Source organism: Clostridium sp. AF20-7 (assembly GCF_003479275.1).
In the GTDB taxonomy this organism is placed as follows: Bacteria; Bacillota; Clostridia; order Lachnospirales; family Lachnospiraceae; genus Otoolea; species Otoolea fessa.
Window position 1 is genome coordinate 1 of sequence record NZ_QUGF01000005.1, and the last position, 230686, is coordinate 230686.

At 48.6% G+C, this 230686-nt stretch carries 218 protein-coding genes, 1 tRNA gene and 2 pseudogenes (1 of these 221 cut by a window edge); 79 read left to right on the forward strand and 142 right to left on the reverse strand.

Translation table 11 applies throughout. The features are described 5' to 3' along the window. The first annotated feature begins 95 nt into the window (after positions 1–95). The 20 genes from DWX68_RS05805 to pgeF all read left to right on the forward strand — a co-directional run bounded on the left by DWX68_RS05805 (position 96) and on the right by pgeF (position 17870). Positions 96–2222: a hypothetical protein gene (locus tag DWX68_RS05805; protein ID WP_243027584.1), complete on the forward strand. Its 2127-nt coding sequence runs from the start codon at positions 96–98 to the stop codon at positions 2220–2222. A 3-nt stretch (positions 2223–2225) separates the two neighbouring features. Next, on the forward strand, positions 2226–3113 hold the full coding sequence (locus DWX68_RS05810; RefSeq protein ID WP_003023324.1) for a phage tail family protein: 888 nt from the start codon (positions 2226–2228) through the stop codon (positions 3111–3113). A gap of 4 nt (positions 3114–3117) precedes the next feature. Continuing rightward, positions 3118–4272: a siphovirus ReqiPepy6 Gp37-like family protein gene (locus tag DWX68_RS05815; RefSeq protein ID WP_118628820.1), complete on the forward strand. Its 1155-nt coding sequence runs from the start codon at positions 3118–3120 to the stop codon at positions 4270–4272. A 5-nt stretch (positions 4273–4277) separates the two neighbouring features. Continuing rightward, a complete protein-coding gene (locus tag DWX68_RS05820; protein ID WP_002591281.1) occupies positions 4278–5414 on the forward strand; it encodes a hypothetical protein in 1137 nt (378 codons plus the stop codon). Positions 5415–5428: 14 nt separating this feature from the next. Next, entirely contained in the window at positions 5429–5866 is a 438-nt protein-coding gene (locus tag DWX68_RS05825) for a hypothetical protein (protein ID WP_055056154.1), read from the forward strand. Next, positions 5859–7001, forward strand: coding sequence for a hypothetical protein (locus tag DWX68_RS05830; protein ID WP_118628821.1), 1143 nt, complete (start codon positions 5859–5861; stop codon positions 6999–7001). The genes DWX68_RS05825 and DWX68_RS05830 overlap by 8 nt, the downstream gene beginning before the upstream one ends. A gap of 40 nt (positions 7002–7041) precedes the next feature. After that, complete coding sequence (gene avd / locus DWX68_RS05835; RefSeq protein WP_002591284.1) at positions 7042–7398, forward strand: diversity-generating retroelement protein Avd; 357 nt, start codon at positions 7042–7044, stop codon at positions 7396–7398. A gap of 326 nt (positions 7399–7724) precedes the next feature. Beyond that, positions 7725–8786: a reverse transcriptase/maturase family protein gene (locus DWX68_RS05840; RefSeq protein ID WP_118628822.1), complete on the forward strand. Its 1062-nt coding sequence runs from the start codon at positions 7725–7727 to the stop codon at positions 8784–8786. Positions 8787–8810: 24 nt separating this feature from the next. Continuing rightward, positions 8811–8990 carry a hypothetical protein gene (locus DWX68_RS05845; RefSeq protein WP_117553022.1) on the forward strand — a complete coding sequence of 60 codons (180 nt, stop codon included), beginning with the start codon at positions 8811–8813 and terminating at the stop codon, positions 8988–8990. Further along, positions 8987–9475: a phage holin family protein gene (locus DWX68_RS05850; protein WP_038269743.1), complete on the forward strand. Its 489-nt coding sequence runs from the start codon at positions 8987–8989 to the stop codon at positions 9473–9475. Before DWX68_RS05845 ends, DWX68_RS05850 begins: the two co-directional genes overlap by 4 nt. A 78-nt stretch (positions 9476–9553) precedes the next feature. Continuing rightward, positions 9554–10963 carry a phage tail tip lysozyme gene (locus DWX68_RS05855; RefSeq protein WP_118628904.1) on the forward strand — a complete coding sequence of 470 codons (1410 nt, stop codon included), beginning with the start codon at positions 9554–9556 and terminating at the stop codon, positions 10961–10963. Positions 10964–11427: 464 nt separating this feature from the next. Next, entirely contained in the window at positions 11428–11625 is a 198-nt protein-coding gene (locus DWX68_RS05860) for a helix-turn-helix transcriptional regulator (protein WP_118628823.1), read from the forward strand. A 21-nt stretch (positions 11626–11646) separates the two neighbouring features. After that, the gene (locus tag DWX68_RS05865) at positions 11647–12150 is read left to right on the forward strand and encodes a hypothetical protein (RefSeq protein ID WP_118628824.1); all 504 of its coding nucleotides are present in this window, start codon (positions 11647–11649) and stop codon (positions 12148–12150) included. Positions 12151–12420: 270 nt separating this feature from the next. Beyond that, the gene (locus DWX68_RS05870; RefSeq protein WP_118628825.1) at positions 12421–13482 is read left to right on the forward strand and encodes an IS30 family transposase; all 1062 of its coding nucleotides are present in this window, start codon (positions 12421–12423) and stop codon (positions 13480–13482) included. 318 nt (positions 13483–13800) lie between these two features. Beyond that, on the forward strand, positions 13801–14148 hold the full coding sequence (gene rplS, locus DWX68_RS05875) for a 50S ribosomal protein L19 (RefSeq protein ID WP_022360232.1): 348 nt from the start codon (positions 13801–13803) through the stop codon (positions 14146–14148). Positions 14149–14383: 235 nt separating this feature from the next. Then, a complete protein-coding gene (gene lepB / locus DWX68_RS05880; RefSeq protein WP_106999916.1) occupies positions 14384–14929 on the forward strand; it encodes a signal peptidase I in 546 nt (181 codons plus the stop codon). A 24-nt stretch (positions 14930–14953) separates the two neighbouring features. Beyond that, positions 14954–15829, forward strand: a complete 876-nt coding sequence (ylqF, locus tag DWX68_RS05885) for a ribosome biogenesis GTPase YlqF (protein WP_022358769.1) — start codon at positions 14954–14956, stop codon at positions 15827–15829. A 6-nt stretch (positions 15830–15835) separates the two neighbouring features. Continuing rightward, on the forward strand, positions 15836–16507 hold the full coding sequence (locus DWX68_RS05890; protein ID WP_117795445.1) for a ribonuclease HII: 672 nt from the start codon (positions 15836–15838) through the stop codon (positions 16505–16507). Between the two features lie 15 nt (positions 16508–16522). Then, the gene (locus DWX68_RS05895; RefSeq protein ID WP_106999914.1) at positions 16523–16909 is read left to right on the forward strand and encodes a YraN family protein; all 387 of its coding nucleotides are present in this window, start codon (positions 16523–16525) and stop codon (positions 16907–16909) included. A gap of 70 nt (positions 16910–16979) precedes the next feature. Next, positions 16980–17870, forward strand: coding sequence for a peptidoglycan editing factor PgeF (gene pgeF / locus DWX68_RS05900; RefSeq protein WP_118628826.1), 891 nt, complete (start codon positions 16980–16982; stop codon positions 17868–17870). Between the two features lie 155 nt (positions 17871–18025). On the opposite strand, the gene DWX68_RS05905 is transcribed toward pgeF, so the two are convergent. Then, positions 18026–18235, reverse strand: coding sequence for an alpha/beta-type small acid-soluble spore protein (locus DWX68_RS05905; protein ID WP_022358773.1), 210 nt, complete (start codon positions 18233–18235; stop codon positions 18026–18028). 314 nt (positions 18236–18549) lie between these two features. On the opposite strand from DWX68_RS05905, the gene rsmD reads away from it, so the two are divergent. The 3 genes from rsmD to DWX68_RS05920 are packed head-to-tail and all read left to right on the forward strand — an operon-like array spanning position 18550 to position 20257. After that, the gene (rsmD, locus tag DWX68_RS05910) at positions 18550–19104 is read left to right on the forward strand and encodes a 16S rRNA (guanine(966)-N(2))-methyltransferase RsmD (protein WP_022358774.1); all 555 of its coding nucleotides are present in this window, start codon (positions 18550–18552) and stop codon (positions 19102–19104) included. 20 nt (positions 19105–19124) lie between these two features. Then, positions 19125–19628 (forward strand): pantetheine-phosphate adenylyltransferase, encoded by a 504-nt coding sequence (gene coaD, locus DWX68_RS05915; protein WP_022358775.1) that lies wholly within the window; start codon positions 19125–19127, stop codon positions 19626–19628. A gap of 11 nt (positions 19629–19639) precedes the next feature. Further along, positions 19640–20257, forward strand: a complete 618-nt coding sequence (locus DWX68_RS05920) for a hypothetical protein (RefSeq protein WP_022358776.1) — start codon at positions 19640–19642, stop codon at positions 20255–20257. On the opposite strand, the gene DWX68_RS05925 is transcribed toward DWX68_RS05920, so the two are convergent. After that, complete coding sequence (locus DWX68_RS05925) at positions 20223–21221, reverse strand: nucleoside recognition protein (RefSeq protein ID WP_243027586.1); 999 nt, start codon at positions 21219–21221, stop codon at positions 20223–20225. The genes DWX68_RS05920 and DWX68_RS05925 overlap by 35 nt on opposite strands. A gap of 198 nt (positions 21222–21419) precedes the next feature. On the opposite strand from DWX68_RS05925, the gene DWX68_RS05930 reads away from it, so the two are divergent. The 34 genes from DWX68_RS05930 (at position 21420) to fliB (ending at position 53508) form a co-directional block, all read left to right on the forward strand. Beyond that, positions 21420–22946: an RsmB/NOP family class I SAM-dependent RNA methyltransferase gene (locus DWX68_RS05930; protein ID WP_118628827.1), complete on the forward strand. Its 1527-nt coding sequence runs from the start codon at positions 21420–21422 to the stop codon at positions 22944–22946. Further along, a complete protein-coding gene (locus DWX68_RS15090; RefSeq protein WP_118628828.1) occupies positions 22946–24415 on the forward strand; it encodes a pseudouridine synthase in 1470 nt (489 codons plus the stop codon). The genes DWX68_RS05930 and DWX68_RS15090 overlap by 1 nt, the downstream gene beginning before the upstream one ends. A gap of 1 nt (position 24416) precedes the next feature. Then, on the forward strand, positions 24417–26459 hold the full coding sequence (locus tag DWX68_RS05940; RefSeq protein ID WP_118628829.1) for a YgiQ family radical SAM protein: 2043 nt from the start codon (positions 24417–24419) through the stop codon (positions 26457–26459). 67 nt (positions 26460–26526) lie between these two features. Next, on the forward strand, positions 26527–27291 hold the full coding sequence (locus DWX68_RS05945; RefSeq protein WP_118628830.1) for an SDR family NAD(P)-dependent oxidoreductase: 765 nt from the start codon (positions 26527–26529) through the stop codon (positions 27289–27291). Positions 27292–27348: 57 nt separating this feature from the next. After that, entirely contained in the window at positions 27349–27918 is a 570-nt protein-coding gene (locus DWX68_RS05950; RefSeq protein WP_022358597.1) for a hypothetical protein, read from the forward strand. Between the two features lie 18 nt (positions 27919–27936). Then, positions 27937–28935, forward strand: coding sequence for an RluA family pseudouridine synthase (locus DWX68_RS05955; RefSeq protein ID WP_117795433.1), 999 nt, complete (start codon positions 27937–27939; stop codon positions 28933–28935). Positions 28936–28982: 47 nt separating this feature from the next. Then, a complete protein-coding gene (locus tag DWX68_RS05960; protein WP_117795431.1) occupies positions 28983–29528 on the forward strand; it encodes a Holliday junction resolvase RecU in 546 nt (181 codons plus the stop codon). After that, the gene (gene pepT / locus DWX68_RS05965) at positions 29525–30844 is read left to right on the forward strand and encodes a peptidase T (protein WP_118628831.1); all 1320 of its coding nucleotides are present in this window, start codon (positions 29525–29527) and stop codon (positions 30842–30844) included. The genes DWX68_RS05960 and pepT overlap by 4 nt, the downstream gene beginning before the upstream one ends. 157 nt (positions 30845–31001) lie before the next feature. Then, on the forward strand, positions 31002–31544 hold the full coding sequence (locus DWX68_RS05970; RefSeq protein WP_118472360.1) for a hypothetical protein: 543 nt from the start codon (positions 31002–31004) through the stop codon (positions 31542–31544). Between the two features lie 365 nt (positions 31545–31909). Then, positions 31910–32776 (forward strand): transposase, encoded by an 867-nt coding sequence (locus tag DWX68_RS05975; RefSeq protein ID WP_118472359.1) that lies wholly within the window; start codon positions 31910–31912, stop codon positions 32774–32776. A 139-nt stretch (positions 32777–32915) separates the two neighbouring features. Beyond that, entirely contained in the window at positions 32916–33224 is a 309-nt protein-coding gene (gene rplU / locus DWX68_RS05980) for a 50S ribosomal protein L21 (RefSeq protein ID WP_106999905.1), read from the forward strand. Positions 33225–33229: 5 nt separating this feature from the next. Continuing rightward, positions 33230–33559, forward strand: coding sequence for a ribosomal-processing cysteine protease Prp (locus tag DWX68_RS05985; RefSeq protein WP_118472358.1), 330 nt, complete (start codon positions 33230–33232; stop codon positions 33557–33559). A 3-nt stretch (positions 33560–33562) separates the two neighbouring features. Beyond that, the gene (gene rpmA / locus DWX68_RS05990; protein WP_022359433.1) at positions 33563–33853 is read left to right on the forward strand and encodes a 50S ribosomal protein L27; all 291 of its coding nucleotides are present in this window, start codon (positions 33563–33565) and stop codon (positions 33851–33853) included. A gap of 59 nt (positions 33854–33912) precedes the next feature. Continuing rightward, the gene (obgE, locus tag DWX68_RS05995; protein ID WP_118522482.1) at positions 33913–35205 is read left to right on the forward strand and encodes a GTPase ObgE; all 1293 of its coding nucleotides are present in this window, start codon (positions 33913–33915) and stop codon (positions 35203–35205) included. A 215-nt stretch (positions 35206–35420) separates the two neighbouring features. Next, positions 35421–35717, forward strand: a complete 297-nt coding sequence (gene yhbY, locus DWX68_RS06000; protein ID WP_022359431.1) for a ribosome assembly RNA-binding protein YhbY — start codon at positions 35421–35423, stop codon at positions 35715–35717. 50 nt (positions 35718–35767) lie between these two features. Beyond that, entirely contained in the window at positions 35768–36394 is a 627-nt protein-coding gene (gene nadD, locus DWX68_RS06005; protein WP_107000399.1) for a nicotinate-nucleotide adenylyltransferase, read from the forward strand. Further along, positions 36394–36975, forward strand: coding sequence for a bis(5'-nucleosyl)-tetraphosphatase (symmetrical) YqeK (gene yqeK / locus DWX68_RS06010; protein ID WP_022359429.1), 582 nt, complete (start codon positions 36394–36396; stop codon positions 36973–36975). The genes nadD and yqeK overlap by 1 nt, the downstream gene beginning before the upstream one ends. Positions 36976–37002: 27 nt before the next feature. After that, positions 37003–37371, forward strand: a complete 369-nt coding sequence (rsfS, locus tag DWX68_RS06015) for a ribosome silencing factor (protein WP_106999903.1) — start codon at positions 37003–37005, stop codon at positions 37369–37371. A 449-nt stretch (positions 37372–37820) separates the two neighbouring features. Beyond that, positions 37821–38138 carry a helix-turn-helix transcriptional regulator gene (locus tag DWX68_RS06025; RefSeq protein ID WP_106999901.1) on the forward strand — a complete coding sequence of 106 codons (318 nt, stop codon included), beginning with the start codon at positions 37821–37823 and terminating at the stop codon, positions 38136–38138. 21 nt (positions 38139–38159) lie between these two features. Next, complete coding sequence (locus tag DWX68_RS06030) at positions 38160–38813, forward strand: hypothetical protein (RefSeq protein ID WP_118628832.1); 654 nt, start codon at positions 38160–38162, stop codon at positions 38811–38813. Between the two features lie 47 nt (positions 38814–38860). Further along, complete coding sequence (locus DWX68_RS06035; protein WP_106999899.1) at positions 38861–39376, forward strand: hypothetical protein; 516 nt, start codon at positions 38861–38863, stop codon at positions 39374–39376. A gap of 531 nt (positions 39377–39907) precedes the next feature. Continuing rightward, the gene (locus DWX68_RS06040; protein WP_117795419.1) at positions 39908–40159 is read left to right on the forward strand and encodes a hypothetical protein; all 252 of its coding nucleotides are present in this window, start codon (positions 39908–39910) and stop codon (positions 40157–40159) included. Positions 40160–40540: 381 nt separating this feature from the next. Continuing rightward, positions 40541–41854: a hypothetical protein gene (locus DWX68_RS06045; RefSeq protein ID WP_117795417.1), complete on the forward strand. Its 1314-nt coding sequence runs from the start codon at positions 40541–40543 to the stop codon at positions 41852–41854. A gap of 1 nt (position 41855) precedes the next feature. Further along, positions 41856–42668, forward strand: a complete 813-nt coding sequence (locus DWX68_RS06050) for a DeoR/GlpR family DNA-binding transcription regulator (RefSeq protein ID WP_106999897.1) — start codon at positions 41856–41858, stop codon at positions 42666–42668. After that, positions 42658–43284: a class II aldolase/adducin family protein gene (locus DWX68_RS06055; RefSeq protein WP_242995701.1), complete on the forward strand. Its 627-nt coding sequence runs from the start codon at positions 42658–42660 to the stop codon at positions 43282–43284. The genes DWX68_RS06050 and DWX68_RS06055 overlap by 11 nt, the downstream gene beginning before the upstream one ends. 1 nt (position 43285) lies before the next feature. After that, positions 43286–44119 carry a purine-nucleoside phosphorylase gene (locus DWX68_RS06060; protein WP_106999896.1) on the forward strand — a complete coding sequence of 278 codons (834 nt, stop codon included), beginning with the start codon at positions 43286–43288 and terminating at the stop codon, positions 44117–44119. A gap of 31 nt (positions 44120–44150) precedes the next feature. Then, positions 44151–45224 (forward strand): S-methyl-5-thioribose-1-phosphate isomerase, encoded by a 1074-nt coding sequence (mtnA, locus tag DWX68_RS06065; protein WP_233430147.1) that lies wholly within the window; start codon positions 44151–44153, stop codon positions 45222–45224. Positions 45225–45237: 13 nt separating this feature from the next. Then, entirely contained in the window at positions 45238–46410 is a 1173-nt protein-coding gene (locus tag DWX68_RS06070; RefSeq protein ID WP_118628833.1) for a BMP family ABC transporter substrate-binding protein, read from the forward strand. Positions 46411–46442: 32 nt separating this feature from the next. Then, the gene (locus DWX68_RS06075; RefSeq protein WP_117795413.1) at positions 46443–47984 is read left to right on the forward strand and encodes an ABC transporter ATP-binding protein; all 1542 of its coding nucleotides are present in this window, start codon (positions 46443–46445) and stop codon (positions 47982–47984) included. Next, a complete protein-coding gene (locus tag DWX68_RS06080) occupies positions 47971–49119 on the forward strand; it encodes an ABC transporter permease (RefSeq protein WP_117795411.1) in 1149 nt (382 codons plus the stop codon). The genes DWX68_RS06075 and DWX68_RS06080 overlap by 14 nt, the downstream gene beginning before the upstream one ends. Continuing rightward, complete coding sequence (locus DWX68_RS06085) at positions 49119–50078, forward strand: ABC transporter permease (protein ID WP_106999892.1); 960 nt, start codon at positions 49119–49121, stop codon at positions 50076–50078. The genes DWX68_RS06080 and DWX68_RS06085 overlap by 1 nt, the downstream gene beginning before the upstream one ends. A 3-nt stretch (positions 50079–50081) precedes the next feature. Continuing rightward, positions 50082–51356: an amidohydrolase gene (locus tag DWX68_RS06090; RefSeq protein WP_118472349.1), complete on the forward strand. Its 1275-nt coding sequence runs from the start codon at positions 50082–50084 to the stop codon at positions 51354–51356. Between the two features lie 314 nt (positions 51357–51670). Beyond that, complete coding sequence (locus DWX68_RS06095; protein WP_118628834.1) at positions 51671–52366, forward strand: TMEM165/GDT1 family protein; 696 nt, start codon at positions 51671–51673, stop codon at positions 52364–52366. Further along, positions 52354–53508: a flagellin lysine-N-methylase gene (gene fliB, locus DWX68_RS06100; RefSeq protein WP_118628835.1), complete on the forward strand. Its 1155-nt coding sequence runs from the start codon at positions 52354–52356 to the stop codon at positions 53506–53508. Before DWX68_RS06095 ends, fliB begins: the two co-directional genes overlap by 13 nt. A 186-nt stretch (positions 53509–53694) precedes the next feature. Here fliB and lexA read toward each other — a convergent pair whose 3' ends face one another. Together lexA and DWX68_RS06110 are read right to left on the reverse strand one after the other, a co-directional pair. Continuing rightward, positions 53695–54312 (reverse strand): transcriptional repressor LexA, encoded by a 618-nt coding sequence (gene lexA, locus DWX68_RS06105; protein WP_022359416.1) that lies wholly within the window; start codon positions 54310–54312, stop codon positions 53695–53697. A gap of 182 nt (positions 54313–54494) precedes the next feature. Further along, positions 54495–55409, reverse strand: a complete 915-nt coding sequence (locus DWX68_RS06110; protein ID WP_118628836.1) for a hypothetical protein — start codon at positions 55407–55409, stop codon at positions 54495–54497. 978 nt (positions 55410–56387) lie between these two features. Between DWX68_RS06110 and DWX68_RS06115 the strand changes: the two genes are divergently transcribed. Both DWX68_RS06115 and DWX68_RS06120 read left to right on the forward strand, forming a co-directional pair. Further along, positions 56388–56690: a LysM peptidoglycan-binding domain-containing protein gene (locus DWX68_RS06115; RefSeq protein ID WP_022359414.1), complete on the forward strand. Its 303-nt coding sequence runs from the start codon at positions 56388–56390 to the stop codon at positions 56688–56690. A gap of 183 nt (positions 56691–56873) precedes the next feature. Next, positions 56874–59123: an alpha-galactosidase gene (locus DWX68_RS06120; protein ID WP_118556000.1), complete on the forward strand. Its 2250-nt coding sequence runs from the start codon at positions 56874–56876 to the stop codon at positions 59121–59123. A gap of 208 nt (positions 59124–59331) precedes the next feature. Here the strand turns inward: DWX68_RS06120 and DWX68_RS06125 are convergent, their stop codons facing one another. From DWX68_RS06125 to cobI, 4 genes are read right to left on the reverse strand one after another with little or no spacing between them, the layout of a single operon-like run. Further along, positions 59332–59883: a hypothetical protein gene (locus tag DWX68_RS06125; protein WP_118467691.1), complete on the reverse strand. Its 552-nt coding sequence runs from the start codon at positions 59881–59883 to the stop codon at positions 59332–59334. 25 nt (positions 59884–59908) lie between these two features. Further along, complete coding sequence (locus DWX68_RS06130) at positions 59909–60652, reverse strand: ABC transporter permease (RefSeq protein WP_233430146.1); 744 nt, start codon at positions 60650–60652, stop codon at positions 59909–59911. Further along, on the reverse strand, positions 60643–61485 hold the full coding sequence (locus DWX68_RS06135) for an ABC transporter ATP-binding protein (RefSeq protein WP_118491399.1): 843 nt from the start codon (positions 61483–61485) through the stop codon (positions 60643–60645). Before DWX68_RS06135 ends, DWX68_RS06130 begins: the two co-directional genes overlap by 10 nt. After that, positions 61478–62173, reverse strand: coding sequence for a precorrin-2 C(20)-methyltransferase (cobI, locus tag DWX68_RS06140; RefSeq protein WP_333549078.1), 696 nt, complete (start codon positions 62171–62173; stop codon positions 61478–61480). Before cobI ends, DWX68_RS06135 begins: the two co-directional genes overlap by 8 nt. A 454-nt stretch (positions 62174–62627) precedes the next feature. On the opposite strand from cobI, the gene DWX68_RS06145 reads away from it, so the two are divergent. The 4 genes from DWX68_RS06145 to DWX68_RS06160 are packed head-to-tail and all read left to right on the forward strand — an operon-like array spanning position 62628 to position 64968. Beyond that, on the forward strand, positions 62628–62819 hold the full coding sequence (locus DWX68_RS06145; protein WP_333549850.1) for a hypothetical protein: 192 nt from the start codon (positions 62628–62630) through the stop codon (positions 62817–62819). Positions 62820–62846: 27 nt separating this feature from the next. Then, positions 62847–63647: a PfkB family carbohydrate kinase gene (locus DWX68_RS06150; protein WP_118491397.1), complete on the forward strand. Its 801-nt coding sequence runs from the start codon at positions 62847–62849 to the stop codon at positions 63645–63647. Positions 63648–63680: 33 nt separating this feature from the next. Continuing rightward, positions 63681–64547: an amidohydrolase family protein gene (locus tag DWX68_RS06155; RefSeq protein ID WP_106999877.1), complete on the forward strand. Its 867-nt coding sequence runs from the start codon at positions 63681–63683 to the stop codon at positions 64545–64547. Continuing rightward, positions 64537–64968 carry a secondary thiamine-phosphate synthase enzyme YjbQ gene (locus DWX68_RS06160; protein WP_118628837.1) on the forward strand — a complete coding sequence of 144 codons (432 nt, stop codon included), beginning with the start codon at positions 64537–64539 and terminating at the stop codon, positions 64966–64968. Before DWX68_RS06155 ends, DWX68_RS06160 begins: the two co-directional genes overlap by 11 nt. A gap of 369 nt (positions 64969–65337) precedes the next feature. Here the strand turns inward: DWX68_RS06160 and DWX68_RS06165 are convergent, their stop codons facing one another. Further along, the gene (locus DWX68_RS06165; RefSeq protein WP_333490977.1) at positions 65338–65520 is read right to left on the reverse strand and encodes a helix-turn-helix domain-containing protein; all 183 of its coding nucleotides are present in this window, start codon (positions 65518–65520) and stop codon (positions 65338–65340) included. Here DWX68_RS06165 and DWX68_RS06170 point away from each other — a divergent pair. The 7 genes and pseudogenes from DWX68_RS06170 to DWX68_RS06210 all read left to right on the forward strand — a co-directional run. Continuing rightward, positions 65508–65618 (forward strand): annotated as a pseudogene (locus DWX68_RS06170) (AraC family transcriptional regulator); the annotation flags it as partial. The gene DWX68_RS06165 and the pseudogene DWX68_RS06170 overlap by 13 nt on opposite strands. Next, a complete protein-coding gene (locus DWX68_RS06175; RefSeq protein WP_117795390.1) occupies positions 65594–65827 on the forward strand; it encodes a hypothetical protein in 234 nt (77 codons plus the stop codon). The pseudogene DWX68_RS06170 and the gene DWX68_RS06175, both read left to right, overlap by 25 nt. A gap of 331 nt (positions 65828–66158) precedes the next feature. Then, entirely contained in the window at positions 66159–66761 is a 603-nt protein-coding gene (locus tag DWX68_RS06180) for a Type 1 glutamine amidotransferase-like domain-containing protein (protein WP_118628838.1), read from the forward strand. A gap of 288 nt (positions 66762–67049) precedes the next feature. Beyond that, a complete protein-coding gene (locus tag DWX68_RS06190; protein WP_106999873.1) occupies positions 67050–67421 on the forward strand; it encodes a DUF2500 domain-containing protein in 372 nt (123 codons plus the stop codon). Positions 67422–67960: 539 nt separating this feature from the next. Next, positions 67961–68245: an Ada metal-binding domain-containing protein gene (locus tag DWX68_RS06200; RefSeq protein ID WP_106999871.1), complete on the forward strand. Its 285-nt coding sequence runs from the start codon at positions 67961–67963 to the stop codon at positions 68243–68245. 175 nt (positions 68246–68420) lie between these two features. Continuing rightward, the gene (locus DWX68_RS06205) at positions 68421–68708 is read left to right on the forward strand and encodes a DUF4491 family protein (protein ID WP_117795386.1); all 288 of its coding nucleotides are present in this window, start codon (positions 68421–68423) and stop codon (positions 68706–68708) included. A gap of 277 nt (positions 68709–68985) precedes the next feature. Next, on the forward strand, positions 68986–69348 hold the full coding sequence (locus DWX68_RS06210) for a helix-turn-helix transcriptional regulator (RefSeq protein ID WP_118628840.1): 363 nt from the start codon (positions 68986–68988) through the stop codon (positions 69346–69348). Between the two features lie 260 nt (positions 69349–69608). Here the strand turns inward: DWX68_RS06210 and DWX68_RS06215 are convergent, their stop codons facing one another. The 66 genes from DWX68_RS06215 to DWX68_RS06535 all read right to left on the reverse strand — a co-directional run bounded on the left by DWX68_RS06215 (position 69609) and on the right by DWX68_RS06535 (position 143386). Then, entirely contained in the window at positions 69609–70664 is a 1056-nt protein-coding gene (locus DWX68_RS06215) for a tyrosine-type recombinase/integrase (protein WP_118467672.1), read from the reverse strand. Between the two features lies 1 nt (position 70665). After that, the gene (locus tag DWX68_RS06220; RefSeq protein WP_022358643.1) at positions 70666–71505 is read right to left on the reverse strand and encodes a tRNA 2-thiocytidine biosynthesis TtcA family protein; all 840 of its coding nucleotides are present in this window, start codon (positions 71503–71505) and stop codon (positions 70666–70668) included. Positions 71506–71838: 333 nt separating this feature from the next. Then, complete coding sequence (locus DWX68_RS06225; RefSeq protein WP_118628841.1) at positions 71839–73695, reverse strand: NlpC/P60 family protein; 1857 nt, start codon at positions 73693–73695, stop codon at positions 71839–71841. A gap of 144 nt (positions 73696–73839) precedes the next feature. After that, positions 73840–74487, reverse strand: coding sequence for a cytidylate kinase-like family protein (locus DWX68_RS06230; RefSeq protein ID WP_022358645.1), 648 nt, complete (start codon positions 74485–74487; stop codon positions 73840–73842). 161 nt (positions 74488–74648) lie between these two features. After that, the gene (locus DWX68_RS06235) at positions 74649–75572 is read right to left on the reverse strand and encodes an RluA family pseudouridine synthase (protein WP_118491389.1); all 924 of its coding nucleotides are present in this window, start codon (positions 75570–75572) and stop codon (positions 74649–74651) included. Continuing rightward, entirely contained in the window at positions 75569–76093 is a 525-nt protein-coding gene (gene lspA / locus DWX68_RS06240) for a signal peptidase II (RefSeq protein WP_118491387.1), read from the reverse strand. Before lspA ends, DWX68_RS06235 begins: the two co-directional genes overlap by 4 nt. A 22-nt stretch (positions 76094–76115) precedes the next feature. After that, the gene (aroB, locus tag DWX68_RS06245) at positions 76116–77225 is read right to left on the reverse strand and encodes a 3-dehydroquinate synthase (RefSeq protein WP_118628842.1); all 1110 of its coding nucleotides are present in this window, start codon (positions 77223–77225) and stop codon (positions 76116–76118) included. A 21-nt stretch (positions 77226–77246) separates the two neighbouring features. Then, complete coding sequence (locus DWX68_RS06250; protein WP_022358649.1) at positions 77247–78005, reverse strand: YlmH/Sll1252 family protein; 759 nt, start codon at positions 78003–78005, stop codon at positions 77247–77249. A 149-nt stretch (positions 78006–78154) separates the two neighbouring features. Further along, positions 78155–78664 (reverse strand): cell division protein SepF, encoded by a 510-nt coding sequence (locus tag DWX68_RS06255; RefSeq protein ID WP_118491383.1) that lies wholly within the window; start codon positions 78662–78664, stop codon positions 78155–78157. 4 nt (positions 78665–78668) lie between these two features. After that, a complete protein-coding gene (locus tag DWX68_RS06260; RefSeq protein WP_106999861.1) occupies positions 78669–79367 on the reverse strand; it encodes a YggS family pyridoxal phosphate-dependent enzyme in 699 nt (232 codons plus the stop codon). Positions 79368–79408: 41 nt separating this feature from the next. Continuing rightward, entirely contained in the window at positions 79409–80812 is a 1404-nt protein-coding gene (locus tag DWX68_RS06265; protein ID WP_118628843.1) for an HlyD family efflux transporter periplasmic adaptor subunit, read from the reverse strand. Positions 80813–81001: 189 nt separating this feature from the next. Further along, on the reverse strand, positions 81002–81565 hold the full coding sequence (locus tag DWX68_RS06270; protein ID WP_117795366.1) for a cupin domain-containing protein: 564 nt from the start codon (positions 81563–81565) through the stop codon (positions 81002–81004). A gap of 45 nt (positions 81566–81610) precedes the next feature. Then, on the reverse strand, positions 81611–82792 hold the full coding sequence (locus tag DWX68_RS06275) for a MalY/PatB family protein (protein WP_118628844.1): 1182 nt from the start codon (positions 82790–82792) through the stop codon (positions 81611–81613). Positions 82793–83124: 332 nt separating this feature from the next. Next, positions 83125–84099 carry an oligopeptide/dipeptide ABC transporter ATP-binding protein gene (locus tag DWX68_RS06280; RefSeq protein ID WP_118628845.1) on the reverse strand — a complete coding sequence of 325 codons (975 nt, stop codon included), beginning with the start codon at positions 84097–84099 and terminating at the stop codon, positions 83125–83127. Beyond that, positions 84083–85174, reverse strand: coding sequence for an ABC transporter ATP-binding protein (locus DWX68_RS06285; protein WP_022358656.1), 1092 nt, complete (start codon positions 85172–85174; stop codon positions 84083–84085). Before DWX68_RS06285 ends, DWX68_RS06280 begins: the two co-directional genes overlap by 17 nt. A gap of 13 nt (positions 85175–85187) precedes the next feature. Beyond that, the gene (locus tag DWX68_RS06290) at positions 85188–86198 is read right to left on the reverse strand and encodes an ABC transporter permease (RefSeq protein WP_227589504.1); all 1011 of its coding nucleotides are present in this window, start codon (positions 86196–86198) and stop codon (positions 85188–85190) included. 8 nt (positions 86199–86206) lie between these two features. Further along, positions 86207–87127, reverse strand: coding sequence for an ABC transporter permease (locus DWX68_RS06295; RefSeq protein ID WP_117795360.1), 921 nt, complete (start codon positions 87125–87127; stop codon positions 86207–86209). A 194-nt stretch (positions 87128–87321) separates the two neighbouring features. After that, a complete protein-coding gene (locus DWX68_RS06300) occupies positions 87322–88983 on the reverse strand; it encodes a peptide ABC transporter substrate-binding protein (protein ID WP_118628846.1) in 1662 nt (553 codons plus the stop codon). Between the two features lie 24 nt (positions 88984–89007). Beyond that, complete coding sequence (locus tag DWX68_RS06305) at positions 89008–90069, reverse strand: Xaa-Pro peptidase family protein (RefSeq protein WP_118628847.1); 1062 nt, start codon at positions 90067–90069, stop codon at positions 89008–89010. Between the two features lie 2 nt (positions 90070–90071). Then, a complete protein-coding gene (locus DWX68_RS06310; RefSeq protein ID WP_118628848.1) occupies positions 90072–91313 on the reverse strand; it encodes a Xaa-Pro peptidase family protein in 1242 nt (413 codons plus the stop codon). A 421-nt stretch (positions 91314–91734) separates the two neighbouring features. Further along, positions 91735–92154 carry a hypothetical protein gene (locus DWX68_RS06315; RefSeq protein WP_022359521.1) on the reverse strand — a complete coding sequence of 140 codons (420 nt, stop codon included), beginning with the start codon at positions 92152–92154 and terminating at the stop codon, positions 91735–91737. A gap of 87 nt (positions 92155–92241) precedes the next feature. Continuing rightward, positions 92242–93219, reverse strand: a complete 978-nt coding sequence (locus tag DWX68_RS06320) for a serine hydrolase (protein ID WP_182432147.1) — start codon at positions 93217–93219, stop codon at positions 92242–92244. Next, the gene (locus DWX68_RS06325; RefSeq protein WP_022359519.1) at positions 93216–93611 is read right to left on the reverse strand and encodes a methylglyoxal synthase; all 396 of its coding nucleotides are present in this window, start codon (positions 93609–93611) and stop codon (positions 93216–93218) included. The genes DWX68_RS06320 and DWX68_RS06325 overlap by 4 nt, the downstream gene beginning before the upstream one ends. A gap of 82 nt (positions 93612–93693) precedes the next feature. Next, entirely contained in the window at positions 93694–94770 is a 1077-nt protein-coding gene (locus DWX68_RS06330; protein WP_338126552.1) for an FtsW/RodA/SpoVE family cell cycle protein, read from the reverse strand. A 28-nt stretch (positions 94771–94798) separates the two neighbouring features. Continuing rightward, positions 94799–95098 carry a cell division topological specificity factor MinE gene (locus DWX68_RS06335; protein WP_022359516.1) on the reverse strand — a complete coding sequence of 100 codons (300 nt, stop codon included), beginning with the start codon at positions 95096–95098 and terminating at the stop codon, positions 94799–94801. 11 nt (positions 95099–95109) lie between these two features. Continuing rightward, positions 95110–95901: a septum site-determining protein MinD gene (minD, locus tag DWX68_RS06340; protein WP_022359515.1), complete on the reverse strand. Its 792-nt coding sequence runs from the start codon at positions 95899–95901 to the stop codon at positions 95110–95112. A gap of 84 nt (positions 95902–95985) precedes the next feature. Then, complete coding sequence (locus DWX68_RS06345) at positions 95986–96651, reverse strand: septum site-determining protein MinC (protein WP_117795354.1); 666 nt, start codon at positions 96649–96651, stop codon at positions 95986–95988. 14 nt (positions 96652–96665) lie between these two features. Then, positions 96666–99566, reverse strand: a complete 2901-nt coding sequence (locus tag DWX68_RS06350; RefSeq protein ID WP_118628849.1) for a penicillin-binding transpeptidase domain-containing protein — start codon at positions 99564–99566, stop codon at positions 96666–96668. After that, entirely contained in the window at positions 99559–100077 is a 519-nt protein-coding gene (mreD, locus tag DWX68_RS06355) for a rod shape-determining protein MreD (RefSeq protein ID WP_022359512.1), read from the reverse strand. Before mreD ends, DWX68_RS06350 begins: the two co-directional genes overlap by 8 nt. Continuing rightward, the gene (gene mreC, locus DWX68_RS06360; protein WP_106999850.1) at positions 100058–100912 is read right to left on the reverse strand and encodes a rod shape-determining protein MreC; all 855 of its coding nucleotides are present in this window, start codon (positions 100910–100912) and stop codon (positions 100058–100060) included. Before mreC ends, mreD begins: the two co-directional genes overlap by 20 nt. Continuing rightward, a complete protein-coding gene (radC, locus tag DWX68_RS06365; protein ID WP_118628850.1) occupies positions 100909–101655 on the reverse strand; it encodes a DNA repair protein RadC in 747 nt (248 codons plus the stop codon). The genes mreC and radC overlap by 4 nt, the downstream gene beginning before the upstream one ends. A 67-nt stretch (positions 101656–101722) precedes the next feature. Continuing rightward, positions 101723–101977 carry a DUF4321 domain-containing protein gene (locus DWX68_RS06370; protein ID WP_118628851.1) on the reverse strand — a complete coding sequence of 85 codons (255 nt, stop codon included), beginning with the start codon at positions 101975–101977 and terminating at the stop codon, positions 101723–101725. A gap of 135 nt (positions 101978–102112) precedes the next feature. Beyond that, positions 102113–103411, reverse strand: coding sequence for a methionine gamma-lyase family protein (locus DWX68_RS06375; protein ID WP_117795348.1), 1299 nt, complete (start codon positions 103409–103411; stop codon positions 102113–102115). 241 nt (positions 103412–103652) lie between these two features. Beyond that, the gene (miaA, locus tag DWX68_RS06380) at positions 103653–104636 is read right to left on the reverse strand and encodes a tRNA (adenosine(37)-N6)-dimethylallyltransferase MiaA (protein ID WP_106999846.1); all 984 of its coding nucleotides are present in this window, start codon (positions 104634–104636) and stop codon (positions 103653–103655) included. 24 nt (positions 104637–104660) lie between these two features. Continuing rightward, complete coding sequence (gene mutL / locus DWX68_RS06385; protein ID WP_118628852.1) at positions 104661–106757, reverse strand: DNA mismatch repair endonuclease MutL; 2097 nt, start codon at positions 106755–106757, stop codon at positions 104661–104663. A 32-nt stretch (positions 106758–106789) separates the two neighbouring features. After that, positions 106790–109432, reverse strand: a complete 2643-nt coding sequence (gene mutS, locus DWX68_RS06390; protein WP_106999844.1) for a DNA mismatch repair protein MutS — start codon at positions 109430–109432, stop codon at positions 106790–106792. 102 nt (positions 109433–109534) lie between these two features. Then, positions 109535–110812 carry a L,D-transpeptidase family protein gene (locus tag DWX68_RS06395; RefSeq protein WP_106999843.1) on the reverse strand — a complete coding sequence of 426 codons (1278 nt, stop codon included), beginning with the start codon at positions 110810–110812 and terminating at the stop codon, positions 109535–109537. Between the two features lie 13 nt (positions 110813–110825). Then, on the reverse strand, positions 110826–112193 hold the full coding sequence (gene miaB, locus DWX68_RS06400) for a tRNA (N6-isopentenyl adenosine(37)-C2)-methylthiotransferase MiaB (protein WP_333523587.1): 1368 nt from the start codon (positions 112191–112193) through the stop codon (positions 110826–110828). Between the two features lie 355 nt (positions 112194–112548). Continuing rightward, positions 112549–113127 (reverse strand): 5-formyltetrahydrofolate cyclo-ligase, encoded by a 579-nt coding sequence (locus tag DWX68_RS06405; protein WP_118628853.1) that lies wholly within the window; start codon positions 113125–113127, stop codon positions 112549–112551. Positions 113128–113143: 16 nt separating this feature from the next. Further along, positions 113144–113371: a DUF896 domain-containing protein gene (locus tag DWX68_RS06410; RefSeq protein WP_022359502.1), complete on the reverse strand. Its 228-nt coding sequence runs from the start codon at positions 113369–113371 to the stop codon at positions 113144–113146. A 90-nt stretch (positions 113372–113461) separates the two neighbouring features. Continuing rightward, a complete protein-coding gene (locus tag DWX68_RS06415; RefSeq protein ID WP_118570358.1) occupies positions 113462–115102 on the reverse strand; it encodes an FAD-dependent protein in 1641 nt (546 codons plus the stop codon). Continuing rightward, positions 115099–116343: an NAD(P)/FAD-dependent oxidoreductase gene (locus DWX68_RS06420; RefSeq protein ID WP_118628854.1), complete on the reverse strand. Its 1245-nt coding sequence runs from the start codon at positions 116341–116343 to the stop codon at positions 115099–115101. The genes DWX68_RS06415 and DWX68_RS06420 overlap by 4 nt, the downstream gene beginning before the upstream one ends. Before the next feature lie 84 nt (positions 116344–116427). Beyond that, on the reverse strand, positions 116428–116805 hold the full coding sequence (locus DWX68_RS06425) for a hypothetical protein (RefSeq protein ID WP_106999838.1): 378 nt from the start codon (positions 116803–116805) through the stop codon (positions 116428–116430). A 75-nt stretch (positions 116806–116880) separates the two neighbouring features. Continuing rightward, positions 116881–118692 carry a polysaccharide biosynthesis protein gene (locus tag DWX68_RS06430; protein ID WP_243027589.1) on the reverse strand — a complete coding sequence of 604 codons (1812 nt, stop codon included), beginning with the start codon at positions 118690–118692 and terminating at the stop codon, positions 116881–116883. Continuing rightward, positions 118673–119797 carry a DUF3048 domain-containing protein gene (locus tag DWX68_RS06435; protein ID WP_118628856.1) on the reverse strand — a complete coding sequence of 375 codons (1125 nt, stop codon included), beginning with the start codon at positions 119795–119797 and terminating at the stop codon, positions 118673–118675. Before DWX68_RS06435 ends, DWX68_RS06430 begins: the two co-directional genes overlap by 20 nt. Positions 119798–119879: 82 nt before the next feature. Further along, positions 119880–120377, reverse strand: coding sequence for an rRNA maturation RNase YbeY (gene ybeY, locus DWX68_RS06440; protein ID WP_022359625.1), 498 nt, complete (start codon positions 120375–120377; stop codon positions 119880–119882). Then, entirely contained in the window at positions 120374–121408 is a 1035-nt protein-coding gene (locus DWX68_RS06445; RefSeq protein WP_243017788.1) for a PhoH family protein, read from the reverse strand. The genes ybeY and DWX68_RS06445 overlap by 4 nt, the downstream gene beginning before the upstream one ends. Further along, positions 121383–122672: a sporulation protein YqfD gene (locus DWX68_RS06450; RefSeq protein WP_182432148.1), complete on the reverse strand. Its 1290-nt coding sequence runs from the start codon at positions 122670–122672 to the stop codon at positions 121383–121385. Before DWX68_RS06450 ends, DWX68_RS06445 begins: the two co-directional genes overlap by 26 nt. A 9-nt stretch (positions 122673–122681) precedes the next feature. Beyond that, complete coding sequence (locus tag DWX68_RS06455) at positions 122682–122954, reverse strand: YabP/YqfC family sporulation protein (RefSeq protein ID WP_118293687.1); 273 nt, start codon at positions 122952–122954, stop codon at positions 122682–122684. Between the two features lie 62 nt (positions 122955–123016). Continuing rightward, positions 123017–124918, reverse strand: a complete 1902-nt coding sequence (locus DWX68_RS06460) for a DUF6020 family protein (protein WP_182432149.1) — start codon at positions 124916–124918, stop codon at positions 123017–123019. Positions 124919–124991: 73 nt separating this feature from the next. Next, complete coding sequence (rpsU, locus tag DWX68_RS06465) at positions 124992–125168, reverse strand: 30S ribosomal protein S21 (protein ID WP_003504099.1); 177 nt, start codon at positions 125166–125168, stop codon at positions 124992–124994. 137 nt (positions 125169–125305) lie between these two features. Beyond that, a complete protein-coding gene (gene alaS / locus DWX68_RS06470; protein ID WP_243027612.1) occupies positions 125306–127915 on the reverse strand; it encodes an alanine--tRNA ligase in 2610 nt (869 codons plus the stop codon). 214 nt (positions 127916–128129) lie between these two features. Continuing rightward, positions 128130–128972 (reverse strand): lysozyme inhibitor LprI family protein, encoded by an 843-nt coding sequence (locus DWX68_RS06475; protein WP_118628860.1) that lies wholly within the window; start codon positions 128970–128972, stop codon positions 128130–128132. Between the two features lie 252 nt (positions 128973–129224). Next, entirely contained in the window at positions 129225–129698 is a 474-nt protein-coding gene (gene rnhA, locus DWX68_RS06480; protein ID WP_022359619.1) for a ribonuclease HI, read from the reverse strand. 33 nt (positions 129699–129731) lie between these two features. Beyond that, the gene (locus DWX68_RS06485; RefSeq protein ID WP_106999831.1) at positions 129732–131339 is read right to left on the reverse strand and encodes an MBL fold metallo-hydrolase; all 1608 of its coding nucleotides are present in this window, start codon (positions 131337–131339) and stop codon (positions 129732–129734) included. A gap of 208 nt (positions 131340–131547) precedes the next feature. Then, complete coding sequence (gene spoIVA, locus DWX68_RS06490; protein WP_106999830.1) at positions 131548–133023, reverse strand: stage IV sporulation protein A; 1476 nt, start codon at positions 133021–133023, stop codon at positions 131548–131550. Between the two features lie 94 nt (positions 133024–133117). Continuing rightward, a complete protein-coding gene (locus tag DWX68_RS06495; protein ID WP_022359704.1) occupies positions 133118–133828 on the reverse strand; it encodes an ABC transporter ATP-binding protein in 711 nt (236 codons plus the stop codon). Between the two features lie 13 nt (positions 133829–133841). Beyond that, the gene (locus DWX68_RS06500; RefSeq protein ID WP_022359705.1) at positions 133842–134600 is read right to left on the reverse strand and encodes an ABC transporter ATP-binding protein; all 759 of its coding nucleotides are present in this window, start codon (positions 134598–134600) and stop codon (positions 133842–133844) included. Between the two features lie 3 nt (positions 134601–134603). Next, positions 134604–135668, reverse strand: coding sequence for a branched-chain amino acid ABC transporter permease (locus DWX68_RS06505; RefSeq protein WP_118293682.1), 1065 nt, complete (start codon positions 135666–135668; stop codon positions 134604–134606). 112 nt (positions 135669–135780) lie between these two features. Continuing rightward, the gene (locus tag DWX68_RS06510) at positions 135781–136662 is read right to left on the reverse strand and encodes a branched-chain amino acid ABC transporter permease (RefSeq protein ID WP_117795313.1); all 882 of its coding nucleotides are present in this window, start codon (positions 136660–136662) and stop codon (positions 135781–135783) included. A gap of 290 nt (positions 136663–136952) precedes the next feature. Continuing rightward, positions 136953–138146 (reverse strand): ABC transporter substrate-binding protein, encoded by a 1194-nt coding sequence (locus DWX68_RS06515; protein ID WP_118628861.1) that lies wholly within the window; start codon positions 138144–138146, stop codon positions 136953–136955. A gap of 322 nt (positions 138147–138468) precedes the next feature. After that, the gene (locus DWX68_RS06520; RefSeq protein WP_118293681.1) at positions 138469–139479 is read right to left on the reverse strand and encodes an NAD(P)H-dependent glycerol-3-phosphate dehydrogenase; all 1011 of its coding nucleotides are present in this window, start codon (positions 139477–139479) and stop codon (positions 138469–138471) included. 257 nt (positions 139480–139736) lie between these two features. Further along, positions 139737–140369 carry a glycerol-3-phosphate 1-O-acyltransferase PlsY gene (gene plsY / locus DWX68_RS06525; protein ID WP_118628862.1) on the reverse strand — a complete coding sequence of 211 codons (633 nt, stop codon included), beginning with the start codon at positions 140367–140369 and terminating at the stop codon, positions 139737–139739. Then, the gene (gene der, locus DWX68_RS06530; protein ID WP_118628863.1) at positions 140369–141700 is read right to left on the reverse strand and encodes a ribosome biogenesis GTPase Der; all 1332 of its coding nucleotides are present in this window, start codon (positions 141698–141700) and stop codon (positions 140369–140371) included. The genes plsY and der overlap by 1 nt, the downstream gene beginning before the upstream one ends. A gap of 20 nt (positions 141701–141720) precedes the next feature. Continuing rightward, on the reverse strand, positions 141721–141879 hold the full coding sequence (locus tag DWX68_RS14635) for a hypothetical protein (RefSeq protein ID WP_182432150.1): 159 nt from the start codon (positions 141877–141879) through the stop codon (positions 141721–141723). Positions 141880–141931: 52 nt separating this feature from the next. Further along, positions 141932–143386: a DUF512 domain-containing protein gene (locus DWX68_RS06535; protein ID WP_118467626.1), complete on the reverse strand. Its 1455-nt coding sequence runs from the start codon at positions 143384–143386 to the stop codon at positions 141932–141934. 279 nt (positions 143387–143665) lie between these two features. Between DWX68_RS06535 and DWX68_RS06540 the strand changes: the two genes are divergently transcribed. After that, the gene (locus tag DWX68_RS06540) at positions 143666–144853 is read left to right on the forward strand and encodes a ribose-phosphate pyrophosphokinase (protein ID WP_106999824.1); all 1188 of its coding nucleotides are present in this window, start codon (positions 143666–143668) and stop codon (positions 144851–144853) included. 136 nt (positions 144854–144989) lie between these two features. Here DWX68_RS06540 and recG read toward each other — a convergent pair whose 3' ends face one another. The 3 genes from recG to DWX68_RS06555 all read right to left on the reverse strand — a co-directional run bounded on the left by recG (position 144990) and on the right by DWX68_RS06555 (position 149392). Further along, positions 144990–147047: an ATP-dependent DNA helicase RecG gene (gene recG / locus DWX68_RS06545; RefSeq protein ID WP_118628864.1), complete on the reverse strand. Its 2058-nt coding sequence runs from the start codon at positions 147045–147047 to the stop codon at positions 144990–144992. Between the two features lie 278 nt (positions 147048–147325). Continuing rightward, the gene (locus DWX68_RS06550; protein ID WP_118628865.1) at positions 147326–149020 is read right to left on the reverse strand and encodes a DAK2 domain-containing protein; all 1695 of its coding nucleotides are present in this window, start codon (positions 149018–149020) and stop codon (positions 147326–147328) included. 15 nt (positions 149021–149035) lie between these two features. After that, a complete protein-coding gene (locus DWX68_RS06555) occupies positions 149036–149392 on the reverse strand; it encodes an Asp23/Gls24 family envelope stress response protein (protein WP_106999821.1) in 357 nt (118 codons plus the stop codon). A 501-nt stretch (positions 149393–149893) separates the two neighbouring features. Between DWX68_RS06555 and rpmB the strand changes: the two genes are divergently transcribed. Continuing rightward, complete coding sequence (rpmB, locus tag DWX68_RS06560) at positions 149894–150079, forward strand: 50S ribosomal protein L28 (protein WP_003504147.1); 186 nt, start codon at positions 149894–149896, stop codon at positions 150077–150079. A 136-nt stretch (positions 150080–150215) separates the two neighbouring features. On the opposite strand, the gene DWX68_RS06565 is transcribed toward rpmB, so the two are convergent. From DWX68_RS06565 to pyrH, 13 genes are all read right to left on the reverse strand, one after another. Next, positions 150216–151667: an AAA family ATPase gene (locus DWX68_RS06565; RefSeq protein ID WP_118628866.1), complete on the reverse strand. Its 1452-nt coding sequence runs from the start codon at positions 151665–151667 to the stop codon at positions 150216–150218. Between the two features lie 33 nt (positions 151668–151700). Then, a complete protein-coding gene (locus DWX68_RS06570; RefSeq protein ID WP_118628906.1) occupies positions 151701–154880 on the reverse strand; it encodes an ATP-binding protein in 3180 nt (1059 codons plus the stop codon). Between the two features lie 188 nt (positions 154881–155068). Then, positions 155069–155629: a DNA-3-methyladenine glycosylase I gene (locus tag DWX68_RS06575; protein WP_118628867.1), complete on the reverse strand. Its 561-nt coding sequence runs from the start codon at positions 155627–155629 to the stop codon at positions 155069–155071. Positions 155630–155645: 16 nt separating this feature from the next. Further along, a complete protein-coding gene (gene cls, locus DWX68_RS06580) occupies positions 155646–157208 on the reverse strand; it encodes a cardiolipin synthase (protein ID WP_118628868.1) in 1563 nt (520 codons plus the stop codon). 242 nt (positions 157209–157450) lie between these two features. After that, entirely contained in the window at positions 157451–158725 is a 1275-nt protein-coding gene (locus DWX68_RS06585) for an aminotransferase class I/II-fold pyridoxal phosphate-dependent enzyme (RefSeq protein ID WP_106999780.1), read from the reverse strand. 72 nt (positions 158726–158797) lie between these two features. Beyond that, positions 158798–163324: a PolC-type DNA polymerase III gene (locus tag DWX68_RS06590; RefSeq protein ID WP_118628869.1), complete on the reverse strand. Its 4527-nt coding sequence runs from the start codon at positions 163322–163324 to the stop codon at positions 158798–158800. A 4-nt stretch (positions 163325–163328) separates the two neighbouring features. Continuing rightward, positions 163329–164405 (reverse strand): flavodoxin-dependent (E)-4-hydroxy-3-methylbut-2-enyl-diphosphate synthase, encoded by a 1077-nt coding sequence (gene ispG, locus DWX68_RS06595; RefSeq protein WP_117795284.1) that lies wholly within the window; start codon positions 164403–164405, stop codon positions 163329–163331. A gap of 87 nt (positions 164406–164492) precedes the next feature. Beyond that, positions 164493–165620, reverse strand: coding sequence for an RIP metalloprotease RseP (rseP, locus tag DWX68_RS06600; RefSeq protein ID WP_118628870.1), 1128 nt, complete (start codon positions 165618–165620; stop codon positions 164493–164495). 1 nt (position 165621) lies between these two features. After that, positions 165622–166764 (reverse strand): 1-deoxy-D-xylulose-5-phosphate reductoisomerase, encoded by a 1143-nt coding sequence (locus DWX68_RS06605; RefSeq protein WP_022360463.1) that lies wholly within the window; start codon positions 166762–166764, stop codon positions 165622–165624. A 42-nt stretch (positions 166765–166806) separates the two neighbouring features. Beyond that, positions 166807–167607 carry a phosphatidate cytidylyltransferase gene (locus DWX68_RS06610; RefSeq protein WP_106999776.1) on the reverse strand — a complete coding sequence of 267 codons (801 nt, stop codon included), beginning with the start codon at positions 167605–167607 and terminating at the stop codon, positions 166807–166809. 12 nt (positions 167608–167619) lie between these two features. Then, a complete protein-coding gene (locus tag DWX68_RS06615) occupies positions 167620–168345 on the reverse strand; it encodes an isoprenyl transferase (protein WP_118628871.1) in 726 nt (241 codons plus the stop codon). A 125-nt stretch (positions 168346–168470) separates the two neighbouring features. Further along, entirely contained in the window at positions 168471–169025 is a 555-nt protein-coding gene (gene frr / locus DWX68_RS06620) for a ribosome recycling factor (RefSeq protein WP_022360460.1), read from the reverse strand. A gap of 13 nt (positions 169026–169038) precedes the next feature. Next, positions 169039–169740, reverse strand: coding sequence for a UMP kinase (gene pyrH / locus DWX68_RS06625; protein WP_106999774.1), 702 nt, complete (start codon positions 169738–169740; stop codon positions 169039–169041). Between the two features lie 527 nt (positions 169741–170267). Between pyrH and DWX68_RS06630 the strand changes: the two genes are divergently transcribed. Beyond that, the gene (locus tag DWX68_RS06630) at positions 170268–170561 is read left to right on the forward strand and encodes a helix-turn-helix transcriptional regulator (protein WP_022360458.1); all 294 of its coding nucleotides are present in this window, start codon (positions 170268–170270) and stop codon (positions 170559–170561) included. Positions 170562–170689: 128 nt separating this feature from the next. On the opposite strand, the gene DWX68_RS06635 is transcribed toward DWX68_RS06630, so the two are convergent. The 15 genes from DWX68_RS06635 to pta all read right to left on the reverse strand — a co-directional run bounded on the left by DWX68_RS06635 (position 170690) and on the right by pta (position 188990). After that, positions 170690–171943, reverse strand: coding sequence for a chloride channel protein (locus DWX68_RS06635; RefSeq protein ID WP_118628872.1), 1254 nt, complete (start codon positions 171941–171943; stop codon positions 170690–170692). Positions 171944–171991: 48 nt separating this feature from the next. Next, the gene (gene ilvA / locus DWX68_RS06640; RefSeq protein WP_118293662.1) at positions 171992–173269 is read right to left on the reverse strand and encodes a threonine ammonia-lyase; all 1278 of its coding nucleotides are present in this window, start codon (positions 173267–173269) and stop codon (positions 171992–171994) included. A gap of 166 nt (positions 173270–173435) precedes the next feature. Continuing rightward, the gene (ftsY, locus tag DWX68_RS06645) at positions 173436–174386 is read right to left on the reverse strand and encodes a signal recognition particle-docking protein FtsY (RefSeq protein ID WP_118628873.1); all 951 of its coding nucleotides are present in this window, start codon (positions 174384–174386) and stop codon (positions 173436–173438) included. 40 nt (positions 174387–174426) lie between these two features. Then, positions 174427–178008, reverse strand: coding sequence for a chromosome segregation protein SMC (gene smc, locus DWX68_RS06650; RefSeq protein ID WP_118628874.1), 3582 nt, complete (start codon positions 178006–178008; stop codon positions 174427–174429). Positions 178009–178010: 2 nt separating this feature from the next. Further along, the gene (gene rnc / locus DWX68_RS06655) at positions 178011–178703 is read right to left on the reverse strand and encodes a ribonuclease III (protein ID WP_107000387.1); all 693 of its coding nucleotides are present in this window, start codon (positions 178701–178703) and stop codon (positions 178011–178013) included. A gap of 185 nt (positions 178704–178888) precedes the next feature. After that, positions 178889–179119 (reverse strand): acyl carrier protein, encoded by a 231-nt coding sequence (gene acpP / locus DWX68_RS06660; protein WP_106999769.1) that lies wholly within the window; start codon positions 179117–179119, stop codon positions 178889–178891. Between the two features lie 101 nt (positions 179120–179220). Continuing rightward, complete coding sequence (gene plsX / locus DWX68_RS06665) at positions 179221–180210, reverse strand: phosphate acyltransferase PlsX (RefSeq protein ID WP_106999768.1); 990 nt, start codon at positions 180208–180210, stop codon at positions 179221–179223. A 176-nt stretch (positions 180211–180386) separates the two neighbouring features. Further along, positions 180387–181253, reverse strand: coding sequence for a patatin family protein (locus DWX68_RS06670; protein WP_106999767.1), 867 nt, complete (start codon positions 181251–181253; stop codon positions 180387–180389). Positions 181254–181579: 326 nt separating this feature from the next. Next, the gene (locus DWX68_RS06675) at positions 181580–182194 is read right to left on the reverse strand and encodes a cytidylate kinase-like family protein (protein ID WP_118293659.1); all 615 of its coding nucleotides are present in this window, start codon (positions 182192–182194) and stop codon (positions 181580–181582) included. A 12-nt stretch (positions 182195–182206) separates the two neighbouring features. Continuing rightward, a complete protein-coding gene (locus DWX68_RS06680; protein WP_118628875.1) occupies positions 182207–183559 on the reverse strand; it encodes an SLC13 family permease in 1353 nt (450 codons plus the stop codon). Between the two features lie 409 nt (positions 183560–183968). Next, the gene (locus DWX68_RS06685) at positions 183969–184970 is read right to left on the reverse strand and encodes a hypothetical protein (protein WP_118628876.1); all 1002 of its coding nucleotides are present in this window, start codon (positions 184968–184970) and stop codon (positions 183969–183971) included. 800 nt (positions 184971–185770) lie between these two features. Further along, on the reverse strand, positions 185771–185953 hold the full coding sequence (rpmF, locus tag DWX68_RS06690) for a 50S ribosomal protein L32 (RefSeq protein ID WP_003499726.1): 183 nt from the start codon (positions 185951–185953) through the stop codon (positions 185771–185773). Between the two features lie 2 nt (positions 185954–185955). Continuing rightward, complete coding sequence (locus tag DWX68_RS06695; protein WP_022360443.1) at positions 185956–186474, reverse strand: DUF177 domain-containing protein; 519 nt, start codon at positions 186472–186474, stop codon at positions 185956–185958. A gap of 98 nt (positions 186475–186572) precedes the next feature. Then, positions 186573–187763, reverse strand: coding sequence for an acetate kinase (locus DWX68_RS06700; protein WP_022360442.1), 1191 nt, complete (start codon positions 187761–187763; stop codon positions 186573–186575). 231 nt (positions 187764–187994) lie between these two features. Continuing rightward, positions 187995–188990 carry a phosphate acetyltransferase gene (gene pta, locus DWX68_RS06705; protein WP_117795259.1) on the reverse strand — a complete coding sequence of 332 codons (996 nt, stop codon included), beginning with the start codon at positions 188988–188990 and terminating at the stop codon, positions 187995–187997. A gap of 297 nt (positions 188991–189287) precedes the next feature. Between pta and DWX68_RS06710 the strand changes: the two genes are divergently transcribed. Both DWX68_RS06710 and udk read left to right on the forward strand, forming a co-directional pair. Then, a complete protein-coding gene (locus tag DWX68_RS06710) occupies positions 189288–190505 on the forward strand; it encodes a nucleotidyltransferase family protein (RefSeq protein ID WP_118628877.1) in 1218 nt (405 codons plus the stop codon). 218 nt (positions 190506–190723) lie between these two features. Further along, a complete protein-coding gene (gene udk / locus DWX68_RS06715) occupies positions 190724–191344 on the forward strand; it encodes a uridine kinase (protein ID WP_243027592.1) in 621 nt (206 codons plus the stop codon). Between the two features lie 223 nt (positions 191345–191567). Here the strand turns inward: udk and DWX68_RS06720 are convergent, their stop codons facing one another. Genes DWX68_RS06720 through yedE form a run of 3 tightly spaced genes read right to left on the reverse strand, consistent with a single transcriptional unit; the run spans position 191568 to position 193226 of the window. Beyond that, positions 191568–191804 (reverse strand): DUF3343 domain-containing protein, encoded by a 237-nt coding sequence (locus tag DWX68_RS06720; protein ID WP_117795253.1) that lies wholly within the window; start codon positions 191802–191804, stop codon positions 191568–191570. Between the two features lie 32 nt (positions 191805–191836). Further along, positions 191837–192058, reverse strand: coding sequence for a sulfurtransferase TusA family protein (locus DWX68_RS06725; protein ID WP_106999760.1), 222 nt, complete (start codon positions 192056–192058; stop codon positions 191837–191839). A gap of 19 nt (positions 192059–192077) precedes the next feature. After that, positions 192078–193226 (reverse strand): YedE family putative selenium transporter, encoded by a 1149-nt coding sequence (gene yedE, locus DWX68_RS06730; protein WP_347475165.1) that lies wholly within the window; start codon positions 193224–193226, stop codon positions 192078–192080. A gap of 341 nt (positions 193227–193567) precedes the next feature. Here yedE and DWX68_RS06735 point away from each other — a divergent pair, with 341 nt between their 5' ends. Next, the gene (locus DWX68_RS06735) at positions 193568–194461 is read left to right on the forward strand and encodes a selenium metabolism-associated LysR family transcriptional regulator (protein ID WP_118637455.1); all 894 of its coding nucleotides are present in this window, start codon (positions 193568–193570) and stop codon (positions 194459–194461) included. Positions 194462–194505: 44 nt separating this feature from the next. Here DWX68_RS06735 and DWX68_RS06740 read toward each other — a convergent pair whose 3' ends face one another. The 7 genes from DWX68_RS06740 to DWX68_RS06770 form a co-directional block, all read right to left on the reverse strand. Next, positions 194506–195918: an SAM-dependent methyltransferase gene (locus DWX68_RS06740; protein ID WP_243027595.1), complete on the reverse strand. Its 1413-nt coding sequence runs from the start codon at positions 195916–195918 to the stop codon at positions 194506–194508. A gap of 12 nt (positions 195919–195930) precedes the next feature. After that, positions 195931–197295, reverse strand: coding sequence for a PFL family protein (locus tag DWX68_RS06745; RefSeq protein WP_118628880.1), 1365 nt, complete (start codon positions 197293–197295; stop codon positions 195931–195933). Positions 197296–197325: 30 nt separating this feature from the next. After that, positions 197326–197598, reverse strand: coding sequence for an ACT domain-containing protein (locus tag DWX68_RS06750; RefSeq protein WP_022360436.1), 273 nt, complete (start codon positions 197596–197598; stop codon positions 197326–197328). Between the two features lie 261 nt (positions 197599–197859). Further along, positions 197860–198657 carry an MBL fold metallo-hydrolase gene (locus DWX68_RS06755; protein ID WP_022360435.1) on the reverse strand — a complete coding sequence of 266 codons (798 nt, stop codon included), beginning with the start codon at positions 198655–198657 and terminating at the stop codon, positions 197860–197862. 7 nt (positions 198658–198664) lie between these two features. Continuing rightward, positions 198665–199246, reverse strand: a complete 582-nt coding sequence (gene coaE / locus DWX68_RS06760; RefSeq protein WP_107000385.1) for a dephospho-CoA kinase — start codon at positions 199244–199246, stop codon at positions 198665–198667. A gap of 19 nt (positions 199247–199265) precedes the next feature. Continuing rightward, on the reverse strand, positions 199266–201938 hold the full coding sequence (gene polA / locus DWX68_RS06765) for a DNA polymerase I (protein WP_118628881.1): 2673 nt from the start codon (positions 201936–201938) through the stop codon (positions 199266–199268). A gap of 38 nt (positions 201939–201976) precedes the next feature. Continuing rightward, a complete protein-coding gene (locus tag DWX68_RS06770) occupies positions 201977–202315 on the reverse strand; it encodes a zf-HC2 domain-containing protein (protein WP_022360432.1) in 339 nt (112 codons plus the stop codon). Between the two features lie 207 nt (positions 202316–202522). On the opposite strand from DWX68_RS06770, the gene DWX68_RS06775 reads away from it, so the two are divergent. Then, positions 202523–202605, forward strand: a tRNA-Leu gene (locus DWX68_RS06775). Between the two features lie 68 nt (positions 202606–202673). Here DWX68_RS06775 and DWX68_RS06780 read toward each other — a convergent pair. From DWX68_RS06780 to DWX68_RS06850, 16 genes and pseudogenes are all read right to left on the reverse strand, one after another. After that, positions 202674–202871, reverse strand: a complete 198-nt coding sequence (locus tag DWX68_RS06780) for a small, acid-soluble spore protein, alpha/beta type (RefSeq protein WP_117795244.1) — start codon at positions 202869–202871, stop codon at positions 202674–202676. Positions 202872–202928: 57 nt separating this feature from the next. Then, on the reverse strand, positions 202929–203189 hold the full coding sequence (locus DWX68_RS06785) for a hypothetical protein (protein WP_117795242.1): 261 nt from the start codon (positions 203187–203189) through the stop codon (positions 202929–202931). A gap of 12 nt (positions 203190–203201) precedes the next feature. Further along, positions 203202–204023 carry a DUF1700 domain-containing protein gene (locus tag DWX68_RS06790; protein WP_118628882.1) on the reverse strand — a complete coding sequence of 274 codons (822 nt, stop codon included), beginning with the start codon at positions 204021–204023 and terminating at the stop codon, positions 203202–203204. 13 nt (positions 204024–204036) lie between these two features. Next, positions 204037–204351 carry a PadR family transcriptional regulator gene (locus DWX68_RS06795; RefSeq protein WP_022360428.1) on the reverse strand — a complete coding sequence of 105 codons (315 nt, stop codon included), beginning with the start codon at positions 204349–204351 and terminating at the stop codon, positions 204037–204039. Between the two features lie 445 nt (positions 204352–204796). After that, a pseudogene (locus DWX68_RS06800) lies at positions 204797–204889 on the reverse strand (EamA family transporter); the annotation flags it as partial. 106 nt (positions 204890–204995) lie between these two features. After that, positions 204996–206078, reverse strand: a complete 1083-nt coding sequence (gene rpsA, locus DWX68_RS06805) for a 30S ribosomal protein S1 (protein ID WP_022360427.1) — start codon at positions 206076–206078, stop codon at positions 204996–204998. Further along, complete coding sequence (ispH, locus tag DWX68_RS06810; protein WP_118467777.1) at positions 206059–206910, reverse strand: 4-hydroxy-3-methylbut-2-enyl diphosphate reductase; 852 nt, start codon at positions 206908–206910, stop codon at positions 206059–206061. Before ispH ends, rpsA begins: the two co-directional genes overlap by 20 nt. 300 nt (positions 206911–207210) lie before the next feature. Continuing rightward, complete coding sequence (locus DWX68_RS06815; RefSeq protein WP_118628883.1) at positions 207211–208197, reverse strand: LysR family transcriptional regulator; 987 nt, start codon at positions 208195–208197, stop codon at positions 207211–207213. 409 nt (positions 208198–208606) lie between these two features. After that, on the reverse strand, positions 208607–209623 hold the full coding sequence (locus DWX68_RS06820; protein ID WP_118628884.1) for an aminopeptidase: 1017 nt from the start codon (positions 209621–209623) through the stop codon (positions 208607–208609). Between the two features lie 518 nt (positions 209624–210141). After that, the gene (locus DWX68_RS06825; RefSeq protein WP_118524346.1) at positions 210142–211158 is read right to left on the reverse strand and encodes an aminopeptidase; all 1017 of its coding nucleotides are present in this window, start codon (positions 211156–211158) and stop codon (positions 210142–210144) included. Positions 211159–211408: 250 nt separating this feature from the next. Continuing rightward, positions 211409–212707, reverse strand: a complete 1299-nt coding sequence (locus DWX68_RS06830) for a dicarboxylate/amino acid:cation symporter (RefSeq protein ID WP_106999738.1) — start codon at positions 212705–212707, stop codon at positions 211409–211411. 147 nt (positions 212708–212854) lie between these two features. Further along, positions 212855–213001, reverse strand: a complete 147-nt coding sequence (locus DWX68_RS14640; protein ID WP_182432151.1) for a hypothetical protein — start codon at positions 212999–213001, stop codon at positions 212855–212857. 74 nt (positions 213002–213075) lie between these two features. Next, positions 213076–214068 (reverse strand): FAD-binding protein, encoded by a 993-nt coding sequence (locus DWX68_RS06835; RefSeq protein WP_118628885.1) that lies wholly within the window; start codon positions 214066–214068, stop codon positions 213076–213078. Positions 214069–214222: 154 nt separating this feature from the next. After that, the gene (gene pepV, locus DWX68_RS06840) at positions 214223–215626 is read right to left on the reverse strand and encodes a dipeptidase PepV (RefSeq protein ID WP_106999736.1); all 1404 of its coding nucleotides are present in this window, start codon (positions 215624–215626) and stop codon (positions 214223–214225) included. Positions 215627–215658: 32 nt separating this feature from the next. After that, positions 215659–216108 carry a GatB/YqeY domain-containing protein gene (locus DWX68_RS06845; protein WP_022360228.1) on the reverse strand — a complete coding sequence of 150 codons (450 nt, stop codon included), beginning with the start codon at positions 216106–216108 and terminating at the stop codon, positions 215659–215661. A gap of 208 nt (positions 216109–216316) precedes the next feature. Then, positions 216317–217906 (reverse strand): peptide chain release factor 3, encoded by a 1590-nt coding sequence (locus DWX68_RS06850; RefSeq protein WP_106999734.1) that lies wholly within the window; start codon positions 217904–217906, stop codon positions 216317–216319. Between the two features lie 309 nt (positions 217907–218215). Here DWX68_RS06850 and DWX68_RS06855 point away from each other — a divergent pair, with 309 nt between their 5' ends. Then, complete coding sequence (locus DWX68_RS06855; RefSeq protein ID WP_106999733.1) at positions 218216–218989, forward strand: type III pantothenate kinase; 774 nt, start codon at positions 218216–218218, stop codon at positions 218987–218989. A gap of 119 nt (positions 218990–219108) precedes the next feature. Here the strand turns inward: DWX68_RS06855 and DWX68_RS06860 are convergent, their stop codons facing one another. Beyond that, the gene (locus DWX68_RS06860; RefSeq protein ID WP_022360225.1) at positions 219109–219897 is read right to left on the reverse strand and encodes an SseB family protein; all 789 of its coding nucleotides are present in this window, start codon (positions 219895–219897) and stop codon (positions 219109–219111) included. A gap of 437 nt (positions 219898–220334) precedes the next feature. Further along, entirely contained in the window at positions 220335–221111 is a 777-nt protein-coding gene (gene sigG / locus DWX68_RS06870) for an RNA polymerase sporulation sigma factor SigG (protein WP_106999731.1), read from the reverse strand. Between the two features lie 242 nt (positions 221112–221353). Here sigG and DWX68_RS06875 point away from each other — a divergent pair, with 242 nt between their 5' ends. Beyond that, a complete protein-coding gene (locus tag DWX68_RS06875) occupies positions 221354–222421 on the forward strand; it encodes an acyltransferase family protein (protein WP_118628886.1) in 1068 nt (355 codons plus the stop codon). Here DWX68_RS06875 and sigE read toward each other — a convergent pair. The 8 genes from sigE to mraY all read right to left on the reverse strand — a co-directional run. After that, positions 222375–223133, reverse strand: coding sequence for an RNA polymerase sporulation sigma factor SigE (gene sigE / locus DWX68_RS06880; RefSeq protein WP_106999729.1), 759 nt, complete (start codon positions 223131–223133; stop codon positions 222375–222377). The two genes, DWX68_RS06875 and sigE, sit on opposite strands and share 47 nt — an antisense overlap. A gap of 53 nt (positions 223134–223186) precedes the next feature. Further along, a complete protein-coding gene (locus tag DWX68_RS06885) occupies positions 223187–223975 on the reverse strand; it encodes a sigma-E processing peptidase SpoIIGA (protein WP_182432152.1) in 789 nt (262 codons plus the stop codon). A gap of 277 nt (positions 223976–224252) precedes the next feature. After that, positions 224253–225479 (reverse strand): cell division protein FtsZ, encoded by a 1227-nt coding sequence (gene ftsZ / locus DWX68_RS06890; RefSeq protein ID WP_022360220.1) that lies wholly within the window; start codon positions 225477–225479, stop codon positions 224253–224255. 200 nt (positions 225480–225679) lie between these two features. Further along, positions 225680–226453 (reverse strand): cell division protein FtsQ, encoded by a 774-nt coding sequence (locus DWX68_RS06895; RefSeq protein WP_233430135.1) that lies wholly within the window; start codon positions 226451–226453, stop codon positions 225680–225682. After that, positions 226425–227708 (reverse strand): UDP-N-acetylglucosamine 1-carboxyvinyltransferase, encoded by a 1284-nt coding sequence (gene murA / locus DWX68_RS06900; RefSeq protein ID WP_118628888.1) that lies wholly within the window; start codon positions 227706–227708, stop codon positions 226425–226427. Before murA ends, DWX68_RS06895 begins: the two co-directional genes overlap by 29 nt. Positions 227709–227814: 106 nt before the next feature. Further along, positions 227815–228969 (reverse strand): putative peptidoglycan glycosyltransferase FtsW, encoded by a 1155-nt coding sequence (locus tag DWX68_RS06905; RefSeq protein WP_117795227.1) that lies wholly within the window; start codon positions 228967–228969, stop codon positions 227815–227817. 239 nt (positions 228970–229208) lie between these two features. After that, the gene (gene murD, locus DWX68_RS06910; RefSeq protein ID WP_106999726.1) at positions 229209–230558 is read right to left on the reverse strand and encodes a UDP-N-acetylmuramoyl-L-alanine--D-glutamate ligase; all 1350 of its coding nucleotides are present in this window, start codon (positions 230556–230558) and stop codon (positions 229209–229211) included. 10 nt (positions 230559–230568) lie between these two features. Further along, positions 230569–230686, reverse strand: the 3' portion of a protein-coding gene (gene mraY, locus DWX68_RS06915) for a phospho-N-acetylmuramoyl-pentapeptide-transferase (RefSeq protein ID WP_022360215.1). It continues 839 nt past the right edge of the window; the window shows 118 of its 957 coding nt (coding positions 840–957); the start codon falls outside the window, past its right edge; its stop codon occupies positions 230569–230571.

Below are 230686 nucleotides of genomic sequence, written 5' to 3' on the forward strand. Positions count from 1 at the left end.
TATTATGGCAGAAAAAGGAGTGGAGGAACAGGTACTTGCTATGGAGCGTTTACCTATTACCGACAATCACGAATGTAATAACAAGCATTGCAACTATGCTGATACAGTTACTGCCGCAGATTTTAGAGGCGGGTATGCAGGTACTCATAAGCCTTGCACAAGGAATAGCACAGGCGCTGCCTACATTATTACCGACAATCGTAACAGTGGTAACAAATATTGTAACCATGCTGATAGAAAATATACCGCTGCTGATTACAGCAGCATTACAGTTGCTTACAGGGTTGGCGCAGGGACTGGTAGCAGCGCTGCCCGTACTGATTGAGGCACTGCCAGAAATTATAACGGCTATTATAAATGCACTGGTTGAGGGCATACCGCTCATTATCGAAAGTGCGGGCGATATTATAGTTGCGCTGATTGACGGCATCATAGATGCAGTACCGCTTTTAATCGCAGCTATGCAACAGATTATAGCAGCCATTGTAACAGGGTTGATTACGGGACTGCCTAAGATTTTGACAGCCGCAGGAAAACTGGTAACGACAATCATAAACAAAATAAAAGAGCTGCCTACTCTGATACCGCAGGCAATAGCAGCGGGAGTGGAAAAAATAGCAGAGTGGGGCGCAAATATGCAGGAAAAAGGCGGCACGGTTATAACAGACTTTGTAACAAAGGTTATAGAGATTGCAAAAGAACTGCCGCAGAAAATCTGGAACGGTATAGTAGGAGCAGTTACCAAAGTGGCTACGTGGGGCGCAAATATGCAGACCAAAGCCAAAGAGGTAATGAACACAATGCTTACGAATATCGTAACGATTGTAAAAGAAACGCCTGCTAAAATCTGGAACAGCATAGTAGGAGCAGTTACCAAAGTGGCTACGTGGGGTACAAATATGCTTACGAAAGCCAAAGAGGTAATGAATACAATGGTAACGGGCATTGTTACTATCGTAAAGGAAGTACCGCAGAAAATCTGGAACAGCATAGTAGGAGCAGTTACCAAAGTGGCTACGTGGGGTACAAATATGCTTACGAAAGCCAAAGAGGTAATGAATACAATGGTAACGGGCATTGTTACTATCGTAAAGGAAGTACCGCAGAAAATCTGGAACAGCATAGTAGGAGCAGTTACCAAAGTGGCTACGTGGGGTACAAATATGCTTACGAAAGCCAAAGAGGTAATGAATACAATGGTAACGGGCATTGTTACTATCGTAAAGGAAGTACCGCAGAAAATCTGGAACAGCATAGTAGGAGCAGTTACCAAAGTGGCTACGTGGGGTACAAATATGCTTACGAAAGCCAAAGAGGTAATGAATACAATGGTAACGGGCATTGTTACTATCGTAAAGGAAGTACCGCAGAAAATCTGGAACAGCATAGTAGGAGCAGTTACCAAAGTGGCTACGTGGGGTACAAATATGCTTACGAAAGCCAAAGAGGTAATGAATACAATGGTAACGGGCATTGTTACTATCGTAAAGGAAGTACCGCAGAAAATCTGGAACAGCATAGTAGGAGCAGTTACCAAAGTGGCTACGTGGGGTACAAATATGCTTACGAAAGCCAAAGAGGTAATGAATACAATGGTAACGGGCATTGTTACTATCGTAAAGGAAATACCGCAAAAGATTTATAACAATATTTCTGGTGCAATTTCCAAAGTGGCTACATGGGGTACAGAGGTAAAAAACAAAGCCGTAGAGGGCATGAACAATGTAATTACAGGAATTAAGGACGTATTTAAGGATATTGGCAGTACGTTTGCTGGGTTCGGTAAAAACATGGTAGAGGGCATCTGGAACGGCATAAGCGGTGCGACACGGTGGATAAAGGACAAAATAAGCGGCTGGGTAGGAAATGTTACCGACTTCCTTAAGGATTTATTTGGAATTGCCAGCCCGTCTAAGCTGATGCGTGACGAAATCGGCGTATATCTGGCGCAGGGTATCGGCGTTGGCTTTTCTAATGAAATCGGCGGCGTTAAGAAAATGATTGAGGACAGCGTACCGCAGGAGTTTGACGTAGACGCAAAGGTAAATGTAGGCAATGAATTTAAGTATGATAACGACGACAAAAAGCCAAAGCCGAGAGGCGGCGGCAGTGCAGCAGGCGGCGTAGTTGTCAATCAGTATATTTATGCGAATACCACGGACTATGCAAAACAGCAGAAAGAGGCAGCCCGACAGTTCAGAATGATAGCAAGGACGGTGTAACACATGGAAAATGAAAAACTGACTTACATAAATTCAAGGGGCGAGCGGTTAGAGCTGGGAGTAGACAGCGTATACCATTGCAATATAAGTAAAGACGTAGAGGGCATTTCCGGCGTTACGAGCGTCATTTACAGTACAAACAGTATGGGACAGCACGGCGACACCTACGTAGGGCAGCGTATCGAGGCGAGGGACATAGACGTAGTGGGACATATCAACACACGGGACAAGGCGCAGGCATTGGAACTGCGCCGCCGTATGCTTAAGATATTTAACCCAGAGCTTAGCGCTACGCTGGTGTATGAGTACGGCGGCTTTAAGCGTGTGATTGATTGCAGGGCGTATGGAGAGCCTAAGATACTAAAGAAAGAGGTACTTTATGAGTTTGATTTACAAATAGAGTGCCTTAACCCGTTCTGGCGGGAAGAGGAAGAAACAAAAGAGGATATAGCAAGCTGGGTGGCTGCGTGGCATTTCCCTTGCGTTATCGAAAAGGACAGCACAAAGAGCATGATATACGGATACCGAGCGGAAAGCGTAATAGTGGACTGCTACAACGAGGGTGACGTATCAACAGGAATGAGGATAAGGTTTACAGCACTGGGGACAGTTTCAAACCCGATACTGCTTAATGTGGATACCGAGGAATTTATACAGATTAACGCCACTATGAAAACGGGCGACGTGATAGAGATTAACACGAAGTACGGCAGCAAGGGCGCTAAGCTGATAAGGGACGGCGTAGAAACCGACTATTTCCGCTACATTGATGTAGACAGTACATTTATGCAGCTTGCCATAGGCGACAATATGTTTAGGTATGATGCAGCCAGCGGCGTAAATTCTCTGGAAGTATCCATATTCTACAGCAAGGAATTTTTAGGAGTGTGACGGTATGGAGCTTAGAGTATTCGACAAGACAGTACAGCCGCTGGGAGCTATAGACGAGCTGGCAAGCCTGCTATGGCATACAAAGTATTTTGACGTAGGAACTTTTAGCCTGCTTGCGCCGATTACGGACAATAATAGCCGTTTGCTGGTAGAGGGTAACTTAATAACCAAGCACGACGGAAAAAAGGAAGTAAAGACCGCCGACGGCGGCGTATGGCGCAGGGCAGCGCAGATAACCTACGTACACATTACCAAAGACGAGAACGGCTTAGAGCAGTTAGAGGCACAAGGCTATATGCTTAGCTGGTGGCTTAATAAGCGCTGCATTTATCCGCAGATTGTGGCGACAGGTACAAACCAGTATCTTATAAACCTTATGGTAAAGAACAACTGCGGCAGCGCAGCGGGAACAAAGCGGCGTTTTCCATTGCTTACATTTCTGGCGCAGGAAACCATAGACGGCGTGGCGGTTGAATATGCAAACGAGGTATACGCACAACTGGGGCAGGAAGTAAAGGCAAGGGCGCAGGCTGGAAAGCTGGGCTACGACATTCTGCTTAACGAAAGAGAGAGACTGTTTGGCTTTTATCTGTATAAGGGCAATGACCTTACAGCCACAAATACCGAGGGTAACACACCCTGCATATTTTCAAGAGATTTTGATAATGTCAACGAGCAGGAATATACAGCCAGTATAGAGAACTGCGGCAACTTTATTTATGTGCAGGGAGCAGCTGACGACGACGGCAGCCAGCCGGTAACCACAGTGGACGGCGAGGGCGCAACGGGGCTGGATTTAGTAGAGGTATTCTGCGACGCTACGGACATTGCCAGAAAGTACCAGCAGGGGGAAACAGAGGTAACAATACCGCTGAATACCTATATTGCAATGCTGAAAACGAGAGGCGGCGCAGAGTTGGAAAACTACGGCAAGAACATAAATTTTGTAAGTACCATAAATACAAATTCAAACTTAAAATTTAAGGCTGATTTTGATTTAGGCGACCGTATTACTTGCAAAGAAACCAAGTGGGGCATACAGATAGATGCACGCATTACAGAAGCAACAGAAACATACCAGAAAGGCGAGGAAACCATAGAGGCGACTTTTGGCGACAGCCTGCCGACGCTGGTAGACCAGATTAGGAAAGTGAGGTAGCAGAAATGGCAAACAGCTTACCGTTTAATGCCGTGGCAGTAGACGGAGAGTACGACAGGGTATATAAAGCCGAGGATTGGGCGTGGTACTTTGCTACTTTCATTGCAAACGGCATTTTTCCAAAGCCAAGCGACGGGCTACAGGTGGTAGCTTACAGCGGCATGGAAATAAGAGTAAATGCAGGCTATGCCTTTATAAACGGCTACGCCTTTAGAAATCCTGCAACGCTTAGCGTAACACTGGATACGGCAGAGGGAGCGCTTAACAGGGTGGACAGGGTAGTAGTTCGCTGGGATTTGCCGCAAAGAGATATGTATATTGCGGTGCTGAAAGGCACACCGTCTGCAAAGCCGACAGCAACGGCAGTAACACGCACTACGGAAATATGGGAGCTTGCGCTTGCAGATATTTACGTAGGCAAGGGCGTAACAAGGATACAGACGCAGAACATCACAGACCAGCGGTTTAATAGCGCAGTCTGCGGCATTGTAACAGGAACGGTGGAAGAGATAGACGCAAGCGTGCTTACAAAGCAGTTTACGGACTTTTTCAACACCTACAGCGCAGCCGTGCTGGACGAGTTCAGCGCATATAAGCAGAGTATGGAAAAGTACCTTACAGAGATTGCGGGCGTATATGACAGCTACGTAAGCAAGACAGAGGGCTTATTTGCACAGTATGAGAGCCAGTTTAACGAAAGATACAGCAGTTTTGAAAGCACGCTTGACAACTGGGACAAGGAACTTTTAAGCGCCTATACAGAATTTATGGCAAAAATTAAGTTATTCCAGTCGGACGCTGAAAACGAATTTAACACATGGTTTGAGAGTATCAAGGACAAGCTGGGCGAGGACATAGCAGGCAGCCTGCAACTGCAAATTGAAGAGCTGGCAGCAGCCATGCAGGAAGTGAAAAAGCAGGCAGAGGCAGGCACGAAAGAAACAAAAGAGGCAATAGCAGCGCTGGACGAGCGACTTAAGAGAGTAGAAAGCGGCTGGGGCATTGACTATAAGCATGATGCTGTACTGGGATTGTGTTACATGGGTGCAGCATACATGAGCCAGCATTACGAAAGAACAGTAGAAACGGCAGTGTTAGGGGCTACCTACGTGGGTAATTCCTATCTTGCAAATACATTTTAGAAAGGCGGCAGACCATGAAAGGATTTCCTAAAGTATTAAAGACAAAAGAGGATTATTACAACTGCCTTGCTATGGTAGCAAGCGGAGAACTGGCGGCAGCAGATTTGCTGGCGAAAATCGAGAGCGCAGAGAACCAGCGTTATATTGAGTGTGGCGTAGCAGCTGTAGAGGAAGAGAAAAAGGCGGTTACGGTATATTACTGCGACGAGGCAGCGGTAGGTATGAAATTTGTAGCGGGCGACGTATCCGGCACGGTGCAGGGAGTAACACATATCCAGACCGACGAGGCAGCGGCAGCAGGAGAGGCAGGAAACGACAGAACAGCCCTTACACTTTCCAAAGCGGTAAAAGCGGGCTGCAAGGTAATTGCGCTGGAACGCACAGACACCGTGGCAGGAATGACAACAGACGACATTGCAGCACTGAAAGGAGTATTAAAGCAGTATGAGTAGATTATTAGTGGACGACGTTACAAAGACCGACGCAAGGGCGCTTTTGAACGTAAATAAAATGGCTACAATCAGCGATATTGTAGCACCGAGCAATGAGTACATTTACGCCAGCGGAGCAAATGAACTGACCGTAGTAGAGGGCTGCGTAATTGCCGTGGGTGGTGCTGGAATTTTCAAGACAGCAAATACCATTCTTACGGCTGCTAATCTGGACGCAGGCAGCGCTTTTGCGGTAGGTAAAGACTATTACGTATATATCTGCGACAGCAGAATTGACAGCGCAGACGAGAAATACGTAATTTCCCTTAACTCTACATACCCGACAGGCTGGAACGCTACAAACAGCCGTAAAATCGGCGGCTTTCATTATGGACGCTGCCGCAAGGTGGACAGCAATTTACAGCCGCTTAATGGCAGCAGTGTTATTTTTGGCACAGGCTGGGAAAGTGCAGTAAGCAACGGCATTGTACCACGTTCTGTATGGACACTGGGACACCGCCCGAAATGCAGCCCAGAGGGTATGGTATATTTAGGCGGTGGCACATGGGTAGATATTTACCTTAATTCTGACGACGGAGCAAAGGGCTTGAAATCAGAGTACGGCTGCGCACCTATGACGGGTACAGAAAGCATGAACTGGTATAACTTTGTAGAACGTCTGGCAAAGAGCGGTAAACGCCTGCCGAACTATGCAGAATTTTGCGCGTATGCTTTTGGCAGCCCTGCCGGACTGGATAACGCAAATACAAACGCATGGAGCGCCACCAGCAACACAGGTAGGGGCGTAACAGGCAGTGTGGTAAATGCCGTTTCTTCCGTGGGCGTTGTAGATGCCGTGGGGCGTGTCTGGGAGTGGCTGGACGAGCTTATTACAAGAGCGGAACACGCCACAAATGCAGACTACCACGCAAGCGTAGCGTGGGGCTGGGACAAGAAAAGCCCATTGAACACAGGCGAGAAGTCTTACGACGTTGGTAACATTTACCAGTATTACGCATATTCTCTGGCGGCGCTGATGGCGGGCGGCAACTGGGACGATGGGGCGAGTTGCGGCGCTCGTGCCGTGTATTGCGGCGGTTACCCGTGGGATGTCCCTACGGCCGTTGGCGCTCGTGGGGCGTGTGACTCTCTGTAGACGGCGGGCGAAAGCCCAGCCGGATAAACGGGGGTAAGGCATGGACATACAGACAAAAACAGATATTATACACCAGAAAATATACGATTTTCTGCTATATATTTACCCTCTGCTTACGAAGTACCCAAAGTATGAGAAATTCAGTTTACAGACGGCGACCAGAAACGCAATTCTTGAAATGCTGCAAGAGGTTATAAAGTGGGATAAGACGGCAACGAAAAGCCATTTATACACGGTGGATACGGCATTGCAGGAAAGTAAAGAATTGCTGCGGCTGGCGCATGATTTGAAATATAGCGCCATGAACGCACGGCACTACGGCGAGAGCTGCCGCAAGCTGAAAGAAATAGGCGTTATGCTGGGCGAACTGATAGAAGAGGTAAAGACCAGAAAATAGCAGGATATGGGGCAGCTGCTTACTTACAGCCTCTGGCGGCGCTGATAGCGGGCGGCAACTGGAACAATGGGGCGAATTGCGGCGCTCGTGCCGTGAATTGCAACAATTACCCGTGGAATGTCAATACGAACATTGGCGCTCGTGGGGCGTGTGACTTAGTGAGAACATTACAGGCACAGAGTTCTACGGAATACTGGCAAGGACTTAGAAAGGGATAAGACCGAGTGTTTAATATCCTATAGTCAGAGCGGCTGTCCCGCCGTGAGGCAAAGAGAAAAAATACGGCTGCTGGTTAGTAGCTACGGCGAAAGGCAGGAGCTTAATACTTGAAGAGAGTAGGATACATTACCGATAAGGACGGGCGGCGCATTACGCTTTTAGAGGCTATGGGCGACTATGGAAACGTACAGAAAGCCTATAACAAAGCCAGAAAGTGTAAACGCCACAGAAAAGACGTACTGATTTTTACGAAAGACAAAGAGGAAAACTTAGACAAGGTGCGGGAAGATATTCTAAACCTTGCCTATGAGCCGAGCGAATACCATTACTTTAAGGTGTACGAACCGAAAGAGCGGCAGATAATGGCGCTGCCGTTCTATGACAGGGTGGTACAGCACGCCATAAACAACGTGTTAGAGCCTATATTTGATAAGAGGTTTATATCGCAGTCTTACGCCTGCCGGAAAGGTAAAGGTATGCACGCTGCGTCTGATACGCTAAAAGAGTGGCTGTATGAGTGGAACAAATACCACCCAGACCAGCCGCTTTATGCTATCAAGGCAGATATACACCACTATTTCCAGAGCATAGACCATGCGGTATTAAAAACTGAAATACGTAAGGTTATAAAAGACGCTGGGGTACTGGCATTGCTGGACAGGATAATAGACCACAACGGCAATATGCCGGACGGCGTAGGGATACCAGTAGGAAACCTTACCAGTCAGTTATTTGCAAATATCTATCTGGACGCATTAGACCAGTTTATTAAGCATGAGCTGGGCGTAGAGGCGTACATACGATATATGGACGACTTTGTAATATTAAGCACAGACAAGGAACAGCTGCGCAGCTGGCTTGCACGGATAGAGCAATTCTTACGGGAAGAGCTTAAGTTAGAGTTTAACCCGAAAACTACCATACTGGCAGCAAAGAACGGTATAGACTTTGTAGGCTACAAACACAGGGCAACGCACAGGAAAGTACGAAAGGACAGCATAAAGCGCATAAAGCGTACTATCAAGAAGTGCGAGAGCGGGAAAATCACAAAAGAGCAGTTACAAAAGAGTATACAGAGCTGGACGGGACACGCAGGACATGCCGACAGCTATAACCTACAAAAGAAAATAGAAACGCTGGCAGAGGCAGCCATAGAAAAGGTTGCTTAAGCGGCAAAATGCAGGAGCGAGTACATGAGTAGCAATTTATTAAGGGTAGTACAAGAACAACAGGAAACCATAGAAAAGCAAAGCAGGCTTATTGCTGATTTAATAGCCACTCTGGAAAGCTGGGAGCAGACAGCAGGCTACGACGGCGCAGAGCTGAAAGAGCGGGCAAAAGATTTGCAATTAAGAGAAAGGCAGGATTTATGAACATGACTATTACAGAATTTATTGAGGCGGCGGCACATAACAAAATTATCCAGCTGGTAGTATTGGCGATTGTGTGCGACACGGTTTTTGGCGTGCTGCGTGCAATCAAAGAGAAGAAATTTAACAGCTGCGCAGGCATTGACGGGGCTATAAGAAAAGTAGGTATGCTTATTTCTCTGGTATTCATGCTGGCAATCGACGTACTGATTAAGATTAACTTAATCGGATTTATACCGGAGCAGGCACGTACATATTTAGGGCTTGATACCGTGGGCGTGGCTGAATTTTTCGCATTGCTTTACATTGCCTATGAGGTAGTGAGCATTTTTAAAAATATGGCATTATGCGGGCTGCCCGTAAAAAAGGTATGGGAAAAGGTGCGGGAGTTTCTGGCGAAGTATACGGACGAACTGCCGGACACAGACGAACTGGACGGGGACAGCACCACAGGCAACGTAGAGGAACACAGGACACAGGAAAGATAAGAATAATAAGGACATAGCAGCAAAGAGCGCTTGCGGGACACCGCAGGCGCTTATTTTGTATGCGGAAAGGCAGGAAATATGAACATTAACAGAAAGATAAGTAAGTACAATTTCAATAAGGGCAGCGTTTCCAGAATTAAGTATATTGTTATACATTATGTAGGCGCACTGGGCGGCGCAGAGGACAACTGCCGATATTATGGCGGCGGCAATAGAAATGCGTCGGCGCATTACTTTGTAGGATTTAACGGCGAGGTATGGCAGTGCGTAGAGGACGCTAATATAGCGTGGCATTGCGGAGCGTCGAGCTATAAGCACGCAGAGTGCCGAAACGCTAATAGTATCGGTATTGAAATGTGCGTAAGGAAGAAAAACACAAAGAGCATGGGCGCAACAGATAAAGACTGGTATTTTGAGGACGCAACAGTAGAGGCAGCGGCAGAGCTTACCCGTTACCTTATGAATAAATACGGCGTGCCTGCATCTCATGTAATCAGACATTACGACGTAACGGGCAAGATTTGCCCTAACCCGTATGTATATAACACCAGCGCCCACACATGGGACGAGTTTAAGCGTAAAATCAGCGGACAGGCAGAAACACCGCAGGGCGGCAATGAAAAAACAATCTGGAATTTTCTTACAGGAAAGGGCTTAAATGCTTATGCCGTGGCTGGTATTATGGGTAATCTGCATGCTGAAAGCGGGCTTATGCCGAACAACTTACAGAACACCTATAACAATAAGCTGGGTAAGACGGACGCAGAATATACAGCAGCGGTGGATAATGGCAGCTATGGCAATTTTGTAAAGGACAGTGCAGGCTATGGGCTGGCGCAGTGGACGTATTGGAGCAGAAAGCAGGCGTTGCTTAATCATGCAAAAAAGGCGGGCGTATCCATTGCAGACCTTAATATGCAGCTGGGCTTTTTATGGGAAGAATTGCAGGGCTACACGGCAGTAATGGACGCACTGAAAAAGGCAGGCAGCGTGCGTGCTGCATCTGATGCCGTTCTTACTGGATATGAAAAGCCAGCAGACCAGAGCGAAACGGTAAAGAAAAAGCGTGCAGAGTACGGCGAGGGTTATTATAAAAAGTATGCAGCGGGAAACGGTACAAAGTATTACAGAGTGCGCAAGAGCTGGACGGACGCAGCAAGCCAGCTGGGGGCGTTTACGTCGCTGGAAAATGCAAAGAGCGCTTGCAAGGCGGGCTATACCGTATATGATGATAACGGCAAGGCGGTATATGCCGCAGCGGGGCAGCAGGCAAGCGCAGGCGTTCCGTTTAGCGTACAGGTAGATATTTTAGACCTTAATATCAGAACGGGAGCAGGCACAAACTATGCAAAAACAGGAGAAACCACAGGAAAGGGAGTATTTACCATTGTGGAAGTGAAAGCCGGACAGGGCGCAAGTGCTGGCTGGGAACGCTTGAAGAGTGGCGCAGGCTGGATTAGCTTAGATTATGCCACAAGATTAGCTTAAGTTTTCGAGGGTGGGCGGTTCGCTGTCTGCCCTCTATTTTTTTGCAATTTTATAGGATTTTCTGCATAAAAGCGTTGACAAGTTACCCAAATGGGTATATAATTAAATTATGGAAAGGAGATAAGAACAAATAAGAGGCAAAGCCACTGGAAAGGAGAAACGGCACAATGGGTAAGAAAAAGAAACAAAAGAAAAAGCCTATCAAATGGCGAGACTTGGCAATCAACGCATTGATAGACTTAATCATAGGAATTATACTTATCATAATTGGTAAGTACATAGGTTAGGGCGAAAGCCCTAACCAACAGGCGGGCGATAAGCCCGCCGCCTATAAAAAATATAACACAAACCCACAGCCGAGTAAAGAGTATGCTTTTGAAATTAGGAGTATTTTTAGTAGCAGTAGGACTTGTAAAGCTGCTTATTGCTTTCATTTTGAGAGCGAAAGAAAAGAGAGGTAAGGCATGAATTTAGGCGAAAACATAAGGAAAGCACGAAAAGCGGCAGGCGTGACGCAAAAGGAACTTGCAGAGCGCCTGCAAGTTTACCCGAAAGATATAAGCCGTTGGGAAAACGGAGAAAGAACGCCGAGCGTGCCAGCGTTTGCGAAAATTTGCAGAGAGCTTAACGCCTCTGCTGATGAAATTTTAGAATTGAAGTAGATACGAAAGCGAGGGCTTACTATGACAAAGAAAAAGGTAATTTTATTGGTAGTGGCTGCATTATTTGCAGTAAGCGGTTTAACGGCGCTGCCGTCTGGAAATATAACAGGCGGGGTGGGCTGCATTGTGGTTGCGGCAGTATGCGCCTATTTTGGACTGAAAAAGAAAAGCGCAGGAAAAGAGAACGGAAACAGAACGCCAGCGCCTGCCGCTGCATCTGGTGGCAGAATTTTAGATACAATCAGAACGAAAGTAGTAGGCGTGACGTTCAATAATGAGGACGGAGAAAACAGGCAGGATATTTTAAGCAGAATGTCCGGCAGTGAAGATATTACAGTAGAAAAGTATACATACAACGGAGAGCCTGCCGCATACGTAAAGTGGGGCGATAAGGTAATAGGCAATCTATCGGCAGAGCTGGCGGGGGACTTAGCGAGAAAGTACCCGAAAGTCCGCTACACCGCAGAAATACTGGAAATTTCTGGGGGGGGGGGTACAGACGTTCGGGTGCAATATAGAGCTTGACGTAATCGAGGACACAACGCCCAGCGTAAGCCAGCATACGGGAGAAACTACGGTATATGTAGACCGTAGCAACAAAAAATACCATAGTAAGCCTAACTGTTCGGGAATGAAAAACCCAAAGAGCATACCGCTAAGCCAAGCAAAGAAGAAATACACCGCTTGTAAAAAGTGTTGTAAATAGGTAAAGGCATAAGCCGCAGACTTGTAAAAGAGTTTGCGGCTTTTCGTCGTATATGGGGAAAGAACAGGAACGAAAGAGAGGCAGCAGAAATGGCGAATAAGAAAGGCAGCCGACAGCTGACATGGACAGACCGTATAAGCCTTGAGGCGTTGAAAAAAGCGGGGCATAGCGTGATAGAGATAGCAGAGCAGCTGGGCGTACACCGCAGCACTATATATAATGAGCTTAAGAGAGGGCAGTATATGCACCGAAACAGCGACTATACGGAAGAACTGCGCTATAGTCCAGATATTGCACAGGAAAAGGCAGAGGAAAATTTAAAGGCGAGAGGCACACAGCTTAAAATAGGGAACGATATTGCATACGCAAATTACATAGAGGATAAAATAGTAAATGAAGATTACAGCCCAGCGGCGGTACTGGGAGAGCTGAAAGCGCAGGGAAAAGAGGGGGACTTTTCCGTAACGGTATGCGTAACGACTTTATACAGCTACATTGATAAGGGCATTTTCCTTAAGCTGTCTAACAAGGATTTGCCAGTAAAGAAGAATAAAAAGCGGAAATATAAGAAAGTGCAGCGGCAGCAGTCAAGGGCAGCAGCAGGCGAGAGTATAGAGAAACGCCCGAAAGAGATAGATACACGGGAAGAGTTCGGCAACTGGGAAATGGACAGCGTTTTAGGCAAGCGGGGAAAGTCAAAAAATACGCTGCTGGTGCTGACAGAGCGGAAAACCAGAAACGAGATTATATTTAAGCTGCCAGACCATACAGACGAGGCAGTAGTAGCGGCGCTGGATAGATTAGAAAGGAAATGGGGCGCTGATATGTTTAAGCGGGTATTTAAGACAATCACTGTAGACAATGGCAGCGAGTTTGCAGACGCAGAGGGCTTACAGCGTTCTATTATCAACGAGGGAGAAAAGCGGACAAAGGTATATTACTGCCACCCGTACAGCAGTTGGGAGCGTGGCACGAATGAGGTAACAAATAAGATGATACGCCGGAAGATACCGAAAGGCACAAATTTTGACGACAGGACAGAGGAAGAGGTAGAGAGTATAGAGAACTGGATAAACGGATACCCACGCAAAATACATGGCTATCATTCAGCAGGGGAATTATTCAAGGAAGAGGTAAAGCAGCTTGCATAACAACGGATACAGGGAGCGTGAGAGGCTGGCAGCAGTGGCAGCCTTACTACTGCGTTGCCTAAAAGTGAAAATATACAATAAAACAGGCTGCGTATTGTGCAAAATGGCAAAACGATAAAAACATGAAAAAATGTCGATTTTAATGTTGACATTTTTAATTCTAAAAAAGAGAGCAGAAAGTCCTTGCAAATCAAGGATTTCTATGATAAAATCATATTCTGTGAAATAAAGAGATGTTCCGCTGTTACAGGAAGCACGTTTTTACGGGATAAAAGATCGTATTAAGAACATCAAAGATTTTAAAGGAGGTTCACAAAGATGAACGAGATTATTAAGAACATTGAAGCAGCTCAGTTAAAGGAAACCGTTCCGAGTTTCAACGTAGGCGATACAGTACGTGTATCTGCTAAGATCAAGGAGGGAAACCGCGAGAGAATTCAGGTTTTCGAGGGAACTGTTATTAAGAGACAGAACGGCGGCGTTCGCGAGACTTTCACTGTTAGAAAGAGCTCCAACGGTGTTGGTGTAGAGAAGACCTGGCCGTTACATTCTCCGTCTGTAGAGAACGTTGAAGTAGTAAGAAGAGGTAAAGTAAGAAGAGCAAAACTGAACTACCTGAGATCCAGAATCGGCAAGGCAGCGAAGGTAAAAGAGTTAGTAAAATAATTTCTGAAGCGGATGGGGCTGCTGTACAGGTCAGCCTGCTGTGCATCCGGATATGCGGTTATGTGTGTCCGGCGCGGCGGGAGGAGCTGTGCAGCAGCTTTTTTTCGTGTAATAGGAAATTCCTTGTGATTCCCTATTATAAAAAAGAATGTGTCCTGGCACATTCTCGCGCCGAGCGCGGTCGCTTGCGACATGAGCGATGATTCATGGGGAACGGATAGAGAGGGAGTGACATATGGAGCTGAAAGAGGATAAAAACCGCATCCGTCTGGTGGTTGGATGGATCGTGGATATCGCGGTGGTAATTTCGATCGCGTGGTTCGCCGTGTTTGCGATGGGGACGCAGATACGGGTGAGCGGTCAATCAATGGAACCGGTGTTGTCGCAGAACGAAAAGGTTCTGATGAACCGCCTGAGTTACCGCGTGATGCGCCCAAAGCGCTATGACATTATCGTATTTGAAAAAGAAACGGGAAATTACAATATAAAACGCGTCATTGGACTGCCAGGTGAGACGGTGCAGATCAAGGACGGTTATATTTACATTAATAATGAAAAATTAGACGCCCCGAACGACTTGGGTAAGGCGGCTCTGGCTGGACTGGCGGAATATCCGATTAGTCTGGATAAAAACGAATATTTTCTGCTGGGTGACAACCGCTCCGGCAGTGAGGACAGCCGCTTTTCCAATGTGGGAAATGTGAAGTTCCGGCAGATCAAAGGAAAGGTCTGGCTGCGGATCCAGCCGGTTAGCCGGTTTGGGTTGATTTCGTCGAGATAGGTTCTAAGAAAGGAAGAAAATTTCATGCAGATACAATGGTACCCTGGACATATGACAAAGGCAAAAAGAGCCATGAAGGAAGATATCAAGCTGATCGATCTGGTGATTGAGCTGGTGGATGCGCGCGTGCCGCTCGGCAGCCGCAACCCGGATATTGATGAGCTTGCGAAGGGAAAGGGACGGATTGTCCTTTTAAATAAGGCGGATCTGGCGGACGACGGCTGTACAGAGCGCTGGATCGCATGGTTTAAGGAGCAGGGCATCCATGCACTCCGCATCAACGCGCGCAGCGGCATGGGAATGAAGCAGATCCAGCCGCTGGTGCAGGAGGCATGCAAGGAGAAAATTGAGCGTGACCGCCGCCGCGGTATCAAAAACCGCCCGGTGCGGACGATGGTAGTCGGCATTCCGAATGTCGGAAAATCGACCTTTATCAATTCCTTTGCCGGAAAAGCCTGCGCCAAGACTGGAAATAAACCGGGTGTTACCAAGGGAAACCAGTGGATCCGCTTAAATAAGACACTGGAACTTCTCGATACGCCGGGAATCCTCTGGCCGAAATTTGAAGATCCGAATGTGGGACTGTGCCTTGCATTTATCGGCTCGATCAACGATGAGATTCTGGATAAGGAAGAGCTGGCAGCCGAGCTGATCAAAAATATGTCCGGACGTTACGGAAAGCGCCTGGAAGAGCGGTATGGTGTGACGCTGGTTGAGAATACGGCTGGGGACGGCGAAGATACAAAAAAAGCCTGGGAAATTCTGCGTGAAATCGCAAGGGCACGTTCCTGTCTTTTAAAGGGCAGCGAGCTGGATACGAAAAAAGCGGCTGGCTTCCTATTAGATGACTTCCGCAGCGGCAAACTGGGGCGCGTGACGCTGGAAGTGCCGGAGGTATAGGAAAACATGAGAAAACTAACAGGAGAAAAACTGGAAGCAGAACTGGCGCGTCTCGAAGGAATGCGCGCCTATGAACATCAGTACGAAAGTGCAGGGATCGTCTGCGGCATTGATGAGGCGGGCAGAGGTCCATTAGCCGGTCCGGTGGTGGCGGCGGTCGCGGTACTTCCGAAAGACTGTACGATTCTGCGGCTGAACGATTCCAAAAAATTGTCGGAAAAATGCCGGGAAGAATTGTTTCTGGAAATCAAAGAAAAGGCAGCTGCCTACGGAATTGGAATTGTAAGCCCGGAGGTGATCGATTCCATCAATATTTTGCAGGCGACCTATGAAGCAATGCGTCAGGCAGTCGCACAGCTTCCGCAGGAGCCGGATATCTTTTTAAATGACGCGGTCATCATTCCGGGGATTTCGGAGGAAAAGCAGATTAAGATTATCAAGGGCGATGCAAAAAGTGTCTCGATCGCGGCAGCCAGTATCCTGGCAAAAGTGACGAGGGATCATATGATGATGGAGTACGATAAAATCTATCCGGAATACGGGTTTGCGAAGCATAAAGGATACGGAACCAAGATGCATAACGAGGCAATTTTAACCTATGGTCCATGCCCGATCCACCGGAGAACCTTTTTGAAGAAGCTGCTGGGCGAGGAAGCCGCGATGCAGGGGATGAAATAACAGAAAAGGAGCTGAATGGGAGAAAGAAACTTTCATCTTCATGGAAATTCATTCAACCGCCGTGCCATCGGAACTGAATATGAAACCCTGGCGTGTGAATATCTCACCCGGCACGGTTATCAGATTCTCTGCCGAAATTTCCGCTGTCGCCAGGGTGAGATTGATATTATCGCAAGAGATAGAGACTATCTGGTTTTTATCGAGGTCAAATACCGCCGCGATGAACACGAAGGCGATCCGGCGGAGGCAGTGGATGCCCGCAAGCAGGCGAGGATTCTTCGTACCGCCCGGTATTATATGACGCGTTATCATATTTCCGAGGACACGCCGTGTCGGTTTGATGTGGTGGCGGTGCTTGGCAGTAACGTGAGATTAATTCGGGACGCGTTCTGGTGCGGATAATTACAAATGAGAGAATTCAAAAACTGCACAACGAGATTTGAGCAAGAGACAGAAAAAGGATGTGACAATCATGGCGCTTACCTATATACAAAAAACAGTTCATCCGACACCAATTACCCTTCATGAGTCAAACGGAGTGGCTTATTTTACCTTTCCGCTCTTAGAGCAGACCAGGATGGTGCGCCACGCATTTTCTACCCGGCTTGGCGGAGCGAGCAAGGGGTATTTCAGTACGATGAACTTTTCGCTGACGCGCGGCGACAACCGGGACGATGTGCTTGAAAATTACCGGAAAATGGCGCGGATTCTGGGAACGGATGTGTCAAAGATGGTGCTCAGCCATCAGACACACACGACGAATATCCGTCTTGTTACGGAAGCGGACGCTGGAAAAGGAATCTGGCGGGAACGCGATTATGAAAACATCGACGGGCTTATCACAAACGTGCCGGGGCTGACGCTGGTCACATTTTTTGCGGACTGTGTACCATTATATTTTGTAGATCCGGTGCATCATGCCATCGGACTGTCGCATTCCGGCTGGAAGGGAACCGTTCACCGGATGGGACAGAAAACGATCGAGGCGATGGGAGAGGCGTTCGGCACGAAGCCGGAGGATCTGTGCGTCTGCATCGGACCGAGCATCTGCCGGGACTGTTATGAGGTCAGTGAGGATGTGGCAGACGCATTTAAAGAAGAATTTGTAGCAGAAATCAGTCAGGATGATTCAACATCCTGTTATTCCTGGAATGGGAAATCGATTCTCATGAATAAGGGGAATGGCAAGTATCAGCTTGACCTCTGGGGCGCGAACCGCCGGGTGCTCCTGGATGCCGGAATTTTGCCGGAGCATCTGGCTGTGACGAATGTATGTACGAAATGCAATCCGGATCTTTTATATTCACACCGCGTGATGGGAGATAAGAGGGGGAATCTGGCGGCATTTTTATCGCTAAAGTAAGTATACAATCTGTCTGTCAAACAAGTGAATGAATGTTTTGCAGAAAAGAACAGCAGCATGATTGAAAATCGGTCGTTCAAGTCCGGTTTTGTCAATCATGCTGCTGCCGTTTTTTTCGCCGTTTCAGCGAAGATTCAGAAGAGCCCTACGATGCCTTATTTACCAGCCATCTTTTTTTCCTGTTCCTCAATCATCTTTTTGACCATATAGCCGCCGACGGAACCAGCCTGTGCGGAGGTCAGGTTACCATTGTAGCCCTCGCTTAACGGAACGCCAATCTCATTGGCAACCTCCATCTTAAAGCGGTTCATCGCTTCCTTGGCTTCCGGTACATTGGTTTTGTTCGTGTTGTTGGAACTAGACATAACAGACGCCTCCTTTTTTGCGTGTGCCCCTTCAAACTTTCGTTTGTCCGGGTGTCTCTTTTTGTTACATTCTCAGTATGCGGATCTTAAAAGTGAAATACACTAGAAGGTTTTGTGCGAATTGACATTTTGGGGCAAAACTCCCACAATGTAGGGAAAAAAGTTAGTATTGATCCGATTTTATGCTTGTATATCAGTAAAACTCATACTATAATAGAACAGATGTAGTGTTAAAAAATACGCAAACTGTTTGGTGAATTTTACGGTTGCAGTTCAAAATACATTAATATTTCTAGTAAGATGGAGAAAAATCCATGCGGGTAATAGCAGGAAGTGCCAGAAGGCTTACTTTAAAGACGATCGAGGGAATGGATACGAGACCGACGACGGACCGTATCAAAGAAACTCTTTTTAATATGATTCAGAATGATATCTATGGATGCACATTTCTAGATTTATTCAGCGGAAGCGGGGCGATCGGGATCGAAGCTTTAAGCCGCGGGGCGAAAGAAGCTGTTTTTGTGGAGAAGAATCCGAAAGCGGCGGACTGCATCCGTGACAATCTGAAAGCGGCCCGCCTGGCTGATAAGGCGACGCTGTTAAACTGTGATATTTCGGATGCATTGAAACGGATAGAAAACCGGAAGAGTGCGTTTGATTTCATTTTTATGGATCCTCCGTACAACCATCTCTGGGAGAAAGAAGTGCTTACTTATCTGGCGCATTCGTCCCTGGCAGATGAACATACGATGATCATCACAGAGGCATCGAAAGAGACCGGGTGCAGCTACCTTTCAGAACTGGGATACCATCTCGAAAAAGAGAAGATATATAAGACGAATAAACATCTGTTTATCCGAAAAGCTTGAATACCAAAGGAGAAAAAAAGATGAAAACAGCCATTTATCCGGGCAGCTTTGATCCGGTGACGCTCGGACATTTTGATATTATAAAGCGATCCTCCGAAATTTTTGATCAGGTCATCGTGGGAGTTTTGTGTAATAACGCAAAATCTCCGTTGTTTTCTGTCGAAGAACGTGTTAAGATGTTAGAGGAAGTGACAAAAGACATTCCTAACGTGGAGGTGCAGTCGTTTGACGGACTTCTGGTCGATTTCATGCGCCAGAATCACGCAAAGGTCATCGTGCGTGGTCTGCGTGCGATCACGGATTTCGAATATGAGCTGCAGCTCGCGCAGATGAACCGGGTGATTGCACCCGAAATAGATACCCTGTTTCTGACAACGAACCTTAAATACGCGTATTTAAGTTCCAGTATGGCAAAAGAGGTTGCGATGTACGGCGGAGACATTTCCGAATTTCTCGATCCGGTCATTGCAAAACAAGTACAGGAGAAATATCAGGCGCTTCAGGAAGACAGGGAATGTAAGTAAGGAGAAAAGCTATGAGCAGAATTGAACAGATCATCACAGAAATTGAAGATTATATCGACAGCTGCAAGTTTCAGCCGCTGTCCAACACGAAGATTTTAGTAAATAAAGAAGAGATTGAAGAACTGCTCGTGGAACTGCGTCTTCGCATTCCGGAGGAGATCAAGAAATATCAGAAGATCATCAGCAATCAGGATGCGATTCTGCAGGAGGCACGTTCCCAGGCAGACGCGATGGTAGCCGAGGCGACCGCCCAGACCAATGAGCTGGTTAATGAGCATGAGATCATGCAGCGTGCATATGCAGAAGCAAACAGCATTATTGAGCAGGCAAATGCACAGGCACAGCAGATCGTGGACAACGCTGTCACAGAGGCAAACAATATCCGCCAGGGTTCCGTTCAGTACACGGACGACATGCTCCGCAGCCTGCAGACCATCATCAAGCATTCGATGGAGGGCGCGCAGAGCCGTTTCGAGTCTTACATGAGTTCGATGCAGTCCAGCTACGATGTCGTATCTTCCAACCGCAATGAGCTGGCTGGCAGTGTCGTGACCGAGCCGGAGGAGAACACAGGCGCCGAGGCAGCAGCGGCCGCTACACAGGCGGCATCCGGCGAAGCAGCAGAATAAAGAGAACGAACGAGAGACTGGCGTGAACCAGTTTCCACAGTACATAATGCCGGATGGAAAGTCCGGCATTTTTTTCTCTGTCTTTTCGGCTGTCCCGTATGACTGAATTTGTCTGGGCGATCCCGGATAACCCGCCGAATGCAGCACATGCCGCCATCGCGCCGGATTGAACCGGGATACTGAATATGGCACCAGAACGGGCGATCGCATCGATGCCGGTTGTCATTTCAGCCGTCCCGATCAGAACCAGACGCAGCGTGCCGGAACAGAAGGCGTCGGCAAAGGCAGCGAGGATCGAATACAGCATGATCAAACCGCCGATGCGGACCTGCAGTTCGATGCAGTCCATCAGGATGGTGTCGAAGGAAGCGGGAACGGAGACGGATGTGGATTTTGTGCGGGCGGGCTTGACAGAGCCGGTTTCTTTCGAAAAAAATCGGTTTTGAAGGCTAAAAGAAGTTACTTTATTATAAATGCATAGGAGACTTCCAACCAATAAAAGCGGCGTATATAGTGCCAGAACCAGATAGTTTGACGGAACTGCCGGGTTCAGCCTAGGTGCAGCATATCCGGCGATAAACATGGGGCTTGGCGAAGCGCTGATGGCGGTCAGAAGCCGTTTTTCATGTGCCGAAAGCAGCGATTTCCGGTTAAAATCAGCGGCAGTTTTCATTCCCATCGGGTAACCGCAGAGCAGCCCGGCAAGCAGGGCATAGCCGCTGTAGACAGACATCCCAAGATGTTTCAAAACCGGGTGAAATGGCGCTAGAAGCAGCTGGACGCCGCCGTGTTCAGCTAAAAGCTTTGAGAAGAGCATAAAGGGAAATAACGTCGGAAAGACCGTATTGAACCATAAAAGAAGTCCTTTCTGTGCCCCATCCGCAGAGAGACGCGGATGTGAGAGCAGAAGCGCCAGGATAAGTGCTGGGAACAGGGCGGATACTATTTTTTTTATATATGGCATGGGAGCGCCTTTCTATCATTAAAAAGTAATATAAAGATAGATTATATATATGTAGACAGAAAATGGCTCATTCCTTTTGGAAGCCTGAAAACCGGCATACCGAACAAAGAAAGAACGAATGAGCGCGAAGAAAAAGTCTTTAGAATCACGATTATAAATGGATATACAGAGCAATAGACAAAAACAGGAGGAAAACGATTGGATTACCGAGAACTGCCGGAAGAATTTCTTGAAAAAATGAAACAATTTCTGGGGGAGGAATACCCGGAGTATCTGGCTTCGTATGAGGAAGAGCCGCGTTCAGGGCTGCGCGTCAACACGGGCAGGCTGACACCGGAACAGTTTTTAGAGATGGCACAGACGGCGGACTGGAATTTGAAACCAGTGCCGTGGACAAAGAACGGTTTTTATTATCAGGGCGAACGCCCATCCAGGCATCCGTGGTATTACGCGGGACTCTACTATTTGCAGGAACCGAGTGCGATGGCACCGGCGGCATGGCTGCCGATCAAGCCGGGTGACCGGGTTCTGGATTTGTGCGCGGCACCGGGCGGTAAAAGTACGGAACTGGCGGCGAAATTAGCCGGTACAGGTGTCCTGTTTTCCAATGATATCAGCAATTCGCGCGCAAAAGCGCTTCTTAAAAATCTGGAAATGTTCGGAGCGGGAAATATCTGTGTAACGAGCGAGGCACCGGAAAAAATGGCTGGCATCCTGCCGGAGTTTTTTGATAAGATTCTGGTCGATGCGCCGTGCTCCGGCGAAGGTATGTTCCGCCGCGATCCGTCGATGGTAAAGAGCTGGAACGAAAAAGGTCCCGATTATTATGCGCCGCTGCAGCGCCAGATTCTCGACTGTGCCGTGCAGATGCTTGCGCCGGGCGGGAAACTGGTTTATTCGACCTGTACCTTTGACAGGGACGAGGACGAGGGAACGATCGAGTATATTCTGGAGAAATATCCGCAGATGGCGGTCGTGCCGCAGAAACCGGAATATGGCTTTGAGGGAAGCCGTGGCATTGAGGGCTGTCTGAGATTGTTTCCGCACCGTCTGGAGGGCGAAGGACATTTTGTTGCGCTGTTGGAGAAGCGGACGGAGAAACCAGACGCAAATGTCAAGGATTTGGAAAATGCCGGTGAGAAAGCATTGAGCGATCCACTTTTGGTAGAGGAAATAGAAGCGCGGTTGTGCCGTGTGGCGGAAGACGGTAAGTCCAGACAGATGGCTTCCGGAAAAGCGAAAGGGAAAATGTTTGGAAAGGGAAAAAACGTGACGCAAAACCAGACCGCCGAGGATTTTTCCCCCCTGTTTGAGCTTCTGCGCCAGCTTCCGGTAAGAACCTGGAATCCGGAGCAATTCTACCGTGACGGCGAGCGCATCTATTACCTCCCGGCAGCGCTGGCAGGCGACAATACACGTTATTTTAAGCCGCTCCGCTGTCTGCGTACCGGACTTCTGCTCGGAGAACTGAAAAAAGGGCGGTTTGAACCATCCCAGGCGCTGGCAATGAACCTGCGGATGCAGGAATTTGTAAATTACTTAAATTTTAATGCCTCGGATGAGCGCACGATCCGCTATTTAAAGGGCGAGACATTGACAGCCGCAGAGGAAGAGGCAGCAGATGGTCTTGTACTAATCTGTGTGGATGGATTTCCGCTTGGCTGGGCGCAGAAACGGGGCGGTCAGCTTAAAAATAAATACAATCCCGGATGGAGGTGGCAGTGATGGGACAGGGTAAAAGTATACGTTTAGACCGTTTCCTGGCAGAGATGAAGCAGGGAACGCGCAGTCAGGTAAAAGAGATGATCCGCAAAGGGCGGGTTCTGGTCGATGGAACCGTCTGCCGCGAGTCTGACCGGAAAATATTCCCGGACGAAACCCGGGTTACACTGGATGGACAGCCGGTTGGCTGGGCAGACACGGAATATTATATGTTAAATAAACCGCAGGGCGTCGTTTCCGCAACGGAAGACGGGCGCTATCAGACTGTCATTGACCTTATTGATGAAGCAAAGCGAAAAGACCTCTTCCCGGTCGGACGCCTCGATATTGATACGGAAGGACTGCTTCTCATCACAAACGACGGTGCGCTGGCGCATGAGCTTCTGGCACCGAAAAAACACGTGGATAAGGTCTATTTTGCACGCGTAAAGGGAACACTGAAAGAAGGAATCGAAGCGCGCTTTCAGGCAGGACTGACGCTGAAGGATGGCACACCGGTACGGCCGGCAGAGCTTGTGATCGAGAAAAAATGGAACGACGCAGGAGAAGACCTCTGCGAGGCGCGCCTGACCATCCATGAAGGAAAATTTCATCAGGTAAAGCGGATGTTTGAGGCAGAGGGCGGCGAAGTCATTTACCTGAAACGCCTTTCGATGGGACCGCTTGCCCTGGATGAGGCACTGGCGACGGGAGAGTACCGGGCGCTGACGGAAGATGAAATTAGAGCGTTAAAAGAAAGAATGCTAACCTCACAAAATTGTGTATCGAATGACGAAAATTTGTCAGACACCCAAAATAACACACCTCCTGAAATCAACTGGAACACAGTAGACGCCGTCCTCTTCGATCTCGACGGCACCCTGGTCGATTCCATGTGGATGTGGAAAGCGATCGATGTGGAATTTTTAAAGCGTTACGGCTATGACTGTCCGGAAGATCTTGAGAAGGTGATCGAGGGCATGAGCTTTTCCGAGACAGCAATCTATTTTAAAGATCGCTTCCAGCTGCCGATGACCCTGGATGAGATCAAGGCCATCTGGATTGAAATGTCGATCGATAAATACCGCCATGAGGTACCGCTGAAATCAGGTGTTGCGGAATTTCTTTCATTTTTAAAGAAAAAAGGAATCCGCATGGGAATTGCAACGAGCAATGCACAGGATATGGTAGCAGCCGTGCTGGATTCTCTGGATATCCGTTCCTATTTCGGTGTGGTGGCAACTGCCTGTGAGGTGGCAGCAGGAAAACCGGCGCCGGATATCTATCTGAAAGTAGCGGCGGATCTGGGCGTACAGCCGGAAAAATGTCTGGTATTTGAGGACGTCCCGGCGGGGATTCTGGCTGGAAAACGGGCTGGTATGCGCGTTGGCGCGGTCGAGGACGTATTTTCACTTTCCATGACCGAAGAAAAGAAAGAATTAGCTGATTTTTATATCCGGGACTACCGGGAACTGATACAGGGGGCAAGATAAAATGATACATGATTTTTTACCGATCTGCCGGGCGGATATGGACAAGCGCGGCTGGGAGAGCTGCGATTTTGTCTACGTGTGCGGGGATGCGTATGTCGATCATCCGTCATTCGGCCACGCGATCATCAGCCGTATGCTCGAAGCGCACGGCTATAAAGTAGGCATCATCGCCCAGCCGGACTGGAAGAATCAGGAATCCATTCAGATTCTGGGCGAACCGCGTCTCGGATGGCTTGTGAGCGCCGGAAATATGGACTCGATGGTAAACCATTATTCGGTTTCGAAAAAGCGCCGCGCAAAGGATTCCTACACACCGGGCGGCGAGATGGGAAAACGTCCGGATTATGCGACGATCGTCTATTCCAACCTGATCCGCACCTGGTCGAAAAAGCCGATCATTCTCGGCGGTATCGAAGCCAGCCTGCGGCGTCTGGCACATTATGATTACTGGTCCGGAAAAATGAAACGCTCCATTCTGCTGGATTCCCAGGCAGATCTGATTTCCTACGGAATGGGCGAGCGCTCGATCGTGGAGATCGCGGATGCACTGGCCAGCGGCATCGAGGCAAAGGATATCACCTTCATCGAGGGAACTGTTTATAAGGCGGAAAACCTGGATTCTGTTTACGACGAAATCCGTCTGCCGTCTTACCGCGAGGTTTCCTCCGATAAAAAGACGTATGCGGAGAGCTTTTACACCCAGTACAGCAACACCGATCCATTTTCGGGAAAACGCCTCGTTGAGCCGTACAGCGACCGCCTTTATGTGGTCCAGAATCCGGCGGCGAAACCACTGACCCAGGAAGAGATGGACGATGTCTACGCACTTCCATACATGAGAACCTGGCATCCGTGTTACGATGCAGCGGGTGGTATTCCAGCGATCACGGAAGTAAAATTCAGCCTGATCAGCAACCGCGGATGCTTCGGCGGATGCAGCTTCTGTGCGCTGACCTTCCATCAGGGACGCATCGTGCAGACCCGCAGCCATGAATCAATTATTCAGGAAGCAGAACTTTTGACCCAGGAACCGGATTTCAAGGGCTACATCCACGATGTCGGCGGTCCGACCGCAAACTTCCGTCACCCGGCATGCGAAAAACAGATGACCTACGGTGCCTGTCCGCACAAACAGTGCCTGTTCCCGCAGCCGTGCAAAAACATGAATGCCGATCACAGCGACTATATTTCCCTGTTAAAGAAGCTGCGGGCGATTCCAAAGGTAAAAAAAGTTTTCATCCGTTCGGGTATCCGTTTCGATTATCTGCTGGCGGAGAAAAACCGGGCATTCTTGCGGGAGCTTTGTCAGTACCATGTCAGCGGACAGCTCAAGGTAGCGCCGGAACATATATCGGATAATGTATTAAAACGGATGGGAAAACCGGAGAATAAGGTCTACCGCCAGTTCATGAAGGAATATGCAGCGATGAATGACTCGCTGGGAATGAAGCAGTACCTCGTTCCGTACCTGATGTCCTCCCATCCGGGTTCCACGCTCAAGGAGGCGATCGAACTGGCAGAATATCTGCGCGACCTCGGCTACATGCCGGAGCAGGTGCAGGATTTCTATCCGACGCCATCCACACTGTCTACGTGTATGTATTACACGGGATATGATCCGCGCACGATGGAAAAAGTGTACGTGCCGACCAACCCGCATGAGAAAGCGATGCAGCGTGCGCTGATCCAGTACCGCAATCCGAAAAACTATGATCTGGTGCTGGAAGCACTCCGTCTGGCAGGCAGAACGGATCTGATCGGTTTTGATAAGAAATGCCTGATCCGTCCGCGGCAGATCAAAGGACGCGATTTCGCGGCTGACGGATATAAAGGGGCGCATCATGGCAGCCAGACGACAAAGCCGGCTGCTGCCAATCGTGCAAAAGACGCCAAAAGACCGGCTGTGGGCGGTATGACCGGGCACAAACAGACCGGCGTAAATGGAAATGGACGAAATGCGGTGGGATTTGGCGGCGCTGCAGGTGGAAAGAGCAGCGGAAGCGGAAAGAAAAAAACCATCCGGAACGTGCACAAGAAGAAATAAAACGTATGTACGCTCGGAATGAAGGAACGACTCCGAGCGTACATACTTGAGACGGGAGGAATTTCTCATGAAAATTGCGATAATTACAGGTGCCTCTTCCGGCATGGGGCGCGAGGCAGCCAGACAGCTGGCGGATCGCTTTTCGGGACTTCAGGAAGTCTGGCTGATTGCCCGCCGGATGGACCGGATGCAGGAGCTGGAACGGACGCTGCCGATCCCGGCGCGGTGTTTCGCCATCGATCTGACGGATGCATCCCAGCGGGAGGCGCTGGAAAACGAGCTGGCGGCGCGCAAGCCCAACGTAAAGCTTTTGGTAAATGCTTCCGGCTTTGGTAAAATCGGAACGGTTGGGAACCTGCCGCTTGACGATGAAACGGGAATGGTAGAGCTCAACTGCAAGGCGCTGTGCGCGGTCACGCATATGGTGCTTCCCTATATGAGCGAAAACAGCCGGATTCTCCAGTTCGCGTCAGCAGCCTCCTTTCTGCCGCAGCCGGGATTTGCCATCTATGCGGCAACCAAGGCATTTGTCTTAAGCTACAGCCGCGCCCTGCGGGAAGAACTCCGCCCGCGTAGAATCGGTGTGACGGCGGTCTGCCCCGGACCGGTCAAAACCGAGTTTTTCGACATTGCCGAGACAACCGGGGAGATTCCTCTTTATAAGCGTCTGGTGATGGCAGATCCGCACAAAGTTGTAAAACTTGCCATCCGCGACTGTATGGCGGGAAAAAGCGTGTCGGTTTACGGCGTATGGATGAAGGCATTCTTTGTGCTCTGCAAGGTAGTGCCGCATGAATGGATTCTGCGCGCGATGCAGGCGTTAAACCATTAAATCAGACAAAAAGCTAGTATCATTCAATAAAAACATGATAGAAAGGATTTTTACACCGTGAAAAAGATAAAAAAAGGCGATTATGGCTACCGCAATCATTTCAAGCGGAAACAGCTTTTTATCATCGCACTTCTGGCATTATTTATCATCGCACAGCTAGTTGGGCGGTCTTTTACAGACAATGATTCCGTCAAAAAAATTCTGACGGTCATGGCGATCGTCACGGTACTTCCGGCGGCGAATCTCGCTTCCCCGCTGATTGCCATTTTCAAATACCATACGCCGGAGCAGGCGTTTCATGAGGCATATATGCCGTATGAGGAAAAATTTGAAGTTCTCTATGATCTGGTTCTGACGACACCGGAAGATGTGATTCCGTCCGATGTGACCGTCGTTCACCCGACCGGCATCTATGTGTACTGCATTAATCCAAAGCTGAATGTAAAGCGCGCGGAGGCAGGTTTAAATGAACTGTTAAAGGCTAACAAACTGGATCCGAACCTGAAAATCGTGACCTCACGCAGCACCTTTGACAAGCGGATTCACAGCCTGAAACCGGCGTCAGAGTATGAGGACGATGGAACTGTAGAGTACGGTGTGCGCGTAATAAAAGGATTATCGATGTAAAAAAGGGAGGCGGCAGCCATGCGGATGCTGACAGTATCTAAAAATGAGGCGGGGCAGCGCCTGGACAAGCTGCTGGCAAAATATCTGAATCTGGCGGGAAAAAGCTTCATTTATAAAATGATGCGGAAGAAAAATATTACCCTGAACGGAAAAAAATGCGACGGTTCCGAACATCTGACCGAGGGCGATGAGATCAAGCTGTTTCTGGCAGAGGAGACGATCGAGAAATTTTCGGAAGTGAAGATTCAGAAGGTTCAAAAGAAAAAGCTCGATATCGTCTATGAGGACGAACATATTTTACTGATCAATAAGCCATCTGGAATGCTGTCCCAGAAAGCGAAAGAGACGGATGAATCGCTGGTCGAATACCTGATCGACTATCTGCTGGATTCCGGCAAATTAAAGAAAGAGGACCTGGCGTGCTTCCGTCCGTCCGTCTGCAACCGCCTCGACCGCAACACAAGCGGCATCGTGGCAGCTGGACGTTCCCTGCCGGGACTGCAGATCATGTCCGAGGTCATCAAGGATCGGAGTCTGGGAAAATATTATGTCTGCGTCGTGCGGGGAATCGTAAAAGGCGAAGCCCGGATCGAGGGATGGCTGACGAAAAATGAAAAGACGAATCAGGTGTCGATCCGAAAAGAGGAGACCCCTGGAAGTCTGCCGATCCGGACTGCATACAGACCGCTGGTATCTGGAAATGGATATACCCTTCTGGAGGTTCATCTGATCACCGGACGATCCCACCAGATCCGCGCCCACCTGGCTTCCATCGGACACCCGATCGCCGGGGATCCAAAGTACGGCGATCCCCGGGTCAATGAGGAAGTGAAGAAACGCTTCGGCGTCCGTTCGCAGATGCTTCATGCGTGGCGGCTGGTAATGCCGGAAACGATCTCCGAGCCGCTTTCATATCTGGCGGGCAAAGAATTTACCGCGCCTATGCCGGCGGAGATGAAGCAGATGGAAACGATGATGAAATCAGCTCCAAAACGCCCAGCCAGTCATCGCCCGTAAATTTTAAATTGTGGGAAAAACTAAAAAATGAGTGGAGGAGCAACAACATGGGGACATGGAACAGCCGGGGACTTCGTGGTTCAACCCTGGAGGATATGATAAACCACACAAATGATCTTTACCGAGAGAAAAAGCTGGCATTGATCCAGAAAATCCCGACGCCGATCACGCCCGTCTCGATCGATAAAAGCAGCCGCCATATCACGCTGGCGTATTTCGATCAGAAGAGTACCGTCGATTACATCGGCGCGATTCAGGGCGTCCCGGTCTGCTTTGATGCGAAAGAATGCGCGGCAGATACATTTCCACTGCAGAACGTCCATCCGCATCAGGTCGCATTTATGCGGGAATTTGAAGAGCAGGGCGGGATTGCTTTCTTAATTATATATTTTTCACAGAGGGATGAACTTTACTACCTGCCATTTTTCCATCTGGACGCATACTGGGAGCGGATGCAGCAGGGCGGACGAAAGAGTTTTACATATGAGGAAATGGATAAAACGTGGCGCATCAAAAGCCACCGGGATATATTAGTCCATTATCTGGAACCGCTGAGCCGGGATTTAGGAGAAAGAGAGGATGATTTTTCATGACAACAGCCGTAGAACGTTTTTTGAAATATGTATCATATGATACGCAGTCAGACGAGGCATATGACACCTGCCCGAGCACAAAAAAACAGCTTCTGTTAGCCAATGAGCTGAAACGCGAGCTGGAAGAAATGGGTGCATCCGATGTGCGGATGAGCAAGTACGGATACTTGTTTGCACGCATTCCGGATAATACTGACAGTACCTCTGCACCGCAAGAAGCGGAAGCTTCTTTTAGCACTGCGTCTGCTCACGGTGCATCCGACGTTGGGCAGAAAGCTACCATCCCGGCACTTGGCTTCATTTCCCACATGGACACCGCGCCGTCCTTAACCGGAACAAACGTAAAGCCGCGCATCGTCCAGGCATATGACGGCAAAGATATCGTATTAAATGCAGAAAAACAAATTGTCATGAAAGTTTCAGAATTTCCGTTTTTAGCCGACTTAAAAGGTCAGGAGCTGATCGTAACCGATGGAACCACGCTTCTGGGCGCCGACGATAAGGCAGGCGTGGCGGAGATCATGACGATGGCAGAATATTTCCTGAGCCACCCGGAGATCCCGCACGGCGAGATCTGCATTGGATTTACGCCGGACGAAGAGATCGGACGCGGCGCGGATCGTTTCGATGTGAAAGACTTCGGTGCAGCGGTTGCTTATACGGTAGACGGCGGTCCGATCGGCGAGATCGAATATGAAAATTTCAACGCCGCTTCCGGCAAAGTCCGGATTCAGGGAGCCAGCATCCATCCGGGAGATGCGAAGCTCAAGATGAAAAATGCCATTCTCATCGGCATGGAATTTCAGAGCCTGCTGCCGGTCTTTGAAAATCCGATGTACACAGAAGGTTATGAGGGATTCTATCACCTGGATGAAATGAGCGGAAATGTAGAAGAGGCGCAGTTAAATTACATCATCCGCGATCACGACCATGAAAAATTTGAACAGAAAAAGAAATTTTTCGCCGAAGCCGCCGATTTCCTGAACCGCAAATACGGTAAGGGCACCGTGATCGCCGAAGTAACGGACAGCTACTACAACATGAAAGAAAAAATTGAGCCGTGCATGTACCTGATCGATACCGCCAAAGAGGCGATGGCAGCCTGCGGCATCGAGCCGGAGGTCGTTCCGATCCGCGGCGGCACCGACGGCGCCCGCCTCTCCTACATGGGGCTCCCGTGCCCGAATCTCTGCACCGGCGGATATAACTATCATGGAAAATATGAATTTATTCCGGTGGCGTCATTGGAGAAGACGTCCAGGGTTCTAGTGGAGATTGGGAAAAAGTTTGCTGTCATAAGAAGCAGTGTAGAGTGATTATGAAATAAAGACAATCCTTTAAACAGGCAAATTGCCCTTATATAATAGTGCAAATTGCCTGTTTACTTTCATGAACTGGTAAGTCAATATTAATTTTTCTGTTAAATGGAATCCATTTCATTATTTCTATTATAAAATTTATTATGGAAACAGGATGAGCTTCATACTGGATATTTTATATTTTTTAGACTTCTATGGAATCGGATATTTTTGTGCTAAAAAGCTAACGAAAAAAACGGATACAATTCCGCTTGATTTTTCGCTCTCAAACAAAGCATTTCTGTTTGGTCTGGGTGGTGCGTTTGCTGGGGTGTGTTTGAATCTATTTTTTAATCGGAATTTTCATGTAAACTTTTTCAGATGGCAGTCGTTTATGATTTGTTTTGGTGGATTCACTCTCATGTACCTTATTACCAGTCATACCAGTAAAAATAGAAGCGTCAGCGCAAATGAAACATTGTCACAAAAAGCGTTATCCAATATGCAGCCTATAAACAATGTATCCGCAGCAGAGGAAACGGAGCAGCCACTAACCAGAGCAGCGACAGAAATACCCATCAACCTGGAACATTTTTTTGTTGCAGACATTGATAACGAACTAGATTATGTTTTTTTAGATGAAATTTTATATCAATCATTTAATGGAACTGGCTTAAAGATAGTTGCTATTTTCCCCTTCCCCCGCTACCAGGTTTAAAATCTCCAAGTGTATACAAATATGTTTATGCATAATATGGTTTTGAAAAATATTTCCTTATTTTTGCACAAATATATAGAATCGCTTTTAGCTATATTGTATGTATCATTTCACATACAGGAAATACACCCGTTATATGTTTGTGCGTATTTACAGAATAAATAGTTGCAAAATTCGTACTTGCATATCCGAACCAGATGTGTTACATTTGACTCATCAAGCATATATATTTCTTTATCTGCAATTCAAGCAATCTTATATTCTAATTATTAATCTGAGAAATCTTATGCTTATCCAAATTGGCAATACGAAAGAGCAGGGGATTCTCAGAAAAGCCAGATTCTCCTGTCAGAAAGGGGAGAATTATGGGGAATTTAATGAGGGTGCGGAGAAATCACAAGGACACGCTGTTCCGGATGCTGTTCAGCACAAGGGAGAATCTGCTGAGTCTGTACAATGCAGTGAATCATTCGCATTATACAGATCCGAAAGAATTGGAGATTGTGACGCTGAAAAATGCTGTATATATGAATATGAAAAACGATCAGGCATTTTTGCTGGATATGCAGTTAAACTTATATGAACATCAATCGACATGGAATCCGAATATGCCACTGCGTTTTCTGTTCTATGTGGCAAAAGAGTACCAGATGCTGGTCCGGAACCAGACCTTGTACGCATCGGCATTGGTGGAATTGCCGACACCGCATTTTGTAGTATTCTACAATGGAGAAAAAGAGCGGGAGGCGGAGGGTCTGCTTAAATTGTCACATTCGTTCATGCAGAAGACAGAACATCCTGAGCTGGAATTGCTTGTGAAGGTTTTAAATATCAATCTGGATAAAAATCTGGAGATCCTGGGAACCTGCCGGTTGTTGAAAGAGTATATGCTGTTGGTTCATAAAATACGGCGGTATGCGATTGAATACAAAGATATCAATCAGGCAGCTGAAAAGGCTGTGACGGAATGTATTGATGAAAATATATTGGCAGAGTTTCTGAGGAAGAATCGAGCGGAGGCGATAGAGGTGTGTATTTTTGAGTATGACGAGAAGAGGGAAACGGAATTGATACGGAAGGCGGAGTTTGCAGAAGGGGAGAAGGTTGGTGAGGCTAAAATACTTTTAAACCTGATTGAAAAAGGCATACTAACAAAGGAACAAGCCCTTGAACAATTTGGTGGTACTTATGAGGACTTGGAAAAAGCAGCTTTATCCGTAACACTGGTTTAAAATTTTCTCCTAAATTCAAGAAAAAACCGTTGACAGATCCATATTCCGATGCTAGAATATCTAAGTATGCCGCACAGCGAGGCTAAAAGTGCGTAAGCCGCCATAGCTGGCGAGTAATGATAATAGGAGGTGCCATCAGATGTACGCGATTATTGCAACAGGTGGTAAGCAGTATAAGGTTGCCGAGGGCGATGTAATCAAAGTTGAGAGACTCGGTGCTGCTGCAGGTGAAGCTGTTACTTTCGATCAGGTTCTGGCTGTTAACAACGGTGAGATGAAGATCGGATGCCCGACCGTTGAGGGTGCTACTGTATCCGCAACAGTTGTTAAAGAAGGCAAAGGCAAAAAAGTTATCGTTTACAAGTATAAGAGAAAAACTGGCTACCATAAGAAAAATGGTCACAGACAGCTCTTTACAGAAGTTAAGATCGAAAAGATCAACGCTTAATTGAAATGATTCAAGTAGACGTATACTCCGATTCCAAAGGATGTACCACGGGAGTGGAAGTAAAGGGACATGCTGGATATGATGAGTACGGCAAAGATATTGTCTGTGCGGCTGTATCCGTTCTGACTGTCAATATGGCTAATTCGGTGGAGAAATTTACCGATGACAGTTTTAAGGGCAGTGTGGATGAAAAGACAGGTCAGTTTATTTTTCATTTTACCGGTACTGTAAGTGCGGAATCAAAACTCCTGATGGATTCGCTGATACTTGGACTTACCGATATCGCGGAGAGTTATGGAGATAAATACATTAAAATTCGATTCAGGGAGGTGTAACGCATGTTTAAAATGAACCTTCAGTTATTCGCTCATAAAAAAGGTGTTGGTTCCACAAAGAACGGTCGTGATTCTGAGTCCAAGAGACTTGGTGCGAAGAGAGCAGACGGACAGTTCGTATTAGCTGGCAACATTCTTTACAGACAGCGCGGAACCAAGATTCATCCAGGTGTGAACGTAGGACGCGGTGGAGATGATACATTATTCGCTATGGTTGACGGCGTCGTAAAGTTTGAAAGAAAGGGCAGAGACAAAAAGCAGGTTTCTGTTTACCCGAGAACAATTAACGAATAATTATAAAGAAGCTCCATACGGATTGTATGGAGCTTTTTTCAGATCAGAAGGAGGTATTTATGTTTGCCGACAGTGCAAAAATTTATATCAGATCCGGAAAAGGCGGCGACGGTCATGTCAGCTTCCGCCGGGAACTTTTCGTAGCTGCTGGCGGTCCGGACGGCGGCGATGGCGGTCGCGGCGGCGATGTCATTTTTGAAGTGGACGACGGACTGAATACCCTGACCGATTTCCGTCATGTCCGCAAATATGTGGCTGGCGACGGAGAGCAGGGCGGAAAGCGCCGCTGTCACGGAGCAGACGGCGAGGATCTGATTGTCAAGGTTCCGGAAGGAACCGTTATCAAGGATTTTGAATCCGGTAAGGTAATCGCGGATATGTCCGGCGAGAACCGCCGAGAAGTGATTTTAAAAGGTGGCAAGGGCGGTCTTGGAAATATGCACTTTGCGACCTCGACGATGCAGGTTCCGAAGTATGCACAGCCGGGACAGCCGGCACAGGAACTCTGGATACAGCTGGAATTAAAGGTAATCGCAGATGTTGGTCTGGTTGGTTTCCCGAACGTCGGTAAATCGACCTTGCTTTCACGCGTTTCCAATGCACGTCCGAAGATTGCCAATTATCATTTCACGACGCTGAACCCGCATCTTGGCGTGGTTGATCTGCAGGATGGACAAGGCTTTGTCATGGCAGATATTCCGGGGCTCATCGAGGGTGCTTCCCAGGGAATCGGTCTGGGACATGATTTCCTGCGCCATATCGAGAGAACCAAGGTTCTCGTTCATGTTGTGGATGCGGCATCCGTCGAGGGACGTGATCCGGTTGAAGATATCCGTACCATCAATGCGGAGTTAAAAGCATATAATCCGTCGCTTTTAGAGCGTCCGCAGGTGATTGCTGCCAACAAGGTAGATTCGATTTACAATACCGGCGAAGAGGACTGGGAAGACCCGGTAGAGCGCTTAAAACGCGAATTTGAGCCGGAAGGCATCCAGGTATTTGCCATTTCTGCAGTTACCGGACAGGGTGTAAAAGAGCTCCTTTACCATGTAAATGATCTGCTGAAAACGGTTGACCGCAAGCCAGTTATTTTCGAAAAAGAATTTGAGTACCAGTATCAGGGCGAGAATCTTCCGTATACCGTGGAACGCAATGAAGATGGTATTTATGTGGTAGAAGGACCGAAGATCGAGAAGATGCTTGGTTACACAAACCTTGATTCTGAGAAGGGCTTCCAGTTCTTCCAGAAATTCTTAAAGGACAGCGGTATTCTGGCTGAGCTGGAAGAGGCTGGCATCGAAGAGGGCGATACAGTTCGTATGTATGGTCTTGAATTTGATTACTATAAATAATTGACATTTACGTAACTGTTCAGTACCTTCACAGTCACGCGCAAAAATCCATTAAAAATTGCCTACGGCAATGGGATTTTTGCCTGCTGGTCCATGTTTTCGTACGGTCAGCGCAGTAAATGCGCAGACCTACTGAATAGTTACACATTTACAATATTTTAAACTCAGAAATCCACACTGGATCTGAGTTTGAATTTTAACAGGAGATAGATTTTATGACAAGCAAACAGAGAGCTTATTTAAAAGGTCTCGCGATGACCATGGATCCGATCTTCCAGATCGGCAAATCCAGCCTGACACCGGAATTGACCGCTGCTGTGGCAGAGGCGCTGGAGGCTCGCGAGTTAATTAAACTGAATATTCTGAAGAACTGCGTCGATGACGGCAATGAGCTGGCAGCCGTTCTGGCCGAGCGTACCCACGCACAGGTAGTACAGGTAATCGGCAAGAAAATTGTTCTTTATAAAGAGGCAAAGGACGAGAAAAAACGTAAGATCGTTCTGCCAAAATAAAGGGGCTGCATTCTGCGAATGAATCTCTGACAGAAAGGATACGGATGACGATGAAAAAGATCGGTATTATGGGGGGAACATTTGACCCGATCCATAATGGACATATCATGTTGGGAAGACAGGCGTATGAAGAATATGATCTTGACTGCATCTGGTATATGCCCTCCAGGATCCCGCCGCATAAAAAGGATCATACGATCACAGCGGCAAAGGACCGTTTGGCAATGACTGCAGCTGCGATCGCGCCGTATCCTTATTTTAAGCTGTCTGATTTTGAACTTCGCAGAATCGGCGGAAATACCTACACAGCAGACACGCTTCGCTTATTGAAAGAAGAATATCCGGATGTTGAATTTTTCTTTATCGCGGGCGCAGACTCAATTATGGACATTGAAAAATGGTATCATCCCGAATATGTTCTTCCAGCCGTCACATTTTTGGCGGCAGCAAGAGAGCATGAGGAGGCGGATCGTTCGCTGGATGAGCAGATTTCCTATTTAAACCAGAAATATCAGGCGCATATTCTGCGTCTTCACTGCCGTGAAATGGATGTCGCTTCGGCGGAGATCCGCGCGGCTTTCCGGGCAGGACACGCAGCAGACGTTCGTTCCCTGGTGCCGAAGGAAGTCTGTCAATATATCGAACAGCACGGCTTGTATCAGGAGGTAAATGTGTAATGGACGAAAGAATTACAGAGATACGGAAGCATTTGAAAAAGAAATTGAACCCGATGCGCTATGAACATACGCTGGGTGTTTCATACACATGCATGGCTCTGGCAATGCGTTACAGTGCCAATCTGGATCAGGCGGAGATGGCTGGACTTCTCCACGACTGTGCAAAGCGCTATGATGATGCGACTATCATCTGCAAATGCCAGGAGCACGGCATTGAACTGACTGAAGGCGAACTGCGGGCTCCGGCTGTGATTCATGCAAAATTAGGCGCATGGATGGCAGAACACAAGTATGGTATTACCGATCCAGAGGTCTTATCTGCAATCGCCTGCCATACGACCGGAAAACCGGCGATGTCCCTGTTAGACAAGATCCTGTACGTAGCCGATTACATCGAACCGCGCCGTGATAAGGCGCCAAATCTGCCGAAGCTCCGCCGTCTTGCATTTGAAGATCTGGACGAAGCGCTGTATCAGATTCTGGACAGCACTCGCAATTATTTAAAGGAAACGGGCACGGCAGAGGATGATACAACCGAACAGACCTGGGAATACTATCATGAACGTCATGTTCATCAATAGACACATTAACAGGATTTAAATAAAATAATGAGGAGGATAATCCCCGTGGAAGCAAAAGAGCTGACCAAACTTGCCGTAAAGGCGCTGGAAGATAAAAAAGGCGAAGATATTCGCGTCATTGATATTCATGGAGTATCTGTACTGGCTGATTACTTTGTCATCGCAGACGGAAGCAACGCCAGCCAGGTAAAGGCAATGGCAGATAATGTAGAGGAAGAACTCGGCAAAGCCGGTCATGAGTGCCGTCAGATCGAGGGCTATCAGACTGCCGGATGGATCCTGATGGATTACGGCGATCTGATCGTACACATTTTCTCCCGCGATGACAGACTGTTTTATGATCTGGAGCGCATCTGGAGAGACGGAAAAGTAGTTGAGAATGTGGAGGAATTGTAATAGATTTTTGTTTCATTCCTTTTATATCACGAACAGAAAGGGAAAAACCTGCAAATGGTTTTTCCCTTTTATCGCGAATAAGAGAGAAAAACTTGAAATCTGTGTTTTCCCATCTATCGCGAACAAGGCTGATAAAGTGTTTTCCTTTCAACTCAAAACTTACTTTTTAAAAGCGCTCCATTTTGTAAATTTCAAAAATAGTGAAATAAAACGAGTTACAAGGTTGGAATACGCTAATTGCAACGAACGCAATTTGTTTATTGAGAAGTGTTGTATCAAAGCAATAAGTATATATATTGATATTTTTTTAAAAGATCATATAATAGTGGTAGGAAAAACCCTACATTCCCTACTGCTATAGTATGATTGGTACTGGTGGGTCTGTCCTTTCCGTGGTAGAATATTTACGTTATCAAGAAACACGGTCCTGAATCATGGAGGTGCAAAGTATGGAACCAATGTATTTGTCAATCCAGCCGGAAGAGACAGGGGAACGCATAAGAAGACTGCTTTTGGAACAAGGGTATACGATTCGGGAAATCCAGGGAGCTTTCGGGTTTGAAAATCCGCAGGCCATTTACAAATGGCTGTCCGGTAAATCGTTACCCAGCATCGACAACTTCATTATTTTAAGTAGATTATTGCATACTACGATTGAAGATATCCTCGTCATTGACGGGGATATTCCTCGTTTATGGGGAATTTTAAACCGATGGTTGAATGACATCCGTTGCCGTATGATTTACAATCGGATCAGAAACAAATGATAGCGGAGAGGACGGTGAAACATGGAATCGGAACATAAATTTATGTTAAATGATATTCTGCGAAAGAAACGGAAACGTAAGATGCGCAAACCGGAATGTCCTGTTTTTCTTACTTACGGACCGATTCACGTTTTCCCCTTGGAATGGATAAAACGTTGGAAAGAAGATATCATCTGCATCTGTCAGAGATTGCGTTACGGATACTGCTACCGTGATGCCTGGGCGATTGACCAGTGGTTTCTTGTTATCATCCCCAACATGCTCAACGATCTACGTATCAACGGTCATGGATATCCGGGATCTTTCACAGGAACCGAAGAAGAGAATGTGCGGAAATGGAACCGGATCCTAGAACATATGGAATTTCTATTTCGGGAGGCAAACGAGGAAACCTGTCACCGGAAAAATCCATATGAAGAAGCATATGATCAGGCAAGAGAGGCTTTCACCCGGAAATACGGGATGTTTGGTGAAAAGCTGAAAACCGAAGAAGAAAAAGAGCAGGAAAAAGATAAAGGTTATTACTGTGTGCATACCATGTCCGATGTGCCGGAATACAAGGAAATATTGGACCAATGGTTTGCAGCGGAGAAGGAACTGGCAGCATACCGAGATCGGTGTATGAAAGAAGGAATGAAGCTTTTTACCAGATATCTCTGGGATCTGTGGGACTGAGATCATTTTTATTTATATTGATAAGAACATTGTGGGAGGCGAAAATCATGCAGAAAATTACATCGGCTTATGCAAATAAGATGCTGAGAAGCCTAGAAGAAGACAAGGCATTCTGGGTAAACAAGGAATCGACATCCAGTACTTACGTGGCTGCGGTCAACGAGGAACCAGTCGTTCCGGAATATGATTACATGACTGTTGCGAATACGATTGATGAGATTGACAGGAAGATCCTTACTATCAAGCACACATTGAATCTGACCAATGCCACCGCAAAAGTGCAGGTCGGCGCTCAGGAAATGAGCATTGACGGCATCCTGATCCGGATGGCGCAGCTCAACAAGAGAAAGACGGTGCTTGACGATATGCGCAAGAGACTTCCAAAAACGCGAGTCTATGGCAACTCCTTCGGTTCTTCTGGTTCGGCACCGGAGTATAAGTATATCAACTACGATCCGGAACTGATCCGGCAGGAATATGACCGCATCTCCAATACGATCATGGAAATGCAGATTGCACTGGATCGTTATAATCAGACGGTGCTGTTTGAGGTGGATATCTAAGTAGAATTTCCGTACAGGGCATACTTCTAACAAAAAATTACGAGTGGTTACGGTTCATTGTCATCGCTTATCGGTTATTTGTTATCGGGTTATGTGTTTCGGTTCATGGAGACGGCTTTGGAAAAGCATATCATGCAGATTTTCAAATCACCCTGTAAAAAACCTGTGAGGGATCACGGTGCCAAGGTACGGTTTTCAGGCACAACGGCTGCGGAAGCAATTCCGTAGCCATTTTTCATGGTAAGAAGGATTTCGGTCTGAAAGAGTTCAAAACCTAACTCAAAACTTACTTTTTAAAATCGCTCCATTTTGGAAATTTCAAAAATAGTGTACTGAAGTGGGTTATAAACACGGAATGGATTGGGTCACAAGAATTCCAAAACCGGAATTATGATAAAGCGCTTTATGATTTCAGGCAGGAACGTCTGAGCGAAAATTTGACTCAAAACGTTATCCGCAGAAACCGCTAATTGGAAATTCGAATTCGATGATGATATAGTTGGGCAGAAAAAATCGAAAGGAGATCAGACTATGGGAAGACTTTACAAAATCAACCAGCCGTGTCCCAAGTGCCATGAGGAACATAATTGGTGGCATATTCAGCTGACGGATGAGGAACAGGCGAAGATGGATGCGTATGTGGCAGCCAGTGAGGGAAAATCATCCTTGGAGTTACTTCTGGGCGAGCCGGGAATTGTTGTTATGCGAAAGCTTAAGTGTTGTTGCTGCGGTCACGTATTTGAAGTGAAACAGTACATTATTCAAGGGTATATCAGCATATGAAGCATAAAACAGCTTGTTTCTAATAGTAAATTCCAGTTTTGAAGAACTTTGCAAAACTAACGTCCATAAAAATCATGATATTTTGATTTGCCAGAATTTACTTTTGCAAGTGATTAGCTAAATCAGAACTTAAACTTGCAAACTGGAAGCTCGGATTCCAATTCAGCTCTCCTAGAAAGATCCCTTCGATTTTTCGGGGGATCTTTTTGTGACATAGAAAACCTCATCCTATGGTGAAAAAACAAAACAAAAAACAGAAAAACAAAGAAAAAGAAAGATTAGTACTTGCTTTTCCTATAAAAGGTGCTTATAATGTATGTAAATAAATCAGCTGCTAGTTAGTAGCAAAACTAATAAATACATATAAGAGGAGAAGAAGAGATGAGAAAAAAACTTGCAGTAATGATGGCTGCTATGGCCGCAACCGCGATGGTAGGGGGCTGTGGTGCAAAGGATGCAGCACCGACCGGCGCAGAGACCAAACCGGCTGAGACTTCTGCTGCTCAGGAGACAGAAGCAGCTCAGGAAGAAACCAAAGAGGCTGATGCCCATGAGGCAGAATACCTGGCAGAGTTTTTCGATGTACAGATCAAAGAAGATCCGGACAGTGCTGCTTTTTCCGCTGACCTGAAAAAGGTAGCAGGAGATGAGGCACCGGCTGTCGAGGGGGACATGACCTGGTTTTCTGCTGTGAAAGCTGCTGTGGCTGCTGCTGATTATGAAGAGCTTGCTCTTAGCTATCCGGAAGATAAGATTAAAGATCGTCTTGAACAATATGGGGTAAAGATGGATGAGACGAATGAATATGCCAGATACGTTGCTGCTGCTCTGGATACCAGCCTCATCACTTCCGAAACTGCGAAAAAAGTCGTTGCAGAAGATGCCTTTACAGCTGAGGATGAAATCAGTCTTCTGATGGCAATTGCCAATGCAAATGGAGACGCAAGAAACTACCTTGGCATGTCAAATGATCCAGACATTTACGCGAAACTGGACCAGGCATGGAATTCCTTTATCTTATTTGATGACAGCAAACTGGCAGAGATCGGAAAAGAAGCTGTACAGAACAAGGTAACCACCGGATATGGATTAAAATCTGCTGCATACAGTGCCCGCTTTTTACCGGAACTGACCTTACAGTACGGTCATTCTGATATCAAACATGTACATCAGCTGATGGGGCTCCTGAACAGCGAGAATATCACAGCAAAGGTTCAGCTTGAGCCGAAGATTAGTATTTACCAGTATCTGCCGGAGTGGGGTCCGATCCCGGAGGCTACTCCAACCTACGAAGTAAAAGAATATGAAGATCTTGCACTGGTATATGCAGTAGAATATGACCTTGAGCTTGAGTTCGACAATCTTGAGGATATGAATCGTTTTGACGAAGTAATCAAGACGTACGCAAAGAAAAATGAAGGAAATGAAGAAGCAAAGGGCCTGATCTATGCATCCTGGTGGCAGCCGCTTTATTCTTCAACCAGAACAGATATGCCGGAGACTGATTATCATCAGATCTATGATTGCGTAATCACGAACGATACGTATTCCATTCATCCATTTACCTTACCGGAAGATAAAGATGAGGTTGTTGAAAAACTGACGGAAATCTCCGACGGCCTGGAAGTTGTACCGGTTGAACGCTTCTGCAATACCGCTTTCTATAATTACCTGGAAGGTGAGGACTATCAATAATATGCATGCAATCGAACGTGCAGAATACATCTTGTCCATGCTGGAGAAGAATAAAGTAGTCATGGTGACGGATCTGAGCCGTGAAATGGGAGTTACGGAAGAAACGGTTCGAAAGGATCTGGAAAAACTGGAAAAACAGGAGAAATTAAACCGTGTTCACGGAGGTGCCTACTTAAACGAAGGTTTTGGCAATGAAACTCCCATCTCGGTTCGCAGCAAGGTGATGCAGGAAGAGAAAAAGCTTCTTGCATCTCTCTGCATGCAATGGATCCACGAAAAGAGTTCCATTTTTCTGGATTGCAGTACCACGGCTCTTCATATTGCAAAGCAATTAGCGGATTTTCCCGGCAAGCTGACCGTCATGACCAATTCTCTGGCAGTGGCAAAGGAGATTGATGCGAATCCGCAGATTCGTCTTATTTTATTTGGCGGTGAGCTGAATCGCGATCGGGAAGCGTTTGAAGGACAGACCGTACTGGAACAGATGAAAACCTGCTTTATCAATTATGCATTTGTCAGCAGTGCCGGCTGCAGTCTGGAGGCAGGTATTACAGATTCCACCCGTGAAGAAGCAGATATCCGTCGTCAGGTATTAAAGCAGGCGAAACATAAGATCCTGGTGGTGGACAATACGAAGATCGGACGCAACGAGGTGTATGTGATCGGAGAGTTGGAGCAGCTCAGTCAGGTGGTTGTGGATCATTCCATCCGAAAAACCAATCCGGACCTATGGGAATGGTTCCAGGCACATCAGATCCCTGTCCTGGAAGGGAAAGCGGAAAGAAAATCAAAAACCAAAGGAGATGAGCGATAAGATTATGACAGATTTGAAGGAACTGAAACAAAATGTGCTGATGACAGCGAAAAAGGCCTATGATGAAAAGCTGATGGCCGGAACAAGCGGCAATATCAGTGCTTACTTTCGTGAGAAGCAGTGGATCGTAATTACTCCCAGCTCCTATGATTACAGTTTGATGGCGGAAGAGGATATCGTAGTGATTGATCTGGATGGCAATCTGGTCGAAGGAAGACACAAGCCATCTTCCGAGTGGAAAATGCATGCTGAGATTTACCGTCACCTGTCCCATGCTAATGCGGTGGTGCATACACATTCTCCTTATGCAAGCAGTTTTGCGGTAAACCATCAGGAAATTCCAGTTGTACTGATTGAAATGATTCCTTTCTTAAAAGGGAAACTGGAGGTAAGTCCTTATGCACAGCAGGGAAGCGCAGAGGTTGGTCTGAATGCAGTTCCAATCCTGGAACGGAAAAATGCCTGTCTGATGGCCAATCACGGTGTCGTGGCTATCGGCGGAACATTACCGGAAGCATATACAAACAGTGTTTATGTGGAGGATGCTGCAAAGATCTATCATCTTGCACTCTGTTCAGGACATCCGGTTGTGATCAAAGAATACGAGGAGGTCTGATATGACAAAGGCGTATGAACGATTATTAAAATGCTATCAGTGCTTTAAAGACAAAATTAATTTTAAGCCGGAGGTGGCACTGGTGCTGGGATCCGGACTCGGTGATTATGCAGATACCATTCGGGTAGAAGCTGTTTTGGATTATCATGATATTGAGGGTTTTCCTGTGTCCACAGTCAGCGGACATAAGGGCAGATTTGTCTTTGGATACGTAGGAGATGTCCCGGTCGTAATCATGCAGGGACGTGTCCACTACTATGAAGGATATTCCATGGAGGATGTAGTTCTTCCCACCCGTCTCATGAAGATGATGGGGGCCCGGGTCTTGTTTCTGACCAATGCTTCCGGCAGTGTGAATTATGATTACAAAGCCGGTGATTTTATGATGATCACCGACCAGATCAGTAATTTTGTACCGTCTCCTCTCATCGGACCCAATGAGGAGATGCTGGGAGAGCGTTTCAGCGATATGTCTGAGATTTACCGTAAGGACCTTTGTGAGATCATCCGGGGTGCTGCTGCAGACCTTCAGATTCCGCTTCAGGAGGGAACCTATATCCAGCTGTCCGGTCCGAATTTTGAAACTCCCCATGAAGTAAAAATGTGCCGGATACTTGGAGGAGATGCAGTAGGAATGAGCACCGCATGCGAGGCCATAGCTGCCAATCATATGGGCATGAAGGTCTGCGGTATTTCCTGCATTTCCAATCTGGGATGCGGAATGACTGATCAGCCTTTGAGTGCGGAGGAAGTGAAGGAAACAGCTGACCGTGTTGCACCGTTATTTAAACAGCTGATTACGGAATCCATAGTTCGAATCGGTAAAATGATCTGAGTGATGAATAAAAAACAAAGGAGATGATAAAGTGGACAATCAGTCAGAAGCAATCAAAAATGTGTACTTGCATGAAGACGGCAAAGCTGTGACCATCATTGATCAGACTAAGCTTCCAACGGTTACCGAATACCTGACCCTTGGAACGGCGAAGGATCTGTATGATGCCATTTTTGAATTGAAAGTCCGGGGAGCACCGGCAATCGGAATTTGTGCGGCATTTGGAATGTATGTTCTGGCCGGAACGATTGAAACCGGGGATTACGATGAGTTTTTAAAAAAATTCAGAGAGTATAAGGATTATCTGAACTCTTCCCGTCCAACGGCAGTGAACCTGAGCTGGGCATTAAACCGCATGGAGCAGGTAGTGACAAGCCACAGCGATGCTTCTGTACCAGAGATTCTTGGATATCTGAAGAAAGAGTGCATGGATATTCAGGAAGAGGACAGCCAGATGTGCAGAGCGATTTCTGAATATGGTTTAAGCCTTATTAAGGACGGAGACGGAATTCTGACACATTGCAATGCCGGACCCTTAGCCACCTCCCGCTATGGAACTGCCTTAGGACCTCTCTTCCTTGGAAAAGAGCAGGGCATGAATTTCCATGTATTTGCAGATGAGACAAGGCCGCTTCTTCAGGGAGCAAGACTTACCTCATATGAGTTAGATCAGGCAGGAATCGATGTAACATTGATTTGTGATAACATGGCCAGCATTGTAATGAAAAACGGCTGGATCCAGGCCTGCTTCGTAGGCTGTGATCGTATCGCTGCCAACGGTGATGCGGCCAATAAGATTGGAACCAGTGGTGTTGCAATCCTTGCAAAACATTACGGAATTCCGTTCTATGTATTAGGACCGAGTTCAACCATCGATCTTGACTGTGCAACTGGCGATGATATCCAGATCGAACTTCGAAGTCCGGAAGAGATCAAAAGCAAATTTTATGAAAAACCGATGGCACCGGAGGGTGTCAAATGTTATAATCCGGCATTTGATGTAACCGATCACACGCTGATCGCCGGAATTGTAACGGAAAAAGGAATCTGCAGACCACCGTATACGGAGAGTCTTGCAAATATGTTTGGCAAAAACAAAAAATAGGAGGAAAAGATTGATGAAAAAATTATTTGGTATTGTAGCAGGTGTAGCAGTATCCGCAGCGTTAATGACAGGATGCGGTGGAAACAATAATACAGCCGAGACAAAGGAAAATACGGCTGAAACAGCATCAGCTTCTGCTGAGAACGCTGATGGAGATTTAAAGATCGCCATCGTGACCAGTCCATCCGGTGTAGATGACGGCTCCTTTAACCAGGATAACTACAACGGTATCCTGAAATTTATCGAGTCTCATCCGGGAGCAACCGTAACTCCGGTTCGCGAGGAAACCGGTGATCCGGCTGCAGTTATTCAGGCAGTTGCTGATATCGTTGCAGACTACAATGTGATCGTATGCCCGGGCTTCCAATTCTCCGGAATCGGAACCATCGCAACCGATAACCCAGATGTAGATTTTATCCTTGTAGATACGAATCCGACCGATTCTGAGGGTAATGACATCGAATGTGATAATATTTATGCAATGACTTTCAAGGAGCAGGAAGGAGGTTTCTTCGCGGGAATGGCAGCTGCACTGGAGTCTGAAAGCAAAAAGGTAGCTGTAGTAACCGGTATTGCATACCCAAGCAATGTAAACTATCAGTACGGTTTTGAGAGTGGTGTCAATTACGCAAATGAGAAATATGATACCGGTGTTGAGATCGTAGAGATCCCATCTTACGCAGGCGTTGACGTTACCAATAAAAATGTAGGTGGAAACTATGTTGGAAGCTTTGCAGATGAAGCAACCGGTAAAGTTGTTGGAAAAGCTCTCATCGATGAGGGCTGTGATATTCTGTTCGTAGCTGCAGGCGGTTCTGGAAACGGTGTATTTACTGCTGCTAAAGAAGCTGGCAATGTAAAAGTAGTAGGCTGTGACGTAGACCAGTATGATGATGGTGCTAACGGTTCTGATAACATTATTCTGACTTCTGTACTGAAAGTTATGAGCATGAACGTAGAGAAACAATTAAATGCTATCGCAGACGGAGGTTTCCAGGGAGCAAACGCTCTGTTAGGTGCAGATTCTGATTCTGTTGGTTATGTAACAGAGGAAGGACGTCAAAGCATGTCTGAGGATACCGTGAAGAAGATGGACGAAGCATATGAACTTGTAAAAGATGGAACTATCGTTCCGGCAGCAAACTTTAACGGAATTGAGCCGGAAGATTTCCCAGGATTGAAATAATACGTTCTGTACCAGAAAATGAGGAGGCTTAAATGTCGGAATATATCATTGAAATGAAGCACATCACAAAACGTTTCCCAGGTATCGTGGCAAACGATGATGTGACGCTTCAAATTAAAAAAGGTGAGATCTTCGCACTGCTTGGCGAAAACGGTGCCGGAAAATCAACTTTGATGAGCATGATATTTGGTATGTATGAACCGGATGAAGGTGAGATCTTCATCCGGGGTAAGAAAGAACAGATTCATTCTCCAAGCTACGCAACAAAACTCAATATTGGTATGGTCCATCAGCATTTTAAGCTGGTACAGAATTACACGATTACAGAAAACATTATTCTGGGTTTAAAGAAGAAAGACAAACTGTTTGGAATCCTTCCCTATGTTGATTTAAAAAAAGCAGATCAGGAGATCGAGGCGCTTTCTAAGAAGTACGGTCTGGAAGTCAATCCGATCGATGTGATCGAAAATACAAGTGTATCGACACAGCAGCGTGTCGAGATCCTGAAAATGCTGTACCGGGAAGCTGAAATTCTGATCTTTGATGAGCCGACAGCAGTGCTGACGCCTCAGGAGATTGAATCCCTGCTGACGATCATCCGCAACCTCAGAGATGATGGAAAAACCATCATCCTGATCACCCATAAGCTGGAGGAAATCAAAAAAATTGCAGATAGATGTGCGATTTTAAACAGAGGAAAGCTCATCGATGTTCTAGATGTCGCCACGACCTCTACAAAGCAGATGGCCAATTTGATGGTTGGACGGGAAGTTTCTTTTGAAGTAGAGAAATCAGAGCCTCATTACCGGGAGACTGTGTTAGAGGTAAAGAATCTCACTGTAAAAAACCAGGATCATTTTGAAGTAGTAAAAAATGTATCCTTTTCTGTCCACGGCGGAGAAGTATTTGCCATTGCCGGAGTATCCGGCAATGGTCAAATTGAGATTGCAGATGCGATTGCAGGAGTTGAGAAGGCAGCTTCAGGTAGTATTCTTCTGAATGGAGTCGATATCACCAATTACTCCATCCGCAAACGAACCCTGGAAGGAATCTCTTATATTCCGGAGGATCGGCAGAGCTGCGGCCTGGTCATGGATTTTACCCTGGAGGAAAATCTGGGACTGAAAAACTACTTCCGAGAACCATTTTCCCATAAAGGTGTACTGGATAAAGCAGAATTTTCCCAGTACGGAAATGAACTGATTGACCGGTATGACATCCGGAGCAGTCAGGGAAACAAGACCATTGTCCGCTCCATGAGCGGCGGTAATCAGCAGAAGGCCATCATCGGAAGAGAGATTGAACTTCAGTCTCCTCTGATGATCTTTGTGCAGCCAACCAGAGGTCTGGATATCGGAGCCATCGAAAATATCCATAAGCAGATTATCCGACAGAGAGATGCAGGAAAGGCAATCCTGCTGATTTCGTTAGAGCTGGATGAGATCATGAATTGTGCAGATACCATCGGAGTAATATATAATGGAGAAATCCAGAAAATAGCAGCTGCAAAAACGCTTACATCAAATGAAGTGGGAGAATTTATGATGGGGGTGCACCAAAATGCTGAAAATTAAACACAGATTGAAAAAGATGCTTGTCAGACTCCTGGGAAATGAAAAATACCAGGGTATCACCATTCCCATGTCGGCCATTTTCTTAAGCCTTCTGGCTGGAGCTGTGATCATTCTTTCGCTTGGCAAGAATCCTCTGTCGGCCTATGGTAACCTTCTCCAGGGGGCTGGATTCCTCCCGAAACCGAGTTATGCCGGATATAAGAATATGCTGACCGACTTCACCAGTTATATGAATGCCTGGACTCCGATGCTTTTTGCGTCTCTGGCAGTAGCAGTCGGTATGTGTGCCGGACTCTTTAATATCGGTGTCTCCGGTCAGATGCTTACCTCTGGTTTTATCACAACTCTGGTGATCGGATATAGTTCCCTTCCGGCAGCGGTGGCTAAGCCATGCGTACTGATTGTCGGAGCAGTCGTTGGTGCACTCATCGGTGCACTTATTGGCTGGTTAAAATACAAATTTAATATCAATGAAGTCGTATCTTCGATCATGATAAACTATACGGCCCAGTATGTGATCAGCTTTTTCATCAACACGTACTATATCAATCCGGTTTCCAGGCAGTCCCAGGCCGTCTCGAAAGCATCCCGCCTGACTCTGATGGACACACCCGTCGGAAACTTGAAAATGGATATTCCCTTAGGAATCCTTCTTGCAGTTCTGACTGCAGTCCTGGTGAAGTTCGTGTTAGATCGCACCGTATTTGGCTATGAACTCAAATGCGTGGGACTTGGAAGAAAAGCGGCCATGTATGCAGGTGTCAATGTTGGCAAAAGCATGATCATGGCGATGATGTTCTCCGGTGCATTAGGAGGCCTGGCAGGAGTGACGTACTACCTGGGGTATTTTGGTTCGATTCAGCCCCGCGTCCTTCCAAGCACCGGTTTTGATGCCATCGCAGTGGCACTTCTTGCAGGAAACCATCCCATCGGCATCATATTTTCATCTCTTCTGATCACAGTGATCAGCAAGGGCAGTACCTACATGAATTCAGCATCCGGTCTGGAATCAGAGATCGCATCCGTTATCACCGGATTGATCCTGCTATTTTCCGCCTGCGGTGTATATATCCGTTACAAAGTGAATCGAATGAAACAAGAGTTAAATGAAGAGACAGAAAGGGGGATCAGCTGATGGAACGAATCCTGATTGATGGTTTATCCTTTGCGATCCCGCTGTTCGTAATGGCAATCGGAGGGATCTACAGCGAAAAGAGCGGCGTGACGAATCTGGCTTTGGAGGGATTGCAGGGAATGGGGGCATTTATAGGCGCCTTTGTGGCCGTTCTGGCTGCAGGCTATTTTGGAAGCAATTCCCAGGTTCCTTATTATCTCGCAATTGTATGTGCCATGGCAGGTGGAATGCTGTATTCGCTCTTATATGGACTGTTATGTATCCGTCTGAAGGCAAATCAGATCATTGGCGGAGTCGTGATCAATATCCTGGCTATGTCACTGACTGCATTTTTTACAAAACTTTTAAACCGCCTTGTGTTCGGTGCAGCTTCGGAAAAATTTGTTCTGGGTGTGTCTGCACGGTTTACAATTCCGCTGCTCTCCGGCATCCCAGTAATTGGAGCCGCATTTAAAGATGTCTATCCATTTGAGATCCTGATCCTTCTGATCGCAGTTGTTGCTTGGTATGTGCTGTATAAAACGCGTTATGGCATGAATCTTCGTGCCTGTGGAGATAATCCTCACGCAGTAGACGCAGCAGGAGAGAATGTTACCCGGATCCGTCTGATTGCAGTCCTTGTATCCGGTGCTCTGTCCGGTCTGGCTGGAATCAGCTTTGCTTATTCCATTTCAGCGAACTTTTCTTCCAACATCTATGTGGGATACGGATATCTGGCGATTGCAGCCATGATATTCGGAAACTGGAAGATCCTTCCTACACTTGGATCCTGCCTGCTGTTTGGTTTTGCCCGATCCGGAGGCTATTATCTTGTCCAGAAGATGCAGATGCCCAGCAGTTACTCGGATCTTGCCATGACGCTGCCTTATATCGTTACAATGCTGCTTTTGATTTTCTTCTCAAAATACAATCGTGCTCCTCGTGCACTTGGAGAGATTTACGACAAAGGAAAGAGGTAGAACATGAATATTCGTTTTTATAATGCCCAGATTCTTCCGATGAATGGAAATATGGATATCATCCACGGAGAGGTATGGGTCGAAGGGAACACTATTACATATGTAGGTCCTCATAAGGAATGCGGCAATGTGTGGGACCGTGAGATCGATGCAGAAAAAAATCTCATCATGCCGGGCTTTAAAAATGCACATACGCACACAGCCATGACGTTTCTTCGATCCTATGCGGATGATATGCCGCTGCAGGACTGGCTGACAAAGCAGATCTTCCCGATGGAAGCAAAATTACAGCCGGATGATATCTACTGGCTCTCCAAACTGGGAATCATGGAATACCTGACCAGCGGTATTACCTCCTGCTTTGATATGTATCTGAATACAGAAATGATGGCTAAAGCATCGGTAGAATGTGGATTCCGGAGTGTACTCGTCAGCGGAATCAATGATTTTTCCTCTTCATTGGAGGAAGTGGAGGCAGATTTTAATACCTACAACCAATATGATGAGCTGATCAGGTATTGTCTGGGATTTCATGCAGAATACACTTGTTCCGAAGAACTCTTAAAAAAGATTGCCGAGCTGTCACAGCGCTACAAGGCTCCTGTATTTGCTCATATGTCAGAAACAGAACGGGAAGTGGCAGAGTGTGTACAGCGCCATGGAACTACACCTGCAGCTTATCTGGATTCCCTGGGCTTATTTGAACATGGGGGCGGTGGATATCATTGCATTTGGTTTACCGATGAGGAAATAGAACTCTTCCGCAGGAAAGGACTGACAGCGGTAACCAATCCTGGATCCAACACAAAACTTGCAAGCGGCATCGCCAACACTACGGCATTTTTGAAACACGGAGTCAATATGGCCATTGGCACAGATGGACCAGCCAGCAACAACTGCCTGGATATGTTCCGGGAAATGTTTTTAGTGACGGGACTGGGAAAACTTCATGATCGGGATGCATCTGCAGTACCAGCAGAAGAAGTTCTGAAAATGGCAGTAACCGGCGGTGCAAAAGCAATGGGACTGACAGACTGCGACTGCCTTGCAGAAGGCAAAAAGGCGGATCTGATTATGATCGATCTGAACCAGCCGAATATGCAACCTATCAACAACCCGATGAAAAACCTGGTATACAGCGGAAGCAAACAGAATGTGAAGATGACCATGATCAACGGCAAGATCCTCTATGAAGACCAGAAATTCTTCATTGGGGTGGAGCCAAAGGAAGTTTACAAAAAGGCAAATGAGATCATAACCCGAATGAGACAATCATAGGTAAAAGCGTTAAATTCCGTTGACAACACATTCTTTATTTGATACTATTTATCAAGTAAATTCAATATTCCATGAGGGAGTAGTTAGCGCGAAAGTGTGGTTTGTCAACATTCTGATTATAGCAACTGTATAATCTGGCAAATCTTAAATAATGAGACTCATGTATATCGATGGACGACAGTTTTTGTATCATGCATAGCTGTCAGTTGATATACATGAGTTTTTCTTTTGTGCATTGATGCAAAAAAGGGAGGACATCATAATCGACAGTGAGCGGTGAAGGAACATGCATTACATCTAGGAGGAAATGAAAAATGATGCTGTTTTTTAAAGTGTTTTTTACAGAATTTATCGCAGAGATGGGCGATAAAACCCAGCTTATGCTGGTTGCTCTGACTTCAAAATATAAGTTGAGAGATATTATACTAGGAACTGCGGCGGCGATTCTTGTTCTGAATGGTCTTGCGGTTCTGGCGGGCGGACTTGTCAGTGAATTTATTCCTGACTGGCTTATTAAGATGATTGCAGCACTTGCATTTCTGTATTTCGCCGCATCGACTCTTGCCGGTGATGATGACGAAGAAGAGGAGGAGGGCGGTAAATCAAAGATTCAGTTCGCACCCTTAGCTGTTTTTTGTACATTTTTTGTGGCAGAACTGGGAGATAAGACTCAGCTTACAGCCATCACGTTCGGAGCCAATGAAGGCATGAAATCAGCCTTTGTTGTATGGATTGGATGCTCTCTGGGACTTTTTGCAGCGGATATTCTCGGAATGCTGGTTGGATATCTTTTAAAGAGCAAAACTCCCGATGGGCTGCTGAATACACTGGCATTTGTTATTTTTTCCATATTTGGTGCTTTCACACTTCATCAGGGACTGAACATGATGAACGCAAGAGTCTGTCCGATTCCGGTATGGCCGGTATGGATTGCTGCGGCTGTTATTTTTACTGCCTTATGTGCCTGGATCTATATAAAAAGAAAGAAGGAAAATAAATGCGATATTTAAAACCACATTTTTATGATAAATTTGTCTGTACAGCAGGAGATTGTCCGGATAGCTGCTGTGCCGGATGGCAGATCATGATTGATGAAACCTCTCTGGAGCGATATGGAAATGAAAAGAGCGAGTTCGGAACGCGATTACGCAATTCTATTGACTGGGATGAAGAATGTTTTTACCAGAACAATCGGCGCTGTGCATTTTTAAATGAAGAAAATCTCTGCGATCTTTATAAAGCACTGGGACCAGATTCTCTTTGTGATACCTGCCGGATGTACCCGAGACATACGGAAGAATACGAGGGACTTCGGGAATTATCTCTTTCCCTGTCCTGTCCGGAGGCGGCTAGAATCATTCTTTCCTATAAAGAACCGGTCCGTTTTCTGGAAGAAGAGGACAATTTGGAGGACGATTTTGAAGAATTCGATTTTATGATGTTTTCCCAGTTGGAAGATACAAGAGATGTTCTGTTTTCGATTTTACAGGATCGATCCCTTCCTCTGACACTCCGAATGTCGGCATCCGAACAGCTGACAGAACAATATCAGATCCGGGTGGAAGAGCAGAAGGAATATGAAATTGATGAACTTCTGCGAAACTGTGAAGCTCATCATCAGAGAAAAAAACTTCAGGAATTTGTATCAGAAAGTCTTGCTGAAAAAGGCATTGATGCAGCATCTCTCCATCGGTGGGCACGCCAGATAGAAGAATTGCAGGTACTACGCGGTCTGGAACGCCTGCGTCCGGAATGGGATGATGTGCTGGATGGTGCTGAAAAGTGGCTGTATCAGGGAAGTGAGGAAACCTATCATAAAATTTGCGAAGAATTTCATAAGGCATATGGAAGCTTAGGAAGTCACAAAGAAGAATGGGAAAATCTGGGCGAGCAGCTTTTAATGTTTTTTGTCTATACCTATTTTTGCGGGGCTGTCTACGACGATATGGTCTGTTCCAAGATGGAACTGGCATTGTTCTCTGTCCGCTGGATACAGGAATTTCTGATGGTCCGATGGCTGGAAAATGGAAAGAAACTTTCCATGGAGGATGTGGAAGAAATCTCCTGGAGATATGCCCGGGAAGTAGAACATTCCGATGATAACTTAAATGCACTGGAAGACTGGCTTTTTGAGCGGTATGCGCCGGTTTAATCACCGAAAGAAGCATATTGCAAAAATGAATCATACGAACAAAAAAGCTCTATTCTATAAAATTGAGCGTACCGTATCTCCGGACGTCAACGAATAGCATAGAGCTTTTGAGTTAAATTTTGCCACATAATGCTTCTGTCATTTTCATGATAATAAGCAAAAGGTAAGCGTCAGTAAACCAAGAGGTTACCGCATAAGGCGCAGCAGACCGATTACTTTGCCAAGAATCTGTACTTTATCCACAATAATCGGATCCATGGTTGCATTCTCCGGCTGGAGACGATAGTGACCGTTCTCCTTGAAGAAACGCTTAACGGTAGCTGAATCATCGATGAGTGCAACCACGATCTCGCCATTCTCTGCGACACTGGTCTGTTCCACGATAACACGATCTCCGTCATAGATGCCCACATCGATCATACTATTGCCGCGGACCTTCAGCATAAAAGTTTCGCTGTTCGGAAGCAGTTCTGCCGGAATCGGGAAATAGTTCTCCACATTCTCATCAGCCAGAATCGGCGCACCGGCTGCTACAGTACCGATAAGGGGTACATTCACCAGTTCACGGCGGGACAGGTTAAAAGTGTCATCAACGATCTCGATGGCTCTCGGTTTCGTCGGATCCCGGTGAATATATCCGTTCTTCTCAAGCTGTTCCAGATGAGAGTGGACAGAAGAGGTAGACTTAAGCTGTACCTTTTCACAAATTTCACGTACCGTCGGCGGATAACCTTTCTTTAAAATGCATGCTTTAATAAATTCCAAGATCTCTTTCTGTTTATCTGTAATACGTCCCTGTGCCATATAGATTCCTCCTGTCGATGAAGTATATAAAATGTTTTTAATATCGGATATACAGTGATTCTGGCAGGATACAAGTCGAACGCCCACCTGATGGGACCAGCAGCTGAATCACTGAAAGGTCTGGCCTATAGTAAGCCCTTATTATATTATATATAGTAACATATGTTCGGGCAAAATGCAAACTATTGTTCGTCTTTATCAATGTTTTCTTTTTTAAGCTGTTCTCTTGCCTGCTCAAGCAGCACTTCCAGACGGGCATTTTCTTTGTCTGCCTGACGAAGAAGTTCCTGCATTTCCCGTTCTTTTTTGAATAGTGCGCGCTCCATCGTAAGCTCCGCCTGGGCTTTGCATTGCTGAATACTCATATCAGCATCCGCTTTTTGTTTTGATAATCCCTGGGTAAGTTCTGTGAGTTTCTGCTGTAGTTCTTTATTTTCAGTTTCAAGTGCCAGAATCCGATCGGATGCATGCTGATAGGACTCTGACTTTACCTCCTGTTCCTTCTGAGAGTGAGAGAGAGCAAGTACAGTATCATGAAGTTCCTGTTTGCATTGCAAAAGCTCATTCTTAAGCATTTCTTCTGATTCTTTTGAATGTTCATTTTTCTTCAGCTGATTTTGTGCCTCTTCTAGTTTCTCCTTCAGCATCTGGTTGATCTGTTCCTGATCAGCAGCACCTTTTCTGAGCGATTCTAGCTGTTCGGTGAGTGTCTGTTCCTGCTTGGTCAGCAAAGCGGACTCCGCATCCATTTTTTTCTTTTCTGCTTGAAGTTGTTCCACTTTTTTCTGTAACTCTGTGAGGCGCAGTTCTTTTCTCTGAAGTTCAGAAGAGAACTCCTCCCGTGCTCTGGCTTCTGCATTCTGGTTCAATTCCAAGCTATACAGATATGCGGAGGTGATGGACTTAACCATGGTTTCAAACTCCTCAATCTCGACACTTCTCCCCGGGATTGAGGATTTGGCTTGATTTAACTCAAACACCTGCATCACATGATCAAAGCCCTGGGCCTGGTTCATTCCTTTTTGTTCGCAAAATGCACGGAAAGCATCCGCTGTATCGGAATCGATTCGAAAGTTTGCCTGTTTAATTTCTCCCATATTCTATATTCTCCAATCTATTTTTTTGTAACTGTTTATGCAACTATTCAGTAGGTCTGCGCATTTACTGCGCTGACCGTACGAAAACATGGGTCAGCAGGCAAAAATCCCATTGCCGTAGGTAATTTTTAATGGATTTTTGCGTGTGACTGTGAAGGTACTGAACAGTTACCTGTTTGTTTAATACCCTGACATTCTTGCTGCGAGGTGGTAACTGTTCATACTCATGTAGACAGTTACGCGAGATAATACTCTGCTTATCAAACTGATTTCAAAGAAGTGCTTTGCAAAGATCATGCGCCAAGTCTTATAACGTTCGATTTAAACTGAAATTTCAAATTGCGTCATACTTTATTTTATGTATATAGATTATCATGAAACCACAAGGGCGTCAATCTGATTCTGTGATATGTTATATATATGTTATACATAATTATTGTTATACATAGATTATGATTTTGATAGTAAAAATAGGAATGAAAATATCAACTATTCGTGAAAGGATGCTTTCGCGAATAGTTTCATCGACTTTTGTGGTTATATTTGCCAGAAATAGCAGCGCAGTTTTGTGCAATATGTATGATTCCCTATAAAAATCTATATACCTAAAGTATTTAGATTTTTATAGGGAGCAGGTGTCTGCTGCTTACGAGCAGAGCCGCGTTTTCTTACGGCACTTTTGAAACCGAAAATACCGTAAGAAAAGGTGGTGGCAACAGAAATTTGCCGTATTTAAATGCGAAGACACGGAAAATTTCGTTACTGGGCACGTATGCGTGAACAGTAGCAAGCTGCGAACAAATGTTTGCTTTTTTCTTTCGAAACCATTGACAAACATTTGTTCGTATCGTATAATGTAACTATACAGAACAAATGTTCCTGACATTTTTATAATATTCAAATCTCTTCTCATTCTTTAAGAACAGATTTGAATACAAAAAGACGATTCCAACAAAACACGAGAGGAGAAGATTGCAAATGTATACGTTGAAAAAAGGTGTTATGGTTTTAGCTGTTGTTTTCATCATGCTGCTTTCGGGCTTTTTTGGACGGAGTCTGATGTATGTGATGGCTGAGGAAGAAGCAGATACTAGACCGGAAAAGTACTATACCAGTATTCATCTGAAAGATGGAGATACGCTCTGGAGCATTGCTCAGACATATTGTGCAGATTCGGAGGAGTCAGTTGAAGAGTATGTACGGGAGCTGCGCCAGATGAACAGTCTTTCGGATGACCATATTGACGCAGGGCATTACCTGACCATTCGTTATTATAAATAAATCGTTACCGTTCACATACACGTACACACAACCGATAACAGAGACAGAATCAAATTTATAGAATTTTCCATATTCCTGTCCGTAGTCTGTTCATTTAATCTATTTTCTGGTAGAATAAAGTTTAGCAAGCAGTCTATATCTGATTAAATGACAAGCGACAGAAGAACAGGAGGAAATAAGGATATGAGTATTGTATATCACGAATCATCGAAGATATTTCATTTATATAACCAGACCATCAGCTATATCATGATGGTTCTTCCAAACGGACATATGGGACAGCTGTATTATGGGAAAAAGATTCGTGACAAGGAAGATTTCTCATACCTTCTTGAATTAGCTCCCAGAGACATGGCATCTTATCTCTATGAAAACGATCGCACCTTTTCACTTGGACATATTAAGCTGGAGTACGGTACTTACGGAAGCGGTGATTACCGTCATCCGGCAGTAGAGATTCTCCAGAATGATGGAAGTACCTATTCAGATTTTCAATTTACTGGATATCAGGTTACATCCGGAAAGCCAAAACTGCCAGGACTTCCCGCTACTTATACTGAACAGGACGGGGAAGCTGAAACTCTTATTATTACGTTAAAAGATACCCATACTAATCTGGAGCTGCATCTTTTATATACAATATTTGTCGAGGGCGGTGTCATTGCCCGAAGTGCTTCTATTTCCAATCAGGGAGACATTTCTGTACAGGTTCAGACCGCGATGAGTCTTTGCCTGGATCTTCCTGACCACGATTATGAGTGGATGCAGTTTTCTGGGGCATGGGCGAGAGAGCGCGCACTCCACACACGCAGGCTTGAGTATGGCATTCAGGCGATTGACAGCACCCGGGGACATTCTTCCCATGAGCAGAATCCGTTCATTATTTTAAAACGCCCTTCGGCTGACGAATTTCAGGGAGAAGCCATTGGCTGCAGCTTGATTTACAGCGGTAATTTTCTGGCTCAGGCAGAAGTGGAGTCACATGGAACCACCCGTCTTATGATAGGAATTAATCCGTTTGGCTTTAGCTGGGAGCTGAACCCTGGTGAAACCTTCCAGACTCCGGAGGCAGTGCTTGTTTACTCCTCTCAGGGACTTAACGACATGAGCCAGACTTTTCACCGGCTGTATCGGCGCCGACTGGCAAGGGGGTACTGGCGTGATCGCGAGCGCCCAATCTTGATCAATAACTGGGAGGCAACTTACTTCAATTTTACCGAAGAAAAACTTCTACAGCTGGCTTCCAGAGCGCAGAAATGCGGCATAGAGCTGTTTGTTTTAGATGACGGCTGGTTTGGTGCCAGAAGCAGCTCAAAAGCCGGACTGGGCGACTGGGAGGCAAACCGTGACCGTTTGCCAAACGGTCTTTCCGGACTGGCACAGAAGATAGAAGCGCTCGGTATGAAGTTTGGTCTCTGGATCGAACCGGAGATGGTAAATGCCGATTCCGATTTATTCCGCACGCATCCTGATTGGATCCTCCAGGTTCCAGGGCGAACGCCTTGTCACGGACGTTACCAGTATGTATTGGATTTTTCCAGGCAGGAGATCCTTGATTACATCTATGAAAAGATTGTATCGATTCTGGAAGGCGCCTCCATTTCCTATATTAAGTGGGATATGAACCGAAGTCTCAGTGATGTATGGAGCAGAGGAGTTTCCGCCAGACAGCAGGGAGAAGTATTTCACCGCTACATTCTGGGTGTTTATCAGATGTATGAGCGGCTGACAACACGCTTTCCGGACATTCTGTTCGAATCGTGCGCCAGCGGCGGAGCGCGTTTTGATGCAGGTATGCTGTATTATGCACCGCAGGGATGGATCAGTGATGATACAGATGCGATTGAACGCCTGCGGATTCAATACGGCACTTCCTATGGTTACCCGATCAGCTCGATGGGATCCCATGTATCTGCTTCTCCGAACCATCAGCTTCATCGTCAGACACCGCTTTGGACACGTGCCAATACCGCGTTCTTCGGAACTTTCGGCTATGAACTGGATCTGGCACAGCTCGGAGAAGATGATCTATCTGAATTAAAAATTCAGACCGCCTTTATGAAACAGCACCGGTCCCTGATTCAGTATGGTACTTTTTACAGACTTTCCAGTCCGTTTGAAAACAATATCACTGCATGGATGGCGGTCAGTGAAGACCGCACAGAAGCCCTGGTCGGCTGGTACCGGACACTGAATGTCGCCAATGGTCCGTTTACGCGGCTGTATTTACAGGGACTGGAAGAATCCGATCTTTACAATGTCACGGAATATACAGAAGGACATGAAAGTGCCGTAAGCACCCACTATGGTGACGAACTGATGAATTTAGGACTGATTACCAGTGACGCCTCTTCCGGACAGTATATGGATGGTAGAAGAGAGAGCTGCGACTTTGATTCTCGCCTGTTTTATGTACAAAAGCAGGCTGAATAATAAATAAGATAAAAGCATTAAAAAGGGATTCTCCCGAAGCTGGTTTTCAAAGAAGAATCCCTGTAACTGTTCAGTAGGTCTGCGCATTTACTGCGCTGACCGTACGAAAACATGGGTCAGCAGGCAAAAATCCCATTGCCGTAGGCAATTTTTAATGGATTTTTGCGCGTGACTGTGAAGGTACTGAACAGTTACGAATCCCTTTAATTTAAATCCGGCGTTTCCCCGTATAATCCCGCTTCCGGCGTTCATTTACGATATGATTCAGAATCCCGCCACCGATAATAATAACGGCTGCCATCATCAGCACACGTTTCGCCCCTTCCTGCGGAAGTGTGCTCTTAGACGCAATCGACGTAGTATTGAATTGAAGGGTATATTCGATTTCATGAGGCGTTCCCATCGCCAGTGTATCCGCCCTGACTGTAAGTTCTTTTGTCAGATCCAAAACAGGGATCGTAAAATGAGAATTTGCGTCCTTGGCACTTTCATTCTCGTATTTTCTATTATCTACCACCATGTAATCATAATTGGAACTGCTCCATGTGATGGATATGTATGCCGTTCCATCTGTCACCGTCAGAAGAGCAGGACTCTGGATCGAAGCCTTTCCGCTTCCTCCGGTCATTGTTACCTCGATGGCATATTCACCATCCTTCAGGGAAAGCAGCGTTCCAGCACCTGCCTGCGCTGTCAACGTCCACCGGCTGCTAAATAAGATACAAATGATTCCCAAAAGAATGAAACCTATTTTTTTCATAGACAGAAAACTCCTTACCCTGTGTTTATAAATTCTTTTTCTTATACAGAAACCAGGACGCAGCAATCGAAAAACACGCCAGATACAGAAGCAGGATCCCAATCGTTGTATAAGAAAATGCCTCATGATTGGCGATGCTGCGAAGCGCCGCACTGGTCTGCGATAACGGCAGATATTCAATCACCTGGCGCAGACCATCCGGCATACTCCGGGCTGAAAAGAATGTATTGCACAGATATGCCATCGGCATAATCACGTAATTCGAAAAGCGCGGCACATCGGCATGGTTTTTGGCATAAAAAGATACCACAACTCCAATTGTGGAAAACACAGATCCGTTTAAAAACATTAGAAGAAACGACCAGCCGTTAAAACAGAGCCCCGTTCCGATCGGCAAAATCAGAAGAATAATCACGGCTCCCGCATATAATCCCCGGAGACTTCCACCGATGATCTGTCCCGCGATGAACTGCCACAGCGGGGTAGGAGAGATGATGACCTGGTCAAATGCTTTTTCGTACAATCTCTGGACGTTTAAGTTCTGGGCGATAGCATTGAAACTGCCGTTCATGGTCGTCAGGGCAACCACTCCCGGAATCAGAAAGTTCAGATACGATTGTCCGTGCGACATGGTCTGGATTCCAAGACCAAACACCAGAATATATAAAAGAGGGGCAATCATGGCAGCCAGCGTGATTTTATAAAAATCCCGCCGGAATTCTACCCATTTTTCCCATAACACAGTAAGAATACCCATTTTTACCGGCATTCCAGCTGCTGCCCGATTGTCTCCAGAAATACATCTTCCAATGTCGTACTGCGAAGCGCTGTTTCCTGTTCTGACGCGGACAAATACTGAATTGCCTCCTCCTTTCCATGAAAATAGTGTGATTTCAGCCCATCTGGTGAAGTCTCATCAACCGCATACCGCCCCAGCGTCTCTATCATATGCCCCGGAGCATCTGTTTCCTCCAGACGTCCACCGCACATAAAGCCGACACGGTCACAAAGCGTTTCTGCTTCCTCCATATAATGCGTTGTCAGAAGAATGGTAAGCTTTTGCTGATTCAGCTTTTTCAGAAGATTCCACATCTGACGGCGGGCAAATGCATCCATCCCTGCAGTCGGTTCATCCAGAAGAAGGATTTCCGGTTCTGTTAAAAGTGCCCGGCAGACCATCAGCTTCCGCTTCATGCCTCCGGAAAGCTTTCGGACGGTTCTCTTCCGATAATCGATCAACCCGCAGAATTCCAGCAATTCCTCTGACCGCTCCCGAATCTTTTTGATCGGCATATAATAAAGACGTCCCTGATATTCCATAATCTCGTTCATCGTCATATCCTGACGCATCGAGTATTCCTGCGTAACGACACTGAGTTTTTGTTTCAGCTGGTTTTTCTGACGGGTCAGCAGCTCTCCGTTGATCCAGATTTCACCCGAAGTCGGAAGCAGGAGAGTGGAGAGCATTCCGATGGTGGTCGTTTTTCCGGCACCATTCGGTCCCAAAAGCCCAAAGAACTCGCCTGTCTCAATTTTCAGGTTCAGATCCTCGACCGCCAGAAAATGATCGTATTTTTTTGTCAGATGCTTTAATTCAATCATGGTTCCCTTCCTTCACGACAATAATCGAATAATAACTTGCCCGTTCTGGAATTTCATCGATTTTATGATAAATATGCTCCTCTGGCATACCACAATTTTCGATCATGATACCTGTCATATGCTTTTCTTTCAGGGTCGCCTTGACAAGCGGCATCTTGGAAGCTGCTTTCATCAGAACCTTGGTACCCGGAAGTTCCAGCGCCGCCTCAATATCATAAGTGGACGGAATAATATGAAGCTGTTCTGAGCGGTCAACAAGACTGTCCTGAAGCTTGGCGCTGACCGCGCAGAAGGACGGAATGCCATTAATGATTTCAGTTGCATAACCATGTGCTTTTACAATTCGATGGATATAAATATAGGTACTGTAAATCGTCGGATCTCCGAGCGTGAGGCAGGCAACATCCTTCCCCTGTTCCAGCTGCTCTATAATCTGATTCGAGGCAGCCTGGTATGCTGCATTTAAAACAGCTTTATCTTTTGTCATCGGAGTAGTGAGGTTTAAGCATTCCTTTTCATCCAGATTTTCCACGATCCCGCTGGCAATTTTATAGGAAACTGCATTTTCCTTTCCATCCGCCGGTACCGCAATCACCGGGCACTTCTGAATCGTGTCAACTGCCAGATACGTCATGAGCCGCGGATCGCCCGGACCTACTCCTACGCCATATAAGGTTCCTTTTATCATAAACATTTCCTTTCTGTGAAAACTGTGAGAAATTTAAGTGTTCAACTTTTAAAATTTTTGTACGATGCCTTTTTTGCTTTTTTTATAAAGTACGAAATTAGCCTTTTTCATCGAAAAATTTAAAAGTAAAAAATTTTGTACTTTATAGTTAGTGGTTAATAAAAGGCTTAGATACAAGGATTATAGCATAAAGTACAAAAATTTCAAAATGTACTTTATTTCAGAATGTACTTTATTTCGAAACAGAATAAAGTACATTTTCAAATCGCTTCATTTGAAAAAGGAATGATGCAGACATGTTGAGCGCAGGCTCAATGTGGCTGCATTTTTTTCTTGTTTTTTTATAAAATCCTATTGACAAAATGATTCAGAAACACTAATATGATAATATAACATTATATAATGATATATAATCAATCGATTGAAGAGGAATTCGACTAAAGGAGCTAAGAAAATGAAGGTAATAGGGATTGGGGACAATGTATGTGATAAGTACATCCATTTAAAAACCATGTTTCCTGGGGGGGGGCAGGCGCTGAATTTTGCAGCGTATGCCGGAATGCTTGGAGCAGATGCCGCATATTATTTTAATCCGTTTGAATATGATAAGAAAAATGTACGGAATTTAAAAATGTATATGCAGTGACGAAGATAAACAGAGGGAGGAGCAGTTATGCGGTTTGCAGCGGTAGGATTCACCTGTATTGATGTATACAAAAACTTAAATATCAGTTACCCGACAGGCAATGGAATCGATCTGATGTTTAATCTGATGGATTTGGTTCCCGAGCTTGTGCCGTCCGTGGTGACGGCGATTGGAGATGATGCCTATGGACAGTCTATGCTGGAAGCGTGTCAGAAAAGGAAGGTAGATACCGGACATGTTACCATTGTTCCCGGGGGACAGACGGCAGTGATAGAGATGCTGTTAAATGGCAGAGACCGGGTGCATCACAGGGCGGAAAAAGGAGTCATGATTCCATATCAGCCAACGGGAGAGGATATGGATTTTATCCGGACACAGGATTACATTCATACCGATCTTTCGTGGAATGTGACAGGATTGCTGAAGGACATGAGAAGCAAGGGAACGAAGATCTATTTTGATTTTTCCAAGCGGTATCGGCATGAGGATGTTCCGACCATTCTAAAAAATATCAATTATGGTATTTTTTCATTTGAAGAGGAGACCGAGGAGGTAAGAGAGCTTTTGCGGATGGGCTGTTCCATGGGAGCCGAGGTGCTGCTTGCCACGTTTGGGGAAGGAGGCTCTCTGGCTTTTGACGGAACAGAGTTTTATCGACAGCCGTGCATACCGGCACCGAAGCTGGTGAATACCGTAGGCGCGGGAGATTCCTATGGCGCCGGCTTTATGAGCGGAGTTCTTCGGGGCAGGAGCATACCGGAATGTATGCTTTCCGGCGCGAAAAAGGCTGCTGAGATTGTCAGTATATTTGAACCTTATCATGTGTAAAGGAAGCTTTGGAGAGAAAGGAGTTGTCGTTTCGTGATTATTGATGTACATGTACACCCGGTGTTATTTGGTCCGATCTGTACAGATTCGGACAGGGTGAATTTCAGAAAGAAGGCGTTTGGCCTGTACAAATCATCTCCTGTGCCCATGGAGCAGGTCATGGCTGTGATGGATCATGCCGGAGTGGATCGGGCGGTAATTCTTGCGGAAGATTATTCTGCATCGATGGGACAGCCGATTGTGTCAAACGAAGAAGTAAAGAGGATCGTAGAATTGTTTCCGGAACGCTTTATCGGCTTTGCCAGTGTCGATCCGCGAGAGGAATGTGCGGCAGAAAAACTGAAGGACGCGTTTGAAAAGCTGAATTTGATGGGTCTGAAGCTGAATTTATCCCATTTAAATATGTATCCGGATGACAGACGGTTAAAACCGTTATTAGATCTGTGCACAAAGTATGACAAGTCGGTGCTGTTTCACAGCGGCTTCAGCTGGGAACCGGATTCCCCGTCAAAATATACACGTCCGATTTTGTTTGAAGATATCGCCGTGGAATATCCGACGCTTCGGTTCTGCCTGTCGCATCTGGGATGGCCCTGGGTGGATGAGCTGTGCATGCTGTTGTTAAAGTATCCCAATGTTTATACAGATACGGCGACGGTATTTATGGACAGCCCCAAAAACTATTATGAACAGATTTTCTTGAAAAATATGGCTCCGGGATGGCTGCAGAATAATCTAATGGATAAGGTGATGTACGGATCCAACCTCCCCAGATTTCGCCAGGTCAGAACAAAGGACGGTCTGGAAAAACTGAATCTTCGTCCGGATGTGCTGAAAAAAATCCTGGGAGAGAATGCGGAAGTGTTTCTGGGAATGAAAGGAAGAGGCTATGATTATTAAATCTTATACGCATGAAATTGCCAGCAGACAGGAATTTGAAATGGTAAAAATCACAGATCAGGTGCAAAAGGACGTGGCTGCCAGCGGAATCACAGCAGGAGTTGTTTTTGTCATATCCATGCACACGACTACGGCGATTATGATAAATGAAAGCCTTCCCTGTGTGGAAAAGGACATTGAACTGACGCTGGAACGGTTGATACCAACAGACGGAGATTACGTGCATACCCATATGCTCCCAAGCTATGGAACCTGCAGCGGAAATGCCCCGGGACATTTGAAGTCAATGCTTTGCGGAAATCATTGTGTGCTTCCGGTAATGGATGGAAAAACAGCGGGCGGAAGTGCCCAGGATATTTATTTTGTGGAGTTCGATGGACTGAAGATAAGAAAATATACGGTTCAGATCATGGGAGAATAACCTGATTTTTCCTGTAACAGAGAATAGCGCCCTGCTTTGCCAAAGTGAGGCGCTATTCTTCTGCATCGAATTCGATGCCAGTGTGTGCACACGATTATAAGTGCTCACCAAAGCAACGGATTCTTTATCAAAAACGAAACATGGATGCTTGTACTTTCTGTAAAGGTTTGCGAAGAAAGGAACGGCATTATATTTGACTAAGAGAAGGTCACTTTACCCCCCCCCTCAAAATGGGTAAAGTGACCTTTTTATATTATCTTTTATTTAAGGGGAATCATGTATTAGAAGCAACTTGTGATAAGAAAACTAGGAATGTAACATTTTTAATCCTCTTTTTAAATAAATTGGATTCTTATAATATTATGGTTTTCAGAACTTATTTCTTATCTTTTGGTATTCTCTAGGTGAATATCCTTTTAGCTTGTGGAAGAGTCGGCTGAAATAAAGCTGGTTATCATACCCGACAATCTTAGAAATCTCATTGATGGAATAAGTTGTTGTTTCAAGTAAAATCTGAGCATTGGTGATTCGGATTCCTACTGGATAGTGGATTTGAAAGTCAAAGAACGTTTAACCGAACATTTAAAGAAAGATACAAAATATCGCCGAGTGACTATCGGAGTAAATGCGTGAAAGATATGTTGTTATAAACGGTTCTATTAATGGAAAAGAGCTTTCTGTATCCACAAAGAAAAATCCGGAACGGAAGTTTCAGACGGAAACCCATACCGTTATAGGAAAAGCAGCCGGAGACTTCCAGAACCAACAGAAGATCCAGAAAAATGATCGTGAACAGAAGCTGGCAGGAATCTACTACAACCGAGGAAGAAATGCAGGCTGTAAACCGGAACATCAATGAGCAGAAAACGCAGACCATCGAGACGCTGCGGCAAACCATTAAGGAATGGGACATTTCATGAAGAATTGGAGAAACTGTTTCCAGAATTAAAATAGACACATATAATTGAACCGGCCTTTCATACATTGAGAGGGTATTCTTAATCAAAACATAAGGGAAATCCGTATAGAAATCAATGAAGATACAAAGGAAACAATGCAGGAGAAGATTAAACGGATGCCGGTTACAGAAGCAAGCCGAATGGCAGTGTACTAAAATTTGGTGGATGTAACTGAAGAAAAAATATGATATAATGTGAGTAACAAGTCGGGATTTATAAAGGAGAATATTGATGAAACTATTTTTATGTTCGCACTTTTCAAGTGTAGGAAGTCTGATAAAGGAAGAAATTGAAAATAAGAAAGTCGCATTTATTCCAACAGCTTCACTGCGTGAAGGCTACACCGGTTATGTCGGCTCGGCTCGAAAATTATTCAAAAAGTTGGGAGCAATCGTAACTGAAATTGATATTTCAACGGAGGCTTATTCAACAATACAGTCTGTTTTTGAAGATGCAGATGTGATATATTTTACCGGCGGAAATTCTTTCTTTCTTATGGACCAGCTCCGTAAAACGGGAACTGATGGACTGCTGAAAAAGGAATTGGCAAATGGAAAATTGATGATCGGCGAGTCGGCAGGCGCAATTATATGCGCTCCAAGCATCCAATATATCGAGCAAATGGATGAAAAGCCGGAGGACTACTCACAAGAAGATGATGCAGGGATTGATTTGATTGATTTCTATGTTCTTCCGCATTATCTTACAGCACCATTTAAGAAAGTTACCGAGAAAATAATGACTGAGTTTTCGGATTTGAATCTATGCCCAATTAACAACCGTCAGGGAATTGTAATTGATGGTGAAGATTCAAAGGTTATTTGCAAAGACTAATTTGAAAATTCCAGTTTGCCGATGCTAAAAGGTTAAAACAGAATATCGCGGAGACGATGGACTATACGATTTATTAAAATATATTATCTATGCGAGTTTCTACATAATTGTGATTAAAACGGGTATGGATTTCTATGGGTATAAGCGCTTTCCGAAACTATACGAATCGTATTCTGCACCGTGGTATACAGAAGCATTACTGTATATCGCTGCCTCGCTTTTCGTGATTGTCGTATGTTTTGTGCTCAGAGTAATCATTGGACGAAAGATGAAGAAGAGGTGAGCTATATGTTTATGCTGTTTGAGTTTATGTTTCCGATTATCTTCGTAATGGTTTTTGGCATGATCATCTTCCAGTTTGTGACAGGAATCGGAACATGGCATAAAAACAATCAGTCACCGCGTTTGTCGGTGAGTGCAACCATCGTCGCAAAGCGTGAAAATATCACACATCATAGCCATGCAAATGCGGGCGACCTGTCTGGAACTCATGGCTACCATTCGACTTCAAGTACCAGCTACTATGTCACGTTTCAGGTAGAGAGCGGTGACCGGATGGAACTGTCGGTTTCTGGCAGAGAATATGGAATGCTGGCGGAAGGCGACATTGGGAAACTTACGTTTCAGGGAACGAGATATCTGTCATTTGAGCGCGTGTGATTCTGGAGGTGATAGTGTGAAAGGAAGTAGACGAGGAGGTAATTTTATGAAAAAGTTTATGTCAATTCAAGTTAACGAATCCAGAATTAATGTCGCGATGGTCTTCTAATAATGAAGAACCAATGTCACATTATTTAAATAATTCATGTTACCGAGCACTCTGGAAATGCCCTGATTGTGGTGGCGAATATATAAGTTCTATTCGAGATATGGCAACGGGAAACGTGGATTGTGTGTATTGTTCAATGAAAGAAGTTCTTCCGGGTGTTAATTCCTTTGCCGTATTGCATCCGGATTTAATGAATGAGTGGAACCATTTGGATAACTACTTGTTATGTGATCCTGATCAAATTTTGGATAATTGCATAACACCTGTTTGGTGGACATGCCCAGTGTGTGCTCACGATTATAAGTGCTCACCAAAGCAACGGATTCTTTATCAAAAACGAAACATGGATGCTTGTACTTTCTGTAAAGGTTTGCGAAGAAAGGAACGGCATTATATTTGACTAAGAGAAGGTCACTTTACATCCCTCAAAATGGGTAAAGTGACCTTTAACATCAATTATGCGACGGGTGACAGCTCGGCTTCTGGAACAAACAAGACGGCAGAAACAGAGCAGGCCACACAGGCTGTTACGCAGGCAGCTTCTCAGCAGACCAGCACGGAATCCTATATCCTCAATACCAATACAAAGAAATTTCATCGGCCGTCCTGTTCATCGGTCAAACAGATGAAGGAGAGCAATAAAAAATCCTCATCAGAGAGTAGGGATGCGCTGATTGCTGCAGGTTATGATCCGTGTAAAAAATGCAATCCGTAAAAATGTGTCAGATATTTAAAAAATATGGAAGAGGAAGGTTGTAGTTCTATATCGCAATACTTCTTCTTTGCGCATATTGGATATGCTGTTGAGGGCGACTGTTGCACGCAGAAGATAAGTTGCGCCGGTCTGCGATAATGTGCTGTTTGTATAAGGAAAAGGACAAGGAGTTATGATGAATTTTAGTGGGATATTGATTGGTGTGCTTACCTTTTTTCTGATTGGATTGTTCCATCCTATTGTTATATATGCGGAGTATTACTTTGGAAGCCGCTGTTGGCCGGTATTTTTGCTGGTGGGCATTTTGTGTATGATTCTATCCGTAAGAATGCAGGAAATACTTTGGTCGGTTTCCCTGGGTGTTTTGGGCGTCAGTTGCTTTTGGAGCATTAAGGAACTGAAAGAACAGGAAAAAAGAGTGGAAAAAGGATGGTTCCCGAAGCGGAAGGTGGATAAGCACTAAAAAAGAAAGCGGGGAGATGAAAAGATGGCGGTATGGAGATTACAGGTGAATACTGGAGGAGCGAACGTTGCGGATTATTGCTTGCAAAACCATGTTGCAGCACTTTGGGCTGGCAAGGTACTTGCTATGGAGCGTTTACGAAATGAGAGATAGAGCGTATGGAAATAATCTATACGTTGTCAACGCACCATAGCGTTTACTATACGTTCTATTTTTTTCCTTTTTAAGAAAAGTGATTAAAAAACTATTGACAATTTGTTACTGGGAGAGATAGAGAGTGCGTTTTGATGAACTCTTTGAAATGAGAAAACTGACAGGAATAAAATTAAAGGACTACATCAGTGGCAATGGATTCTCTAAGGTATCGTTCTGCAAAAAGGCAGAAATTTCTCGACCTACTTTAGATAAAATTTCAAATGGCGAGATAGATAGTAAAAGCTCATTCGATAAGCATTTGAATAAAATTTTTACCAGTTTGGGCATTGGCCCGGATACTTTGATGGAATTTTCAACGAAAACGCAAAGCGTAGATGCGATGTACTCGCAAAAGGCTCTGATAAATTATCAAATGAATGATAAGGCAAAGATGAAGTATGATCTGTTGCAGGATATTTTAAACCTTTGCAGTGTTTATTATTAGAGGCAGAAGGCTATGAGTGAACAAACTACAGCAGCCAACTTAGACGAAGTTATTGAGACACAGATGAAGCAGAGTGAGAGTGCTTGAACTAGGAAAACCGATGGCATAGACTATAAGCAGTCGAGGTCATCGGTTTTCTTGGCAAATATGAATTTTGAACTTTATTTTAGCAAAATACTATTTTCACTTTACACGGAAATAAAGTACGAAATTAGCCTTTTTTACCTAAAAATTTTTTTACTTTTTGCCTTTTTTGCCCTTTACTCTTTTTCTCTCAGCTGCACCTTATTCCTTGCGCTTCGCCGCCGTTCATCCTCCAGCGCCGCATAATGCTTCTTCGTCGTATTGACATCACTGTGTCCCAAAACATCCGCGACGAGGTAAATATCGCCGGTTTCACGGTACAGATTCGTGCCGTAGGTGCTGCGGAGCTTATGTGGCGTGATCTTTTTTAGCGGTGTGACGAGCTGTGCGTATTTTTTGACCATTTTTTCCACACTGCGTACGTTAATGCGCTTACGCTGCATGGAGAGGAAGAGTGCTTCTTCGCTGCCTTCCTCTGGGACAATATGTTCACGCTCGCTGAGATAGTCCTGAAGCGCATATTCTACCTCGGCACCAAAATATACGATGACTTCCTTTCCGCCTTTTCGATGAATCCTAAGACCACCGTTTCGGAAATCAACATCGTTGATATTCAGTCCGACACATTCTGATACACGAAGCCCCGTACCAAGCAGAAGCGTCATCATCGCCAGATCTCGCAGCTTGGTCTTTGCATGGTAGGCTTTCTGTTTTTCGGTCAGACATTCGCCATCCTCAACCTCATCCAGGAAACGCGCCACCTCGTCAACATCGAGGCGTATAATTTCTTTTTCATGAATCTTGGGAAGCTGCAGAAGAGAAGCGGGGTTATTCTGAATCCGCTCGGTCCGGTAAAAGTAGTTGTAAAAGCTCTTGACCGTCGAGACTTTCCGCATGATACCCCGCTCTGTATTCATCAGATCCTCACGTTTTTCGGTCGAATAACATTTCAGATACTCCATATATTCTTCCAGATCCATCAACTTGATTTCATCCAGAATAGAAAGCGGAAAATCACGCAGCTCCTTTGTTTTAAGCTCTGGATTTGCTTGTTTCAGGAAATCAAAAAATGTCTTTAAATCATAGGCATACGCAAGCCGGGTGCGCGCCGATGTACGTGGTTCAATGCCGCGGAAGAAATCGGTACAGAACGGTGGCAGCTCTTTCAGAATGCCTCGGATTCGTTTTGTATTTTCGATGTCTTCCTGTTCGTGGTAGGAGAGTGCAGCCATATCACAATTCCTCCTTTGGTGATGATGAAAGGTCCGAATGTATCAAATTTTTCAGATGGCGATCGGTCCGTTCCGGCCATCCGGGATTGTTTCCATCAATAATCGCATGGAAAAAGCGATCTTTTACCCCCGGTGAATCATGGTTGAGTTTCCTTGTTAATTGCTTCACATACTCGCGTTTTGTTTTTCCATCTACCGGACATGGATTTTTACAGACTGGAAGATGGTATTTGTTTTTAAATCCGATCACATCGGCTTCCTGGACATACATCAGCGGGCGGATCAGAGTCAATCCCGTTTTGTCCAGATGGGTTTTCGGCGAGAAGGAATAGAAACGTCCCTCATAAATCAGGGATAAAAGCATGGTTTCGATCAGGTCGTCGCGGTGATGTGCATAGGCGATTTTATTACAGCCAAGTTTCAGAGCCGCTTCATTTAAAGCGCCTTTTCGCATCTTGGCACAGAGCGCACATGGATTGGATTCCTGACGGGTTTCAAAGAGAATCTTGCCGATTTCCGTCGGAACGACCGTGTAGGGCACGTTTAATTCATCACAAAGCTCCTGAACCGGTTTTAAATCAAATGCAGCCGCATCCGATGAAAGCGTCGGCGACAACCGGTTCGAAACCTCCGGAGAAAGCGCCTGAAAGCCCAGATCAACTGTAATAGCACAAAGTTCAAATGGTTCCGGGTAAAACCGGCGAAGCCCCTGTAAAGCATATAAAAGTGTCAGGCTGTCTTTACCGCCAGAAATACCGATAGCTATTTTATCGCCGGATTGAATCAGACGATAGTCATCAACCGCCTGGCGGGTTAAACTTAGAAGACGTTGAAGTTTCATGAGAACATCCTTTCAAATATAACGAATGAATAGTTTAGCAAATAGATTAAGTGCATATGCATATTTATATTTCAAACTATTCGATAAAGTAGGCTTTCACGAATAGTTTTATCTATCTCCCTATCATACCATGTTTCCCTTTATTTGTAAATAAATCATTTTATGAATTATTCAATATCGTATTTCAGCATAAAAACAAACCTAAACACAAAATGGATGGATGCCGCCTTTGCCATTTACCAGCAAACACTCCAGCAAAAAACAAAGGCAACATCCATCCAGCTCAAAATCCCTTATGACTAATTCATATTCATTTTATTCTTTATTCACTTCTTAATCCAAAAACGCCCGGTAATACGGCCAGACCGTATGGACCTTTCCGACCGTTACATTGCTTGCACTGCCGGATTCATGTACGCCCAGTATGGTTCCGTCTGCGTTCCAGCCTAAAAACATTACAACGTGCGAATTACCGCCAAGCTGGACAAGCAAGTCGCCCGGCTGAAGCTCTGCGCTGTTGATCGCCCGTCCTGTCCGCACAATCTCGTAGGTGCTGGCGGCACCCATTCTATTGCCAAGCGCGGTCCAGTATACCCAGTTGACCCATCCAGAACAGTCAAGCCCTGACAAAATCCGTCCCTTGTAATCCGGGCTTGTCACGCTGGCAAAATGATTGCCGGAAAGTCCTGCTGTACTCGGTTTTCCTCCATAATAATATGGAATCTTGCCAACGGAATTGAGCGCGCATGTGATAACGGCACGCCGCTCCGGTGATAAATCCTCTGGAAGTAAATCCAGGTAAGACGCAATTTCTGCCGGTGTCAGCGGATTCCCGAGTGCAAACTCTGAACTGGCAAGCCCGTACATTTCCTGCCAATCCTGAGCAGCGAGTGTCTGGGCGGCTGTCTGTTTTTCTTCCGTCCAACCCTGCCAGTTCCCGACAGCCTGATTTCCCGTTCCATCGAGTGCAAACAGATTATGCTTCTCTTTCAGACCGGTTGTCTTAACGGTAATGGTCAGATCAACATGTCCCGGGCAATATTTTCCGTTTTCATTTAATGTAACTGCCGCAGCGCTCTCCGCACTGAACGTCGCCTCTGACGGGGACGCAGCCGCTTTTGATTCGGCTGCCTGCTCCTGTGTGGAAGCCCCCGGTCCCTGTGCCGGTTTGACATAATTATTTGCTGTGGATGCCGCCTCGCTCTCCGTTAACGGCTCCTCTGCCGCTGTCTGACTGTCTCCTGCGCCCTGGGCATCTAAAGCCTCCGAGGATGCCTCTCCTGCTGCACTGCCGCTCTCCACATCGTCATCTGCTGTTTCCTCTGTTGCCGGCTCGTCCGGCAGTTCTGTACAGCCCTCACAGTAATACACATTGCTAATGCTCACGTGGTACTGGTGGGAACTGGTCCAGAGCTGATTGATATAGGTATTGAACAGGTCTGTATTTTTCCAGTCAAGGCTGTATGTATATACATTTGCCATGGACAAAATATCGGTCGCATTGGATGCGAGGGACGTCGGCCTTCCGTCTCCGTCGCATATCTGGAAACGGATATTTTTCCAAGTTGGAACTACCCAGCTCGCCGGATCCTGCGCGTTATGCTCTGGATTGGAGGGATCATAGCTGCCGAGTACCTGTGCAGCTGGCAGCCCCATTTTCTGGGAAGCCGTAAGCGGTGTCGTCTGGATCCACCCGTAGATCTCCGATATCCACTGTGCATCCCGCGTTCCAAGCGCTTCGTACATCTTCGCGCCCCAGGTATCTTCTGTCCCCATACTCCGGAATCGTTTTGCAAGTTTATACCATGGAAGAGACTCAAATGCCGCCAATGGATCAGACAGATCAACAGCGCTCTCTTCCGTCCGGAGCGCCATCAGGTTATACTCCGTTTCCGACGGAACATATTCTTCTGAGTCTGCCCCCAGACCATTTAAAAATCGGGATGCCATGTGAATCGGGTGTACCATTTTCTTCATCAGACGGTCGCAGAAGGATTCGTCTGTATCATTTTGTGTCTCCTGGTCTAAAATTCCATCTGCAATCACAACTTTATCAGCAGGCACACCGACTGATAAATCCACCTCCGGGCGCACTGCTTCGGCAATCCCGCACAATAAAATACCCGATGCCGCCATGAGCGCCATTCGGATTATATAAGAATGTCTTTCTTTCATCATCATTTTCTTCATGTATCTACATTCAAAATCTTAAGTAACTATTTTGTTTTTATACCCCAACGCAATCTCATCTTCAAAACATCCAGGCGCAAAAAACCGGTGCGTCCTTTCTGATTCTTCACCAGAAATTCAAACACACCGGTTTTAATTATACTTTTATGCGTTCTCGTTTATCTTAAGAAATTCTTGTTTCTTTTTGGCGAATTCCTTAATAATTTCTACGGCACCGTCGATGCCTACGACACTGCTGTTGATGCAGAGGTTATAGCTCTTGGAGCTGCCCCAGCGTTTGCTGGAATAATAGTTATAATAACCAGAACGCTGCTTATCGGTCTTGATCATCACATCTTTTGCCTTATCGCGGGTAATATTGTGACGTTTCATCAATTCCTGAATCTTCACTTCCTCATCTGCACAGATGAAAACAGACACTACGTTCGGATAATCTGCCAGCGCATAGTCCGCACACCGTCCTACAATGACACAGGATTCTTCATCTGCCAGTTTCTTGATCGTGTCAAACTGTGCCAGGAAAATCTTGTGGTTGATCGGCATATCCATATAAGCCGATGTATTATAACCCATCGAATAGGTGTCCATTACCAGTGAATATAAGAAGCTGTTGGTTGGTTTCTCATCATGCGTCTTAAAAAGCTCTTCACAGAGACCGCTGTTCTTCGCTGCCAGTGCAAGAAGCTCTTTATCATAGCACTTGATTCCCAATGATTCCGCCAGTTTTCGTCCAATCGCTCTTCCGGAGCTGCCGCATTCGCGACCGATTGTAATTACTAAATTTTTTTTCATGTCTCCCTCAACTCCTTTCAAGTTCTGCCTTTATTATAACACAAGCTATCTGAAAAGTCATCATTTTTTCGGAATAAAAGGTATTTCTTAGCGACACAGAAATAAACTATCTGAAAAGAATGTGTATACGAATCAGAACGATCTTACTATTCACGTCACTTTTACTTTCCAGCTTTTTTCCGCAGCTTCTCCAGCAGTTCTTCAAAATACGCTGGCAGCGGCGCAGAAAACTCCACATACTCCCCGGTCCGCGGATGGATAAAGCCTAAGACTCCCGCATGCAGGGTCTGCCCTTCCAGTGAAAATGGCTGCCGCGCCGGACCGTACACCTCATCGCCCAGAAGCGGATGACCGATGCTTGCCATATGGACGCGGATCTGGTGTGTGCGTCCCGTCTCCAGGCGGCATTCGATAAATGTATACGCCCCGAAGCGTTCCAGTACGCGGTAATGCGTGATCGCATCGCGCCCCTGTTTGGAGTGGATGCTCATTTTCTTGCGATCCGTCGGATGACGCCCGATCGGTGCATGGACAGTACCCTCATCCTCGCGCAGATTGCCAAATACGATGGCATAATACACGCGGGTGATCGAATGCACCTTGAGCTGTTCTGCGAGAGAATTGTGGGCGAAATCATTCTTGCACACCACCAGCACGCCGGTCGTGTTCATATCGATCCGATGGACGATCCCAGGGCGCATGACTCCGTTGATGCCGGAGAGCTGATCCTTGCAATGGTACATCAGCGCATTGACCAGAGTCCCCGTATAATGCCCTGCCGCCGGATGGACAACCATCCCCTTCGGCTTATTGACTAAAATTATATCCGAATCTTCATACAAAATGTCCAACGGGATATTTTCCGCCTCGATCGCCGCCTCCTCCGGTTTTGGAACTTCAAAGGCGATAGTTTCCCCACCATTTACCTTGAAACTGCTTTTAACCGCTTTTCCGTCTGCTGTAACGCTGCTCTCTTTCAGAAGTTTCTGCAAAAAGGAACGGGACAGATCCGGGCAGGCGTCCGCCAGAAATTTATCGATGCGGGTTCCAGCCGCCTCTTCTGGAACCAGATATTCCTGCATCATCGTCCCGACTCCTTTTTCGCACCTTTAAAAGAAAGGAATTCCAGTTCCTCATCCGAATAGAAGAAGAAAAACAGAAGGATCAGCGAGAACGTCGCGATCACCACATAGCAGTCTGCCACATTAAAAATCGGGAAATCAATCAGCTTAAAATACAGGAAATCCACCACATATTTCTGCGTCAGACGGTCGATCATATTGCCAACTGCGCCTGATACGAGCAGAAACAAGCTGCACATCAGCGGCAGATACCGTCTCCCTGCCGGCATCCGGTAAACCGCCCACAACACCGCCAGAATGACTGCCGCTGCAATCAGGAAGAAGAATCCCTGCCGTCCCTGCAGCATTCCAAAAGCAGCGCCACGGTTTTCAGAATAATAAAATTCAAACACACCCTTAATGAGCACAACTGGCTTCTGCCCTTTCAGATGGACAACTGCCAGATGTTTTGTAAACTGATCCAGTCCGATGCTGACTCCCAGCCCGATAAAAAAGATAAAGAACTGTCGTAATTTCGTGTTCATGCACCTGATTCCTTTCCTGCTATTATACCAGCACCTGATCGAGTGCCTGTTTCATCTCGTCCTCGGTTACCGTGCGATCCACGTAGGCATCGCCGATGGAATGAATAAGAATAAATTTGATGATGCCGGAATCCATCTTCTTGTCGTTCTTGGACGCTGCCACAATCGCATCTTTTTCAAGCCCGGATACCTGCGTACCGATATGGAATTCTCCCAGTGCTTCTTTGAAGCGGTTTGTTTCCTCCGGTTTGATCATGCCGCGGTTTTCCGACAGTTTCATCACTGCCAGCGCGCCGAGTGCCACGCATTCACCGTGCAGAAGTTCAAAGTTTTTCAGCTTCTCGATCGCGTGTCCCAGCGTATGACCAAAGTTTAAAAGCATACGGTCGCCTTTTTCGGTCGGATCCTTCTCTACCACAGCACGCTTGATCTCATTGCTCCAGGTCACTGTCTTGCGGAGTGCCTCCGGCTTTCTCGCCCAGATATCTGCCGCATTTTCAAGCAGCCACTCATAATATGCCGCATCCTTGATCAGACCATGTTTGATAACCTCGCCCATACCGGCGGAAAACTGGTTGTCCGGAAGCGTCTGAAGCGTATTGATATTGGTAAATACCAGCTTCGGCATATGAAACGCGCCAACCATATTTTTGTACGCGTCAAAATCAACGCCCGTCTTGCCGCCAATGCTGCTGTCCACCTGGGAAAGAAGCGTCGTCGGAATCTGCATGAAGGCAATGCCGCGCAGATAGGTCGCCGCCGCGAATCCGCAGAGATCGCCCACAACTCCGCCGCCGAGTGCTGCCAGCATATCGTTGCGGTCAAAATGGTTCAAAATCAGGGTTTCATATAAATCCCGGACGGTGTCGAGGTTTTTGTGCTCCTCGCCCGCCGGAAATACGAACGAAATTACCGTCTTGCAGCACGGCGCCAGAAGTTCTTTTACCTCATTCAGATATAATTTTTCTACGTTCGAATCCGTCACGATGCAGAGACGGCGGTTTGAAATGGAGAGTTTTTCGATTTCACCCGGAAGTGCCGAAAAATCTTCGGTCATCACAATATCATAGATCGGCTTCTCGTCCAGGTGAACGGTTACGCGATTCATTTTCTCATTCTTTACAGCTGTCATTTGTTTTCAGTCCTTTCTTTTTTACACATATTTATCCGCATAAACATACAGACGTCCCTTTTTCGACAATCCCCCGCTCCCGGCAAAGCGGAATTTTCCCATGCCGCGCACAGATACAATCTCGCCCTCTTTAAGCTGCACCGCCGGGGAAGTCACCTGTTTCCCGTCAATAAATACCTTTTCACCCTCAATGAGCGGCAGTATCTTCGTGCGGGAGGATGAAAATACCATCGCGATCACACTGTCAAGACGCGGTGATGCAACGCTTCCACTCACGCGCTCCATCTTCGGTGTGATCGGCTCCGTCGCGTCCGCCCTGCGGCAGATCACGGAGGTGTGGCGCACCATCGTGAGTTCCTGGCAGAGATAATCCGCCATCTTTTCCTGGCAGAAGACGCAGCAGCCATTTTCCTTCATCAGAATATCCCCGATGCAGCTGCGCTCAATCCCCAGGTTCATGAGCGCCCCAAGATAATCCCGGTGCGTCAGCGCCTCACTGTAACGCAGGTTTGCCGGAATGACCTCCAACACGGCAATCGGAAGTCCAAACTCCTCATCATCATACGAAGCCAGAAAACAAAGAAGTTTGCGCTCTGCGCCCTCAAAGCCACCCGTCAGGCAAGTCCGCACCGGCGGCAGCGTCTTCTCGATCGAGTGAAAGATCGTCTGTTCATTTAACGACAAAAAGCCGGTACTTGTCTGTATATCGCGCTGATAACAGAGTCCGGCCAGTTCTATCATTCTCTTTTTTAAAAGCTGTTCTTCTTTTTCCTGCAGCATCGCGTGTTTCTACTCCTGTTCGAAAGTGCTTATATAAAGTGTGCTCCTGCCCAGAAAGCCTGTATACAATCAGAAATCACACAAATTTCCGATTGTATAATAAATACTCCCAGGTTCAGATATATAGCGAACCTGGGAGTATATCAGTATCAGAAGTGGAGATTCATCCCGGAAACATTCACGGAACCGTCTGCTAAGAGTTCGGGAAAGTCGCCGGACAGCTCAACCGATGACGGTGTCGCAATAAAAATGTAATTGGAAATCTTCTGGAGATTTCCATCCATCGAATAGGTCGCGCCACAGGTGAAATCAATGATACGCTGTGCAACCTCCATGTGGATTCCTTCCATATTTAAAACAACAGCTTTTCCAGCCAGCAGGTAATCGCAAATCTCTCTCGTATCCTCCATGGAAGTAGGTTTGATCAGAGATACTTCCATGCTGCGGCGCATCTGCACTACCTTGCTGTTAGAGGAACGTGGCAGAAAACGCGGCTTAGATTCCTCCTCGTGGCGGTAATCATCCATCTCTTCGTCCCTCTTGCCGAAAGAACGCTTCTTAATCACCGGTTTTTCTTCTTCGTAATCTTCCTCATCGAAGTAATCGTCATCATTCTCTGTGAGACGCATTGTATCCATTAATTTGTTCAGAATACTCATAACCCTATTTCTCTCCTATCTTTGCCCTGGTTCCAAAAATGCCCGTACCGACTCTTACCATAGTTGCACCTTCTTCAATCGCTGTCTGATAGTCTCCGGTCATTCCCATCGAAAGGACATTCATAGTAACATTATCAATGTTTTTCCGTTTCATGTCAACATATAATTCATATAATTTTTTAAAAACACCACGATTTTCTTCTGAATTCTCTACAAATGGTGCAATCGTCATAAGTCCCTGTATGTGGACATGCGGGTACTTTGCAATTTCGCGTGCCGCTTCCTCGACTTCTTCCGGGGCAAAACCAAATTTGGACTCTTCTCCGGCGACATTGACCTCCAGAAGAATAGAAACGTCCAGATCACGTTTGACCGCTTCTTTTTCGATCTGCTCTGCCAGTCCCACCGTATCGACGGAGTGAATCAGAACTGCCTTGTCAATTACCTGACGGACTTTATTTTTCTGTAAATGTCCAATCATATGCCAGCGGATATCAGACGGCAGCTGCGGTTCCTTCTCCAGAATCTCCTGCACTTTGTTTTCGCCGAAATCTCTGGCGCCGGCATCATATGCTTCTTGAAGCATCGGCACCGGCTTTGTCTTACTGACCGCGATCAGCGTGACATCCTCCACCTTCCGTCCGCTCCGCTCGCAGGCGTTCCGTATATTCTGACGTACTTCTTCTAACTGTTCCTGAACCATATGTGATACACCTTCCTTATCTCTATATTTTGGAAATATCATTACTGATATACGATCTGGCCATCCGATACGGTACTGGCATCCAACACGATATGGTCATAAACCGATAATCCATATTTGGTTCCTTTTTCTACAATGTAATATTCACCGCTATTTGCAAGTTCTTTCACCTGCTTGAACACCGCGTATCCCTTATTAATATTGTAAGCACCTGTCAGCTTTGCCGTCGGTCCTACCTGGAAGCGCTCGTTTGAATCCGGCTTCACCAGATAATCGCCGCTCTTTAACAGCCCATCGTCGCTCTTCTCGACATAATAATACTCATCAGTCGAGCTGTAAATCTCCGGCGTGACAAATTCAATCGACGCCTTTCCGCCTTCGCCGTAAACTTCTTTATTGAAGCCAGCCTCATCTTCAGTAGCGTTGCCGCCCGTTGTCATATAATCAACTGGAATGGTATAAAATTCCTTCTCCATCACCGATGATACCGGAATTTTAAGTCCCTGCGTTTCCTCGCTGGAGATCTCGAAGTTCATAAAACGCTCGGATTCAAACTGGATCATGTAACGGTCCAGATCCAGGCGTCCATACAGATTGCCATCGGAACCGGTAAACATCGAATAATTTCCCCGGAATTTCATATCACTTCCCAACGGCTCGATCGTCAGTGTATCTTGATCGGCAAACTGCTCTTTATCCTTGTCATCCATCTGAAACACGATACTCCAGTTCTCCGATGTGATGATCTTGTACACCGGCGTGCCCGCCTCGATCAGTTCCCCAGCTCGTCCCACCTGCCGCGTATATTGACTCCGGTCAAACGAATCCGCCGTCACCTCCTCCGGCGCGACCCCCTCAAAAGAATCGGTCACATAGGAAATAATACCCGGCTGAGGCGCCGATATCTGTTTGTAATTGATACCCTGTGCCTGAAGCTGTGCATCCATATCGCCCAGCGCATTGAAATTCATATACTCTGCAACCGAAGCCTGCAAAGAATATTTGGCGTCGTAAACGCTTTCAAAGCGCTGATCGTTGTAGGATAAACAGAACGAACTGAGTTGTTTCTTCAAATCAGCCAGATTTTCTGCTGACAGGGACATCCCAGAGGACTGATTTTCTTCCAAAAATTTCCCCAGCTCGCCGGTCTCATCTAGCGAATAGACGCGCGATCCAGCGCCTGCCCGCTTTCCCTCGCGCACATAATAGTTGACGTACCCGGTCTGCGGTGCATTTTCCACTGTCTCATCCCGAAACAGGATTCCGTTGTATTCTTTATTATTTACAATACTTCCCTCGACGACCTCATAAAACTGGACGTGATCCCGCCTGAGATATGTATAGACACTGAAAGAAAGATAGACGAAAATCATGGCAAAAATGATCATGCCTACATTGATATTCAATGGCTTTCTGTAGCGTACAATTTTCTTGTTTTTGGCCATGCAGCTCTATCCTCCCTTTTCCCGATGTACTTCCCTGGCAGCTGTTTCTGCAGTTTCACAGTTACCAGACAAAAATCCACGCAAATTTGTCTACGGCCATGGACTTTTGCAATATTCTGTATAGCCCAACGTACAGCCTTTATTATACGAGTGAATTGTCCAAATTTCAAGATCAATTCATCCCGTCAATTATACAGAATCATCCATAATCTGCAGATGCCAGAAGGAGCGGCAGGGAGTATCGCCCGCATTCCGCATCGTGTGATAGAGATTCGGCTTGATATAGATCGAATCGCCCGGTCCTAAGAGATAAACCGTTCCATCCAGATTGACCTCCATCTTGCCTTCCAGAATGACTCCGACCTCCGCGTATGGATGCAGCCCCCAGGACGGCGGTGTATCTTTTGTCTCTGGATCATAGGTTGAAAACTCATAAATACCGCGTTTCTTTCCAAAATCCAGACGGCGGATTTGAAGCTTGTACTCATCATATTCATATAACTGCTGCTCCTCCTGGCGGATCAGGGTTCTCTCCTCGCCGGAAGGACTGAGCAGATCCCGGATCGAAATACCAAGCGCCACGCAGATGCGCTGCAGATTGTTCAGCGTCGGGCTTGCCTGGTTCCGCTCCAGATTGCTCAGATATCCCACTGACAGATCGGTAAACTGGGACAGCTTCTGGATCGTGATAGATTTACTCTTGCGAATCTCCTTGATCCGCTGTCCAATATTCTCCACTTCTTCAAATTCCATGCAATCCCTCCGAACGTTTTATTTTTACGGTTCTGCTATTTTTCATTATGCGTTCCGTTTTTTCCATGCCGCCTCGATCTGATCGAGCGCCTGTGCAATCACACTGCGCGAACTGCCCAGATTAAAGCGCATAAATCCAGATCCCTGTTCACCCGAATGCGTGCCCGGATCCAGCCATACCTTCGCTTCATTCGAGAAGAATGCCATCAATTCATCATCCGTCATCCCCAGTTCACGGCAATCCAGCCATGCCAGATACGTTCCCTCCGGTTCTACCAGTTGAATCTGCGGCACACGGTTTTTACAGAAATCGCGCACCAGTGCCAGATTGCCAGCCAGATAGCCGATAAGCTGATCCAGCCATTCCCCGCCGCCTTCATACGCTGCACGGCAGGCGAACAATCCCAGACGGTTCATATTTTCCTGACCAACATCCAGCAGCTCCGACCGGAATTTACGCCGCATCTCCGGATCCGGGATAAAGAGGTTTGATGTCGCCATGCCAGCCAGATTGAAGGTCTTGCTCGGCGCTGTACACATCATCGAATGAAGGCATGCTTCCTCTGAAATCGACGCATACGGAGTCTGCTCATGCCCCTGCCATACAAAATCGCCATGGATCTCGTCGCTGATCACGTATACATGGTGGCGCAGGCAGATGTCAGCCAGTGCGGTCAGCTCTTCCCTCGTCCAGACACGGCCAACCGGATTGTGCGGATTGCATAAAATCATCAGTTTGACATGCTCATCCAGCACCTTCTGCTCCAACTCTTCCAGATCCATCTCATAATGTCCATCTTTTAAAACCAGCGGATTCTCCACCAGCGTCCGCTTATTGCGGAGGATCGCCCGGCTGAATGGATGGTAGACCGGCGGCTGGATCAACACCGCATCGCCCTCCTGGGTAAAAGCCCGCACTGCGATCGAGAGTGCAAACACGATACCTGGCGTGCAGGTCATACACTCCGGCTGCAGAGTCAGATGATGGCGTTTCTGATACCACGCTGCCACCGCATCAAAGTACGACTCATCTGCCCGGCTGTAACCGAAAATCCCGTGATCTACTGCCTTTTTCAGCGCTTCAACCACGCTGTCCGGCGATCGAAAATCCATATCCGCCACCCAGAGCGGCAGAATATCATCTGCTTTCCCATTTTCTTTCTTAAAATCATGCTTGATCGACCAAGTATGGGTCCGATCGATCGGTGTATCAAAATCGTACTGCATAGAAAATCCACCTTTCTGTTATATATCGTTAAAATTTTACAAATTCAGCCATAATTTTAAAAAAATTCTAACTAATATTTTACACCAGTCGGCGATCAATGTCTACAATTACTCCCTCAATTAGCCAAAAAACTAAGAAGCTGACGAGGACAGGGCGGTCTGGCTTTCAGCTTATCAAATTGTACGCATTTTGAGCACAGATGTCCGAATGAGGCAGATGTAAGTCCGCATCAGGCGAGCATCTGTAGCGAAAGCAAGCGAACAATGATAAGTCTGAGAAGCCAGGCTGTCCTGTCCCCGTCAGCTTCGACGCCTTCACGAATCTATTTAATTTACTTTACCATATGACAAGCCACAAAATGCCCCGGCGTCACTTCCCGGAGTTCCGGCAGCTTCGCCCTGCACTCCTCCGTCGCATACGGACATCTCTCGGCAAAACGGCAGCAGTCCTTCGGGTTGATCGGGCTTGGAATCTCGCCCTTAACCATGATACGCTTCTTCTCACGCACCAGCCTCGGATCCGCAACCGGAATCGAGGACAGAAGCACCTGCGTGTACGGATGCAGCGGATGTGCATACAGCTCTTCGGAATCGGCAAATTCAACCATCGTTCCCAGATACATAACGATAACACGGTCGGAAATGTATTTGACGACGCTCAAGTCATGTGCGATGAAGAGATAGGTCAGTCCCATTTCTTCCTGCAGTTCCTTTAACATATTTAAAACCTGCGCCTGGATTGAAACATCCAGTGCGGAGATTGGCTCGTCGCAGATCACAAACTCCGGTTCGACCGCTAATGCCCTGGCAATACCAATTCTCTGTTTCTGACCGCCGGAGAACTCATGCGGGAAACGGGACATATGGTCGCGGTTCAGACCGACGCGCTTCAGGATCGCCTCTACCTTCTGATCCACATCCTTGTCCGTCGCCAGTCCATGCAGTTTCATGCCGGAACCGATGATATCCTTGACCGTCATACGCGGGTTCAGGGAAGAATGTGGATTCTGGAAGATCATCTGCACATTCTTGCGGAATACTTTTTCCTCTTCACGGGTGTATTTAAAAATATCTTTTCCTTTATAGGTAATCGTGCCTGCTGCCGGCTCATACAGCTTTACCAGGCACCGTCCCGTCGTGGACTTGCCGCATCCGCTCTCACCTACCAGCCCCAACGTTTCCCCTTTATAAATCGTAAAATGCACGTGATCAACTGCTTTCAGCACTTTTCCCCTGCCGACGTTGAAATACTGGCAGAGATCCGTGACCTGGAACAGGGGTGTGCTCCTATCAATTCGTTTTGCCATGGTGTCCCCTCCGTTTCTCTTCCGGCAGAGCCGCAACATTTTCCTCTTCTTCCTGTTTCTGCGCCTCAGTCAGCCCTTTCATGATATCCACCTTCGGCGCATACTCATGCTGCAGCCAGCACGCACAGGTATGTTCGTCTGAAAGCCTGTGAAATTCCGGCTGTTCTTCATAACAGACCTTCATCGCAAACTCACAGCGCGCTGCAAACGGGCATCCTTTCGGCGGTGCAAACAGATCCGGCGGAGTTCCATCGATCGGCACCAGCTTCTGATTCTTGGAGGTATCCAGCGTAGCGATTGATTTGATGAGACCTGCCGTGTACGGATGTGCCGTCTCATAGAAGATCTCATCAACCGTTCCTTTTTCAGCCACCTTTCCGCCATACATAACAAGCACGCGGTCGCACATCTTGGCGATAACTCCGAGATCGTGGGTAATCAGGATAATCGAGGTGTTCATCTTATCGCGCAGTTCCTTCAGAAGATCCAGGATCTGTGCCTCGATCGTTACGTCCAGCGAGGTCGTCGGCTCATCCGCGATGATGATGCTCGGCTTGCCGACCAGCGCGATCGCGATCATGACACGCTGCTTCATACCGCCGGACAGCTCATGCGGATACTGTTTATAACGGCGCTCCGGCTCATTAATACCGACCAGACGCAGGATCTCCAGCGCCCGTTCCCTGACTTCTGCCCGGGTCATCCCCTTCCGTCCGACAAAGACCTCCTCGATCTGTTTTCCAACCGTCATGGTCGGGTTTAACGAGGTCATCGGATCCTGAAAGATAAATCCAATCTCCACACCGCGGATTTTCCGCATCTCGCGGTCTGTCTTGGTGATGATCTCCTCGCCTTTATATTTGATCGAACCGCCCTCAAAAAATCCCGGCGGCTCCGGATTGAGCTTTAAAATGCACTGGGAGGTAACACTCTTGCCACATCCGCTCTCGCCTACAATTCCAAGAATCTCGCCTTCGCGTACATTAAAACTAACATCCCGGACGGATTTTACCACGCCGCCGTATGTATGGAACGAAAAGGTCAGATTTTTGATTTCCAATATATTTTTAGCCATTGTCTCCTACCTCCTATTCCGTTCCTCTCAGTCTCGGGTCAAATGCATCCCGCAGACCATTTCCGAGCTGGTTGAGCGCCAGTACAGTTGTACAGATAAAGAATGCCGGCACATACAGCATATGCGGCGCTGCCGTCATCATACGGGTTCCCTCTTTCGCAAGAACACCCCAGCTTGCCTGCGGCGGGGAAATGCCGAGACCGATATAACTCAAGAACGCCTCCTGGAAGATGGCGCTCGGGATTGCCATTGTCAGGTTTGTGATCAGAAGACCCATTATATTCGGGATGATCTCACGCACGATGATGGTGAACGCCGACTCGCCCATGACGCGGGCTGCCAGTACGAAATCCTGCTCTTTCAAGCGGTATACTTCGCCTCTGGTAAAACGGCAGGTTCCCGTCCATCCAACAATAACCATTGCAATGATTAAGCTCTTAACGCCGGAACCTAATACTACCATAACCAAAATACAGACGATCAGGGATGGAATACCATAAATAACATCGATGATACGCATGACGATCATATCAAACTTGCCGCCATAATAGCCGCAGAAACCGCCCAGCACTGTACCAATTACAGTATTTAAAAGGGCTGCCAGAAGACCGATCGTCAAAGAAACACGCGCGCCCATCCAAACACGTACCCAGAGGTCACGCCCCAGAGAGTCGGTTCCCAGCCAATGAGCTGCTGAAATCCCCTTGCTCATCGAGTAGGCATCCTGCTGGTCAAATCCGTAGTGGCTGAACATCGGTGCAAAGATCGCTAACAGTCCGTATGCAATCAATAGAATCAGACTGAAATATGCCGCCTTATTTGTCCGGATTCGTCTCCACGCCTCCTGCCAGAATGTCAGGCTTGGTCGGGAGATCGATTCCATTTTTTCAATGTTTTTACCTACCATCTCAAACTTGTCGCGGGTAATCGTGCGTCCGTCCGTCAAGTTTTCGGATGTACCCGCTGCTGCGCCGGAATTCTCAGAAGGCAGCACATTTCCATCTTTCATTTTCATCTCACCCATACTGCCACCTACTTTCCACCGATCCGCACTCTCGGATCGATCACGCCATACAGAATATCAACTACCATGTTGCAGAATACCAGGAATGTGCCGTAAAACGCCGTCATGCCAAGGATCAGGGAGTAATCGTTGTTCTGCACACTCTCAACATAATATTTACCCATGCCGGGGATAGCAAACAGGGACTCGATAACGAATGTACCGGTCAGAACGGCTGCTACCGTCGGACCAAGGATTGTGACAACCGGCATGATCGCGTTCCGGATCTGATGCTTCCAGGTCACACGGAACTTGGAAATGCCCTTCGAGCGCGCTGTCTTGATATAATCCTGCTGGACTACCTCCAGCATACTCGCACGCATGATACGCGAGACGGACGCCATCGTGTAGAATCCCAGTCCGATCGACGGCAGGATCGTGTAGGCGAAGCCCTTGTACTGCGCGATCGGGAACAGACCCCATTTGACTGCAAAGAAATGCTGCAGCAGCGCGCCCATGATAAAGTCCGGGACACTTGTACCAAATACAGCTACAATCACAAAGATTAAATCAATTTTATTGCCACGGTTTAATGCAGAAATAATACCAAATACAAGACCAAAGGAAATCGCAAAACATAATGCGCGGATACCAAGGTCTGCCGAATACGGAAATGCGCCTGCTAACAGGTCATTGACGGTACGGCTCGGATATTTGGTAGAAAAACCGAAATTTCCATGAATCAGATTATTCAGATATGTCAGATACTGCTGGAGTAAAGGTTTATCGAATCCGTAGTAGGCACTTAAATTGGCCTTTGCGGTTGCTGACATTTTCGGATCATTGAACGGTCCGCCCGGCATCAGCCTTGCCAGGAAAAATACAACGGATACGAGAACAAACACAGTCACAATGGATATTCCCACCCGCTTCAGTATATATTTTTTCATAGGTTCACGCTCCTTTAACTACGGGAACATCCCAAATCCGGTTGTTCCGGCCGCCGGTTACGGCTCATTCATCCGCCAGGCAGCCACCGGATATGTACTGCGCTTCAGAAATCCAGCCGCTTTGCCGGATCCTGAAGCGCAGGTGCTTCAATCATCTTCTAAGGTTTTTCAATATGTTTTGGATAGATGATGGATTAGTTTGTGATGTCCACATACATATAGTCATAGTTCAGTCCAACAAAGTATGCGCCCAGATTCTGTACACGGTCAGATACCATATACGGAACCTCTCTTAACTGAAGCGCTACCAGTGCGCCGTCTTCCAGGAGTGTCTTCTCTGCATTGAACAGATTGTCCATACGCTCTTTACCGGAAGCTGTCTTGGAAGCGTCGATGTACTTATCGTATTCATCACTGTGGTAATTTAAGTAGTTGTAGCCGGAGGTGCTGTACCAGAGCTCCAGGTAGCTGTACGGGTCAGAGTAATCCGGTGCCCAGCCGCTCATGATGATATCGTACTCATCACTGTCCGGAACCAGGAGTGCGTTTTTCGTTGCGTACGGAACCATGTTGATATCTACGTTGATACCCAGGTTGTTCTTCCACTGGTTTGCAACAACCTCTGCCTCTTTCTTCGCTGTGTCAGAATCGGATACAACCAGTTTCAGGGAAATATCAGAAGCACTGGAAAGACCTAATTCAGATAATGCCGTATCCAGATACTCTTTTGCCTTATCCATATCACCCTGAAGTGGGAATGCCTCTAACGGATACTCGGTGCCGTACTCGCCGTCCACGCCGCGAACCTGCGGAAGCACATATCTCTGGTTAGCCTGATATAAGCCATTGTGGGTCAGAAGAATGTATTCTTCACGGTTGACTGCGTAGTTCATCGCCAGACGCAGGTTCTTGTTTGCCAGATATTTATTCCGGTGATTCAGTGCCGCATAATCGTCTGCGCCGTTGTAGTAGGACTGTGTCTTGCCCTCATACTGCGCTGCCAGCTCGGTTGGAACCTCTGCCAGATCCAGCTCGCCTGCATCGAACATCGAAACAGCGGTAGTCTGATCGGCTACAGTCAGAATCTCAACGCCGTCCAGACTGATCTTTTCATTGTCATAGTAATCTGGATTCTTCGTCAGTTCTACCTTGCCGTTACTGTATTCACTTACAACGAACGGTCCATTGTAAACCTGTTTATCGGCACTTCCGCCGAACTCATTGCCATATTTCTCAACCAGGTCTTCACGTACCGGCATGAATGCACTCATGCTTGTCATGCTGACAAAGTAATCAGCCGGATTCTCAAGCGTAATCTCCAGGGTAAAGTCATCCAGTGCCTTGACTCCCAGTTCATCCACCGGAAGTTCACCCTCACTGACCTTGGCACCGTTCTTTAAAACAGCACCCAGATAGCTGGCAGGGCAGGCTGCTGCCGGATCGCAGAGACGCTTCATACCGTACTCATAATCCTTAGCCGTAACAGTCTGTCCATCACTCCACTTTGTATCCTGACGGAGTTTGAAAGTATAAACGAGACCATCATCGCTGACTTCATAGCTCTCAGCGGTTGCCGGCTGAAGCTCGCCCTGTACATTGCGGTACAGACCATCATAGATATGATAGGAGACGGTCGCGTCTGCTACGGAGTTTGTCTTATCAGGGTCAATCGTCGCGATATCCGCCGTGTTGGAATAACGGAAAATCTTTTCGCCCGCTGCTGCGCTCTGGGAACTGTCACTTCCCGATTCAGTTGCCTTCGTATCATCCACCGAAGCGCTCGGAGTGGAACAGCCCGCTACACTCGCTGCCATCAGTGCAGCTAATCCCAGTGCAAGTAGTTTGTTTTTTCTCATAATATTCCTCCTTGTCCTCTTTTATTAAAGCTCAATCAGCTCCTTGGTGGCGCTGATCAGATTTTCATTGCCTGTCTCCGTGATGAGAAGCTGATCCTCGATGCGGATGCCGCCCCATCCCGGAATGTAGATACCCGGTTCCACGGTCATGACGTTATTGGCATGCACGATATTTTTGGAAACAGGGCTCATAAATGGAATCTCATGGACAAACATGCCGACGCCGTGTCCGATTCCTGTGTAGTGATACGGAAAATACTCGGTCCCCTCGATGATCTTCGTGGATTCATAATATGCATCCGATGCCGAAACCCCATCTTTTAAGAATCCTTCCACCGCAGCGACCATCTGCTGCTCAATCCTGTATACTTCCTTCTGCTTCGGCGTTGCGCGTCCGACTACCAGAGTACGCGTCATATCAGATAAATAACCGTGATACTGGCATCCATAATCCATCAGGACCAGATCGCCGTACTCAATCGCTTTCTGGGACGGGATTCCATGAAGCAGGGATGTTCTCGCACCGGAGATGAGGATATTGCCATATGGCTGTGTATCCGCGCCCTCCAGAACCATATAAAGGCTTAAACGCGCCGCCAGCTCTTTCTCGGTAATGCCGACCCGGATATCCTTCTGAATCTTCTCATATGCCCTTGAAGCAATGTCACAGGAGATACGCAGGCACTCAATCTCTTCCGGCTTCTTGATGGAGCGAAACTCCTCGATGATGCCGTCCGCCGGTACCAGCTCTGCTTTTACCTCCGACTGGAGGTTCTGGTACTGTTCAACGGTCAGGTGGGCTGCTTCAAAGCCGATCGTCTTTGCCCCAACCTTTTCCGCCGCGTAGGCAAGTGCCTTTCCGATGGAGCCGTAGGTGTCTCTCCAGTTCAAAATCGTGTAATCCGGGCATTCATAGGAAACCTGCTCGGTGTAGCGCGGATCTGTCAGAAAGAATTTTTCCTGCTCCGTGATAAAAAGCCAGGAATCTTCGCCGGTATAATGGCTGACATACTTTACATTGACCGGACGGCTGATGAACATGCCATCCAGGTGCTCTTTCTGCATATACGCAAGTAACTGTTCCATTCTTACTCTCCTCCCATCACTGATTCTATTTCCTCTATCGTTCTGGGGATGGATGCTGTCAGATTCTCACAGCTATCCTCCGTTACCAGGCAGTTATCTTCGAGGCGGAAGCCGATGCCCCATTCCTCGCAGTAGATGCCGATATCCACGCAGAAAACCATACCCGGCTCTACAATATCCACATCAACCAGATCGTGTGTGTCCCAGCCAACATGGTGGGCGCCGCCGTGCCAGATATATCTGCCGACGTCCTCATACCGGTCACATAAGCCGATCGCTTTGAGCTGTTCGAAATTGTATTCCCTCGCCAGCCGGTCCACATCTGCCATCTTCATTCCCGGCCGGATGATGGAGAACATGTGCTGCGAGGTCCGGTATGCACATGTGTAAAGAAGTCGCTGCCGTTCGGAAAACTTTCCGTTGCACGGCCAGCCGCGCGATACATCATTGAAGAGATGGTCGTACTGGGCGCCTACGTCGTTGAGAATCATATCGCCGTCCTTCGCCTGCCCTGTGTACTCATAGTAGTGAATACAGAAATTATTGGCTCCCGCGGAAATGATACTCGGAAATGCCGGTGCCAGGCATCCGTGCTGCGCCAGTGCGTAGTCAAATTCGGCTTTATACTGGTATTCGTACATTCCCGGCTTCGATGCCTTCATCATCGCCAGAATGCCGTCCCTCGTAATCTTGACCGCCTCCCGCATCGCCTCGATCTCACATGGCTGCTTGATGGTGCGCTGGCGGCGTATCTGACGGGAAATATCCGTGAGTATGGCTGCCGGGTACCACTTTCTAAGTCTCCGTGCCATCCGGATGCTCTCGGTATCTGCATCCTCCGGATCGTGCCGGTACAGATCCATCGCAATCCGCTCAAACCGTCCGCTCCGCATCAGAAGTTTCAGGCGGTTTTCCCACTCGCCGCTCGATGCAATCTGCGCGGCTCCGGATCGCGCCTTAGCCTCCTCCGGTGTGAACCGTTTCCCGGTCCACCGCTCGGCCAGCATATCCGGCGGAAGTATGTAAAGTGTTTCCTGTACCTCTTCTCCGTCCTTCTCTGCCATCAGGACTGTGTGTTCCTGTCCGATGCCGGTCAGATAGAGAAAACTCCGATCGGCATAAAACGGATAATTTTCATCGGCTGTTTTTCGGATGGAAGAACCGGAAAACAGGAGAAGCAGGGTGTGATCCGGAAGGCTGTCATACAGCCGCTGTCGGTTCCCCTGGTAAAATTCTGCATTCATAGTATTTTCCTTCCTGTCTTTTAAATGATTTCCGCATACTTTTGCATCTGTCTCACAAATAGATTCATCGGAATCTTTTGTCTTCCGACATGTGTCATTATACCGTATAAATCAAATTTTTACAATTATTTTTCAGTATATTTTGTGATTTTTTATCCAATACAAAAAGTTTCATATACATGATAGGAAATACTTACAATTTTGAAAAAATGCAAAAGCTTGTCTATTTTTTCCCAAAGGTGGTAATTGTAAAAGAAGCTTCTTCGCGCGAGCGTACATCCCATAGAGCGTTTTTTGTGCCATAGGGTGAAATTTCCTATGCACAAAAAGAGACCATCCAATTCTCCTTTTTCAGATGAATCGGACAGTCTCCTGTCTCCGCCCTGCGCTGACAGCTGCGGTTTCGTTCATTTTGAATCTCTTATAAAGATACTACAACACTTTCTTTCGCGCACTCTGGAAGATCGGCTGCATTCATGGATATGCTTAAAACAAATTTTACATGATATTTCTCACTGATGGTCTCCAGCGTCTTGTAGGTCTCTTCAATATCCGCTCCCTCGAGGCAGGCAAGTTTCAGGAAGCTGTCAAGATACATCTGCTCCAGATCATGATCCTGGCAGATAATACCACAAATAAATCCGATAAATCCATCGCTGGTATCAATCGGATATTCCTGTACATTGATAAGGCGAATCTGGTTATTCAACTCATACATATGTTTGGAACTCTTATCCAGATAGACAACGGAACCCTTGGCTTCTTTGACAGCCGTGTTCGCCATATCGAGTAAATATTTAGTTTTTCCTTTTCCCTTTGCTCCTGCGATGATCTGAACCATAACAATCTCCTCCTTGAGTTTATTTAAGTTGTATGTAAAATCTTTTATTGTATAAATAATTATAGTATAAATTTATAAATATTGCAATCACTTATTTGAAATTTTAGTCAAAATTTCCGTCATATTGTCATAAAGTGACGGACGATTTGCAGATTTTAGCACAACCGATATATATTCCTTGCCATCGTCCCCATCGCTCGCCATGATCAGGCAGTAGCCAGCCGCCTGTGTGGTGCCGGTTTTGCCGCCTAAGACAGTCACTCCCTCCGGTGCCTCGCGGTCTCCCTTCAGATACCAGTTGCCAACCTTCCAGACCTGCTGTTTTGCGGCTCCATTTGCATCGGTATAATCAGCTGTATAAGACTGCGCGTTGATGATCTCACAAAACAGCGGCAGTTTAAGCGCCTCGTTGAAAATCAGATAGAGATCATATGCCGTTGTATAGTGGTCGGTGCTGTGCAGACCATTTGCATTGACAAAATGCGTGTGGGTCGCACCGAGTTCCTTCGCTTTCGCATTCATCTTCTCCACAAACGCATCCGTGCTTCCGGCGATATGATCCGCAATCGCATTGGCTGCATCGTTGCCGGACGGAATCATCAGTCCGTATAAAAGCTGCTCCAGCGTAAAGGTATCGCCCGGCTTGATGCCTGCCATCGAAGCGCCTGCCTCGTGGATCACGACATCGTCATTTGCCGTCACCGCATCGGAAAGATTGCCTTCCTCGATCGCGATGATCGCCGTCATTACCTTCGTGATGCTCGCCGGGTACATCTGGTCATAGATGTTCTTACCATATATAACGCTGGAGTCGGTCACATCAAACAATGCGCCCGCCTGCGCCGTCACCGCATCATCTGGAGCAATATCGCCGTCTGCAGATTCCGGTACGCAGAGAGAAGAGGCAAAAAAGGGCGCCAGCCCGGCACCTGCCGCTGGCGTCATCTGCGCTTCCCGTTCTTGAAATGAATATGCCTGTTCCAGACCGCGGGCACCACAGCCGGTCAGCATGCCGATACCGCAAAGCATCAGTGCGCCCGCAAGTCCGATTGTCTGTTTTCTCATTTGTACATCTCCCGCCATTCCATATCGCCGCGGTCAAGCGCCTTGACGAGAAGCTCTGCCGTCGCCAGGTTTGTCGCCATCGGGATATTGTGAATATCACAGAGGCGTACAACATCATTAACATCTGGCTCATGCGGCTTCGGCGCCAACGGATCGCGCAGGAAAATCAGCAGATCGATCTGATTGTGTTCGATCTGTGCGCCGAGCTGCTGGGAACCTCCCAGATGACCCGGCAGATATTTATGGAGGGTCAGATTCGTAACCTCCTCAATCAGGCGGCCTGTCGTTCCTGTCGCATAGAGTTCATGCTTGCTCAGGATGCCGCGATATGCGATACAGAAGTTCTGCATCAGTTTTTTCTTCGCATCATGTGCGATTAACCCGATATACATCTATACCTGCCTCCTTAATGATTCCTATTTTTCATAACCATAAAATTCAATTTCCATGCAGCTTCACAGTCCATGCATGTACTTACTGAACGGTTACGTTATTTCGTTGCAATCCAACATTGAGAACAACTCCCATTCCGATAAACATACTGAGCAGCGAACTAAGTCCGGAGCTTATGAAAGGAAGCGGAAGACCCGTGTTCGGGAAGATTCCCGTGGCTACCGCAATGTTGGCAAAACTCTGGAACGCCAGAAGCGCCGCCATGCCCGATGCAATCAGACGTCCAGCTGTGTCCTTTGCGCGCGCCGCAATCCAGAGGCACTCATACACCAGCAGCGCATAGAGGGCAATGACCGCCACGCCGCCGACAAACCCAAGTTCCTCTCCGATAACAGCGAAGATAAAGTCTGTCTGTTCCTCCGAGAGGAAATTTCCATTCTTGACGGAGCTTAATGTGTTGTTAAAAAGCCCCTTGCCGCGCAGCTGCCCGGAGCCGATCGCCATCATGGAGTTATCCTGCTGACGGTTCAGATCCGTAAATTCACTGCTGCTGTGAAAAATCTTTCCCATGATACGCTGTGCCTGGTATTTCTGGAGAAACGGGATGAATCCCTGCAGCGACAGATAGATAAGCGCCGCAAATCCAGGTACCCCGACCGCCACCGCACCGGCAATCCATTTGTAACTGATACCGGCTACATAAATCATGCACAGAATCATGAAGCAGATGACGATGGTGGTGGAAAGGTTCGGCTGTAAATATACCATGCCGACCGGAAGGGCACAGATAAGCGCCGTCATCCCCAACGTCTTTGGCTCATTGATTTTCTCCCGGTTTCTGGAAAGAAAATTCGCCAGGATGAGGATCAGACCGATCTTTACAAACTCGGACGGCTGGATCTGAATCCCGCCGATCCGCAGCCAGCGGGTCGCGCCCTTGGTGGTACGTCCAAACAAAAGAACTGCCGCCAGCATTCCGGCACAGACCACATAAATAAGCGTGGTAAATCGGAAATACTGATGGTAATCAATCAAAGACAGAACCAGACAGATAATCAGGGATACAACCACTCCGATAATCTGTTTTATCACAGAGGAACGGTCCTGATTGCTGGCGCTCCCGACAACCAAAATGCCGAGAACACTCAGCAGAATCATATAAATGAGGGCTCGAAAGTTGTAATTTCTAAATTGGTAATCGAATATCATGCTGTAAATGGCTCCTTAAAGTAAGAACCGGCACCGACGCACAGACCGCCGGGAATACCTCCGCCGGCTGTTCTGAGGATGTCCTCAGAATCCGGAGTGTCACATCCCCCGGATCAATCTCCAGATAACGTGACACGCTCCTCAGGAAATCTGCGCGAATCAGATCCAGAAGTTCCGGCGAACAGCCCGCCCGATCGGCAGTCAGAAGGTGTTTTAAACGCTTTCTGGCTATCTCGCCGGAATTCTTTTTCGTAAACAGTTCTGCAATCAGAATCATAGCGTCCCCTCCTATGCACGTTTGAGGAAGCCGGATATCCGGGACCAGAAGCCCGGAGACGCATCAAGCTGTATAAATGGTACCGATTCTCCAAGTATTCGTTTGCATATGTTTAAATATGCCTGCCCGGCATATCCATTCATGCCGACCAGCGGTTCGCCCTGATTCGTGGATATAACGATATCCTCATCGTCCGGGACTGTGCCAATCACAGGGACAGACAGAATATCCATCACATCATCCACCGACATCATATCGCCCCGGCGCACCATATCGCTCCGGATCCGGTTGATGATCAGGTCCATACGCCCGACCCCGGATGCTTCTAAAAGTCCGATGATCCGGTCAGCATCCCTTATCGCGGATACCTCCGGTGTCGTGACAATCAGCGCCCGGTCCGCCCCGGCGATCGCATTGCGAAAGCCCTGCTCAATCCCGGCGGGACAGTCAAGCAGTATGTAATCAAACTCTTCTCTTAAGTCTTCTACTAATTTTATCATCTGCCCCGGACTCACGGACGACTTGTCCCGCGTCTGGGCGGAAGGTAATAAGAACAGGTCAGGATATCTTTTGTCTCGAATCAGCGCCTGCTTCATCCGGCAGTTTCCCTCGATCACATCGACCAGATTGTAGATAATCCGGTTTTCCAGTCCCATGACGACATCCAGGTTTCTCAGACCGATATCGGTGTCGATGAGAACCACCCGTTTGCCAAGCATGGCAAGCCCGGTGCCGACGTTCGCTGAGGTTGTCGTTTTGCCGACGCCTCCTTTTCCGGAAGTAATAACGATAACTTCGCTCATAGGAACATCCTCCTGTATTCTGTTTTACCATTTTATTCTACTCTAAAAAGTAGAATAATTCCAGTCTTAAATCCATTAAATACGCTAAATAAAATGAAAATAATCTAAAAAACTTTTTTTGACCGATTCTACGTCAATGTTTCCACCGGATACCGATGCAATCATCGGTCCGCGCCCCATCTTTTTACCCTGGCTGCGCGTTTTGGCTGTCAGATCAGCAATCCGAAGGTGCATCGGCGACATCTCCAGCGCGGTGATCACCGCGTCCTCACTTCCCGCCGCCCCAGCATGGGCGGAACCCGCCAGCGTGCCGAGGACGACGATATTGCCCCGTGCGCTGACACGCGCGCCGCGCTCCACATCCCCGATGATCACGATGCTCGCATCGGATTCCAGCAGATCGCCCCGGGATAAATTACCCTTATAGAATTGTCCCGTCCGGGCAGTCAGCTCCATCAGCCGCTCGGTCAGCGCCTTTTCACAGCGGGCGATGCGGTTAGCGTCAGTATCCAGCAGACAGAGAATCTCTATCTGGGAATTGGCGGTAATCGCATCCGTCACCTGCAGTTCCTCGATTGGGGTCAGTTCTCTCCCCTCCAGGGTCAGCGTCATCTGGGCGGATCCCCAGAATTTTTCACTTTCTTTAAACTTTTTCCCTACATCCTCCAGTAACTGTTCAAAGGGGGTGTCCGGATTCAGAATTACCGTCATACCGGACTTACATCCCTTTATTACTACGGAACTTTTCATAGTTCCATCACCTCTTAATCTCCATTGATTCGTTCATTGGACGCATCCAATGCTCCTGAATTCAGGATATCATCCAGACTCGCATAGCCATAGAAGTAACGGTATACGTGTTTTGCCACCATCGCCGCATTCGAAGAAGAATATCCATTCGGGATACTGACCGTCACCGAAATTTCCGGATTCTCATACGGTGCAAACGAAATAAAGAACGCGTGGTTGCCCCGTTTCTGGGACTCCTGCGCCGTACCGGTCTTACCGGCCACGTGTACGTCCAGACCATCAAACACACGCTTGGTCGAACTGTTGGTAACTACCTGGCGCATACCTTGTTGGACTGCATCCCAGGTGCTTGTCTGGAAATCAAGGGTTGACGCCACAGCCGGCGAATAATCCTTGACCAGATTACCCTGGGAATCCGTCTCCTTATCAATCAAGCTCAGATCATAGACCGTGCCGCGGTTGGCAAGCGCCGTCACATAGCGGGCAAGCTGCACGCTCGCAAACTGGTGCGTACCCTGTCCCATACTGGAACGCTCCGGATCGGTATCACTGATAGACGGCGTCGCCTCCGAGATTTCAATGCCCGAAGTCCGGTCCAAACCGAACATGGTCGCGTATTTTTTCAGCGTCTCCAGACCTTTCTCCGGTTTGTAGCTTCCATCTGCCTCTGTGGACAGGCGGTGCGCCACCTCCGAGAAGAAATAGTTACAGGAATTTTCGATGCCTCCCACGACATTTAACGGTCCGTGGAAGCCCGGATATTTCCAGCATCGGATCGGATTGCTGACTTCCTCATAAATACCGGTACAGTTAATCATATCAGAAAGCGTGATTGCCCCCTCTTCCAGACCTGCAATCGCCGTGATCGGCTTAAAGGTGGAGCCTGGTGCTTTCAGTGTCTGCGTCGCATTGTTTCGCAGCGGCAGCGACTGATCGGCATTTAGCTGGGCAAAATAGGTGCTGTCCGAAATCCGGTTGTTGTCATAGCTTGGATAAGATACCAGTGCCAGCACCTCGCCAGTCTTCGCGCTCGTCACGACACAGCTCGCCGTACACGGGTCAAGTGCCAGCTGCGCCGGTGTGATCTCAATATTGCGGATCTTATTCATCAGGAACTGGTACGCATATTCTTCCCCGCTGACACGCAGCAGGTTGACCTCATTCTCATCGTATGCAAGCACATTCTGGGAATAGAGCGCCATACAGAGCTCGCGCCCAGTCACAACATTGTTATTGATTAAATACTGATAAATCAGTTTCTCGAATGCCGGATCCTGTTCCAGATCGCGGAAACAGTCGTCCAGCAGTGCCGTGAAGACATCGTCCGCATTCGAATACCGGCTCTGGATGTCCAGCTTCGTCGTATCGATCCAGTTGTTGGCAATTCCATAATATAAGTATTCCCGCAGACTGATCGTACCGTTCTTCCACGCCTGATACATGTCACTGGACGTATCAATCGCATCACGCTGGACAATCGCCTTGTTGCTGGAAGAAAGATACGAATAGATATACTGCATATATGCCTGCATTTCCTCTGACAGCGCGTTCATCGGCGTTGCATTTTCAGACTGCAGTTCGCCCCGCAGTTCCTGTTCAATCCGCACGCGTGAGCTCTCGTACTTCTGATAAATCTGCTGTTCCACATCGGATGCCTCTTCGGAAGCAAAATTGTCAATCGAGAGGACGTTGTTGTTGATCAGCTGGAAGTATGCCTTCTTGATCGGTATCTTAATACTGGAAGAATCGATATAAGCGATATCTTTCTCATCCTGGTTGACAATCGTCTTTAACAAGACGCCCGCCAGCTGCTTCTCCAGAATGTGGTAAATACCCTTCTGAAGGTTCAGATCGAGGGTCAGCCAGATATCGTTGCCTGCCACTGGTGCGACTTCCCCGGTCACGCTTAGGATTCTTCCGACGTTATCTACATATGCCGTCTGGGAACCTTTCTTACCCTTTAATTCCAGTTCCATCGAGGATTCGATGCCGGTACGGCCTACTACATCATTTAACTCATAGTCATCGTTGACCGCCTTTAACTCCTCCAGACGTTCGCTCGTTACTTTTCCCGTATATCCAATGATCGGCGCAAAGTAGAGGCTTTCATTGTACACACGGATCGTCGATTCCTGTATATTGACGCCCACCAGATCGGCTGCGTGCTCTAAAATGTCTGCAACGGTCTCATCGCTGATATCCGTCGCGATCGTTGTCGATTCGTACTTCTGGAACGCGGTAAAACGCATCGTGTAGCGGATGCCGACGATCTGCAGCGCCACCTCATCCGAAACATCGATCGGATTGCCGTCTTTGTCAAGCGGGCGCCCGTCCCGGTTCTTATCGTCACCGAGTGTCAAGTGGTACTCCTTTTTCATCCGCTCCAGCAGATCTGGCGCTGAAATGTCGGACGGGTATTTTCCATCTGAATCGTCCATCTCATCCACATTTTTAAGACCATAATAATCGCGCAGGAATCGCTTGCGTCCGGACTGTGTCTCGGAGGTATACACGACATTTCCATCGTGATCGAGCGTAAGCTCTAAACTGGTCTGTGCGCTCTCACCGTGTTTATTCAAGATCGATACCAGATCGTAGAGCATCGTGTTCCACTGTGCATCCGTCTTGTACGCACCGGTATCCTGTATGGTAACGTCGTATGCCAGTTCGTTGTACGCCAGCACATTGCCGTTCCGATCGTAGATATTACCCCGCGTGCTGGCAGTCTTTATGACTTTTTCCGTCATCGCTGTATATGCATCCTGATACTCTTCGCCCTTGATGATCTGCAGGTTGAACAACCGCATCACCAATGCGGACGACATCAGGCAGAACACAACCGCCAGGACAAAAAGCCGGGAGGTAATCACTTTTTTGAACCATTCTCGCAGATATTCTTTCAGGTCATCAAACAATGTTCGAATCTCTCCTTTGTTCCCATTCTTTCAGTTTCCGGTTGATAAAAAGGAAAAACCGGTATACGACAAGCGTCGTAACCGTGGTAAATATGATCTCCGGGATAATGATGGAGACCAGATAATGCCCAAAATTCAGACGATTCCGTATCAGGAACCGGAATACATAGATGTACAGGTTATAGATTAAATCACTTGCCAGGCTCAAAAGCAGCGGCAGCGTGATGTAGTCTTCATAATAATACTTGTTGCAGATTCCACTGACATACCCCAGATTGATGAAAAACAGTGTATAAAAGCCAAATGGTCCACTGTAAAACAGATCCATAAAAAGACCTGCCACCAGCCCGTAGAACATCCCCCGCTCGCGCCCCTCAATGAAGCTGCACACAAACACCACAATCAGCAGCAGGTTCGGAGCCGAAGATAAGAAGGCGATCTGTGGGAACACGCAGATCTGGATCGTGAATGCCAGAATCAGCATGACAAGGTTAATCAGCAGCTTCCGCATTATTGTCGCCTCCATCCCCATTTTTCAGCTGGGTGATTACCAGTACCTCCTGCAGGTTATCAAAATCTGCAACCGGAATGATTGTACCGGATTTGGTTACGTTATTGGCATCGGTCGTCAGCCCGGAGGCATAACCGATGAGAATACCCGGCAGGAAAATATCACTGATATTGGAGGTCACGATCTTGTCGCCCTCCTGGATATCTGCCTCTTTCTTGATATGGTCAAGTCCCAGCCGTCCATCCTGGTAAAGCGTCAGGTTGCCGGATACATTACAGGTATCGCCGGTCCGCAGGGACATGCCGCTGACGTTGCTGTCATCATCGATGATCGCGCGGACAGTTGCATAGTTTGCCCCGACATCGGTTACAATACCGACCAGTCCGCCGCCTGCCATGACATTCATATCTTCCTGGATGCCATCGTCCGCTCCCTTGTCGATCCGGAATACCTGAAACCAGTTTCCAGAGTCCTTTGCAATGACACGGGCGGCTATTTTTTTATACTGCATATATTCCTGATCAAGCTGATACAGCTCTCTGAGACGGTCTAACTCGTAAAGCTCCGACTGCAAGCGGTTGTTCTCTTCCACCATCTGATCCAGACGCATCTGGAGATTTTTGTTCTCCTCCTGCGCCTCCCGCAGGGAGGAAAAATTTTCAAGCGCATTGTAGAGACCTGTGCCGATCGCGTTGACACCTGACTGCAGCGGTACCAGAACAAAACCGACACCCGTCCGAAGCGGCATCAGAAAGCTTGATTTGATAGACGTTGCTGTAATCAGCACAAGACAGAAGGCTGACATACCTGCCAGAATATACTTGCTGTTTTTCATAATGATAGTATTCCCCGTTCTTTGAAACTAAAATAGGCTTGTTCGCCGATAATCACATGATCCAAAAGCCGGATTCCCAGCATAGCGCCCGCCTCCTGAATCCGGACGGTCGTCCGCCGATCCTCCGCACTGGGGGTAGGATCCCCGCTCGGATGATTATGTACTAAAACGATGCTGGCTGCATGATAGCGCAGCGCCTCGATAAATATCTCCCTCGGAGATGCCGGAGAGTGATTGAAGGTTCCCCGAAACAGCAGGATATCCCGAATCAGCTTCTGCTTCGTATTGAGGATCATCAGGTGCATCTCTTCCTGCTCTTTGTGACGCATTTCCTCCATATAAAAAGCGGCGATCGCCTCCGGCGCCGTAAAAGCAGGCGCTTCTGAAAGCGTCAAGGTGCGCCAGATCCGCTGTGACAGTTCTCCCACACACAAAAGTTCGATTCCCTTGACTCTGCCGATTCCTTTCTGCTCCATCAGTTCTGGAAGAGTCAGATGCAAAAGCCCTAAAATCCCCGGCGGCTGCGCCTGCGCCAGAATCCGGGTTGCCAGAGAAAGTGCCGACTCCTGCCGGTTTCCGGTCCGGATAAGGATCGCTAAAAGCTCGGCGTCCGTCAGTGCCCCAACTCCCTCCCTCTCACATTTTTCGTAGGGGCGGTCTTTTTCAGGGATATCTTTCATGGTAAGACGCCATCCAGCGGCCGGTTCAGAACTTTTTACTGGTTTCTCTGTTTCTTTTTTCATTGATTGTCCTCCTGCGTGCCTCTCCTCTGCATACAGAAAGCCATTCCCACCAGGCGGGATTCTTTGATTAAATCAGACGATATGCGATCAGTGCAATGACAACGCCGATGATGCTCGCCATCGTCACCCGGATTGACAGACCAAACGTGATAACCAGGATTCCTAAATCAAGAACAACCGGGTCCATCAGACCGAAGGATTGTCCGTAATTCAGCCACGACAGTCCCTTGACGCCGGATGCCATATTTCCGATAAATCCACCTAACACAATCCCTGTCATCAGGAGCAGCAGAAGAATCCAGAAATTTTTTGCTCGATTCATGATACCGAATACCGTCCCTTTCTATAATCTTTATTATCTTAGCACAAACTGCCGGAATGTGTATAGACAGTCCGGCAGATTTTTTTTTAAAGTTTTCTTAAAATTAATTACAAAATCATTCAAAAAACGTCATTTCTAGTCGATTTTGAGCTGCTCAGGTTTTACTATGCCTGCATCCAGAAGCTTCTGCAGGGACATTAAAATGCCTAACTTCGCATGGTACCAGGTCAGTCCGCCCTGGAAGAATACGCTGTACGGCGGTTTGATCGGACCATCCGCGGAAAGCTCTATCGAGGATCCCTGGATAAAGGCACCTGCTGCCATAATAACCTGGGAATCATACCCCGGCATATCCCACGGTTCCGGCGATACATAGCTGTCAACCGGCGCCGCCGCCTGAATGCCCTGGCAGAACGCAATAACACCCTCCGGTTTTCCAAACGTGATCGCCTGAATGATATCATAGCGCGGTTCCGTGCTGTTCGGAACCACATCAAAGCCCAGGCGCTCATAGACGTTTGCCGCAAAGATAGCTCCCTTTAATGCGCCGGATACAACGGTCGGTGCCAGGAAAAGTCCCTGGAAGAAGGACTGGTTGACGCCAAGACTCGCGCCGACCTCCCGTCCGAGTCCCGGAGAACCAAGGCGGTACGCTGCATTTTCGATGCACTGTCTGGTTCCGGCGATATAGCCGCCGATCGGCGCCAGTCCGCCGCCCGGGTTTTTGATCAGGGAACCGACTACCATGTCCGCACCGAGATCGCTCGGTTCGATCCGCTCAACGAATTCGCCATAGCAGTTGTCTACCATACAGATCACTTCCGGTTTGATGGATTTAACAAATGCAATCAGTTCACCGATCTGCTCTGCCGAGAGGGTTGGACGGGATGCGTATCCCTTGGAACGCTGGATGGTTACCAGTTTTGTCTTCTCGTTGATCGCCGCGCGGATGCCGTCGTAATCGAAGGTTCCGTCCGGCAGCAGGTCAACCTGACGGTATGAAATGCCGTACTCCCGCAGGGAACCGTTGGACTCGCGGATGCCGATCACTTCCTCCAGAGTATCATACGGTTTTCCCACCGGCGAAAGCAGCTCGTCGCCCGGGCGCAGGTTTCCGGCTAATGCCGTGTAGAGCGCGTGCGTTCCGCACACGATCTGCGGGCGCACCAGCGCGTCCTCAGTGTGGAATACATCCGCATATACCTGTTCCAGCGTCTCACGTCCGAGGTCGTTGTAACCATATCCGGTTGTACCGGAAAAATGAATATCGCTGACGCGGTTTTTCTGCATCGCAGCGATTACCTTTAACTGATTGTACTCTGCATTGCCATCGATCTCTGTGAAACGGTCTTCCAGAGCCGCTTCGATTCTGGCTCCATATTCAAGCACTTCTTTCGAAATACCGAGGTCGCCATACATTTTCTCTAACTCCATGGTGGTTCCTTTCCTGTTGTCGGTTATTCGTAACTGTTCAGTACCTTCACAGTCACGCGCAAAAATCCATTAAAAATTGCCTACGGCAATGGGATTTTTGCCTGCTGACCCATGTTTTCGTACGGTCAGCGCAGTAAATGCGCAGACCTACTGAACAGTTACGGTTATTCTATAATTCTTTTTTTGTTTCTTTAACTTTTCTTGATTTTTACAACTTATAATTTAGAGTGTTCCATCCATCTTATGAATCACACTCCATAATACCCGCTTCCGCCGCTAATTCCTGCAGAATATGTTCCAGCACGCGTTCCCGGTCATTATCAAATTCCGGCAAATATAAGAAACGCACGTCGCGTTCCCGCCGGAACCAGGTAAGCTGACGTTTCGCAAAATGGCGCGTATCGCGTTTCAGGATATTGACCGCTGTCTCCAATGACATTTCGCCATTTAAATATGCCAGAATTTCTTTATATCCAAGTCCCTGCATCGCCACTGAATCACGGCGACAGCCCATCGCCTGCAGCTGCCTCACTTCCTCGACCAATCCCTCTTCCATCATCTCATCGATCCGCTTCTCGATCCGCTCATAGAGAACTGTCCGATCGGTATTTAATACATAATAGAAGAAATGGTACGGTGAAATCTTTGCCCGCTCCGCCTCATTGTGGGCAGAAATCTTCTCGCCCGTCTGCTCATAATATTCCAGCGCGCGGATCACACGTTTTACATTGTTTGCGTGGATCGCCTCCGCCGATTCTGGATCGACCGCCCGCAGACGCTCATGCAGGACTTCTGCCCCCTGTTCGGCTGCCAGGCGTTCCATCTCCTCCCGAAACTGCGTATTTTCGTCGATCTGGGTGAAATCAATATCATTGAGCAGTGCCTGAATATAAAAGCCGGTTCCACCTGCCACGATCGGAATTTTTCCGCGGCTGTAAATATCTTCCGCCGCCGCGCGGGCAAGCGCCTGAAACCGCACGACATTGAAATCCTCAGTCGGCTCTAAAATATCGATCAGATGGTGCGGCACACCGTCCATCTCTTCCAGGCGTATCTTTGCCGTACCGATATCCATGTGGCGGTACACCTGCATCGAATCCGCGCTGATGATCTCGCCGCCGATCCGCCTGGCAAGCTGAATGGACAGCGCCGTTTTTCCGACTGCTGTCGGTCCGGTCAGGACAATCAGGGGCTTTTTTTCAGCCGCTTGTTCCAGATTTCCCATAAGACTTTCTCTCCTTTTAATGGGTTATACAATCCGTTTGAATTTCTTCTCCAACTCATATTTGCTCATCGATATGATCGTTGGGCGTCCATGTGGGCACGCATACGGATTTTTGAGTTCCAGAAGCTCATCGATCAGCTTGTCCGCTTCGGCAAATGATAATGTGTGATTGCCCTTGACCGCCGCCTTACACGACATCGTCGCCACACGCTCATTGATGAGATCCGGGGTTCCGCTTCCATTGCCCTCCGCCAGATCGTCGATCATCTCCATCAGAAGCTCGCGTTTTGCGACGGAAAAGAGGTTCGCCGGAACGGCACGCACCGCGTACTCCTTGCCGCCAAACGGCTCAATCTCAAATCCGATCGAGGTAAAATGTTCCATATACTGCTCTAATTTGAGCTGCTCACTGCTGTTGAGACTCAAAATGATCGGCGGATCGATCATCTGGGAGGTGTACTCCCTCTTTTGAAGGGATGCCATCGTCCGCTCATAGAGGATTTTCTCATGCGCCGCATGCTGATCAATGATGTACAGATTATCATGATACTCCACCAGCCAGTATGTGTCAAACAGCTGTCCGATCAGGCGGTGGTTCGCACGCGCCGGTTTGGTCAGGAGTTTATCTTCAAACAGATCCATCTGACGGGGCTTTTCAGATGGGGCGGACTGGGTCGATCCCGTTGAAACAGATGCAGGAGATGCAGTTTGCCCCGCTGAAGCTGAGATGGATTCGCTGGAAGGCGCTGACGTGGTCGGCTCTGGCAGATCTGACTCTGTATTAATTGAAACATTTTCAACTCTGCCGGTTGTGTCGGTTCTTCCAAACACTTCATCGAACCGCCCCGTTCCTGACACAGCCACATTTGATCCGCTGCCGTTTTCAGCCCCATATCCCGGCATATCTTCCGAGACCGACATCATTTCTGCCTGCGACGCCCCCAGACGTTTCGTCTCAAACGGTTCCGGATGTTCCTCACGGATACGGACTGGTTTTAAGGACGGACGGCTGCCCTGGTTGCTTTCCATCTTTCTGGTTGGAAGCTCCGGCAGCACTCCCTTTTCCAGCCCCGGAATCTTCAGCTCTTTCTCTGCATTCTTCTCATTCTCCAGCGAAACCGCCGGAATCAGTTCCCGGTTAGCGAGTGCCATCGCGATCGTATGGTAGACCGTCCGGTAGATCTGTTCGCCGTCCCTGAAACGGATCTCCATCTTCGCCGGATGGACGTTGACGTCAATATACGACGGATCGATCGTAAATTGCAGCATCGTAAATGGATACTTGTGCTGCATCATGAACGGTTTATATGCGTCCTCGATCGCCTTTCCGATGATACTGCTCTTGATATAGCGTCCGTTGATGAAATAATTTTCATACGTGCGGTTGCCGCGCGCGATCAGCGGCTTACCGATGAAGCCGCCTACCCGGATCGGATCAGCTCCGGCATCCACCTCAATCAGGTTTGCCGTGATCTCGCGTCCAAAGACCGCATAAATTATATCTTTTAAGTTATGATTTCCAGAGGTATGGAGACGGCTCTGGTTGTTATTGATGAAACGGATGGAGATTTCCGGATGCGACAGAGCAATCTTTTCGACTAAATCTGCCACATGGGATCCTTCTGTCGCCGGCGTTTTTAAAAACTTCCGGCGTACCGGTGTATTGTAGAACAGATCTCTGGCGATAAAGGTCGTACCTTCCGGCGCACCGACCTCCTCCAGTCCCAGTTCCTCGCCGCCCTCGATGCGGTAACGGGAACCACTGATCGAATCGTTTGTTTTCGTGATCAGTTCCACCTTCGCCACCGACGCGATCGACGCCAGCGCCTCGCCGCGGAACCCTAACGATGCCACCTGAAACAAATCCGACGCCGTCCGGATCTTGCTGGTCGCATGGCGCTTAAATGCCAGTGGGATCTCCTCGCGCACAATGCCGCTTCCGTTATCCGTCACCCGGATCGTCTGCAGACCGCCGCCCTGAATCTCCACCGTGATCGCCGTCGCCTTCGAATCGATCGCATTCTCCAAAAGCTCCTTGACAACCGACGCCGGCCGTTCAATGACCTCGCCGGCTGCAATCTGATTGATTGTATTGGAATCCAAGACCTGAATCGCAGCCATCTATCTCCTCCACATCCTTCCTAAACTCTTTTTTACTGGTGCATCCACCGGTTTTTCAGCTTCGCCTGCAGCTTATCTAATGTATTGAGCGCATCCAGCGGAGACATCCGGTTTACTTCCAGTTCCATGATCTCCTTGATGATATCGTCCTCATTGACCGTGTCAAAGATCGACATCTGCTGCAGATCTACCTCGTCCGGTTTTGCCACCTTTTTGCGCGTCTGGGTTCCCGGACCATTTTCTGCAATCTCCTTCGCACGCGCTGTAATGTCGGCATCGCTCAACTCTTCCACCAGTTCTTTTGCCCGATCGATGACCGGAGCCGGAACGCCTGCAAGCTTCGCCACCTGGATGCCGTAGCTCTTATCGGCGCCACCCTTCACGATTTTACGCAGGAAGACGATATCGTCGCCCTGTTCCTTGACCGCAATACAGTAGTTGTTGACGCCGCTTAAGGTTCCTTCCAGCTCTGTCAGTTCATGGTAATGTGTCGCAAACAGCGTCTTAGCACCCAGAATCTTCGTATTACTAATATACTCCACAACCGCCCAGGCGATCGAAAGACCGTCGAAGGTACTCGTACCGCGCCCGATCTCATCGAGAATCAGAAGGCTGTTTTTCGTCGCATTCCGCAGGATATTCGCAACCTCGGTCATCTCCACCATGAAGGTACTCTGACCAGATGCCAGATCATCCGAGGCGCCCACACGGGTAAAAATACGGTCGCAGAGACCGATATCCGCCTCATCCGCCGGGACGAAGCTTCCGATCTGCGCCATCAGCGTGATCAGCGCCGTCTGACGCATATAAGTCGACTTACCAGCCATGTTCGGACCGGTAATGATCGAAATCCGGTTCTTTCCGTTGTCTAAATATGTGTCATTGGCGACAAACATCTCGCCGCCCATCATGCGCTCTACGACCGGATGACGTCCGTTTTTGATGCGGATGATGCCCTTTTCGTTGATATGAGGTTTCACGTAATTGTAACGCGTCGCCACCACCGACAGAGACGCCAGCACATCCGTCATCGCGATCGCACGGGCGGTACTCTGAATCCGGTTTACCTCGCCCGCGATCTGGTCGCGCACCTGGCAGAACAGATCATATTCCAGAGAAACCAGCTTGTCCTCGGCGCCGAGAATGATATCTTCCAGCTCTTTCAGCCGGTCGGTCGTATAGCGCTCTGCGTTTGTCAGGGTCTGTTTACGGATGAAATAATCCGGCACCAGATCCTTAAAGGAATTAGTTACCTCAAAATAGTAGCCAAATACCTTATTGAACTTGACTTTCAGGTTTTTGATGCCTGTCTTTTCGCGCTCGCTCTGCTCTAACTGTGCCAGCCAGTCTTTTCCTTCCGTCTTTGCATGACGCAGACGGTCTGCCTCCTCATGGTAGCCTTCCTTGATGATGCCGCCCTCGCGCACCGTGATCGGCGGCTCTTCCACGATCGCCTTGTCAATCAGTTCCTTCAAATCTGCCAGCGGATCCAGAGCAGCTTCCAGGTTTTTAAGCAGCTCGCCTGAAAACTCCTTCAAAATCTGTTTGATATACGGAAGCATCGCCAGTGAATTGCCAAACGCGATGAGATCGCGCGGATTTGCCGTCCGGTAACTGATGCGTCCGATCAGACGTTCGAGATCGTAGATCGGATTCAGATATTCGCACAGCTCCTCGCGGCTGATATAGTTCATGTTCAGCTCTTCGATCGCATTCTGGCGGCGCAGGATCTCCTCCCGGCTGATGAGCGGCTGCTCCACAAGTGTCCGCAGCATACGGGCGCCCATCGCCGTTTTCGTCTTATCAAGCACCCAGAGAAGTGTGCCCCGCTTCTGCTTTTCCCGGAGCGTCTCAGTAAGCTCCAGGTTCCGGCGCGTGGACGTATCCAGCATCATAAACTGTCCAGTCGTATAGACAGTCAGGCGCGTCAGGTGTTCCAGTGTATTTTTCTGCGTCTCATACAGATACTGCAGGACAGCACCCGCCGCGATCGCGCCCGTCTCATAGTCTGCCAGTCCCAACGCTTCCAGGTGCTCTACATGAAAATGTTCCCGCAGGATTCTCCGGCAGGAATCATCAGAAAAGAACCGATTTTCAAGTGCTGAGATCACGGCGTTTAACCGTACTTTCAAGTCCTCTAAATCGATTCCTGACATGTAAAAAGCCTCGTTGCAGATAAGCTCCGACGGCGAAAATTTATAAATTTCATCTAACAGACTGCGCTCGTTGCGAACCTCCGTCACAAGATAGTCGCCCGTGCTGACATCAACCGTCGAAACGCCGAATACACCGTCTATGTATACAATTCCCATCAGGTAATTGTTTTTTGATTCCTCCAGAACCTGTGAATTTGTCAGGGTTCCCGGCGTCACCACCCGGATTACCTCCCGCTTCACAAGTCCCTTTGCCTGTTTCGGATCCTCCATCTGCTCTGCGATGGCGACCTTATATCCTTTCTGGACGAGACGGCTCAAATAACCCTCTACGGCATGATAAGGAACGCCGCACATAGGCGCGCGTTCCTCCAGTCCGCAGTCTTTTCCAGTCAGGGTAAGTTCCAGTTCTTTCGAAACAGTCTGGGCATCCTCAAAAAACATCTCATAGAAATCGCCAAGACGATAAAACAGAATACAGTCCGGATACTGTTTTTTCGTCTCCAGATAATGAGTCATCATTGGTGAAAGTGCCACAATTTACCTCTCTTCATCGCGATCTGCCCGTTTTCCGGCACTTCACTCATCTGTATGCCAGACCAGACAGACCGCTGTCGTTTTATTTTAGTTGAATTTCGGATCCGTCGGATCCCAGGTCTGCTGATCGGAGATCGGTACCAGCTCCGGCTTATCAAATGGAGATGCTACATTGGCATCCTCGTATACCTGTACAGTCGTTCCCAGATGGCAGTTATCATATACCCACTTGGAGTTTCTACAGTTCAGGCGTACACAGCCTAAAGAACGGGAGACACCCAGACCATTATAGCCGACGGTCAGAAGGTTATTCTCATTCGGGGTTGCGTATGTAATCGAATGGAACAGGAATCCCTGTGTGATACGGGTTGCATACTGGGTGTAAGTATCATTTACCATCAGTCTCCAGCGATATTTCTCCGGTGTCTTGAAAGTTCCAATCGGTGTATCATCACCGACGGAGGTCAGCATCGCTTTCACTGGAATAATATATCCGTTATTGCCGTCTTTTGCATAAACCGTCAGGCAGTTCAGTGTCTTATTTACCTTCAGGAGATAATCGGACTGCTTGCCAATCAGGCTGTCTACGTCCTGAACCAGACGACCGCAGGAGTCAAAGTAGAACTTGTAACCATCGATATACTGCCAGCCGGTCTTTGCGTAGCCATTTTCAAAATAATAACGTACAAAGTCATCGGAAAGCCAGCCGTTATATACGCTTCCGTCCTCATTGAACATAACCGTTGCATTTTCTGCTACGCTCAGTCTGCTGGAAGCAGCTGATTTGTAGCGCGGTGCTGCACTCTGCGGACCTGCGCTTCCCTTCGGAACTAATACGACTTCAATCGAAAGGATCTTCTCGCCGATATCCACGGTACCAGCCACTTCGCCGTTCTTCGCATATCCCATCTTGCCCTGACCACTGGATGTAACGCTATAGTAAACATCGTACATCTTCTCAGCCTGACCGGAAAGCTGAATCTGGATCGCCTCTACCCAGCTTCCAGAACCAACCACACCGGTCTGGATGCCGTCATGGTACCACCACAGATAACCGCCTGTGTTGGTATATGCACGGTAGGACACGCCGCCGATCCCCTCAAAGTTTTTCAAATCCATCGCAAATGCAGAAATATCGCCTTCCGCATTATACAGATAATTGACGCCGACATGAAGTGCCGTGTTCTCATCCTGCTGCCCGGTTCCCTGGTTGAACTGCTCTGCCGATGTTGACGAACCGGTGTTTGGCATACCGACTGTACCGTTTGCAATGTCATCTGCCGGTCCTGCATATGCGACGGAAGCACTTCCTGCCAGCATGAAGGCTGACAGCAGAACCGTCAATCCTTTATAATGCTTTTTCATAAATTTATCCTCCTTAATCTACCAGGGATCCCATATAGTAAAATCCCTTGGATTCCTTCAGATATACTTTAACAATTTTACCAATCAGCTCTTTTCCACCTGGGAAATGAACGATTGTGTTATTGGACATACGTCCGGTTACCAGTCCCTCCACGTGACTGTCCGGTTCCTCCACCAGAACCTCCTGCACCGTATGGACATCTCGTCCACAGACCTGTGCGGAAATCGCCTGTACCTCTGCGAGCAGACGGTCGAAACGTTCTTTGACAACTTCTTCTGGAACCTGATTTTCCATCGCTGCCGCCGGAGTTCCGGTGCGCTTCGAATAAATAAAGGTAAATGCACTGTCGTAGCGGACTTTCCGCACAACCTCCAGTGTCTCCTCGAAATCTTCCTCCGTCTCTCCCGGAAATCCAACGATGATATCCGTCGTCAGGGAAATATCCGGTACCGCCTTGCGGATGCGCTCTGTCAGTTCCAGATACTGCTCCTTCGTGTAATGGCGGTTCATCTTCTTTAGGATCTCGCTGCTGCCCGACTGAAGCGGCAGATGCAGATGGCGGCAGATCTTCTTGGAAGATGCCATCACTTCGATCAGCTCATCCGACAGATCCTTCGGATGGGAGGTCATGAAACGGATCCGTTTAAGCCCCTCAATCCGCTCTACCCGGCGCAGAAGTTCTGCAAAGGTAATTGGAGATTCCAGGTTCTTTCCGTAGGAATTGACATTCTGCCCTAACAGCATGATCTCCACGACGCCGTTCTTAACCAGCTCTTCAATCTCACGGATGATGTCCTCCGGCGCACGGCTGCGCTCGCGTCCGCGCACATACGGGACGATGCAATAGCTGCAGAAATTGTTGCAGCCAAACATGATATTAACGCCAGACTTAAATGTATATTTGCGCTCCGACGGCAGATCCTCAACGATCTTATCAGTTCCTTTCCAGATATCGATGACCATCTTCCCCGTCTCAAAGCGCTGTTCCAGCAGCTCTGCCAGTTTATATACATTGTGTGTGCCGAAAATCAAGTCCACAAAGCGGTAGCTCTTCTTTAATTTCTCTACAACCTCCGGCTCCTGCATCATGCAGCCGCAGAGTGCGATCATCATGTGCGGATTCTTTTTCTTGAGACTGTGAAGATACCCTAAACGTCCATACACGCGCAGGTTCGCATTTTCACGGACTGTACATGTATTGTAGAGGACGAAATCCGATTCCTCACTGGTTCCTTCCACAAATCCTGCTTCCAGCAGAATACCGAGAAGCTTTTCTGAATCGTGTGCATTCATCTGACACCCGAACGTCGAGATAAAGCAGGTCAGCGGACGCCCCAGTTTGTCCGAAATCTCCTGTACCTTCTGGCGGCAGAGTGCCATATAATACTGCTGGCGATCCGGTTCCTGCTGCGGTATACCGCCCACCGGAATCTGACATTTGTCAGACACAAACACGCCTGCTGCGGATTCGGACGAATCGTTTGTATGTAAATCCATAAATTGTATTGCTCCTTACTATTCTTTCATTATCCTAATAATCCTAATATTTCATACATTAGATAATATTACTATATGGCGCTCATTTTCGCAAGTCCCATTCCTGCCAGAATCCTTTCCAGTTTCTTACAAAATATTCCGGTTCATGTATCTGGAAGCAAAAACAGAGTTTACCACACGGCTGCTCTGTTCCTGTATGCCTTTGATATGTTTCTGCTTCGCGCGAGTGCGCCAGACATTACAAAACTTTAATTGTCTGCTCCGGTGTCACAATATATGCCATTTTTTTATCGTGCTTTTCGGTTTCAAATGCCGGAAACAACTGGAATCCATAGCAGATCCCCACCGCCATATGGTCCGGTTCTGCCGCAAAAAAGCGGTCATAATACCCCGCCCCATAACCGATGCGGTTTCCGTCCTTGGAAAACCCTACGCCAGGCGTGATCACCAGCGCTTTCGGCGCATCTGCCTCCTGACATCCGTCCGCCGGTTCCGGGATGCCATATGCCCCCGCCACAAGCTGGCTCCGATCTGTGACATAGAAAAAACGCATCTCACGCCCAAACACCCGCGGCAGCGCTACCCGGCAGCCGCGCTTTAACAGCTCGTCAATCAAATATTCCGTACTTGCCTCACCGCGCACACTCGTATAAGCATACACTGCCGTCCCGGCTGATGGAAAGAGGGGGTGGAGACGTTCTAACAACGCCTCATCCCATCGTTGTTTTTTTTCTGGCAGCAGAGTCCGGCGTTTTTGAAGGACATATGCGCGAATCTCCTGTTTTGATATCTGCGATCCAGATGAATGAATAACCATCTCTTCTACCCTTCAATTAATTCTTCGTATCCGTAACGCCGCCGTATTTCTTACCCAGATCCGTAATAGAACCGTCTTTCTCTTTAATCAGTATCGAATTTAACTGTCCTCGCATATTTCCACGGATTGACTCAATGTACTCCTTCCGAAGCGCTGCCTGCTCTTTTTTCTCTTCTTCGGTCAATCCAACTGCCTGGCTCTTATGATATAACGTATTAATACGGTCAATTCTTTCCTGTTTCATCTATCATTTCTCCTCTTATAATGCTTGTTTCTTCGCAGCTACAGGCAGACATCCTTACTATAAAGCCTAAAGCCGCTGAACCATTCTCTCTCACAATTTAATTTTGGGGATAGCATACTTCGCGATAATTGCCTCTGCCGTCTTCATCCCATCCATCGCCGCCGAGGTAATACCGCCCGCATATCCAGCGCCTTCGCCGCATGGGTAAATGCCCGCGATCGTGCTGCTCTCCATCGTCGCGTGGTCACGCGGAATCCGCAGCGGCGAGGAGGTCCGGCTCTCTACTCCGGCAAAAACCGCATCCTCGCGGTCAAAGCCATGAATCACATGTCCAAAATGTTCCATTCCCTCTAACATCGCTGCCGAAAGCGCTTCCGGCAGCACCTCCCGCAGATTTCCAAATGCAAACTGCCCTTCAAACTGTGGTGTCACTGCTCCAAATCCCGTTGAAATCCGGTTTTCCCGGAAATCTCCATAAAGCTGTACCGGGATTTTTCCGCCGCCGCAGCGGTATGCCGCTTCCTCCAGCTGACGCTGGAACGTCACGCCGCCAAGTGTGCCCGGCTGTGGAAAATCCTCCGGTGTAACGGTCACAATCAGAGCGCTGTTTGCGTTTGCACCGGCACGATCGTGGTTGCTCATGCCGTTGATTGCCAGCCGTCCCGGCTCTGAGGATGCATCCACAACAAAGCCGCCCGGACACATACAGAAAGAATACACGCCCCTGCCTCCGGAGGTCTGTGCCGTCAGCTTATAGCTGGCAGCCCCCAGATTCCCGGCCTCTTCCCGTCCGTACTGGCTTAAGTTGATCTGCGTCTGTGGGTGCTGGATCCGCAGTCCCACCGCAAATGCCTTTGCCTGCATGTCGAGCGGTTTCTCTGCCAGCATCGCAAACGTATCGCGGGCGCTATGCCCGATCGCCAACACCAGTGCCGATGCCGGAATCTCCTCCACCGTCCGTCCTGCCTCCGACGTGCCTTTACGGGCACTGACGCGGATGGAACACAAATGACCATTCTGTGTCTCAAAGTCCTCCAGACGGCAGCCAAACCGTACCTCACCGCCCAGACTCTCTATCTCACTTCGAATATTCTTTACCACCGTCCGCAGAACATCCGTTCCAACGTGCGGCTTGTTCACATAGGTAATCGCCGGATCCGCGCCCGCCTGCGCCAAGATTTTCAGCACTTCCTTATTCCGCCCAGACGGATCCTTGACTAGCGTATTCAGCTTTCCATCTGAAAACGTACCGGCACCGCCCTCGCCGAACTGCACATTGCACTCCGGATCCAGCGTTCCATCTGTCCAATAGCGTGCAACCGCCTTTGCACGGCTGTCCGCATCCAGCCCCCGTTCCAGAATAAGCGGGCGATATCCGGCACGCGCCAACATCAGACCACAAAACATACCTGCCGGACCAAAGCCCACGATTACCGGTCGTTCCCGAAGCGGCTCTATTCCCGGATCAGGCAGGCGGTACGCCTCTTCCTTTCGGATCTGCACATTTACACTGCGCGCACGTTTGACAATCGCCGCCTCTTTCCCTGCCACTGCAACATCTAATGCATATAAATAGTACAGATCTGGCTTTTTGCGCGCATCCAGAGACTGGCGCACCAGCTTCACCGACTGTATCTGATCTGCCGATACTCCCATCATTTTGGCAGTTTTCTTGCGAAGATCCGCCTCACTGTGGCTGACCGGCAGTTTTACCTGATTTACTCGTATCATTTATCTGACTCCCTTCCAGCACATTTTCCAGCTGCTGCACCGCTGCTCCACGCCCACTGGAGATTATAACCGCCGCAGATGCCATCGACATCCAGAATCTCCCCGGCAAAATATAACCCTTTTACCTTCTTCGATTCCATCGTCTGTGCGTCAACCTCCCGCACATCGACGCCGCCGCAGCAGATCTGTGCCTGTTCAAAGGAATTTGTACCGTTCACGCTGACCTCAAACCGGCAGAGCAGATCCCCCAGCGTCTGAATCTGTGCCTCTGTCAGGCTGCCAACCGTCCGATCTGGCCGGATTCCTGCCTGTTTTAAAAACAGAGCTGCCAGTTTTTTATGTATCCAGCCGGAAAAAAAGTCCTCCACCTGCCGTTCTTTCAGGCGCTCACTCCGCTCTTTTAATATCCGGCGTGTCTCCGTTTCCGGGCATTCCGGATAAAAATTGAGTACCGCCCGTACATCCCGTCCCTCATCGAGCGCGCGCGCCGCAAAGCGGCTGACCTGGAAAACCGGAATCCCCGAAATACCATAATCCGTAAGCTGCACCTCGCCCTTGTCCTCCGCCAGCTTTCTGCCATCGCTGTAGAGTATCACAGAGGCATCCGCGCGTACTCCGGCGAGCTGTTTAAAGAACTTTTCCGGGCAACGAAGCTGAACCAGTGCCGGAAGCGGCTTGATGATATGGTGTCCCAGCCGTTTCGCCAGCTTATATCCGCTTCCATCCGAACCTGTACCCGGTGCCGCCTTGCTGCCGCACGCCAGAATCAGCGCCTCGCCCGAAAAGCTCCCCTGGGACGTCTTCACTTCAAACCGGTGTTTCGCATCTTCGCGCGGCGTGATCGAGAAAACTTCACATTCCGTCACCACCTGAACCGACTCCCGCGCAAGTCCCAGACGGAGTGCATCTAAAACAGCGCTTGCCTGCCCGGAATATGGATACAGATATCCGTCCCGTTCCCGCGTCAAAACGCCGAGATCCTCAAAATATTCCAGTGTCATCGGAAGCGTAAACGCCCCAAGCGCCTTCCATGGAAAATCCGGCTGACCACTGCGGTAGCAGAACGGCTCCTGCAAACGGTTTGAAAGGTTACAGCGTCCATTGCCGGTAGACAGAATCTTCTTGCCGACCCGGTCTTTATGTTCCAGCAGAACCACCTGAGCGCCCTCCCTGGCAGCAAAAATGGCAGCCGTCATTCCGGCTGCTCCCGCTCCCACTATGATTACTTTATTCTGACTCATCCCTATTTCCCTTCCTGACCGCTTACTTCGTACCGTTCATACGCGGACTTTCTTCTTTGTTTTTTGACTGTATTATAATCACATCTAACTGCTGAAAGACTCCAGATAGTGAAACACATCCGTCATTGTGTCGAACCAGACTCCTTCCAGCAGTTTTTCCTGTTCTTCCACGGAAAATTCTGAGAGCGGCATATGGGTCTGGAAACAGACTTCTCCGCTTGTTCCGTCAAAGATAAGCAGCATCCCATCCTCCGCCGTCAGACAATAACCGGATTGTTTCTCCGCCACTTCCGGTTCCGGGTTCAGAACCGCATTATTCTCCGGCATCCGCTCTGACTCATACACGCGCCCCGGTACCGGTTCCGCCCGCCGTGGACGGTACCACCAGAGCCCTGCCGCCAGAAGCAGAAGCATTGCAAAACAAAAAAGCGCCGCAAACAGTATTCCCTGATATTTTCTCATAATAAGGATACCTCCTGTTGTGTATCCTTATTATTCACTTTTTTCTAAATTTTAATCATAGCTAAATTTCTAACCCTACATCAGATGCAGCTTCCGGCAGATGCGTGTGAGTTTCCGTCCCATCGGCATCGAATACATCTCATCTTCCTCGATACAGTGCAGCTTGATAAGAAGCACGCCATATACCGCGACCGCCACAAGCACCGCCAGCAGCGTTCCCAGCACATTGCTGTGGATCACCAGCGTAACCCCACGGTACACGCCATATGCCGCCGCGCCCATAAATGCTGCGCTGATCGCCGGCAGCAGGAAGGTCTTGACCATCTCCTGGCGGTAACCAAGTGTGTTGCGGATCGCGATCGCATTTAAAATGCACATAAAGAGCGCAAATAAAATACTTGCAAATACCATACTGTAGATACCCATATTGAAGATTATCAGCATAATATACAGCGCAATCACGTGTAATGCCAATGAAATCAGGGCGTTCCGCACCGGAACATTCATCCGGTTCAGTCCCTGTAAGATTGCATTGGTAACCGTCGAAAGCGACAGGAAGATAACGGCTGAAGCGCCAATCATCATCATACGGATCGCTTCCGCATTGTTGCCGCCCCGGAATAACAGGTTATTGACCGGCGCTGAAAGTACCGTCAGCCCCACCGCCGACGGAATCGCAATCAGCATAGCAAACCGGATCGCAAGGGCTGTCTTCTCAATCGCCGCCTTTCGATCCTTACGCGCTATTGCACCGGACAGCGAAGGAATCAGCGACGAGGACAGTGAGTTCGCCATCGCAAGTGGGACGTGTACCAGCAGCATATATTTGTTGTTGTAGATACCCCAGAGGGCTAAAAACTCTTTGCCGCGTCCCAGCGACTCCATGCCGTGCGCCATGATACCGTTGTCAATAACCGAGTTAATATTGTAAACACCCGAGCTTACGATAACCGGAATAACGGTAAAGAAGAAGATTCTCGAAATCTGACGGTAGGAATCCACACTACCGCTCCGATCCTTGGCAATCCGCCGTTTTGCCGTCGGACGGTAGAGTAAAAACAATACCAGCACAAATAACAGGGCTGCAAACGCGCCGCTTCCTGTGCCGATCGTACCGCCTGCCGCGCCAAATGCCTGTGCATATCCATCTTTTCCATATACTTTCGCTGTATCCAGTCCCACCTTGAAAAGGACGCTGGCGGCCACCACACTGATAATCGCGTTGACCACCTGCTCCAGGATCTGGGAGATCGCCGTAGGAATCATCGTTCCATGTCCCTGGAAATAACCGCGCAGTACGCCCAGATACGCCATGATCCAGATCGTTGGCGCAAGTGTGCGGAGTGCATACACGCAGAACGGCGTGTTAAACAAGGTCGTTGCAAAAAAGCCTGCAAAATTCCAGGTAATAAAGCATGCCAGACCACCTACGACCGTCGCATAGACAAGCGCCGCCCGCAGAACACGGTTCATATTGCGGTACTGCCCTTTCGCAAGGCGGGCCGCTACCATCTTCGACACCGCCAGAGGCAGACTGTACGATGAAAGGATCAGCATGATATTATATACGTTGAATGCCGTCGAATAATATCCCATGCCCTCATCGCCGATGATATTCGTCATCGGAACGCGGTACAGAATACCGATCAGACGCACAATGATACCGGCAACTGCCAGGATCGTACCCTGAATGACAAAATTTTCTTTCCTCACCGGAACCGCTTCCGGCTTCCGGCTGCTTCCTGACCGGTTACGGCTTCTGCCCGCACTTTCCCGGCTGCCTCCGGCTGCTTCTTCTCTACGTCCTGCCGTGCGCTGCCGGCTGATTATCTCTCTTTCTGTCTCTTCCCGCATTCCGGGTTTTCTTCTACTCCGTCTGTTCTCCATAGAATTCCGCCTTATCCATACGGTCATTCGGAAGGATGCAGACCCAGGTCTTGCCCGGATTCAGCTTGATTTCCTGACCGTCCATATCGTAATACTTTGTGACGCCGTAAGCGCCGTCTTTTTCCCAACGAATCAGAATGCCGTGTCCATTTGTAAAATAATACCCCGTCGCCGGTGTATGGACATCAATATCCAGATATTCCGTCGGTTTATAATATTTCCACAAACAGTATTGGAAAATAATATTTTTAACCGCTATCTGTCCTTCATCTCCCATATGCGGACCGCCATACTGATACCGGTAGTACAGCCCGTCCTCCGGGTGATACTCAAACCAGGGATTGCTTAACTGATAACCTGGCACTACTTTGACCGCTGCGATACCATCCTCAAAGCACACCGGCGCACTCTCCGGCGCAAAAGTATAATGCCCCTCATAGCTCTCCGGATACGCATCCGCATAACCGCTCGCCTCGATCGCCTGGCGCAGCTTTGGTCCCGATGCATAGGCATTGTGCGGGGTCTTCCGATCCTTGGTCCGGAAATACGCAGATACCCCATTACCTTTGATTCCGTCTAAATGTTCCATCTGCTCCAGATACGGAAGTGCAAACGTATTCTGCCCATAATGTGCATAGACTGCCTCAAATTCCCTTGCAAAAAAAGTATAGTATGGGCGGCAGCTCCGGACGGAACCGATCCGGTCCAGATCGTCATAGTCCTCTATCAGTGCCATATATCGGTTCATGCTGCCTTCCACCGGTGCCTCATAGACCACTCCGGCATGGTTGATGCCATACTGCGGAAGCGCCGCCTTGTCATTGCTCATCATGATTGCAAGCGGACGGCGGTTCGCCTTTGCGACATCGGTCCATTCCCCGGTCAGATAACTCTGTATCTTCCCGTCTTTTTCGCAGCGTTCCTCCGACTCTGCTTCCGGCTGCGTTTCGACCTCCGTCTCTGTATTTAAGGACAGCTCGCGTGTCTCCTCCTGTGTCTCTGCTGCCGTTACCGATATTTCTTTGTGAGCGGAACAGCCTGACAGCCAGCAGACTGCCATCAGAGTCAGTGCCAGTGCCCTTATTTTCCAACTGTTTTTTTTCATTCCGCACTTCCCCCATCACATCCCCATATGCCTCATTTCCCGAATGGGCTCTTCCCTTTCCCTCCGGTTCTTTTCTCTGCTTTTAGCGCGTATATCCTTTGCCAGCCAGGATTTCCTCCTGTTTTTTCTCCATCACAAGGCGTTCGTCATCTTCCATATGATCGTAACCGCACAGGTGCAGCATACTGTGTGCCACCAGGAACGCCAGTTCGCGCTCCTTAGAATGACCGTATTTCTCCGCCTGCTCGTCTACCTTATCGATCGAGATCACGATATCGCCCAGAAGAAGTTCGCCCGTCTCCGGGTTAAAATAGTCCTCTGACTGCTCTTCCAACCGTTCAAAATCGGACGGCACATCGTAATCACCCATTGGAAAAGAGAGGACGTCGGTTGCCCGGTCGATTCCTCGGAATTCCTTATTAATACGATGAATCTCCTCATCATTTGTCAGGACTACATTGACCTCCGCCTCATACGGGCATTTTTCATAATCGAGCGCCGCAACCACGATCTCCTCGATGATCGGACGGTAATCTATCTCCCACTCCCGCTCTGCTTCATATTCGATCTGGATTGTCATCTGTTCTTTCTTCCTCCATCTTTCCGGTCACGCGTCCCGGAACTATTTCTCCGGAAACCGCGGGACGCATCCGCATCTTTTTTCTCATACGCATCGTATGCCTCTACGATCTTCTGTACCAGCGGATGGCGGACTACATCGCTGCTGGTCAGATAGCAGAAACCAATATCGTCAATTTTCTTGAGTACATGAATCGCCGTATCCAGTCCGGACGCAGCTCCGGCAGGCAGATCCTTTTGCGACTGGTCGCCCGTCACGATCACCTTGGAACCAAAGCCGATACGTGTCAGGAACATCTTCATCTGTGCCGGGGTCGTATTCTGCGCCTCATCGAGAATGATGAACGCATTATCCAGGGTACGACCACGCATGTACGCAAGCGGCGCCACCTCAATCAAGCCCTTCTCAGAATTGTGCAGGTAACTTTCTGCCCCCATAATCTGATACAGCGCATCGTAAAGCGGACGCAGGTACGGATCGATCTTGCTCTGCAGATCGCCCGGCAGAAAACCCAGTTTTTCCCCCGCCTCGATCGCCGGACGCGTCAGGATGATCCGGCTTACCTCGCCACTCTTAAATGCCTGTATCGCCATCGACATCGCCAGATACGTTTTTCCGGTACCCGCCGGACCGATGCCAAATACAATCATCTTCTTGCGGATCAGGTCCACGTACTGTTTCTGTCCCATCGTCTTCGGTTTGACCGGCTTGCCCGTGATCGTCCGGCAGATGATATCCTTATCGATCTCGAGAATCTGATCGTCCTTCTCCGTGAAGGACAGCGACAGGGCGTAATCAACATTCTGCTCGGTAACGGTATTGCCGCGCTTGGAAAGCTCTAACAGATTGTTGAACACACTCTTCGCCTGCCGGATCGTCTGCTCCGGACCGATGATTTTCAGCGCGCCGTCGCGTGTGATCATCGTCACGTGCAGCGTCCGCTCAATCTTTTTCAGATACGCGTCAAACTGTCCGCATACATTCCGCTCATGTTCCATCGGAATATCAATCATTGTCTCTATTATGCTCATTCCTTTGCTGTTCTCCTTGTGTCACAACTTGAATCGGCTCCTCCGTCTGAAGCCGTACCTCAAAATGGCAGACTCCGCCATTTATTAGTATTCTACCATCACTTGCCATAATATGTACACCTTTTTCGATCAATTTTTCTTCCGTCTCCTTTTGAAATGCCGCTGACAGCGCCGCAAGCTCTGGTTCTGTATACCTTTTTTCGCAGACAGACGTCTCCCGGTACTCACTCCACCCGACAGAAAGCGGCAGATAAAAATCAAGCGGGAGCCGCAATTTCCGGTACTCCGTCCGGATCGTCCAGGCAGGTTTCATCCGCCTGCTTCGTCTGAAAAAGCCCCACTGCTCCGCCATATCGAATGTATGTTCTATCATATCATAAAATTCTGGAATTTTCCAGTAAAATGTGTGTGTTCCTGCTTCCAAAGCAATTCCGTATCGTTTCTTTCCCGTTTCCGTCCGCATTTCCCTCCAGAGCGGAAGCTCCTTTCTCCCGACCCGCTCCCGGATCCCATATATATCCGCATCCGCCCGCACCCGGTAAGAGGAAATTTCTTCGCCTCCATCATCTGTGATCGGCACCGTTCCCGACACCAGAAGCTGCCCCTTTTCCACCGTATCTCCCGCCTGCACAAGCGGGATTCCGCTCCGGACGACTACCGACGTGATCCGCGCGTCGGATGCCGCCGCCAGATCGCACGCCTCGCCGGACTCCACTTCCTGACGGACCGGAACCTCGCTCTCCCGCAGGCGGATGAAAAGGCGCGTCCCATGCAGGCGCACCGACACCCAGGTGATATCTTCAAATGACTCCCGCAGTTCTTCCTCCAGCCTCGCACAGGAAATCCGCTTCTTGGGAATTCCCTCTTCAATCTGCAGCGTCTGGAGGTAATGATTCAGCTCACTTTCGGTATAACGCCGGTTTCCGCTCCAGTCGATCTCCCAGATAAATTGTGCCAGAAACAATAATAACAGAAAAAAAAGGACGAAGCTGACCGCCCACCCTTTCCGTTTCCGGTTCCGCCAGAGAAACACCGGCAGCCCACGCTTTTCAACGATATGCAGACGGACTCCCGCTTTTCTTGCCAGTGGCGCACACCGCTTAAAATCGCGGATTTCCATATAAAACAGCAGATTTTCCTGCTCTTTTTTTACCTGCCAGACATTTAAACCTGCCAGCGTACAGAGATTCAGGAATCTCTCCGGGGAGGTGCCGCGCATGTTAAGCCGCACTATCCCATGTAGAAGGTGTCTTACCTTCGCCATACTCATTCCTCACAGCACCCCAAATTCGACAGACACAATCTGCCCCGTGACCCGCAGATTATCGCGGTCATAATACTCAATCGAAAGCCCCTTCCCCTTGATAGTAAGCCGGGTGTTCTTTCCCGTCAGCCGCAGCATTTCGTCGGAAAAAAAGAGAATGCTCCTGTAATTTTCCACCACAGCCGCCCGACTGCCGGTAAAATACAGAAGCATCTCTCCGAGAACGACGTCCTCCGGCAGATGGAGCGCCGAAACGATCGCTTTTTTCTGTCTGCCAAACAAGCGCCTACCGCCTATTTCATTGTTATTATCTAATATATGTAGGAAAGCAGAAACTATGCCGTTTACCGTTTTCCCGTCAAACCCACTATCATTTCCAGCAGCCGCGGCACACAGTAAATCAACGGCAATGCATACCGCAGGGAAACCACCGGTCCCAGCAGAAGCGTTCCCCAGCAGCCGAGCAGAAGCATCATCGGAAGGATTTCATACGCCCGGCGCTTCCAAACTGCAAATCCTGCCGCAAACAGCATCAGCCAGAACGGAAATGCCTGGTTTAGAAGCACCGACAGCATCGGAACCGACTGGAATGCCGGTGTCAGCGTTGCCTCCCTCAGCCAGTCCGAAAGCGCCTGAAAATGGCTGTTCCGCGTGATATGCAGGATATTTAAATCATCTTCCAGGTACGCCCCGTCGTATAAAATATAGCTGATCCAGTACTGATTGTCTCCTATATACCAGTACCCCCAGTTTCCCATCAGAAATGAATCCAGATAGATATCCGGATGTCGCTTCCCGATTTCCGCCCAGGTCCGCACGAAACGCCCCATATCTGCCTGCATCACTTCCGTATGGAACCCACTTTTCACCGGATCCGCATTGACACGGACATACTCACTGAGCGCCTGCGGATCAATCAGCGTCTCGATATATTTCTTTTCCTCCGGTGCCAATTCCTCCGGGACTTCATGATATATGCGCGCCAGCTGCTGCATTGGCACGCACAGCATCTCCCTCGCATCGCCCTTTCCCACACCGAACGCCGTTGGAATCGGACCGGATAAAACATACCATAAAGCTGCCACCAGCAGAGCTGCCCCGATAAACCGGTTTCTGCGATACACTTTTTTTCGTAGAAACAGGCAGACTGCCAAGACAAAAAACAGGAATACATAGATTCCCTGATTCCGGAACAGGCACATGAAAAGCACACTCACAAAAAAGAGCAGCCAATCACCCGTCTTTCCCACTTCTTTCCGAGAACCTGTTCCGTTCGGATTTTTCTCTTTATCCAGCTCTCTTTCTTTATCCAAATCCTCTTTCTTCTGGCACATTCCCCGCCAAAAATGCTCCGGATCCTCCGCCAGGCAACATGCCGTATCAAATGCCAGCAGGAAAAATGCACCAAAGAGCACATCCTTCGTCGTGACAAAGGAAAAGACCGTCAGATACGGATTCAGGATCCAGAACGTCCATGAAGCAACGCAGAGCCATCGCGGTGCCCGCCGCGCTTTCATCCGGCACAGACACAGGGAAAATACCGCACTCATAAAAAACGACTGCGACAGCGCATACAGCGCCATCCCTGCCTGATAGGTATGGAACAGACGCCCCGCAATCTTCATGCAGAGTCCCAGATATAGCGTGTGAATTAATGGATGGTGGGTTGTCAGCGGCAGTTTTCCATAAAACTGAAGGAGCTGCGCGGACGCATCGTAAGAATAAATGCCCGGATAAACCGCCAGAAAAACCGGAAGATAGACGCACCAGGAGAGAAACATCCATTTCAGCCATGTCCCCAAATCCAAATTTTTCGCTGCGCGCTGTTTCGATTCCCGTCCCTGGCTTTCCACATCGCGGCTGCTTCCCTGGTCTTCGCAGTCTTTCTCCCTCCGTGCTTGCGTCCGTTTCTGGTAACTGTTCACAGGCAGGAATTTTCCGAACTGAAAATCCCGTATCTCAGGCCAGCCACGCCCCAAAGCATCCAGTCCCACACAAATCGCCCAGACCATCACCGTCATACACACCACCCAGCCCGCCAACTGTCCCAAAAACTGACCCGCCGTCCGGTAAATCAGCTCATTGCGGCTGTAACGGATTCCCAGAAGAATCATTAGCCCCATCAAAATACCCAGCACAAGGCTGACTGCTGCCAGGCGCCGATCCGCAATATATTGTTTCAATCCCTTTCCCCGTCTCTCATTTTCCTGCTTCTCTCTCATGCCCCTCACTCCATCATCCGCCACATCGCATTTCTTCTCTTTCTCCTATTGCACAAAAAAGTCCTGGTTCATATGAAAACCAGGACTTTTGCGTTACTTAATTGTATTTGCGTTTTCTAGCAGCTTCGGATTTCTTTTTACGACGAACGCTCGGTTTCTCGTAATGCTCTCTTTTCCGAATCTCCTGCTGGATACCAGCCTTAGCACAGTTTCTTTTGAATCTGCGTAAAGCGCTGTCCAGACTCTCGTTATCTTTAACGATTACATTTGACATAGCTCACACCTAACCTCCCTCCAGTTGTGTAATAAGTGCATATTAATACAACTGTATGGGTATTTTTTTAGCACTAAAAAGATTATATCATAAAAAAATGATACGTCAACAACATTTTACATTTTTTTATGATTTTTTTATTTTACTTGCTCTGCTACTACTTCTGCCGCTTTTTCAAGGGCTGCTGCAATACCAGACGGATTCTTTCCGCCAGCCTGTGCCATGTTCGGACGACCACCACCGCCGCCGCCGACAAGACCTGCGATTGCTTTGATTAAGTTTCCAGCATGTGCACCCTTCTTCATCGCACCGTCAGTTACAGAAGCCATCAGGCTTACCTTGCCATCCAGAGTAGATGCAATCAGAACAACGCCGTCGCCCAGCTTCTCTTTCAGCTGATCGCCCAGATTACGCAGACCGTTCATGTCTACATCCTTAACCTCAACTGCCAGCAGCTTCACGCCGTTTACATCCTGTACCTGGTTCATAACATCGCCCAGAGAGTCGTTCGCCAGCTTACTTTTTAACTTCTCGTTCTCTGCGTGCAGAGTCTTGATCTCCTCTAACATGGACTCAATCTTGCTGCTCAGTGCCGCCGGAGTGGTCTTTGCCAGTTTCGCCGCCTCATGCAGCTCATTCTCTACCTCTTTGTAGTGGTTCATCAAACCGGTGGAGGTCAGCGCCTCGATACGGCGGACGCCTGCTGCAATGCCAGCCTCAGAGAGAATCTTGAAGGATGCAATTGTGCCTGTGTTGGATACGTGCGTACCGCCGCAAAGCTCGGTGGAGAAATCCCCCATCTTGACAACACGGACTTTCTCGCCGTACTTCTCGCCAAACAGTGCCATCGCGCCCGTCTTCTTTGCCTCATCCAAGGACATAACATCGGTTACAACCGGCAGGGATGCTGCAATCTCATCATTTACAATCTTTTCAACCTTCTCTATCTCCTCTGGAGTCATCGCAGAGAAATGAGTAAAGTCGAAACGCAGACGGTCACGGGTTACCAGGGAACCAGCCTGCTCTACATGGCTACCAAGTACGGTACGCAGCGCTTTATGAAGCAGATGAGTTGCGGAATGGTTGCGGGAAGTCAGTTCACGGTTTTCCTTGTCAACCGACATGGTTACTTTTTCTCCCACCTCGAACATACCCTTTACTACAACACCGACATGACCGATCTTGCCACCCTGTAAATGAATGGTATCTTTTACTTCAAACACAGAGCCGTCCGGAGCGGTAATCTGACCGAAGTCACCCTCCTGACCACCCATGGTTCCGTAGAACGGGGTTTCCTTGGTGATAATTGTACCAGTCTGACCGTCAGTCAGTGCCTCTACAATCTCATCCTCGGTCGTCAGAACGGAAATCTCGGATTCCGCTGTCAGACGATCATAGCCAATAAACTCAGTTGTAATAGACGGATCGATGGACTGGTATACCGTAACATCCGCGCCCATATAGTTGGTCGTCTTTCTCGCCGCTCTCGCCTGTTCTTTCTGGCGTTTCATCGCTGCGTTGAAACCGTCCTCATCGATACCGAGACTCTTCTCCTCGAGAATCTCACGGGTTAAATCGATCGGGAATCCATACGTATCGTAGAGCTTGAATGCGTTGTCGCCGGACAGCACTTTCTCGCCCTTCTTGTTCATATCTTCTTCCATATCAGCAAGGATCGCAAGACCCTGATCAATGGTCCTGTTGAACTTATCCTCTTCCTCAGAAAGAACCTTGAAAATCATCGCGCTCTTCTCTTCCAGTTCCGGATAACCATCCTTGGAAAGGTCGATAACGGTGCGGGACAGAGCTGCTAAGAACTCACCCTCGATGCCAAGTTTTTTGCCATGGCGTGCTGCACGGCGCAGAAGGCGGCGCAGAACATATCCGCGTCCCTCGTTGGATGGCATAATGCCATCGGAAATCATGAAGGTGCAGGACTTGATATGATCCGCTACAATACGCAGAGAAATATCGGTCTCATGATCTTTCTGATATTCGGTATGTGCCAGCTCGCAGACACGGTCTAACAGAGCTTTGTTGGTATCAACCGTAAACAGGGAATCTACATCCTGTACGATCACTGCCAGACGCTCCAGACCCATTCCGGTATCAATGTTCTTGTGCTCCAGCTCGGTGTAGTTGCCGTGACCGTCGTTGTTAAACTGGGAGAATACATTGTTCCATACCTCCATGTAACGGTCACACTCGCAGCCTACAGTACATCCCGGTTTGCCGCAGCCGTATTTCTCACCACGGTCATAGTAGATCTCAGAACACGGACCGCACGGACCAGCGCCATGCTCCCAGAAGTTATCCTCTCTGCCAAAGCGGAAAATACGCTCTGCCGGAATACCCATCTCTTTGTTCCAGATATCAAATGCCTCGTCATCGCTCTCGAACACAGACGGATAGAGGCGATCCGGATCAAGTCCGACAACCTCGGTTAAAAATTCCCAGGACCAGTGAATCGCTTCCTCTTTGAAATAATCACCGAAGGAGAAGTTGCCAAGCATCTCAAAAAAGGTACCATGACGGGCAGTCTTACCGATATTCTCGATATCGCCGGTACGAATACATTTCTGACAGGTACATACTCTTGTTCTCGGCGGAATCTCCTGACCCGTAAAATATGGCTTTAACGGAGCCATACCAGAGTTGATAAGCAGAAGGCTGTTATCATTATGCGGAACCAGAGAGAAACTCTTCATTGCCAGATGTCCCTTGCTCTCAAAAAAGTCTAAGAACATCTTTCTAAGTTCGTTCACACCGTATTTTTTCACGTTGCTTCCTCCTATAGTTACTTCTATTTAAGTAAAATTTTCCTCATTCTTTATATCCTATCATAGGAATTTACATTTCGCAAGAGGTTTATCGGTACAAAAAGTGTACAAAAAGTGTGTAAAAATGGGACCCTTACCGCAATTCTATATGCCGCAAAAGTCCCATTTTCTAATTTTTTCACTACTCTGCCGGAAGATACGATTCATACAAATCCAAAAGCTCATACGCCCGATCCCGCGTCGAATTTGCCAGCGACGCCGTGTACTCGACATTTTCCATCGTGCCGCCCTTGTAGCGCTCCGCCGCCTGTTTCGCCGCCGTATCACGTTCCCGGATCCATCTGCGTTCCCGACCACGCAGCGTGTCTGTCTCCTCGTCTGGAAGCACCGCCATGATTGCCTGATAAATCTGATTTAATTCGGCATCCCAGAGCCGGTACTCATACGCGACCGCCTCCCGCATCGCGTCGGTCGTATTCGCACTTCCCGAATTTTCCAGGTTTTGAATCGTATTCTCGATCTCGCCCAGCCGGTTCCGGTAATCTTCCGCTGTCCGGTCCGAGCCTGCACCTGTCCCGGAGGACGCGCCTCCCGCAGGAGATACAATTCCATTTTCAACCGGGGACACAACCGCCCCTGTATTCACAGAATGATCCGACTCATCGCCCGCGCTCTGCTTCTCTGCCGCCTTAGCAGCCGCCCGATTATCTGCACGTTTTTCCTTTTGTTCACCTAAAGACTGGACAGAAACATCTCCTTCCGCCTGCATACAGGCTCTATCTTCTGTCCCCACGCTTTCCACATGCGCCATTTTTTTAGAAGATGGCTCCGGCGCATCCTCCGCCAGACCATTTTCCGCTGCTTCCGCCGCAAATGGTTCCGCCTCATACATCGCCTCCGGTCCGACCGTCAGGCTTCTCTCACTTCCCGCCTGCTCCCGGATATAACGCCGCGTTGCCGCCGTCGTCACAATCCCCAGCACCAGAATCAGACCGAGGGCAGCGATCATTCCTTTATTTTTCAAATTACTCTCAACCGCCTTTGCTATTCCTGTTCACTTGATAATTTTAAAATAGCACATTTAAGACGGTTTGAAAATAGATGATCGAAAGATGTAAACATATCGTAAGGGTTGTTATAGTAACTGCTCACATGTAGGAATTTTCTGAACTGAAAATTCCGTACAATACAGTTCCGGATGCAGATTTTGCCGATTTGGAATGCGAAGCATCGGCAAAATCCTGTTACTGGGCACACATGTGTGAACAATAACGAGCTATACCCCCGGATCCACCATCAGCTCGTCCCCATCCGCCGCCGAAGTAGCCAAAAAGTCACATCTCTCATTCTCCGGATGCCCATTATGCCCCTTCACCCAGAAAAACGAAATCTGATGGGGTTCCTTGGCAGCGAGCAGGCGCTTCCATAGATCTACATTCTTAACCTCCTCATTTTTGCCGCGTTTCCAGCCCTTTTTGATCCAACCCTCGATCCAGTGCTGGTTAAAAGCGTTGACGAGATACTGGGAATCTGAATAGAGTTCGATCTCGCAGGGGCGGTTGAGCGCCTCGAGACCGGCGATAGCTGCCATCAGCTCCATACGGTTGTTCGTAGTTCGTTTGTAGCCGCCGGAAATCTCTTTCGTGTGCAGTTTTCCTGCCGGATCTACATAGTGAATGACGGTTCCAAATCCGCCCGGACCATCTGGATTGCCGCGGGCGGCGCCGTCTGTGTATATAGTTACTTTCAAGTCAGAAATCTCCTTTATGTCTATTATTGAAGCTTAGCGGTCCCACTTATCGCAGAGCGAGTTGATCTGGTCGGCAAAACGTGCCAAATCTTTGTTCGCCCCGCCCTCGTTATGCATAACAACACGGCGCAGGCGGTCGCAGGCTGCCAGCAGGCGGGCAAATACACCAGCCGCTTTCTTCGTTGCTTCGTTCACTGCCGGTTTCTGAATCGGAATACCCTTCGTAACAGTCACGAAGCATCCCTCTTTCAGGTCGTAGGAACTGCCGGAGAACGGAGCCATCGCATTGATGCCGTAAGTCTCCTTGACCGTCTCTGCAAATGCATCGCACACTGTGTCATCGCCGTGTACCACGAAGACCTGGGACGGTTTTTCCATAAAACTGCCAACCCACTCCAAAAGCCCGGTCTCGTCCGCATGGCCGCTGATGCCCTCGATCTTCTCGATCCGTGCTTTGACCTCGATCGACTCACCGAACAGCTTCACTTCCTCGCGTCCCTCAATAATGCTGCGTCCCAGTGTGCCGACTGCCTGATAGCCAGCAAACAAAATCGTACACTCCGGTCTCCAGAGGTTGTGTTTCAGATGATGGCGGATACGGCCCGCATCACACATGCCGGCTGCCGAGATGATAACCTTCGGTTCCTCGTTGAAGTTGATTGCAACGGAATCGCTGCTGGTGATCGAGAGATGCAGACCCGGGAAAGAAATCGGATTGATGCCCTTTTTTACCAGCTCCTTCGTCTCCTCATTGTAGCAATCCATCATATTGTCCTTGAACACGCCGGTCGCTTCCACCGCCATCGGGCTGTCTAAGTAAACCGGAAATACGCCGTGCCCGGTTACAAGGTTTTTCTCCTTGATAATACGGATGTAATTCAACACTTCCTGCGTTCTGCCGACCGCAAATGCCGGGATCACGACATTGCCGCCCTTATCCAGCGTCTCCTGAATCACGCGGGCAAATTCTTCCACGTGATCGCCTGTATTCTTGTGGAACCGACCGCCGTAAGTGCTCTCCATGACAACATAATCCGCCTGACGGATGTACTGCGGGCTGCGGATGAGCGGCTTGTTTTTGTTACCGATATCACCTGAAAATACAATCTTCTTGGAACAATCGTCTTCCTTCATCCAGATCTCGATCGAAGCCGAACCAAGCAGATGTCCCACATCGACAAACCGAATCTCCAGATTGTCATTCAGACGGATAATCTCATTGTAATTGCAGGGGACAAAGTGATGCAGTACCCCTTCTGCATCGTTCATCGTGTAAATCGGCGTCACCTCCGGTTTTCCGGCACGCATGGCCTTCCGGTTTTTCCACTCCGCTTCTGACTCCTGGATATGGGCGCAGTCTTTCAGCATGATATCACACAGATCGCAGGTCGCGCGCGTCGCCATAATCTGTCCGCGGAATCCCCTCGCATAGATAAGCGGAAGCAATCCCACATGATCAATATGGGCGTGCGTCACCAGCACATAGTCCACATCCGAATACGGAATCGGAAGTTCTGCATTTTCATACTTGTTGATCCCCTGTTCCATACCGCAGTCAATCAGAATATTCAGTCCGCTTGCCTCCAGAAAATGACAGCTGCCTGTAACCTCATGATCCGCACCGATAAATGTAAGCCTCATAAAATCAGCCCCCTGTTCTGTCGTTTATGTTTCCGCATACCCCTTGCAGAAAATGTTTTTGCTATTAGCTTCATTATAACTGATTTCTGACAATTTTGCAATTTCCCCGATAAAGTTTCGATAAAATTTTCATAAAATCACCTTATCTGTCCCACATTCCCATTCCAGACAACGCACCATTTTCCCAACAAGAGCCAGACCTATTCTATTATATAATAATACAGATCATCCCCCCATTGCTGTCATTGATGATTTTCTGCAGCGTATCCTGCAGCTTCACCTGGCAGTCCTCAGTGAGCTGGGATATCTTCGCCTGAATCCCGTCATCGACGATCTGGGCGATTGATTTTCCAAAAATATTGGTTTCCCAGATGCCTTCCTCACCTTTTCCAGCATTCTCCCGGATGTATCGGATCAAATCCTCTGCCTGCTGTTCATTTCCCACAATCGGCGCGATCTCAGTCTCAATCTGCGCCTTGATGAGATTGATGGACGGCGCCTGCGCTTTCATTTTGACTCCATATTTATTGCCGTGGCGCACCACCTGCGGCTCATCGAGGACGATCTCCCCGCGTTCCGGCGTGACAACCCCATAGCCCTTCTTGCGTGCCTGCGTGAGCGCCACGGATGCCTTTTCATACTCGCTCTGCATCGACGCCAACCGCTTCAAGGTCTGCATCAGCTGGTACTCGCCCTCGATCGGCATTCCCACATACTCGCTGAGGATCTGATAATAATGTCCGTCATCCAGCTCGACCACCGCCTGAACGCTGCCATCATCCATTTTCATTGATACAATCCGGATCCGGCGGATCGCTTCCCCGGTTTCCTCCGGCAGCGCCAACGCCACATCGCGCATATGTACCGTCCGATCCATCATCCCCCGGACTGCCTGTATGACCTCCGATTTAAGCCAATGGCTGTTTGGCAGAATCTCCAGCCATTTCGGAATCGAAAAATCGATCTCCGTGACCGGGAATTCCAGAAGCACCTGCCCCAGAATCTCCCGGATATCCTCGGCGCGCAGCTGCTCACAGTTGACTGGGAGCACCTGCACCTCATATTTTTCGGTCATCCGGGCTGCCAGCGCCCGCGTCTCCTCCGAATATGGTTTCTGCGAGTTTAAAAGCACCAGAAACGGCTTTCCCAGTTTTTTCAGTTCCTGCACGGTCTTCTCTTCCGCCGGAACATAATTCTCCCGTTTCAACTCCCCGAAACTGCCGTCCGCCGTAACCACAAGCCCGATCGTCGAATGATCCGTGATGACCTTGCGCGTTCCCAGCTCGGCTGCCGCTGTAAATGGGATCTCCTCCTCATACCACGGCGTCCGCACCATGCGTTCTTTCTCGTTTTCAATATGACCGGCAGCGCCCTCCACCATGAAACCGACGCAGTCGATCAGGCGGACCCGCACCTCCACACCGTCCCCAAGCGAGAGCTTTGCCGCCTCTTTAGGGATAAATTTCGGTTCCGTTGTCATGATCGTTTTCCCCGCCGAAGACTGGGGAAGTTCATCCCGGGCGCGCTCGCGGGCATGGACATCTTCCAGCCCCGGAAGAACGAGAAGTTCCATAAAGCGCTTAATAAAGGTCGATTTCCCTGTCCGAACCGGACCAACCACCCCAATATAGATCTCGCCGCCGGTTCGCGCCTGGATATCGCTGTATACATTAAAATGATCCATAAAAATACCCCCTTGGTCTGCTGATACAATGTATTCAGACCATAAGGGGGTTATGAATATTCCCATTTGGAAAGCTCCGGCTCACAGAACATTTTTATTCGCTCAGATAAGCCTTCTTCACTCTCTCATTATTCATCAGTTCTTTCGCATCACCGCTCAGAACGATATTGCCCGTCTCAAGCACATATGCTTTGTTGGAAATGGAGAGCGCTTTTTTCGCATTCTGCTCGACCAGAAGAACAGTCACGCCGTCCTTGTTGATTTCCTGGATAATATCGAAAATCTCATTAACATAGAGTGGGGACAGACCCATCGACGGCTCGTCGAGAACGATCAGGCGCGGGTGACTCATGAGGGCGCGTCCCATCGCAAGCATCTGCTGCTCGCCGCCGGACAAAGTTCCGGCAAGCTGGTTCTTGCGCTCTTTCAGACGCGGGAAACGCTTGTAAATCATTTCGATCGTATCTTCAATTTCCTTCTTGTCATTTCTTGTATACGCACCCATTTTCAGGTTCTGGAGAACCGTCAGGGAAGCGAACACACGGCGCCCCTCCGGCACGTGGGCGATTCCCATTGATACCAGCTTATAGCCCGGTACATGGGTAATATCCGTTCCCTCAAATGTGATATTGCCTGCCTTGGACGGCAGCAGACCCGTGATCGTGTGAAGCGTCGTCGTCTTTCCGGCTCCGTTGGCACCGATCAGCGCTACCACATCGCCCTGTTCTACCTCAAAGGAAATTCCCTTGAGTGCCTGTATCACACCATAATATACCTGTAAATCTTTTACTTCCAGCATTGACATACGAAACTTCCCCCTATTCTCCCAGATATGCTTTGATAACTTCTGGATTGCTGAGTACTTCGCTGGTCGGTCCCTCTGCCAGCATATGACCGAAGTTTAAGACCGTCAGGCGCTCGCAGATACCGGAGACCAGCTTCATATCATGCTCAATGAGAAGTACGGTCATATCAAAATGATCGCGCACGAAACGGATCGTCTTCATCAGCTCTGCCGTCTCATTCGGGTTCATGCCGGCTGCCGGCTCGTCAAGAAGCAGAAGCTTCGGCTCGGTCGCCAGCGCTCTGGCGATCTCCAGCTTTCTCTGCTTGCCGTATGGGAGGTTCGATGCCTTATAATCAAACTCTTTGTCGAGGTCAAACACCTTCAAAAGCTCCATCGCGCGCTCATCCATCTCTTTCTCAACCTTGTAATAGGACGGAAGACGCAGAATGCCGCTCAGCGTAGAATATTTATGATGGTTGTGAAGACCAACCTTTACATTGTCAAGCACGCTCAGCTCCTTGAACAGACGGATATTCTGGAAGGTTCTCGCGATGCCTGCCTGATTGATCTGGATTGCCTTGTGACCGGTAATGTCCTTTCCATCCAGCAGAATCCGTCCGCCATCCGGCTTGTACACGCCCGTCAAAAGGTTGAAAATAGTCGTTTTACCAGCGCCGTTCGGTCCGATCAGGCCGTAGAGCTGTCCTTTTTCTATCGTGATGCTGAAATCATCGACCGCTTTCAGACCGCCAAAAGAAATACTTAAATTTTTTACATCCAGCATTGCCATGATTTACGCCTCCCCTTCTGTCTTCTTTTTCCGGAATGATGAAAAGATGCGCTCGCGAACCTCGATCGCCTTTGGGCTGGAGGTCAAAAGCATCATTGCAATCAGGACGACCGCGTAAATCAGCATACGGTAATTATTGAGGCTTCGAAGCATCTCCGGAAGCAGGGTTAAGATAACCGCCGCGATCATGGAACCACGGATATTTCCGATGCCGCCCAGAACCACAAATACAAGGATCATAATGGACATATTATAACCGAAGCTCTTCGGGGTCGCTGCCAGCGTTGCCAGGTTGTGTGCGTACAGAACGCCTGCCACACCGGCTAAGGAAGCAGAGATGGTAAATGCCATCAGTTTGTATTTCGTGATATTGATACCCACGGACTCTGCCGCAATACGGTTATCGCGGATCGCCATGATCGCACGACCTGTCCGGGAATTGATGATATTCAATACAATAAACAGGGTCAGGAGCACCAGGATAATGCCGATCGTAAAGGTCGCCGTCTTCGGTGTACCTGTGATACCCTGCGCCCCCTTAATGATCACCTGACCGTCCGCTGCCAGCTTTAAGGAAGCTACGTCTTTCATGGAAACATGGATGCCGTTTCCGTCGATACCGACGTACAGAACATTGATAATATTTTTAACGATCTCACCGAATGCCAGCGTTACAATCGCCAGATAGTCTCCTTTCAGACGCAGAACCGGAATACCGATGAGGATACCAAATACCGCCGCTACCGCCGCACCGACAAAGAGCGCCAGAATGAAGCGTACCTGATTGCTTGCGATCAGATTTTTCATGGCATGATTAAAAAATGCACCTGAAAACGCACCCGCACACATGAATCCGGCATGACCCAGACTCAGCTCGCCGAGGATACCAACCGTGAGGTTTAAGGAAACCGCCAAAATCGTATAGGTACAAAGTGGAACCAGAATACCCTTTAAAAGACTGTTTACATGGCCGCCTGCCATCATAATCTGAATCAGAATGTAACAGCCGATTACAATCGCATACGTGATCGCATTCTGAATCCGAATTTTATTTTTATATGCGTTCATTTTAAACACCTGCACTTTCTCTTGCTTATTGCAGTTCATGCACCATCTTGTTTTCACACGGCACTTTCCGTTTCAAAAGTCCCCGGCATGAACCATCGTATAATTTTCTCTATTATACTTTCTCCGTCATCTTCTTGCCGAGAATACCGGTCGGGCGGACCAGAAGCACGATAATCAGGACAGAGAATACGATCGCGTCAGAAAGCTGGGAGGAAATATACGCCTTGGCAAGGTTTTCAATGATACCAAGCAGGATGCCGCCGATAAATGCGCCCGGGATCGAACCGATACCGCCAAATACCGCTGCCACGAATGCCTTGATGCCCGGCATGGAACCGGTGTACGGAGACAGGGACGGGTACGCCGAGCAGAGCAGCACGCCTGCTACTGCCGCCAGAGCGGAACCAATCGCAAAGGTTACGGAGATCGTGCGGTTTACATTGATACCCATCAAGGTTGCCGCACCGCGATCCTCAGAAACCGCCAGCATCGCCTGTCCCATTTTCGTCTTATTGATAAATGCCATCAGGGCAGCCATAATCACGATACAGCTTAAAATCGTCACGATCGTGACACTGGAGATCGAAAGCTTGCCGCCAGCCAGCTTTAATGCCGGTACAGTAATAACTGATGTAAACTGTCTCGCATTGGAACCAAAAATCAGAAGCGCCACGTTCTGGAGCAGATAACTGACACCGATCGCGGTGATCAGAACTGCCAGCGGGGACGCGTCACGCAACGGTCTGTATGCAACTCGCTCGATGGTAACGCCCAGCACTGTACACACAACCACCGAAGCCAGAATACCCACAACCGGAGAACCGCCCATCGTTGTGACAATCGTAAACACTGTGAAACCGCCTACCATGATGATATCGCCGTGTGCGAAGTTCAGCATACGCGCGATGCCATAAACCATGGTGTAGCCCAGTGCAATGATCGCATAGACACTTCCCAGACTGATGCCATTGATTAAATAAGAAAGAAAACTCATATGTATACACCTACCTCTTTGTTTCTACGTTTTCGCATTTCCCTGTACACGCATTTCGCTGCACATGTTTACCTGTGACCGAATTTAGCAGAACAAACATGACCGTCTCGCAGTCCGCAGAAAGCAAACACCCAGTCGTCGTCGCAGGCAAGCATGTGCAGTGAACCGTTTTAAAAAGAAAGCTGTTACTAAATGCCCGGCAGCCATCTGTGCCGCCGGACATCCAGTAACAGTCCCATCAGAGCTACATACATATAGCCGCAACGGTTCTGAAGTTTTTAAATTTTTAATTACTGCATCATCTCATATTTGCCGTCTTTGATCTCTACAGCTTTCGGCGCTTTCTGCGGCTCGCCTTCTGCCGTCCAGTGCATCTCTGTACCGGTCAGACCATCGATCTGGATCTCAGTCATAGCTGTTTTCAGTGCATCGCAGATATCGGAAGTGCTCATATCCGGTGTGATCTCTGCCTTCTCTGCAGCTGCCTTAATTGCATATACGCCGTCGTAAGCATCTGCTGCGAACTGAAGCGGGTCGATGCCGTAAGCATCACGATAAGCAGTTACGAAGTCCTGGCTGGACTCCTCGTCTACGGAGAACGGAGTCAGAAGCATCAGACCTTCTGCTAAGGACTTATCAAAGCCATCAACGCTCAGGATACCGTCCATACCATCACAGCCGAAGAACTGCGGATGGAAATCTTTATCGTTTGCCTGTTTCAGGATAACAGATGCCTCCTGATAGTAGATCGGCAGGAATACCAGATCAGCGCCGGACTCTTTTGCTTTATCAAGCTGTACGGAGAAATCGGTATTGTTATCAGATGTAAATGCCTCGCTGGCTACTACCTCCAGACCCTGATTCGGGGCCTCTGCTACGAAGGACTCGCGGATACCATCGGAGTACTCGCTGGAGCTGTCGTAGATGATAGCGATCTTGGTTGCCAGTTTGTGCTCGCCGATGTACTGAGCGGATGCACGTCCCTGATCCGGGTCAGAATAGCATACGCGGAATGCGTTGTCGCCGGAAATACTCTCAACAGCAGATCCGGACGGAGTCAGCTGGAACAGGTTATCTGCTGTTGTCTCTGCTACAACTGCGATACACGGCTTGGAAGTAACGGTGCCAAGAAGCATCTGCATGTTCCAGTCTTTTAAGGTATTATATGCGTTGATCGCCTTCTCCGGATCATTCTCATCATCCTGGAAGTTGAACGCTACCTGGTAACCATTGATACCGCCAGCCTCGTTGATCTCATTGATTGCCAGCTCAGTACCATTCTTTACAGCCTCGCCGTAAGCGCCAGCCGCGCCGGTGATCGGTCCGATGCCGCCGATTTTAAATACTTCGCCGTCAGCTCCCTCTGCGCCCTGTGCATCTTCTGCTGCTGATTCAGAAGTGCCCGCATTTCCAGAACCGCCGCAAGCGGTCATAGACATCGCCATCATAGCTGCAAGCCCAAGACTAACTACTCTTTTTTTCATAATATTCTCCTCCAATTCTATGCTGCACTGGAATACAACAACTATTTGAATGAGGCAATTATAAATTTTACCCCTCTAATTGTCAATACAAAAACCACTTAAAAAAGAGGGAATTTAGCGGATTTTCGTTTTTTTTCGCTAAATTCTCTCTTTTCCAGATCTCGTAGTTATATTAAGTATTCTTACAGGTTATAGCAAACACTTTTATAAGCTTTTGTCCACCTGACGTGGACACCTGCATTTTCCAGAAAAACATAGTAGATCTCATTGCTATTATTCTGAATTATATCACTCAAATTCAGAATAATGACTGCCGTCTGAATTATCCCTTCCATGGAAGATCGCTCGATTCAATCCGCGGATCACGCATCATCAGATCCGCCAGCGCCTCTTTCGGAGATTTCCCGTCAAACAACACCTGGTTGACCTGGGAAACAATCGGCATATCGCAGCCGTATTTCTGTGCCAGCAGAAGGCCGGCTTTCGCAGAATAAACGCCCTCGACAACCATCTGCACTTCCTTCATCGCCTCATCCATCGTGTATCCCTTTCCAATCAGGATACCCGCCCGGCGGTTGCGGCTGTGCATGCTCGCACAGGTTACGATCAAATCACCGATGCCGGATAATCCGTAGAAGGTCTGCTGTTTTCCGCCCATTGCAATACCCAGACGGGAAATCTCCGCAATTCCGCGGGTGATCAGCGCCGCCTTTGTGTTATCGCCGCATCCCAACCCATCCGCGGTACCGGCTGCCAGCGCAATGACATTTTTAAGAGCCGCGCCAATTTCCACGCCCAGCATATCCGGGCTGGTGTAAACACGGAACACCGGGCTCATAAACACACTCTGCATGAACTCGGCAGTCTTTTTGCGGTGCGCCGCTGCCACACAGGTGGTCGGCAATCCCCGGCTCACCTCCTCGGCATGGCTCGGTCCGGAAAGGACGGCTACCTCCGCCAGCGGAAGTTCCTCCTCGATGACCTGTGACATCGTCATAAGACTCTGCTCCTCGATTCCTTTCGCCACATCCACAACGATCTGACCGTAACGCAGGTATTCCTTCATCTTCGCCGCCGTACTGCGGACATAGACGGACGGAACCGCCATAATCAGCATATCCTTCTCCGCCATCGCGGTGCGCAGATCCGCTGTCATCTGGATCGGATCCGGAAGTACAACCTCCGGCAGATTTTTGTGCCGTCTGGTGCGGCTCATTTCCTGGATCTCTGTATCAAATGCCGACCAGATTGTCACATCGTGTCCATTATTGTTCAGAAGCACCGCCAGGGCTGTGCCCCAGGTTCCGGCTCCGATAATTCCTACTGCTGCCATCCTGATACCTCCCGACCTGCTTTTCTCTCTTCTTCTCTCTACAGGTCAATGTTTTTTGGAATTTTTTATACATTCCCGTTACTTATGACGTTACTGTTCACGCATACGTGCCCAGTAACGGAATTTGCCGTGGCTCGCATTTCAATACGGCAAATTCCTGCTGCCACCACGTTTTCTTACGGCACTTTCGGTTCCAAAAGTGCCTACCTGTGAACAATTACCTTATGGCAACTATGTAAAGTGTTGTTAAACTTCTCTCATGATTTCTTCGCGCCCAGTTTGTTTTCTGTGCCGGACAACAGACGCCCAATATTGCTCCGATGGCGCCAGATCGCCATGCACATCAGGATCGCGCCCAGTGCATAGAACTGGATGCGGTTCGGCGTGCTTACCCGGTAGGAACCCATGCTCTCAAAGATCACAAGCTCTGCAAAAAAGGTGATCGACACAAGAATCGAACCAAGCGATACATAGCGGGTCAGGAACACCGTCACGGAGAAAATCACGAAACAGGTCAGCGTAATCCGCAGATCCATCGCAGTCATAATGCCCGCCATGCAGGCAATTCCCTTGCCGCCCTTGAATTTCAGGTAAAACGGAAAATTGTGACCGAGTGTAACTCCCAGTCCCGCATACAGTGCAAGGAGATCCACCTCCTCATTTCCCTTGAACAACAGGCGGCAGACTGCCATCGCAAGCACCGCCTTGAAAAAATCCCCTAAAAATACGATCGCGCCCGCTTTCTTTCCCATCACACGCAGGACGTTCGTAGAACCGGCATTTCCGCTGCCGTACTGGCGGATATCCATATGATTCGCCTTTCCATACAGATAGCCGGACTGGATCAGACCAAAGATATAGCCAATCACAATACAGATGAGACGTTCCATTATTGATCCTTCCCCTTTCTCTCGCGGATCAGGAATTTTAAGGAAGTTCCCTTGAATCCGAATGCGTCACGGATCTTGTTCTCGAGATACCGTGTATATGAGAAATGCATCAGTTCCTTATCATTGACAAACACAACGAATGTCGGCGGTTTGACCGCTACCTGTGTCATATAGTAGAGCTTTAAACGCTTGCCCTTGTCAGACGGCGGCTGCTGCAGTGCCACTGCCTCTGCCAGGATCTCATTGAGAACGCCGGTTGCAATACGCAGTGTCTGATTTTCGCGCACCATGTCGATCATCTCAAACAGCTTATTCATACGCTGTCCGGTCAGTGCGGATACGAACACGAACTCCGCATACGGAATAAAGGACAGAACGGTCTTAATCTTATTGGTGTACTCATAAATAGTCTTATCGGTCTTATCGATCGCATCCCATTTATTTACCACGATGATAATACCTTTTCCACGCTCATGTGCGATACCGGCAATCTTTGCATCCTGCTCGGTTACTCCCTCTTTCGCGTCGATGACCATCAGAACCACATCAGCTCTCTCAACCGCCGTTACGGTACGGATGATGCTGTAGCGCTCCAGCTCCTCCTTGATCTTGCTCTTGCGGCGCAGACCTGCCGTATCGATAAAGACATACTCGGTACCGTTGCGGACAATCTCTGTATCGACTGCATCGCGGGTCGTACCGGCGATATCCGATACGATGACGCGGTTCTCGCCCAGAAGCTTATTTATAATAGAAGATTTACCTACGTTTGGTTTTCCGACAATCGCCACTCTCGGACGGTCATCCTCTTCCTCGTCGCCGCTTCCCTCCGGGAAATGTGCCACGACTGCATCCAGCAGATCGCCCAGTCCCAGACGAGAGGCTGCCGAGATCGCTACCGGATCACCGATACCGAGGTTGTAGAACTCATAGACGTCATTGCCAAATTTCGCCGGATTATCTACTTTATTGACCGCCAGAACAACCGGTTTTCTCGATTTACGCAGCATATCCGCCACCTTGGAATCTGAATCAGTCATGCCCTGACGCACATCTACGATAAACAGAATCACATCCGCCGTCGTGATCGCGATCTCCGCCTGCTCGCGCATCTGGGACAGGATAATATCCTTCGTATCCGGCTCGATACCGCCAGTATCGATCAGGGTAAAAGAATGGTCTAACCAGGTACAGTCCGCGTAAATACGGTCACGCGTTACACCTGGAGTATCTTTTACAATCGAAATCATATCGCCCGCAAGGACGTTGAAAAGGGTGGATTTTCCCACGTTTGGACGTCCAACGACCGCCACCACCGGTTTCTTTTTCATATTTATGCCTCCATTTATTTTCATGCTCCGCAGCTGGTTTGTAAATCCACAGCTGCTATTTTTATTGTCCAGTTACTTATTTCATTCATTGTGATGCATTTCACATCCAGACGCTTTCTTTCTGTGTGTCCGAAAGCACGTTTTCCACTGTATTTCCAGCCATCACGTTTCTTTCTCATCCTCCAGATCTAAGTCTTCCTCTTCAAAACAAACGACTTCGTCCGGGGCATCCTAATCCAGGTCTTCCGGCTCATATGCGTACACCTGTACGCCATCCAGATCTTCTTCCTGCCAGTTATCATCCATCTGAGCGGCAAATTCCTCCGGATCCGGCTCATACTCGCCATGCCTGGAGCTTTCCTCCTTCACAGGAGCCAGAATTGCTTCCACAAAATCACGTCCGCTTGATTTTACAATATCCACCGGAACTTGTAAAGCATTTTGTACATCCGTGCGGGTCAGATCATCCAGAAATGTCTCCTCGCCGCTTCGGAACATGGCGCTTGGAAGCAGCAGGCGGCTGCCAAGCGGCTGTTCCTTTAACTGTGCAATCAGATCCTTTGCCGTGATCAGCCCCGCCACCGTGATCCGCTCACCAAAGAAGTCATTGCGGATCGCATATACATGTACCTTTTTCCCCGGGAACTGGCGGCACACGCGCTCTACATACTGCTCAATATACGGAGCAGCCAGCCGTCCCGTTGCAATCGAAATCTCCTCCGGGCACACCTCGCCAGCCTCTCCCGGATGCAGCTGCTCCAGCGCCTCGGCTATCTCCTCCTCCATCAGGCGAATCATGCCGACCCCATTTTCCAGCTGGATATAGCCATCATAGCGATCCGCTTCCGGAAGCGGGCGCCCGGCGCCCATGTAAAACTCATCGCTGGCGTGAATGAAGTGAATACCGTGTTCCGCATAGATCTTCTTCTGCCATTTCTCTATCAAATCAATGGTATCGCCCAACTGCTCCGGTGTAAACGGCTCAAGCGGATACAGACCATCGCGGTACTTCGAGAGACCGACCGGCACGACCGAAACACTCTGCATCGCCGGAATGTATTTCGTCAGATCACGGATCGAACGGTCTAACTCCGCCCCGTCATTGACGCCCCGGCATAAAACGATCTGACCGTTCATCGGGATATCCGCCTCATACAGGCGGTCGATTTTCTGAAGCGCCTCACCGGCAAAGCGGTTATGAAGCATCTTGCAGCGCAGCTCCGGATTTGTCGTCTGCACTGAAATATTGATCGGCGCCAGCTTAAACCGGATAATCCGCTCAATATCCTTATCCTTCATATTCGTCAGCGTGATATAGTTGCCCTGCAGGAACGAAAGTCTGGAATCATCGTCCTTAAAATACAGTGTCTCACGCATGCCCGGCGGCATCTGGTCGATGAAACAGAAGATGCACTTATTCCTGCAGGAACGATAATCGCTCATCAGACCATTTTCAAAGGTAATCCCCAGATCCTGATACTCATTTACGATATCCAGTTCCCACTCCTCACCGTTTTTCTTGCGGACCAGCAGCGTGATCTCCTCGCTGTTTATCTTATATTCATAATCAAAAATATCCTCTATCTCATCTCCATCGATCGTCAAAAGGACGTCCCCCGGCTCCAGCTCCATTTCCTCCGCAATCGAGCCCGGATCGACCGATTTTATCAGATGACCTTTTTTCATTTATAAAATCCTCATTTCAAATATTTTTAAACCCTAAGAATCCAGTATTATATTAACAGTAATCAGCTTTTTTGTAAAGTTGTGCTTCCGATTCGCAGATGTGGATTTTTGGGGAAGCAAGCCAAATATTTGATTTTTTTTGTAATTTTCTCATTTGCTATTGACGTTTCTTATCGTAAAATGGTATAAAATAGTTGTATTATGTCCTGCAAATGGCAGACAAACTTGTACGCTCTGCCCGCATGCACCGAAGGACCTACACTGTTTGGAGGTATAACCATGTCGAATGACTACGTGTTTAATGACACGCTTCCGGTTGCGCCGCTTAAAATTGCCGCACTGGAGAGCTGCCGGGATCTGGCTGAGAAAGTCAACTCCCACATTATCAATTTCCGCCGCAACGATATTGAAGTCCTGAAAAAGCGTCAGGAAAATTTACAGTACCGCGGCTATGATGCTGATTCCTACATGCTTGACTGCGCGTGCCCGCGTTTCGGAAGCGGTGAAGCAAAAGGCATCGTCAATGAGTCTGTCCGTGGTACCGATATTTACGCCATGGTCGATGTAACCAACTACAGCCTGACCTACAAAATGAGCGGATTTACCAATCATATGTCCCCGGACGACCATTACCAGGATTTAAAACGTATCATCGGCGCATCCATTGCTACCGCACATCGTGTCAATGTTATCATGCCGTTCTTATATGAAGGACGCCAGCACAAGCGCAGCGGTCGTGAATCCCTTGACTGCGCGATGATGCTCGAAGAACTGATTCAGATGGGCGTAAGCAACATCATTACTTTCGATGCACATGACCCGCGTGTACAGAACTCCATTCCGTTAAGCGGTTTTGATAATTTCATGCCGACCTACCAGTTTATCAAGGCATTACTGAACCATGACAAAACCTTAAAGATCGACAAGGACAACCTGATGGTTATCAGCCCGGACGAGGGCGCTATGTCCCGCGCCGTATATCTGGCAAACAACCTGGGTGTTGACATGGGTATGTTCTACAAACGCCGCGATTACTCCCGTGTTGTCAATGGACGTAACCCGATCGTTGCCCATGAGTTCTTAGGTTCTTCCGTTGAAGGAAAGACCGTTCTCATCATCGATGACATGATCTCCTCCGGCGAGAGCATGCTGGACACCTGCCGCGCCCTCAAAGAGCGCAAGGCAAAACGCGTCGTTGTATGCGCTACCTTCGGTCTGTTCACCAACGGACTTGAGAAATTCGACGAATTTTTCGCAAAAGGTTACCTCGACTGCGTTGTAACCACCAACTTAAACTACCACACGCCGGAACTTCTGCAGCGTGACTGGTATGTAGAAGCTGATATGAGCAAGTTTATCGCTGCAATCATCAACTCCCTGAACCATAACGTATCTCTGGAGAACGCACTGACTCCGACTGCGAAGATCCAGAAGCTGATTAAGCGATATAACGAAGGGAAAATGTAATGAGAATTGACGGCTGATAAACGGCTGGAAATTTCAAAAAACTCCTGCATACACAGATGAATCTTCATTCTGTGTATGCAGGAGCTTTTTCTAATTAATCTACTCAAACCGCGATTTGCAATTCAATCCATCCCCATCACAAATTCACCTTCTCCCAACCTCTCTCCAAATACCCATTCATCTTCCGTTTCAGTTCCTGATTCTCCTCCGCCTCCAACAGCGGATCTTTATCCATTAATTTCTTCACTTCATCCGAAACTGCCTTCAATATATCTGCATCTGCAAATATATCCGCTAAATGGAATTCGAGATCGCCGCTCTGGCGGACGCCGAAGAGGTCTCCGGGACCGCGCAGTTTTAAGTCTTCGGAGGCGATGTAGAAGCCGTCATTTGACTTATTGAGAATATCCAGCCGCTTTCCGGCGTCTTCCTCGCCGGAGGCGTTGACCATGATGCAGTAGGACTGGTCTTTTCCTCGACCGACGCGCCCGCGAAGCTGATGGAGCTGCGCCAGACCGAAACGCTCGGCATTTTCGATCATCATAACGGTGGCATTCGGGACATTGATTCCGACCTCGATGACCGTGGTGGATACCAGTACATGAATCTCATTTGCCGCAAATGCTTCCATGATCGCATTTTTTTCTTTTCCCTTCATCTTTCCGTGCAGATATTCCACCCGGATCGACGGGGACAGGGCGCGGCGCAGCTCTTCGGTATAATCGATGACGTTCTCTGCCTCCAGCATCTCGCTCGGCTCGACCATCGGGCAGATGACGTATGCCTGACGGCCGGCACGGACTTCATTTTCGATGAAACGGTAGGCATTCGGGCGAAATTCACGGTTCACGACACAGTTCTTGATCGGCTGCCGGTTTGCCGGAAGTTCATCGATGATGGAAATATCAAGATCCCCATATAAAATAATCGCCAGCGTCCGCGGGATCGGCGTCGCACTCATGACAAGCACATGCGGCTCGCCGCCTTTTTTGCTCAGCATTTCCCGCTGCGCCACTCCAAAACGGTGCTGTTCATCCGTGATTACCAATGCCAGATTGTCGTACACCACTTTTTCCTGAATCAGCGCGTGGGTTCCAATCACGATATCTGCCTCATGATTTTCAATCGACTCTCTGGCAAGCCGTTTTTCCTTTGCTGTCATCGAACCGGTCAGAAGCACCAGACGATATGTGATTCCCAGCGACGCAAACAATTCGGTCATCGACTCGTAATGCTGGCGCGCCAGTACCTCTGTCGGCGCCATCAGCGCCCCCTGATATCCATTTGCCGCCGCCTGTAGCAACGCCAGAATCGCCACAATCGTCTTACCCGAACCAACGTCGCCCTGAATCAATCGGGTCATGATATGCCCGCCGGACAAATCGGCGTACACCTCCCGGATTACCTTTTTCTGTGCCCCGGTCAGAGCATATGGGAGGCGCTCTTCCACCGACGCCATTTCCCCAGAAAACGTAAATGGATATACGCTCTTTTTATCTTCTTTTTTGTCTTTGAGCAGGCGCACTGACATCAGGAACATGAAAAATTCATCAAACACAAGACGTTTTCGGGAAAACATCAGTTCTTCCCGGTTTGCCGGAAAATGGATGTGCTCCAGCGCATAGTTGATTTCCGCCAATCCGTACTTTTCCCGCAGACCAGCCGGTAGATATTCCCGTTCCATCTGGCGCATCGTGAGGGCTTCCGTGACTGCCTTTGCGATCGTCTTATTGCCAAGTCCCTTCGTCTGTCCGTAAACCGGCTGCATAGACGACACGACTTTCGCATACTGTTCCGGGCGGTAGATCTCCGGCTGCTCCATCGTAAGTCTTCCCCGTTTTTTTACCACACGGCCACGGAAAATAAAGCGTTCCCCCGCCTTGAGCGTCCCGCGCAGATAGGGCATATTGTACCATGCCAGCGCCAGTGTGCCTCCGCTATCCCGCAATCCAGCCGTCGTAACCTGCAGGCGCGCTCCATACCGCACCACATCCGCCGTTTTTGCCAGGATTCCGCCGACTGCCGCGATCGTATCTTCCTTCAGTTCCGCGATCGGCTGCGGTTCCTTAAACTCATCATAAGCACGCGGATAATAATGAAGCAGTTCTTCCACCGTTTCCACGCCTATTTTTTGAAATAGCTTTGCCGTCTTTTCACCGATGCCCTTGATAGCGGTTATATTCTGCTGTTCCATTTATCTCCTCCTGCTTTTCAGAATATTCTCCGGAAAATCAGCCACGCGGACAGTTACCGGACAAAAAATCCGGGAATACATTGGAATGAAAGAGAGACAGGACGCAGGGATCTCTCCCCTGACCTGCCTCATTTCATACTTATGAATTATTTTGTTTTATACGTCAAATGTTTTATCTGCGCCATCACATAGAAAATTCATTTTCTCGTTATCTGCATTTTCTCAGCCAATAATGCAGCTTCATTTAACGCATTTCAATCACTTTAAACGACCTAAATCTACTCTACCGAAATCATATAATAGTAAATCGGCTGCCCGCCATTCTGGCATTCAAATTCGCAGGATGTAAATTCTTTGCGGGCTTTCTCACAGAATGCCTCTGCGTCCTCTTCCGTGACATCCTCACCATAATAGATCGTCACAAGCTCAGACTCATCATCTACCATCTTACGAAGTGACTCCATCGCGGTCTCCTCGATATTCTTGCCAACTGCCAGCATGCCGCTGTCGCCGATCCCCATGATATCGCCCTCTGCGATCTCCATACCATCGATCGATGTATTGCGGACTGCGTAGGTAATCTGACCGGTCTTAACGTGGCTCATCTCCTCGGTCATCTGTTCCATATTTTCTTCCGCCGTCAGATCCGGAGCAAAATTAATCAGCGCCGTGATACCCTGCGGAACCGTCTTGGACGGAACTACATATACCTTGGTATCTTCTGACAGGCTCTTTGCCTGCTCTGCCGCCAGAATAATATTTTTATTGTTCGGCAGAATGTAAACTGTCTCGGCATGGACTTTTTCGATTGCTTCCAGCATATCCTCCGTACTCGGATTCATCGTTTGTCCGCCCTCGATGATATAGTCAGCGCCGATGCCCTTGAAAATCTCAGAAAGACCTTCTCCGACCGATACGGCGATAAATCCATATTTCTTGCGTGGTTCTTCTTTCTTCTCTTTGGCTTCTTCTTCTGCCTTCTGCTGTGCCGCCAGACGTTCAGAATCTTTGATCAGTTTCTCCTGATGTTCCTCGCGCATATTGTCAATCTTGATGCGGGACAGGGAACCGTAGGTCAGTGCTTTCTGAATCGCCAGACCTGGATCGTTTGTATGAACGTGAATCTTGACAATATCATCATCTGCCACAACTACCAGGGAGTCGCCGATCGTGCTCAGATAATCTTTCAGTTCCTGCTCTGTCGTTTCATCCGCCGGTTTTTCTGCATTGATAATAAATTCCGTACAATAACCAAAACGGATATCCGCTGCCTGCGTGCTTCCGGCGCCTGTTGCTATTTTTGCCGCTCCATTTCCCGATACAGACGGAGTAACTGCCGCGTCGATATCCACGACTTTTCCTTTTAAGCCCTCAATACAGCCCTTGATAACCTGAATCAGACCCTGTCCGCCAGAATCCACTACACCTGCCTCTTTCAGAACCGGAAGCATCTCCGGTGTCTGGCTTAAAACATATTCGCCGTACTCCAATACTTTCTCTGAAAATTCAAGTACGTCCTCGGTCTGCGGTGCCAGTTCTGCCGCTTTATCCGCCATTCCCTTGGCAACCGTCAGAATCGTACCTTCCTTCGGCTTCATAACTGCCTTATAAGCTGTCTCCGTCGCACGGTTAAATGCGTCTGAGAGAACACTCGTCGTAATGACATCTACCGTCTTAATCTCTTTCGTAAATCCGCGGAAGAGCTGTGAAAGGATAACGCCGGAATTGCCTCGTGCGCCACGCAGGGAACCGGAGGAAATCGCTCTCGCCAGCGCCTCCATCGTCGGATTTTCAACGGCTGCCACTTCTCTGGCGGCTGACAGAATCGTCATCGTCATGTTCGTACCGGTATCTCCATCTGGAACAGGAAATACGTTCAGCTCATTGATCCATTCCTTGTTGGCCTCCAGGCCCTTTGCTCCAGCCAGAAATGCATTCTTTAACATCCCGGCATCTATATAATTCATGCCCACAGGGTTTGTTCCTCCTTAATCTATCACTCTTACGCCTTCAACATAAATGCTGATTTTCTCAACCTTCATGCCAGTAAACTCTTCTACTTTATATTTTACACTCTCGATCAGGTTGTCCGCAACGGTAGAGATGCTGACCCCGTATGCCACGATTACGTGGAAATCGATGCTGAGTGCATTGTCCTTGATGGCTACGTTGATGCCGTGTGTCAGGCTTTCTTTTTTAAGCAGTCTTACCAGACCATCTTTCATACTGACAGCCGCCATGCCAACGATACCGAAGCATTCTACTGCTGTCGTTCCGGCGTACATTGCAATTACTTCCGGATCGATCTGGATCGAACCCATTTTATTGTCGATGCGTCCTTTCATATTGACAGCCTCCGTTTCTTTACTTGTTTTTGTTTGATTCGAATTTTATGCCATGATTTTTTACGGGCTGGACATGCGGAGCCGGGACGGCTCCTGTGTCGGCGCGTGGGATGAGTACTTCACGGGCTGGACATGCGGAGCCGGGGCGGCTCCTGTGTCGGCGCATGGAATGAAATATATGCGTCTCTCTACCCCGTCATGCAGCTCGATTCCGCTTCGCTCCATCTCGCTCACGGGCTTCGCCCTATGGATAAAAATGTCTGAAATACGGCTTATGTGCAAGCACAACACCGTTTTTCAGCCTTTTTTATCCGCATGACTCATGGCTTACGCGTATATTATACACCACCCACGTTAAAAAGGAAATAGAAAATAGACATCTGTCGAAAACTTTTTTTATTTTTTTTGGTTTTTCACTTGCATATTTTCCTATTTTCTGCTATTATACCTTTGTTATGGATTTTAATAGGAAGTCCAATGATCGGTTAAGGAGGTGCTACGATGGCTAAGTGTGCAATCTGCGAGAAAGCTGCTCATTTTGGTAATGCAGTGAGTCATTCACATAGAAGATCTAACAAAATGTGGAAAGCTAACGTTAAGTCTGTTAAGGTTAAAACTAATGGCGGAGCTCAGAAGATGTATGTATGTACTTCTTGCTTAAGATCCGGTTTAGTTGAAAGAGCCTAAATCGAGTTTAACTGGCCTCAGGTGTCTGCCTGAGGCTTTTTTCTTGTCCTTGGCATAATGAACGACAAAAAATGTTGGAAATATGCTTTTTGAGCACATTCCAACATTTTATATAAAACCTTTCCTTCAAAACACCTTAAAACAAGTTCAGCAGCGTTCCATACAGCTTCTCATTTCCCATCACCACCAGCGCCAGTTCTTCTTTTGCCTCGCTGAGCTGATAAAAAAGATGTCTCACATCGCGCTCTGTCGAGCGCAGATATCCCATTTCATCATAATAATAGCGCCCATCCAGCCGATGCACCATGCGATCGACTTCTCGCGTATGGCGAGATTGTATTTCTACGGCAGAATCGGATGGCTTTTCCGGTTTTTCCTGCCAATCGGATTCCTGGCACTCATATCCCTGACGAATGTAATCATTCAGCAAATTAGCTGCTTCTGACTCATCGTTGGCATAAACCACCGCGACATGGGGATAGCGCCGCATTCCGCGTCCGTGCGGCAGGTGCATCATATTTTGTATAAAATAGGAAAGTTCTGCATTCGCACGGATCCGATTCGTCAGGTGGAATGTCTGGATTCCCGGCTGCTCCCCCAAGAGCTTTATTGCACCCAGATCCAATTCTTCCGGCGAAATCATATCCTCACAGTTACTGGAAAAAATAACCGGACGCGTTTTGCCGATCTCCAGCAAAATTTCCAATGTATTGGGCGACAGAAGGTGTGCCTCATCTACTAAGATCGCGCTGTATGCTTCAAACCTGATTTCCGCTCCCGTTTGAACACTATCCTCCGCCAGGTACTCCACCCGCCGCAGCCGCTCATGCAGCACCTTCCACTCTTTTCCCGCTTCACCGCAGTGGATCATGCACACCCGCTGCCGCCCGGAGAGTTTCATCGCAATATCATATAAAAGCAGCGTTTTGCCCGTCCCCGGAAGACCGGTAAACCAGAAATATCCCGTCCGGTCTGCCCGGATTTTCTTTAAAATCTGGCGTTCAATATCCCTCTGCTGGTATGTCAGGAAATATTCTTTCTTTAAGAACCGTCCCGGCTCTGTAAGCGGCGAAATCAGGTACAGCTCCGCCTGAAACAAGTCTTCGATATCGCCTGGATAATCAGCACTCTCCTGCTGCAAATCCCGGCAGAGCTGTTCCCAGTCCGCCTCCACAATGCGGTCATGATTCGTCAGACGCACCAGGCGGTTCTGACTGCTAATATAAGTGTACGAACGAATCGGCTTTCCCAGCGCCGCCAGATAATACCGGTTCTGTATGAGCTGCTTGCGGATCGCCTCATCCGACACCTGTCCGCTCTTTAATTCAAGATTTAAAATCTGTTCTTCCTTGATCTGAAGCAGATCAAACTCTTTTCCCAGTCTCGGAATCTGAAAGGAATAGAAAAAACGCAGTGCGTACACCGCCTGTATATGTCTCTCCAACTCCGAAACCAGCGCTTTCATGCTGTCCAGCTCCCATTCCCGTATTTTCAGAAACACATCCCGCCCCGAAAGCTGTCGTTCCAGCTTTTGAAGGTATTCCGTATTCTGATTTCGGGTAATCGTGTAAATAGAGATTGCTTTCATACCACCTGCGTTCCTTTTCGCCCTTTCCAAACTTTATAGATCCCTCTTTTTGCCGCAGCACTCCATGAGCGCCGCTACCACCTTATCCATCTGCAGTGGTTTTGCCAGATGCACATTCATCCCAGCCGCCAGGCACTGCCTGGCATCCTCTTCAAAGGCATTTGCCGTCATGGCAAGAATCGGAATCTGCCTTGCATCCGCCCGCGGAATCGCCCGGATCGCGCGTGTCGCAGCCAGACCATCCATCACCGGCATCATCACATCCATGAGAATCGCATCGAACGTCCCCGGACGTGCCGCCTCAAAGCAGTCTAATGCCTTCTTCCCGTTCTCCACAATCGTGACATGGGCACCCGCATCGGTCAGAAGTGTCTCCGCGATGTCTGCATTCAACTCATTGTCCTCCGCCAAAAGCAGCTTCAAACCGTGAATATCTCCTGACGGCGCTGCTTCCTTAACCGGAAGCTCCTCCGGCGGCGGTGCAATCTCAAATGGAATTTCCACCACAAACGTCGTTCCAATGCCGACCTCACTCGTCACTTCGATGGTTCCGTGCATCTGTTCAATCAGCCCTTTGACGATCGTCATGCCAAGCCCAGTTCCCTGATAAACACTGCGCGCATCATTTTTCTCCTGTACAAACGGATCAAAGATGTGGTCCAGAAATTCCTGGCTCATGCCAACTCCCGTGTCCGAGATCGTCCACCTATAGACGCACCAGCCGTCCCGTACATCCTGCGCCTCCACCCTGGTACTGATTTTTCCGCCCGGATGATTGTATTTGATGCAGTTTCCATAAATATTCAGGAAAATCTGGCGCAGATGGAGCTGGCTGCCATAAATATACGGATACGGAATCTCCGCTTTTCTTTTATCATACTCCCATTGAATGCCCGCATCTACCGCGCGCTCGATGATGATGCTCACGATATCGTGCGTCATCTCTGCCAATGAAATATAATCATGTGCCAGAATGATCTTTCCTTCTTCCAGCTTGCTCATCTGCAGCACATCATTGATGAGGAACAGCAGATGCCCCGCCGCCACCTGCATTTTCCGGTGATTTTCCATCAGCATCTCCTTATCATCAAAATGTGCCTCATCGATTTTCAAAAGCCCGATAATGCCATTGAGCGGTGTCCGGATATCGTGACTCATGCGGCTTAAGAAATCTGTTTTCGCCCGGTTTGCCGTCCGCATTTCATCAAATGCCGCCTGCAAGCGCGCGTGCTCCTGTTCATCCCGCGCGTGCATCTGCGACGTATCCTGCAGAAGAATGATCGCATGAACCACCGGCATCTCACAAGAAAGCTCCGTATCAAACACGATCGTCTGCGTCATCAGAACTGTTTTCTGTACCCAGCAGATCGTGCCATCTTCCTCCTGGATACAGTATTCCACGGAAATATGTTTCTCCCCTGCCTCAAACCGCTTCAACAGCTTAGCCGGATCATCTGCCAGACGATAGCTTCCCAAGGTCTCCTGGGTGACCATCTTCATATATTCACTGCAATAATCACGGTAAGAACACGGCAGCGGATAGTCCATAAATAACTCCCGGCATTCCTCGTCTTTTCCATTCAGGACAACACTCTTCTCCAGAATATCCTTTGTCAAATTAACTGTATATATCATATCCGACAGATCCAGGAGTGCATCCACATAGCTGTCATTTTCCAGAATCGACTGTTTGAGCTGTTCATAATAAAGCGTCAGCTGTTCCTTCGCATCTGCCCGCCCTTCTGAACTTTTCCGGATCGTCTCAAATGCCAGCAGGAAATGATGCAGCTTTCCTTCCTCATCCCAATCTACCGGGATCAGCGTCAGGCGGCTGTAGAGTCCCTGACCGTTGGTGTCATACTGCAATTCGAGTAGATCTCCCTCCGCCTGCAGCTTCCCGGAAAGCTCTGAAACCTGCAGGCTCTGGCGGATGTTGGCGCGGTCAGCACGAGCCACCCGTTCCGCTGCTATCTGCTCCGCCGCACCGGAATAGCTTCCGTCTGACGCCAGAAAGAAATCAGCACTGGCACGGAGTGCCCGGTAGGTATCCATGTGCGCGTCGCAGTAGAGACAATCCGAAAAGTTTCTCCCGTACCGGTTTAAAAGCTTGAGCAGGTGGAAATCCAGCCGTTTTTCCGCTGCCGCTTCCTCGCGCTTTACATGGTTTTTGTTGATATACATATTTTTATCGGCAAAACTGAAAAGCTCCCGCATCGTGCTGCCCGGAAAATCACTGGCAAGTGCATACCCGGCCGCATAGCTGAGCGGCATATCCGGATATCCCTTTGACTCCTCTGTCATCGCCTCCCGCACATGGGTGAGGCATTCCCGCATGGCCTCCTCATCCAGACCATGCGTAACGGCAATAAATTCATCGCCGCCGTCCCGCCCTACGAACTGTTCCGCAGGCATGGACGCGCGCAGGCAGACGGCGAACCGCCTGATGTAGGCATCCCCCGCCTCATGCCCCATGCTGTTGTTGATTCGGCGGAGATTATTCAGGTCAAAACTGCATACTCCCACATTCTCTGCCGCCGGTTCCGGATCATCCAGCAATTCTTCGCATTTATTCTTATTGGGAAGTCCGGTCGCCTTGTCCAAATACACCTTTTTCTGCAGCGCACGGTTCATCGCCGCAAAGCGCACCGCCTTGATAAATTCATATCCAATCAGAAGCATCAGAACAATAATATCAATCGTGATATATTTTTCAATTACCGTCAGCGAGGATGCCTTCCTCTGGGAATACGCCTCCGCCAGTCCCGTCGCCTCATCACAGATTTCAAAGAACCGCTCGCTCTTATCAATGATCTCTGTATTCTCATAGCCGACTTCCCGGACACGCAGGATTTCATAGTGAAGCGCGGCAAAGTACTCCTCCAACTCCTGCATCTTACTCTGAAACGCCCCGTCATCAAGGCGCACCAGCCCCAGTTCGCCATTGCCATTCCGCAGACCATCGACGAAGGCCTCAATATCCTGAATCATACCATCCTCCGGCTGACCGGAAATTTCCAATTTAATGATACGCTGTGTCTTTCCGCGCACCAGTCCCGCATAATTGACCACACGCGCCGTTCCCTGAATACTGGAGACAATTCCCATCATCACGATAATCAGTGCCGCCAGCACAACCGCCAGCACGCCGATGCAGATCTGTATTATGTTTGAAGTCTTTTTCTTCTTACTCTTATTCGCATTCTCGGAATCCATCGCTCCGTCCTCCCGTGAAAAAGAATGTGCCTTGGCACATTCTCGCGCCAAGCGCGGTCGCTTGCGACATGTTTCTGCTTCGCGCGAGTGCGCATCCTCGCGGAGCGTTTTTTGTTTCATAGGACGTAATTTCCTATGAAACAAAAACCCTGGCACGCCCTTTTCCCTGCACCTGCCATCTTGTTATTTTACATCTTATATCCCAGAAAGCATCCATCCTCATGCGACTCAATCCGCCCGACCGCCTGCAGATACGAATAAATAATCACCGTCCCGGCAAACTTCATCCCACGCTTTTTGAGATCTGCCGACACTGCATCTGAGAGCGGCGAGCTGACCTTGCCTGTCTCATGAATCACCGCTTCTCCCGTCCAGTGAGTCAGATACGCGTCAAAACTCCCATATTCATTCTGAATTTCCCGGAATATCCGTGCATTCGTGACAGCGGCATGAATTTTCAGCCGGTTATGTACAATTCCCGGGGCGGTCCGGATTGCTTCCTCCTTCGCCTCGTCGTAACCGCACACCTTGTCCAGGTCAAATTCATCGAACGCGGCGCGGAACGCCTCCCGCTTATTGAGGATGCACTCCCACGAAAGCCCTGCCTGAAAGCATTCAAGGATCAGCATCTCAAAGAGCTTCGCATCATCCCGAACCAGCTTTCCCCACTCCTCGTCGTGATAACGGATATACAATTCATTCTTTGGATTCGCCCAGCGGCAGCGGTGTTTTCCATCGTGCCATTCCATGTTTTTCTCCCTTCGCCTACATAAGCGGCGCCAGAATCCGCAGTGCCTTCCCCGCAAACCGCCGGATAAACGGATACTTCCGGCAGTTTTCCAGAGTGATCCGCTCGCTCTTTGCAAGTGTTTTCTGAAAATCTTCTTCCACATCCATCACAACCGCATTGCGGAAGAAATAGGACGCGCACTCAAAATGCAGATACAGACTTCTGAAATCGAGGTTGATCGTTCCGACCACCGCCTTCTCATCGTCGCTTGTAAACATCTTCGCATGAATAAAGCCCGGCGTGTATTCATAGATCTGGACACCAGCCCGCAGAAGCTCCGCGTAGTAGCTGCGCGCCAGCAGGTACGCATATAATTTATCCGGTATATGCGGCATGATAATAATGACCTCCACGCCGCGTTTTGCCGCAAACTTGAGCGCCGCCAGCGTCGTATCGTCAAGAATCAGATACGGGGTCGTTATGTGCACATACCGGCGTGAACGCCCTAAAATATCGAGGTACACCGACTCGCCGACATTTTCCCCGTCGAGCGGGCTGTCCGCATATGGCATCACAAAGCCACCGTAGTCCAGCCCCTCCGGCATATGAAATTCCGGCGGACATAAAAATCGGCGGTACTCCTCTCCATCCCGCTCCGTCACATCCCAGAGCTGCAGAAACATCATCGTAAAACTATCCACGGCTTTTCCTTTGATCATGACTGCCGTGTCCTTCCAGTGTCCAAAGCGCACCCGCTGGTTGATATACTCATCCGCCAGGTTCACGCCTCCGGTAAACGCAGTATGACCATCAATCACGCAGATCTTCCGGTGATCGCGGTTATTCTGGTAACTCGAGAGAGCCGGACGCACCGGCGCAAAAATCTTGCACTGGATCCCCTTCTCCTGCATCGCTTTCTCATAGCCGTGGGGCAGCGTGAAGAGATTTCCCATGCCGTCATACATAAATCGGACTTCCACGCCCTCGGCGGCCTTCGTCTCTAACACCTGTAAAATCGCATCCCACATCACTCCGTGTTCTACGATAAAATATTCCATAAATATAAAATGTTCCGCTTTTTTGAGTTCTTCCAATAATACTGGAAACATATCATCTCCCAGCGGGAAATAACGTGCCCCCGTATTTTCATACGCCGGGAAACGTCCGTACTGGTTCATATAGCGGACGAGATTGCCGCCACTGGCGCTGATGCTCTCATAGTGTGCCAGCACCTCCGGATCCTGTAAAAGGTACGGACGCAGTTTTGTCCCAACTTCCTCGATCCGCCGGTTAATACGGTGCGTGCCAGGCTGCAGCGTCAAAAACAGATAAAACAGCGTTCCAAACACTGGAAATACCAGAATCGGCACAACCCAGGACAGCTTGATCGTGCTGTTTCCTTCATCGCTGATAATATAGATCAATATCAGGGCACTGAGTATCGCAGATCCGCCATACATATAGATCAGGTACTCTCTAAACCAGTCAAACCCGGCAAAGAGCACAAGAATCTGTATCAGCAGAAACAGCGTTCCCAGCGTGGTACGACCGAAAATCAGACGCAGCAGTTTTTTCAATTTTTTAAGTATTTTCTCCATTTTCTACCAGTCCATTTCTCTATCTTGTTCATCGGGCATCTGCCATATCATTTAAAACTACAGTGCCATCTCTCATAGTATGACAGATTTTTGCAAATAAAACAAGAGGTCAGCCAGAGACTGACACAGATTTATGTGTCATCCCGACTGACCTGTCATTGCAAGCGCTTATTTTAACAACCGCATTGAAACATCTCACTGATATTCCGCATAAGGCTTATATAGCGCCATTTTCTGGAATTTTAGTCCTCCAGTGCCTGACGGATATCCTCGATGATATCATCCGCATTCTCAATTCCGACACTCAAACGGATCAGGCTCGGATCAACGCCCGCCTCCTTGAGCTGCTCGTCGGAGAGCTGACGGTGAGTATGACTTGCCGGATGCAACACGCAGGTTCTCGCATCGGCAACATGGGTTACGATGGCTGCCAGTTTCAGCTTATCCATGAACTCGCCAGCTGCCTGACGACCGCCCTTTAAGCCGAAAGAAATAACGCCGCATGTACCGTTCGGCATATATTTCTGCGCCAGTGCATGGTATTTATCATTTTCAAGTCCCGGATAATTCACCCAGGCCACATCTTCACGGCTCTGTAAATACTCGGCGACCTTCTGTGCATTCTCACAGTGGCGCGGCACACGCAGATGCAGTGTCTCCAGACCGATATTCAATAAGAAGGAATTCTGCGGGGACGGGATGGAACCGAGATCACGCATTACCTGTGCGGTTGCCTTGGTGATATAAGCCGCCTTACCGAATTTCTTCGTGTAAATAATGCCGTGGTAAGACTCATCCGGCGTCGTCAGACCCGGGAATTTATCTGCATGTGCCTCCCAGTCAAAGTTGCCACTGTCCACGATGCAGCCGCCGACGGTCATCGCATGTCCATCCATATATTTTGTAGTAGAATGCGTTACAATATCTGCGCCCCACTCGAACGGACGGCAGTTGATCGGAGTTGCAAACGTATTATCTACAATAAATGGAATACCATTTCTGTGTGCAATCCGGGCAAATTTTTCCAGATCCAGCACTACCAGAGCCGGGTTTGCAATCGACTCACCGAAGATACACTTTGTGTTCGGGCGGATCGCCTTCTCGATCTCCTCTTCCGGCGCATCCGGGTCAACTAACGTAACATCGACGCCCATTTTTTTCATCGTAACGACAAACAGGTTTGATGTGCCGCCGTATACGGTTGCCGAGCAGACCAGATGATCGCCCGCGCCGCAGATATTAAATACCGCATAAAAGTTTGCCGCCTGTCCGGAGGATGTCAGCATTGCTGCCGCGCCGCCCTCCAGCTCACGGATCTTATCTGCGACTGCATCATTGGTCGGGTTTGCCAGACGGGTATAAAAATATCCGTTTTCCTCCAGATCGAAGAGTCTTCCCATCTGCTCACTGGTTGAATACTTAAAGGTCGTGCTCTGGTAGATCGGCAGAATTCTCGGCTCGCCATTTTTCGGCTGCCATCCGCCCTGGATGCACGTTGTTTCCATTGAACGTTTCATTTTTCTTCTCCTTCATATGTTTATTTTAAAATAATTTTATAGTAATTGAGCGCATTTTTTAGTACGGCTCTTTTACATTACCATATCAAACAGCGAAAGCTGATTGCTCTCCGGCAGCCCCGTCAGAATTCCCAGCTCTGCCATCAGATCGCACACCGTCTTCGTAACCTTGGTGCGATTGATAAAGTCCTCTTTTGACAAGAACTTTCCGTCCTCCGCCGCAAAAACAATCGCGTCTGCCGCTTTCTCGCCCAGTCCGTCGATACTGCTTAACGACGGCATCAGCTTTCCGTCTATGATCTGGAAATTGCGGGCTTTTGCCCGGTAAATATCGATCGGCATGAACTCAAATCCGCGCGCGTACATTTCCTGTACGATACGCATATCGCGCAGCGTGTCCTGCTCTTTCTTGGAAAGAGAATCCGACCGGCTCTTGTACTCCGCCAGATGGTACTCCAGCTTATCGCGCCCCTGGCACATCAGCTTGTAGGTAAATCCACTCGCACGGATGCTGAAATATGCCGCATAGTACGCCAGCGGGTAAAATACCTTACAGTACGCCACACGCCACGCCATCATAACGTAAGCCGCCGCGTGCGCCTTCGGGAACATATACTTGATTTTCAGGCAGGAATCGATATACCACTGCGGCACATCGTGAGCTTTCATCTCCTCGATCCACTCCGGTTTCAGTCCTTTTCCTTTTCGGACAGACTCCATGATAGTGAAGGAGAGTCCCTCTTCGAGTCCTTTCTGAATCAGATAAATCATAATATCGTCTCGACAACAAATCGCCGTCTGAATCGTCGCCTGTCCGCTCAGGATAAGGTCTTTCGCGTTTCCTAACCATACATCCGTACCGTGGGACAGACCGGAAATCCGCACCAAATCCGAAAAATATTTCGGTTTGGCATCGATCAACATCTGCATCGCGAAGTCTGTACCAAACTCCGGAATGCCAAGCGCCCCGAGCTTACAGCCGCCGAGATCCTCCGGCGTGACACCGAGCGCCTCCGTGTTCTGGAAGAGACTCATGACCTCCTTCGAATCCAGTGGAATATCCTTAACCGGGTCGAGTCCCGTCAAATCCTGCAGCATACGAATCATGGTCGGATCATCGTGTCCGAGAATATCGAGTTTCAACAAGTTGTGGTCGATCGAGTGGTAATCGAAATGCGTCGTGACGGTACGTGTCGTCATATCGTCCGCCGGGTGCTGCACCGGTGTAAACGTGTCAATCTCCTCTCCGAGGGGCAATACGATGATACCGCCCGGATGCTGTCCGGTGGTACGCCGCACGCCGACGCAGCCGGACACGATGCGCTCAATCTCGCACCGGCGCTTACGGATTCCTTTATCCTCATAATAATGCGCCACAAAACCATACGCTGTCTTATCCGCCAGCGTACCGATCGTCCCCGCACGGAAGGTCTGTCCTTTTCCGAAGATGACCTCCGTATAGCTGTGCGCCCGGCTCTGGTACTCGCCGGAGAAGTTTAAGTCGATATCCGGCTCCTTATCGCCCTTGAATCCCAGGAACGTCTCAAACGGGATGTCGAACCCGTCTTTTTTCAGCGGTTTTCCGCACTTTGGACATATCTTATCCGGCATATCACAGCCCGCCATACCCGAAAACTTCTTTACGTCTTCGGAATCAAAATCGTAATAATGGCAGTTCGGGCAGTAATAATGCGGGCTCAGCGGATTTACCTCCGTGATACCAGACATCGTCGCCGCCAGCGAGGAACCAACGGATCCTCGCGAACCAACCAGATATCCATCCTCATTCGACTTCCAAACCAGCTTCTGCGCGATGATATACATAACGGCGAATCCATTGGAAATGATCGAGTGAAGTTCCCGCTCCAACCGATCGACTACCACCTTCGGCAGCTTATCGCCGTACATATCATGCGCGTGGTTGTAGCAGATGGTACGAAGCGTATCATCCGAATTCGGAATAACCGGCGGACACTTGTCCGGGCGTACCGGTGAAATGCGCTCGCACATCGCCGCAATCTTGCGCGTGTTTGTGATAACGATCTCCTCCGCCTTATCGCTGCCTAAATATTCAAATTCCCCCAGCATTTCCTCGGTGGTCCGCAGATACAGTGGTGCCTGATCGTCTGCATCCTTAAAGCCCTTGCTCGCCATGATGATACGACGGTAGACCTCATCCTCCGGATCGAGGAAATGGACGTCGCAGGTCGCGCAGACCAGCTTGTTCCACTGCTCGCCAAGTTCAATCACTTTGCGGTTCAGATCCTGCAGATCCTCCCAGGTGTTGACCGAACTTTTCTCATCCCGCAACATAAATGCGTTGTTTCCAAGCGGCTGCACTTCCAGATAATCATAGAAATTCGCTATTTTTCCCAGTTCCTCCTCCGGAACCCCGCGCAGGATCGCCTGAAACAGCTCGCCCGCCTCGCACGCCGATCCAAGAATCAGCCCCTCGCGGTGGCTCGCCAGCAGACTCTTTGGAATCCGCGGACGTTTTGCAAAATACGTCAGGTTTGACTGGGAAATCAGCCGGTACAGGTTGATTCGCCCGACATCATTCTTCGCCAGAATAATAATATGGTAGGTCGGCATCTTCCGGATCATTTCCGGCGTCATTTTGCTGAGTTCGTTGAGCTGCGTCAGATTTTCGATATCACGAGCCTTTAACATCTCGATAAACTTGACAAAAATCTCTGCCGTCGCCCCCGCATCATCGACCGCCCGGTGATGGTTTTCGAGGGAAATTTTAAGCTCTTTCGCTACTGTGTCGAGCTTGAAGCGGTTCAGGTTCGGCAGCAGGACACGCGCCAGCGAAACCGTATCGAGAACCGTCGGCTGGAATGTGATTCCCTGCCGTCTCGCATTTTCTTTGATGAAACTGATATCAAACGAAGCGTTGTGCGCGACCATGACCGCACCCTCGCAGAATGCCAGAAACTCCGGCAGAACCTCTTCGATCGTCGGCGCGCTGATTACCATGCCGTCGTTGATGCTTGTCAGCTGTTCAATGTCATAGGGGATTGGCACTTCCGGGTTGACAAATGTGCTGAATTTGTCCACAATCTTTCCATCCGTCACACGCACCGCGCCGATCTCGATGATGCGGTTCTTGATCGGGCTGAAGCCGGTCGTCTCGATATCGAATACAACGCAGGTGTGATCTAACGTCTGTCCTTTCTCATTCTCCGCCAGTTCCTTCATATCATCGACGAGATAGCCCTCAACACCATAGAGGATCTTGAAGTTTTCGCCCTTATCAACCGCATGGTTCGCATCCGGAAACGCCTGCACACAGCCGTGGTCGGTGACAGCGATCGCGTCCATGCCCCACTGTTTGGCACGTTTGATGATATCCTTGACCTCGGAAACACCGTCCATATCGCTCATCTTTGTGTGACAGTGAAGCTCCACGCGCTTGACCGGACTGTTGTCCATCCGCTTGCTGGTGAAATCTTCGCATTTCTTGATGCCGGAAACCGAACCGATCGTCAGCTCGCCATCAAATTTATCAATATTGGCAACACCCTTGATGCGGACAAACTGTCCCGCCTTGGTCGCCGTCTTCAAATCATCCAGCGTATCCTCCCGTGCAAAGATCTTGACGCCGATTGTATCTGTAAAATCCGTTACCGAAAACATAAACAGTGTGTTGCCGCTGCGAAGCTCCCTTAGCTCGCAAGTCAGGATCTTTCCGCGGATGACAACCTGCCCAACCTCGCCTTCCAACTCCTCGATCGGGCTCGCCTCCTCATCGAAATCGCGCCCAAACAGCACATCCGGATTGTCGGATTTCTTCATATAGCCCGAACGGCGGTACTCGCCGCTCTTGCCAGATCCAGCATTTGTGCTGCCTGCCTGGTTTCTGCCTCCTGCCGGATTCCCCCCGGCTTTCAGCTTACCAACCGGTTTTAAAACAGTCTTTCCCTCGTCAAATGGCAGATCAACACCGCCAGAGGCAGGTTCTGCCCCCGATGGTTCCATATACGCCTCATTGGCACCTGCTGCTCCGGCAGCCGCGCCGCTTCCGCCTGCCGTGCCACTCTCGCCTGCCGCCTGCGGCTTCATGTAGATGATCTCCGGCTCAGTATTCTTCTTCTCAACCGGACGGTAGGAAGTCTTCACAACCACCGGCACATTGCAGCGCTCGGTGAAGATTTTCTCCAGAATCCGCACCAGCTCCGGTGACTTATCGCGCACGATCATCGTGTCCTCTAGCGACAGCTTCAGGTATCCTTCTTCTTCAAAATTCATCTCCGCCTTACGGAACATATTATAAAGAAGGATACTGTAATTTTTCAGCTCCATCAAAATGCTGTCCCGGTATACATTCATGAGTTTTTCCGGCGTGTACTGGCTGGACAGATGGTATTTCTCCAAAATCTTGATCGTCACCCGTTTGCCCGGAAACAACTGCTCCTTGATGCCTTTTTCCAGATCGTAGATACTCTGCTTGTGCATCAGGCGCGGGCTGTCGATGTATACGCGGATCACGCTCCGGTCACGGTTCGTCGAGATCTTCTCGATCCCGACCATTTCAAGCAGTCCCCGCACATTTTCCGCAATATGTAAATCTGGAAATACCTCCAGAAATGTTTTCATTCTATCATTCCTTTGCTTTTTTCTCTTCCACCATCCGGTCAAGCTCCGCTTTGAGCGCCGGTAAAAGTTCACTCTCCGGCAGTTTTTTCACAATCTCGCCCTTGCGTATCAGAAGTCCTTCGCCGATACCGCCGGCTACACCGAGATCGGCTTCCTTCGCCTCGCCCGGTCCGTTGACCACGCAGCCCATGACGGCAACCTTGATATCCAGCGGATATCCCTGTACCAGCGTCTCCACCTGGTTTGCCAGACCGATGAGGTCGATCTGCGTGCGTCCGCAGGTCGGACATGAAACAACTTCCACGCCTCCCCGACGAAGGCCCAGCGTCTTCAAAATCAGCTTTGCCGACTTGATCTCCTCCAGCGGGCTGCCTGTCAGGGACACGCGGATCGTATCACCGATTCCCTGACTCAAAATCAGTCCCAGACCGACCGCTGACTTGATATTGCCCGCAATCACAGTTCCCGCCTCTGTGATACCGACATGCAGCGGATAATGAGTCTTTTTTGCAATTAGTTCATGTGCTTTTACACACATCATAACATCCGAAGATTTGATGCTGATAACCAGATTGTCATAACCCATCTGCTCAATCAGGGCAACCTTATCCAGCGCACTCTCAACGAGTCCTTCCGCTGTCACGCCGCCATATTTCTCTACCAATGGCTTTTCCAAAGAACCGCTGTTGACGCCGACACGAATCGGCACGCCATACTCTTTTGCCTTGTCAACCACCGCCTGGATCCGCTCTCTGGAACCGATATTTCCCGGATTGATACGGATTTTGTCCGCGCCGCACTCGATCGCCGCGATCGCGAGACGATAGTCAAAATGAATATCCGCCACCAATGGAATATGTATCTGGCGTTTAATCTCCGTCAGGGCAGCAGCCGCCTCCATTGTCGGCACTGCCACACGGATAATATCGCAGCCCGCGTGCTCCAGCGCCAGAATCTGCTCGACGGTCGCCTTCACATCCTCTGTTTTCGTATTACACATCGACTGGATCAGAATCGGATTGCCGCCGCCGATCTGACGTTTTCCAATCTGCACCACTTTCGTCTCGTCCCGGTATCCCATATCGTTCCTCCCAAACCTTTCTTCTCCGACATGAAATTTCCGTTCTTTTTCGAGCGAATCTTTCATGCCTTTGAATTAATTGAGTTATTACAATAAATTTCTAATATCATTAAACAACACAAACAGCATCAGCGTCATCAATGCCGCCATGCCCGCCATATGAACCATGCCCTCTTTTTCCGGATCAACCGGCTTGCCGCGCAGCATCTCCAGAATGATAAAGACGAGCCGTCCGCCGTCCAGCGCCGGGATTGGAAGCAGGTTCATGACACCCAGATTGGCGCTGAGCAGAATACACATATTTGCCAGATTGACAAGCACAATCATAAGTCCGTAGCTCTGGCTCTCCTTGACCGTCGTGCCGATCATCGACACAATCCGCACCGGACCTGCGATATCGTTCGAGCTGACCTGCCGCTTCAGAATCATTCCAAGGCTGCTGAATGTCACACGGATCCAGTAGCGCACTTCGCAGAAGCTATACTGCGCTGTCTGAATCACAGACGCCGGTTTCTGGTAAACGCCGCCGCTGATTCCGATAAGATAGCGTCCCGCCTCCTCGGAATAACGCGGAACCATCTGCGTCGTGTAGGATTTCCCATCCCGCACATACTCCATCGTGACACTCTTTCCCGGATGGAACTGCAGATAGGTCTGCACGTCGCGGTACAGATAGGTGCGCGTGCCATTTAAGCGCTCGATCGTATCGCCCGCCTGCAGCCCCGCCTCCTGTGCCGGATAGCCGTCCTCGACACTGACAACCGATGCCGGGTCAAAGCCCACACAGCTGATTACGAAAAAGGCGCAAAACCACGCCAGAATGAAGTTGAATACGGGCCCTGCCACCACGACTTTAAAACGTGTCCAGGCAGAAACTGCATTAAAATAAGTCCCGGAGGCGCCCGGAGGCAGCAGGATCCGTTCCGTTTTTCCATCTGTCAGACTCTGGTTCTGATCGCAGGAACTCCCTTTTTCCGTCTCACCCGGCGCATCATACCCTTCATCTTCCCCCAGCATCATACAAGAACCGCCAAACGGAAGCAGCTTCAGCGAGTACCGCGTCCCGCCTTTCACAAAACTGAAAAGTCTAGGACCCATGCCGAGCGAAAACTCAACGACGCAGATTCCGCCCCGTTTTGCCAATAAAAAATGTCCAAATTCGTGAAACAGCACGATCAGGCTGAATACAATCAGCGCCGCCAGCAAACTTACCAATCTACCACCTGCTCTCTATAAAATCATAGGTTTCCTGTTCTGCTGCCAGAATCTCTTCGACCGTCGGATTCTCTTTCACGGTGTGGTGTTCCATCGCCGCCTCAATCATATCAGTGATGGTCAGATATCCGATCTCGCGATCGAGGAATTTCTGGACTGCCCGCTCATTTGCCGCGTTGAACACGGTCGGAAGCGTACCGCCGCGCCGTCCGGCTTTGTATGCCAGGGAAAGTCCGTGGAAATTCTCAAAATCCGGCGCTTCAAAGGTAATCTGTGCCAGCTTTGCAAAATCCAGCCGGTCGCCCGCCAGGAAGCGGCGTTCCGGATAATACAGCGCATACTGGATCGGAAGCTTCATATCCGGCGTGCCGAGCTGCGCTATCACCGCGCCGTCCTCGTATTCTACCATTGAATGAATCACACTCTGCGGCTGCACAACCACCTGCACCTGATCCATCTCCACGCCAAAGAGCCATCTTGCCTCCATAACTTCCAGACCTTTGTTTACCATCGTGGAACTGTCGATCGTGATCTTGCGCCCCATCGTCCAGTTCGGATGTTTCAGCGCATCTTCGACCTGCACACCCTTCATCTGCTCTCTCGTCCATCCGCGGAACGGTCCGCCGGACGCTGTCAGGAGAATCTTGTGGATCTTATTTCCCGTCTCACCGTTCAAACTCTGGAAAATCGCGCTGTGCTCGCTGTCCACCGGCAGAATGCGGACATGCTTCTCCTTTGCCAGCGACATAATGATATGCCCGGCCGTTACCAGGGTCTCTTTGTTTGCAAGTGCAATATCTTTTCCAGCATTCATCGCTGCGATCGTCGGGCGGATACCGATCATTCCGACTACCGCTGTCACCACAATCTCCGCACCCAGCTCCGTTGCCACTGCGAGAAGTCCATCCATGCCGCTCTCGACACGGATATCCAGATCGCGCACACGGTCTTTCAGTTCTTTTGCTTTTTCCTCGTTCCAGACCGCCGCGATCTTCGGAGAGAACTCCCGGATCTGTTTCTCCAGAAGATCAATATTGCTTCCAGCCGCCAGAGCCGTTACTTCTATATCTTTATTCGCCCGGACCACTTCCAATGTCTGTGTTCCGATCGATCCGGTTGATCCAAGTATCGCAATTTTTTTCATTTCTTATTCTCCTGTTTCTGTATTTTCATACATGCTTCCGTTTTATCGTAAAAACGTCAGTGCAAAATAAATCGCCGGTGCCGTAAAAATCATGCTGTCGAACCGATCCAGCACGCCGCCGTGTCCCGGAATCAGGTTTCCGTAATCCTTGACATTGTGGTTCCGCTTGATCGCCGACGCCGCCAGATCCCCGATCTGGGAAATGACCGCCGCAATCGCACACGCCACCGCGCATGCCACCATCGGATTGCTGACCTCGTCCATCTTCGCACCGAAGAAATACGCATAAATGCAGCCTAACAGAGCCGATCCAACCACACCGCCGACGGCGCCCTCGATCGATTTTTTCGGGCTTAAAACCGGTGCCAGACGGTGTTTTCCAAGGAGCATTCCCGCGCAGTATGCGCAGGTGTCACAGCCCCAGGAGCTTAAAAAGATCAGCCAGACAAGGTATTTTCCGTCCGCCATTGCCCGCACCTGATACAGGTAGGAAAGCATAATTCCCAGATAAAAAATGCCGAAAAATGCTACTGTAATCTGCTCGGTCCCATATTTCGGAAACGTGAACACGTAAATGCTCATCAGCACCATCAGGGCTGCAATCGCAAGCAGCGTCACATAATGCTGCCCTTCAAACCAAACCAGCCCATAATATCCCAGACACGCCAGATACCCGGCGATGCCCGGCGCTTTTTTCTCAATCCCCATAACCCGGTAAAGCTCAAACATACCGATCAGGGAGATCGCGGCGGTCACACAGTACAGAAGGACACCGCCCTTTGTAACCAGTAAAATCGCGAGTGCTACAAGCACAATCCCGCTTATCAGCCTCGTTCTGAACATGGCAACTCCTCCTTATGCCTTGACTCCGCCAAAGCGTCTGTCTCTTTGATTGAACTGCTCAATTGCCTTTATAAGCTCGTCGCGGTTGAAATCCGGCCACAGGCAGTCCGTGATATAAATCTCACTGTAGGCAAGCTGCCACAGCAGATAATTGGACAGGCGGATCTCGCCGCTGGTGCGGATCAGAAGATCCGGATCCGGGATGCCCGCCGTATCTAAATAGGACGCAACGGTCTGCTCTGTCACGTCCTCCGGCACCAGCTTTCCGTCCTGACAGTCCATCATCATATGGCGCACCGCGCGCGTGATCTCATCTCTGCCGCCGTAGTTGACTGCGATCACAAAGGTCATGCCCGTGTTTGCCGCCGTCTCATCTTCCAGGCGGTTGATGCCCTCGATGATATCGCTGTCAAAGCGCGTGCGGTCGCCGATCATTTTGACTCTTACATTATTTTTCTTGGCAATCTTTAAAAGCCGTTTCAGATAAAAACGGAAGAGCTGCATCAGCGCCCCTACTTCTTCAGCAGAACGTTTCCAGTTTTCCGTTGAAAAACCATATACCGTCAGATAACGGATTCCCAGTCTCGCTGCATCCTCAACCGTCTGTTCAACCGTCACACACCCCTGTTTATGACCTGCGGTTCTCGGGAGACCTCTCTTCTTCGCCCATCTGCCGTTGCCATCCAGAATGAGGGCGACATGCTGCGGAATTACCAGGTTTTCGATGTCCCTTTCCATCCAGTTTTCCTCCATAATATTCCCTTAATAGCCAGAAAACAGGACCAGCCGGCCATCCGCATCTGCAATGCCGGCCAGCCCTGCTTGAGGCAGCCTGATTTTTACATTTAAACTCTATTGTATTTTTATACAGTCATGATCTCAGCTGTTTTTTCTTCTACTGCTTTATCAACCTTTGCGATCATCTTGTCAGTCAGCTTCTGGATCTGATCCTCGCCATCTGCCAGCTCATCCTCGGTGATCTCGCCGCCTTTTTCCAGCTTCTTTAACAGGTCGTTTGCATCACGGCGGATATTGCGGACTGCAACCTTCGCGCCCTCGCCCTTTTTCTTAACATCCTTTGCCAGATCTTTACGGCGTTCCTCAGTAAGCTCCGGGAAAATCAGGCGGACTGCACTTCCATCGTTGTTCGGGTTGATACCCAGATCGGAAGTCAGGATCGCTTTCTCGATGTCCTTAATGAGCTTCTTCTCCCACGGCTGGATCAGAATCATACGCGGCTCCGGTACAGAGATATTTGCCACCTGCTGTAACGGGGTCGGTGCGCCGTAGTAATCTACCTTGATTTTGTCCAGTACATGCGGGTTCGCACGTCCAGCACGAATGGATGTATACTCATTCAGCAGTGCGTCATAGGACTTATTCATCTTCTCTTCGTAAACTTTTAATCTCTCCTGCATAAAATCCTCCTAGTTATGCGGTAACCACTGTACCGTTAATTTTTCCGCGCATTGCATTTACAATTCCGTCTTTTTCATTCAGGCTGAATACTGCCATCGGAACGTGATTTTCCATACACATGATGGAAGCTGTGAGGTCTACGACCGCCAGCTGCTTATCGATCACCTCCTGAATCGTGATCGTATCATACTTCTTTGCATCCGGGTTGATCTTCGGATCGCTGTCATAGACGCCGTCGATCGCCTTGGCCAGAAGAATGCAGTCTGCATCCATCTCAATCGCACGCAGCGCTACGCCGGTATCAGTTGAGAAATACGGATGGCCTGTACCACCTGCAAAAAATACGACCATACCCTTTGAGAAATATTTATTGGCTCTGTCCTTTGAAAACAGCTTCGTCATGGAACCGCACTCAAATGGTGTCAGAATCTGTGTCATCATACCCTCGCTCCGGAAGATCTCCGACACGTAAATACAGTTCATGACCGTTGCCAGCATTCCGATCTGATCCGCCTTGGTCCGATCGATTGCATTGCTCTGGCGGCCTCTCCAGAAGTTTCCGCCGCCGATCACGATACCTACTTCGATTCCGTCATCGACCGCCGTCTTAACCTGTCTGGCTACTTCCTTGACCGTTGCTTCATCAAACCCGGTTTTCTTGTCGCCTGCCAGCGCTTCTCCGCTCAGCTTCAGTAATACCCGCTTTAATTCCATAATTCGGTTCTCCCTGTCTATATGTACGTTCTGATGTACATTTTATCTGTGATGACCGTAAAAAGCTGCGTCACCTTATCAAAGATATTCTACCACAAAAAATCCGAATGTGCGATAGAATTTTCGTAAATCCTGTGCATCCTTTCATCATTTTCCCCAAACGCCTTTCTGTATACGGATTCTTCGCCCTATTTTTCATTTTTTCTCAAATTTTAGCGCCCGTTTTACTTTTTTTCTATTTCACCTTTTCCCGCCGCTCTCATTCTGCCCCCAGTTTCTCATTATTTATCTGCACTTATCCTCTGCAATCTTTTTCTGTGCATTATTTAACAGCCTTCCTGGGTGCAATCCATGTATGTGCATTATTTTATTGGATATGCATTTTATAACATTGCAAATTTGAACCATTATATTGTTTGATAAAAATCAATTTCCAGCTACAATAGTTATATCAGTTGTAATTATTTATTATCTCTGAAATAACAATAACGCATGATTCTTTCGGATCGGGGAGGCACTTGAAAAATATGACAGCAATCGATCAAAAACAAATTAACAAGCAGCAGACAAACCGTTATGAAAAATATTACCGTCAGATAGGTCTCAACATCGCTTATTACCGCAAACTCCGTGGCATGAGCCAGATGGCTTTAGCAGAGGCGACCGATTTAAGCCGGACTCATATATCCAACATCGAGGCACCGAACATGAAAACGAGTCTTTCCTTAGAGAGTCTCTTTGATATTGCAGGTGTTCTGCAGGTTGCACCGCGCGCCCTGCTCGATTTCCGTGATGAGAAACCGCAGGATTTTCATGAATAAATCATGATAGAGCACGTAGATTCATGAATTTCTTTAAAGCATGACATTTTAGGGTTCCAAAGATAAATTGGAACCCTTTTTGTGGTATTCAAAAGTAAAAAATCAAAATTATGGTGAGCATTTTCCACCTATTTATTCGTCTTCCGGTTAATAAACTCCGTCCTCGTCTTCGAGTAGATAAATTTCTGACTCGCATACAGGCTGTAATAACCAGAGAAACTAAAGCTGACTGCAATCACCAGCACGAAAAACGGCATCGCCTCATAGCCAAAAAGCTCAAAGCCCAGCAGAAGCGTTGAGATCGGGCAGTTTGTGACTCCCACAAAGAGTCCCAGCATACCGCAGGCGGTCATAAGACCGACCGGCTGTCCAAAGAGAAATGCAAAGAAACTGCCAAACGTCGCGCCGATCGTCAGGGTCGGCACGATCTCGCCTCCCTTGAAGCCTGCCTCCAGCGTAACCGTCGTAAAGAGAATTTTCATCAGGAAATCCCATGGAAGTCCCTCGCCCTCGAAACATTTTTCAATCAGGGAGACGCCGCTTCCGTTGTAGCGGGTCGAACCGGTCAGAAGCGTCAAAACAATCACAATCGCCGCGCCGGATAGAATCCGCCAGACCGGCGATGGAAGATATTTTTTGTAGAGATGTTCCGTTGTGTGAAGCGTGATGCAGAAAAGCTCCGACACCAGCGCGCAGCCAGCCGCCAGACCGACAGCCACGATCGCTGTTTCAATACTCCACGCAGGAACCGCACCAATCGCAAACTGCTCCGGCATCAGTCCCCAGAACCTCGCCAGCGCCGCCGCCGTAAAGGCAGAAAAGACACATGGAACCAGCGCTGCATAGTACATAACGCCGATGCTGATAACCTCCATCGAAAAGATCGCCGCCGCCATCGGTGTGCCAAACAAGGCGGCAAACACACCGCTCATGCCGCACATGACCGCAATTTTCTTATCTTTCTCATCAAATTTCAGCCATTTTCCGATCTGGGTTCCGATGCTTCCTCCCATCTGCAGCGCCGCGCCCTCCCGTCCGGCAGAACCACCGCCCAGGTGCGTCAGAAGTGTTCCTGCAAAGACTGCCGGGGCAGTCGCAAAACTGATCTCTGTGTTCGAATAGATCGATTCGATCACCATATTTGTGCCCCGGTTATTACTCTCTCCCAGCACATGGTAAACACCCAGAACCAGAAGACCGGTAAGCGGCAGCAGAAAGACCATCCACGGGTGGCTTTGAAAGAATGCCGACACCCATAGGACACATTTTCCAAATGCCGTGCCGATGCAGCCGCTCACAATTCCAATCACAATCGCGCCTTCCACCCATTTTATAAAATAGGAAATATTTTTTAACACCGGCTCATATTTCTCCCGCTTCATTTCAACTCTCCCCTGTCTGCTCTATCCACACTGCTTTTCATTTCCATCTTAGACATCATAGATATTTTTGGATTTTACCAGCTTCGGACGGTAGCCTGCTTCCTTGAGTGCTTCCACTATCTTATTCTTGTGATCCGTACCAAACGCCTCAACGGTGATCCGCAGCTCCACTGCTGCGTTGCGGTTGATGCTGACAAACTGGTTGTGCTCCAGTTTGATGACATTGCCCTGCTCCGCTGCCATCAGATTTGCAACCTTTGCAAGCTCTCCTGGCTTATCCGGCAGCAGTACCGATACGGTAAATACGCGGTCTCTCTGGATCAGACCATGCTGTACGATGGATGCCATTGTGATCACGTCCATGTTGCCGCCGCTCAGGATGGATACGACTTTTTTCTTCTTCACATTCAGGTGTTTCAAAGCAGCCACAGTCAGAAGACCGGAGTTCTCAACGATCATCTTGTGGTTTTCTACCATATCAAGGAATGCCACGATCAGCTCGGAATCCCCGATGGTGATGATATCATCCACATTGATCTGGATGTACGGGAACAGCAGATCGCCCGGGCGTTTAACGGCAGTACCATCCGCGATTGTGTTGACGCTCGGGAGAGTCACTACTTTTCCTTCTTTCAGGGATTCCTGCATACAGTTTGCGCCTGCCGGTTCTACACCGATCACTTTGATCTTCGGATTCAGCAGTTTTGCCAGCGTTGCAACACCGGTACAGAGTCCGCCGCCGCCAATCGGAACCAGAATATAATCAACAGTCGGAAGCTCTTTGATGATCTCCATGGCGATGGTTCCCTGACCGGTGGCTACGTCCAGATCGTTGAAGGGATGGATAAAGGTATATCCGTGCTCCGCTGCCAGCTCATTTGCATATGCCAGCGCCTCATCGAATACATCGCCGTGAAGAACCACCTCTGCGCCATAGCTTCTGGTACGGTTTACCTTCATGAGCGGCGTGGTCGTCGGCATAACAACCGTTGCCTTGCAGCCAGCCAGTTTTGCCGCGTATGCAACGCCCTGTGCATGGTTTCCAGCCGATGCGGTGATCAGACCGCGCTGTTTCTCCTCATCACTCAGGGTGCTGATCTTATAAAATGCACCTCTTACCTTGTAAGCACCTGTATACTGCATATTTTCCGGTTTTAAATATACTTTATTGCCGGTCAAATTCGAAAAATATTCACTGTAAACCAGTTTTGTCTCGGAAATAACCTTGCTGACAACCTCAGTTGCTTCTTCGAATTTCTCCAGCGTCAGTCCCTGCGGCTCAGCCTGTACTGCCTCTGCTGTCTCTTCCTTTATTGTCTCACTCATTGTCTTTCCTCCATTTATCCGTATTTCTCAGAATGCGCCCTGCTTTTGCCGGTTCTCTGACCAGACAGTCTGCCGGGTGTGTCCTCTCTATCTGAATCTACGGCTTAAGCAGATTTGTTCTCCGCCAAACCAGTTTCAGCCGTGGCATGCTCAGCTATTTTTAGCTTTATTCATTCTCTGTCAATGCTTCATTTCTCTTAAACAGTGCATTGACGAAATCATTCGCATCGAATTTCTGTAAATCGTCAATCTTCTCGCCGATTCCGACGTACTTAACCGGAATACCAAGCTCGGACTGGATCGCAACCGCGATACCGCCCTTTGCCGTGCCATCCAGCTTCGTCAGGATGATGCCGGTGATATCCGCCACCTCCATAAACTGTTTTGCCTGTGCAAGCGCGTTCTGACCGGTGGTTCCGTCAAGGACAACCAATGTCTCACGGTAGGCGTCCGGATATTCTTTGTCGATGATCCGGTTGATTTTCTTTAATTCTTCCATCAGGTTTTTCTTATTGTGCAGACGACCTGCCGTGTCGCAGATCAGCACATCGGCATTTCTTGATTTTGCCGCCGCGATCGCATCGTAGATAACAGCTGCCGGATCAGAACCTTCCTGCTGGGCGATCAGCTCAACGCCCGCGCGTCCTGCCCACTCCGTCAGCTGCTCAATCGCTGCCGCACGGAATGTATCCGCCGCCGCCAGAATGACCTTCTTGCCCTGATCCTTTAACTGACCTGCCAGCTTGCCGACCGAGGTCGTCTTGCCGACGCCGTTGACGCCGATCACCAGCACAACCGACTTGCGGTTCTCAAATTCGTAGGCATTTTCGCCCAGATCCATCTGCTCTTTGATGCTGGCAATCAGAAGATCCTTGCACTCTGCCGGATCCTTGATGTGGTTTTCTTTTACCTTTTTCCGGAGATCCTCGACGATCGCCATCGTCGTCTGGATACCCAGATCGCCCATGATAAGCGTTTCTTCGATCTCCTCGTAGAAATCATCATCGATCGCGGAAAAACCGCTGAATACGGAATCAATTCCGCTTACGATGGAATCTCTCGTTTTCGTCAGCCCTTCTACCAGACGGCTGAAAAAACCCCTTTTCTTCTCTCCCATGCCTGCGCCTCCCTTTCTATTTCTGCTCTCTTTTTTGCAATTATAATTCTGCTTTTTTCTCTTCCCGCTCCATCTGCGCCTCGATCAGGCTGACCGATACCAGCGTGGACACACCTTTTTCCTGCATCGTGATACCGTACAGGCGGTCTGCCGACACCATCGTGCCTCTTCGGTGGGTGATGACGATAAACTGCGTGTAGCACGTCAGCTTATGCAGGTACCCGGCAAACCGGTCTACGTTGGAATCGTCGAGTGCCGCCTCGATCTCATCAAGCAGGCAGAATGGCGACGGTTTTAAGTTCTGAATTGCAAAAAGCAGCGCGATCGCCGTCAATGCTTTCTCCCCACCGGAGAGCTGCATCATATTCTGTAGCTTTTTGCCCGGCGGCTGTGAAATAATCTGGATGCCTGCCTCCAGAATATCTTCTTCCTGCGACAGCTCCAGCGTACCCGTTCCGCCTCCGAATAATTCCTTAAATACTTTATCAAACTCGCGGCGGATCTCACCAAATTTTTCCCGGAACTGACGCCGCATTCCCTCATCGAGCTCCTCAATAATTTTTTCCAGCGCCGCCTGTGCCGCTACCAGATCTTCATGCTGGTTTTTCATAAATTCGTAGCGGCCGGATATCTCCTTGTAGTCCTCGATCGCGTTGACATTGACATTCCCAAGGGCGCGGATCTCCATCTTTTTCCCATTGATCGACCGCTTCATTTCTGGAATCGAGGTCAACTCTTCCTTCCGCAGCTCTTCCGCGCGCGAATACGTAAGCTCATACTCACTCCACATATAATCGACCTGCGACTCCAGGCGCTCATTCAGGCGTTCTCTCTGATTCTGGAGACGGAAGTTCTCGCGGTCTAAAAGCTGGAGACGTTCGTTCAGCTCTTCCTTTTTATCAAAGAAAGTTTTCTGCCGCCCCGCCTTTTCTTCCTTCTCACGCTGCTTGTTCTGGATTACCAGTTCCATCTGCGTCCGCTTGTCCCCGGACGCCTGTATCTCGGCTTCCAGCACTGCAATCTCGCGCTCTCTGGCAGCGATCGTCTCGCTGCTGTCCGCGTGACCGCCGGAAAGTTTCTCTTTCTCGGCCCGGAGACGTTCCCGCTCCTGCAATACACGGCGCAGATTTTCCTCGATAAACGCGCCCTTCTGCTCCGCCTGGGAATGCCCAAGCTGTATCTCCGAAAGGGCTGCCGCCGCTTCCCCACGCTGCTTTTTCGCCGTCTCAAGACCTGTCTGCTGCTCTTCCACGTACTGGTTCTTCTCATTGCTTAGCGTTTCAAGCTTCGTCTCTTCGGTCTGCAGCTCCCGCAGCGCCCCGCGCAGATCGCCTACCTGCAGCTCGAGTTCCTGATTTTCTGAAGACAGATCCTGCGAGGAATCTGCAATCTCCTGCCGTCTCGCCTCTAACTGGCAGATCGTCAGTTCCAACGTATTCTGCTGGATCTGCATCTGCTGGCGCCTCTCCTGGACGGATGCCAGTGTTCTCTTCGCTTCCGTCAGCCTGCGCCCTGTCTCTGCCAGCTCCTTCTGTACCGCTTCCACCTGTTCCAATGCCTTTTTGCAGGCAGCTTCCAGTTCTTCGATCTCACGGCGTCGTCCCAGCAGATTGCTGCTGTTCTTGAATGCACCACCGGTCATCGAACCGCCAGGGCTTAAAAGCTCGCCGTCCAGCGTCACGATCCGGAGAGAATACCGGTATTTCTTTGCCAGCGCAATCGCATGATCGATCTGATCCACCACGACCACGCGTCCCAGCAGATAGGACACCAGCCCGCTGTATTTCTCATCCGCAGAGACCAGTTCGCTTGCCAGTCCAAGAACACCCATTTCTTTCAGCGCCCCCGGCTGTCCAAAACTCTGGCGGCGTTCCATGCTGGTCAGTGGCAGAAACGTTGCACGGCCATACCGGTTCTTTTTCAGATGTTCAATCAGGCGTTTCGCCGTCTCCTCGGAATCCGTCACAATGTTCTGGATGCTGCCGCCAAGTGCCGTCTCGATCGCCGTCTCATATTTCTTCGTCGTGCTGATCAAATCCGCCACAACGCCATGAATACCCGGAACGCAGTTCCTGACTTCCATCACGCGGCGGATACTGCCGCCGTAGCCCTCGTAGCGCTCCGCCAGATTCCGCATCGATTCCAGCTTTGTCCGGTTCGTGTGGTAATCCTGCTGAAGGCTCGAAAGTTTCTGGTTCAGGCGGCGTTCCTGTTCTTCCTCCGTGCGCGTCTGCTCCTGCAGCTCTTTTTCCTGCGCCGAAAACGCTTCCAGACATTCCCGCACCTTCCCTAATTTGGCTTCTTCTTCTTTTTTCTGCTCTTCCTGAACCGACTCATCGCTCTTGAATTTCAAAAGCTTCTGCGTCACTTCCGCCCGGCGCACATCCGCCTGCTCCAGCATCGTCTCATAGCGCTGACGGCGGGCGGCAAGTTCCGCTTTCTGGTTCAGAGCGTCCATGATCTCGGCTTTTGCTGTCTCGATCAAAGTTTCCGTCCGGCTGACCGCCTCGTCCATCGAACGGACTGCTGCCTCCGCTTCCTGCTGTTTTGCCTCGATCATCTGCACCGATGCATTTAGTGCCTGTTTTTCAGACTCATATTCCGCCTGTTCTTCCTCTTTCTGATGCATTTCGCCGTCGATCGACGCCATCCGGCTGCGGATATGTTCTTCGTTCATCTGCTCCGTCCGGATCTGCTCTCTGAGAACCCCGATCCGTCCGGTCTTCTCCTGGCGTTCCAGATCTTCCCGGCTGCACGCCTCACGATCCGCGGCAATCGCCGCATCCAGCGCATCCAGCTCGGTTCCGAGCAATTCGTACTCCGATTTCAGTGTCTCCGATTCCGCCCGCACACTCTCCTGATCGCCGGTCAGAATCATCTCCTTCTGCTCCACTTCCCGGATCTGGCGCTTCAATTCCTCCGATTCTGCCAAAAACAGGTTGGCGTCCAGGCAGCGCAGCTCTTCCCGCAGACGCAGATACTCCTTCGCCTCCTCCGACTGCCGTTCCAACGGTCCTACCTGTTTTTCCAGCTCGGACAAAATATCCGTCACGCGGATCAGGTTCTGTTTTTCATCTTCCAGCTTCTTCTGTGCGATCGCCTTGCGCCGCTTGAATTTCACGATTCCAGCCGCCTCGTCAAACAGCTCGCGCCGTTCCTCCGGCCGCCCGCTTAAAATCTGATCAATCTGCCCCTGTCCGATGATGGAATATCCCTCTTTACCGATACCCGTATCGTAAAAGAGCTCGTTGATATCTTTTAGACGGCAGCTCGTTCCATTAATCTTATATTCACTCTCACCAGAACGGTAAAGACGTCTTGAAACCGTGACTTCGTCGTACTCAATCGGAAGTTTGTGATCGGCATTATCCAGTGTGATCGCCACGTAGGCAAATCCCTGCGGTTTTCGAAGCTCCGTGCCAGCAAAAATAACGTCCTGCATCGTGCCGCCGCGCAGCTGCCTGCTTCTCTGCTCACCGAGCACCCAGCGCACTGCATCGGCGACATTGCTCTTGCCGCTGCCGTTTGGCCCGACGATGCCCGTGATTCCGTTGTGGAACTCAAACAGAATTTTATTGGCAAATGACTTAAAACCCTGTATTTCAATACTCTTTAAATACATACCTACTCCTGCGGTTTTCTGATAGTGAGGATCCCACGGTACGCCGCACGCTGTTCCGCTGATTTTTTCGTCCGTCCGATGCCGCGGCCGATCTCCTGACCGTCCAGCATCGCGGACACTTCGAAGCTCTTGTTGTGATCCGGTCCTTCTTCTTTCAGAAGAACGTATGTAAGTGTCTCGTCTGTGTGTCCCTGCACAATCTCCTGCAAGATAGTCTTGCTATCATAAAAGAGCTTTTTGTGTTCCATATCGTTGAGAATAAATCGATGAATAAACTCTTTTGCATTAGCAAAACCACCGTCCAGATAAATCGCACCGATCAGTGCCTCCATCGCATCCGACACCACCGAATCGCGCCCCCGTCCGCCGGTCGCATCCTCGCCTTTTCCAAGCAGCAAAAATCCACCCAGATCGATCTCCTGTGCGCAGAATGCAAGGGTCGGCTCGCAGACCAGACTCGCACGTGTCTTTGTCATATCGCCCTCCGGCATCTCCGGAAACGTGCGGAACAGGAAATCACTCGATACCACTTCCAGCACCGCGTCGCCTAAAAATTCAAGACGCTCGTTGCATCCCAGTTTTCCAAGATGGTGCTCATTGGCATACGAACTGTGTATCATCGCATGTTCCAGAAGCTTCTTGTCCTGAAACGAATAGCCAATCCGTTTTTCCAATTTATTTAATGTATACTCCATATATTTCTCTCTTTCCAGCCTGTCCTGCTGCTGACTGATTCCGGCAATCATTGCTATTTGTGTCTGTGAGCCAGAGTCAAACATCCGTTCTTTTTGGAAAGGAGCTGTCGCGATCCTGCCCTTCGGCAGCCCGCCCAGCCCCTTTGCCTGACAGACTTCTCTATAACTTTTTAACAAACATTGAATTAGTTCAGTGCGTTCTTGATCTGCTCTACTGCATCGCCCACAGATACAATCTTTTCTGCCTCCTCAGTCGGAATTTCGATATCAAACGCCTCCTCGATTCCCATGATAATCTGAAAAATATCCAGCGAATCTGCGCCCAGATCATCCACAAACGTCGTATTTAACGTAATTTCATCTGCTTCAACATTCAGTACCTCCGCGATAATGTTCTGTAATTTTTCAAATTCCATAATTTTCTTCCTTTCTATGAACTTATTTTAAAATATTTAGAATTCTAGATTGATTAAAAACATATCGTTTTTTCGCTACATTATATAATTTCACGAAAGTTTCACAGACTTTCCTTGATCTTTTCATTAATCGCCTGCTCTTTAAAGGTCACACACTGAAGAATCGAATTGCACACCTCGATGCGTTTGGAATTTCCGTGCGTCTTGACAACCAGCCCCTTCAAGCCCAGAAGCGGTGCGCCGCCATACTGGCTCGCATCGAATGCTTTGAGCGTCGTCTTCAACGCCGGTTTTACAAGCAATGCGCCGATCTTTGAGCGCAGGCTCGTCATCATGCCCTGTTTTACCATGGAAATCAGGGTTGCACCAACACCTTCATAGAGTTTCAGGATGACATTTCCGACAAATGCCTCAGAAACGATAACATCCGCGCCGCCGTGCGGAATCTCGCGTGCCTCGATGCTGCCGATGAAATTGATGTCCTTACATTCTTTTAAGAGCGGGAATGTCTCTTTCACCAGCGCATTGCCCTTCTCTTCCTCCGCACCGATGTTGACGATCGCCACACGCGGATTCTTGATGCCAACCACGTGTTCCATGTAGATGGAGCCCATCTTTGCAAACTGTACCAGATGGGACGGTCTTGCATCGACATTGGCGCCGCAGTCGATCAGCAGGGATACGCCCTTTTCTGTCGGAATCAATGGAGCCAGTGGCGGACGTTCAACGCCCTTGATTCTGCCGACGATCACCTGTCCGCCGACCAGAATCGCGCCGGAGCTGCCCGCGGAACAGAATGCATCCGCCTCACCCCTGCGGACCATATTCATGCCGACCACGATGGACGAATCTTTCTTCGTGCGGATCGCATTGACCGGCGGTTCCTCCGTCTCGATGACCTCAGTCGCATTAACAACCTCGATCTGTTCTTTCTTATATGTATGTTTTTTTAATTCTTCTGATACGACTTCTTCCTTGCCGATCAGGAAAATCTGAATATCTTCCCTCGACTGGGCTGCCATCACGGCACCTGCCACGATCTCACCCGGTGCGTTGTCGCCCCCCATGGCATCTACTGCTATCTTAACCATTGCGTGTTCTCCTTCTATAATTTATAGCGATACACATACCAAACCTGTCTTCCGCCACTGCGGCATATGTGGTCTGAACGAATCGCTCTTTCATCGTCACGCTGCAACTGTCCCGCTTTTTATTGTCCACAGCCACATTACATCAATCTTTACTATACTAGAGATCAATCTATAAATCAATAAGATTTGAACCAATTTTCCATTGCATGCATCTGATTGGCAGCATCCTTCCTGCCGATATCATACGTCTCCTGCAATTTTTCAACACTATGTTCGGTTCTGCCGATTGGAAGTGCCACGCTCGGACGGATAACAAAAATTTTTCCCTCTTGTTCGAGGCGATCGATCCATTCCACCGTCTTATTATAGAAATAATAGCGGCTGCGAAGCGCCCTCACGAACGCCGGATATTTGTGATATGCCGCCTCCGGCAGCCAGAAATTGCCCGGTTTCTTGCGGTAGCCCGCCGGACGGGTCAGCACAACGACGCATTTTTTATACCCCATCTTAGCGAACGCACGCAACGGAATGCTGTCCGTGCAGCCGCCGTCCAGAAGCTTCATTCCACCAACCTCGACCATATGGGACACATACGGAAGGGATGCCGTCGCACGGAAATATTCGACATCTTTGAACATATCTTTAATCTCCAGATACTCTGCTTTCCCTGTCTCCACATTGCTGCATGCCACATAAAACCGTGTATTTCCCCGGTCAAATGCCTCGTAATCATACGGATCCAGCCGTTCCGGTATATCATGGAAGCAGAACTGCTCGTCCACCAGATTTCCCGTCCGCAGCCAGTTTTTAAAGCTCATAAAACGCTTGTCATTGCAGTATTTTTTATAATAACGGATGCTCCGCTCCTTCTGCCCCGACACAAACGAAGCCCCATGCACTGCCCCCGCCGAGACGCCGATCACGCCGTCAAATGAAATATCATGATCCAAAAACACATCCAGGACGCCCGCTGTGTAAATGCCGCGCATCCCGCCGCCCTCCAGAACGAGACCGGTCTTTTTTTCTTTTTTTAACTCTGTCATATATCATCAAACTCCTATTAAATATCTTATATACTATAAAACAAGATCGAACAGATAGCAAATACGATTTTTCTATCTAATTCCATATTTTTTAGTATAACGTTACTGTTCACGCATACGTGCCCAGTAACAGAATTTGCCGTGGCTTCGCATTTAAATACGGCAAATTCCTGCTGCCACCACGTTTTCTTACGGCACTTTCGGTTCCAAAAGTGCCCACCCGGGAACAGTAACAGTATAACACCTCGGCAGAAAAAGGGAAAGGGGGACGTGCGCCGCCTATGCACACGTTCCCCTTTCTCTTTTTCTTCGATATCTCTATTATTTTATTTCTGCATCGCGTCCATCCGCGCCTGCACATACTCCTCCAGCATCTTCGTCGTTCCCTCAATCCCCAGCCGGCTGCTGTTGATCGAAAGGTCATAATTTCTGGAATCTCCCCAGCGTCCGCGGCTGTAACAGTTGTGGTAGGATTTCCGCCGCCAGTCCTTCGTCTTTACCAGACGTTTCGCCTCGTCCTCTGAAAGTCCGTGCAGCTGCTCAATTCTCTTCACCCGTGTTTCCTCATCGCCCAGCACAAAGATCGTGATCAGTCCGTCATACTCCTTTAAAACCGTCTCCGCACACCGTCCAACTACCACAAACGATTCCCCCGAATCGGCCTTGTCTTTCAGGTAACTGAACTGCATTTGCGCCAGGTTGTTCTCCAGAGAGCTTGAAAATCCGCTGACATTGCGCGCCAGAAAACGGTTTAGCGGCTTCTCGTCGTATTTTTCCAGCACACGCGGATCCACACCCTTTTCCTTGGCAATACTGTCCAGCATCCTATGATCATAAATCGGAAGTTCAAAATGCTCTGCCAGCGCTTCAGCTATCTTGTGTCCGCCGCTGCCAAACTGTCTGCTGACCGAGATGATCACTCTGTTTTTCCTCTCCTCCATATAAAAGCCCCCTTAAAAGTATCTCACATATATACAAACCATGGAAATCAGGATTACCAGCACCGTCGCCGGAGCTGCATACCGGCAATATTTCCCCCAGCCGATAAAATGTCCGTTTTTCGCTGCCACTGAGATACCAACTACGTTTGCCGAGGCTCCGATCGGAGTTCCGCAGCCGCCAATATCCGTACCCATCGAAAGCGCCCACGCCAGAACCGGGAGATCCATGCCACCTGCCTGCGCCAGACTCCGGATAACCGGGATCATCGTCGCCGCAAATGGGATATTGTCCACAAATGCACTCGCAAGCGCCGACAGCCACAGCACAATCGCTACTACCCATTTTACATTATTTCCACTGACTGCGTCAATGATCCCTGCTAAAGAATTTAGGACGCCCGTCTGCTCCATGCCGCCGACCACGACAAAAAGACCAATGAAGAATAGCAGCGTCTTATAGTCAAGCTTCTTAATCATGCTGAGCGCCTCACCGCCGGATGCCAGCAGTGAAAAAGCACCGATAAATACGCCGATCGTCGCAACTGTCAGTCCCGTCTGTGCATGCGTCACCAGCATCACGATCGCCGCCGCAAAGATCACCACGCTGACCGCAAACCGTTTCCGATCCGCGATCGCCTCCTGTGGGGATGGATATGTAACCGCTTCGTCATGCTTTTCACTCGCCTTTAATTCTTTCCTAAAGGAAAAATAGAAAAACAGCACGATAAAAATCAGCGAAACACCCGCCATCATACCTGTATTTAAAATAAAATCTTTAAATGAATATCCGAGCGAGGTTCCGATGATGATATTCGGCGGATCGCCGCACATCGTCGCAGAGCCGCCCAGATTCGAACAGAAGATCTCTGAAATGATCATCGGAATCGGATCAAAATGCAGAAGATGCGCCAGCTCTACCGTGACCGCTGCCAAAAAAAGAATAACGGTAATACTGTCGATAAACATCGCCAGAAACGCCGACATCAGCATAAATGAAATAAAAATCGGGATCGTCTTATAATGTACCGCCTTGGCGATTGTCAGGCACAGCCACCGGAAAAATCCCGCGCGCTCCATGCCCTCCACCATCAGCATCATACCGGCAATAAAAAGAATCGTCGCCCAGTTGATGCCGCTCGAGGACTCTGCCGCCGCCTCGGTCTGAAACCAGAAGTTCGGAACCATGAAGCTGTGCAGGCTCAGTGTCTCCGCCGCTGCCGCCTCACTGTGCATACAGACGCCAAACACCAGCACCAGCGTCAGAAGCCCGCATCCGAGCGATACGATATGCCTCTCAATGTGATCCCAGATGATAAGTCCAAACATTACAATAAAAATAATCACAGCCAAAATTTGTGCTGCCATCTTTGTGCCCCTCCTTTGTCAGTCCTTTTTCTGCCATCCTCCATACTGGCTTAGAACCCCTTGCAGTCTCTTCTCAGACCGCCTCTTCCCCTAGATTGTTAAAAAATAGGCAGTCATGAGATACCACCTCTATCTTACTACTTATTTCACAATATGCAAGTATACTTTTTGTTATTTTTTTTATTTCATCAGAAATAACTGTCAGCTTGTTCTTCAGCACTCTTTTCATGTATGTGTTTTCATTCTACCCATCGTTCTGTTTGCAAATATTCTCTTTATTTTTCTCTGCTTTTAAATGTAAAAGAGACAGACCGCATATTCCGTGCAATCTGCCTCTTCTCACATCTATTTTACAATTCTGTCTCCATCTTCCCTGACGGATTTTCATCAAAATTGTTTCTTAAACATTTTACAGAAGCGCCCCGTCTTCCCCGACCTGCTTGCCGTCCGGCGTCGTCGTATTAACTAACATCGCACCGTTTACATCCAGATAATACCATTTTCCATTCCAGAACACCCAGGTATTCGTCTTGCAATATGCATTTTCATCGAAGAAATACCACACACCGCCGATCTGCTGCCAGTTATTGGTCACATAGCTTCCATCAGAATTGCGGTACTTATATCCAAGCGCATCCTGTTCCCACGCACCGGCTGCTGGACCGCTGCCTGCTTCCTTGAAGACAAGCGTCTTCTGAATTTCCTGCGCCTGCTCCGCCGTGATTGTGAAGGAATCCGATGTCTGCCATTCGCCGTGCCGTGAATCGCTGTAAACCGCGCGCACATCAAACGTGTAGGTTCCCGCCTGCGTAAGATAACGTCCAAGATTGTATTTCGTTTCTTTTCCCGGTTTTACCGTACTTAAAAATTTCTCATCCCGGCAAACGCGCAGCTCATAGTATTTCGCATCCTCACTGCCGTTCCACTCTGCAACGCCATCCATCTGATCCCACTCTGCCTCATCTACATCCAGGCTGTAATCACTGGAGGTTCCTTTTAAAGCTTTCAGGGTGATCACGACCCGGAGTTCCTCATCGCCCTTGCGCTTGATAGAAGTAACCGTCGCACTGTCACCGCTCAGGGTTACATTCTTTTTCGCATAACCGGATTTAAAATAATAATCATCGTCCGCCTCCAGAGTAACCTCCAGCTTTGGCTTATCCTTGTCCACCCATTTGCCGGACGGCTCATTGATCACATCAACATTGGAAATATCGCAGTCACCGAAATCGAGCGAAACATCCACATCTGAACTCTCATCACCGACATGGATCGAGGACGAAACATTTAAGCCGATCGAGCCAACCGGGCTGCGGTCCTCCGTATCCTTCGACGCAAATGCCTGAAATGGGATCGCCGCCAGAAGCGCGGCGGCTGTGACGGTCAAAAGTAAATATTTTCCCCTTTTCATATGTAAAACCTCCTAACGTGATATTTATAAAATATTATCCCTCTTTTTTCTTTCTTCTCTATATTAACAAAAAATAGCGGCATTGTACACCTTTTTGCATACAACACCGCCATCTACACATTATCTGCGTTACTGTTCACGCATACGTGCCCAGTAACGGAATTTGCCGTGGCTTCGCATTTAAATACGGCAAATTCCTGCTGCCACCACGTTTTCTTACGGCACTTTCGGTTCCAAAAGTGCCTACCCATGAACCAATGTCAGTAAGTTAAGCTTTAGCGTTAAATCCCCTATAGGAGTCTAACATATTTTTAAATTGATACTTGACAAAAATGTCAAAATATGCGACCGCTCTCGCTATTGATCTTTTTCAGAAGTAGCGAGAGCGGCCCCTGTAATTAGAAATATATTTTCATTTACAGGAGGCACATATATGACTTTCGCTAGTAAAAGTTAAATAACAAATAACAGTACATAAAATACTTTGTTAAATAACATTCTTATAGGGATAGTTGAGCTTAATGCTCTTCTATCCCCATTTTTTACATTTTTACTAATAAAAATCACAGATTTGATAATATTCACGAAATATAAAAAATGGAGAGATTATTGCAAATTAATAATCTCTCCTGTTTTTGACCACATTTTATAAGCCATAAGTTATAGTTGCTAAAATCTACCCAAAAACACCTGTTAAACACCCTCTTGAAATGGGCTAAAAATGGGCTAAAAATGGGCTAAAATGCGAAAAATGGGTTAAGCAAAAATCGCTTAACCCCTTATTTTTCAATACTTGTAGCTTAGTCTTCTACTTTAACGATTTCTTTCTTGTTGTAGCTTCCGCAAGCTTTGCACACTCTGTGAGGCATCATCAGAGCACCGCACTTGCTGCACTTTACTAAGTTCGGAGCACTCATTTTCCAGTTAGCTCTGCGGCTGTCTCTTCTTGCTTTGGAAGATTTGTTCTTAGGACAGATAGACATGGTTACACCTCCTTAAATTCATTGAATATCTCCTGGATAACCGACATCCTTGGATCGAGCGACCTAGTGTCACAGGTACAAGTCCGAAGATTAAGATTTGTACCACATCTATTGCAAATCCCCTTGCAGTCTTCTCTGCACAGGACTTTCATAGGCAAGCTCAGTAGCAGTTCGTTGCAAACCAACTGGTCTACATCCAGATTGTACCCCTTCATAAAGGGTTCATCATCTAAACTCTCCTCCTGACCGTCCTGCACCTCAAACTCTCGTCCAAAATCCAGTTCGCAGTCGAAAGATACTGGCTCCAGACAACGCGCACAGTGACCTCCCACCGTCAGCGTCGCATGACCACTCATCGTATACTTATGCCGTGTCTTAGCCGTCAGTTCCAGTTCAAAAGGCTCAGCCTTCTCAATCTGAAACGTCTCTCCGTCAAAATCAACAGAGTCCAGCGCAGTCTCGACTGTATAGACTTTCTTTCTACCCTCGCAGTTAAAAAGTTCCGATAAATGAATCAGCATACTAATCTCCTAATACGCACTTTGATATTATACAAAGGTCGAGCGCGTTTGTCAATGATTAATTTTACATATTTTTGCAAATTTTAATTCATATTTAATTATTTTACCAGTGCAAGAGTCTCGCGGGCGATAGCCAGCTCTTCGTTGGTCGGAACCAGGAGAACCTGAACCTTGGAATCGTCAGCAGAGATGATTCTCTCCTCACCTCTTACGTTGTTCTTCTCCTCATCCAGTTTAACGCCTAAGTAGGTCAGGCTGCTGCAAACATCTTTTCTCATCTTGATGTTGTTCTCACCGATACCAGCGGTAAATGCGATTGCATCTACACCGTTCATAGCTGCTGCGTATGCACCGATATATTTGATTACGCGGTAATCGAATACGTCCAGGGCCAGCTGTGCTCTCTTGTTGCCAGTCTCAGCTGCTGCTTCCAGATCACGACCATCGCTGGATACGCCGGAGATACCGAGCATACCGGATTTCTTATTCAGGACTTCGTTCATCTCATCCAGGGACAGACCTTCTTTTTTACCTACGAAATCGATGATAGCCGGATCGAGGTCACCAGAACGTGTACCCATAACCAGACCTTCCAGTGGAGTCAGTCCCATGCTGGTGTCTACAGATTTGCCGCAGTTTACAGCGGAGATGCTGGCGCCGTTACCCAGGTGGCAAACGATGATCTTCATCTGATCATACGGTTTTCCAACGATCTCAGCGGTTCTCTTAGATACGTAGCTGTGGGAAGTACCGTGGAAGCCGTAACGTCTAACTTTGTATTTCTCATAGTATTCATACGGAATACCGTAGGTGTAAGCGACATCCGGCATGGTCTGATGAAAAGCGGTATCAAATACAGCTACCATCGGTACGCCTGGCATAAGTTCCTGGCAGGCACGAATACCGATCAGGTTTGCCGGGTTGTGAAGCGGTGCCAGATCGTTGCACTCTTCGATCGCTTTCATGGACTCGTCGTTGATTAAGCAGGAAGAAGTAAATTTCTCGCCGCCGTGTACGACACGATGTCCAACTGCACCTACCTCAGACAGGCTCTTGATAACGCCGCTCTTCTCGTTAGTCAGGGCTGCCAGAACTGCGTTGATAGCCTCTGTATGGGTCGGCATAGCGATCTCAGATTTCTCTTTTTCGCCGCCCTCCGGCTGGTAAGTCAGCATACCGTCGATGCCGATTCTCTCGCAAAGCCCCTTAGCCAGAACGCCCTCTGTCTCAGAGTTGATTAACTGATACTTTAAGGAAGAACTTCCGCAGTTAATAACTAAAATATTCATGGTAATAGATTCCTTTCTTTATAACATCACAATTCAGCCGCAGGTATTCTCTATATGCGGTTCACACGGAAGCATCTGCAAAAACGTCTGCACTGCCCTGTTGTGAACTGCAGGATTATGTATGAATACCGGGCTGAACTGTAATTATCACTTTTAATTCTTAATTAAACGGATTTAAGATTCTCTGACGCGGTGCCAGTTCTCCATCCATTTGATTCCAATTGGTATTAATTATGCCTGCTGAGCCTGTACAGCTGTGATAGCTACTACGCCTACGATATCGTCTGCGAAGCATCCTCTGGACAGATCGTTTACCGGCATGGACAGACCCTGAAGAACCGGACCATAAGCGCCAGCTTTTGCAAGTCTCTGAACTAGTTTGTAACCAATGTTGCCTGCTTCCAGGGACGGGAATACTAAGGTGTTAGCATGTCCAGCTACGGTGCTGCCCGGTGCCTTAGCCTCGCCTACAGACGGAACCAGTGCTGCATCAAGCTGAAGCTCGCCATCCAGTTTCAGTTCCGGGAACTTCTCATGAGCAATCTTAACTGCATCTGCTACCTTGGTAACATCATCATGTTTAGCGGAACCCATAGAAGAATAGGACAGCATAGCTACCTTCGGCTCTGCGCCAACCAGCATCTTGAAGCTCTCTGCAGACAGACCAGCGATCTCAGCCAGCTTGTTGGAATCGAAGTCAGTGTTTACTGCACAGTCAGCGAATACGAACAGACCGTTCTCACCGAACTCGCAATCCGGAACTTCCATCAGGAAGAAGCCAGATACAGAGCTGATACCCGGTTTGGTCTTCAGAAGCTGCAGAGCCGGACGAATGGTGTTGCCGGTAGAATGGCATGCACCAGATACAGCGCCGTCAGCATCGCCGCACTTGCACATCAGGCAAGCATAGTACATATAGTCTTTCTCCATCTGCTCTTTTGCAACTTCCGGAGTAACACCTTTTTTGCCTCTTAATTCAACGAACTTGTCGATGTATTTCTGCTTATTCGGATCATTGTACGGGTCAACGATGGTGGCACCGGAAATGTCGAAGCCTTTGCCGTTTTTCTCAATCTCTTCCGGAGTACCGATGATGATCAGATTTGCGATACCCTCTTTCAGAATTTTCTCAGCTGCCTCGTATGTTCTCTTGTCCATTGACTCTGGAAGAACGATGGTTTTCTTGTCTGCTTTTGCTCTTTCCTTAATCTTGTCAATAAATGCCATGGTTATAAAACCCCTTTCATAAGTGTGTGTCTATTACTGCTAACATTATATACCAGTTGTTTATTGTATACAAGAGCGATTTTCAAATTTTTGATTAATTAAATTTTTAACAAGATGCACTATAATTTTCCCTTTACGCTCCCGCACTTCCACTATATAATGTAAATGAAGCAGAAAATGGCTGCTATTTTTTACAGATTTTTCTGCCGTAACAGCAACAGTCTTTTATTCTTACTTTTATTATAAAAGGCTGCTACAAAATTCCTCGCAAAAATGCAAAAAACAGGATTGAAATTTATGAAAATCGTTGGTTTAATTACCGAATATAACCCGTTCCATGCCGGACATCTGTATCATATGCAGCAGGCAAGGGAACTGACCGGCGCGGACTACTGTGTCGTCCTGATGAGCGGCAGCTTCGTCCAGCGCGGCGAACCCGCCATCTTTGATAAATATCTCCGCACGAAAACCGCCCTTCTCGCCGGTGCTGACCTGGTACTTGAGATACCGGCCGCCTTCTCCACCGCCTCGGCGCATGAATTTGCCGCCTATGGGGTTGCGCTTCTGTCGGCGATCGGTGTGGATGCCGTTGTGTTCGGCAGTGAATGCGGGCAGATTGAAATCCTTAAGCAGGCTGCTTATGCGCTGAATCATGAATCGGCGGAATTTCAGGAACGGCTGCGGAAAGGGTTGAAGGCGGGACTGACTTATCCGCAGGCACGGGCGAAGGCGCTGGAAATGGAGGATACATGGGCTTCGGTTCTGAGTTCTCCGAACAATATTCTCGGGATTGAATATCTGCGGGCGGCGGAAGATCTGCATAGTCCGATGGAATTTTATACGATTTCGCGGAAGGGAAGCGGATATCATGAAGATACACTGGCAGATGCTAACTTTCCATCGGCTTCGGCAATTCGCGGGATAATTCGAAACTCACTTTCAAAAGACAAAGATTTGCTCGATATTCTGGCATCTCACTTGCCAGCCGTAACACATCCCGCATATACAGGTGCGGTTCCAGTTTTTGTGGATGATTTTTCAGAGCTTTTGAATGCTGCTGTTTTACAGATGCAGGCGACATTCTCTATCGCAGATCTCTCCCCGGAGCTTGCCGCCCGTCTTGCAAAACCACCTTACTTTCCTCTCTCTTTTGAAGAACGGATTCAGGCGTTAAAGACGCGCCAGCTTACCTACACGCGTGTCAGCCGGGCGCTTCTGCATCTGGTACTCGGTATGCGCGAGGAAGATATTTCCCGGTGGAAGGACGAGGGCTATGCACTCTATGCACGGATTCTCGGTTTTCGCAGGCAGAGCAGCCCTCTGCTCTCCTGTCTGCATAAAAAAAGCAGCATCCCCCTCATCACTAAAATGGCAGATGCCGCCCAGAACCTCTCCCCGTCGGCGCTCGCGCTGCTGGAGCAGGAGGTGTACGCCTCGCATTTATACCAGACGGTGCGGATGAAGCGCAGCGGCGTATTTCAAAATGAATATACAGAAGGACTGGTTTTTGTATAAAAATGAACCAATTTTCAAGTCGAACGTCCGTGAGACTTGGCGCGTGATTCTGGTCAGCAAAGCTGACATATTCCATACAGAATCACTGCGCATCCCCGCGGAGCGTTTATCTCAGTCGGAGACCCACCTCCCACTGAGACAAATTTGCTATTACTCGCCACCTAAAGAGGTGGGACTCTTCTCGACTGAGATAAAACTTACAAATGGAGGAAAACATAGTGAATAGAAAATCACCTATTATCATCGGAATTGCCGGAGGAACCGGTTCAGGAAAATCCACTTTTACAAACCGTCTGAAAGACGCATTTGGTGATCAGGTAACCGTGCTTTACCACGACAACTACTACCGCGCCCACGATGACATGCCATTTGAACAGCGCAAAAAGCTGAACTACGACCACCCGGATGCATTTGAGACAGAGCTGCTTCTTGAGCACCTTAATAAACTGAAAAACTGGGAGGCGATCGACTGTCCAACCTACAACTACGCCGAAGCAACCATTCACATCGAGCCGCGCCCGGTTATCCTGTTGGAGGGCATTCTCGTTCTCTATGACGAAGCACTCCGCAATCTGCTCGACATCCGCATTTTCGTCGATGCCGATGCCGATGAGCGAATTCTCCGCCGAATCTTACGTGACACGAAAGAGCGCGGACGCGATATCGAAAACATCATCGATCAGTACCTGACTACCGTCAAACCGATGCATGCCCTCTTTGTAGAACCGACCCGCGCCTATGTGGATGTGGTTACCAACAGCGGGCGGAATGAGGTTGCATTCTCGCTGGTGCGCGGGGAGATTGCACGGCTGCTGGATGAGGCGAAGGCGGGAGAATAATATTTCAAAATATTGGGATCATCGAGGTCACAAATGAGGTCATCGAGGTCATGATTTGATTTCTGACCTCAATGACCTCATTCTGACCTCGATTTACACACCAAAAAGCAGCGGTATCACACTGTCAGCGCTCCATTCTTTTTTGAATGTCTCGCTGCTGCCGATACCGCCGCTTTTTCCTATATACTTTTTCTATGATATCTGCTCTAACATAACATTTTGTTTAATTCATCATCACACAGCTCTGCTCGATCTCAATCTGGCTCTCCGCAATCACTCCCTGAAACCGTTCATATTCCGCCGGTTCCATCCGCCAGGCAATTCCACAGCCTGCTGAGAGTTCGCGTGGGACAGGCACCAGGCGCCCTCTGATTCCCTGTTCCCGGCAGAATGCCTCCATCTCCATCGCCGCAGCCGTCGTGTGAAAGGTAAAAATCCGATATTCCCGTTTCTGCCTCATCATTTCCACCTATTTAATATTCCAGAGCAGCATCACGCTTCAAAGGTAATGGTGAAACAGCCGTTTTCCAGCACCTCGGTGTGCCCCTCTTTTCCATGATACTCCAACGTGCGCTCAATATTCGTCCGGGTGTGTGCCTCATCGCCAAGCACACGGATCTGTTTTCCCGGATGTTCATCCATCGCATCCATCACCATCAAAACCGGTTCCGGACAGGAGAGTCCCCGCACATCTACCTCAACAAAATCTGACATTTTCCGTTTCCTCTTTTCTTTATTTCTTTCTACGTTTCATATTTGCCGCTGCAATCACGAATAACAGGGCAATACATACAATTACGGCAATTTTGCCCGGCATCGCCGGACCACCCAAAACGGCTGCCTCTGTCTCGGTTACCGCTTTTGCTGCCGCACCAACCAGGTTAAAATTGTGTGCAAGTGCCGCCCCAAACAGCATTCCCAGAAAGGTTACCGCACTGTCCGAGGAGCCCTGCCCTGCCAGAATGATCTGACGCAGCGGGCATCCGCCAGCCAGAACGGCTGCAAATCCAACGGCATACATACCCAGAATATTCCAGAGATGCTGGGAGTGCGCGATCGGCTGACCGGAAAAGCTCAAATGGAAATTGCCAGTTGCAAGGTTAAAAATCAGCATGACTGCAAACAGTGCGCCGATAATGCTGAGCAGATCAAAGTTTTTCATCAGAATCACATCACGGATGCTACCTGCAAAACACATACGGCTCTTCTGTGCCAATGCACCAATCAGGAGAGCCGCAACTAGGGAAATCAGAACCGGTGCGTGCTTGCTTCCCGGTCCTTCCGTGCTGGCTGCGTATACGCCTGTTACTGCTCCAATGATAAAAAGCGCCAGAAGGAGCACCGGAAGCACATATCCGCTTGATTTCTGCGTCTCATACGCTCTGCCTAGCGAAAATCCCTTTTTCAGGAAGAACGAACCAGTTGCAATACCGCCTGCAAATCCAACCAGCGCTACATACGCATTCAGGTCACCGGCTGCCATACGCAGAACCATACGCAGCGGACACCCTAAGAATACCAGCGCGCCGATTACCATGATCGCACCCAGAACAAAGCGGATCATCGGTGAAGAGCCTGCCGTCGCCTTATACTCATTCGTCGCCAGTGAGATCGCAAATGCTCCCACTGCAAATCCTACAATCTCCGGACGGAAATACTGAACCGGTGCTGCTGAGTGAAGTTTCAGCGCGCCCGCCGTATCACGTACGAAGCACGCAATACAGATCGCCATATTGGCCGGATTTCCAAAATACGCCAGCAATGCTGCCAGCACACCCACAAGCGCGCCTGCCACTGCCAGCTTCCATGTCTTGTCAAATACTTTCATACCTGCCTCCTTTTTTATTTCATGTACTCTTAAAGTTTTTCTCACACTCGTCATTGTGGGTGATTTCACGCACCACACTCGCATTTCATCAATACATATCAGAAATTTGAGTGCATCTGGCAAAAAAATCATCTCACAAAATCAAACAAGAAAAATTTCAAGCGCGTACATTTCATGGATCTATCCATACTTTCCGCAGACAAGTATAACATCCTGTATTTTTATGGTAAAATCGTTTATATTGATATTTGCTATAAACTTATTGATATTTTCAATAAATAAAGCTACACTCTTCTTTAGAGATTGTTTTCACCTGTCTACTATTCATTTTAATTTTGGATTTTATCACAGAATCATTAAAAATTGATTTTATCTATAGAAAGGATTTTAAATATATGGACATCCGCCAATTAGAAGCTTTCGTGTACACCGTCAAATATCAGAGTTTTTCGCTTGCCGCCCAGAAGCTGTACATCTCACAGCCGACTGTCAGCGCCCACATCCGCAGTCTGGAGGAGGAATTTCACACCCAGCTTTTAAAGCGCACCACCAAATCGCTCTCCCTGACTCCTGCCGGGACAAAATTATATTCCTATGCCACGGAGATTCTGACCCTCCAGCAGAAAGCAATCGTGGAACTCGCCAACGAGACGAAACCGCAGCTTCGGATCGGCGCATCCTCCGTTCCGTCCCTTTATTTTCTGCCGGAACTTTTAAGCGCTTATCACGCAGTTCATCCTGATATCCGTGTCTATGCCTCCTGCTCAGACAGTCTGGACGTTGTACATAAGGTGGATGACGGCATCTGCGACATCGGTCTGGTCGGAACTACTACCTCGGACACCTCCTGCGAATTTCTCCCCTTTGCCTCCGATGAGCTTGTGATCGCCGCCCCCGCCACGCCACATTATCAGGCTTACCAGACTATGCCATCACCGCTGGATGCCCTCTTAAAAGAACCGTTTCTGCTCCGGGAAGATAATTCCGGCACAAAGCAGGAAACCCTTCATTTCCTAAAAAATAAAGGGCTTTCACTCGATGATTTAAATGTTATTGCCGTGATGGACGATGCCGCCGCCCTCAAGCAGTGTATCATGCTGGGAATGGGCATCTCCATTCTCTCAAAAGCAACTGTACAGGCAGATGCACGGCAGGGGAAACTGCTTCTCTTTCCGCTTGGGGAAGCTGCCTTTCTCCGGAAACTCTATCTGGTGTATTCGCCGGTTAAGTATATGGCAGAGGAAGGCGGGGTGTTTTTGGAATTTGCGAAGAGGTTTTATCAGCTATAACTGTCCAGCATTATCAACCTCCATAAAAGTGCTTTCTAAATTTCCTACGCCTCTTCCCCCACCAACAATCCATACAATGTCGGCTTCACATGCAATTTCTTCATCATTGTCTCTAATGCCGCCCCGTCTGCTTTCTTGCCCTGGCGGATCGCACGGATCATGATGTTTTTCGGTGTATGTTCCATGTCGATGAATTCGAGAATCTGCGTCCGGTAGCCGGACATTTCGAGGAGCTGCCCACGGATTCCGTCGGTCAGAAGCGCCGACATACGTTCTTTCAGAAGGCCGTACTGTAAAACCGGCGACAGAAGGTCGTTCTGAATCTGCTTGTTAATCTCATGCTGACAGCATGGAACGGAAAGAATGACTTTTGCGCCCCATTTGACCGCTTTTGCCAGCGCATAATCGGTCGCTGTATCACAGGCGTGCAGCGTCACGACCATATCGACCTGATCGACGCCCTCATATCCGGCGATGTCGCCGTGCAGGAAGGTCAGGTTCTCAAATCCAAACTTCTTGCTCAGGCGGTTGCAGAGCGCAATGACATCTTTTTTCAAATCCAGACCGATGACACGGATCGAATATTTTTTCAGCACATGCAGATAGTAATACATCGCAAACGTCAGATATGATTTCCCGCATCCGAAATCAATGATCGTATTCGTCCGGTTCGGATCGAGATTCGGAAGTACATCCTCAATAAATTCCAGGAAACGGTTGATCTGGCGAAATTTGTCGTAGCGGGATTTCACAACTTTGCCTTCTGCCGTCATGACACCGAGATCTACCAGAAATGGGACTGGGACGCCTTCCTGAAGGACGTATTTTTTAGTACGGTTATGGGATAACGAAGCCAGACGTTCTGAAAACGCTGCGGCATCCATGCCAGCTGACAGTCCTGTTCCGGCATTTTTCTGCTGTTTCGCATTGCTCTGCAGTTTACCATTTCCCTGTATTTTAGCACTTCTCTGCATCTTTCCGTTTTCGTGACTTGACTGACTCTGACCCGATTTTTCGAGCGAATTTTCTTTCACATCTGCATGACTCTTCGCCGGCATCTGCTTTCCAGCTTTCTGCACATCACCTGCTGCCACCGATACCGTCCGATTCTCTGCCCTTTTAACCCCCACCTTCTTCTCTTTGATCGTCACCGTCCCCTTCTTACTGATCAGAATATTGACAATCCCGTGAAGCGACGCGATCTCCGCATTGCGGTAACGGTTTTCCAGTTCTCCGAGCAGGTACTCGGCGGTCTTTTCTGCGTTCTGATTTTTCTGAAATGCCTGTTTTTCCGTAAATTCTTCCGTCTGAAAAGCAAGCGCCCCCCGCAGAAGCAGAGGACGCACGGTTAATTTCAGATAGGATTCACGGGTTCTCGGGTTGCTGAAAATGATTCGCTCCAGATCGGCATCGAGATACCGCAGAAGCACCTCTCTCAGTTCCTGTGATTTATCCATATGAAACTCCTATTAGTTCTTAAAGCTGTGTACTGGTGCCGGGATACGTCCGGTACGTTTGACAAAGTTGTCGCAGGAGAAACGGTTGACCGGAATGATCGGCGCATAGCCAAGCAGACCGCCGAACTCTGCCGTATCGCCCACTGTTTTTCCGATGACCGGAATCAGGCGGACTGCCGTTGTCTTCTGGTTGATCATGCCGATTGCCGCCTCGTCCGCGATGATACCGGCGATCGTGGTCGCTTTCGTATCGCCTGGGATCGCAATCATATCAAGACCTACAGAGCAGACACAGGTCATTGCTTCCAGCTTCTCAATCGTAAGCGCACCCTCAGAAACTGCATCGATCATGCCCTGATCCTCGCTGACCGGAATAAACGCACCGCTGAGTCCGCCAACATAGGAGGACGCCATGATGCCACCCTTCTTAACCTGATCATTTAACATTGCCAGCGCTGCTGTTGTACCCGGTGCACCGCTGCGCTCTAAGCCGATCTCTTCCAGAATCTCCGCCACACTGTCTCCGACTGCCGGAGTCGGTGCCAGCGACAGATCAATGATGCCAAACGGAACGCCCAGACGTTTGGACGCCTCCTGTGCTACCAGCTGTCCAACACGGGTGATCTTGAATGCTGTCTTCTTGATCGTCTCACACAGCACCTCAAAGTTCTCGCCACGTACCTTTTCCAGAGCCGTCTTTACAACTCCCGGACCGCTGACGCCGACGTTGATGATCGCATCCGCCTCAGTCACGCCATGGAATGCACCTGCCATGAACGGGTTATCATCCGGCGCGTTGCAGAATACAACCAGCTTCGCACAGCCGAGGGAATCATTGTCCTTCGTTGCCTCTGCGGTTGCCACAACCATCTCGCCCATCAGACGGACTGCATCCATGTTAAGACCTGTCTTGGTAGAACCGACATTGATGGAGCTGCACACACGGTCGGTGCAGGCAAGTGCCTGCGGGATCGAGCGGATCAGAAGCTCTTCCGCCAGTGTCATTCCCTTGGAAACCAATGCGGAATAGCCGCCGATAAAGTTGACGCCCACTTCTTTCGCTGCCTTATCAAGTGTTTTCGCAATCTCTACAAAATCCTCGCTCTTCTTGCAGGCACTTCCACCTACCAGCGCGATCGGAGTAACCGAGATACGTTTATTGACGATCGGAACCCCAAATTCACGTCCGATGGCATCGCCGGTCGATACAAGATCTTTCGCATAAGTTGTAATCTTATTGTAGATCTTCTCATTCATCTTCGCCAGATCACTGTCCACACAGTCTAAGAGGCTGATACCCATCGTGATCGTCCGCACATCCAGTTTTTCATGCGCGATCATGTTATTAGTTTCCAGAACTTCCTGCATGTTAATCATTGGTTTTACGTCCTTTCTGAAAATATTTGCTTAGATTCTGTGCATACTGGTAAAAATCTCTTCTCTCTGACAGAGAATCTTTACGCCGATCTCCTGTCCCAGCTTGTCCAGCTCATGCGCCATATCATCAAAGGATGTCTTGGAACCGGAAATATCCACGATCATCATCATGTTGAAATATTCCTGCAGGATCGTCTGCGTGATGTCAAGAATGTTCATGTTGTGGTCAGCCAGATAGTTACACGTTTTTGCAACGATACCGACGCGGTCCTGTCCAACGATAGTAATAATAATCTTACTCATAGCTTTCATCCTCCTGTGTGCTCTCCGTCCTATGGCGGAAATGTTTTTATGACTTACTAATTTCTATAAAAACTCAACTGCCATCCGGCTGCTGACTTTTACACCTAAAATGATATTCCGTTACTGGACACGTATGCGTGTACAGTAACGATATTTCTGTCAACCCCACACGTTTGTCCATGTCTCCAAGCCATAACCCCAAATATATCTTCTGGCTTGTTTTCAGACTTTGTATAACCAATTTTAATACTTTTACGTCTTCTACACCGTCACAATCTGCGACACTGCATCGCGTTTTGCCACTGTGATCGGGAAATCATTCGCCTTATACGGCGTATCTCCCTCTGTGATCTCCAGACGCACCGTCTCATATGCCAGCTCTTCGTAATTATTTTCCTTACTCAGATGCCCCAGGAAAATATGCTTCAAATTGTCATGCAGAATGGAACTTAAAAGCCGCCCCGCATTTTCATTGGAAAGGTGTCCGTAATCGCCTAAGATACGACGCTTCAGGTAATACGGATACGGTCCTGCCTCCAGCATTTTGACATCGTGGTTGGCTTCCAGCAAAATCGCATCCAGCCCCTGCAGATGGTCAATGATGTACTGGGAATAATGCCCCATATCCGTCGCCACCGCCACCGATCTTTTTTCATTCTGAACCCGGTAGGCAACAGGATTCGCTGCATCATGGTCGATCCGGAACGGTTTGACTTCCAGATCTCCTACCATAAAATCAACATCCGGCGTAATCGGGTGCATCAGATCTTCCGGAATCTCGCCAAGACTCTTGGAATCCTGAATTTCCTCTAATGTCTCTTTTGTGCTGTAAATAGGTGTGCCATATTTGCGCGCCAGCACGCCGAGCCCTTTGATGTGGTCGGAATGTTCATGCGTGATGAGAATTCCATCCAGTTCCCGCGCATTCAGCCCCAGGTCATTTAACCCCATCTCAATACGCTTGTTGCTGATCCCCGCATCCACCAGAACGTGGGTGTTGTCGCTTCCTATATAAATACAATTCCCGCTGCTGCCGCTGGCAATACTAACCATCCGCATATGTATCCTAATCCTCTTTTCCTAAAAATGACGCTATCTGCTTCCGAATATCCTCAATCCCGCCGTTGTTGTCCAACACACGCGTCGCAAAACTCCGGTAATCGTCCTCGGATGCCTGATTTGCCATGATGCCCCGGCATTTTTCCTCGCTGTAGCCGCGGCTTGCCATCAGACGCTTGATGCGGTTTTCCACCGATGTGTATACATACCAGATTTCATCAAACATCGCATTATGGTCGTCATCATAGAGAGCTGCCTCCACAACGATGATCTCCTTGTCGGAATGGTTGATCGCATAGCGGATCTCCTCCCACGCCATCGGGTGGATGATGGCGTTCATCGTCTCCACCGCCTCTTTATTCTGGAAAATAAGCGCCGCCAGCTTTTTGCGGTCAATGCTGCCGTCCTTATTTAAAAAGGAATCACCCAACGCCTCTACCACATGCTGATAGCCTTTCTTACCCGGCTCCATGAGCTGGTGAGCCACTTCATCTGCCTTAATAATTTCCGCGTCAAATTCCTCCTGCAGCACACGCAGGACCTCACTCTTACCGGAACCAACGCCTCCGGTAATACTGATTATCTTCATGTTTATCTGTACCTTTCCATTATTTCGTTTCAAACCACGAATTTCCCATCTTCATATCGATTTCCAGCTCCACCTGCAGCTGCGCCGCACGTTTCATCTCCGTCGCCAGAATCGACTGCACCTGTTCCAGCTCTTCTTTCCAGGTTTCAATCAGGAGTTCATCGTGCACTTGGAGGACAATGCGGGAACGCAGTCCTTCGCGGCGCAGGCGTTGATCGACGCGGATCATCGCAATCTTGATAATGTCGGCTGCAGTTCCCTGAATCGGGGAATTCATCGCCACACGCTCACCGAACGAACGCTGCATAAAATTGCCGGATTTCAGCTCCGGAATCGGTCTCACACGCCCATACATAGTCTTGACCTCGCCGTATTTCCTGCCCGTTTTTACCAGACCATCGAGAAAACGTTTGACATCCGGGTAGGTTTCAAAGTAGCGCTCAATGTACTCGGTTGCTTCCTTGCGGGAAATACCGAGATCTTCGCCCAGCCCAAACGCGCTGATACCATATACGATACCGAAATTGACTGCTTTTGCATTGCGGCGAAGCTGCGGTGTCACTTCCTCAAGCGGCACATGGAATACCTGCGACGCCGTGATCGCGTGGATGTCCTCCGCCTGCCGGTATGCCTGGATGAGGTTCTTGTCATTCGACATATGCGCCAGCACACGCAACTCAATCTGGGAATAATCAGCGTCAACCAGCACACAGCCCTCGCGCGGTACAAACAGCTTCCGGATCTCGCGTCCCAGCTCCATACGCACCGGAATATTCTGCAGGTTCGGCTCTGTACTGCTGATACGTCCTGTCGCTGTGATCGTCTGGTTAAAGGTTCCGTGGATTCGTCCGTCCTCCCGGATAAATGCACCCAGCCCGTCCGCATAGGTCGATTTGAGTTTCGCCACCTGGCGATAGTCTAATACTTTCCGCACAACCGGATACTCCGGCGCCAGTTTTTCCAGCACATCCGCCGCCGTCGAATAGCCGGTCTTCGTCTTTTTGCCGCCCGGCAGGGACATTTTTTCAAATAAAACCTCACCCAGCTGCTTCGGGGAATTAATATTAAATTCACAGCCCGTCTCGGCGTAAATCTCCTGCTCCAGTTTCTCTACCTGCGTCTGGAGGCGTTCGCCGTAGGCTTTCAATTCCTCCCGGCGCACCTGAATACCTTCCTCTTCCATATGGTAGAGGCTGTAAATAACCGGCATCTCTATCTCATAAAAGAGATGCATCATTCCATGTCTTCGAAGCTGCCCCAGCAGGATTTCCCGCGATTTCCACGCCGTATATGCCATGTAGCAGACACAATTCAACGCTTTCTCCGGCATTGTCTCAAATGCATCCGACAGCGCCGTTTTTCCAAGCAAATCGACCTGTGACGGCACGGTCATATCCAGGTAATCGCGCGCCAGGTCATCATATCCATAGGTATCCTTGAGCGGATTTAACAGATACGCCGCCACGCCTGCGTCCATAACCGCACGGTTTCCTTCTGCATTCCGGATGCCGTCCACGATCCGGCGGCTATGATTTTTAAGAAATGGAAGCTGGATCTTGAGATCCAGAACCGTCACAGACGGAACCACCTCCATCAGGCGTTCCAGCTCCTCCGCCAGATACTGTCCGGTCAGAAATCCAACTGCCGGGATCGCATAGATCGATGTCCCGTCCAGGCAGAGTGCCAGTGCCACAACCTCTTCTTTTTCAATCACCAGCTGCGCGCCGATCTCCTCCGCGCGCTGTGCACGGTCAAAAATCACCTGTGCCTCGCCAAAATCATTTACCAAACGGAAAGATTTTTCCATTTCTGATGACGCAAAGGCGTCCTCACCAAATTTCTGCAGAATGGACTTAAATTCCAGCTGCTTCATATACTGATATGCCTCCGGCGTGTAAAGCGAATCCAGCTTCGCCTCCTCCAGCGAAAAACCAATCTCGCAATTGATGCGGATCGTTGCCAGATCCTTGCTCATCTGCGCCATGTCATAATGCTCCCGAAGCGCTTTCTGTGCGCGCGGCGGCTTTACCTCATCAATGTGTGCATACGCATTCTCAATGCTTCCGTAGGTGGTAATCAGGCTGGTTGCCGTCTTTTCACCGATCGATGGCACGCCCGGAATATTATCCGAAGTATCGCCCATCAGCGCCTTTACATCAATAAATTCGATCGGCGTCACCTGATACTCCGCCTTCACATCCTCCGGGTAATAGTCGCGTATCTCCGTCGTACCTTTCGAAGTACGCGGCATCCGAATCTTAATGTGCGTATCTGCAAGCTGCAGCAGGTCACGATCTCCTGATACGATAGAAACCTCCACGCCCTCCGCCGCACAGCGTTTTGCGATCGTTCCCAGAATATCGTCTGCCTCATACCCCGCCTTGGTAAGAATCGGCACGCCCATCGCTGTCAGCACTTCCTTCATCACCGGAACCTGCTCATGCAGCTCCTGCGGCATCGGTTTTCTCGTTCCCTTGTATGCCGCATACATTTTGTGACGGAATGTCGGCTCTTTCAAGTCAAATGCCACTGCCAGATAGTCTGCCCCCTCATCTTCGATCACCCGGAACATGATATTTAAAAATCCGTACACTGCATTGGTGTGGAGTCCCTTCGAATTTGTCAACTCCGGCACCCCGTAAAATGCCCGGTTGAGTATACTATGACCATCTATCAGCACTAATTTGCCCATCTGTTTCCGTCTCCTGTTCTATCACTTGTTGCTTTTTTCTATGGTGCCAGCCAAATCCTGACCTGCAGCATCACCGTCACCAATACCGCCATCACGCCCAGCGTATTGACCGCATACTCCATTTTCCGGAAGCGCCACATCCGGCGCACACGGGCATATGACTCAGCGATCCGCTTCTGCAGTGCGCCCATGATATCAAAAGTACCCGATCCGGTGTCCAGCTGTTTCAGTCCGACATCCACCATAAAATAAATTTCCAATTCTTCCTGACAGTTGCGGCAATGTTCCAGATGCTCCAGAAACGCTTCCAGCTCATCCCCGCTTAGTTTATCCTGGATATACGGCGTCACAAGACGCTCCGCTTCCCGACAGGTCACAGACGCCACCTCCTTTTCCAGTCTGTCATTCCATATGAATTATCATTCACGCATGACGCGTTCATAAACCCATTTGAACCTAATCATACCTTATTTTAATGAAACACGCAAGCCCCTGCGAATGCTTCGCTTCTTAATTTCAAAACAAACAAAAAAACAGTTGCAATCTGTCTCCAATTTTGGTAAGATAAAAAGCGTCGATAGACAGCCGGCTTGTCGGAATGGCAGACGAGGTGGACTCAAAATCCATTGGTGGCAACACCGTGCGGGTTCAAGTCCCGCAGCCGGCAGATTTGAAAGCCCTTGAAAATATTGGATTTTTCCTTTATTTTCAAGGGGTTTCGGTGTTTTAAGGGAATTATCCGTCTTTCTTATCCTGCTTCATTTCCCGCCTTTTCTTCGTCATCAGACCGCCAATCCGCCCGCTCTCCTTGGCAGTCAGGCTTCTCCAGCCATACTGTCGTACCTTGTCCGCCAATCCAACTTCTTCCGCCACCTCATATTTCAGCCGCTCTGCCGGGGTCATTTTCTCAAAATCCACCTTATTTTCATCCATAAAAAAACATACTCCTTTCCATCTTGTGTACTCAGAGTATGTCCATTTTCTGGAAATCTATTCGTATTGTCTTTCTCCGTTCAGCTGCTCTTTTACCTCATCCGACTCATCAAGCTCTTCCGGCAGCTGCTCCGTATCATCCCATATCTCCTCCGAATCACCCCAGTTATATTTATCCTGAAAATTTTTTTCCTGATCGATCAGAAAATCCAGCCCGGCAGCTGCGCCTCCGATGGCAGCGCCAATCGATGTCACGCCGATTCCACCCACAAAGAGGACGGCGCCTATGATTGCCATTTTTTTCATCCATTTTTTCATTTTCCTATCCTCCTACGCCCTGGCTGACAGATAACCTGCCGCCTGACGGAAAAGCTGAATGATTCCCTTGACTGCCCACGGCAGAAATACACCGTAAAACAGGATACAGCCGCATATCAGAAGCAGACAGCTGCCCTCTGCCGCGATACCCAATCCGATGAACATCAGTCCCATCGCAAAATGTTCAAACAGACTCGCCGTACCCAGAACAAACAGCATAATTCCGCCAACAAACACCAGCACCGTCATCAGTCCCAGCACCACCAGTATCGCTGCCAGTGCGACTGCCAGCCCAAAAACACTTCCCACAGTTCCCGTTACCAGCGAAAAGATAAATGGAAGAACTGCAAGCACTACCAGAACTGCCACAACCATTCCAATCTTGGAACCGGTTATTTTTTCTTTTAAGCAATGCAGCATCTCGCTCAGACGGCTTCTTTGATTCTCATTGGATGCCGCATTTTCTCCCGTTTCCTCATCCCGAAATTCCCGGAATGGGGCATCCTCGGTTCCAGCCTGAAATCCTGCTTCTTTTTCTCGTTCTCCCTGTTCTGCCCCACCGCTTCTGGATAAAGTCGTCCGCTTTTCTTCAAACCGGCTGTCATTGTACCCCCGGTCTGTAAATTCGCCGCCACTCCATTCACTCTGTAGCTCCATCCGGATTACCTCGGCAATATGCTCCGGACTCTGAAATTCTGCAAGTACCTCTTCTTCCTTCTCCGGTCCTGCCTCCTCCAGATAATCGCGGTAATAGTCAATCGCATCCCGTTTTTCTTCTTCCGGAATATCCTGCAAGAGCGCTTCCAGCCTCTCTAAAAATACTTCTTTTTTCATGATCTGCCTCTCCTTATCCCTCTTTCAGTATCTCTGAAATTTTTCCTGCATACACGTTCCACTCACCCCGGTAAAGATTCAGCTGAATCCGTCCCGCCTCCGTTATTTTGTAATACCGTCGGTTTCTGCCGTCGATCGCCCGGTCATATGTTTCCAGGCAGTCATCCTTCTGAAGCCGCCGCAACACCGGATAAAGCGTGGACTCCGATATTTCGATTGCCTGACGGACATCCTGCGTGATCTTATACCCATATGTTCCTTCTGCAGATTTTGATACAACTGAAAGGACGATCGCATCCAGAAGCGCAGCTCCTGTATTAAAAACCATCTTATCCCTCCTAAGATTCACTGATTTAAAATATAATATTTTTCTTGTTTAATATTATATGTTATATAATATTGTATCTGAATTATATATCAGTGTATCTTCTTTGTCAATATTTTTCCAAATATCCTTATGACTCACTCCAATCCATCTCTCTGCTCCCACAACCCTTCACCACGCAAAAAACAGACCGTACAACCTATGTTCCATCACATACGCCATACTGCCTGTTTTCATTTTTATCTTATTCAAGTCGAACATCCGTGAGACTTGGCGCGTGATTCTGGTCAGCAAAGCTGACATATTCCTATCAGAATCACTGCGCATCCTCGCGGAGCGTTTATCTCAGTTGGAGACCCAACTCCCACTGAGACAAATTTGCTATTACTCACCACCTGAAGAGGCGGGAGTCTTCTCGACTGAGATAAAATCACCAAATAGCTTTCTACAGCACCAGAAACAGCCAGCTCTTTCTTCCAATCCCAGAAATACCCAACTGCGTTCCGGTCAAGAATACCATGCCCCACGCCATCACAAAAACGGCTGCCACCTCCACATTCTTCCTGTGGAAGTGACAGCCTGATGATTCTTTCATCCTCCGACTGACGCACTATCTGTCCGATGAGAAACTAGCGTCAACCGTTTGATTAGTTTTCTTCTGCTTCCTGATTCTCAAGAGCTTTCATGCTCAGGCTGATCTTGCGGTCTGCCTCGTTGAAATCAACTACCTTAGCAGTGATAACCTGTCCTACGCTCAGTACGTCGGATGGTTTGTCAACATGCTCTCTGGAAATCTGGGATACGTGAAGAAGTGCATCTACACCTGGCTCCAGCTCAACGAATGCGCCGAAATCAGTCATACGTGCTACCTTGCCTTCTACTACGTTGCCTACAGCATATTTCTCAGCTGCGTTTGCCCACGGATTGCTCTCCGGGAACTTTAAGCTCAGAGCAATCTTCTCGCCGTTGATATCTTTGATCAGAGCTTTTACTTTATCGCCTACTTTGAAAACCTTCTTCGGGTTCTCAACTCTGCCCCAGGACATCTCAGAGATGTGAAGCAGACCGTCAGCGCCGCCAAGGTCGATAAATGCACCGAAATCAGTTACATTCTTAACAACACCTTCTACGGTCTGACCAACAGCGATCTTCTCGAATAATTCTTTCTGCATAGCAGCTTTCTTCTCAAGCAGGATCTGCTTGCGGTCGCCGATGATACGGCTTCTTCTTCCGCTCGGATTGAACTCGGTAACTACGAACTCAATCTCCTGACCTGCGTACTTGGATAAGTCTTTATCATAAGTATCAGAAACCATGCTTGCCGGAATGAATACACGGGTTCCCTCAACCTCTACTACGAGACCTTTCTCCATAACCTGTGTAACTTTCTCTTTCAGAACTTCCTTGTTCTCGAAAGCTTCTTTCAGACGTTTCAGACCCTTATCAGCAGCCAGTCTCTTGTAAGATAAAGCAGCCATGCCCTCTCCGTCGTTTACTTTCAGAACTTTTGCTTCCAGTTCGTCGCCGACCTGAACTTTGGTTCTAAGATCTACGCCCGGCTCATTGGTGAATTCGCTTCTTGTGATGATGCCTTCGGATTTGCTTCCAGCGATGCTGAGAATGATTTCGTCTTCCTTGACACCGATAACCTGACCGGTAACAGCCTCTCCTGTACGTAATCTCTTGAATGATGATTCTTCAAACATTTGTTCAAAACTTAATTCTGACATTAGTATGAACCTCCTCGATAATTTGATTTGGGGTCGATGCCCCGGCTGTAATACCTACGCTGCGCACAGTACCTGTTATCTCAGGCTTGAAATCTTCCAGTGTCTGAATGTAGTAAGTGTGTTTACATTCCCTGCGGCAAATCTCATACAACTTTTGTGTGTTAGAACTGTTCTTGCCTCCAATCACAATCATAACATCAACCTGTGAAGCTATCTGCCTCGCCTCAACCTGTCTCTCCTGTGTTGCATTGCAAATCGTATTTAAAACAAGTATATCATAATACGTTTTTGAAATTTTTTCAACTAAATCTTGAAATTTATTGTAGTTAAATGTCGTCTGCGCCACGATACAGAGCTTTTCATCCGGTCTGAGTGCCAGATTTTCAAATTCCTCCAGTGACTCGACTGCCAGAGTATACTCATTTCCCCAGCCTTTGATACCCTCGACCTCCGGGTGGTGCTCATTTCCCACGATAATCACGCGGCGTCCGGCTTCGCACTGTTCCCGGACAATCTTGTGGATCTTTTTGACAAATGGACAGGTCGCGTCCACAAGCTCCAGTCCCTGGCGTTCCAGGAGTTCATAGATCTCCCTGCCTACGCCGTGGGAACGGATGACGACCACGCCTTCTTTCAGGGCTTCCAGTTCCTCCTTCGAATTGATGACCTGTACGCCCTTCTCTTCCAGATCCCGCACCACCTCTTCATTGTGGATGATGGGACCGTAGGTATAGATCGGCTTCTTCCCCGTCGCTATCTGATCATATACCTTCTCGACTGCCCGCTTCACGCCAAAGCAGAAGCCAGCCGTCTTCGCAACTGTGATTTCCATGTTCCTGCCCGCTATTCCTCCTATTCCTCATCGTCTTGGATAAATAAATCCCCTCTGTCTCCTTCATAAAATCCACCTTTGCTCCTGTCTCTCATAGCATCCCGCGAATTCTCCAGAATAGAAATTCTTCCGCCTTTAATCGGCAACTCATTTACCCTCATTGTTATAGTCTATCATACTTTAGACTGCTGGTAAAGTCTAAATCGACGTAAAATTATATAAAATTTACACGATTAACTGATTTTGCAACCACATTCCGGAATTTACGCCGCATTCAGTCCCTGTCTTCGGAAATTGCCGTTACTCCTTTTGCCTCCCGGCAGCCGGATCGGCGTCCGGATCATCCGACCGGATGCCTGCCAGACGCATAAACTCACGCATCGCCGCCGTCACATAACGCCCCCGCTTGACCGAAAATGTGATCTCCCGCTCAGACAACGGGTCGTCTATCTTATAATAGACCAGCCTCGGGTCCTCCGGACGCCACTGTACAATATCAGAACGCACAAACATCGCTCCAACCCCATTGGAGACGATATTTAAAGAAGTCAGCACCTGATCCACCATCATCACAGTTTTCATCGTAAAACCGCTGTTGCGGCACATTTTCGCGCCTCGTTTATACATATCATTGCCCGGTTTCATCGTGATAAACGGCACATCCTTAAATTCCTTTAACGGAACTGCCTCCACCTCCGGTTTTAAAAAGGACTTGGACAGAATCTCCTGCCTGGACAGTCGGTATGGCTGCAGCTTCCGGTTAACTGGAAAACTTTCCGGAACTGCCAGAATCAGATTTTCCTTCCGGAATAAATACCGTTTGATCGAAGTATCGTCCTTCTCCATCGCCGTCTCCAACACCAGATCCAGCGACTCATTTTCCAACCCCGCTTTCAGCTCCCGTGTATTTCCTTCTGTTAGGTCAATCGTAACCTGCGGATATTTTGTCTGAAAACGGGCAATCAGATCCGGATACACAAACGAGCAGAAATAAGATGCACCGCCGAGCGCCAGCGTGCCGCCCTGAAGCCCCGCAATATCTTGAAAATACCGTTCCAAATTCCGTTCCAGAAAAAGAATCTTTTCATCGGTACGGATGTAATACGCGCCCTCCTTCGTCACCGTCAGCGGAATCGTACTGCGATCAAAAATCGGCGCTCCCATCTCTTTCTCTGCCTTCCGCACCATGTTGCTGAGTGCTGGCTGGCTGATAAAAAGCTTCTTCGCCGCTTTGGAAAAACTCTTTTCTTTGTAAACCTCATACACGTACTTCATTTCATTCAGCATTTGTCAATTCCCCCTGTCCATTTTCCATCCTGCTTTGCTTAAACGAATATAACCGCCATATCTAACAGTTATTTTTTATTGTTATTATTTTATCATAAGATTTCTATATCTGTAAACAAATAAACTGTATTTTCCGTCCGTTTTCAGGCAGAATCCAGCTTATTTTACAAAACTTCCAGGTGCGTGAATCAGCACTCAAAAGAAGCTGCGAACACCTGCGCTCTGCACATCTAAGGCAGCTAACCTGCGTCCACAGCTTCCATTTTTAATATGGAGGTTTATTCAATTCCTAAGCTTTTACAAATTCCTGATGTTTTATATTGCGGCTGCTCAAGGGGAAATCACAGCCGCAATTCATGCAGTCTTTCATTGACAATTCGTTCTTGATATTTCTTAATATATAGCCATATTATTTGTCGCCCAAACAAACAACCTTGCCGTCTTTTACGATCAGAACTTCTTCTGGTGTTCCCTCGTCGAAGATAACGGTCGGATTGTACTGTACCATGTCGATATGTACGGTCGAGCGTGCCGGCTGTCCATAGTAGAAGCCGTTGCCCATTGCGATGTGGCAGGTTCCTCTTGCCTTCTTCTCTTCCTCGAAGTCTCCGTTGAACATACAAGCCGGGTTAAGTCCAAGTCCGATCTCTGCGATGTTGTCGGAATCTTTAACTTCTGCGATCTGACGGCGGATTTCTTTACAAATCTTCGGATCGCCGCCAACTACCTCTACGATGCGCCCTTTTTCGATTCTTAACTCAACCGGTGTGGTCGGGCATCCATAGTAGCAGATAGGTCCATCAATTACCAGTTTGCCATGGGTTGTGTCGATCACCGGTCCTAAGGAAACCTCGCCGTCAGACCAAGCCATTGCATCGCCCGGATTTCTCGCGATACCGCACTCGATGATCGGCTCCATCTGATTCATTTCCATGTACAGGTCGGTACCAGCCGGTGTGGTGATGTGAGCCATCTTATGACCTCTCCAGAGAGCCTGCAGTTTCTCGCCATCTGCGTAAACTGCTTCGTAGTCTGCCAGAGCGCCGCCTCGTGTGAAGTTGTCGATATTTCTTAAGCAGATAGAAACCTCGCGAAGTTTCTTCTGGTTGATGAGCTCTTTCAGGTGGTTATTGTAGATAGCTGCACCGGATGCGGTGGTCATGCCGACAAATACATCGCAGGCATCCATGCCAAGTTCCAGAGATTTCGGGAAGATGGTTGCTTTGTCTTTTCCACGAATCGGCATCATGTATACGCCGTACTCAGCGCCGCAGTTTAAAGCGGCTGCTGCCATCGCCTGGGTCATTCTCTCATCGGTCTGAGGGTCAACGACAATCAAAACTTCCTCGCCCGGTTTAACAGCCATCAGGTTGCCAAGAAGATACTGTGCACGTTCCATACATTCGATAATTCTGTTATCACTCATAACTCATTCTCCTCGCTTTTGTTATTATTTGACAGTCTCTGCATCCAGCCGATTTAAGCTATCTGCCTGTCATTGTTCTCTGTTTCATAGCTGTTTATTTAGTTTTTTCTGTTCCTCATGAGGTTTGACTATATACTATCAAACCCGCACACACTTATAAACAAATATACCCATTTGCGAATATGTTATAAATATTTCGTGATAAGGGGTTTACCATCCTGCTGGAAGCATTCCCAGTGCGCTGAAAATTGCGTAGAATACGGTACTGCCGTACAGCAGGACGATAATCGCCTGCATCGGCTTGCTTGCCATCCAGCCGCAGTTCCATACCGGCTCAATGTCACCTGTTTTTCTTGCTCGGGAGGCGGTACTTCACATCCAAATCAGACTTAAAAATACCAAGAATCCCCGTTCAGCCGATACACTGGCTGAACGGGGATTCCTGGCGTCATACAAAACAGTAAGGTATATTTATATGGTTATAATTGGGGTGAACTGTCTAGTTGGATGCAATAGTTTTATTTGTCGCCCAAACAAACAACCTTGCCGTCTTTTACAATCAGAACCTCTTCTGGTGTTCCCTCGTCGAAGATAACGGTCGGATTGTACTGTACCATGTCGATATGTACGGTCGAGCGTGCCGGCTGTCCATAGTAGAAGCCGTTGCCCATTGCGATGTGGCAGGTTCCTCTTGCCTTCTTCTCTTCCTCGAAGTCTCCGTTGAACATACAAGCCGGGTTAAGTCCAAGTCCGATCTCTGCGATGTTGTCGGAATCTTTAACTTCTGCGATCTGACGGCGGATTTCTTTACAAATCTTCGGATCGCCGCCAACCACCTCTACGATACGTCCTTTTTCAATTCTTAACTCAACCGGTGTGGTCGGGCATCCATAGTAGCAGATAGGTCCATCAATTACCAGTTTGCCATGGGTTGTGTCGATCACCGGTCCTAAGGAAACCTCTCCGTCAGACCATGCCATTGCATCGCCCGGATTTCTCGCGATACCACACTCGATGATCGGCTCCATCTGATTCATTTCCATGTACAGGTCGGTACCAGCCGGTGTGGTGATGTGAGCCATCTTATGACCTCTCCAGATTGCCTGCAGCTTCTCGCCGTCTGCGTAAACTGCTTCATAATCTGCCAGTGCGCCGCCTCTTGTGAAGTTATCGATGCTTCTTAAGCAGATGGAAACCTCGCGAAGTTTCTTCTGGTTGATGAGCTCTTTCAGGTGGTTATTGTAGATAGCTGCACCGGATGCGGTGGTCATGCCGACAAATACATCGCAGGCATCCATGCCAAGCTCCAGTGACTTCGGGAAAATGGTTGCTTTGTCTTTTCCACGAATCGGCATCATATATACGCCGTACTCAGCGCCGCAGTTTAAAGCGGCTGCTGCCATCGCCTGGGTCATTCTCTCATCGGTCTGAGGGTCAACGACAATCAAAACTTCCTCGCCCGGTTTAACAGCCATCAGGTTGCCAAGAAGATACTGTGCACGTTCCATACATTCGATAATTCTGTTATCACTCATAGTTTTAATCTCCTTTTCTTGTTTTGTCTGGTTCCCTTAAATTTTTTCACCTTTGCAAGTGGGAATTATTTCTGTTTTTTTCCTTTTTATCCGGAAAACGTGGACTTTTCAGAACCGGGGGTTCCATATTCCATCTTTGATTCACGTTCTGCACAAATTTGTCGTTTCCCCGCTTTCCGGGTTCCATACATAACTACTGCCCAGATATATTTCACATTTCATACGAATCCGGGATGTCTCTTTCTAAAACTCAAGCTGCCTTTTTGGCTTCTTCCTGATTGAAAATCTCGTGATCCAGTTCGCCCTCCATCTGAGAAATGCAGACAGATGCTACCAGGTCGCCTACGGAGTTAGTAGATGTGTGAATCTGGTCGATGATACGATAGATTCCAGCTACCAGTGCATATGCATCCAGCGGAAGTCCCATCTGGGTCATCAGGGTTAAGCTGATAACCAGACCAATCTGCGGAGTTGCTGCACAGCCAACGCTTAAGAAGGTTGCCTGTACAACCAGCATAATCTGCTGCTGAATACTTAACTCTACGCCGTACAGCTGTGCGGCAAAGAGAACAACGATACCAAAGTATGCACACGTTCCGTTCATCTGAGCGGTACATCCAAGCGGAAGTACGAAACTCGCAATATCTCTCGGAACGCCCATCTTCTTCGGTGCTACTTCCATCGATACCGGAAGAGCTGCTGAAGAAGTACAGGTACTAAATGCAATCATCCAAGGTTCAAACGCTTTGCGCCAGAACTTCATCGGATTTACCTTTCCAATCACGCTAAGGAAAATGCTGTATCCAACAATACTCATGGTGATGCAGGCAAGATAGTCAGTTAAGATGAATTTCAGAACCGGTCCGAAGATGGCAACGCCATATTTTGCAAGTGCTACAGTCATCAAACTGAATACGCCGTAAGGGATGATTCCAAGAATCATGTCGATAACCTTAAACATCGTCCGTGAACAAAGGCTGATGATGTCACATAACTGCTGTGCTTCCTTGCCAATGCTGATGATGGCAAATCCAAGAAACAGGGAAAAGACGATAATCTGCATCATCTCGCCGCTTGTCAGTGCCTGGAATGGGTTGGACGGAATTAAGTCGAGCAGTGTCTGGTAGATACCCGGAAGTTCTTTCACCTCCATTGCTGTCTCTGCCGTTCCCAGCTGCAAGCCACGTCCCGGTTTGATGATATTGGCAAGTATCAGACCGATGGTTGCCGAAATACCGCCAGTTGCTAAAAACCAGATGATGGTTTTAACGCCGATGCTTCGAAGTTTCTTGATATCGCCCAGCGAAAGTGCCGCGTCGATGATACAGAAGAACACCAGCGGAACGACAATCATCTTGATCAACTTGATAAACAAATCTCCAATGAACTGGAAGAACGGAAGGACATATCCGTTAATGATCTCATTCTCCACGCCGCCCATAAAATTTAAAACATAACCAAACGCGATACCTGCAAACAATGCAATGAATATTTTCACGTACAACGGAGTTTCTTTTTTCTCCGCCCCATTTTTAGTTTTCTCCACCATGTGATACCCCCTTATGTAATGGTTTTTTATTTCTCGTGTTCCTCATGAGGTTTGACTACATAGTATCAAAAAGCCGGATTATTATAAACAAATATATCGAATCGCGAATAAGTTATAATAATTCAGTGATACAGAGTTAGTTCTGACTTACTTTTTAGGTATTATCTCCATAATAAAAACAATTTTATTTTTGCAAATCAGTTCCGTGCTGTTTTCTGTAAAATACCAAAAGCGGGTAAAAGTTTTTTCGCTTTTACCCGCTTCTTGCTTGAACCTTCTTCTTAAAGGTTCCATATTTTATTTCTATTTATTTCGTCTGCATCATCTACTGTTTTAGAAATGGCATTACATATGAACCAGCTTAGCTTTTACTGGTTATCCGAAACATAAACCGCTGCTTCTGTTCCTGCAGTCGAACCAAACATAACCGCCTCGGTCAACTCATTGCCGGAGAGCACACCTTCACCGTCTACTGCCGCTGACAGGATTGGACCTGCTGCATAAAGACCATTGATCAGCTCGCCGCTATCTTTGTTTAGCTGTTCCGCATTGTTGCTGACAACCAGGGCTGCTGCCTTGCCATCTGCCTCGTATACCTGAGATTCCTCAAAAACCGGAATCAGGGAAACATCGGTCGCTACCAGTGCCAGGCAGTCAATCTCCTGATCCTTGCCGTCCACCGTCACAGTGATGCGGTCAAGGGCACCTTCTTCATTGTAAGCGACACTCTTTAATTCTGCCTTATATTCAACCGGAATCTTCAGCTCTTCGACTTTTTTAAGCAGCGCTTCCTGTGCAAGCTCGTTCAGATTTCCCTCTTTTGCCGGGAAACTGCGGGCTACCGAGGAACCTGCCTCCTGTGTCAGATCGCCGTACTCCATTCCCAGTGTGTCGGCAAGCCAGTCTTTCGCCTCTTCGCTGTTCTCCGATACATATGCCGCCATATCCGAATTGTTCGTATTATTTCCTGCCGTCATAATATCGGACAGATAAATCTCAAAATCATCCGTAAGATTCGCCTGGAACTGCTCATCCGTATCGGCTGCATTGACATACGGTGCCATCTCCGTCATATCTGCCGCCAGCTCTTCGCCCGGTGCCAGAATCAGGATCTTCGACGGATCCATGCCCTCGGCTGCCGCCTGAACCGCCGCGATCAGTCCGGCACTGTCTCCGCCTGCGATGACAAGCTGTGCATCCGATGCTTCTGCCTCTCCGGCCGCTTCAGTTGCTGCCTCGCTTGCCGCTGCACTCTCTGTTGTATCTGCCTTACTGCCGCATCCCGCCAGTGCCGTTGTTCCCAGAACCGCTGCCGCCGTCAGAATCCCTGCCTTTTTAACTGTATGGAATGATTTTTTCATAATCGTTCTCTCCTTTCCCTCTCGCCGGAGTTCCTGCAGCCGTCTTCAAACATGCACAGTACCTCTCGGTTGTGGATTTCAGTCTAACATAGAACCTGCGGCGAATCAATTAAGGTTTCTTTAATTCTTACGGCGGAAAAAACGAAATTTTCTGTTACTTACACAAATCCGCAATCACCTGTGCAAAAATCTTCGCGCTTGCCACCAGATCACTCACATAGGCAAATTCATCCGCCCCATGCATACGGTTGTCCACGCCCGGCATCGACGCGCCAAATGCAACGCCGTTTTTCAGGTCATGCACATATGTGCCGCCGCCGGTATAGTTGCACTCGCCCTTGTTGCCGGTATAAAGCTCATAAGCATTTAGAAGTGTTCTGACAAACTCGGAATTGCCGTCTACAAAATGCGGTTCTCGCAGCTGCGGGGACTCTAACTTCATGCCGTGGGACGCAAGTTTTGCCTCCACCGGTTTCAACAGGTTGTCATCATTGCCGCCGATCGGGAAACGTCCGTCAAAGTACGCTTCCATCCGTGTCTCCGTCATCGTAAGCATTGTGAATGCCAGAGACAGCGCTCCGGATCCTTCTGCCTGCATCGCCACGCCAAGCGCCTTGCCCTCGGTATCATTCCACGGGAAGCACTCAGTCAGGCTGTGAATCAGCTTCGTCTGTCCGCAGGATGCAAATGGCAGGCGATCCAGAAGCAGAAGCAGGGATGCCAGCGCATTTTTGCCTTCCTCCGGTGTCGAGGCGTGTGCGCCCTCACCGACTGCGGTGATCACGATCACATCTTCCTCTGCCTGAAGCTCAAACTGTACGCCAGTCTCCTTCGTCACGCCCTCTGCCATCGGACGTACCTCTTCCTCGGTCAGTCCTGTAATTGTCGCATGCGCCTTGCCCGGAACAACATTGATCTTGATGCCAGCCTCGATGGACAGGATCCGCGCATTCTCCGTCGATACCTCAAAAGAAGCTGTCACATGCCCCGGGAAACGTCCTTTTTCGATATTGATAACCGGGAACGAAGCATCCGGTGAAAATGTCATCGGCGCTTCCTTCTCCACTTTATAATAATGTTCAATATCGCTGCTGCCGCACTCCTCATCTGTTCCCAGAATCAGGCGGACATTTTTTGTCACCGGGATTCCCAGTTCTTTGACCGCACGCATCGCATACAGAGCTGCTACCGCCGGTCCCTTGTCATCCGCCGTGCCGCGTCCGTACAACTTTCCGTCTTTTACAATCGGTTCAAACGGCTGTGTCACAGTCCAGCCCTCGCCTGCCGGGACAACATCCAGGTGTGCCAGAATATCTAGCTGGTGCTCACCGTCGTTTAAATCGGCGGTTCCTACATAATTATCGTAATTGTTGATGGAAAATCCATACTCTTCCGCCATTTTGAGTGCCTGTGCCAGTGCGCGGCTCGGACCTTCGCCGAACGGATCGCCCTCCTGGTATGCCGAACGCTCGCTGTTGATGCTGCACAGCGTGCATATGTCATCTAACATCTCCTGCTTGTGCGCCTCGATATACTGCTCGATTTTCTTTTTATACATAAATCTTCCGCCTCGTTCTTTTCCTTTGGTTATTATTTGGACAGAATTCCAGCCAGTACCTGGTTCACTACCTTTCCGTCTGCCTTGCCCTTTACCTTCGGCATCAGGGTTTTCATGATTTTGCCCTTGTCAGACGGTGCCGGATTTTCAATGCCAAGCTCTGCCAGAACACTTTTGATCACCTCTGCGATCTGCTCTTCGGTCAGATCCTCCGGTGCAAATTCCTGATAAACTGCCAGACGTGCCTGTGCCTCCTCGCGGATATCCGCACGATCTGCCGGAGCCAGTTCCAGAGTCTCCTTCGTCTGCTTGATCTCTTTCTTTACAACTGCGTCCGCCTCTTCCTCAGTCAGCGGAGAACGCTTGTCGATCTCCGCATTTTTCAGTGCGGATAACAGCATGGATAAGGAATCTTTTCTTGCTTTGTCTTTTGCTTTCATGGCTTCTACCATGGCTGCACGTACTACATCTACTCTGCTCATATGAAATGTCTCCTTTTCTGATTTTTTCTATATTTTCACCATGCCCAGGTGGGACGATGGGAACCCTCTCTTGTTTTACCATGCCCAGGGGTGCAAAACCTGCGGTTTCACACCTCTGTCCGGCTGCGCCGTATAGCAGAAATCCCCCTTTCAGCGCCTGAAAAATAAATTTTCCATTCGCTGAAACGGTGCTTTCCGCTGCATGGCTTTAGTTACGCCCAAACTCGCTTAACTTAAGCTTCGGATTCCGCTCTTCCACCATTCCCACACTCCAGCTGTTGACAAACAGAAGCAGTGGATTGTCTTTGAGGTCTTTGATCCGCTTCATATCCGAAGTTCCCTGGATCTTGGCTACGTCGATCTCGTCAGCGTTTTCTACCCAGCGGATGTACTCGTATGGAAGTTTTTCCAGCTTGACTTCTACATTGTACTCATTTTCCAGACGGTAGGTCAGTACCTCGAACTGGAGGACGCCGACTACGCCGACGATGATCTCTTCCATACCTGTGTTGAACTCCTGGAAGATCTGGATCGCACCTTCCTGGGCGATCTGGCTGATGCCCTTGATGAACTGCTTGCGCTTCATCGTGTCCATCTGGCGCACGCGTGCAAAATGTTCCGGTGCGAACGTAGGAATGCCTTCAAATTCTACCTTTTCACCTGTACAAAGTGTATCACCGATCGAGAAAATACCCGGATCGAATACACCGATGATATCGCCCGCATATGCCTCCTCGACGATCTTTCGATCCTGCGCCATCATCTGCTGTGGCTGGGAGAGACGGATCTTGCGTCCGCCCTGCACATGCGTTACTTCCATGCCTGCCTCAAATTTGCCGGAACAGATACGCATAAATGCGATACGGTCGCGGTGCGCCTTGTTCATATTTGCCTGAATCTTGAAGACAAACGCGCTGAAATTCGGAGAGAACGGATCCACCATGCCGGTTGTCGTATTTCTCGGCAGCGGCGAGGTTGTCATTTTCAGGAAATGCTCCAGGAATGTCTCTACACCAAAGTTTGTCAGCGCCGAACCAAAGAATACCGGGGATAAATTTCCGCGGCTGACACGCTCCATATCCAGCTCATCGCATGCGCCGTCCAGAAGCTCGATATCATCCATCAGCTGCCGATGGTAGTCTGGACCGATGATGGAGTTAACCTCATCGCCCTCTAACGAGAACTCCTGAGATGCGACCTCCTTCTGTCCGCCCATTGCTGCTGTGAAGGTTGTGATCTTCTTTGTGGCACGGTCATACACGCCCTTAAAATTCTTACCGCAGCCGATCGGCCAGTTGACCGGACAGGTACGGATGCCGAGCACGCTCTCGATCTCATCCATCAACTCAAACGGATCGCGCGCCTCTCGGTCCATCTTGTTGATAAAGGTAAAAATCGGGATGTGGCGCATAACGCAAACCTTGAAAAGCTTGATCGTCTGCGCCTCGACACCCTTAGAACCATCGATGACCATGACCGCCGAATCGGCTGCCATCAGAGTACGGTAGGTATCCTCCGAGAAATCCTGATGTCCTGGTGTATCCAGGATATTGATGCAGAATCCCTCATAATTAAACTGTAATACGGAAGAGGTAACCGAAATACCTCTCTCCTTCTCTATCTCCATCCAGTCAGAAACCGCGTGCTTGGCCGCTTTTCTTCCCTTGACCGTACCAGCCAGGTTGATCGCGCCTCCGTAGAGAAGAAACTTCTCCGTCAGGGTTGTCTTACCAGCATCCGGGTGGGAAATAATGGCGAATGTACGCCGTTTTTTGATCTGCTCCGCTATATTTTCCAAAAAAATCTTCCTCCAAACTTACTACCATTCTTTAACTTTGTCTAAACGTATTTATTCTATATTATTTTAAACGAATACGCAAGTCCAAGTTACGGTTCACTCACGCGCGATCGGTAACAGATCTTAAAAACATTTTTCATCTTCTTCTTGATCCTTTTCTTTAAAAAACATATAATCATACTATTAACGTGGATATATAATAAATAGTAACAGTTGAACATATGAAACCGTTGCGATAACTATACAATCAACATTTTATAAGAGATGTTGATTATTGTAGAGATGCAGGAGATATAAAGGAGTTATTTTATGATTCTAGCTATCGACGTTGGAAACACCAACATTATTATCGGCGTGATCGACGCAAAAAAAACGTATTTTGTAGAACGCATCACGACCACCATCGGAAAACCGAATCTGGAATATGCCGTGGCGCTGAAAAGTATTCTTGAAATTTACCATATTGCCCCAGATCAGCTTGATGGTGCGATCGTCTCCTCGGTCGTTCCGCCGCTTAACCGGACGATTCTTGCCGCCATCCGTAAAATAACGGGACTAAACGCAATGCTGGTCGGTTCCGGCATGAAAACCGGCTTAAACATCCTGATGGACAACCCGAAATCCGTCGGCAGTGATATGATCGTAAACGCAGTCGGTGCCCTTGCAGAGCATGAACCGCCAATCATCATCATCGAAATGGGAACCGCTACGACCATGTCTGTCATCGACAAAAACGGACGCTATGTCGGCGGCGCGATCCTGCCGGGACTTCGCGTTTCCCTCGACAGCATGAGCGCCAGCACTGCCCAGCTGCCGCGCATCAGCCTCGATACGCCGCGCCGTGTCATTGGCAAAAATACCATAGACTGCATGAGAAGCGGCGTCATATTTGGCAATGCCGCGATGATCGACGGTATGCTGGATCGCATCGAGGAAGAACTCGGAGAGAAAACTTCCATCATCGCCACCGGCGGCATCTCCAAGATTGTCCTGCCGCTCTGTTCGCATACGATCACGTATGATGGGGCGCTGTTGATGAAGGGATTACTACATTTATATGAAAAAAACAGGAGAACCGAATAATCAAAAAGGCTGTCTCTCGGCAGATGCATCTATATGATACATTCTGATGGGAGACAGCCTTTTTATCACAGTTTATTATGCTGACATCTATTCATTACCGGTCACGGTCACAGCAGCATTTATTTTACAACCTTCAGCTTCATATTCTCTTTCTCAATCCGATCCAGCTTCTCGCCGTCCAGACGGAGTGCAAATCCAAACGGATTTACCACGATTCCATTCACGTAATCCAGATATTTTTTCAGATCGCGGAAGCGGACTTCCATTGCTCCAAACTGGTGTTTACGATCAAATTTGCCAAATTCTACTAAATCCGTAAATGCCGGGTAATAGCGTACACCCTTTCCGGTGGTCAGAACCGGCACTGCCGTCGTCTTCTGCGGGTCAGCAACCGGAACCAGCAGACGCGCACCGTAAAGCTCTTTGCACATCAGATCCTGCATCTGTGGGAATGCCTGGTGCTGTACCAGTGCCTGATAGAACTGATTTGCAGAACGGACCAGGGACGGGTTCATCACGATCTCGGATGTATCCTTTGGTTTCTCGATGATGCTGAACAGCGACATGGACATATGATTTTCCTGTCCCTTGTCGATCACAACTGCCTCAAAACCGCTGCGGTAGAGGTCGTTGAAAAAGGAAATACGCTGTAATGGGCGGATCTCCAGTACCTTCGTCTCTACGCCGACCATCTCCAGCCCTTTCACGAACTCATCTGCATACTCGCGGCTGGTGTAAAGGAAAGCAGCCGCCTTGCCGTTCTCTGCACCCAGGAAGAAGTTTTTCGTCGCATGGACAGTCACAACAAACAGTCCCGGCTCTCTCTGAAGCAGCTCCAGAACCTCTCCCATCACTTTTTTATCTGCTTTATCCTGATGTTCTTTCATCAGCTCACGTAATTTCTCCATTTGAATTCCTCCGGCTCTTTTTAATGTACTCTCGGAATCTTTCTGTGCTTGATTTTGTGAGATGATTTTTTGTCATCTGTGCCCAAATTTCTGAGGCGTACGCGGTGCGTACGTTGATGAAATTCGGGTACGGCTGGCGGAAAATCAGCCACAAAAGCGAGTGCAGAAAAGACTCCGAGAGTACATTTTATCATGCGCGAGGCTCAATCCGCCTGCGCCTGTCTTTTCTACTCTGTCTGCTGTCCATGACTGCCTGAGTGTCGCATCGCCAAGCTGCCTTTATCACTATATCAGATGGAATACTCCGCTCAACCCCAGTTCAGATAACAGTCATCTGCTTGATTTTCAGATTCTTTTTGCAGACTATATCCTCTATATTTTAACACAGAGCCGCCAAACAATCAATCAGAAGAATCTCACACAATCCCTATCAACATTCAGCTCAAATAATGCTTCATGCTTTTTAACGCACTCTTCTCCAGCCGTGACACCTGCGCCTGCGAAATATGGATTTCTTCGGCAACCTCTGTCTGGGTCTTTCCCTCAAAAAAGCGCATATCAATAATGCGGCGTTCCCGGTCCGGCAGGCGCTGCATCGCCTCCCCCAGCGACAGATCCTCGACCCAATGTTCCTCTGAATTTTTCTTGTCACTGAGCTGATCCATCACGTAGAGCGGATCGCCGCCGTCCGTATAGACCGGTTCGTACAGGCTGACCGGGCTCTGGATAGCATCGAGCGCATACGCTATCTCCTCTTTGCTGACTCCCAATTCTTTGGCAATCTCGCAGAGTGTCGGCTCCTTTGACTGCTTTTTCAGCAGATTTTCACGGGTATAGATCGCTTTGTATGCCGTATCGCGGAGCGACCGGCTGACCCGGATTGAATTGTTATCCCTCAAATACCGTTTCACCTCCCCCAGAATCATCGGAACCGCATACGTCGAAAAACGGACATTCTGGGTAATATCAAAATTATCAATCGCCTTGATGAGGCCGATACAGCCAATCTGGAACAGATCGTCCACATTTTCCCGGCTGCCCGAAAAGCGCTGTATTACACTGAGCACCAGCCGCAGATTCCCCTTGATATACTGTTCTCTTGCCTCCCGATCGCCCTTTAGAATCCGGCGAAACAGTTCTTCTTTCTCCTCATTACTTAAAAGAGGCAGCTTGGATGTATTGACCCCGCAGATTTCCACTTTATAGACCGGCATTTCCATTCCCTCCGTATGATGGACGATCAACGCAAACAGTTGAATCGTTTTGATTTTTGTTTTGTCACCTATACATTAGAATGGACAATTCAAAGCTCATTTATACCCGGACAAATGAGAACCATTTTCACTCATTCCAATTTCTTGCCTTTTCTGCCGTTCCATAGTAAAATATATTTTCAGGGATTTTACGATCAATATTATTTATAGAAAATAGAATTCAACCACAAGGAGATCCATTCATGAACACACAAAAAAAAGCCCGTTCCCTCTACTGGGATATCGTAAAGGGATGGGGCATTATTGCGATCGTGCTGGGGCATACCGGATATTTCGCCGGTGCGTTCGTCTATCTATTCCACCTGGCGCTGTTCTTCTTTATCACGGGCTATTTTTATAATGAAACGAAATACGGGGATACGCCGTTTCGCTACTTCGGCTCCCGTCTCGCTGGTGCATGGCCCAGGTATATGTTCTACACGCTGTTTTTTGTCCTGCTCCACAACTTTTTTGTAACGCACAGGCTCTATGCGGGACAGGAACTTTACAACCATACCAGAATGCTTACGGCATGGATGAGCAGTCTTACCTTCAACTCCCCGGAACAGGTTCAGGGTGCCCTCTGGTTTCTGCCGGTCTGGCTGGTGTCCTCCGGACTCTTTGCCGGATGCGTCTGGTTTGGACGCGCGGCTGCCCGCTTTACCCGGAAAGATAATGTCAAGCTTCCTGTATGTGCATTTGCATGCATCCTGATTGGTCTTGCCGGTGTCTTCTTAAATATGAGAAGCTGCCCGCTCCCTTACAATCTGCAGGCGGCGCTGCTCGTTGTTCCGGTCTATCTCATCGCCTGGCTGATGCAGCAGTTTTTCTCCAATTTCCGCCACTATACGGTCTGGTACGGCTGCCTGATAAGCGCCCTGCTTCTGCACCTGACGAACACAAAGCTTCACATTTTCATCGATCTGGCAAGCATGCACATTCCGGGCGTCTTATTTTATCCGATCTCCATCATTGGAATTTACTTCGTCCTTTCGCTCTCCGACCTGTCCGAGCGCATCAGACCGCTGGCAAAGGTCCTTGCCTTTTTAGGACGCCATTCCTTTGACATTATGGCGATTCATTTCACGCTGTTCAAGCTGATCGATTTTGCCTATGCCCGCTTCATTTTGAAGGAAATACCGGAAACGCTTTCCAACTTCCCGGTCTCCTTCCGCTATGAAATGGGTCCGTTTTACATCCTGATCGGTCTGTTTCTTCCAGCACTTATCGGCTGGTGTATAGACCGCATTGCTGCGAAATTTCTTTCTTGAGGCGTTTCATAATCTTCTTTTCCAGCCTCGATATGTATGACTGCGAGATACCCAGAAGGTCGGCAACCTCCTTCTGGGTCATTTCATCTTCCTGCTCTCTCCCCAGACCAAAGCGCAGCTTCACGATTTTCTGTTCCCGCGGATTCAGGCGGTCGATCGCCGCATTCAACAGTTTCCGCTCTGTCTCATCCTCCAGATCCCGGTAAATAATATCCTCATCCGTTCCCAAAATATCCGACAGAAGCAATTCATTTCCATCCCAGTCCACATTCAACGGCTCATCGATCGAAACCTCGAGCTTCGTCTTATTATTTCTCCGGAGATACATCAGAATCTCATTTTCAATACAACGGGATGCATAGGTCGCCAGCTTAATATTTTTATCCACGTCAAACGTGTTGATCGCCTTGATGAGACCGATCGTCCCGATCGAAATCAGATCTTCCACGCCCACGCTGGTGTTGTCAAACTTTCTTGCTATGTAGACCACCAGGCGCAGGTTGTGTTCGATCAGCGCCGAACGCGCCTCTTTATCCTCACTGGTTCCAAATTTTCTTAAAACCTCCGCCTCCCGCACACTGTCAAACGGTGCCGGAAGGATATCGGTTCCCCCGATATAATGAACTTCCCCGTCCCGGTGCATCAGAAATGACCGGAACGACGGCATCATTTTTAAACGAAACTGACCTGGAACTGAAACTTTTATAAACATACGCTTTCCCCCTTATGTTGTTCGCTATGGTTCGATTGTCTGCATGGTTTTCTTCACAACCAATATTTTTCATTGAGCAGCATCTGGTACTCGCCCTTCTGCGACAGCGCCTCCTGTGAAATGGCAATCCACGGCTTCTCAATCACCCGCATACCGCCCTGACCGGACACTTCCATCCGCTCCGCCTGATATGCCGGAATCACGCCGCCGCCCTTTCCGACACTCCGAAATGGGATGTATTGGACACCGTCCTCCCAGGAAAAAAATTTCTCTGCCGCACACGCATCCAGCACCTGCACCGGACGCCCCGAAAGCGGCATCGTCAGATGGTTGCCTGTGTCGAGAATCGCCTGCACATGCCGCTCCCTGCCTTTGTTAAAAAGCGTTACCGCGTACTGGTGTTCCAGCTTCATACACCGCTGCATACCAAACCGCCACACCGCAGATGGAATCAGAAAACTCCCCCCCGCGGTAAACAGCCAGAACAGAAGATTCACCCGTATTCCAAGCGGCTGAACCAGTTCCATGCAGCCAGCCGCCAGCATAGATGCTATGTAAAGCCCGATCGCAGCTTCTGCCGCCTCCGACTTCCTATGGATGGAAAATGCCGTCCATGCCATCAGCACGCTCATCGTGGCGCTTAGGAGCATCCGCCCGGCATATCCCAGCGGAATCGGAGCTAACACCATTCCTAACGCATACACGGCTCCCAGAAGACTCCCTGCCAACCGCCCATACCGGCGTTCCGGCAGACGCAGGCAATTCTTCACCACCGACAGAAGCAGGAAATCCGCTACCAGATTTTGCAGCAGGATGACATCCGCATACACACGATAAGTCACTGTCTCTTCCCACCTTTCTGTCCGACACGGGATATTATAAGAAAAAAGTTCCGCAAAATTTGTCAAACCGAGGGCGCAAAACGCCTGTTTTGATCGCCAAAAATCGGGGGAAAACGTAAAATTTGAGTAGATTCGACATAAGTCGAAGATCTGAATCGACAAAAAAACACGCATCAGAAATTTTCACTTCTAATGCGTGTCTCTTCCAAAAGCAACTGCTTCTGTAAATATTTCATATTTTTACGAAAGCAAGAGCAGTTCATCTCTCACTCTTATATTATTTCTTATTTCTCAGAAAATCCGGAATATTGATCTGTGTTTCCTGGCGCATCGGGCGGAACGGCTGTGCCGGTGCCGACTGCGGTGCTTCCTTCGGAGCGACTGGCTGTGCCGGTGCTGCTGCAGATGGTGCACGGAAGGTCGGTGCCTTGTAGGTCGGCTGCGCTGCCGCTGCAGTCTGTGCTGCCGGCTGAGCGTATGTATTGCCAGTCGTCTTTGCCTTGAACGGAGTCTTGAACTCAGTCATCGCTTTTGCGACCGGTGTGTTCACACCGTGGGAATCCAGTCCAGTCGCAATAACAGTGATCGTCGCCTCATCCTGTGCATTCTCATCGTACATCGCACCGAAGATGATATTGGCATCGTCGCCTGCAAGCTCCTGTACATAGCTGGCTGCGTCATTTGCCTCGATCAGGCTGATATCGCCGGAAATATTGATGATAACGTGGCTTGCACCCTCGATGGTTGTCTCAAGCAGCGGGCTGGATACAGCCTGCTTAACAGCCTCAAGTGCTTTGTCATCACCCTTCGCATGACCGATACCGATATGAGCGATACCCTTGTCCACCATAACGGTCTGAACATCTGCAAAGTCAAGATTGATAAGACCCGGAACATTGATCAGGTCGGTAATACCCTGTACTGCCTGCTGAAGAACCTCATCTGCTTTCTTCAGTGCATCCGGCATCGTGGTACGGCGGTCTACGATCTCAAGAAGTTTATCATTCGGGATAACGATCAGAGTATCGACAGCTGCTTTCAGTTTTTCGATACCATTGAGCGCGTTGCTCATACGGGTCTTTGCCTCGAAACGGAACGGCTTTGTGACAACGCCGACCGTCAGGATGCCCATATCTTTTGCGATACGTGCAATAACCGGAGCTGCACCTGTACCGGTACCGCCGCCCATACCTGCGGTAACGAATACCATATCTGCACCCTTGAGAGCCTGTGCCAGCTCTTCCTGGCTTTCCTCAGCTGCTTTCTCACCGATCTCCGGCTTTGCGCCTGCACCAAGTCCCTTGGTCAGCTTCTCACCAATCTGCATAGCTGTGGACGCCTTGCAGAACTGCAGTGCCTGCTTATCTGTATTGATACCGATAAATTCTACACCGGCAATATCTTCATCGATCATACGGTTGACAGCGTTGTTACCGGCTCCGCCGACACCTACTACTATAATTCTGGCAGAGTTCTCTGCTTCATTTATCTTTATCTCTAACAAGATACTTCCTCCTTCATTTTCCCATCTGTTCCGGTTTTATCATCTTTATACTAAAATTAGGGTCTTTTAAATCTAGCCTACCTAATACTATATTTGATTTTCAGCAAAAAATCAATCGTTTCTTTTATAAATTTTCAATAAACCAGTCACAATGTTACTGTTCACGCATACGTGCCAGTAACGGAATTTGCCGATTCTTCCTAGTTTTTATCAAACCGGTACATCGGATTTGCATTCGATTCATCGTAGCTGTCCAGATAGAGGGTTCCGGACAGATCCGGATAATCCCGCAGAATATCCGTCAGTTCCGAAAGTTTCCCGTTCATCTCACTGTTGCTTCCCAGCTCAACCTTCAAGCTCCTGATTTGAAGCGTCGCTTCCTTTTCCTTATTAAAACGGATCTCGTCCACCGCAACCTCGTTGACCGACAGTACCTGCGTCAGGTTCAGAATCTCGTTGAAAACGCTGATATCCTCGACCGGCAGCGGCTGATGCAGCACGATATGTCCAAAGGAAAGTCCGGCAATCTTCGGCACACCCGGCAATGTCTCGCTTGTGCTCTCCACAATGATGCCGTCCTTGTCAAAATACATCCGGCTGTTCATGTAGGAAACGTAACCAACCACACTCTTCTCGTAGACGATCACCTCCACGTCCGACGGGCTGCGGAACACCAGCTTGTAATCCTGCACGAACGGAATTGACTTGTGCGGCCGGAAGCGGTACTGCAGATAGCAGAACACCGGATTCCGGCTCAGCCGCGAATCGAAAATAGACGCCTCTATCTGCTCCGCCGTATATTGCCGGTTTCCACTGACATGGATTGTATTGATCTGAAGCAGCGACAGACCGACAAAAAACGCGGCCGCCACAAGAAGTGCTGCCGCCGTGATCCAGATATGTTTTTTTCCACGGCGGCGCCATACCTTTTCCTCTGTCTTTTTTTCAATCTGTATCTTCTCTATCTCCATCATCCTCCCGGCGCCGGATCTCTGCTCCTAATGCCCGCAAGTCCCGGCAAATATCTTCATATCCCCGCTCAATATGTTCACATTCTGATACTCTGGTCCATCCGTCCGCCCCCAGGGCTGCCACCGTCAGGGCTGCGCCGCCCCGCAGATCGCGGGCACGCACCAAAGCTCCCCGCAAGGTTTCCACTCCGTCAATCCGGGCAATGTTCCCGCTGCATTCGATGTTCGCCCCCATTTTTTGAAGCTCCGCCGCTGTGCCAAACCGGTTTTCAAATACCGTCTCCCGCAGCATACTGGTTCCATCTGCCCGTGACAGCGCCGCCATCAAAAACGGCTGCAGATCAGTCGGAAACGCCGGATACGGTCCGGTTTTCACCGATACCGCCCGCAGGCGCTGTCCGCTGTGTACATATATAAGTTCCGGTTCCTGATAAAGCGAAACGCCCATATGCTCCAGCACCCCGGTCAATGCACGCAGCTCCTGTGTCTGCACGCCGTCCACGATCACCTCACCGCTGCAGGACGCAGCGGCAAGAAGATAGGTCCCGGCTACGATCCGGTCGCCGCCGATCACAAACCGGCTGTCATGGAGCGGCAATCCGCCTTCTATGATCAGCGCATCCGTCCCGATCCCCCGGATCGATGCCCCCATACCATTTAGGAAATGGCACAGCTGTCCAATCTCCGGTTCCCGCGCGCATCCCCGCAGAACCGTCCGCCCCACCGCTGCCACAGCGGCAAACAGGGCATTTTCCACCGCGCCGACACTCGGAAACGGAAAAATAATCTCTGCCCCGCGAAGTCCCGTTGTCTGTGCATGCAGGAAGCCGTCCGGCTCCGATTCCTGTATTTCCGCGCCCAGCGCACGGAGTGCCCGCAAATGCCAGTCGATTGGACGTTTTCCGATCATACATCCGCCGGGGCTGTAGACCCCCGCCTCGCAAAAGCGTCCCAGGAGCGCTCCCAAAAGCATAATGGACGAGCGCATTTTCCCCATCGCTTTCTGCTCGATCCGCCAGCCATTCATCTTCGAAGTATCGATTTCCAGACGGTTTCCGTGCAACGCACACCGGCATCCCAGAGAATCAAGAATCCCCATCATACAGAACACATCCTGTATTCTGGGGACATTTTCAAGCACGGTAATTCCGCGGTTTAACACCGACGCCGCCATCATCGGCAAAACTGCATTTTTCGACCCCTGCACCGTGAGTCCGCCCTGAATCCGGCACGGTCCGTGAATCTCGATGAAAGCCAAACAATCCCCTCCCACCGGCATCTATGTATTATTATATGCCAACGAGAGAAAATGGTTCTCATTTTCTACATTTCCCGAAGTAAATATGTAACTCCGCCAAATATTCCTACTGCTCCAGCTTAATTTGGTTCGAGACGCTTAACACCATCCCCATCTCCAGCATCAGGAACATGACGGACGTACCTCCGTAACTGATAAACGGCAGCGTAACACCCGTGTTCGGGATCGTATTCGTAACAACCGCGATATTTAAGATAACCTGAATCGCGATGTGTGCCATCACGCCGATCACGATCATCGCACCCATCAGATCCGGTGCATTTCCAGCAATTACCATGAAGCGGTAAATCATAAACATGAAAATCAGAATGACCGAAATCGCGCCAAACAGACCTAATTCCTCACAGATAATCGAAAAAATCATATCATTCTGCGCCTCCGGCACGAAACCGAGCTTCTGGAGACTCTCGCCCAGTCCCTTTCCAAACAGACCGCCGGAACCGATCGCATACAGACCCTGGAGCACCTGATAACCGCCGGAACGTGCATACTGCACCGGGTTGACCCAGACATTGATTCGTCCCAGCTGATAATCCTTCAGGATATGGAGCTTTACCAGCAAATGCCCTATATAGGGGGCGACCGCCAGAAGTCCAACGCCGCCTCCGATGCAGAGAAAAAACGGCCATTTGATCTTGCACGCCACAAACAGCATCACAAACACGATGCCGCAGATGATGATACCAGAACTTAAGTTGTTCGCCGTAACTAAAAGTGCCAGCGGCGCCGACAGCGCCACGATAAATCCGACTGCCCGCAGCTGGTTGATCCGCACGCCCAGATTGGCAATCAGAACCGCCAGAAGCAGAATCAGGGAAATCTTGACAATCTCGGTCGGCTGGAACTGGAGCGGTCCCAGGCGCAGCCAGCGCTTCTTACCATGCGATGCCACGCCCAGAGGTGTAAAACGCGTCAGAAGCAGCGTCACGTATGAAACGATATATCCCAGCATCGCAAACCGCGCAAACCAGTGATAATCTATCTTGGAGACGATATACATCGCAACAAAGCTGACACCCGCGATGCCCGCCTGACGAAGCATAAAATATCCCGGATTGCCGTAATCAAGCTGCGCCTTATAGGAGCTCGCGCTGTAAATCATGATCAGTCCGAATACCGTCAGGAAAATGATGGTAAACAGCAGACTGTAATCATAAAACCGATGTGGTTTTTTCTTTTTAATTTTTCCCGGTTCCGGCATACTTCCACTCCCCTGCTTTTTGTTGTTACAGTTTCGAAATTCTGCCTGTAAACGGCAGTTTTTCCTTCAAATCAGGGCTGCCGCAGACAAATGCCGGCTGCGACAGCCCCCTTAAATACATTAAGCCTTTATTCTTCCAATACCGAATTGCTGCGTGCTTTGCACTCCGCAATTCTCAAAAGTCACAATTCCTCCTGCAAGCAATCTTGCGTCGGATTTCCGACCTTTGAACCTTGGTATTACAAATTTCTCACAAACTCTTTGAATTTGCGTCCGCGCTCTTCAAAGTTCTTGAACTGCCCCCAGCTTGCACATGCCGGTGAAAGCAGGACGTTATCGCCCGGATTTGCGTAGGATGCACATACCTGTACAGCCTCCTGCAGATCTTCCGCGTACATGATATCATTGAAGCCGTGGCGTTTTGCACACTCGGCAATCTTGTCGCGGGTCTGGCCGATCAGCACCAGATAGCGTACCTTTCCGCCAAAGCTCTCGATCCACTCGTCAAACTCGGAATGCTTATCATATCCGCCTGCGATTAATAAGGTCGGTCCCGGCATCGCCTTGATCGCCTGCATCGCTGCATCCGGGTTGGTTCCCTTGGAATCGTTGTAGTATTTGACACCAAAACGCTCGGTTACGAACTCAATGCGGTGTTCAACTGCCTTGAATTCCTTGATCACCTTCTGGATCTTCTCCAGCGGAACGCCCATGTTCATACTGATAGCAACCGCTGCCATAACATTTTCATGGTTATGACGGCCAAGTAGCTTCAGATCGTGGATATTAACAATCACGGTCTCTTTCTCGCCGTCGTTGTATACAATCTCATCCTCTTTCAGGTAGAAACCTTGTTTCAGGGTACGCAGACTGGAAAAATATACCACCTTGATGTCTTTTAAAGTCTCACCAAATTCACGCAGTACCGGATCCTCATAGTTCAGGACACAGACATCGCCCTCTTTCTGGTTCTTGGTAATGCTCTCTTTCGTCTCGATGTAGCATTCCATCGTCTTATGACGATCCAGATGATCCGGGGTAATATTTAAAATAGCGCTTACATTCGGGTGGAAATCAGTCATGGTCTCCAGCATGAAGCTCGATACCTCTGCGACAGTTACGGTCTCATCCGTTGTCTCCAATGCGTGGAATGCAAACGGCTCACCGATATTTCCAACTACAAATACGCTGTCATAGAATGACTTCATGATCTCGCCGGTCAGGGAAGTCGTCGTTGTCTTTCCGTTCGTGCCGGTAATGGCTGCCATACGTCCTTTGGCACAGTGATATGCAAGCTGCATCTCGCCCCAGATCGGAATACCGGTTTCACGGATCATCTCTACAAACGGTGCATCGGTCGGGATGCCCGGGCTTAAAATTGCCAGCTCCACGCCTAACAAATCCGTCTTTTTCAGCTCTCCGAGGACGAACGTGATCGTCGCGCCTTCGTCAAATTTCTTTTTCAGCTCCTCTGGATCCAGTTTTTCATTGCCATCGTAAAGCACTACCTCCCCGCCTTTTGAGAGAAGGAGCTTTGCAGCTGCAATACCGCTGATACCTGTTCCTGCTACTAATACTTTCTGACTCATAATCTTCCTCCTATAATCCTAAGTATGCTATAAGGCAAAGGATTGCCGTAATAATCGAAAATACGCCTACGACTCTGGTCTCAGACCATCCGCAGAGCTCGAAATGGTGATGGATCGGCGCCATCTTG

Bases quoted from the DNA above. Each gene is read 5' to 3' on its own strand.
- DWX68_RS05805 (WP_243027584.1), top strand. From the start codon at position 96: ATGCTGATACAGTTACTGCCGCAGATTTTAGAGGCGGGTATGCAGGTA.
- DWX68_RS05810 (WP_003023324.1), top strand. From the start codon at position 2,226: ATGGAAAATGAAAAACTGACTTACATAAATTCAAGGGGCGAGCGGTTA.
- DWX68_RS05815 (WP_118628820.1), top strand. From the start codon at position 3,118: ATGGAGCTTAGAGTATTCGACAAGACAGTACAGCCGCTGGGAGCTATA.
- DWX68_RS05820 (WP_002591281.1), top strand. From the start codon at position 4,278: ATGGCAAACAGCTTACCGTTTAATGCCGTGGCAGTAGACGGAGAGTAC.
- DWX68_RS05825 (WP_055056154.1), top strand. From the start codon at position 5,429: ATGAAAGGATTTCCTAAAGTATTAAAGACAAAAGAGGATTATTACAAC.
- DWX68_RS05830 (WP_118628821.1), top strand. From the start codon at position 5,859: ATGAGTAGATTATTAGTGGACGACGTTACAAAGACCGACGCAAGGGCG.
- avd (WP_002591284.1), top strand. From the start codon at position 7,042: ATGGACATACAGACAAAAACAGATATTATACACCAGAAAATATACGAT.
- DWX68_RS05845 (WP_117553022.1), top strand. From the start codon at position 8,811: ATGAGTAGCAATTTATTAAGGGTAGTACAAGAACAACAGGAAACCATA.
- DWX68_RS05850 (WP_038269743.1), top strand. From the start codon at position 8,987: ATGAACATGACTATTACAGAATTTATTGAGGCGGCGGCACATAACAAA.
- DWX68_RS05855 (WP_118628904.1), top strand. From the start codon at position 9,554: ATGAACATTAACAGAAAGATAAGTAAGTACAATTTCAATAAGGGCAGC.
- DWX68_RS05860 (WP_118628823.1), top strand. From the start codon at position 11,428: ATGAATTTAGGCGAAAACATAAGGAAAGCACGAAAAGCGGCAGGCGTG.
- DWX68_RS05865 (WP_118628824.1), top strand. From the start codon at position 11,647: ATGACAAAGAAAAAGGTAATTTTATTGGTAGTGGCTGCATTATTTGCA.
- DWX68_RS05870 (WP_118628825.1), top strand. From the start codon at position 12,421: ATGGCGAATAAGAAAGGCAGCCGACAGCTGACATGGACAGACCGTATA.
- rplS (WP_022360232.1), top strand. From the start codon at position 13,801: ATGAACGAGATTATTAAGAACATTGAAGCAGCTCAGTTAAAGGAAACC.
- lepB (WP_106999916.1), top strand. From the start codon at position 14,384: ATGGAGCTGAAAGAGGATAAAAACCGCATCCGTCTGGTGGTTGGATGG.
- ylqF (WP_022358769.1), top strand. From the start codon at position 14,954: ATGCAGATACAATGGTACCCTGGACATATGACAAAGGCAAAAAGAGCC.
- DWX68_RS05890 (WP_117795445.1), top strand. From the start codon at position 15,836: ATGAGAAAACTAACAGGAGAAAAACTGGAAGCAGAACTGGCGCGTCTC.
- DWX68_RS05895 (WP_106999914.1), top strand. From the start codon at position 16,523: ATGGGAGAAAGAAACTTTCATCTTCATGGAAATTCATTCAACCGCCGT.
- pgeF (WP_118628826.1), top strand. From the start codon at position 16,980: ATGGCGCTTACCTATATACAAAAAACAGTTCATCCGACACCAATTACC.
- DWX68_RS05905 (WP_022358773.1), bottom strand. From the start codon at position 18,235: ATGTCTAGTTCCAACAACACGAACAAAACCAATGTACCGGAAGCCAAG.
- rsmD (WP_022358774.1), top strand. From the start codon at position 18,550: ATGCGGGTAATAGCAGGAAGTGCCAGAAGGCTTACTTTAAAGACGATC.
- coaD (WP_022358775.1), top strand. From the start codon at position 19,125: ATGAAAACAGCCATTTATCCGGGCAGCTTTGATCCGGTGACGCTCGGA.
- DWX68_RS05920 (WP_022358776.1), top strand. From the start codon at position 19,640: ATGAGCAGAATTGAACAGATCATCACAGAAATTGAAGATTATATCGAC.
- DWX68_RS05925 (WP_243027586.1), bottom strand. From the start codon at position 21,221: ATGCCATATATAAAAAAAATAGTATCCGCCCTGTTCCCAGCACTTATC.
- DWX68_RS15090 (WP_118628828.1), top strand. From the start codon at position 22,946: ATGGGACAGGGTAAAAGTATACGTTTAGACCGTTTCCTGGCAGAGATG.
- DWX68_RS05940 (WP_118628829.1), top strand. From the start codon at position 24,417: ATGATACATGATTTTTTACCGATCTGCCGGGCGGATATGGACAAGCGC.
- DWX68_RS05945 (WP_118628830.1), top strand. From the start codon at position 26,527: ATGAAAATTGCGATAATTACAGGTGCCTCTTCCGGCATGGGGCGCGAG.
- DWX68_RS05955 (WP_117795433.1), top strand. From the start codon at position 27,937: ATGCGGATGCTGACAGTATCTAAAAATGAGGCGGGGCAGCGCCTGGAC.
- DWX68_RS05960 (WP_117795431.1), top strand. From the start codon at position 28,983: ATGGGGACATGGAACAGCCGGGGACTTCGTGGTTCAACCCTGGAGGAT.
- pepT (WP_118628831.1), top strand. From the start codon at position 29,525: ATGACAACAGCCGTAGAACGTTTTTTGAAATATGTATCATATGATACG.
- DWX68_RS05970 (WP_118472360.1), top strand. From the start codon at position 31,002: ATGAGCTTCATACTGGATATTTTATATTTTTTAGACTTCTATGGAATC.
- DWX68_RS05975 (WP_118472359.1), top strand. From the start codon at position 31,910: ATGGGGAATTTAATGAGGGTGCGGAGAAATCACAAGGACACGCTGTTC.
- rplU (WP_106999905.1), top strand. From the start codon at position 32,916: ATGTACGCGATTATTGCAACAGGTGGTAAGCAGTATAAGGTTGCCGAG.
- DWX68_RS05985 (WP_118472358.1), top strand. From the start codon at position 33,230: ATGATTCAAGTAGACGTATACTCCGATTCCAAAGGATGTACCACGGGA.
- rpmA (WP_022359433.1), top strand. From the start codon at position 33,563: ATGTTTAAAATGAACCTTCAGTTATTCGCTCATAAAAAAGGTGTTGGT.
- obgE (WP_118522482.1), top strand. From the start codon at position 33,913: ATGTTTGCCGACAGTGCAAAAATTTATATCAGATCCGGAAAAGGCGGC.
- yhbY (WP_022359431.1), top strand. From the start codon at position 35,421: ATGACAAGCAAACAGAGAGCTTATTTAAAAGGTCTCGCGATGACCATG.
- nadD (WP_107000399.1), top strand. From the start codon at position 35,768: ATGAAAAAGATCGGTATTATGGGGGGAACATTTGACCCGATCCATAAT.
- yqeK (WP_022359429.1), top strand. From the start codon at position 36,394: ATGGACGAAAGAATTACAGAGATACGGAAGCATTTGAAAAAGAAATTG.
- rsfS (WP_106999903.1), top strand. From the start codon at position 37,003: ATGAGGAGGATAATCCCCGTGGAAGCAAAAGAGCTGACCAAACTTGCC.
- DWX68_RS06025 (WP_106999901.1), top strand. From the start codon at position 37,821: ATGGAACCAATGTATTTGTCAATCCAGCCGGAAGAGACAGGGGAACGC.
- DWX68_RS06030 (WP_118628832.1), top strand. From the start codon at position 38,160: ATGGAATCGGAACATAAATTTATGTTAAATGATATTCTGCGAAAGAAA.
- DWX68_RS06035 (WP_106999899.1), top strand. From the start codon at position 38,861: ATGCAGAAAATTACATCGGCTTATGCAAATAAGATGCTGAGAAGCCTA.
- DWX68_RS06040 (WP_117795419.1), top strand. From the start codon at position 39,908: ATGGGAAGACTTTACAAAATCAACCAGCCGTGTCCCAAGTGCCATGAG.
- DWX68_RS06045 (WP_117795417.1), top strand. From the start codon at position 40,541: ATGAGAAAAAAACTTGCAGTAATGATGGCTGCTATGGCCGCAACCGCG.
- DWX68_RS06050 (WP_106999897.1), top strand. From the start codon at position 41,856: ATGCATGCAATCGAACGTGCAGAATACATCTTGTCCATGCTGGAGAAG.
- DWX68_RS06055 (WP_242995701.1), top strand. From the start codon at position 42,658: ATGAGCGATAAGATTATGACAGATTTGAAGGAACTGAAACAAAATGTG.
- DWX68_RS06060 (WP_106999896.1), top strand. From the start codon at position 43,286: ATGACAAAGGCGTATGAACGATTATTAAAATGCTATCAGTGCTTTAAA.
- DWX68_RS06070 (WP_118628833.1), top strand. From the start codon at position 45,238: ATGAAAAAATTATTTGGTATTGTAGCAGGTGTAGCAGTATCCGCAGCG.
- DWX68_RS06075 (WP_117795413.1), top strand. From the start codon at position 46,443: ATGTCGGAATATATCATTGAAATGAAGCACATCACAAAACGTTTCCCA.
- DWX68_RS06080 (WP_117795411.1), top strand. From the start codon at position 47,971: ATGCTGAAAATTAAACACAGATTGAAAAAGATGCTTGTCAGACTCCTG.
- DWX68_RS06085 (WP_106999892.1), top strand. From the start codon at position 49,119: ATGGAACGAATCCTGATTGATGGTTTATCCTTTGCGATCCCGCTGTTC.
- DWX68_RS06090 (WP_118472349.1), top strand. From the start codon at position 50,082: ATGAATATTCGTTTTTATAATGCCCAGATTCTTCCGATGAATGGAAAT.
- DWX68_RS06095 (WP_118628834.1), top strand. From the start codon at position 51,671: ATGATGCTGTTTTTTAAAGTGTTTTTTACAGAATTTATCGCAGAGATG.
- fliB (WP_118628835.1), top strand. From the start codon at position 52,354: ATGCGATATTTAAAACCACATTTTTATGATAAATTTGTCTGTACAGCA.
- lexA (WP_022359416.1), bottom strand. From the start codon at position 54,312: ATGGCACAGGGACGTATTACAGATAAACAGAAAGAGATCTTGGAATTT.
- DWX68_RS06110 (WP_118628836.1), bottom strand. From the start codon at position 55,409: ATGGGAGAAATTAAACAGGCAAACTTTCGAATCGATTCCGATACAGCG.
- DWX68_RS06115 (WP_022359414.1), top strand. From the start codon at position 56,388: ATGTATACGTTGAAAAAAGGTGTTATGGTTTTAGCTGTTGTTTTCATC.
- DWX68_RS06120 (WP_118556000.1), top strand. From the start codon at position 56,874: ATGAGTATTGTATATCACGAATCATCGAAGATATTTCATTTATATAAC.
- DWX68_RS06125 (WP_118467691.1), bottom strand. From the start codon at position 59,883: ATGAAAAAAATAGGTTTCATTCTTTTGGGAATCATTTGTATCTTATTT.
- DWX68_RS06130 (WP_233430146.1), bottom strand. From the start codon at position 60,652: ATGCCGGTAAAAATGGGTATTCTTACTGTGTTATGGGAAAAATGGGTA.
- DWX68_RS06135 (WP_118491399.1), bottom strand. From the start codon at position 61,485: ATGATTGAATTAAAGCATCTGACAAAAAAATACGATCATTTTCTGGCG.
- cobI (WP_333549078.1), bottom strand. From the start codon at position 62,173: ATGATAAAAGGAACCTTATATGGCGTAGGAGTAGGTCCGGGCGATCCG.
- DWX68_RS06145 (WP_333549850.1), top strand. From the start codon at position 62,628: ATGAAGGTAATAGGGATTGGGGACAATGTATGTGATAAGTACATCCAT.
- DWX68_RS06150 (WP_118491397.1), top strand. From the start codon at position 62,847: ATGCGGTTTGCAGCGGTAGGATTCACCTGTATTGATGTATACAAAAAC.
- DWX68_RS06160 (WP_118628837.1), top strand. From the start codon at position 64,537: ATGATTATTAAATCTTATACGCATGAAATTGCCAGCAGACAGGAATTT.
- DWX68_RS06175 (WP_117795390.1), top strand. From the start codon at position 65,594: ATGCGTGAAAGATATGTTGTTATAAACGGTTCTATTAATGGAAAAGAG.
- DWX68_RS06180 (WP_118628838.1), top strand. From the start codon at position 66,159: ATGAAACTATTTTTATGTTCGCACTTTTCAAGTGTAGGAAGTCTGATA.
- DWX68_RS06190 (WP_106999873.1), top strand. From the start codon at position 67,050: ATGTTTATGCTGTTTGAGTTTATGTTTCCGATTATCTTCGTAATGGTT.
- DWX68_RS06200 (WP_106999871.1), top strand. From the start codon at position 67,961: ATGGGTAAAGTGACCTTTAACATCAATTATGCGACGGGTGACAGCTCG.
- DWX68_RS06205 (WP_117795386.1), top strand. From the start codon at position 68,421: ATGAATTTTAGTGGGATATTGATTGGTGTGCTTACCTTTTTTCTGATT.
- DWX68_RS06215 (WP_118467672.1), bottom strand. From the start codon at position 70,664: ATGGCTGCACTCTCCTACCACGAACAGGAAGACATCGAAAATACAAAA.
- DWX68_RS06220 (WP_022358643.1), bottom strand. From the start codon at position 71,505: ATGAAACTTCAACGTCTTCTAAGTTTAACCCGCCAGGCGGTTGATGAC.
- DWX68_RS06225 (WP_118628841.1), bottom strand. From the start codon at position 73,695: ATGAAGAAAATGATGATGAAAGAAAGACATTCTTATATAATCCGAATG.
- DWX68_RS06230 (WP_022358645.1), bottom strand. From the start codon at position 74,487: ATGAAAAAAAATTTAGTAATTACAATCGGTCGCGAATGCGGCAGCTCC.
- DWX68_RS06235 (WP_118491389.1), bottom strand. From the start codon at position 75,572: ATGATGCAGGAATATCTGGTTCCAGAAGAGGCGGCTGGAACCCGCATC.
- lspA (WP_118491387.1), bottom strand. From the start codon at position 76,093: ATGAACACGAAATTACGACAGTTCTTTATCTTTTTTATCGGGCTGGGA.
- aroB (WP_118628842.1), bottom strand. From the start codon at position 77,225: ATGACAGCTGTAAAGAATGAGAAAATGAATCGCGTAACCGTTCACCTG.
- DWX68_RS06250 (WP_022358649.1), bottom strand. From the start codon at position 78,005: ATGCTGCAGGAAAAAGAAGAACAGCTTTTAAAAAAGAGAATGATAGAA.
- DWX68_RS06255 (WP_118491383.1), bottom strand. From the start codon at position 78,664: ATGAGTATTCTGAACAAATTAATGGATACAATGCGTCTCACAGAGAAT.
- DWX68_RS06260 (WP_106999861.1), bottom strand. From the start codon at position 79,367: ATGGTTCAGGAACAGTTAGAAGAAGTACGTCAGAATATACGGAACGCC.
- DWX68_RS06265 (WP_118628843.1), bottom strand. From the start codon at position 80,812: ATGGCCAAAAACAAGAAAATTGTACGCTACAGAAAGCCATTGAATATC.
- DWX68_RS06270 (WP_117795366.1), bottom strand. From the start codon at position 81,565: ATGGAATTTGAAGAAGTGGAGAATATTGGACAGCGGATCAAGGAGATT.
- DWX68_RS06275 (WP_118628844.1), bottom strand. From the start codon at position 82,792: ATGCAGTACGATTTTGATACACCGATCGATCGGACCCATACTTGGTCG.
- DWX68_RS06280 (WP_118628845.1), bottom strand. From the start codon at position 84,099: ATGGCAAAACGAATTGATAGGAGCACACCCCTGTTCCAGGTCACGGAT.
- DWX68_RS06285 (WP_022358656.1), bottom strand. From the start codon at position 85,174: ATGGCTAAAAATATATTGGAAATCAAAAATCTGACCTTTTCGTTCCAT.
- DWX68_RS06290 (WP_227589504.1), bottom strand. From the start codon at position 86,198: ATGGGTGAGATGAAAATGAAAGATGGAAATGTGCTGCCTTCTGAGAAT.
- DWX68_RS06295 (WP_117795360.1), bottom strand. From the start codon at position 87,127: ATGAAAAAATATATACTGAAGCGGGTGGGAATATCCATTGTGACTGTG.
- DWX68_RS06300 (WP_118628846.1), bottom strand. From the start codon at position 88,983: ATGAGAAAAAACAAACTACTTGCACTGGGATTAGCTGCACTGATGGCA.
- DWX68_RS06305 (WP_118628847.1), bottom strand. From the start codon at position 90,069: ATGGAACAGTTACTTGCGTATATGCAGAAAGAGCACCTGGATGGCATG.
- DWX68_RS06310 (WP_118628848.1), bottom strand. From the start codon at position 91,313: ATGAATGCAGAATTTTACCAGGGGAACCGACAGCGGCTGTATGACAGC.
- DWX68_RS06315 (WP_022359521.1), bottom strand. From the start codon at position 92,154: ATGGTTCAGATCATCGCAGGAGCAAAGGGAAAAGGAAAAACTAAATAT.
- DWX68_RS06320 (WP_182432147.1), bottom strand. From the start codon at position 93,219: ATGAGAAAACAGACAATCGGACTTGCGGGCGCACTGATGCTTTGCGGT.
- DWX68_RS06325 (WP_022359519.1), bottom strand. From the start codon at position 93,611: ATGTATATCGGGTTAATCGCACATGATGCGAAGAAAAAACTGATGCAG.
- DWX68_RS06330 (WP_338126552.1), bottom strand. From the start codon at position 94,770: ATGATTCTGCTGAGTGTTCTCGGCATTTTGGTTGTCGGGAGCGCCAGC.
- DWX68_RS06335 (WP_022359516.1), bottom strand. From the start codon at position 95,098: ATGATTCTGATTGCAGAACTGTTTACGAAAAAGAATTCCGGCGAGATA.
- minD (WP_022359515.1), bottom strand. From the start codon at position 95,901: ATGAGCGAAGTTATCGTTATTACTTCCGGAAAAGGAGGCGTCGGCAAA.
- DWX68_RS06345 (WP_117795354.1), bottom strand. From the start codon at position 96,651: ATGAAAAGTTCCGTAGTAATAAAGGGATGTAAGTCCGGTATGACGGTA.
- mreD (WP_022359512.1), bottom strand. From the start codon at position 100,077: ATGCGGAAGCTGCTGATTAACCTTGTCATGCTGATTCTGGCATTCACG.
- mreC (WP_106999850.1), bottom strand. From the start codon at position 100,912: ATGAAAAACAGCAAGTATATTCTGGCAGGTATGTCAGCCTTCTGTCTT.
- radC (WP_118628850.1), bottom strand. From the start codon at position 101,655: ATGAAAAAAGAAACAGAGAAACCAGTAAAAAGTTCTGAACCGGCCGCT.
- DWX68_RS06370 (WP_118628851.1), bottom strand. From the start codon at position 101,977: ATGAATCGAGCAAAAAATTTCTGGATTCTTCTGCTGCTCCTGATGACA.
- DWX68_RS06375 (WP_117795348.1), bottom strand. From the start codon at position 103,411: ATGGAGTTAGAGAAAATGTATGGCGACCTCGGTATTTCGAAAGAAGTG.
- miaA (WP_106999846.1), bottom strand. From the start codon at position 104,636: ATGGGAAATCTGGAACAAGCGGCTGAAAAAAAGCCCCTGATTGTCCTG.
- mutL (WP_118628852.1), bottom strand. From the start codon at position 106,757: ATGGCTGCGATTCAGGTCTTGGATTCCAATACAATCAATCAGATTGCA.
- mutS (WP_106999844.1), bottom strand. From the start codon at position 109,432: ATGATGACTCATTATCTGGAGACGAAAAAACAGTATCCGGACTGTATT.
- DWX68_RS06395 (WP_106999843.1), bottom strand. From the start codon at position 110,812: ATGAAAAAGCATTATAAAGGATTGACGGTTCTGCTGTCAGCCTTCATG.
- miaB (WP_333523587.1), bottom strand. From the start codon at position 112,193: ATGGCACTCTGCCGCCAGAAGGTACAGGAGATTTCGGACAAACTGGGG.
- DWX68_RS06405 (WP_118628853.1), bottom strand. From the start codon at position 113,127: ATGGTTATTCATTCATCTGGATCGCAGATATCAAAACAGGAGATTCGC.
- DWX68_RS06410 (WP_022359502.1), bottom strand. From the start codon at position 113,371: ATGAAACAGGAAAGAATTGACCGTATTAATACGTTATATCATAAGAGC.
- DWX68_RS06415 (WP_118570358.1), bottom strand. From the start codon at position 115,102: ATGATACGAGTAAATCAGGTAAAACTGCCGGTCAGCCACAGTGAGGCG.
- DWX68_RS06420 (WP_118628854.1), bottom strand. From the start codon at position 116,343: ATGAGTCAGAATAAAGTAATCATAGTGGGAGCGGGAGCAGCCGGAATG.
- DWX68_RS06425 (WP_106999838.1), bottom strand. From the start codon at position 116,805: ATGAGAAAATATCAGGGAATACTGTTTGCGGCGCTTTTTTGTTTTGCA.
- DWX68_RS06430 (WP_243027589.1), bottom strand. From the start codon at position 118,692: ATGGAGAACAGACGGAGTAGAAGAAAACCCGGAATGCGGGAAGAGACA.
- DWX68_RS06435 (WP_118628856.1), bottom strand. From the start codon at position 119,797: ATGAAAAAAAACAGTTGGAAAATAAGGGCACTGGCACTGACTCTGATG.
- ybeY (WP_022359625.1), bottom strand. From the start codon at position 120,377: ATGACAATCCAGATCGAATATGAAGCAGAGCGGGAGTGGGAGATAGAT.
- DWX68_RS06445 (WP_243017788.1), bottom strand. From the start codon at position 121,408: ATGAGCATAATAGAGACAATGATTGATATTCCGATGGAACATGAGCGG.
- DWX68_RS06450 (WP_182432148.1), bottom strand. From the start codon at position 122,672: ATGGCGAAGGTAAGACACCTTCTACATGGGATAGTGCGGCTTAACATG.
- rpsU (WP_003504099.1), bottom strand. From the start codon at position 125,168: ATGTCAAATGTAATCGTTAAAGATAACGAGAGTCTGGACAGCGCTTTA.
- alaS (WP_243027612.1), bottom strand. From the start codon at position 127,915: ATGTTCTTAGACTTTTTTGAGAGCAAGGGACATCTGGCAATGAAGAGT.
- DWX68_RS06485 (WP_106999831.1), bottom strand. From the start codon at position 131,339: ATGAGGCTTACATTTATCGGTGCGGATCATGAGGTTACAGGCAGCTGT.
- spoIVA (WP_106999830.1), bottom strand. From the start codon at position 133,023: ATGGATCATTTTAATGTATACAGCGATATCCAGGCGCGAACCGGCGGC.
- DWX68_RS06495 (WP_022359704.1), bottom strand. From the start codon at position 133,828: ATGTCAATGCTGGAAGTAAAAGATTTACAGGTATATTATGGTGTGATA.
- DWX68_RS06500 (WP_022359705.1), bottom strand. From the start codon at position 134,600: ATGGCAATGCTGGATGTAAAAAATTTAAGTATTTCTTTTGGCGGTCTG.
- DWX68_RS06505 (WP_118293682.1), bottom strand. From the start codon at position 135,668: ATGAACGCATATAAAAATAAAATTCGGATTCAGAATGCGATCACGTAT.
- DWX68_RS06510 (WP_117795313.1), bottom strand. From the start codon at position 136,662: ATGAGTTTTCTTTCTTATTTAATCAATGGCATCAGTCTGGGAAGTGTC.
- DWX68_RS06515 (WP_118628861.1), bottom strand. From the start codon at position 138,146: ATGAAAAAAAGAGTAGTTAGTCTTGGGCTTGCAGCTATGATGGCGATG.
- DWX68_RS06520 (WP_118293681.1), bottom strand. From the start codon at position 139,479: ATGGCAGCAGTAGGAATTATCGGAGCCGGAACCTGGGGCACAGCCCTG.
- plsY (WP_118628862.1), bottom strand. From the start codon at position 140,369: ATGGAACGTCTCATCTGTATTGTGATTGGCTATATCTTTGGTCTGATC.
- der (WP_118628863.1), bottom strand. From the start codon at position 141,700: ATGAAAAAGAAACCGGTGGTGGCGGTCGTTGGACGTCCAAACGTGGGA.
- DWX68_RS14635 (WP_182432150.1), bottom strand. From the start codon at position 141,879: ATGAGAAAGAAACGTGATGGCTGGAAATACAGTGGAAAACGTGCTTTC.
- DWX68_RS06535 (WP_118467626.1), bottom strand. From the start codon at position 143,386: ATGAAAAAAGGTCATCTGATAAAATCGGTCGATCCGGGCTCGATTGCG.
- DWX68_RS06540 (WP_106999824.1), top strand. From the start codon at position 143,666: ATGTCGAATGACTACGTGTTTAATGACACGCTTCCGGTTGCGCCGCTT.
- recG (WP_118628864.1), bottom strand. From the start codon at position 147,047: ATGGAACAGCAGAATATAACCGCTATCAAGGGCATCGGTGAAAAGACG.
- DWX68_RS06555 (WP_106999821.1), bottom strand. From the start codon at position 149,392: ATGAAAGGACGCATCGACAATAAAATGGGTTCGATCCAGATCGATCCG.
- rpmB (WP_003504147.1), top strand. From the start codon at position 149,894: ATGGCTAAGTGTGCAATCTGCGAGAAAGCTGCTCATTTTGGTAATGCA.
- DWX68_RS06565 (WP_118628866.1), bottom strand. From the start codon at position 151,667: ATGAAAGCAATCTCTATTTACACGATTACCCGAAATCAGAATACGGAA.
- DWX68_RS06570 (WP_118628906.1), bottom strand. From the start codon at position 154,880: ATGGATTCCGAGAATGCGAATAAGAGTAAGAAGAAAAAGACTTCAAAC.
- DWX68_RS06575 (WP_118628867.1), bottom strand. From the start codon at position 155,629: ATGGAATGGCACGATGGAAAACACCGCTGCCGCTGGGCGAATCCAAAG.
- cls (WP_118628868.1), bottom strand. From the start codon at position 157,208: ATGGAGAAAATACTTAAAAAATTGAAAAAACTGCTGCGTCTGATTTTC.
- DWX68_RS06585 (WP_106999780.1), bottom strand. From the start codon at position 158,725: ATGAAACGTTCAATGGAAACAACGTGCATCCAGGGCGGATGGCAGCCG.
- DWX68_RS06590 (WP_118628869.1), bottom strand. From the start codon at position 163,324: ATGAAAACATTTCTGGAGGTATTTCCAGATTTACATATTGCGGAAAAT.
- ispG (WP_117795284.1), bottom strand. From the start codon at position 164,405: ATGGGATACCGGGACGAGACGAAAGTGGTGCAGATTGGAAAACGTCAG.
- DWX68_RS06605 (WP_022360463.1), bottom strand. From the start codon at position 166,764: ATGAAAAAAATTGCGATACTTGGATCAACCGGATCGATCGGAACACAG.
- DWX68_RS06610 (WP_106999776.1), bottom strand. From the start codon at position 167,607: ATGTTCAGAACGAGGCTGATAAGCGGGATTGTGCTTGTAGCACTCGCG.
- DWX68_RS06615 (WP_118628871.1), bottom strand. From the start codon at position 168,345: ATGGAAAGGGACATCGAAAACCTGGTAATTCCGCAGCATGTCGCCCTC.
- frr (WP_022360460.1), bottom strand. From the start codon at position 169,025: ATGCAGGAGAGATTAAAAGTTTACGAAGAGAAGATGAATAAGTCCTAT.
- pyrH (WP_106999774.1), bottom strand. From the start codon at position 169,740: ATGGAATTAAAGCGGGTATTACTGAAGCTGAGCGGAGAAGCGCTGGCA.
- DWX68_RS06630 (WP_022360458.1), top strand. From the start codon at position 170,268: ATGACAGCAATCGATCAAAAACAAATTAACAAGCAGCAGACAAACCGT.
- DWX68_RS06635 (WP_118628872.1), bottom strand. From the start codon at position 171,943: ATGAAGCGGGAGAAATATGAGCCGGTGTTAAAAAATATTTCCTATTTT.
- ilvA (WP_118293662.1), bottom strand. From the start codon at position 173,269: ATGAGTGAGACAATAAAGGAAGAGACAGCAGAGGCAGTACAGGCTGAG.
- ftsY (WP_118628873.1), bottom strand. From the start codon at position 174,386: ATGGGAGAGAAGAAAAGGGGTTTTTTCAGCCGTCTGGTAGAAGGGCTG.
- smc (WP_118628874.1), bottom strand. From the start codon at position 178,008: ATGTATTTAAAGAGTATTGAAATACAGGGTTTTAAGTCATTTGCCAAT.
- rnc (WP_107000387.1), bottom strand. From the start codon at position 178,703: ATGGAGTATACATTAAATAAATTGGAAAAACGGATTGGCTATTCGTTT.
- acpP (WP_106999769.1), bottom strand. From the start codon at position 179,119: ATGGAATTTGAAAAATTACAGAACATTATCGCGGAGGTACTGAATGTT.
- plsX (WP_106999768.1), bottom strand. From the start codon at position 180,210: ATGGTTAAGATAGCAGTAGATGCCATGGGGGGCGACAACGCACCGGGT.
- DWX68_RS06670 (WP_106999767.1), bottom strand. From the start codon at position 181,253: ATGACAGAGTTAAAAAAAGAAAAAAAGACCGGTCTCGTTCTGGAGGGC.
- DWX68_RS06675 (WP_118293659.1), bottom strand. From the start codon at position 182,194: ATGGAGGAGAGGAAAAACAGAGTGATCATCTCGGTCAGCAGACAGTTT.
- DWX68_RS06680 (WP_118628875.1), bottom strand. From the start codon at position 183,559: ATGGCAGCACAAATTTTGGCTGTGATTATTTTTATTGTAATGTTTGGA.
- DWX68_RS06685 (WP_118628876.1), bottom strand. From the start codon at position 184,970: ATGAAAAGGGGAAAATATTTACTTTTGACCGTCACAGCCGCCGCGCTT.
- rpmF (WP_003499726.1), bottom strand. From the start codon at position 185,953: ATGTCTATCTGTCCTAAGAACAAATCTTCCAAAGCAAGAAGAGACAGC.
- DWX68_RS06695 (WP_022360443.1), bottom strand. From the start codon at position 186,474: ATGCTGATTCATTTATCGGAACTTTTTAACTGCGAGGGTAGAAAGAAA.
- DWX68_RS06700 (WP_022360442.1), bottom strand. From the start codon at position 187,763: ATGAATATTTTAGTTATTAACTGCGGAAGTTCTTCCTTAAAGTATCAG.
- pta (WP_117795259.1), bottom strand. From the start codon at position 188,990: ATGGCATTTATTGACAAGATTAAGGAAAGAGCAAAAGCAGACAAGAAA.
- DWX68_RS06710 (WP_118628877.1), top strand. From the start codon at position 189,288: ATGAAAATCGTTGGTTTAATTACCGAATATAACCCGTTCCATGCCGGA.
- DWX68_RS06720 (WP_117795253.1), bottom strand. From the start codon at position 191,804: ATGAGGCAGAAACGGGAATATCGGATTTTTACCTTTCACACGACGGCT.
- DWX68_RS06725 (WP_106999760.1), bottom strand. From the start codon at position 192,058: ATGTCAGATTTTGTTGAGGTAGATGTGCGGGGACTCTCCTGTCCGGAA.
- yedE (WP_347475165.1), bottom strand. From the start codon at position 193,226: ATGACGAGTGTGAGAAAAACTTTAAGAGTACATGAAATAAAAAAGGAG.
- DWX68_RS06735 (WP_118637455.1), top strand. From the start codon at position 193,568: ATGGACATCCGCCAATTAGAAGCTTTCGTGTACACCGTCAAATATCAG.
- DWX68_RS06740 (WP_243027595.1), bottom strand. From the start codon at position 195,918: ATGGATAAATCACAGGAACTGAGAGAGGTGCTTCTGCGGTATCTCGAT.
- DWX68_RS06745 (WP_118628880.1), bottom strand. From the start codon at position 197,295: ATGATTAACATGCAGGAAGTTCTGGAAACTAATAACATGATCGCGCAT.
- DWX68_RS06750 (WP_022360436.1), bottom strand. From the start codon at position 197,598: ATGAGTAAGATTATTATTACTATCGTTGGACAGGACCGCGTCGGTATC.
- DWX68_RS06755 (WP_022360435.1), bottom strand. From the start codon at position 198,657: ATGCGGATGGTTAGTATTGCCAGCGGCAGCAGCGGGAATTGTATTTAT.
- coaE (WP_107000385.1), bottom strand. From the start codon at position 199,246: ATGAAGATAATCAGTATTACCGGAGGCGTTGGTTCCGGTAAGAGTGAG.
- polA (WP_118628881.1), bottom strand. From the start codon at position 201,938: ATGGGCAAATTAGTGCTGATAGATGGTCATAGTATACTCAACCGGGCA.
- DWX68_RS06780 (WP_117795244.1), bottom strand. From the start codon at position 202,871: ATGGATGAAAATAAGGTGGATTTTGAGAAAATGACCCCGGCAGAGCGG.
- DWX68_RS06785 (WP_117795242.1), bottom strand. From the start codon at position 203,189: ATGAAAAAATGGATGAAAAAAATGGCAATCATAGGCGCCGTCCTCTTT.
- DWX68_RS06790 (WP_118628882.1), bottom strand. From the start codon at position 204,023: ATGAAAAAAGAAGTATTTTTAGAGAGGCTGGAAGCGCTCTTGCAGGAT.
- DWX68_RS06795 (WP_022360428.1), bottom strand. From the start codon at position 204,351: ATGGTTTTTAATACAGGAGCTGCGCTTCTGGATGCGATCGTCCTTTCA.
- rpsA (WP_022360427.1), bottom strand. From the start codon at position 206,078: ATGTCAGAATTAAGTTTTGAACAAATGTTTGAAGAATCATCATTCAAG.
- ispH (WP_118467777.1), bottom strand. From the start codon at position 206,910: ATGGAAATCACAGTTGCGAAGACGGCTGGCTTCTGCTTTGGCGTGAAG.
- DWX68_RS06815 (WP_118628883.1), bottom strand. From the start codon at position 208,197: ATGCTGAATGAAATGAAGTACGTGTATGAGGTTTACAAAGAAAAGAGT.
- DWX68_RS06820 (WP_118628884.1), bottom strand. From the start codon at position 209,623: ATGAGTGATAACAGAATTATCGAATGTATGGAACGTGCACAGTATCTT.
- DWX68_RS06825 (WP_118524346.1), bottom strand. From the start codon at position 211,158: ATGAGTGATAACAGAATTATCGAATGTATGGAACGTGCACAGTATCTT.
- DWX68_RS06830 (WP_106999738.1), bottom strand. From the start codon at position 212,707: ATGGTGGAGAAAACTAAAAATGGGGCGGAGAAAAAAGAAACTCCGTTG.
- DWX68_RS14640 (WP_182432151.1), bottom strand. From the start codon at position 213,001: ATGGAACCTTTAAGAAGAAGGTTCAAGCAAGAAGCGGGTAAAAGCGAA.
- DWX68_RS06835 (WP_118628885.1), bottom strand. From the start codon at position 214,068: ATGAAAAAATCATTCCATACAGTTAAAAAGGCAGGGATTCTGACGGCG.
- pepV (WP_106999736.1), bottom strand. From the start codon at position 215,626: ATGTATAAAAAGAAAATCGAGCAGTATATCGAGGCGCACAAGCAGGAG.
- DWX68_RS06845 (WP_022360228.1), bottom strand. From the start codon at position 216,108: ATGAGCAGAGTAGATGTAGTACGTGCAGCCATGGTAGAAGCCATGAAA.
- DWX68_RS06855 (WP_106999733.1), top strand. From the start codon at position 218,216: ATGATTCTAGCTATCGACGTTGGAAACACCAACATTATTATCGGCGTG.
- DWX68_RS06860 (WP_022360225.1), bottom strand. From the start codon at position 219,897: ATGGAGAAATTACGTGAGCTGATGAAAGAACATCAGGATAAAGCAGAT.
- sigG (WP_106999731.1), bottom strand. From the start codon at position 221,111: ATGCCGGTCTATAAAGTGGAAATCTGCGGGGTCAATACATCCAAGCTG.
- DWX68_RS06875 (WP_118628886.1), top strand. From the start codon at position 221,354: ATGAACACACAAAAAAAAGCCCGTTCCCTCTACTGGGATATCGTAAAG.
- sigE (WP_106999729.1), bottom strand. From the start codon at position 223,133: ATGTTTATAAAAGTTTCAGTTCCAGGTCAGTTTCGTTTAAAAATGATG.
- DWX68_RS06895 (WP_233430135.1), bottom strand. From the start codon at position 226,453: ATGATGGAGATAGAGAAGATACAGATTGAAAAAAAGACAGAGGAAAAG.
- DWX68_RS06905 (WP_117795227.1), bottom strand. From the start codon at position 228,969: ATGCCGGAACCGGGAAAAATTAAAAAGAAAAAACCACATCGGTTTTAT.
- murD (WP_106999726.1), bottom strand. From the start codon at position 230,558: ATGAGTCAGAAAGTATTAGTAGCAGGAACAGGTATCAGCGGTATTGCA.